Below are 228,350 nucleotides of genomic sequence, written 5' to 3' on the forward strand. Positions count from 1 at the left end.
CGACGTGCAAGGTTCGCAGGAAGCGCTGGTGCAGTCGCTGCAGAAGCTGTCGACCGCCGAGGTGCGGGTGCAGATCGTGCACGGCGGCGTGGGTGGCATCTCCGAATCCGACGTCAACCTGGCGACGGCCTCGAAGGCGGTCATCATCGGCTTCAACGTGCGTGCCGATGCGGGCGCGCGCAAGCTGGCCGAGCACAATGGCATCGATATCCGCTACTACAACATCATTTACGATGCGGTAGACGAGATCAAGGCGGCGATGTCGGGCATGCTGGCGCCGGAGAAGCGCGAAACCACCACCGGCACGGTCGAGGTGCGCCAGGTGTTCCGCGTGCCGAAGGTCGGCACGGTGGCCGGCTGTATGGTCACCGACGGCGTGGTCAAGCGCAATTCGCTGGTGCGCGTGCTGCGCAACAACGTGGTCATCCACGACGGCGAGCTGGATTCGCTCAAGCGCTTCAAGGACGACGTCAAGGAAGTCAAGCAAGGCTTCGAGTGCGGTCTGTCGATCAAGAACTTCAACGATGTTCAGGAAGGCGACCAGCTCGAGGTGTACGAAATCACAGAGGTGGCGCGCACGCTGTAAGGCGTCGCAAGCAACGGCAGGCTTCGGCCTGCCGTTGTCATCTCGACCAGACTGTATTGAATGGCCAAGAAAGGCAATATCTCCTCCCGCAATCTCCGCATCTCCGACCAGATCCAGAAGGACCTGGCCGAGATGATCCAGCGCGAACTGCGCGACCCGCGCCTCGGCCTGGTCACGCTGCAGTCGGTCACGCTGACGCCCGACTACGCGCACGCCAAGGTCTACTTCACCGTGCTGGGCGCCGACGCGGCCGAAGCCGCCGCCATCCTGAACGAGAAGGCCGGCTACCTGCACTCGCTGCTGTTCAAGCGCCTGCACATCCATACCGTGCCGACGCTGCATTTCCATCACGACACCTCGGTCGAACACGCGATCGAGATGTCCAGGCTGATCAACGAAGCGAACGCCACGCGTTCGAAAGACGAAGACTGATGCCGGCGCCCATGCCGGCCGGCATGGGCTTTCCTGGCGCGGTCGCCGCGCGTTGCGCACCCGCCTTCCGCTTTTTTCCCGATGACCGATTCCAACGCCAACCGTCCGCCGCGCCTGCCGCGCCGCGAGGTCCATGGTGTGCTGCTGCTCGACAAGCCGCTGGGGCTGTCGTCCAACGACGCGCTGGTGCGCGCCAAGCGCCTGTTGCGCGCGGCCAAGGCCGGCCATACCGGCACGCTGGATCCGCTGGCCACCGGGCTGCTGCCGCTGTGCTTCGGCGAAGCCACCAAGTTCTCGCAGGACCTGCTGGAAGCGGACAAGACCTATGACGCCGAAGTGCGGCTGGGCGCGCGCTCCAGCACCGGCGACGCCGAAGGCGAGCTGCTAGACGTGCGTGCGGTCACCTGCGACCGGGCCGCGGTGGAGCGTGTGCTGGCAAGTTTTGTCGGCGAGATCGAGCAGGTGCCGCCGATGCATTCGGCGCTGAAGAAGGACGGCCGTCCGCTGTACGAATACGCGCGCGCCGGCCAGACCGTGGAGCGCTCGGCGCGCCGTGTCACGATCCGTTCGATCGCGTTGCTGGACTGCGCCTTGCCCGAAACCCCTTCGTTCACGATGCGGGTGACGTGCAGCAAGGGCACCTATATCCGCACGCTGGCCGAGGACATCGGCGAAGCGCTGGGCTGCGGCGCCCACCTGACCGGCCTGCGCCGCATCGCCGTGGGCGACCTGACGCTCGACGGCGCGGTGACGCTGGCCCAGATCGAAGCACAGGATGATGGGCAGCGCCCGGCCATGCTGGCGCCGGTCGATGCCCTGCTGCAGAAATGCGTGCCGGTGCAGCTGGATGCGGCAGCGGCGGGGCGCTTCCTGCAGGGCCAGCGTATTGCCCAGCGCGACCTGCCGGCCGGCACCGTGCTGGCCGAGGAAAGCCTGGCGCGGGTCTATGCCGGCGAGCCGGCGCGGCTGCTGGGCGTGGCACGCATGCGCGAAGGCGCGTTGCGGCCGGAACGGCTGGTCAAGCTGTAAGGCGGCGGGCGGCGACGTAGCCGCAGCTTGCCGAACGACAGCCCTTATTCCAATGTGACCTTGGCCGTCTTGATCACGTCGGCCCACATCTTGCGGTCCTGCGCGAGGAATCCGGCAAAGTGCTCGGGCGTATCGCCCACGGGCTCGGAGCCGAACTCGGCCATCTTCTTTCTGACTTCCGGGTTCGTCAGCGCCTTGACCAGCGCCTGGTTGTAGCGGGCCACGATCGCCTTCGGCAGGTCCTTCGGCCCGAAGATGCCTTGCCAGGTCGGCATGTTGAAGTCCTTCAGGCCGCTCTCCGCCAGCGTCGGCACTTCGGGCAGCAACGGCGAACGCTTGCTGCCGGTTACCGCCAACGCCTTGACCTTGCCGCTCTTGGCGAGCGCCGCGGCGGTGGTGATGTTATCGACCGTCATCGCGATATGGCCGCCCATCAGGTCGGTGATCACCGGCGTTGCGCCCTTGTACGGCGCATGGACCATGTCGATGCCGAGGCGGTGCAGCATGGTCTCGGCGATCAGGTGGTTCGAGGTGCCGACACCCGCGGTGCCATAGGTGACCTGCGGCGTCTTTTTGACGTACGCGGCGAAGTCGGCCATGGTCTTGACCGGCAGCGCCGGGTTGACGATCACGACATTGGGCTGCGTCGCCAGCATGGCGATGGGGGTGAAGTCATCCGCCTTGTACGGCGTGCCCTTGGGATTGAGCACGTGGGTCACCGCCATCGCGCCGGCGGCGCCCATGCCGATGGTGTAGCCGTCGGCCGGTGCCTTGGCCAGCTTGTCCGCGGCGATATTGCCGCCCGCGCCGGGCACGTTTTCCACCACCACCGGCACGCCCAGGCTTTCCGACAGCGGCGCCTGCACCAGCCGCGCCAGCAGGTCGGCCGAACCGCCCGGGGCAAAGCCCACCAGCAGGCGCACCGGCTTTGCCGGCTTCCATTCCTGCGCGTGCGCGGCGGGGACCATCGCAGCACCCAGACTGATCCACATCATGCCGCGTGCCAGCGGCTTTCTCCACTTTCCTACCTTTTCCATGCCTTCCAGCTCCAGCAGTGTCATGGGCAATTTGTCAGCGGGCTTGCCCTTACCCGGAATGCGTTTGCTGCGTGCGCGAATTCTGTGAGCGGCATCAGGCCGCCGCGCCGCCGAGTACCTGTCCCAGCAGCCGTGCCACCATGCGGTTCGACAACAGCACCGGCGCTTGCGCATGACGCGCCACCGTGGCACGCATGGCTTCGGTGTAGCCCATGCAGTGCATCACCACCAGGTCGCAGCCGTGCAGTGCCGCGCCCGCCTGCGCGAAGCGGCCGGTACTGCTGTCGGCGCTGTCTGTATAGGGCGATGCGTGCGTGACGCGCAGCTCGCAGGGCACCGGCTGGATCAGGTGAAAGCCGCTCACCTGCGCCTCCAGCGGCAGCACGATGCCGAGCCGCTTGCAGCCCTGCGCCAGCGCCACGGTCAGGTGGTCTACCACCTGCTGAGGCTCCAGCACCAGCGTCTGCATCGGCGGCAGCGCGGTGCCGGTGCACAGCGGCACCAGCGCGTCGAAGCGGCCGTCGTCGAGCGAGGTCATCAGCCGCGCCAGCATGGCCTCGGCCACCGGCTTGCCCATCACCGCCTGCGTGCCGTCGCGCAGGCGGCTGGCGAAGCGGTATTCGCCGGCGGCGGGCGCCAGCGCGGCGATCTCGTCGGAACCCAGCGCGTCGAGGATGCCGAATTCTTCTACGTCAGCCGGCAGGCCCAGGTCGGCCATCATCTGCGGCACCACGTCGGTCCGCGGCGACTGCCCGATGGTGACGAAGGCCACGCGCGGGGGGCGAGGGGCGGCCATAGTCATGCCTCGGCCCCCACGGTCTGAAGGTGCGCGAGCGAGCCGTAGCGCCGCTGCAGCTCGGCCCATTCCTCGGCATCGTGGAAGGCGCACTGGCCCTCGCCGAACTGCTTGGCGACCTCGATGCAGAAGCGCGTCGCCACATCGATGTCGAAGGCGTTGGTGACGCCGGTGGCGCATCCCGGCACGGTGGTCTGCGCGGTCAGTGCCACGCCCACCACCGGCGCTGCGGTGACGATGGCGGGCTGCATGATCGAATTGACATGCCACAGGCCATTCTCATACGGGGTGATGTCCTGCGTGGTCAGCGGCAGCACCATCGGCAGCTCGCCGCTGACCCAGCCCATCAGGTCCAGCATCCGCTCCGGCAGGCGCAGCAGCCAGCCTTCCTTGGCCACCGGCGTCAGCGCCACGCCGCGGCGGTTGACGAAGCGGTTGCCGCGCGTGGTGTCGACCGACAGGATCGCCGCCATGTCGGGATGCACCTCGTGCGACATCATCGTGCGCATCGCGAAGGGCGATTTCATCATCGGCACCGGCTGGTGCGGCCGTGTGGCGGCGTGCGGGCAGATGTGGGTATGGATCCGCACCGGGCCGGCCAGCACATCGCCGCTGGCGGCCATGTCGGCCAGCTTGAGCGCGGTGGCGACGGCGACGATGGCGCCGTCGGCATCCGACACCAGGCCGGTCACGGCAGGGCGTGCGCCGACGCCGCCGAGGCGGCCGACCACGCCCAGCGCGGGCGCGTCGGGGTTGCGGCCGGGCAGGGTGCAGGCGAGGAAGTCGGTGTAGAGGCCGTTCTCTTCCACACGCGTCACCGTGACGTCGCGGATGCCGCGGGCGCGCAGCAAGGTGGCGACGGCTGCGCCGTCGACATTGGCTGCGGACAGCAGCTCGATCGATTCAATCACCTGCTTGATGGACATCTTGCTTGGGGTTCCTTGCTTGCGTTACGGAATGGCGATGGGTCAGTTGGCAGCGGCGCAGGCCGGCACGGACAGTGCGCCCGGGGCGACGTCCACGACCTGCTGGCCAAGGAACCAGCGCGCGCGATGCGCGCCGCCCATCTCCATGCGATCGCCCGAGACCCGTACCCAGTTGCCTTCGGGCAAGCCCAGCACCGGCATCTGCGGCTGCAGCACCGTGAACTCGGCCAGGCGCTGGTCGCGCGTTTCGCCGCGGAAGCCAGGCACCACCAGGTTGAAGTAGTGCGGGTTGATCTGGAACGGCACCAGCCCGAGCGCGTCGAGGCCACCGGGGTCGGCGACCGGCATGTCGTTGGTGGTGCGGATGGTCGGGCAGGCGACATTGGTGCCGGCGCTCCAGCCGATATAGCGTGCGTCGCCCGCGGCCACCCGTCGCGCAACCAAGGGCAGCAGGCCGCGCTCGCGCAGGCATTGCAGCAGACGGAAGGTGTTGCCGCCGCCGATGACGATCAGGTCGGCCGCTGCCACCGCCCGCACGCAGTCGGCATCGGAGAGCCGGTGCGGCGATTGCGCAGCGATGCCGGCCGGGGCCAGTGCGTCGCGCACCAGCGCTTCGTAGCTGTCCCAGTCGCGCGTGACGCCGGCGAACGGCAGGAAGCAGGCGCGCGTGCGCCCGCCGGCCAGTTCTCGGATCGCGTCGTGGGCATGGACGAGGTAGCCCGCGTCGCTGGAGGAGTTGCTGAGTAACAGGAGTTCCATGGGTCTTGGCTGCGGGATGACTATTGGGCGGCGATGTCGGCTGGATGGCGCCAGAGCGGATCGCCGATTCGCTGCCCGAGCGGCGCCACCGCCTGCACCAGGGTTTCGCGCAGCGCGCGTGCCTGGGCCTGGCTGACCTGCATCGCGGTGAAGGACAGGCACAGCCCGCGCACGTCGCCCGAGAGCGGATCGGCCAGCGTGGTGGCAACGGCGCCAATGCCCGGCATGCCTTCGTTGACGGCGATGGCGCTGCGCTCGGCGCGGGCCGTGGCCACGCGCTCGCGCAGCTCGGCTACGGTCGCGGGACATCCGGCCGGTGCGTCGGGCAGCTTGCGGGTGCCGGTGGCGCCGTAGCGCGCGCTGAATTCGGTCTCGGGCAGGCGCGACAACAGCACGCGGCCCATGGCGGTGGTAAAGGCCGGCCGCCGCGCTCCCGGCGGCGACAGCACCTGCACCGGGTTGCTGCCGTTCAGGCGCTGCAGCACCACGGTGTCGGTGCCGTCGAGCATCGACAGGTAGGCCGTGAAGCCGGTCGAATCCGACAACGCGGCGAGGATCTGGCGGCACTGGTCGTCAAAGGGGTGCGCCTGGGTGGCGGCCTGCGCCGCGCGGATCACCAGTGCGCCCGGTCGATAGCGTCGCGTCGACGGCTGCAGCTCCAGCAGCCGGTAGCGCACCATCTGGGCGAGCAGGCGCGATGCCGAGCTCTTGGCCAGTCCAAGCTCGTCCAGCACATCGTTGAACGTGATCTCGTGGCGGCCGTGCCCGAACAGGTCCAGCACGCCCTCCACGCCTTCAAGAATGCTCACTCCGCCTCTCCACCTTCGTTCATTGCCTTAGTTCCGTTTTTCGGAACCAAGGTTCCATAATTCGGTTGGCAAATCATAGGGCGATGGGGGCCGGAGCACAAGGGGAAATTTCCCTTGCCGGAGACGGGCAAAAAAAATGGCCCCGAACCGGGGCCATTCCATGCATCGCTGGTGCGCTCAATGCGCCGCCATTGCGTCCGCCGAGCCGCCACCGCTACCCCGGGCCGGTCGCGTCAGCCAGACAAAGCCGATCAGCACGAAGAACAGCATGCCCGAGATCCAGAAGATGTCGTTGGCGCCGAGCATGGCCGCCTGCTGGGTGATATTGCGCTCGATCACGCCGACCGCCTGCGCCTGGCTCATGCCCATCTGCATCAGGTGGTTGAGCTGGTCGTGGTAGACCGGGTTATATGGATTGACCTGCTCGACCAGTTGCGCATGATGCAGGGCCGAGCGGTTCTCCCAGACCGTGGTCGAAACCGATGCGCCGATGCCGCCGAAGGTGATCCGTACGAAGTTCGACAGGCCCGAGGCGGCGGGGATTTTCTCCGGCGGCTGGCCCGACAGGATGATCGAGGTCAGCGGGATGAAGAACATCGCCATGGCCGCGCCCTGGATCAGCGTGGGCACCATCAGGGTCCAGGTATCGACCTGCGTGGTGAAGCCCGCACGCATCAGGCTGACGATGCCGAAGGTGATGAAGGCCGCGGTCGCCACCCAGCGCGCATCCATCTTCGGCAGGTTGCGCCCGATCACCGGCGACAGCAGGATCGCGAAGATCCCGACCGGCGCCATCACGATGCCAGCGTCGGTCGCGGTATAGCCGACGATGGTCTGCAGCCATAGCGGCAGGATCACCAGGTTGCCGAAGAACAGCCCGTAGGCGACCGAGATCGCGACCACGCCGGAACTGAAGTTGCGGCCCTTGAACAGGCTGATGTCGACAATGGGATGCTTCTCATAGGTTTCCCACGCGAGGAAGAACAGGAAGCCGACGATCGCCACCAGCGTCAGCACCACGATCTCGGTCGAGTGGAACCAGTCCAGCTCCTTGCCCTTGTCCAGCATCAGCTGCATCGATCCCACCCAGATCACCAGCAGCGCCAGGCCGATGCGGTCGATCGGCAGCACCTTGGTGGGGGTCTCGCGGTCCTTGTAGATGGCCCAGGTCGCGTAAGCGGTGACGATGCCCACCGGCACGTTGATGTAGAAGATCCACGGCCAGGTCATGTTGTCCGAGATCCAGCCGCCCAGCAGCGGCCCCATGATCGGCGCCACCAGCGTGGTCATGCCCCATAGCGCCAGCGCCATGGTGCTCTTCGCGGGCGGATAGCTCGACAGCAGCAGCGACTGCGACAGCGGGATCATCGGCCCGGCCACCGCCCCCTGCAGCACGCGCGCGGCCAGCAGCGTCTCCAGGTTGGGCGCGACGCCGCACAGCCACGACGCCAGCACGAACAGCAGGATCGAGGTGATGAACAGCCGCACCGCGCCGAAGCGCGTGGTCAGCCAGCCGGTCAGCGGTACCGAGATCGCATTGGCCACCGCGAACGAGGTGATGACCCAGGTGCCCTGGTTCGGCGCCACGCCCAGGTCGCCCGAGATCGCCGGGATCGACACATTGGCGATCGACGAGTCCAGCACGTTCATGAACGTGGCCAGCGACAGCGCGATGGTGCCGAGCACCAGCTTGCCGCCGGTCAGCGGCTGCGGCTGTTGCGGCAGGGCCCGAGCCGGCGCCGGGCCGGCGCCTGGCTGGGCCCCGGGCGCGGCCGGTGCGGCGGAAGGGGAGGTGGCCATGATCAGGTATTGGCGGGCTTGGCCGACTTGGCGGCCTTGGCGTGAGCGGCGCTGGCCGAGGACAGGCCGGTGCCGCGGCCGCCGTTGTTGGCGGCGATGATGCGCGCGATCAGCTGGTCGGCATCCTGCGCCACCTTGTCATAGACGTCGGTCTGCATCGGCCGGGCCGGCGCGGCGGCGGCCATGGCGGCGCCTTCCTCGCGGCGCACGTCGACCTTGACCGTCATCGACAGGCCCACGCGCAGCGGATGGTCCTTGAGCTGCTGCGGGTCCAGCGCGATGCGCACCGGCAGCCGCTGCACCACCTTGATCCAGTTGCCGGTGGCGTTCTGCGCCGGCAGCAGCGAAAACGCCGAGCCGGTGCCGGCCGAGAAGCCCGCGACCTTGCCGCGGTATTCGACCTTGGAGCCATAAACGTCGGCTTCCAGCGTCACCGGCTGGCCGATGCGCATATGCGTGATCTGCACTTCCTTGAAGTTGGCGTCGACCCAGACCTGGTCCAGCGGCACTACCGCCATCAGCGGCGCGCCGGCGGCGACGCGCTGGCCAACCTGCACCGAGCGCTTGGCGACGTAGCCGGTCACCGGCGCCGGCAGCGCCGAGCGCGCGAACGACAGGTAGGCCGAGCGCAGGTTGGCGGCGGCGCGCTGCACGTTAGGGTGGTTCTCGACCGTGGTCTGGTCGGTCAGCACCTGGTTCGATGCCAGCTGCTCGCGCGCGGCCAGCAGCGCGGACTCGGCGCCCTTGAGCGCGGCTTGCGCGTGCGAGATCTCTTCATTCGACACCGCGCCCGAGCCGGCGATGGCCTGGCGCCGGCGCAGGTCGTCGCGCGCCTTGGCCACGTCGGCTTCGCGCAGCGCCACGTTGGCGGCGAGCGAGCCGTTGTTGACGTACAGCGTGCGCACTTCGCGCACGGCCTGGGCCAGCTGGGCCTCGGCCTGTTCCAGCGCTACCTGCGTGTCGGCGCGGTCGAGCTGGATCAGCGGCTGGCCGGCGGTGACCAGCTGGGTGTCGTCGGCCGAGATCGACACGACGGTGCCAGCCACCAGCGGCGTGACCTGGACCACGTTGCCGGCGACATAGGCGTCGTCGGTGCTTTCGAAATGGCGGGCATACAGCCCCCAGTACACGCCGTAGCCGATGCCGGCGACCACGATCGCCGCGCTCAGCGACAGCAGCATGCGCTTGCGCTTGCCGTTGGGAGGGGTGGCCGTGGCTTGCTGGGGGGTGTTGGTGCCGGCCGCTTGCTGGTTGTTGCTCATGATGTCTTCTGGATAATCTTGTCTGCGTTCACCGGGTGCGCGGATTAGCCGCGGGCGCCCGCCTGGGTGTGGCCCTGCGTGTGGCCCGGCTGCTGCGCCTGCCCATGGGCGACGCTCTCGTGGCCTTCGGCCGGCTCCTGGTAGCCGCCGCCGAGCGCCTTCATCAGGCCCATCTGCAGGTCCAGCCGCCTTGCCTGCAGGTCGGTCGCCAGGCGGCGCTGCTGCAGCACGTTGCTTTCCGCGTTGAGCACGGTCAGCTGCGTGCCGAGCCCGGCCTTGTAGCGCGTGGTGGCCAGCGCGTAGGCGTGCTCGGCCAGGTCCAGCGCTTCGCGCTGGGTCTGGATCTGCTTGTCGACGCTGCGGATGCTGGTGATGGTGTCGGCGGTCTCGCGCAGCGCATCGACCAGCGCCTGGTTGTAGTTGGCCACGGCGATGTCATAGCCGGCGTACTTGCCCTTCAGGTTGGCGCGCAGCCTGCCGCCCTCGAAGATCGGCAGGCGCACGGTCGGACCGATGCCGAAGGTGCGGCTGATGCCCATCAGCAGGTTCGAAGGATCCAGCGCGGCCAGGCCGGCAAAGGCAGTCAGGCTGACGTCGGGCAGGAATTCCTTCCTGGCGACGTTGATGTCCTTGGACGCCGCCTCGACACGCCAGCGCGCCGCCACCAGGTCGGGGCGGCGGCCCAGCAGCCCGATGGTCAGGTCGTCGGGCAGGGTGGGCGTGGCCTGGGCCAGCAATACCGGCGGCTGGATCTGCAGGCCGCGGTCCGGGCCCTTGCCGAGCAGCGCGGCAAGCTGGTTGCGGGCCAGCGCGATCTCTTCGTCGACGCGCTGCAGGTCGGTCTGCGATGCGGCCACGGTGCCGCGTGCCTGCGTGGTCTCGACCTGCGTGTCGAGGCCGGCGGCCAGCCGCTGGCGCGACAGCTCGGTCAGGTCGCGGCGCTGCGCGATGGCGCGCTCGGCGACGTCGCGCTGGGCATACAGCGCGGCCAGGCGGGCGTAGTTGCGCGCGATCGAGGTCGCCAGGATCAGGCGTGAAGCCTGGCTTTCGGCCTCGGCGGCGCGGTCATCGGACAGCGCGGCTTCGAGCGCATCGCGGTTCTTGCCCCAGAAGTCGAAGTCATAGGACAGGCCCACCTGCAGGCGCGACTGGTTCTGCCACGAGCCCGCCAGCGGCGTGCCTTCGAACAGATCGTTCTCGGAGAAGCGCTGGCGGATCAGGCTGCCTTCGAACTCCAGGTGCGGGTAGAGCGCGCTGCGCGTGGCCTCGGCCATGGCGCGCGACGCTTCCACGCGGGCAAAGGCCGCCTGCAGGCTGGGATTGTCCTTGACCGCTTCGTCGACCAGCGCGCTCAGCTGCGGGTCCTTGAACTGGTCGACCCAGTCCTGCGACGGCCACTGGCCGTGTTCGCCGGGCAGGGTTTGCGAAGTCGCCATCGCGGCCGGGTCGGCCATGGTCTGGGTGCTGTGCGAATCGCCCAGCGCCGCGCAGCCGGCCAGCGCCGCGGCCGCGATCGCGGTCAGCGCCAGCGTGCCGGCACGGCGCGCCAGCTTGCGGGAACTGGCAGGCTGGTTAAATCGGAAGGAAAGAACTGGTTTCATGGTGTTGCTCCGTGGCGGAGCCATACGGTGTCTACGGGCTGCTGACGGTGTCCGGCCGGGCTGGCCGACGCGGACGATCTGGCGTGCCGGAAGTCCGGCGCGCAGCCTGCTACCCGCTGTTGTCGATGACCCGGCGCAGCATGCTGCGCAGCAACTGGATCTCGTCCTCGGAAAAACCGCGAAAGTGGTGCGCCAGGACCTTGCAGAAGATGGCCGGCAGTTGCTGCACCAGTTCCTGGCCCTGCGGCGTCACCGACAGGTCGACCACGCGGCGGTCGGCGTCGCGGCGGCGGCGCTCGATCAGGCCGCGTTTTTCCATGCGGCTGAGCAGCCGCGTAACCGAGCCCATGTCGGTGTTGAGCTCGCGGCCCAGGTCAGTGACGGTCGAGGCCCGGCCGGTGGCCAGCATCATCAGGCAGCTGGCCTGAGCCTGGGTGATGTCCAGGCTGCTGACCTCCTGCTCGACGCCGTGCGCCAGCATGTTCTTGGCCCGTTGCATCAGGTAGCCGACGCTGTCGCACATCTGGTACTGGGCGGGATCGAACGAACCGGCCGGAGAGGCCGGCGCAGCGGAAGCGGGTGCTTGTGACATCTTTGCCTTTGCAATCTTTGCTGAGGCAAATATATGTTTACGTTTAACGATCCGCAAGAAAGGAAATTGGTCATTGCGAAATCCGCAAATATTTTCCCTAGGCCAGGGGCGGTTCCGGTCAACGCTTCTTGCGCCGCAACATGCTAGAATGTTGGGTTACCTCAGATTCTCCGGCCCTCCTTGCGAGGGCCCCGTTCTTAGCGAGACGCAGCAATGACCCGCGCCATCCGAAATATCGCCATCATCGCCCACGTCGATCATGGCAAGACCACCCTGGTCGACCAGCTCCTGCGCCAGGCAGGCACCTTCCGCGACAACCAGCAAGTCGCCGAGCGGGTGATGGACTCGAACGACCTGGAAAAGGAACGCGGGATCACGATTCTCGCGAAGAACTGTGCCGTCGAGTACAACGGCACCCATATCAATATCGTCGACACCCCGGGCCACGCCGACTTCGGCGGTGAAGTGGAGCGCGTGCTGTCGATGGTCGACGGCGTGCTGCTGCTGGTCGACGCGGTCGAAGGCCCGATGCCGCAGACCCGTTTCGTCACGCGCAAGGCGCTGGCGCTGGGCCTGAAGCCGATCGTGGTGATCAACAAGATCGACCGCCCGGGCGCGCGTCCGGACTGGGTCATCAACCAGACCTTCGACCTGTTCGACAAGCTGGGCGCGACCGACGAGCAACTCGACTTCCCGGTGATCTACGCCTCGGGCCTGAACGGCTACGCCGGCCTGACCGAAGACGTGCGCGACGGCGACATGAAGCCGCTGTTCGAGACCGTGCTCGACAAGGTGCCGGTGCGTGACGACGACCGCGACGGCCCGCTGCAGCTGCAGATCATCTCGCTGGACTACTCCAGCTACGTCGGCAAGATCGGCGTGGGCCGCATCTCGCGCGGCCGTGCCCGTCCGCTGCAGGACGTGGTGGTCAAGTTCGGTCCGGAAGGCAACCCGATCAAGGGCCGCATCAACCAGGTGCTGAAGTTCCAGGGCCTGGAGCGCGAAATCGTGCAGGAAGCCGAAGCCGGCGACATCGTGCTGATCAACGGCATCGAAGAACTGGGCATCGGCTGCACCGTGTGCGCGCCCGAGGCCCAGGACGCGCTGCCGATGCTGAAGGTGGACGAGCCGACGCTGACCATGAACTTCTGCGTCAACACCTCGCCGCTGGCCGGCCGCGAAGGCAAGTTCGTCACCAGCCGCCAGCTGCGCGAGCGCCTGGACCGCGAACTGAAGTCCAACGTGGCGCTGCGCGTGGCCGATACCGGCGACGACACCATCTTCGAAGTTTCGGGCCGCGGTGAACTGCACCTGACCATCCTGCTGGAAAACATGCGCCGCGAAGGCTACGAGCTGGCCGTGTCGCGTCCGCGCGTGGTGTTCAAGGAAATCGACGGCGTCAAGTGCGAGCCGTACGAGCTGCTGACCGTCGACGTCGAAGACAGCCACCAGGGCGGCATCATGGAAGAGCTGGGCCGCCGCAAGGGCGAACTGCTCGACATGGCGTCGGACGGCAAGGGCCGCACCCGCCTCGAGTACCGCATTCCGGCCCGCGGCCTGATCGGCTTCCAGGGCGAGTTCCTGACGCTGACGCGCGGCACCGGGCTGATCAGCCATATCTTCGACGACTACGCGCCGGTGCGCGAAGGCGGCCTGGGCGAGCGCCACAACGGCGTGCTGATCTCGCAGGACGACGGCGACGCCGTGGCCTACGCGCTGTGGAAGCTGCAGGACCGCGGCCGCATGTTCGTCAAGCCGGGCGATGCGCTGTATGAAGGCATGATCATCGGCATCCACAGCCGCGACAACGACCTGGTCGTGAACCCGATCAAGGGCAAGCAGCTGACCAACGTGCGCGCCTCGGGTACCGACGAAGCCGTGCGCCTGGTGCCGCCGATCCAGATGTCGCTGGAATACGCGGTGGAATTCATCGCCGACGACGAGCTGGTCGAGCTGACGCCAAAGAGCATCCGCCTGCGCAAGCGCCACCTGAAGGAGCACGAGCGCAAGCGTGCCGCCCGCGAAGGCGCATAAGCGCCCGGGCGCTGACGCTGCTCACAAAAAACCGCGCCTGCAGGCGCGGTTTTTTATTGCGTGCCCGGCAGCGTCGCCGGCACCGCGGCACGCGGGCTGCGCCATTCCGGCGGCTTCCACAGGTAGCGCAGGTCGCGGTCGCGCCAGGCATCGGCGAACATGTCGCGCCATTCGTGGAAGGTCAGCGTCAGCGGATTGTGGCTGCGCAACTGGCGCGTAATGCCGTAGACCGGCGCCTCGTGCTCGGCGACGAAGGTGCCGAACAGGCGGTCCCAGAGCGTCAGCACGCCGGCATAGTTGCGGTCGATGTACTGCGGGTTCTTGGCGTGGTGGACGCGATGGACCGAAGGCGTGTTCAGCAGCCGCTCGACCAGCGGCCAGCGCTGCCCCAGCCGCGTATGGACGAAGAACTGGAAGCCCAGGTTCAGGCCCACGGCCAGGATCACCCAGTCCGGCGTGAAGCCGATATACGCCAGCGGAATCCAGAACAGCCACATGCCGGACAGCGGGTAGGTCAGGCTCTGCCGGAACGCGGTCGAGAAGTTCATGCCTTCGGACGAATGGTGCGTCACGTGCGAAGCCCACAGCCAGCGCACGCGATGGCTGGCGCGATGGAACCAGTAGTAGAGGAAGTCCTGCAGCAACAGCAGCAGCAAGAACGACCACAACGTCTGCGGCATCGCCTGCAGGCCGTGCTGGTAGCACCACGTGTACACGGTGCGGACCATCAGCCAGAGGAAGAACGCGTCCGAGGCCTGGTGCATCAGCGCCAGCGCGGCGTTGGAGAGCGTGTCGCGCAGGCTGTAGACGGCGGGGTCGCGGCGCGCCCAGTACCACGCTTCGGCGCCGATGGTCAGCACGAAGACCGGCGCGAAGGCCAGCAGCACGAGTCCGGGGTCGAGCGATGCGGTGTTCATCCCGGCAGTGTGCCCGTGTTCGCCATGAAATGGCCACGAGGGCTTCCTCCAAACGGTGGCGCGGTGGGCCAGGTGGGCCGCTTCCGCCACTTGACGGCGATGATGTACTGCCACGCAATTCTGTCACGCGTGTGAAGGCGATCAATACGGGTAAAGGATGCGGTGCCGGCGCCGTAGTTGGACAGGGTAGCGGCGCGGCGCGCCGCCTTCATTCAGTTTCCTCTTTCCTCCCGGAGCCTCATCCATGTTCAGGAACACGACCATCGGCGCCAGATTGTGGTTTCTCACTATCGTCATTAATTTGTTGTTGCTGATTGTCGGTGCCGTCGGCTGGCTCGGCATGTCGCGCAGCAACGAGGCGACGCACCAGATCTACGAGCAGCAGTTGTCGGCCGCGGTCCACCTGGCCGAGGCGCGTTCGAACCAGTTGCTGGTGCGCGTGTTGCTGGACCAGGCCACCTTTGCCGCCGACCCGGCCGACGCCAAGGCGCGCGCCGCGACCGCGGAGGGCTTTGCGCGCGATTCGGAGCAGGCCTGGAAGGCCTATCTCGCGCTGCCGCGTTCGGCCGACGAAGCGAAGGTGGTCGAAGACGTTACCGCCAAGCGCAATGCGCTGTTCAGGCAGGGTGTCGCGCCCATGATCGCCGCGCTGCACGCCGGCGATCGCGACGGCGTGATGAAGGCGGTGCTGGAAACCATTCCGCAGCTCGATATCGCCTTCACCGCCGTCAACACGGAGCTGAACAAGCTGCAGGTGGCCAGCGCGAAGCAGGTCTATGAGGCCTCGCAGCAGCGCTACCGCAACCTGTTCACGCTGTCCGTGTGCGTGCTGGCCGCGGGACTGGTGTTCAGCACCGTGGTGGCGTGGCGCCTGCGCCGTTCGATCGTGCAGCCGCTGGATACGGCGATTGCGCGTTTCGAAAAGATTGCAGGGGGCGACCTCAGCGTAGCTGCAAGCGGCGGCGCAGTAGGGGCCGGCGAAACACTGGCCGACGAAGCGGCGCGCAACGAGACCGCGCGCATGCTCGGCATGCTGGGCCGGATGCAGGCCAGCCTGGTGGCGATGGTGGGCGATGTGCGCGGCGGTGCCGACTCGATCGCCGCGGCCAGCAAGCAGATTGCCAGCGGCAATGCCGACCTGTCGCAGCGCACCGAGCAGCAGGCGGCTTCGCTGGAGGAAACCGCTTCGAGCATGGAGGAACTGACCAGCACCGTGCGCCAGAATGCCGACAGCGCGCGCGAGGCGCGCGCGCTTGCCAGCGACGCCGCAACCCTGGCGGGGCGCGGCAGCGACGCGGTGCTGCGCGTGGTCAATACCATGCAGTCGATCGACGCCAGTTCGGGCAAGATCGTCGACATCATCGACGTGATCGAGAAGATCGCGTTCCAGACCAATATCCTGGCGCTGAACGCCGCGGTGGAAGCCGCGCGCGCTGGCGAGCATGGCCGCGGCTTTGCCGTGGTGGCAGGCGACGTGCGCGACCTGGCGCAGCGCTGCGCCGGCGCTTCCAAGGAGATCCGCGCGCTGATCGGCGCATCGGTGGCCAATGTGCGCGAGGGCTCGGGGCTGGTCGATGAGGCCGGGCGCGCGATGCAGGACATCGTCGACGCGGTGCAGCGCGTCAGCGCCATCATCGGCGATATCAGCGCGGCGTCGGACGAGCAGTCCAACGGCATCGAGCAGGTCAATGTGGCGGTGTCGCAGATGGACAGCATGACGCAGCAGAATGCGGCGCTGGTGGAGCAGGCTGCGGCCGCCGCGGCATCGCTGGAAGAGCAGGCGCAGCGGCTCACCTCGCTGGTGGCGACGTTCCGGCTGGCCTGAACGGGCAGGGCGCATGCGTGCCGGCATGCGCCGCAAGCTGCTCACGAGCGTGCGCTTGCCAAGGTGACTGGCGTAAAATTGCCAGTTGCATTGGAGGAGTACGACATGACTGAATTCGTCACGACCGAGGTCCGCGGTGGCATCGGATACCTGACGCTGAACCGTCCGCAGGCGCTCAACGCGCTGTCGCTGGACATGATCCGCGCCATCACGCAGGCGCTGCAGGACTGGGCCGCCGCGCCCGAGGTCACCGCCGTGGTGGTGGCCGGTGCTGGTGGCAAGGCCTTCTGCGCCGGCGGCGATATCCGCTATTTCCACCAGGCGGCGCATGCGGGCGATCCGCTGCTCGACCAGTTCTTCGTCGAGGAATACGCGCTCAATTTCCTGATCCACCGCTACGCCAAGCCCTATATCGCGTTGATGGATGGCGTGGTGATGGGCGGCGGCATGGGCATTTCGCAGGGTGCGCGACTGCGGCTGGTCACCGATCGCACCAGGATGGCCATGCCGGAAACGAATATCGGCCTGTTCCCGGATGTGGGCGGCGGCTGGTTCCTGGCGCGCACACCCGGACGCATCGGCGAATACCTGGGCCTGACCGGCACCGTGATCCACGCCGCCGACGCCTTGTATGCCGGCCTGGCCGACGCCTACATGCCCGGCAACCGCCTCGCGGAACTGGTCGATTCGCTGCGCGCGCAGCAGTTCGCCAGCGGCGATGCGGTGCTGGCGCATATCGAAACCTTTACCGCACCGCACCGCGCGGATTGCGCGCCGGCGCAGAGCACGCTGGCCGGGCTGTCGGCGCAGATCGACCAGCTCTTCGCCGGCAGCACTGCGCAGGACATCCTTGCCGCCGTCAGCGATGCCCCGGGCGACTGGGCCGCACAGACTGCCGCCATGCTGCGCAGCCGTTCGCCGCTGATGCTGTGCGTGACGCTGGAGCAGATCCGCCGCGCGCGCAGCATGTCGCTGGAAGACGAGCTGCGCATGGAGCTGGACATGATGTACTACGTGTTCCGCAAGGGCGACGGCGTCGAAGGCATCCGCGCGCTGGCGGTCGACAAGGACCACAAGCCGCGCTGGCGATATGCGCGGCTCGACGAAGTCAGCCGCGAGAAGGCGCTGTCGTTCTTCGACAGCCCATGGCGCCAGGAGGAGCACCCGCTGGCGGCACTGGGCAAGCCTGCCTGATATCGCTGCACGGAACGCTCCGGCGCCGACTCGGGTAGAGTGACGGGCAGGGTCTGGCGCCCGCGCACGGCAATGCCGCGCGCGGACGCCGCCTGTGCCAATCCGTCCACACCGTCAAAGGAGCCGCAATGAGTGATCCTCGTGATGTCGTTGTACTGGTGGGAAGCCTGCGCAAGGAGTCATACAACCGCAAGCTGGCCAAGGCGCTGATCGCGCTGGCGCCGGCGCAGCTCAGGCTGGAAATCGTCGAGATCGGCAGCCTGGAGCTGTACAACCAGGACCTCGACGACAAGCCGACCCAGGCCTGGACCGCATTCCGCGACCGTATCCGCCGCGCCGACGCCGTGCTGTTCGTCACGCCGGAATACAACCGTTCGGTGCCCGCGCCGTTGAAGAACGCCATCGACGTGGGTTCGCGCCCGTATGGCAGCAGCGTCTGGGACGGCAAGCCCGGCGCCATCATCAGCGCATCGCCGGGCGCCATCGGCGGCTTCGGCGCCAATCACCACCTGCGCCAGTCGCTGGTATTCCTGAATATCCCCATCCTGCAGCAACCGGAGGCGTATATCGGCGGCGTCGACAAGCTGTTCGACGAGCAGGGCGGGATTGCCAACGAGTCGACCAAGGGTTTCCTTGGGAAGTTTTTGACTACGTTTGCCGGCTGGATCGAGCGGAACGCGCCGCGCTGAGGAGGCGCGCAGCGTCAGCTTCCGAAAATCGTCCGCCCAAAAGCAAAACGGCGCCTGAATCAGGCGCCGTTTTGCACGGGAATTTGGGGTGGCTGATGGGACTCGAACCCACGACGACAGGAATCACAATCCTGGACTCTACCAACTGAGCTACAGCCACCGTAGAGGTCATCAGCGAAGCGCTGATCGACGAAAAACAAGATTATACAAACAGATTTTCGAGATGGCTAGTATCCCGCACAAAAATTTTTGAGGGCATCGCTCAGGAACGTGGCGGACTCCACTTGGCCTCGAGCAGCACCGCCTGCTTGATCGCGGCGATGGTCTCGGCTTCGGTATCGAACTGGCCCAGCAGCCGGCGCGACTTGCCGTTCAGCACGGCTTCCTGCAACGCTTTGCCCGCGGCTTCCGAGGTGCCGGGGTGCCAGCAGTAGCGCGCGGTCCATTTGCCATCCTGGAGCTGCTCGGCCACCCAGATCACCCTGAAGTCTTCATAGACCACGCCGAACGGCGCTTCTTTTTCCACGTTGTCTTTGTCCATGCTGCCTCCCCTGCCGGCACGGTCCGCATACCGTGCCTGATCTCGCCTGGGGAGCGTGCGGAAATCGTATCACGGGTCCTGGGTGAGTTCCGACCACGCCCGCCAGCCAAATATGCTGCGCACAGCCCCTACCTCTGCAGGGTTCATGCGGCACGTGCCCGAAGCGATACTCGAGTCCGAGGGACATTGACCCCCCTCGACCTTCCCGTCAGGCGGCCCGCCCCATGGGCCGCCTGCCTCTTTTTCCTTCCCCGCTTTGCTTCCCCCGCAGCCGACGTTTCCATGCCGCATCCTGCCTGCGATGGAACCTCTCGGCCACGCGCGAGCCCAACCGAGGTTATCGACGCAGGGAACAGGCCATGCAGAACAAGTGTAGATGGACGGCGAGGATTCTTGCGGTGTCGGCACTGGCGGCCTTGCTGGGCGGGTGCGCCGCGGGCGGCGGTACCGACGGCAGGGAGTCGGGCATCACGACTTACGGCACGCTGGACATCGGTATCAGCCATACGCGATAGCCCCGGCGATGCGCCGCAAGCGGAATCTATTTTGCGTGACCGATGGAACGCTTGTCCGGAAGGCTGGTCAAATCCGTTCGTCCAGGTGGTGCCGGGCGAGCGCGCAAAAAAAGAGTCCGCAGCGCGGACTCTTAACTTTAGCGATCTCAAATGCCCTGAAGGCCGTTGCACTGTAACTGCCATGCGGGCAATGCACCATTCGGGTAAACGAAGAGCGATGCCGCAAGCGCGAGATCGCCGACGAAAAAAAAGCCCGCCGGAGCGGGCTAATAATCAGTTGAAGAAAGCCCTGTATTCGAGGGCAGGCACAGTGTAAGAAAGTGCCCTGCCTCAGCGAATTAGGGGAATCCCTTTCCGGGCGCCGGTTTCCGGGCGATCGGGCATCTCATGTGCGGCGCGCGAAACCCGCGCGCCGCCATGCATACTTTCACGATTCGAAGTTAGAGCGCAGCCTCGGCGCGGCACCGGTCCGCGCGCTTACGCGGCAAGCGGCTCTTGTGCGTGCGGCCGCAGATGCATGCGCGCTTCTTCGAACAGCGCATCGACGTCGGCCCGCGCGCGCGCCGCATGCATGCGCTTCGCATCGGACAGCACGCGGCGCCAGCCACGCCCGCCGGCGATGCCGCGATGCAGGCCGAGCATGTGCCGTGTCACGGCACCCATATATCCGCCTTGCTCAACGAAGTCGCCGATATAACGCTGCATCGCCAGTTCGACCTCGAGCCGCGACGGCACCGGCGCACTGGCATCGCCATAGAAGCGCGCGTCCATTTCCGCCAGGATGTACGGCTGGTGATATGCCTCGCGTCCGATCATGACGCCATCGACGTGCTGCAGATGAGCAGCGATTTCGTCATGGCTGACGATGCCGCCGTTGATCAGGATCTCGAGCTGCGGGAATTCGCGCTTGAGCTGGTATGCCACCTCATAGCGCAGCGGCGGAATCTCGCGGTTTTCCTTCGGGCTCAGGCCCTTCAGGATCGCATTGCGCGCATGGACGATAAACGTGCTGCAACCCGCCTGCGCCACCTTGCCGACAAAATCGCGCACGAAATCGTAGTGCTCGATCTTGTCGATGCCGATGCGATGCTTCACGGTGACCGGTATCTCCACCGCATCGCGCATCGCCTTCACGCAGTCCGCCACCAGTTCCGGCTCCGCCATCAGGCAGGCACCGAAGGCGCCGCGCTGCACGCGCTCGGACGGGCAGCCGCAGTTGAGGTTGATTTCCGCATAGCCCCACTGCTGGCCAAGCTTGGCCGCCATGGCGAGGTCGGCCGGCTCGCTGCCGCCCAGCTGCAGCGCGACCGGATGCTCGGCCGCATCGAAGTCGAGGTGGCGCGGCACGTCGCCATGCAGCAGCGCGCCGGTGGTCACCATCTCGGTATACAGCCAGGTGTGGCGGCTGAGCTGGCGATGGAACATGCGGCAATGACGGTCGGTCCAGTCCATCATTGGCGCAACCGAAATGCGGCGGGGATTTACGTTCATGAAATACGGCAATTGGTACGGGCCGGACGCAGCAGCGTCGGCAGGCCGCTGAGGCTGGCGCGGCGGCATATGCAGGTCACTGCACCCCCGACAGGGGCCAGGCACGGGGCGGGCCAGCAAGAAGACGTGAGTATAGGGTACCGCGCCAAGGTTTGCTGCGCCACGATATAAGCGCGGCATCGCGCATCGTGGTGAGGGAATTGCGCTGCTCGCTCCGGCGTAACGCTTTGATACAGCGGCCAGCGATTCCGGTTGCTATGCTGGCCGCAATTCCGCTCCTGCCGTTTCTCTCATGTTCCGGACGCCCGCTGCCGCTGTCTCCTTGCTACTGTGTTTGATGGCGCCATCGCTGGCGCAGGCCGACGACCGTGATTATCCCGGTGGCTATCGCCATGGCGGCGAATACAAGGAGAAGTTCCGTAGCGGCGGCTGCGAGGTGGAGCGCGAGCAGAAGCGCGATGGCGAATACAAGGAAGAGCGCAAGTGCAAGGGTGGTCCGCGCGGTTACGAGCAGAAGCAGAAATACCGCGAAGGCCCTTGCCTGATCGAGCGCGAGTGGAAGCGCGATGGGGAATTCGAAGAGAAGATCGAGTGCAAGCGCTGGTAACGGGTAAACGCCTTGCCATGCCAGACGCCGTTGCTGGCTAATGGCAAGGCTCAAGATGGGGCAAAGCTCAAGATGGCGCGTGGCCCGCGCGCGGGTTAAAATCCGCACCCGGCGCCCACAATATCTGCACGTCCAAGGGCGCCGTTTTCATTCCCCGGGGGCGGTATGTTGGTTCGAACGGCACTGATTGGCGCAGCAATGGCAACCATGGTGGCAGGGTGTGCCACTGGCACTTCGGAGAAGGACGTCCGCGCTCGCCCGCCGATGCGCCTGAATACGCAGGCCAAGATGGCCGACGTTGCAAAATGCCTGCGCAACAATCTGGGCGATGAGGCTACGCTGGTCCAGTTGCCGGCGAAAAACCAGATCGAAATCCGTATCGGCCAGAGCGCCGCAAGCGGTGAATATCTATACGCCTACCTGATCTCGCTGACGGCACAGGCCGATGGCACGGCGCTGGAATTGCGCAAGACCGATACCTGGTTTCCCCAGCTGACGCCGGCGGAATTGGAGGCCGAGGTCAAGGCCTGCGCGCGCAGCTAAGCGGGGCAGGGCCCGGCGACGCCAGGCGTCTGCGAGTATCCGTCAGGCGGCCAGCTTTTCGGTGGTTTCAAGTTCCAGCATGCGGCAGATGGCCGCCATGCTGCCGACCATGGTACGGCGCTGCGTACCCTGGTAGACGCGTACGCCCTTGCTCTGGCGAAACGGCACGGGCTTGACCGGACGGCGGGCGGCGACGTGGTGGATTTGCGGCATGGTGGCACCTCTTTTTAGGCAAAGCGGGGTCAACACCCGGCAAGCCGGGCGGCGTCTGCAAAGCAATGGAAGCGGGTGGGCCCGCGCAGGCAAAGCGCCTGCGATGGTGCCCGGCTAGAAGCCGGAAGAGCGGATCAGCCCGACGGCGATGCCTTCCAGCGAGAACTCTTCACCGGGCTCGACGATGATGTTGGTGAAGTCCGGGTTCTCGGCGATCAGTTCGATATGGCCACCGCGCCGCTGCAGGCGCTTGACGGTGACGTCGTCGCCCAGTCGTGCCACCACGATCTTGCCGTTGGCGGCCTCGCTGGCGCGGCGCACGGCGAGCAGGTCGCCGTCGAGGATGCCGGCGTCGCGCATGCTCAGCCCGCGCACGCGCAGCAGGTAATCCGGACGCTCATCGAAGACCGAGGCATCGACCTGGTACTGGCGGTCGATATGCTCGGCGGCCAGGATGGGGCTGCCGGCTGCGACGCGGCCCACCAGCGGCAGCGTCAGCTGCAATACGCCGGCCATTGGCAACGAGAACTGGTCCGGCAGTTCCGAATCGCTGCGCGACACCTTCAGGCGGATGCCGCGCGACGCGCCCGGCGTCAGTTCGATCACGCCTTTGCGGGCCAGCGCCCGCAAATGTTCTTCGGCGGCGTTGGGCGAGGAGAAACCGAACTCCGCTGCGATCTCGGCGCGGGTAGGGGGGAAGCCGGTACGGCGGATCGTGTTGCGGATCAGATCGAAAATCTGCTGCTGCCGGGGTGTCAGGGTCGCCATGGGATCGCCGTTCCGTGCAGGGCCGCTGGCCTGGATGACGAAGAATCTGTGAAGACTCTGGTCCGTTATCCAGCATCCGGCGGGCCGGGCACTGTATGTTTAAACAGTATGCTGTGATTTTATACAGTATCGGCGCCAGCGCAAGCAGAATTTTGAGGCGTGTCGCATGGACGCCGGCCAGGGCGCCTGATCTTCGCTGGGGCTGGGCGTGTGCGCCCGCTACAATCGCCTTTCCTTTATCCAGAAGAAATCCTTGCGCGCTCCCATGACCCAATTGCCTCGCATCGTCGTATTGGCCACTGGCGGCACCATCGCGGGCGCGGCCGGCAGCGCCGCCAGCAGCGCCCGTTACCAGGCCGCGACTGTGCCGGTGTCCTCATTGCTGGCGGCGGTGCCGCCGTTGCAGTCGCTGGCCCGCATCGAGGCCGAACAGGTGGCGCAGGTCGACAGCAAGGACATGACCTTCGCGTTGTGGCAGACATTGGCGGCGCGGGTCGGGCACTGGTCGGCGCAGCCTGACGTGGCGGGCATCGTGATCACGCACGGCACCGACACGCTGGAAGAAACCGCGATGGCGCTGCACCTGACGCAATCGTGCCCGGTGCCAGTGGTCCTGACCGCTGCGATGCGTCCGTCGACGTCGCTGTCGGCCGACGGGCCGCTGAACCTGCTGGATGCGGTGCGTGTTGCCGCCCATCCGGATGCGCGCGGCAAGGGTGTGCTGGTGGTACTGAACCAGCAGATCCACGCGGCACGGGACGTGGCCAAGGCGCATACGTCGGCGGTCGATGCCTTTGTCTCACCGTGCGGGCCGCTGGGGTTCGTGCAGGACGACTACGTGCGTTTTGCCCGGGCGCCGCGGGCGACTGCGCCCATCGGGCCGATGCCGGCGGCGTGGCCGGTGGTGGAGATCGTGGCGAGCTACGCGCAGCCGGGCAGGGCGGTGGTGGATGCGCTGGTGCAGGCCGGCGCCGCGGGGCTGGTTGTCGCCGCGACCGGCAATGGCTCGATCCATGAGGTGTTGGCAGCGGCCCTTGCCGACGCCGCGGCGGCCGGGGTGGCGGTGGTGCGCAGCTCGCGTACCAGTGCCGGCCATGTGGCGATCCCGCCGCAGCCCAGTCCTGCCGACGGTGTATTCGTGTCTGCTGGGGACCTGAATCCCTACAAGGCGCGCGTATTGCTCGTGCTGGCCCTGGCTGCGGATGCCGGGCTCGCACGCGACCCGGCGCGGCTGCAGGCGGTCTTTGCCAGCGCCTGATTTGCCCGTGAAATCAGCGGCTTGCGTTGTTGCCGCGGGCCGGGCTATAATTTAAGGCTATTCAACCTTGCCACACCGGACTCGTGACGCCCGGGTGGCTAATCCCAAAAGGAGCGTCAATGCGTCATTACGAAATCGTCTTCATCGTCCACCCGGACCAGAGCGAACAAGTGCCGGCCATGATCGAGCGCTACAAGCAGCTCGTGACCTCGCAGAACGGCAACGTTCACCGCGTGGAAGACTGGGGCCGTCGCCAGATGGCTTACATGATCCAGAAGCTGGCCAAGGCTCACTACGTTTGCCTCAACATCGAATGCGGCAAGGAAACCCTGGCTGAACTGGAACACGCGTTCAAGTTCAACGACGCCGTCCTGCGCCACCTGATCGTGCAGACCAAGAAGGCCGAGACCGCACCTTCGCCGATGATGAAGGAAGTGCAGCGCGAAGAAGCCCGCAAGGCCGCGCAAACGACCACCGAAGGCCAGGCCGCCTGAGTGCGGACTGCGGTGCGCGTCGTGGCTGACAGCGTCGGCCCGGGCGCGAGCGCAAACCGCAACGATTGCAACCAGCAAGAGGCCACGCGTTGAACCAGCTTCGGCTTGCCGCCACCCTGGCGGAACGCGATGCCCTGCGCTATACCCCGGCCGGGGTCCCCGTCGTGAACTGCATCCTGCAGTACAGCGGCGAGGCCGTCGAGGCGCAGACGCCGCGACAGGTCGAGTTTGCAATCGCTGCGATGGGGATCGGCCAGGTTGGCCAGCGTCTGGAGCGGCTACCGCTCGGCACGCTGCTCGACTGCGAAGGATTCCTGGCCCGCAAGCACCGCAACAGCAAGGCTCTCGTCTTTCACATCACTGGATGTAAAGCATTCGAAAAGGATTGAATCATGGCATTCGTCAAACGTGACAACAAGAACAAGAAGCGCTTCCAGCAACAGAACCCGCTGTTCAAGCGCAAGCGCTTCTGCCGCTTCACCGTGGCTGGCGTCGAACAGATCGACTACAAGGATCTGGACACCCTGAAGGACTTCATCGGCGACAACGGCAAGATCACGCCGGCCCGCCTGACCGGTACCAAGGCTCACTATCAGCGTCAGCTGGATACGGCCATCAAGCGCGCGCGTTTCCTCGCGCTGATGCCGTACACCGACCTGCACAAGAACTGATCAGGCCCTAGGTCCGTAAGGAGAGAACACGATGCAAATCATTCTGCTGGAAAAAGTCGTCAACCTGGGCAACCTGGGTGACATCGTCAAGGTGAAGGACGGTTACGCCCGTAACTTCCTGATCCCGGGCAAGAAGGCCCGCCGTGCCACGCAAAGCGCGATCGCCGAATTCGAAGTCAAGCGCGCCGAGCTGGAAAAGGCCGCCGCCGAGAAGCTGGCCGCCGCGCAAGCCGAAGGCGAGAAGCTGAACGGCCTGAACGTCCAGATCACCCAGAAGTCGGGTGTGGACGGCCGCCTGTTCGGTTCGGTGACCAACGCCGACATCGCTGAAGCCCTGGCTGGCCAAGGCTACAAGCTGGAAAAGGCGCAGGTTCGCCTGCCGAACGGTCCGCTGAAGACGGTTGGCGACCACCCGGTCAGCGTTGCGCTGCACACGGACGTCGTGGTCGACGTGACCGTGTCGGTGGTGGGCGAGAGCGTCTAAGGACGCGCCGCTCCGGCTGGCGCACGGCGCCGGCCAAAGCCCGCAAGCATTGCAAGAAGGCAGGAGCCCCGGCTCCTGCCTTTTTTGTTGCCCGGCCGCTGGCTTGCCCGCCGGCCCTGGACGGCGCTGTCGCCAAATGTCCGGCGAAGTGTGTCCACCCGCCGTTATAATCCCTCCCCATGAACGCGCCCGTCGCCGACCCCCAACTCGATAACCTCAAGGTTCCGCCGCACTCCATCGAAGCCGAGCAGTCGGTGCTCGGTGGCCTGCTGCTGGACAATGCCGCCTGGGACCGCATCGCGGACTTCCTGTCCGAGGCGGATTTCTACCGTTTCGACCACCGGATGATCTTCCAGAGCATCGCCCGGTTGATCTCGGCCACCAAGCCGGCCGACGTGATCACGGTCTACGAGATGCTGCAGGTGGCCGGCAAGGCCGAAGAGGTGGGCGGGCTGGCGTACCTGAACTCGCTGGCGCAGAACACCCCCAGCGCGGCAAATATCCGCCGCTACGCGGAGATCGTGCGCGAGCGCTCGGTGCTGCGCAAGCTGGTGACGGTGGCCGACGATATCGCCTCGGCCGCGTTCGCGCCCAAGGGGCGCGAGGTGCGCGAGCTGCTCGACGAGGCCGAATCCAAGGTCTTCGCGATTGCCGAAGAAGGCTCGCGCGGGCAGAAGGGCTTCCAGGAAATCCAGCCGCTGCTGACCCAGGTGGTGGAGCGTATCGACGAGCTGTATCACCGCGATTCGACCACCGACGTCACCGGCGTGCCGACCGGCTTCATCGACCTCGACAAGATGACCAGCGGCATGCAGCCGGGCGACCTGATCATCGTCGCCGGCCGCCCGTCGATGGGCAAGACCGCGTTCTCGCTGAACATCGGCGAGCACGTGGCGGTGGAGCAGGGCTTGCCGGTGGCGGTGTTCTCCATGGAAATGGCGGGCACGCAGCTGGCCATGCGTATGCTGGGCTCGGTCGGCCGGCTCGACCAGCACCGGCTGCGTACCGGGCGCCTGCTCGACGAGGACTGGCCGCGGCTGACGCATGCGATCCAGCGCATGAACGACACCCAGCTGTTCATCGACGAAACCCCGGCGCTGAACCCGATGGAACTGCGCGCGCGTTCGCGGCGCCTGGCGCGCCAGTGCGGGCAGCTCGGCCTGATCATCATCGACTACCTGCAGCTGATGTCGGGCTCCGGCGGCGGCGAGAACCGCGCCACGGAAATTTCAGAAATCTCCCGTTCCCTGAAGGGTCTGGCGAAAGAGCTGAATTGCCCGGTGATCGCGCTGTCGCAGCTGAACCGAAGCCTGGAACAGCGTCCCAACAAGCGCCCGGTGATGTCCGACCTGCGCGAATCGGGCGCCATCGAACAGGATGCCGACGTGATCCTGTTCATCTACCGCGACGAAGTCTATAACGCCGACTCGCAGGACAAGGGCACCGCCGAAATCATCATCGGCAAGCAGCGTAACGGCCCGATCGGCACGGTGCGCCTGACCTTCCTCGGCCAGTTCACGAAGTTCGACAACTTCAGCGGCGGCCCGGCTTTCTTCGACAACGACACCTGACGAAGTCAAGCGGGTCGGCCCTCCGGCGTGCCTGCCCGTCTCGTTTGTGCCAAATACGCGGGCAATGTCCCGGTAACCCTGTAAAATATTGCGCTTTGATGACAGCCGCCATCCGCGGCGGTCATGCTCGCGTCCGCTTAATCCCGCAACACCATCCGCAGCGATACCACGCTGCCACAAGGAACATTCCATGTTCGGCCGATTCATGCCCACCGAGGGCAAGTTCTTCGAATATTTCAACCAGCACGCCGACTGCGCGGTGACCGCCGCGCATGAACTGCAGGCCCTGGTCAACGACCTGCCCAACGCCGAGGCCCATGCCCGGCGCGTCCAGGCCACCGAAAAGAAGGCCGACCGGATCACGCACGACACCATCGACCTGCTGCACAAGACCTTCATCACGCCGCTGGACCGCGACGAGATCCACAAGCTCATCACGACCATGGACGACATCCTCGACCTGATGGAGGACGTGGCCGAGACCATCTCGCTGTATGACGTGACCAACCTGACCGACGAGGCGCTGCGCCTGGCCGCGATCTGCGTGCAGTGCTGCGACCAGGTCAAGATCGCGGTGGGCCTGCTCGAGGACATGGGCAACGCCAGCACCATCCTGAAGACCGCGCAGCAGATCGACCAGCTCGAATCCGAGGCTGACCGCGTGATGCGCTCGGCGATGTCCAAGCTGTTCCGCGACGAGACCGACGTCAAGCGCCTGATCAAGCTGAAGGCCATCTACGAGCAGCTCGAGACGATCACCGACAAGTGCGAGGACGTCGCCAACATCATCGAAGGCATCGTCCTGGAAAACGCCTGAGGCGGCAATCGGCATGCAGACCATACAAATGAGCCTGTGGGTGATCGCCTTGCTGGTGGCGCTGGCACTGCTGTTCGACTTCATGAACGGCTTCCACGACGCGGCCAACTCGATCGCGACGGTGGTGTCCACGGGCGTGCTCAAGCCGCACCATGCGGTGGCGATGGCGGCGATGTGCAACGTCGTCGCGATCTTCGTGTTTCACCTGAAGGTGGCGGCCACGGTCGGCACCGGCACCATCCAGGGCGGCGTCGTCGACCACTATGTCATCTTCGGCGCGCTGGTCGGGGCGATCGCGTGGAACGTCATCACCTGGTATTACGGCATTCCGTCGTCGTCGTCGCATGCGCTGATCGGCGGGCTGGTCGGCGCCGCGGTGGCCAAGGCCGGCACCGGCGCGCTGGTGGCCAGCGGGCTGCTGAAGACGGTGGCGTTCATCCTGGTGTCGCCTTTCCTCGGCTTCCTGCTGGGTTCGCTGATGATGGTCATCGTGGGCTGGACCTTCTTCCGCACGCCGCCATCGCGCGTCGACCGCTGGTTCCGGCGGCTGCAGCTGGTCTCGGCCTCGCTGTACAGCCTCGGCCATGGCGGCAATGATGCGCAGAAGACCATCGGCATCATCTGGATGCTGCTGATCGCCAGCGGCCACGTGCTCGCCGGGGATCCGCCGCCGACCTGGGTGATCGTCAGCTGCTACGTCGCCATCGGCATGGGCACGCTGTTCGGCGGCTGGCGCATCGTGCGCACCATGGGCCAGAAGATCACCAAGCTCAAGCCCGTGGGCGGCTTCTGCGCCGAGACCGGCGGCGCGCTGACGCTGTTCTTCGCCTCGGCGCTGGGCGTGCCGGTGTCGACCACGCACACGATCACCGGCGCCATCGTCGGGGTCGGCTCGTCGCAGAAGATGTCGGCGGTGCGCTGGGGCGTGGCCGGCAATATCGTGTGGGCCTGGGTGCTGACGATTCCGGCCTCGGCCTTCATGGCGGCGATCGCATGGTGGATCGGTCGCCATATCCTGTAACGCGGGACCGGCCGTCGATGAAAAAAAGCCAGGCAGATACCTGGCTTTTTTATTTGCCCGCGTGGGCGGCTTCAGCGGTTGGCGAAGGCGGCGATGGGATCGTCGTCGTCGGGCAGCGGGGCGGGTTCCGGCACCAGGGGCGCCGGAACGGGCGCGGGCACCGGTGTCGCCGGCGCCGGCGGCAGGTTGACCGCACCGGCCACCACCCGCCGCGCGCCGTTGTAGCGCGAGGCCCAGTAGGGCTTGCCCATGTCCTCCAGCCGCACGGTGCCGCCGGACGATGGCGCATGGACAAAGCGGTTCTGCCCGACGTAGATGCCGACGTGCGAGTTGGCGCGGCCGGTGGTGTTGAAGAACACCAGGTCGCCGGAAGCGACTTCGCTGCGGTTGAGCGAGCTCCCGCGCGTGCCCATGGCCTCGGTGGTGCGCGGCAAGCTGACATTGGCCGCGCGCGCGACCACATAACGCACCAGGCCGCTGCAGTCGAAGCCGGCATCGGGCGTGTTGCCGCCGTAGCGGTAGGGGGTGCCCACCAGCGACATCGCCTGGATCGAGATTTCCTCCAGCCCGGCGCTGGGATCGGTCATGGGCTTGCCGGGCGTACGCGGCAAGCTGCCATGGCGAGGCGGCGGGGAGCTGGCGCACGCCGCCAGCAGCAGTGCGGCGGCGCACAGCAGCGGCAGGCCGGCCCGGGTGAGTGGGCCGGGCAGTGCGGAAGGACTGGAAGAACTACGGGTACGGCGCAATGGCATCGCTGGATTCCGGTCGCCGGCCTGCCGGCGCACCGTAAGCCTTGCCGCTACCAGCGTAGCTGGGCGTTGCGCGTACCGGTGCTGACCTTGATCGACTTGGCCTGGCCCTTGTAACTGGCCTCGATATTGTAGCTGCCTTCGGGCGCACGTATCAGGCAGCGGGGCCCGGCGGCGCGGAAGCTTGCGACCTCCTGCTCGTCGCGCACCAGCCTGACCGCGACATCGGACAGGAACTCGCCCGCGGCGCCCTGCGTGAACAGGACGCCGATATTGAAATCCTTCTCGCGCGCGCTCAGCGCCTGGCGCTCGTCTTCGGCGACGCCGCCGCAGACATAGCTGACCGGGCCCATGGTGCGGATCACCAGTTCGTCAGCCGCGGCGCGCGCCTGAAGCGGTCCGGCCAGGACCATGGCGGCGCCGATCAGCGCGGCCCGGCGGAGATGCTGTGGGTTCATCGACGCCTCCAGTTGGGGATGCGGGACAACAAGCGGACGAGCGGACATCATAGCCGCATTGCGCTTGCCGCTCACGACAGCGGGCCCGGGCCCCTTCCGCATGGAAGGGTGCCCGGGCCCGCTGTCAGCGTCAGAGCACGTCGCCGGCGTGGTCGGCCAGGCGCGAGCGCTCGCCGCGCGCCAGCGTGATATGGCCGCTGTGGCTCCAGCCCTTGAAGCGGTCGACCACGTAGGTCAGGCCCGACGAGCCCTCGGTCAGGTAGGGCGTGTCGATCTGCGCGATATTGCCCAGGCAGATGATCTTGGTGCCCGGGCCGGCGCGCGTCACCAGCGTCTTCATCTGCTTGGGCGTCAGGTTCTGCGCCTCGTCGATGATGACGAACTTGTTGACGAAGGTGCGGCCGCGCATGAAGTTCATGCTCTTGACCTTGATGCGCGAGCGGATCAGCTCCTGCGTCGCGGCGCGGCCCCAGTCGCCGGCGCTGTCGTCGCTCTTCTGCAGCACTTCGAGGTTGTCGTCGAACGCGCCCATCCACGGCTGCATCTTTTCTTCCTCGGTGCCGGGCAGGAAGCCGATGTCCTCGCCCACCGGCACGGTGGCGCGGGTGACGATGATCTCGTTGTAGAGCTTCTGGTCCAGCACCTGCTCCAGCCCGGCCGCCAGTGCCAGCAGCGTCTTGCCGGTACCGGCCTGCCCCAGCAGCGTGACGAAGTCGATGTCCGGGTTCATCAGCAGGTTGAGCGCGAAGTTCTGCTCGCGGTTGCGCGCGGTCACGCTCCACACGTTGTTCTTGTGGTGCGTGTAGTCCTTCAGGGTCTGCAGCAGCGCGGTCTTGCCGTTGATCTCCTTGACCTGCGCATAGAGCGGCAGGCTGCCGTCCACGGGCTCGAGGTAGACGAACTGGTTGACCAGGAACGACGGCACCAGCGGACCGGTGAGCCGGTAGAACATGGCGCCGGACTTGGGGTCCTGCCAGCTTTCGACGCCCTTGCCGTGCTTGGCCCAGAAGTCGCCGGGCAGCTGCATCACGCCCGCATAGAGCAGGTCCTTGTCCTCGAGGACCTGGTCGTTGAAGTAGTCCTCGGCCGGCAGGCCCAGTGCGCGCGCCTTGATGCGCATGTTGATGTCTTTCGACACCAGCACCACCTGGCGCTCGGGATACTGCTGCTGCAGCGCGCTGACGACGCCCAGGATCTGGTTGTCGGCCTTGCCCTGCGGCAGGCCTTCGGGCAGCTTGATGTCGTTCAGGCGCGTCTGGAAGAACAGCTTGCCCTGCGCGTCGCGGTTGCCCAGGCTGGCCAGCGACAGGCCTTCGTCGAGCACGCCGTCGGTGCCGCCCACCAGCGAGTCGAGCGTGCGGCTGACCATGCGCGCGTTGCGCGCGACTTCGCTCATGCCCTTCTTGTGGTTGTCCAGCTCTTCGAGCGTCATCATCGGCAGATAGATGTCGTGCTCTTCGAAGCGGAACAGCGAGGCCGGGTCGTGCATCAGCACGTTGGTGTCGAGCACGAACAGCTTGCTCGGGCCTTCGGCCTTGCGCGCGCGGCGCGTGGTGCCGGTCGACGGCTTGACCAGGCTCACCGGCGCGGCGGTGACGGCCGGCGTCGATACAGCGGGTGTCTCGGTGCTGCGGGCGCGGGTGCCGCCGGCGGCGCGGGCCTTGACTTCAGGCACCTGCGTGTCGCCGGTTTCCAGCAATGCCACGCGCTCGAGCGCCGGCACAGGTTTCTTGCCCTGTGTGGCGGCTTTGGCCTTAGGCACCGCGGAAACCGGAGCAAACTCGCTCGGGTCCAGCAATTGGGCAGGCTTGGCGGGCATGGTAGGCAGCGGCATGCTTGGCTTTCCTTTCAGGGGGACAAGAAGGGGGCGGGAATGTCCGGTCCGCGGCGCCGTGCGGCATCGGTAGCGTGCGACATGTTTAAGGCGGCGTGGCGGACCCGGGCCGGGGCATGCATGCGCGCGGCGCCCGGCGCGGACAAAGATGAGGACAGACGTGGCTGCAAACAAAAAAGCCGCCATGCCTGCGGAACAGGGTTGGCGGCTCTTGGGCGGACTGCCGACATGGCAGGTCCGCTACCGGCCTGTGGCAGGAAGCGCCTGGGCCGGGGAGTCGAAACAGCGTGGCATCCGGAATCTGAACTCATTACGGGCCAATGTATCTGAAGGCTTTGGGTTTGGCAATTGGGCAATTGGGTTTGCCAACGTTTGCCACGGCGCGTCCGGATCGGATCCGTTACGGGCAACGCCAACGCTGCGGCGATGCTTCAGAGCCCGCGCACGATCTCGAGCACTTCGTCGACGTGGTTGGGCACCTTGATGCCGCGCAGCTCGTGTCGCAGGATGCCCTTGCCGTCGATGACGAAGGTGCTGCGCTCGATGCCGCGGTGCTCCTTGCCATACAGCTTTTTCATCTTGATGACATCGAACAATGTGCACACATTTTCGTCGGCATCGGAGATCAGTTCGAACGGCAGTTCCAGCTTGGCCTTGAAGTTTTCATGCGAGCGCAGGCTGTCGCGCGAGATGCCGAATACCTGCACGCCGGCCTTCTCGAAATCCTCGTACTGGTCGCGGAAGTTCATCGCCTCCGTGGTGCAGCCCGGCGTGTTGTCCTTCGGGTAGAAGTACAGCACCACCGTCTTGCCGCGGTAGTCGGCCAGGCGGAAGGTGGCGTCGCCGGTCATCGGCGCGCTGAAGTCGGGGATGGCCTTGTTGAGACTGACGGTCATGCTTGTGGCTCCTTGGAGGAGGGGCAGGGGATCGGTGAGATCGTTGGAATCGGGAGAGGGGCTGCCGCCTCAGCGCGAGCAGATTGGGGCGCCTCGCGCGGACTTCAAGCGTGGCGACTGCTCAACTTTCGCCGGGGGCCGCGTCAGCTGGCCTCGGGCTCGAGCAGCAGCACCGCCGCCACCTTGCGGCCCTCGGCCATCAGGATGTTGTAGGTGCGGCAGGCGGCCTGCATGTCCATGGCATCGACGCCGACGTGGCGGCGCGCCAGCGACGCGGTCAGGCGCGGGTGCGGAAAGCGCAGCCGCGAGCCGGTGCCGAGCAGCACCACTTCGGGTCCCAGTTCGGACAGCTGCTCGAAATGCGCGGGCTCCAGGTCTTCGAAGCGGTCGACCGGCCAGGGCTGGACTTCGCCCTCCGGCATGACCAGCACCGACCTGGTATGGCGCACGAGGTTGATTTCGATATATCCGGGCCCGTAGGCCGTGACGGTGTTGAGCGACTGGGGCTGGTCGGCGTGGAGTTTCACTTGGGGATCTCGGCGGTGGACGGCGCGGGCTGGCGGGCGGGTCCGCGGAGCGGAGCGCCGGCGGGCCGGGCGGGCCTTGGATGGACGACAGCGGGCAGGCGGCCGCGGTGCGCGCGGACAGCGCACGCTGCAATGCAAGAATCCCTGCCGAAGTCTGTCATAATCCGATAAATTATAGCTTTTGCCTTCCTGTCTGCCACGTTTGCGTTGCATCGCAGCGGACGGCGCCTCCGCATTCTTTCAGATTCTGTCAGATCGCCCCGATTCCCAGTCCGGTGCCGCCGACGCGGCACGCCACGCTTGCCCGACATCGCCGTGAAACCCATCCAGAAATCCAACAAACTCAATAACGTTTGCTACGACATCCGCGGGCCGGTGCTGGAAAAGGCCAAGCAGATGGAGGAAGAAGGGCACAAGATCATCAAGCTGAATATCGGCAACCTGGCCGTATTCGGTTTTGACGCGCCGGAAGAGATTCAGCAGGACATGATGCGAAACCTGCCGAATTCGGCAGGTTATTCCGATTCCAAGGGCATTTTCGCCGCGCGCAAGGCGATCATGCACTATACCCAGCAAAAAAATATCGAAGGCGTCGGCCTGGACGATATCTATGTGGGCAACGGCGCCTCCGAGCTGATCGTGATGGCCGTCAACGCGCTGCTCAATACCGGCGACGAAGTGCTGGTGCCGGCGCCGGACTACCCGCTGTGGACCGCCGCGGTGAGCCTGTCGGGCGGCACGCCGGTGCACTACATCTGCGACGAGTCCAACGAGTGGATGCCCGATCCGGCCGATATCAGCGCGCGCATCACGCCGCATACCAAGGCCATCGTCATCATCAACCCGAACAACCCCACCGGGGCGCTGTACTCGGATGAACTGCTGCTCGAGATCGTCGCGATCGCGCGCGAGCACGGCCTGATCATCTTTGCCGACGAGATCTACGACAAGGTCCTGTACGACGGCAACACCCATACCTCGATCGCCTCGCTGTCGACCGACGTGCTGACGGTGACCTTCAACGGCCTGTCGAAGAACTACCGCTCGTGCGGCTACCGCGCCGGCTGGATGGTGGTGTCCGGCGACAAGCGCCCGGCCATCGACTACATCGAAGGCCTGAACATGCTGTCGTCGATGCGTCTGTGCGCCAACGTGCCGGGCCAGTGGGCGATCCAGACCGCGCTGGGCGGCTACCAGAGCATCAACGACCTGGTCGCCGAAGGCGGGCGCCTGCGCCGCCAGCGCGACCTGGCCTACGAACTGATCACCGCGATTCCGGGCGTGACCTGCGTCAAGCCCAAGGCGGCGCTGTACCTGTTCCCGAAGCTGGACCTGTCGATGTACCCGGTGCAGGACGACCAGGAGTTCATCTATGAACTGCTGCAGGAGTCCAAGGTGCTGCTGGTGCAGGGCTCCGGTTTCAACTGGGCCCGGCCCGACCATTTCCGCATCGTGTTCCTGCCGCACGAGGAAGACCTGCGCGAGGCCATCGGCCGCATCGCGCGCTTCCTCGAGGCTTACCGAAAACGCCACGGCAAGGCAGCGGCCTGATCCGGCCGGCCGCGCCGCAACTCATCCTTAGCAACTCAGAAGATTGTCCATGAACCCCATCAAAGTTGGCCTGCTCGGCATCGGTACCGTCGGTAGCGGCACGTTCAACGTGCTCAAGCGCAACCAGGAAGAAATTCGTCGCCGCGCCGGCCGCGGCATCGAGATTGCCGTGGTGGCCGATCTCAACACCGAACGCGCGCGCGAACTGACCAACGGGGAAGTGGAAGTCGTCAGCGACGCCAACGCGGTGGTCAACCGCCCCGACATCGACATCGTCATCGAACTGATCGGCGGCTACGGCATTGCGCGCGAGCTGGTGCTCAAGGCGATCGAGAACGGCAAGCACGTGGTCACCGCCAACAAGGCACTGCTGGCCGTGCACGGCAACGAGATCTTCGAGGCCGCGCGCAACAAGGGCGTGATCGTCGCGTTCGAGGCCGCGGTGGCCGGCGGCATCCCCATCATCAAGGCGCTGCGCGAAGGCCTGACCGCCAACCGCATCCAGTGGATCGCCGGCATCATCAACGGCACCACCAACTTCATCCTGTCCGAGATGCGCGACAAGGGCCTCGATTTCGACGCGGTCCTGAAGGAAGCGCAGCAACTGGGCTACGCCGAGGCCGACCCGACCTTCGACATCGAGGGCGTCGATGCCGCGCACAAGGTCACGCTGATGAGCGCGATTGCCTTCGGCATGCCGGTGCAGTTCGACAAGGCCCACGTGGAAGGCATCATCAGGCTGTCGGCCACCGACATCAAGTACGCCGAAGAGCTGGGCTACCGCATCAAGCTGCTCGGCATCACCCGCCGCCGCGACGACGGCGTCGAGCTGCGCGTGCATCCGACGCTGGTGCCGGCCACGCGCCTGATCGCCAATGTGGAAGGCGCGATGAACGCGGTGCTGGTGCAGGGCGACGCCGTGGGCGCCACGCTGTACTACGGCAAGGGCGCCGGCGCCGAGCCGACCGCCTCGGCGGTGATCGCCGACCTGGTCGACGTGACCCGACTGCACACCGCCGATCCCGAGCACCGCGTGCCGCACCTGGCGTTCCAGCCGGATGAGCTGTCGAGCGTGCCGGTGCTGCCGATCGAGGAGATCAACAGCTCGTACTACCTGCGCATGCGCGTGGCCGACGAGACCGGCGTGCTGGCCGAGATCACGCGCATCCTGGCCGAGGGCGGCATCTCGATCGACGCCATGCTGCAGAAGGAATCGCGCGAAGGCGAGCCGCAGACCGACATCATCATCCTGACTCACATCACGCGCGAGAAGCACGTCAACGCCGCCATCGCCAGGATCGAGGCACTGCCCACCGTGCTGTCCGCGGTGACGCGCCTGCGCATGGAAGAACTGAACTAAGGGCCGGACCGGACCATTGTCATGAAATACCAGTCGACCCGCGGCCACGAGATGCCGCAATCGTTTTCCGAGATCCTGCTGGGCGGCCTGGCGCCGGACGGCGGCCTGTACCTGCCCGCGCAGTATCCGCAGGTCACGGCCGATGAGCTGGAAGCATGGCGCAAGCTGCCGTATGCCGACCTGGCCTACGAGATCCTGCGCAAGTTCTGCGACGACATTCCCGCCGAAGACCTGCACGCGCTGACGCGCAAGACTTACACCGCCGAGGTGTACTGCAACGCGCGCGCAGGCGACAACACCGCCGACATCACGCCGCTGCGCACGCTGGGCGAGGAAGGCGGCACCAGGCTGCAGTTGCTGGGCCTGTCCAACGGCCCGACGCTGGCGTTCAAGGACATGGCGATGCAGCTGCTCGGCAACCTGTTCGAGTACGCGCTGGCGCGCGCCGGGCAGGAGCTGAACATCCTCGGCGCCACCTCCGGCGATACCGGCAGCGCGGCCGAATACGCGATGCGCGGCAAGCGCGGCATCCGCGTCTTCATGCTGAGTCCGCACCGCAAGATGAGCGCGTTCCAGACCGCGCAGATGTTCAGCCTGCAGGACCCGAACATCTTCAACATCGCCATCGACGGCGTGTTCGACGACGCCCAGGACATCGTCAAGGCGGTCTCGAACGACCACGCCTTCAAGGCGCGCCAGAAGATCGGCACGGTCAACTCGATCAACTGGGCGCGCGTGGTGGCCCAGGTGGTGTACTACTTCAAGGGCTGGCTGCTGGCGACCGACGGTCCCGGCCAGAAGGTCTCGTTCTGCGTGCCGTCGGGCAACTTCGGCAACGTCTGCGCCGGCCATATCGCGCGCATGATGGGCCTGCCGATCGACAAGCTGGTAGTCGCCACCAACGAGAACGACGTGCTCGACGAGTTCTTCCGCACCGGCGCCTACCGCGTGCGCAAGTCGGCCGAGACCTACCATACCTCCAGTCCGAGCATGGACATCTCCAAGGCCTCGAACTTCGAGCGCTTCGTGTTCGACCTGCTGGGGCAGGACGCCGGCAAGCTGGCGGCGCTGTTCCGCGACGTGGAAGAGCAGGGCGGCTTCGACCTGGCCGGCACGCCGGAATTCGACCGCATCCGCGAGTTCGGCTTTGTCTCGGGCCGCAGCACGCACGAGGACCGGCTGGCGACCATCCGCGACCTGTCGTCGCGCTACGGCATCACCATCGATACCCACACCGCCGACGGCATCAAGGTGGCGCGCGAGCATCTCAGCGCCGGCGTGCCGATGGTGGTGCTGGAAACCGCGCTGCCGGCCAAGTTTGCGGACACCATCCGCGAAGCGCTCGGCCACGAGCCGGAGCGCCCGGCCAAGTTCGAGGGCATCGAGAGCCTGCCGCAGCGCTTCGAGGTGATGCCGGCCGACGCCGCGCAGGTGAAGGCCTATATCGCCCGCCACACCGGCCTGTAAGCGCGCGGGTGCGGACCTGGGGACGTGGCTGCGGCGCCGCCGCGTGCCGGGTCCGGTCCAACTCGCTACAATCAGGCTGCGGGCCCGATCCACGGTCCCCGGATTGCCAGCCCCGCGCGCGGGTGCCGGCAATGCGCGGGCCGTTTTTCGTGGGCCAACCCTTTCCCACATCGCACCATGACCCAAGCCGCAGCACCTTCCCGTCCTCCGATGCTGACCATGGCCCAGGCGCTCGACGCGCTGCTTGCCGCCGCCCGGCCGCTGGCGCAGGCCGAGTCGATCGACACGCTCGCCGCCAACGGCCGCGTGCTGGCCGCGCCGGTGACAAGCACGCTGCGCGTGCCGCCGGCCGACAATACCTCGATGGATGGCTATGCCGTGCGCGCCGCCGAGGTCCCGGTCGCGGGCACGCGGCTGCGCGTGTCGCAACGGATTCCCGCCGGCCATGTCGGCACCGCGCTGGAGCCGGGCACCGCGGCGCGCATCTTCACCGGCGGGCTGATCCCGCCCGGCGCCGATGCCGTGGTGATGCAGGAGCAATGCACGGCCGAGGGCGACGACGTGATCGTCAACCACGTGCCGCAGTCCGGCGAATGGGTGCGGCGCGCCGGCGAGGATATCGAAGCCGGCAGCGTGATCCTGCCGGCCGGCACGCGGCTGACGCCGCAGGCGCTGGGGCTGGCCGCGTCGGTCGGCCAGGCGCAGCTGGAGGTGGTGCGACGCGTGCGCGTCGCGGTGTTCTTCACCGGCGACGAACTGGCGATGCCGGGCGAGCCGCTCAAGCCGGGCGCGATCTACAACTCCAACCGTTTCACGCTGCGCGGCCTGCTGGAGAACCTGGGCTGCGAGGTCAGCGACTTCGGCATCGTGCCCGATACGCTGGCCGCGACGCGCGAGACGCTGCGCCGCGCGGCGCAGGGTCATGACCTGATCATTACCTCGGGCGGCGTCTCGGTCGGCGAGGAAGACCATATCAAGCCCGCGGTCGAGGCCGAGGGGCGGCTCGATATGTGGCAGATCGCGATCAAGCCGGGCAAGCCGCTGGCGTTCGGGCAGGTCGGCAGCGGCAGCGAGCCGGCGTTTTTCCTGGGCTTGCCGGGCAACCCCGTGTCCAGCTTCGTAACCTTCCTGCTGTTCGTGCGCCCGTTCATCCTGCGCCTGCAGGGCGTGGCCGAGGTCACGCCGCGGCGCCTGCCGCTGCGCGCCGATTTCGAGCTGAAGAAAGGCGACCGCCGCAACGAATTCCTGCGCGCGCGCCTCAACGCCGAGGGTGGGCTGGACCTGTTCCCCAACCAGAGCTCGGGCGTGCTAACCTCCACCGTCTGGGGCGATGGCCTGATCGACAATCCGCCCAACCAGGCGATCGCGCGCGGCGATACCGTGCAGTTCATTCCGTTTGACGGCCTGCTCGCGTAGCGGCCGGCATGACCAGGAAGCAGAAGGCAGCAATGATCATCGAACTCCGATTCTTTGCCAGCGTGCGCGAGCAGCTCGGCGTGTCCGCCGAGCGCGCCGACGTGCCGCCCGAGGTGCGCACCGTCGGCGCGCTGCGCCAGTGGCTGCGCCAGCGCGGCGGCGCCTGGGCCGAGACCCTGGCCGAGGGCCGCGCGCTGCGCATGGCGGTCGACCACGCCGTCGCCCGCGCCGATACCGCACTTGCCGACGGCTGCGAAGTCGCGTTTTTTCCGCCCGTGACCGGAGGCTGAGATGAGCGTCAGGGTGCAGCGTGAGGATTTCGATCTCGGCGCCGAAGTCGCGGCGCTGCGCGCCGATAACCCGCAGGTCGGCGCCGTGGCCAGCTTTATCGGCACCGTGCGCGACGTCAGCGAGGGCAGCGCCGTCAGCGCGATGGAGCTGGAGCATTACCCGGGCATGACCGAGAAGGCGCTGGCGCAGATCGAGGCGGCGGCGTGCGCGCGCTGGGAACTGCTGGGCGTCACCATCATCCATCGCGTCGGCCCGCTGCTGCCGCTGGACCAGATCGTGCTGGTCGCGGTGGCATCGAAGCATCGCGGCAATGCCTTCGCCGCGTGCGAATTCATCATGGACTACCTCAAGTCCGAAGCGCCGTTCTGGAAAAAGGAAGAAACGCCGGAGGGCGCGCGCTGGGTCGATGCACGGGTGACCGATGAAGATGCGCTGAAGCGCTGGGGCATCCAGTCGATCAACGCCAGCGGCGAGGACCAGCCCTGATGGGGCCGTTGGGGTTTGTCGCCGTCGGTGTTGGCGCCGCGGCGGGGGCATGGCTGCGCTGGGGGTTCTCGGTGCTGTGGAATACGATCAACCCGGCGATGCCGTATGGCACCCTCGCGGCCAACCTGCTGGGCGGCTACCTGATCGGGCTTGCTGTCGGCTTCTTCGATACCCATGCCGGTCTGCCGCCGGAATGGCGCCTGCTGGCCATTACCGGCTTCCTGGGCGGGCTGACCACGTTCTCGACCTTCTCAAGCGAAGTTGTCGCCAACCTGATCGCCGGTGACTACGGCTGGGCGGCGATGCACCTGCTGCTGCATCTCGGCGGCTCCTTGCTGCTGACCGCGCTCGGGCTCTGGACCTATCGCATGCTGGCCTGATGGGCGTCCCGGATCAGGGCCAGCAGCGCGGCATTGAAGGCCTGCGCCTGCTCCATATGCGGACTGTGGCCGGCACCGGCCACCACGCTGAACCCCGCCGCCGGGTGCAAGGCTCGCGTGGCCATGCCCACCGCCGGCGCATACAGCCTGCTGGACTCTCCGTACAGATGGAACAGCGGCACGCGCGCCGCGCGCAGCGTGTCGCGGAAATCCTGCCGCGCCATGTCTTCCCACAAGCTGGCCAGCGCCGCGGCATCGCACTGCTGCGCCATGTGCGCGACGCGCTGCGTCGCCGCTGCCTCCGGACGCCGGCCTGCGGCCCACAAGCCTGATGCCACCGACGGCGCCAGCCGGGGCCAGTCGGCTCGGATCCGGTCCGCCATCTGCCGGGCATGGGCCAGGTCGTAATGGCCGTGCAGCCCATGCGGCCAGCCCGGGTCGGTGACCATGCGGGGCGTCATGTCGATGCTGCCCACCGCCGCGAGCGGCAGTTGCGGCTGGTCGCGCAGCAGCGCCCAGGCCACCATCGCCCCCATCGACCAGCCCGCCACCACCACGTCAGCCAGCCCGAGGTGCCAGACCAGCGCGGCCACGTCGCGCGCCAGCGCCGCGATGGTCGCGCCGCGGCGCTGCCGCGACAGCCCGTGCCCGGCATGGTCGGGGGCGATCACGCGGAAGCCCGCCAGCGCCAGCGCGCGCTGTCCGTCAAAGGCCGCGCCATTGACCGACCAGCCGTGCAGCAGCAGCAGGGGCCGTCCCTGGCCAACCTCGCGCCAGCCGGGCAGGGCGCCGCGCGCCGGATGGAGCGCATAAGGCGGCGCGGCGGGGCTGGCGGGTACCGGATCGGAAGCGTCCAACGGCGTGTCTCGGCTGGCTGGAGGGGTAGAAGATGCCCGGGCTGCCGCACGGGGTGAGGGTGCCCCTCTATTGACATCCACGCCGGGCAATTTATACGATGAAACATGAATCAGATATCAGGTTTTGCCTGAATGTCGGTTCCGGGTGACGGCAAGCATGCGGGAGGGGCGAGGAGGCGCCTGCCGACAGTCTGCCGGCGCCGGCAAAACAGGCAGCGGTCGGCATTTCCATGACAAGGCGCCCAGCGCCACCGGAGACAAGATGTCCACCACCCAGACTGGCGACACCGGCATAGCCGACGTCGACGCCACCGGCCCCGCCGGCGGCATGGGCCCGCCCAAGACCGCGCGCGGGCAGAAGACGCGCGAGGCGCTGCTGCGCGCCGCCGAGAAGGTGTTCGGCGAGAAGGGCTACTACGCCGCGTCGATCTCCGAGATCACGCAGGAAGCCAAGGTGGCAATGGGCACCTTCTACCTGTACTTCAAGGACAAGGAAGACATCTTCCGCGCGCTGGTCGGGCACATGCTGGAACTGGTGCGCGCGCACCTGCGCAAGCACGTGGCCGCCGCCGAAACCCAGATGGAGGCCGAGCGCCTGGGCCTGAAGGCGTTCCTGTCCTTCGTTTCGCGCCACAAGAACCTGTACCGGATCGTGCTGGATTCTTACTCGGTCGACGAGACCATCTACAGCAGCTATTTCCAGGTATTCGCCGAGCTCTACAGCCGGCGCCTGACCCGTGCCGAAGAGCAGGGCGAAATCGTGCCCGGCGATGCCGAGGTGCGCGCCTGGTGCCTGATCGGCATCAGCAATTTCCTCGGCATGCGCTATGCGCGCTGGAAGCGTCCGCCATCGATGGAGAAGGTGGTCGACACCGCGTTCGACCTGATCGCGCATGGCCTGCAGCCGCGCCAGACGCGATAGGCGCGACAGGCCCGATTGCGCAGTACCGGCCCGCATGCGCCGCCAGCCGGCATGCCACGCAGTTGCAGCAGGTTTCATCCCTACAAACACAAACGAGACCGAACCAGGAGACCGCAATGCATCGCAACCCCCAGGCCCTGGCCCTGGCCGCCGCGCTGCTCGGCGCCGGCGCCGCGCTGGCCAAGGACATCCGCATCGCCCACGTCTACGACAAGACCGGCGCGCTCGAGGCCTATGCCAAGCAGACCCAGACCGGCCTGATGATGGGCCTGGAATACGCCACCAACGGCACCATGACCGTTAACGGCAACAAGCTGGTGGTGATCGAGAAAGACACCCAGGGCAAGCCGGACGTGGCCAAGGCGCAGCTGGCCGCGGCCTACAGCGACGACCGCGCCGACATCGCGGTGGGCCCGACGTCCTCCGGCACGGCGCTGGCGATGCTGCCGGTGGCCGAGGAATACAAGAAGGTGCTGCTGGTCGAGCCCGCCGTGGCCGACTCCATCACCGGCGACAAGTGGAACCGCTATATCTTCCGCACCGGCCGCAATTCGTCGCAGGACGCGATTTCCAATGCGGTGGCGCTGGACAAGCCGGGCGTGCAGATCGCCACGCTGGCGCAGGACTATGCCTTCGGCCGCGACGGCGTCAAGGCCTTCAAGGGCGCGCTCAAGCACGCCAGGATCGTGCATGAGGAATACCTGCCGACCAATACCACCGACTTCACCGCGGGCGCGCAGCGGCTGTTCGATTCGCTCAAGGACAAGCCCGGCCGCAAGGTGATCTTCATCATCTGGGCCGGCGCCGGCAACCCGTTCAAGATCGCCGACCTGGATCCGAAGCGCTACGGCATAGAGATCGCCACCGGCGGCAACATCCTGCCCGCGATGGCCAGCTACAAGAATTTCCCCGGCATGGAAGGGGCCACGTACTACTACTTCGGCATCCCCAAGAACAAGGCCAACGAGTGGCTGGTGTCCAACCACTACAGCAAGTTCAAGGCGCCGCCCGATTTCTTCACCGCCGGCGGCATGAGCGCGGGCATCGCGCTGGTCGAAGCCCTGAAGAAGACGCATGGCGAGACCGGCACCGAGAAGCTGATCGCGGCGATGGAGGGCATGTCGTTCGACACGCCCAAGGGCAGGATGACCTTCCGCAAGGAAGACCACCAGGCGATGCAGTCCATGTACCACTTCAAGATCAAGGTGGACCCGGCCTTTGCCTGGGGCGTGCCGGAACTCGTGCGCGAGATCAGGCCCGAGGAAATGAACGTGCCCGTGCGCAACCACCGCTGATGGACGCGCCAGCCTCCTACGCCAGGACCGCGCCGGCGCCGTCGCAGCCGGCGGGCCAGCCCGCGGGCACGGCGGCGTCCGCGGCGCGGCCGCTGCTGGAAACACGCGGGCTCACCATCCGCTTTGGCGGCCACGTCGCCGTCAATGCGGTGTCGTGCGCGTTCCGGCCCGGCGAGCTGACCTGCATCGTCGGCCCCAACGGCGCCGGCAAGACCACGTATTTCAACCTGATCTCGGGACAGCTGCCGCCCACTGCCGGGCAGATCCTGCTCGACGGCGAGGACGTGACGCGCCTGCCGGTGTCGCAGAAGACCCGGCGCGGCATCGGCCGCGCGTTCCAGCTGACCAGTCTGTTCCCGCAGCTGTCGGTGCTGGAGAACGTGCGGCTGGCGGTGCAGGCGCGGCAGCAGCGCGGCATCGATTTGTTCTCGATGTGGTCGCGCCACCGCGACCTGCAGGCGCAGGCCATGGCCATCCTCGAGCGCGTGGCGCTGGCCGGCAAGCGCCACCTGACGGTGGCATCGCTGCCGCACGGCGACCAGCGCAAGCTGGAGGTCGGCATCTTGCTGGCGCTGCAGCCGCGCGTGTTCATGTTCGACGAGCCCACCGCTGGCATGAGCGTCGACGAAGTGCCGGTGATCCTGGACCTGATCCGCGAGATCCGCCAGGACCGCACCAAGACCGTGCTGCTGGTCGAGCACAAGATGGACGTGGTGCGCTCGCTGGCCGACCGCATCATCGTGCTGCACAACGGCACGCTGGTGGCGGATGGTGACCCGGCCGAGGTGATCGCATCGCCGGTGGTGCAGCAGGCCTACCTGGGCCTGCCGGAAGAGGAGGGCAGCCATGGCTGAGGCGACCGCGGCGCAACCGATCCTGCAATTGCGGGACGTGCAGACCCATATCGGCCCGTACCACATCCTGCATGGCGTCAGCTTCGCGGTGCCGCGCGGCGGCGTGACCATGCTGCTGGGACGCAACGGCGCCGGCAAGACCACCACGCTACGCACCATCATGGGCCTGTGGCAGGCCAGCACCGGCACCGTCAGCTTCAACGGCGCCGACATCACGCGCCTCAGCACGCCGGCGATCGCGCAGGCTGGCATTGCCTACGTGCCCGAGAACATGAGCGTGTTCTCCGACCTGACCGTGGCCGAGAACATGCGCCTGGCAGCGCGCACCGGCGCCATCGACGAACGCCGGCTGGACTGGGTGTTCCGCATGTTCCCGGCGCTGAAGACCTTCTGGCACCAGCGCGCCGGCGTGCTGTCGGGCGGGCAGAAGCAGATGCTGTCGGTGGCGCGCGCCATCATCGAGCCGCGCCAGCTGCTGATCGTCGACGAGCCGACCAAGGGCCTGGCGCCGGCGATCATCCAGAACATGATCCACGTGTTCCGCGAGCTGAAGCAGACCGAGGTGTCGATCCTGCTGGTGGAGCAGAACTTCCATATGGCGAAGTCGGTGGGCGATACGGTGGCGGTGATGGACGATGGCCGCACGGTGCATAGCGGCACGATGGCGGCGCTGGCGGAGGATGAGGCATTGCAGCAGCGGCTGCTGGGGTTGTCGCTGGCGGCGCACCAGTAGGCCTTTGCAGTTGCGCAGGTTGGCTCCCAAGGCAGCACACATCAGCACGAACAGACACATGACGACTTCATCAACCACCTTGCCGTCCGCAACTCCGGCCGCACCGCCCGGAGTCCGCCTCGACTGGACCCCGCTGGCGCTCGCGCCCTTGCTGATGCTGCTGGCCTTTCCGCTGGTCGGCAGCCCGTCGACCTGGCTCACGCTGACCATTGCCGGCCTGGCGATGGGGATGATCATCTTCGTGGTGTCGTCCGGGCTGACGCTGGTGTTCGGCCTGATGGACGTGCTCAACTTCGGCCATGGCGCGTTCATCGCACTGGGCGCCTATGTCGCGGCCTCGGTGCTGCTGCCGCTGGCGGGCTGGGTCGAGGCCGACAGCCTGGCGCTGAACCTGTCGGTGTTTGCGCTGGCGATCGCCGCGGCGATGGTGGCAGCCGGCGCGGTCGGGCTGTTTTTCGAGCGCGTGGTGGTGCGTCCGGTCTACGGCCAGCATCTCAAGCAGATCCTGATCACGATGGGCGGCATGATCGTGGCCGAGCAGCTGATCAAGGCGATCTGGGGCCCGGAAACCATTGCGCTGCAGGTGCCCACCACCTTCCGCGGCGCGGTGCTGCTGGGCGACGCGGCGATCGAGAAATACCGGCTGATCGCGATGGCGCTGGGGCTGGTGATCTTTATCGCCATGCTGCTGCTGCTCAACCGCACCCGCATCGGCCTGCTGATCCGCGCCGGGGTGGAGAACCGCGAGATGGTCGAGGCGCTGGGCTACCGGGTGCGCCGGCTGTTCGTCGGCGTGTTCGTCGCGGGCGCCGCGCTGGCGGGTCTGGGCGGCGTGCTGTGGGGCCTGTACCAGCAGAACATCACGGCGGCGATCGGGGCGCAGGTCAATGTGCTGATCTTCATCGTGATCATCATCGGCGGGCTCGGTTCCACCACGGGCTGTTTCGTCGGCGCGCTGCTGGTGGGGCTGATGGCCAACTACACCGGCTTCCTGTTTCCCAAGGTGGCGCTGTTCTCCAACATCTTGCTGATGATGCTGATCCTGCTGTGGCGCCCGCAAGGGCTGTTCCCGGTGGCGCGGCGCTGAGGGCAATGACCATGATCCGACTTCTCTCCGGCGACCTGCCGCGCAGCCGCGTGCTGGCGGCGCTGCTGCTGCTGATCCTGATTGCGCTGGCGTGCGCGCCGTTTGCGTTCCCCGGCGCGCGCGCGCTCAACATGGCGGCCAAGATCTGCATCTTCGTGGTGCTGGTGGCCAGCTATGACCTGCTGCTGGGCTATACCGGCATCGTCTCGTTTGCCCACACCATGTTCTTCGGCATCGGCGGCTATGGCGTGGCCATCGCCATGTCGCGCATGGAGCCGGGCTGGGGCGCCTTGCTGGCCGGCACGGCCGGCGCGCTGGCCGTATCGGCGCTGCTGGCCTTCCTGATCGGGCTGTTCTCGCTGCGGGTGCGGGCGATTTTCTTCGCCATGATCACGCTGGCGGTGGCCACCGCCTTCGCCACGCTGGTGTCGCAGCTGTCGGAGTGGACCGGCGGCGAGGACGGACTGACTTTCAAGGTGCCCGAGGTGCTGCGCCCCGGCTTTACGCTGGGCGACGCCGAATGGCTGGGCGTGCCGCTGAGCGGCAAGCTGCTGAGCTACTACCTGGTATTCGCCGGCGCGCTGGTGCTGTTCCTGGCGCTGCTGCGCATCGTCAACTCGCCGTTCGGCCGGGTGCTGCAGGCGATCCGCGAGAACGACTTCCGCGCCGAGGCGATCGGCTACCGCACCGTGGTCTACCGCACGGTGTCGACGGTGCTGTCGGCGATGTTCGCCACGCTGGCGGGCGTGCTGATGGCCATCTGGCTGCGCTACAACGGCCCCGACACCTCGCTGTCGTTCGAGATCATGGTCGATATCCTGCTGATCGTGGTGATCGGCGGCATGGGCACGCTCTACGGCGCGGTGATCGGCACCGTGCTGTTCCTGCTGGCGCAGACCTACCTGCAGGACGTGATGAAGCTGGCCAGCGACGGCACCGCCGCGCTGCCGCTGCTGTCGGCGCTGCTGCATCCGGACCGCTGGCTGCTGTGGCTGGGCCTGCTGTTCGTGCTGAGCGTCTATTATTTCCCGCAAGGCGTGGTGGGGCGGCTGCGCGGCAGCGGGCCGGTCCAGGACATCGCCAGCTGAGCGGAGGCTAGCCCATGTACGTGATCGACTGGCTGCACCGGAACGCGCAGCATTTCCCCGACAAGGTCGCGCTGGTGGACGTGGAGAGCGGCCGCCACGTGACCTATCGCCATGTCGACGAGCGTGCCAGCCGCTTTGCCGAATACCTGCGCGACCATCTGCGCCTGGCGCCGGGCACGCGCGTGGCGGTGCTGGCGCACAACAGCTCGGACTATCTCGAGATGCTGTATGGCTGCGCCAAGGCCGGCATGGTGATGGTGTGCCTGAACTGGCGCCTGCCCGCGGCCGAGCTGCTGCCGATCCTGCACGACTGCACGCCGCAAGTACTGGTGGCGGGCGATGGTTTCCTGGGCGTGGCGGCGGAACTGGCCCGCGCCATGCCGCTGCGCGCGGTGCTGCACCTGGCCGATGACGAAGCCGCCGACGTGCCCGGCGGCTGGACCGAATACGAGGCCGTGCTCGATGCCGCGTCCGGCCGCATCATCGAGATGCCGTGCCGCGACGAGAGCGAAATCTGGCACCTGCTGTACACCTCCGGCACCACCGGCAAGCCCAAGGGCGTGATCCAGACCTACGGCATGGTGTTCTTCAACGCCGTCAACGCGATGCTGGCCAACCAGATCACGTGCGACGACGCGTTCCTCAACGTGCTGCCGTTCTTCCATACCGGCGGCCTGAACCTGTATGCCAACCCGGTGCTGCACGCCGGCGGCACGGTGCACATCATGCGGCAGTTCGAGCCGCAGGCCGTGCTGTCCCGGCTCGACCGCCGCAGCGGCGCGGGTATCACCATGTTCTTCGCGGTGCCGTCGGTGTACCTGTTCCTGAGCCAGCATCCGCGCTTCGCGCAGGCGGACCTGTCCGGCGTGCGCAATATGGCGGCCGGCGGCTCGCCGGTGCCACGGCCACTGCTGGAAGCCTACCTGGCCAAGGGCGTGACCATCCGCTTCGGCTTCGGCATGACCGAGACCGGTCCCACGGTGTTCGTTTGCGACGAGGACACAGCGCGCCGCAAGCTCGGCAGCATCGGCAAGCCGGTGGGATCGATGCTGACCCGCATCGTCGATCCGCTCGGCGTCGACGTGGGCCCCGGCGAGCGCGGCGAACTGCTGATCAAGGGGCCGGGCGTGACGCCGGGCTACTGGAACCTGCCCGAGGCCACCGCGCAGGCGCTGCGCGACGGCTGGCTGCATTCCGGCGACATTGCCTATTGCGATGAGGACGGCGACTACTACATCGTCGACCGCGCCAAGGACATGTTCATCTCGGGCGGCGAGAACGTCTATCCGGCCGAGGTCGAGAATGTGCTGTTCCAGCTGCCGGGCGTGGCCGAGGCCGCGGTGATCGGCACGCCGGACCCGCGCTGGGGCGAGGTCGGCATGGCGCTGGTGGTGCTGCGCCCGGGTGCCGCGCTTGACGCGGATGCCGTGATCGCTCACTGCAAGGCGCACCTGGCCGGCTACAAGGTGCCGCGCGAGGTGCGCTTCCTCGACGCGTTGCCGCGCACGCCGTCCGGCAAGGTGGAAAAGCACAAGCTGCGTGCGGACCTGGCCGGAAACAGCGGCTGAGGCGTGCACCAGTTGCCGTGGTTTGATGTCGTTCCCGTTGTTCGCAGTCGCAGTCTTCACAGTCTTCGCAGTCTTCCATCGACGTATGTCTCGACGGCCCCGGCACGGGGCGACAGAAGGAGGTTGACATGCAATCCACGCAGCTTTCGCCGCGGTACCGCGGCCTCAGGCTCACGGCGCTGGCGGCGGTCGCATCGATGCTGGCCGCATGCGGGTCGGGCGGCGACGACAACGGCAATGGCGGCAAGCCCAATACCAAGCCCGCCTATATCGGCGCAGTCACCATCAGCAGCTACGACGGCGCCACCGACGACCTGCTGACCGCAGGCTTGGGCAAGGACGGCCTGGCCAGCAGCACGGCGCCATTGCCGCTCAACCCGGCCGCACCGACCGCGGCGGAACTGCGGCGCTATGCGATCTATACCAACTATCGCGCCATTGTCGACACCAGTGCCGGCGGCGGCTATGGCTCGCTCTATGGGCCCAATGTCGATGCACAAGGGAATATCACGGCGTCGGAGGGCAAGGTCGCGGGCGTGGAGTACGTGGCGTACTCCGACGACGGCTCCGGCCAGCAGAACGTGACCATGCTGGTGCAGATCCCCACCACCTTCAACACCACGCAACCATGCCTGATCACCGCCACGTCATCGGGCTCGCGCGGCGTCTATGGCGCCATCGGCACCGGCGAATGGGGCCTGAAGCGCGGCTGCGCGGTGGCCTATACCGACAAGGGCACCGGCGCCGCGCCGCATGACCTCGATACCGACACGGTGGCGCTGATCGACGGCACCCGCACCACGCGCGCGGCCGCCGGCAAGAACGCGCACTTCGCCGCGCCGGCCGGCGCCACCTCGCTGGCGGAATTCACGGCAGCCAATCCGCACCGGCTGGCGTTCAAGCATGCGCATTCGCAGCGCAACCCGGAGAAGGACTGGGGCAAGTTCACGCTGCAAGCGGTGGAGTTTGCGCTGTGGGCCATCAATGACCGCTTCGGCGCCGTGTCGGCCAACGGCACGCGTCAGCGCACGCTGGACCAGGACAAGGTCCTTGTGATCGCATCGAGCGTGTCCAATGGCGGCGGCGCCGCCGTGGCGGCCGCCGAGCAGGATGCCGGCGGCCTGATCGACGGCGTGGCGGTGGCCGAGCCCAACCTGAACATGCCGCCCAACACCGGCATCGTGGTGCGGCGCGGCGCGGCGCAGGTGGCGGCATCTGGCCTGACGCTGTACGACTACACCACCACCGCCAACCTGCTGCAGCACTGCGCCGGGCGCGCCACCGCGCTGACCCAGGCGCCGTTCTACACCAACCCCACCATGGCGCCGTTCTTTGCCGCGCGCTGCCAGACGCTGGCCGAGAAAGGGCTGGTTACCGGCGCCAACACGGATCAGCAGAGCGCCAGCGCGCTGCAGGCGCTGCGCGCCGCCGGCTGGGAAGCGGAATCGGATGACCTGCACCCGTCGCTGGCCGCGTTCGATGTGGCGGCCGCGATCTCGGTCACCTATGCCAACGCCTATGCGCGGGCCAGCGTGACCGACCGGCTGTGCGGCTACAGCTTTGCCGCCACGCTGACCGACCTGAAGCCCGCTGCGATCGCACCGGCGCCGCTGGCGTCGATGTACGCCACCGGCAACGGCATCCCGCCGCAGGCACCGGTCCAGCTGATCAACGACCGCGATCCGCAGCACGGGCCCTACCTGAACCTGCCGTCCGTGTCCGCCTCGACCCAGCGCGCCGACATCAACTACGACGGCGCCAGCTGCCTGCGCAACCTGCTGACCGGATCCGATGCGGCGGCACTCGCGTTGCAGGCCGGCCAGGGGCTGACGCTGCGCAACGGCAACCTGCGCGGCAAGCCGGCGCTGATCGTGCATGGGCGCAGCGACGCGCTGCTGCCGGTCAACCATACCTCGCGCCCCTACCTGGGCCTGAACCGCCAGCAGGAGGGCGTGACCAGCAAGCTGTCCTACGTGGAGGTCGAGAACGCACAGCATTTCGACGCCTTCATCGGCGTGGTGCCGGGCTACAGCAACCGCTATGTGCCGTTGCACGTCTACCTGAACCGGGCCCTCGACGCGGTCTACGACAACCTGACCGCGGGCAGGGCGCTGCCGCCGTCGCAGGTGGTGCGGACCACGCCGCGCGGCGGCACCTTCAACACCCCGGCGCCGGCGCTGCTGCCGTCCAACGTGCCGCCGTTCGCCGCCACGCCGGCACCCGGCAACGCCATCACCGTCACCGCCAATACCGTACAGGTGCCCGACTGATGCACGACGAACCGCCGCGCGTGCTGTCGCAGCGCGATTTCGACCGCTTCGCCGCGCTGTCGCGCGACGACAACCCGATCCACTGCGATCCGGCCTTTGCCCGTGGCACGCATTTCGGTGCCACGGTGGCGCACGGCATGCTGCTGTTCTCGCTGCTGTGCGCGCATGGCGCGCGGCAACTGCCGCGACCGGCCTTGCCGGTCGCGCAGACGCTGATGTTCCCGGCGCCGGCGTTCGTTGGCGATGCGGTGCAGTTTGCGCTGTCTGCGCAGCCGGCGCCCGCCGGACTTGCCGCCTGCGCCACCACGGTGAGCTGTGCGGGCGCGCCCGGCCAGGTGCCGCGAGTGACGGCCGTGGGCGAGGCGCGCTGGCTGGCGGACGCGAGCCCTGCCGCACTGGCCGACCACTCAGCCGGAGCGGACCCGGTTGCGCAGGACGGCGATGCGGCCCTGTACGGTCTGCGTCCGGGCCAGCAGGCGAGCGCGGTGCGGGCCTTCACCGCGGCGGACCTGGACGAGTACATCGCGCTGACCGGCGATGCCAACCCGTTCCACGCCGATGCGGGCTTCGTCCGCACGCGCGGTTTCGCCGGCCCGGTGGTGCCGCTGCCGCTGCTGGCCGGCATGTTTTCGGACCTGCTCGGCACCCGCTTGCCCGGGCGCGGCACCGGCTGGATGAAGCAGTCGCTGCGGCTGGCCGCGCCGGCCCGGCTGGACGAGCCGCTGACGGCGCGGGTGCGCGTCGTGCGGCTGCGCGCGGACAAGGATCTCGTCAACCTGGCCAGCGTGATCACCGGCGCCGACGGCCGGGTGGTGGTGCAGGGCGAGTCGCTGGTGCTGGTGCGCAACCTGGCTGACAAGGGCGCAGAGCCCGCCGCGTAGCGGGCGCGCGTACCGCGGGCATCACATGGTGCCGCGCCGCGCCATGCCGGTGGCGCGCAATTCCACTCGGCATGCGGCCTTGAAATGTCTCCGCAAAGCCTTATCTTTCGGTATGACATCGAGTGTCCGGCAGGGCATACGGGCGCGCCGGCAACCATCGCCGGCGCCAGCGCCCCCGCATCAGGACACGACCTATCCGAGAGAGGGAATCCTTATGCGTCTTGACAAGCTGACCACCCGGTTCCAGGAAGCGCTGGCTGATGCGCAAAGCCTGGCGCTGGCCAACGACAACCAGTACATCGATCCGCAGCACGTGCTGCGCGCCCTGCTGGCGCAGGACGACGGCGCCGCCAAGGCGCTGCTGGCACGCGCCGGCGCCAACGTGCAGGGCCTGCAGACCGCGCTGGACGCGGCCATCAAGCGCCTGCCCCAGGTGCAGGGCACCAGCGAGGTCCAGATCGGCCGCGAGCTGGGTAACCTGCTCAATGCCACCGAGAAGGAAGCGATCAAGCGCGGCGACCAGTTCATCGCCAGCGAGCTGTTCCTGCTGGCCGTCGCCGACGACAAGGGCGACGCCGGCCGGCTCGCGCGCGAGCATGGGCTCAACCGCAAGTCGCTGGAGTCGGCGATCCAGGCCGTGCGCGGCGGCGATTCGGTCAATAGCGCCGAGGCCGAAGGCCAGCGCGAGGCCCTGAAGAAATACACCATCGACCTGACCGAGCGCGCCCGCATCGGCAAGCTCGACCCGGTGATCGGCCGCGACGACGAGATCCGCCGCGCGATCCAGATCCTGCAGCGCCGCACCAAGAACAACCCGGTGCTGATCGGCGAGCCGGGCGTCGGCAAGACCGCCATCGTCGAAGGCCTGGCGCAGCGCATCGTCAACGGTGAAGTGCCCGAGAGCCTGAAGAACAAGCGCGTGCTGGTGCTGGACATGGCCGGCCTGCTGGCCGGCGCCAAGTACCGCGGCGAGTTCGAGGAACGCCTGAAGGCGGTGCTGAACGACGTCGCCAAGGACGAGGGCCAGACCATCGTCTTCATCGACGAGATCCACACCATGGTCGGCGCCGGCAAGGCCGAGGGCGCGATCGACGCAGGCAACATGCTCAAGCCGGCGCTGGCGCGCGGCGAGCTGCACTGCATCGGCGCGACCACGCTGGACGAATACCGCAAGTACATCGAGAAGGATGCCGCGCTGGAGCGCCGCTTCCAGAAAGTGCTGGTCGACGAGCCGACCGTGGAAGCGACCATCGCCATCCTGCGCGGCCTGCAGGAGAAGTATGAGCTGCACCACGGCGTCGAGATTACCGACCCGGCCATCGTCGCCGCGGCGGAGCTGTCGCATCGCTATATCACCGACCGCTTCCTGCCCGACAAGGCCATCGACCTGATCGACGAGGCCGCGGCGCGCATCAAGATGGAAATCGATTCCAAGCCGGAGTCGATGGACAAGCTCGAGCGCCGCACCATCCAGCTGAAGATCGAGCGCGAGGCGGTCAAGAAAGAGACCGACGAAGCCTCGCTGAAGCGCCTGGAGCTGATCGAGCAGGAGATCGCGCGCCTGGAGAAGGAATACGCCGACCTCGATGAAATCTGGAAGGCCGAGAAGGGCGCCGCGCAGGGCACGGCCGCGCTGAAGGAAGAGATCGAGAAGGTCAAGCTCGAGATCTCCAGGCTGCAGCGCGAAGGCAAGCTCGACAAGGTCGCCGAGCTGCAATACGGCAAGCTGCCGGGCCTGGAAGGCAAGCTCAAGGCCGCGACCGATGCCGAGGAGCGGGAGCAGAAGCAGCCCAACAAGCTGCTGCGCACGCAGGTGGGCGCCGAGGAAATCGCCGAGGTGGTCAGCCGCGCCACCGGCATCCCGGTGTCGAAGATGATGCAGGGCGAGCGCGAGAAGCTGCTGAAGATGGAAGAGCGCCTGCATGCGCGCGTGGTCGGCCAGGACGAGGCCGTGCGGCTGGTGTCCGACGCCATCCGCCGTTCGCGTGCCGGGCTGGCGGACGAGAACAAGCCTTATGGCTCGTTCCTGTTCCTGGGGCCGACCGGCGTCGGCAAGACCGAGCTGTGCAAGGCGCTGGCCGAATTCATGTTCGATTCGGAAGAGCACCTGATCCGCATCGACATGAGCGAATTCATGGAGAAGCACAGCGTCAGCCGCCTGATCGGCGCGCCGCCCGGATACGTTGGCTATGAAGAAGGGGGCTACCTGACCGAGGCCGTGCGCCGCAAGCCGTACAGCGTGGTGCTGCTCGACGAAGTCGAGAAGGCCCACCCGGACGTCTTCAACGTGCTGCTGCAGGTGCTGGACGATGGCCGCCTGACCGACGGCCAGGGCCGCACGGTGGACTTCAAGAACACGGTGATCGTGATGACGTCCAACCTCGGTTCGCAGATCATCCAGTCAATGGCCGGCGAGCCGCAGGAAGCGATCAAGGGCGCGGTCTGGCAGGAAGTGCGCACGCATTTCCGGCCGGAATTCCTCAACCGGATCGATGAAGTCGTGGTGTTCCACGCGCTCGACCAGAAAAACATCGAGTCGATCGCGCGCATCCAGCTGCAGCGCCTCCAGGCCCGCCTGGCCCGCATGGACATGACGTTGCAGGTCAGCGACATGGCGCTGGAGAAGATCGCCAGCGCGGGCTACGACCCGGTGTTCGGGGCGCGTCCGCTCAAGCGCGCGATCCAGCAGCAGATCGAGAACCCGGTGGCGCGGGCCATCCTCGAAGGCAAATTCGCCGCCAAGGATGTGGTGCCGGTGGACTATGCCGACGGCGAGTTCACGTTCGGGCGGAAGCTGGACTGAGGCTGAGCGTCGTCTCCCCGCACACGGGGAGGCGTGGTCAAGCGTTGCCATGCACAATCCCTGCGCGCGAGCGCAGGGATTTTTCTTTTTTGGCCGCCGTGTAATGCGGTCCGCACCCGTGCAAATATTTCACGCGGCATTGGAGACGGCGCTACAGCAGCCAAGGGATTGCAGGGTGATGCCAAGTGGCACGTTTTTCGCGTTGCAAAAGGGTTGAGTTTCCGCACAAGGCGCTGCGCCGCAGCCCCATCCCCCAGGAGCCCTTTATGAACGACAAGCCTTTCCTCACAGACGTCAAGACCCTGCGCGAGCGTGCGCGTCAGCACATCGACGAGGGGGCGGTGACCGCGGGCTATGCGGCCGACCGCGACACCGTGCTGAAGTTGCTGAACGACGCGCTGGCGACCGAACTGGTCTGCGTGTTGCGCTACCGCCGCCACTACTACATGGCCAAGGGGCCGAACTCGAAGAGCGTGGCCGATGAATTCCTGGCGCATTCGAATGAAGAGCAGGGCCATGCCGACCAGATTGCCGAGCGCATCGTGCAACTGGGCGGCGAGCCCGATTTTGCCCCGGACGGGCTGACCAGCCGCTCGCATGCGGAGTATGTGGCCGGCACCTCGCTGACCGACATGATCAAGGAAGACCTGGTGGCCGAGCGCATTGCCATCGACAGCTACCGGGAGATCATCCAGTTTCTGGGCGAGCGCGACCCGACCTCGCGCCGGCTGATGGAATCGATCCTGGCCGTGGAAGAGGAGCATGCCGACGAGATGGCCGACCTGCTGAGCCGGCAGGGCGGCAGCTGATGCGATTGCCGCGCACTTGATATGGGTCAAGCCGCGGCGGCGGCCGGGCCGATAAGATCTGCCCTGTCATGGAGATGCGGGGGCGCTCTTCATGACTTGTCTACCCGTTTCCAGAATGGAAACTTCGCCCGCACCGGTTTGCCGGTGCGGGCGTTTTCTTTTGGGCGTGCCGGTTGAGCCACTTGAGTGATCGACCCCACTGCGCCTGTGGATACCCTTCCCGGGTATGCCCATATTTCCGCCGGATCTTATGCAGAAAACGGCGAAGGATCGGCGAAACCCTTCGTTCCGTTCGGAATGCCCCGTCGGTAGTCTTGCTCCTGACACAAGCCGGGCCCCAGGGCGGGCGACGCAAACAGGCGCACGGCGCCATTCACGACACTGACGGGAGCAACACAAGATGATTCGCAAACTGGCCATCGGCCTGGCCGTGCTGGCAGCAATCGGCGCGGCGCAGACCGCAAGCGCTGCCAACCTGCTGAACGTTTCCTACGACCCGACGCGCGAGCTGTATGTCGACGTCAACGCCGCCTTCGCCAAGGCCTGGAAGGCCCAGGGCGGCGACGCCGTGAACGTGCGCCAGTCGCACGGCGGCTCGGGCAAGCAGGCGCGCTCGGTGATCGACGGGCTCGATGCCGACGTGGTCACGCTGGCGCTGGGCTATGACATCGACGCCATCGCCGAGAAGGGCCTGATCAAGCCGGACTGGCAGAAGCGCCTGCCGCACAACGCCTCGCCGTACACCTCGACCATCGTGTTCCTGGTGCGCAAGGGCAATCCCAAGGGCATCAAGGACTGGGGCGACCTGGTCAAGCCCGGGGTGCAGGTGATCACCCCCAACCCCAAGACCTCGGGCGGCGCGCGCTGGAACTATCTGGCGGCGTGGGGTTATGCGCTGCGCCAGCCGGGCGGCAACGATGCCAAGGCGCGCGAGTTCGTCGGCGAACTGCTCAAGCATGTGCCGGTGCTGGATTCGGGCGCGCGCGGCGCCACCACTACCTTTGTCGAACGCGGCCTGGGCGATGTGCTGATCGCGTGGGAGAACGAAGCGATCCTGGCGATCAAGGAGCTGGGCCCGGACAAGTTCGACATCGTCGCGCCGTCGGTGTCGATCCTGGCCGAGCCGCCGGTGGCGGTGGTCGACAAGGTGGTCGACAAGAAGGGCACGCGCAAGGCGGCCGAGGCCTACCTGCAGTTCCTGTACACCGACGAAGGTCAGGAGATCGCGGCGAAGAACTACTACCGCCCGATCTCGCAGAAGGTCGCTGCCAAGTACGCCGCCAATTTCCCGAAGGTGAAGCTGTTCACCATCGACGAGGTGTTCGGCGGCTGGCAGAAGGCGCAGAAGACCCACTTTGCCGACGGCGGCTCGTTCGACCAGATCTACCAGCCCGGCAAGAAATAAGACCCCCAGACTGGAGCGCCGGGCCGCGTGGGGCGGCCGCGGCGTCGACCGGTCGATCCGAACAAGGAAGCCCGATGTCCATCCTGACGCTCTCCGGCAGCCCGTCGGCCCAGTCCCGCTCCGGTCTCGTGCTGGCGCACCTGCGCTCGGCGCTCGAGGCTGCCGGCGAACGCACCCGCCACCTCGACCTGCGCGACCTTCCCGCCGGCCCGCTGCTGGCCGCGCGCGCCGACGACCCGGCCATCGATGCCGCCACGCGTGCCGTGGCCGAGGCGCAGGTGGTGGTACTGGCCACGCCGGTCTACAAGGCCGCCTACAGCGGCCTGCTCAAGGCCTTCCTGGACCTGCTGCCGCAGACCGGGCTGCGCGACAAGATCGTGCTGCCGATCGCCACGGGCGGCAGCCTGGCGCATGCGCTGGCGATCGACTATGCCCTGCGGCCGGTGCTGGCCGCGCTCGGCTCGCGCCAGATCCTGCCCGGCATCTTTGCCGTGGACCAGCAGATCGAAGCGGTCGATGCCGCCGGCGCGCGCCAGGCGCGCTTCGATGCCGCGCTGACGGCGCGGCTGGACGAAGGCGTGCTGCGCGTGCGCGATGCGCTGGCGCATGCCCGCATCGAAGTGCCGCTCGACGTGGTGCCCGGCGCCTATGTCCAGCGTGCCGCCGCGATCGCGGTGGCCGAGCGATGTTCCGCCTGAACTGATGGCTTGACTGTAGTGGCGCCGGCCAGTCCGGCGCGACGGCAGCGACGCGATGCCACCCGCCACGCGGGGCCGGCAGGGCGGCGTGCTGCCGCAACCATCCCGGACATCGATCTGGCCCGCAGCACATCGTCGCGAGCCATGGAGGACTTCACATGACAACGACCAACCCGCTGCGCACCGCAAGCCAGCGCCGCCGACTCATCACCGCAGCGCTGGTGCTTGCCACGGGCCTGGCCTACGGGCTGCTGCCCGGCCGCGCGCAGGCGCAATCGAACCACATCGACCCCAAGGTGCTGCGCATCGGCTACCAGAAGTACGGCACGCTGACGCTGCTGAAGGCGCGCGGCACGCTGGAGAAGCGCCTCGCGCCGCAAGGCATCAGCGTCAAGTGGACCGAGTTCCCGGCAGGGCCGCAATTGCTTGAAGGACTCAATGTCGGCGCCATCGACTTCGGCACCGTCGGCGAGGCGCCGCCGATCTTCGCGCAGGCCGCCGGTGCGCAACTGGTCTATGTCGGCAACGAGCCGCCGGCGCCGGTGGCCGAGGCCATCGTCGTGCCCAGGGGCTCGGCGCTGCGCTCGGTGGCCGACCTGCGCGGCAAGCGCGTGGCGCTGAACAAGGGCTCGAACGTGCATTACCTGCTGGTGCGCCAGCTGGAGCAGGCCGGCATTCCCTACGGCGAGATCCAGCCGGTCTACCTGCCGCCGGCCGATGCGCGCGCCGCCTTCGAGCGCGGCGCTGTCGATGCGTGGGTGATCTGGGACCCGTTCCTCGCCGCCGCCGAGAAGCAGCTGGGCGCGCGCGTGCTGGCCGATGGCCGCGGTGCGGATGGCAAGAACGTGGTCAGCAACCACCAGTTCTACCTGGCGTCGCGCCCCTATGCCCAGGCCCGGCCGGAGATCGTCAGCCTGATCCTGGATGAACTGGCCACGTTGGGCACCTGGGCGCAACAGCACCCGAAGGAGGCCACCACGGTGCTTACCGGTGAAACCGGGCTGCCGGCCGATGTGCTCGCGCTTGCGGTGTCGCGCTTCTCGTACGGCGCGCGCCCGGTTAGCGCCGAGGTGCTGGCCGAGCAGCAACGCATTGCCGATGCGTTTCACGCGCTGAAGCTGATTCCCAAGCCGGTCAAGGTCGCCGACGCGCGCTGGGCCGCGCCGCAGCAGCAGGCCAGGCGCTGACCCGCCAGCCAAGCAGAACAGGAGCACGACATGCAAGTATTCTGGTTCATCCCCACCCATGGCGACAGCCGCTACCTGGGCACCTCCGAAGGCGCGCGCGCGGTCGGTTTCGATTACCTCAAGCAGGTCGCTGTGGCCGCCGATACGCTCGGCTATGAAGGCGTGCTGATCCCGACGGGCCGCTCATGCGAAGACCCGTGGGTGGTGGCATCGGCGCTGGCCGCGGTGACGCAGCGCCTGAAATTCCTGGTCGCGGTACGCCCGGGCCTGATGGCACCGACGCTGGCCGCGCGCATGGCGGCGACCTTCGACCGCGTTTCCAACGGGCGCTTGCTGATCAACCTCGTCACCGGCGGCGATCGCGCCGAGCTCGAGGGTGACGGCCTGTTCCTCGACCACACCGAGCGTTACGAGGCCTCGGCCGAATTCCTGCGCATCTGGCGCCAGGTGCTCGCCGCGAGCCATGACGGCGACAAGGTCGACTACGAGGGCAGGCACCTGAGCGTGAAGGGCGCCACCGTGCTGTACCCGCCGCTGCAGCGGCCGCATCCGCCGGTGTACTTCGGCGGCTCGTCGGCGCCGGCGCATGCGCTGGCGGGCGAGCAGGTCGATACCTACCTGACCTGGGGCGAGCCGCCCGCGGCGGTGGCGCAGAAGCTGGACGACGTGCGCCGCCACGCCGCGCGCCACGGCCGCACGGTCAAGTTCGGCATCCGCCTGCACGTGATCGTGCGCGAGACCGATGCCGCGGCATGGGCCGCCGCCGAGGACCTGATCAGCCGGCTCGACGACGAGACGGTGGCACGCGCGCAGGCCGTGTTCGCCAACATGGATTCCGAAGGCCAGCGCCGCATGGCCGCGCTGCATGCGGGCGGCACGCGCCGCACGCGCGAGGCGCTGGAGATCAGCCCCAACCTGTGGGCCGGTGTCGGCCTGGTGCGCGGCGGCGCCGGCACCGCGCTGGTGGGCGACCCGCATACCGTGGCCGAGCGCCTGCGCGAATACGCCGCGCTGGGCATCGACACCTTCGTGCTGTCCGGCTATCCGCACCTGGAAGAAGCCTACCGTTTCGCCGAACTGGTGTTCCCGCTGCTGCCGCGCGCGGTGCGCGCGAAGTTCGACACGCTGCCGGGCAAGGTCCTGTCCGGCCCGTTCGGTGAAGTCATGGCGACCGGCATCGTGCCGCGCGCCGCGCAAAGCTGAGGAGGCAACCATGACCGCTCCGCTGCTACCGCCGTCGCGCCAGGCGCCGCGGGCCTTGTGGCGCGCCGCGGCGCCGTGGATCGTGCCGGTGCTGCTGATCGTCGCGTGGCAGCTGGCGTCGCAGCACGGCTGGCTGTCCAGCCGCGTGCTGCCGGCCCCGCTGGCCGTGGTGCAGGCCGCGTGGGAGCTGGCGCGCTCGGGCGAGCTGTGGCGGCACGTCGGTGTCAGCACCTGGCGCGCGCTGCTGGGGTTTGCCATTGGCGGCGGGCTGGGCCTGCTGCTGGGGCTGCTGACCGGTACCTTCCGCAGCGCCGCCACGCTGCTCGACAGCACGCTGCAGATGGTGCGCAACATCCCGGCGCTGGCGCTGATCCCGCTGGTGATCCTGTGGTTCGGCATCGACGAGAGCGCCAAGCTGTTCCTGGTGTCGCTGGGCGTGTTTTTCCCGGTGTACCTGAACACCTACCACGGCATCCGCTCGGTCGACGCGGGGCTGGTGGAGATGGCGCGCAGCTACGGCTTGTCCGGCTGGCAGCTGTATCGCGAAGTGATCCTGCCAGGCGCGCTGCCGGGCATCCTGGTGGGCGTGCGCTTTGCGCTGGGGCTGATGTGGGTGGTGCTGATCGTCGCGGAAACCATCTCCGCGCAAGCGGGCATCGGCTACATGACCATGAACGCGCGCGAATTCCTGCAAACCGACGTGGTGCTGGTCGGCATCCTGCTCTATGCCCTGCTGGGCAAGCTGGCCGACTGGCTGTCGCGCGGGCTGGAGCGCTACTGGCTGCGCTGGCACCCGGGCTACGCCGCGGCCTGAGCGGCGCGGCAACCAATCAAGGCAAGGAGAGCGAGATGCAGATGTATCCGGTGGAACGGGCGGCCCTGGCCGAGCTGGAAGCGGGCCTGGCGCGACGAGAGGCGTCCGCTGTCGCGGACGTGGCGCGCGCGGTGCCCCCCAGGACCGCGGGCGGCGTGGCGCTGCGCGTGAACCAGGTGGTCAAGCGCTACGACGGCCGCACGGTGCTGCACGAGGTGGCGCTGGAGGTCGCGCCGGGCGAGTTCCTGGCCATCGTCGGGCGCAGCGGCTGCGGCAAGAGCACCTTGCTGCGGCTGGTGGCCGGGCTGGAAGCGGCCGACGGCGGCAGCATTGCCATCGATGGCGACTCCGCCGCCACGGGCCGGGCGCGCCAGGCCGACGTGCGCGTGATGTTCCAGGACGCGCGGCTGCTGCCGTGGAAGCGCGTGCTGGACAACGTGGCGCTGGGCCTGCCGCGCGCACGCCGCGCCGAAGCAGCGCAGGTGCTGGCGCAGGTAGGGCTGGCCGACCGCGCGCAGGCGTGGCCGGCACGGCTGTCCGGCGGCCAGCGCCAGCGCGTTGCGCTGGCGCGCGCGCTGGTGCACCACCCGCAGCTGTTGCTGCTCGACGAACCGCTGGGCGCGCTGGATGCGCTGACGCGCATCGAAATGCAGGCGCTGATCGAATCGCTGTGGCGCCGGCTGGGCTTTACCGCGCTGCTGGTCACGCACGATGTCTCCGAAGCGGTGGCGCTGGCCGACCGCATCGTGCTGATCGAGGACGGCCGCATCGCCATGGACACGCGCGTGGCGCTGGCACGGCCGCGCGAACGCGGCGCCGCGGCTTTTGCGCAACTGGAAGCCGAGGTGCTGCAGCGGGTGATGCGGCCGTCGCCGGCCGCCGCAGCGGCCGGCGCGCAGGCTGCCGTGCCCGCCGCACCGCCGCTGGATGTGAGCTGGGCTGCCTGACGGCGCATATCGACAGTCCTAAATCTTCATACGCCGGCGCCTGCCAGGCTTCTATCATGAGCAGGCAGGCCGCCGCTGGCGCCGCGCCTGCCCTTATCAATCAGACCGCCGGCCCAGAACCTCCCGAATGGCCGGTCAACCCAAGGATCACCATGCCAGGCGTGCATGAACCCACGGGCGCAGCGTCTGCGCTCCAACGCTATCTCGAATCGCTGCCGCGCCAGCCACTGGCGGACCGGCAACTGTGGCGCGATGCGCGCGGGCAGGTGCAGGGCCAGTTCTTCAACTGCTCGCTGACCAGCGCGTTCGAGCCGCTGGTGACGCTGGCGGACCGGCAGGTGGTGGCGCATGAAGGCGCGATCCATACCTATGCCGAGGACGGCGTCGGCCTGGCGGCATGGAAGCTGTTCGCGATGGCGGCCGACGATCACACCCTGGTGTCGCTGGATCGGCTCTCGCGCCTGCTGCATGCCATCAACTACTTTGCCGCGGACGGCGAGCACAAGCTGGTGCTGAACGTGCACAACCGGCTGCTCGCCGCGGTGGCCGACGACCACGGCGCGGCGTTCCGGCGCGCGCTGCAGTCGCTGGGGTTGCCGCTGGAGCGCTTTGTGATCCAGGTGCCGGCCAGCGCCAACGACGACCTCGCACTGCTGCTGCATGTGGTCGGCAACTACCGGCGCAATGGCTTCGCAGTGAGCCTGCAGGCGTCGGATCCGGCGGAGGCGGGGGCGCTGATGGCGCATGCACTGCCGGACTGGCTCAAGCTCGACATGCGCCGCACCTGGACCGACCGCCAGCTCTCCGGCCTGCGCGCCAGCGCGGCCAGCGCCGGCGTCACGCTGATCGGGCGGCGCCTGCAGGACGCCGAGAGCATCGAGCGCCTGCAGGCCGCCGGCATCGGCCTGGGGCAGGGTGCCTTTGCCGGCGGGCTGGTGAATGCGGCCGCGCTGCGCGCGGCGGATCGATCGGTCGCTGCATCCCATGCCGCGACCTTGCATGCACTGAACGAGGAGCCGGTATGACGCCATCGGACAGGACCGCACCCGGCCGTGCCACGCGGCTGGAAATTCCCCGCCATCTGCAGGTGCTGACGGTGCCCGGCCTGCACGGCAGCGGTCCGGGGCACTGGCAGAGCCGCTGGGAGCAGCAGTTTCCGGACTGGCAGCGGGTCGAGCAGCATGACTGGTCGCGCCCGAGCCTGCCGCTGTGGGCCGAGCGCGTTTCCGAAGGCGTGATGCGGGCCCGGCGCGTGGCCGCGCGCGGCGCGGTGCTGGTGGCGCACAGCTTCGGCTGCCTGGCGACGCTGCGCCAGGCGGCGCTGGACCCGGTCGGCATCGCCGGCGCCTTGCTGGTGGCGCCGGCCGATCCGGACAAGTTCGGCGTGGCGGCGTTGCTGCCCGCCTACCGGCTGCCGTTCCCGACCATCCTCGCGGCCAGTCGCAACGACCCGTGGATGCCACAGCGCACCGCGTTCTCGTGGGGCACGCTGTGGGGCAGCGAACTGGTCGACGTTGGCCATCTCGGCCACATCAATGCCGACTCGGGACTCGGCGAGTGGCCCGAAGGGCTCGCGCTGCTCGATACGCTGGTGCAGCGCATCGCCCAGAGGGGCGATACCGGCACTCAAAGTGCTTCAGGCACCCCTTGGGAGGCAGGACTCGAAGTCGCCCCGACGGTCCCTTATATCTAAACCGTCTAAGAAAATTCATAAAGATTCGTTCTTTTTATAAAGACGGCTCTGCAGAATCTGTCTCGTAAGCCGGCGCCTTAGTTGCCGGTGTCATAAAGAACGGCGTGCCGGACCGGGCCAACAGGCCTGGCAGCGCACCGCTCACAGACGAGACGACATGCCTCCATCCATTTCCCTGGCGGACGCGCCGCCGCCGGCGGCGCCCCGCGTGCCCGAGTCCGGTTCCGGCTCGGCGCCCGCGCCGCGCCACCCGTCCACGCAGCGCTTCACCGTGCTGCCGGGCTTCGGCCTGTCGCTTGGCTTCACGCTGTTCTACCTGACGCTGATCGTGCTGGTGCCGCTGTCGGCCACGTTCCTGAAGACGTTCACGATGACGTGGGACGCGTTCTGGACCTCGATCACGGCGCCGCGCGTGGTGGCATCGCTGCAGCTGAGCTTCGGCGCGTCGCTGATCGCGGCCATCGTCAATACGGTGTTCGGGCTGATCGTGGCGTGGGTGCTGGTGCGCTACCGCTTTGCCGGCAAGCGCCTGATCGATGCGCTGGTCGACCTGCCGTTCGCGCTGCCGACCGCGGTGGCGGGCATCGCGCTGACCGCGCTGTTCGCCGGCAATGGCTGGATCGGCCGCTACCTGGAGCCGCTCGGCATCAAGGTCGCGTTCACGCCGCTGGGCGTGGTGGTGGCGCTGACCTTTATCGGCCTGCCGTTCGTGGTGCGCACGGTGCAGCCGGTGCTGGAAGACGTCGAGCAGGAGCTGGAAGAGGCCGCCGCCAGCCTCGGCGCCAACCGGCTGCAGACCTTCCGCCGCGTGATCCTGCCGGCGATCCTGCCGGCGCTGCTGACCGGCTTTGCGCTGTCGTTCGCGCGCGCCACCGGCGAGTACGGCTCGGTGGTATTCATCTCGGGCAACATGCCGATGGTGTCCGAGATCGCGCCGCTGATGATCTATTCCAAGCTGGAGCAGTACGACTACGCCGGCGCCACCGCGGTGGCGGTGGTGATGCTGGTGATCTCGTTCGCGCTGCTGCTGCTGATCAACCTGCTGCAGGCCTGGACGCGCCGCCACCAGTCGGGTGCGCGCGCCGCGCTGGCCGCTGAAGCGCCCGCTGCGGGCAAGGAGTTCTGAGATGGCCGGATCGATCTCGGGACGCCTCGGCGGGCACGGCAGCGCCAGGGGACATCACCGCTTCGACGCCACCGGCGAGGCGCCATGGGTGCGCTACACCCTGATCGCGCTGGCGGTGTTGTTCCTGACGCTGTTCCTGTTCGTGCCGCTGGCATCGGTGTTCTATGAAGCCCTGCGCAAGGGCGTGCAGACCTACTGGGAAGCGCTGGTCGAGCCCGACGCGCTGGCCGCGATCCAGCTCACGCTGACGGTGGCGGCGATCGCGGTGCCGCTGAACGTGGTGTTCGGCGTGGCGGCGGCGTGGGCCATCGCCAAGTTCGACTTCCGCGGCAAGAACCTGCTGATCACGCTGATCGATCTGCCGTTCTCGGTGTCGCCGGTGATCTCCGGCCTGGTCTATGTGCTGCTGTTCGGCGCGCAGGGCTGGCTGGGTCCATGGCTGGAAGCGCACGACATCAAGATCATGTTCGCGGTGCCGGGCATCGTGCTGGCCACCATCTTCGTCACATTCCCCTTCGTCGCGCGCGAGCTGATTCCGCTGATGCAGGCGCAGGGCAGCGAAGAAGAAGAGGCCGCGATCGTGCTGGGCGCGTCGGGCTGGCAGACCTTCCGCCATATCACGCTGCCCAATATCCGCTGGGGCCTGCTGTACGGCGTGATCTTGTGCAATGCGCGCGCGATGGGCGAGTTCGGCGCGGTGTCGGTGGTGTCGGGCCATATCCGCGGACTGACCAACACCATGCCGCTGCACGTGGAGATCCTCTACAACGAGTACAACTTCGCGGCCGCGTTCGCGGTAGCGTCGCTGCTGACACTGCTGGCGCTGATTACGCTGGGCATCAAGACGCTGGTGGAATTCCGCGCCCGCAAGGAAACCGAAGAGGCCGCGCCGGAGCGGCCGCTGGCAAGCCTGCCGGCTTCAGTGCAAGGACAAGCATCATGAGCATCCAGGTCAAGAACGTAGAGAAGCGCTTTGGCGATTTCGTCGCGCTGGACAATGTCTCGCTCGATTTCGACGAGGGCGAGCTGACCGCGCTGCTGGGGCCTTCGGGCTGCGGCAAGACCACGCTGCTGCGCATCATCGCCGGGCTGGAGCGCGCCGATGCCGGTCAGATCGTGCTGGCCGGGCGCGATGCGTCGGACCAGCATGTGCGCCAGCGCCAGGTGGGCTTCGTGTTCCAGCATTACGCGCTGTTCAAGCATATGAGCGTGTTCGAGAACGTCGCCTTCGGCCTGCGCGTGAAGCCGCGCGCCGAGCGCCCCAGCGAAGCACAGATCCGCGAGAAGGTGCATGCGCTGCTGGACCTGGTCCAGCTCGACTGGCTCGCCGACCGCTACCCGGCGCAGCTGTCCGGCGGCCAGCGCCAGCGCATCGCGCTGGCACGGGCGCTGGCGGTGGAGCCACGCGTGCTGCTGCTCGACGAGCCCTTCGGCGCGCTCGATGCCAAGGTGCGCAAGGAACTGCGCCGCTGGCTGCGGCGCCTGCACGACGAGCTGCACGTGACCAGCGTGTTCGTCACGCACGACCAGGAAGAAGCGCTGGAAGTGGCTGACCAGGTAGTGCTGATGAACCGCGGCCGCGTCGAGCAGCACGGCTCGCCCGAGGCGGTCTACAACCATCCCGCCACGCCATTCGTGTTCGGCTTCCTCGGCAACGTGAACCTGTTCCACGGCCGGCTGGAAGTGGGCGAGAGCGGCGGCCTGCTGCATACCGGCGAGGCGGTGCTGCCGGTGGTCGGCAGCGGCCACGAGACCGCCGGCGATGCGGTCGCCTATGTCCGCCCGCACGATCTGGACCTGGAGCGCTATGCACCCGGCGCCGACGGCATCGCCGTGACGCTGCGCCGCGCGCTGACGCTGGGCCCGGTGGCGCAGCTCGAGCTCGAGCGCGAAGACAACCAGGACGTGATCGAGGTGGCGCTGCCGCTCGAGCGCTTCCGCCACGCGGGCTTCCGCGAGGGCGAGCTGCTTGCCGTGCGCCCGCGCCAGCTGCGCGTCTTTACGCAAGCCAACGGCTCCGCCCCCATCCAAAAGCAAGAGGCCGCACGATGAACTTCCAGCAACTCCGTTCGATCCGCGAGGCGGTGCGCCGCCAGTTCAACCTGACCGAGGTCGCCAACGCGCTCTACACCTCGCAGCCCGGCGTGTCGCGCCAGATCCGCGAGCTGGAGGAGGAGCTGGGGGTGGAGATCTTCGAGCGCTACGGCAAGCGCCTGACCGGGCTGACCGAGCCCGGCCGCGAGATCGTGCGCATCGTCGAGCGGCTGCTGCTCGAGGCCGAGAACCTGCGCCAGGCCGGCGACGAATATGCGGGCCGCCACACCGGCCGGCTCACCGTCGCCACCACCCACACCCAGGCGCGCTACGCCTTGCCGCGCGTGGTGCAGGCGTTCCGCCGCGAATACCCGCATGTGACGCTCGCACTGCAGGAGGCGTCGCCAACGCATATCGTCGAGCTGCTGCTGACCGGGCAGGCCGATATCGGCATCGCCACCGAGGCGCTGGCGACCGAGGCCGGGCTGACCTCGTTCGAGGCCTACAGCTGGCAGCACGTGCTGGTGGTGTCGCCGGACCATCCGCTGACGCGCCTGCCGGAACCGACGCTCGAAGACGTCGCGAACTTCCAGCTGATCACCTACGACGCCGGTTTCACCGGCCGCCGCAAGATCGACAGCGCCTTTGCCGAGGCGGGCCTGCAGCCGGAGATCGTGCTGACGGCGCTCGATGCCGACGTGATCAAGACCTATGCCGAACTCGACCTGGGCGTGGGCATCATCGCGTCGATGGCCTATGACGAACGCAAGGACTCCGGGCTGGTGCGGATCTCGGCCGACCACCTGTTCGCGCCCAACACCACCAGCGTGGCGGTGCGTCGCGGCGCCTACCTGCGCGGCTATGCGCACGCCTTCATCAACATGTTCGCGCCGCACCTGTCGCGCGACACCGTCAGCAGCGCGCTGTCCGAGCAGGACCGCCAGGCCCTGGCCGCCTGACCCGGCGCGCGGCGCCGGCGGCACCCGCACGGGCCGGCAGGTACGCCATCCGCACCTGCCCGGTGCCGTTCGCACCCCGTGCCCGCCATTCGTCGCAACAGACTTTCTTCAGATCCCTGGCCGGGGTACATTCCCTGCACGTCCCTGCGCTGGCGTTCCGGTCAGGCGCCACACGTGTACCGCAGCGCAACAAAGCTTGCGCACGGCCGCCGGTCGGCAAGGACCGGGCAAGGGAGAGAGAGACGATCATGCGCGACGACGAACCGCTACTGCGCTGGCAGTGGCGCGGCTATGCCCGCAACCACCAGCATCCCCGCAACCTGCTGCTGCATATCGTGGCCGTGCCGATGTTCATGGCTGGCACCGTGCTGGGCCTCTATGGCCTGTTGCGCCTGAACCTGCCTGCGATCGCGCTGGGGCTGGTGTGCATGGGCATGTCGATGGCGCTGCAAGGCCGCGGCCACCGGCTCGAGGCCCATGCGCCGGAGCCGTTTGCCGGACCGGCCGACATCGCCGGACGCATCCTCGCCGAGCAGTGGATCACCTTTCCGCGCTATGTGCTGTCCGGTCAATGGTGGCACGCGCTGGCGGGCCGCGGCGCGGCGCCTGTGCCCGCGTCCGCGCCCACTCCGGCGCGGTCCGGCGATGTGACAGGGCAGGGTGGCTGACTCGCCCCATGTCGCCGTCACATCACCCGCTGTATTGCGCATGGCGAAAGCCGCGCTAACATGAACGCCATGGACCGCTGCTTCACACACGCCTGCACCGCCATTCCGTCCCGCCTGAATATCCTCGGGCGCGACCTGCTGTTCGTGCTGTGCATGAACTCGGTGATCGCCATCAGCCTGAACTACGGCTTCCAGACCGGCGGCTCGCTGTGGCACAACTTCGTCTACAGCCAGCTGATCGGGCTGTCGATCTGGGCGCTGATCGACATCCCGCGCGTGGTGATCTGGTGGAACGACCGGCCGCGCCGCTGGCCCTTCCTGCTGCTGGCCGCCGCGGCGGTGCCCGCCGGCGTGGTGTTCGGCAGCTGGGCCACGCGCGTGGTGCTGGACCTGCCGCCGAAGTCGGCCGACGAGGCCGGCGGCATGCTGCGCATGTGCCTGGTGGTGGGCATGCTGGCAGCCGCGTCGATGATCTACTTCTACTGGTCGCGCGAAAAGCTGGCATCGCTGGAGCGCCAGGCCGCGCTGGACGCGCTGCAGCGCGAGGAAGCCGAAAAGCAGCTGGTGCGCGCGCAGCTGATGGCGCTGCAGGCGCAGATCGAGCCGCACTTCCTGTTCAACTCGCTGGCCAACCTCGACGGCCTGATCGCTACCGATCCGCCCGCGGCGCGGCAGCTGCTGCAGCGGCTGATCGGCTTCCTGCGCATGTCGCTGGCGCATACCCGCGCCGAGCAATGCACGCTGCGTCAGGAGTTCGAGCTGCTGCGCAGCTACCTCGAGATCCAGGCCATGCGCTTCGGCCAGCGGCTCTCGTACGACATCGACCTGCCGCGCGAACTGGCGAAGGTCGAGATCCCGCCGATGCTGATCCAGCCGCTGGTGGAAAACGCGGTCACGCACGGCATCGAACCCTGCATGATCGGCGGCCATATCCGGCTGTCGGCGCGCGCCGCAGGCGACAACGCGGTGCAGGTGGTGATCGCCGATACCGGGGTGGGTTTCGGCCATGCCTCGGGCAAGGGCTCGGGGCTGGGCATCACCCATGTGCGCGAGCGCCTGGCGCGTATCTTCGGCGCGGCGGCGAGCATGCAGATGGAAGAAAACACGCCGCGCGGCGTGGTGGTGCGGCTGACCTTGCCGCTGGAGCGCCCGGCCGAGGCGCCCACCCTGACCCAGACCGTCACCGCCATGCCGGAGGGCATGCCGGTATCCGCCCCCGCCATGCCACGGCTCTGACGCGCACTCGCTGTCGGCTCACCTGAAACAACAAGCGCTGCAGGTTTCGCCCGTGCCGGCGCCTGCAGCGCCACGAAGCTGCTAACGACAACGCCCCCACGCCCCCATGACCCCGACCCTGCTGATTGCCGACGACGAAGCGCTGCTCGCCCGCGTGCTGGAATCCGAACTGGCGGCCCTGTGGCCCGAGGCGCGGGTCGTGTCCGTGGTCCACGACGGCGTGGCCGCGCTGGCGGCGGCGCGCGAACACCAGCCGCGCGTGGCCTTCCTCGATATCCGCATGCCTGGCATGAGCGGCATGGACGTGGCGCGCGAGCTGATCGAATTCGATGCCCCGCCGCTGGTGGTGTTCGTCACCGCCTACGACCAGTTTGCGCTGGAGGCCTTCGAGCGCGCCGCGGTCGACTATGTGCTCAAGCCGGTGCAGCGCGAACGGCTGGAAGCGACCGTGCAGCGCCTGAAGGACCGGCTGGCCGCCCCCGCGGAAGCGGAAAACGACGACGATGAAGCCACGGTGGCCGAGACCGACCGGCTCGGCCAGCTGCTGGCGCGGCTGGAATCGCTCGAGCATGCCGCGCCGGGCGCGGCCGGCGCGCCGCAGCGCCAGTACCTGCGCTTTATCAAGGCGCTGGTGGGGCAGGAGGTGCGCATCATCCCGGTCGACGAAGTGATCTACCTGGAAGCCACCGACAAGTACGTCAACGTGGTCTCGGGCGCCGGCGAGGCGCTGATCCGCACCAGCTTGCGCGAGCTGACCCAGCAGCTCGATCCGGAGCGCTTCTGGCAGGTGCACCGCGGCACCGTGGTCAACATCAGCTGCGTCGCCAGCGCGGTCAACCAGTCGCTGGGCCGGCTGTCGCTGCGGCTGCGCGACCGGCCGGAGCTGCTGCCGGTGGCGCGCCAGTACGCGCACCTGTTCAAGCAGATGTGACGGCGGGGGTGGGCCAAGATCGGCCGGCACGGAGGCGGCGTGGCCGCCACCTGCCAGCAGCGGACAGGGGTTTTCCTCTATGATGCGGGCTTCGGCCCGTATTTTTTTGCCCGCCGCCCAGCCCACCGCATTGCCCCTCCGACCGCCCGCGCCATGTCCATCGCCGCCCTCGAGCCCACGCCAAATTCCCTTCGCCACGACGCCCAGGTGATCGGGCTGGTGGGGCTGGCGCATGGGGTCTCGCACTTCTACCACTTGCTGCTGGCGCCGCTGTTCCCATGGATCAAGGCCGAGTTCGGGTTGAGCTATGCCGAGCTGGGCCTGCTGATGACAGTGTTCTTCGCGGTGTCGGCGGTGGTCCAGACCGCGTCGGGCTTCGTGGTCGACCGCTTCGGCGCGCGGCCGGTGCTGTTCGGCGGGCTGGCCTGCCTGGGCGCCGCGGCCTTGCTGCTGTCGGCCAGCGGCGGCTATGCCGGGCTGCTGTTCGGCGCGGCGGTGGCGGGCCTGGGCAACGGCGTGTTCCATCCGGCCGACTTCACGCTGCTGAACAAGCATGTGTCGCAGCCGCGGCTGGGCCACGCGTTCTCGGTGCACGGCATTTCCGGCAACCTGGGCTGGGCCGCGGCGCCGCTGTTCCTGGTGGCGATCGCCAACCTGGCGAGCTGGCGCGTGGCGCTGGCGGCCGCCTCGGCGGTGGCTTTCATCGTACTGGCCGTGCTGGTGGCGCTGCGCCACGTGCTGGACCCGCGCGAAGTGCAGGGCGCCGTGGGCCGGCCCGCCGCCCGGACGGCGGCCGCGGGTGGGAGCGTACTGGGATTCCTGCGCCTGCCCCAGGTATGGGTGTGCTGGGGCTTCTTCCTGCTGACGACGTTCTCCGCCGCAGGCATCCAGAGCTTCGCCCCCACCGCGCTGACCTACCTGTACGGCATGCCGTTCACGCTGGCGACCGCGTCCTACACCGTCTACATGCTGTGCAGCGCCGGCGGCATGATCGTCGGCGGCTTTGCCGCCAGCCGCACCAGCAACCATGACCGGCTGATCGCGGTCAGCTTCACCGTGTCGGGCCTGATGGCAGTGCTGGTGGGGCTGAACCTGGTGCCGGCGCTGCTGGTGCCGGTACTGATGGGCGTGATCGGCTTTGGCGCCGGCACCGCCGGGCCCTCGCGCGACCTGCTGGTGCGTGCGGCAGCGCCGGCCGGCGCCACCGGGCGCGTCTACGGCGTGGTCTACTCGGGGCTGGATATTGGCCTGGCCTGCGGCCCGCTGTTCTTCGGCGCGCTGATGGACGCCAGGCTGCCGGCCTGGGTTTTCTTCATGATCGGCGGCTTCCAGCTGCTGTCGATCTTCACCGCGGTGACCGTGGGCAACGGCAACCGCTCGCGCAGCCAGGCCGCGGGCCGGGCGGAGGCCGCCTAGCCACTCCGCCAGCCTGCCCGCCGCTTTCCGAATCCGCTTGCCTGAGGAACGTTTCCATGCCAATGACGCCGGCCAACGCCACCCAGCCTGAAGACACCGATCGCGGCGCGCCGCTGCCGGGCGGGCATATCCTGGTCGATGCGCTGCTGGCGCACGGGGCCGAACTGGCCTTCGGCGTGCCGGGCGAAAGCTACCTGGCGGTGCTCGACGGCTTCCACCGCCGCCGCGACCGGCTGCGCTTCATCGTCTGCCGCCAGGAGGGCGGGGCCGCGGTGATGGCCGAGGCCTACGGCAAGCTGACCGGCCGCCCCGGGCTGGCGTTCTGCACGCGTGGGCCGGGCGCCACCAATGCCAGCATCGGCGTGCATACCGCGTTCCAGGACTCGACCCCGATGATCCTGTTCATCGGCCAGGTCGGCACCGACTTCATGGACCGCGAGGCCTTCCAGGAAATCGACTACCGCCGCATGTTCGGCCAGATGGCCAAGTGGGTGGCGCAGATCGACCGGGTCGAGCGCATCCCCGAATACATCGCGCGCGCCTACCAGACCGCCACCTCGGGCCGGCCCGGCCCGGTGGTGCTGGCGCTGCCCGAGGACATGCTGGCGCAAACCGCCGCGGTGCCGCAGCTGCAGGCCTACCAGCGCGTCATGGCCTGGCCCGGCGAGGCCGAGCTGGCGCGGCTGGCCGAGATGCTCCAGGCCGCCGAGCGCCCGTTCGTGCTGGCCGGTGGCAGCGGCTGGACCCCGCAGGCCTGCGCCGACCTGCAGGCCTTTGCCGAGCGCTTCGCGCTGCCGGTGGGCTGCGCCTTCCGTGGCCAGGACCTGTTCGACAACCGCCATCCCAACTACGCCGGCGATGTCGGCATTGGCATCAATCCCGCGCTGGCCGAGCGCGTCCGCAATGCCGACCTGGTGCTCGCGATCGGCCCGCGGCTGGGCGAGATGACCACCGGAGGCTACGCGCTGATCGCGGCGCCGCGGCCGGCCCAGAAGCTGGTCCATGTGCATGCCGGCGCCGAAGAGCTGGGCAGCGTGTACCAGGCCGATTTGATGATCCAGGCCGCGATGCCGGCCATCGCCGCGCGCCTGGCCGGCCTGCAACCACCCAGCGCGCCACGCTGGAAAGCGTGGACCGAGGCCGCGCATGCCGATTACGAGCGCTACCTGCAGCCGCCGCCGTTCACGGGGCAGGGCGTCGACATGGCCGAAGTCATCCGCACGCTGGACCAGATGCTGCCGGACGACGCGGTGGTGACCAACGGCGCCGGCAACTATGCCGGCTGGCTGCACCGCTATTTCCACTATCGCCCGTTCACCAGCGGCGGCCGCGGCCAGCTGGCGCCGACCAGCGGCGCGATGGGCTACGGCGTGCCGGCGGCAGTCGGTGCCAAGATCGCCTTCCCGCGGCGTACCGTGGTGGCGCTGGCGGGTGACGGCTGCTTCCTGATGAATGGCCAGGAACTTGCTACTTCGATGCAATACCAGGCGCCGGTCATCATCATCGTCGTCAACAACGGCATGTACGGCACCATCCGCATGCACCAGGAACGCGAATACCCGACGCACGTGTCCGGCACCGAGCTGCACAATCCCGACTTTGCCGCGCTGGCGCGCGCCTACGGGGCACGCGGCGCCACCGTGACCACGACCGAGGCCTTTGCGCCGGCCTTGCGCGAGGCGCTGGCGGCGCCCGTGTCGACGCTGATCGAAATCCAGGTGGACCCGGACGTGATCACGCCGCGCACCACGCTGAGCGCGATCCGGGCGCAGGCGCTGGCCAGCCGGAAGCCATGACGCTACGCGGCCACAACATTTTTTCTTATCGACCAGGAGACCCGAGATGAAGCCCGTCACCACCGACCTGTGCGACGCGCATGAAGACCGTCTTGCCGACGGCACGCTGCGCGTGATGGCGCCGGTGTTCCGCGCCTTCGGCAAGCAGCCGGCGTTTGCCGGTCCGGCCGCGACGCTCAAGGTGTTCGAAGACAACTCGCTGGTGCGCGCCACGCTGGAGTCGCCGGGCCGCGGGCGCGTGCTGGTGGTCGACGGCGGCGGCTCGCTGCGCTGCGCGCTGGTGGGTGGCAACCTGGGCCTGCTGGCAGAGAAGAACGGCTGGGTCGGCATCGTCGTCAACGGGTGCATCCGCGATACCGCCGAGCTGGACGTGTGCGACATCGGCATCCGCGCGCTGGCCGCGCATCCGCAGAAGAGCCAGAAGCGCAACGTCGGCGAGAGCGAGGTCGCGGTGCAGATGCCGGGCGCGGTGGTGCGCCCGGGCAACTGGATCTACGTCGACGTCGACGGGATCCTGGTCGCCGACGAAGCGCTGGAGCGCTGAGCATGCCGCGCGTCTTCGTCTATGGCACGTTGCGCGCCGGCGAGGTCAACGACCTGAACGCCGCGGCCCTGCGCCACGGCATTGCCGCGCCCACGCTGCTGGGCACCGGCACGGTAGCCGGCAGGCTTTATGACTTCGGCACTTATCCCGGCCTGGTGCTGGACGCCGGCGGCGGACCGGTGGTCGGCGACATCTACGAGATTGCCGACGCCCTGCTGCCGGTGCTGGACGAGATCGAGGAGGTCTATCCAGGACAGGCCACGCTGTTCGTGCGCGAGGAACAGGCGGTGCAGCACAACGGCCAGCCCGTCACCTGCCTGCTGTACCCGGTGGCCGACGCCGCGGCCGCCGCGCTGCCGCGCATCGACGGCGGTGACTGGGTGGCCTATCGCCGCGCCCGCGATACGGCCGCGGCCTGAATCCCCGCGCGTTTCAAACAGCGGCGCCCATTCGCGGCGCCGTTTGCTTTTGCGTAGCATGGCCGACCATGACATCGAGCGATGGAACCGACGGCCATGCACGCTCCGTAAGTCCCGCAGCAAATCCCACAACAAATCTCGCCGCAAACGTGCTGGATCAATGCCGGCGACGTGCGCCTGGCCGTTTGTCGACCATATCGAAAGCGCGCCGGCCTCGGCGGTGTTGCGCGCCAGTCGCCTTAACTAGCCGTTCGGCTGATTTTTCACAATGTGGAAAAAGGTTTTGAACCGCAAAAATACCGATTTGCGAAGCACAACGCCATTTCTCATGATGAAAGACTCTGTCCCGCATCATGAAATATTTTATATAAAGCATTGATTTAAAAAACAAATAAATCTTGGTCTATTCCAGAGGTCGGGGTTGTTGCAGCGCGGTAGCGTTCTCTACACTCTTATATAAGACACAGGACGCCGGGCACGAAAACAGCGGCCGACGCATCGGCGACGCGACGCAGCCCCGGGTCAGGCGAGCACGAGATCCCCAGCATTCCCAATCACGTTCAGGAGAGCGACCATGAACCGCCAAGAGCAGATCCAGGCCCTGCAAAAAGACTGGGACACCAATCCGCGCTGGAAGGGCATCAAGCGTAATTTCACCGCCGAGGACGTGGTGCGCCTGCGCGGTTCGGTTCAGGTCGAGCACACCCTGGCGCGCCGTGGTGCCGAAAAGCTGTGGCACCTGCTGCATACCGAGCCGTTCGTCAACTCGCTCGGCGCGCTGACCGGCAACCAGGCCATGCAGCAGGTCAAGGCGGGCCTGAAGGCGATCTACCTGTCGGGCTGGCAGGTCGCCGGCGACGCCAACCTGGCCGGGGAGATGTACCCCGACCAGTCGCTGTATCCGGCCAACTCGGTGCCGCAGGTGGTCAAGCGCATCAATAACACCTTCCAGCGCGCCGACCAGATCCAGTGGAGCGAAGGCTCGGGCGACACCGACTTCTTCGCCCCCATCGTCGCCGACGCGGAAGCGGGCTTCGGCGGCGTGCTGAATGCCTTCGAACTGATGAAGGCCATGATCGAGGCGGGCGCCGCCGGTGTGCACTTCGAGGACCAGCTTGCTTCGGTGAAGAAGTGCGGCCATATGGGCGGCAAGGTGCTGGTGCCGACCCGCGAAGCCGTCGCCAAGCTGACCGCCGCGCGCCTGGCTGCCGACGTCTCCGGCGTGCCGACGCTGGTGATCGCCCGCACCGACGCCGAAGCCGCCGACCTGCTGACCTCGGACATCGACGACAACGACAAGCCGTTCTGCACCGGCGAGCGCACCGTCGAAGGCTTCTACCGCGTCCGCAACGGCCTGGAACAGTCGGTCTCGCGCGCGCTGGCCTATGCCGAGGTCGCTGACCTGGTGTGGTGCGAAACCGGCAAGCCGGACCTGGAGTTCGCCAAGAAATTTGCCGAGGCCGTGCACGCGCGCTTCCCGGGCAAGATGCTGGCCTACAACTGCTCGCCGTCGTTCAACTGGAAGAAGAACCTGGACGACGCCACCATCGCCAGGTTCCAGCGCGAACTGGGCGCGATGGGCTACAAGTTCCAGTTCATCACGCTGGCCGGCTTCCACTCGCTCAACTACTCGATGTTCAACCTGGCCTACGGCTATGCCCGCAACCAGATGAGCGCATTCGTCGAACTGCAGGAAGCCGAGTTCAAGGCCGCAGAGAAGGGCTTCACCGCGGTCAAGCACCAGCGCGAAGTCGGCACCGGTTACTTCGACGCCGTGACCCAGACCATCGAAGGCGGCCAGTCGTCGACGACCGCGCTGAAGGGTTCGACCGAAGACGAGCAGTTCTTCGAAGACAAGAAAGTGGCCTGACTCTCCTGGTCACTCCCGCCGGCTCGTGGGTCCGGCGGGATCGGGAGGGCGTGCGACCATCACGCTCTCTCTTTTAGGCGACGCGCCGTTCTCTCTCAGGGACGGCGCGATTTTTTTATTCTCAATGCGACTCCCATATATGCGCCGGATGCGGGAGCGCATACCGGCGATTCACTCGAAGGTGCCAGCCGCCTTGGAGAGCGTCCACCCCACACCGAGACACAGGCCAACCCATCCAAGCGCGATCAGGGCGACGTCGTGCCAGTTCATGGTGCGACGCCCAGGTCGACGCAATTTGAAGGTGTCCCGTGACGAAGGCATGGCCGTCTCCCTCGAAAGCATGGGAACAGGCTAGGGCACCGATCCGTGATTTCACGGACGGATTTGTAAAGGTTTGTTGCGGTGCGGATGGGCCACACGGCATTGAGCGCCCGTCTGCCCCAAACGCGCCTGGGCCGTCGCAATGCTTACGGACTTCGATCTGAGAGATTGTCCAAATGCAACAAATTGTCATTTCTGGCGGCTTGCAGCATTTGGGTGATTCCCTGGCGCGGACAGATGGCTTAAAGTGCCGGAGCCTTTATCGGCACTCTCCGAGCCACTTCATCCAGAACAACATCATGAAAGCAACTCTCTCGCTCGCTGCCTGCGCCATCGCGGCGGCACTGCTGGCCGGCTGTTCCGGCGGCATGCCCACCAATGTCGACGGCATGCTGAGCGCCGGCACCTCGCTGGCCAAGGCTGCCACGCTGTCCGACGCCGACGTCAAGAGCCTGTCGGACCAGGCCTGCGCGGAATCGGACAAGACCAACAAGATCGCCGCTGCCAACAGCACCTACAGCAAGCGCCTGGTCAAGATCATGAGCGTGCTGAAGAACAGCGACGTGCCCAACGTCAACGCCAAGGTCTACATGACCAAGGAGGTCAACGCCTGGGCCATGGCCAACGGCTGCGTGCGTGTCTACAGCGGCCTGATGGACATGATGACCGACGACGAAGTGCGCGGCGTGCTGGGCCACGAGCTGGGCCACGTGGCGCTGGGCCACACCAAGAAGGCCATGCAGGTGGCCTACACCGCCACCGCGGCGCGCGGCGCGGCGGCGTCGGCCGGCAATGGCGCGGTGGCGGCGCTGTCGCAATCGCAGCTGGGCGAGCTGGGCGAGAAGCTGATCAACGCGCAGTTCTCGCAGTCGCAGGAGACCGCTGCCGACGACTATTCGTTCGACCTGCTGACCAAGAACAAGGCCAGCACCAAGGGCCTGGTCACGGCATTCCAGAAGCTGGCCAAGCTCGACGGCGGCAAGTCCAGCATGTTCTCGTCGCACCCGGGCTCGGACGACCGCGCCAAGCATATCGAGCAGCGCATGAGCAAGGCTTCGTAAGCCGCCTGTGCCAGAAAAAAACCGCCCGCACCGGTCATGCCGGTGCGGGCGGTTTTGCTTTGGCGCTTTTGCGCGCTGCGCTGGGGTTCAGCGGTAGACGATCACCGGAATGTCGGTATGGGTCAGCACCTTCTGCGTCTCGCTGCCTAGCAGCAGGCCGGACAGGCCGCGCCGGCCGTGCGAGGCCATGAAGATCACGTCGCAGCCGTGGCGCTCGGCGGCATCGATGATGCCGAGGTAGGGCACGGCAAAGGTCGACATGTCGGCGTCGAAGGTCACGCCGGCCGCCGTGGCCAGGTTCTCGACCTCTTTCAGATACAGCTTGGCCTGGTTCTCGATGCGGTCCTTGAATGCCTGCGGGGCCTCGACCACGATCTCGCTGAACGGCGTGTACGGGTATTCCTCCAGGCAGACATAGGCCGTGACGCGCGCGCCGATGGCCTTGGCGAGCTCCAGTCCGCCGTTGATGGCTTTCTTGGAGAGTTCCGAGCCGTCGGTGGGAAGCAGGATATGTTGGAACATGCGGGGCTCCTTGGCTGACTAGGGTCGGGGCAGGGCGGCGGCCCGCCGGTTCGCGGCAGGGCCGCGGCGCCGGGCAACGCCTGTCTTGAATCCATTGTAGTCAGTGTGCCGAGAAGGTCATTGCGTAATGTCAATGGCATCCGGATGGATCCTCGGCACGCCCGTGGCCTGCCGCGGGTTCAGTCCGCCAGCACTTCCGCCACGGGCAGCGCCGCGGCCTGCTCGGCGCGCCGCCAGTAGGACGGATTGCCGTAGGTGTTCTTCAGGTGGTCGATAAACAGCCGCACCCGCAGCGGCAGGTGCTTGCGCTGCGGGAACACCGCATGGATGCCGATCGGCGGCGCCTGGAACTCGTCCAGTACCGTCACCAGCCGTCCGCTGGCAATCTCGCTGCCGACTTCCCACCACGAGCGCCAGGCCAGCCCGTTGCCTTGCAGGCACCACTCGTGCAGCACCGCGCCGTCGCTGCATTCCATGGTGCCGCCGACCTTCACGGTCAAGGCGCGGCCCTCTTCCTGGAACACCCAGCCGCGCTGCATGTTGGCGCTGGCGCCGAAGGCGAGGCAGTTATGCCGCTGCAGGTCCTCAGGCGTGTTCGGGCGCCCGGCGCGCGCCAGGTATTCCGGTGCGGCCACCACCACGCGGCGGGTTTCGGCGAGCCGGATCGACACCAGGCTGGAATCGGGCAGGTCGCCCAGGCGGATGGCGCAGTCGAAGCCTTCGTTGACCAGGTCGACCACGCGGTCGGAGAGGTCGAGCGTGATGGATACATCAGGGTGCGACTCGATGAACAGCGGCACCAGCGGCGCCACGTGCTTGCGTCCATAGCCGGCCGGCGCGGTCACGCGCAGGTGGCCGCTGGCCTTGACGCCGCCGGCCGAGACGCTGGCCTCGGCGTTGTGCAGGTCGTTCAGGATGCGCTGGCAATCCTCCAGGAACGCCGAGCCCTCGAAGGTCAGGCTGATCTTGCGCGTGGTCCGCACCAGCAGCTTGACGCCCAGCCGCTCTTCCAGGGCATCGATGCGCCGGCCGATGATCGCGGGCGCCACGCCCTCGGCCGCGGCGGCGGCGGACAGGCTACCGCGCGAGGCGACGGATACAAAGGTCTCCAGTTGTTTGAAATGGTCCACGAATGTTTCGCCTGAGTTGCACGGGAGATCCCGCAGGGTGCCGCGCTGGCCACGCAAGGCGTGCCACGGCGGGCCTTTGGTCACCAGTGAAGAGGATTTGGTGCGGAGTCTGGTTTTAGTCAGCCAAGATTAGTTGTGTAAAAGTAAAAGATCAAGTGACCGACGACCTCTTTGCCGCACTGCAGCGTCTCCCTACAATTCGATGCATTCAATGGTGTACAGAGCCACGCAGCTGTGGTCTGGCCGCCGCTCACCAAGTCGGCCCATAAGTCGCCCCGTACCGTTGCAGGTTGTCCAGGCTCCCATGAACAAGATCCGCGCCGTCGTCTTCGATGCCTATGGCACGCTGTTCGACGTGTATTCCGTCACCGCGCGCGCGGAGCAGCTGTTCCCGGGCCGCGGCGAGGCGCTGGCGCTGCTGTGGCGCGACCGCCAGATCGACTACACGCGCATCCGCACTATGGCCGCGCCCGACGGTGCGCACTACAAGCCGTTCTGGGCCATCACTGTGGACGCGCTGCGCTACGCCGCCGAGCGCCTGGGTCTGCCGCTGGACGAAGCCGCCGAGGCGCAGCTGCTCAAGGAATATGCGTGCCTGTCGGCGTTCCCGGAAAACCTGGGGGCACTGAAGCGCCTGCGCAAGGCGGGGCTGCCGCTGGGCATCCTGTCCAACGGCAACGCGGAGATGCTCGACATCTCGGTCAAGAGCGCCGGCATGCACGGGCTGTTCGACCACGTGCTGTCGGTCGATGCGGTGCGCCAGTACAAGACCGCGCCGGCCGCCTATGCGCTTGGGCCGCTCGCCTTCGGCCTGGATGCGCAGGAGATGCTGTTCGTCTCGTCCAACGGCTGGGACGCCTGCGGCGCCACCTGGTATGGCTACACCACTTTCTGGATCAACCGTGCCGGCCATCCGGCGGAGCGGCTCGACGTAGCCCCCTCCGGCACCGGTCACGACATGAACGACCTGCTCGATTTCGTCCGCGCCCACGGCGTGGCGGCATAGCAGGGCGCCCAACAACCCAAGCTATCGCTATCGTTTAACAGGAGAACAAGATGGCTATCACGCTGCCCGCGGGCATGAAGATCACCGGCGAAATCCTGCCGGCCTACGAAGATATCCTCACGCCGGAAGCCCTGGCCCTGGTAGACAAGCTGCACCGCGCCTTCGAGCCGCGCCGTCAGGAACTGCTGGCCGCGCGCGTCGCGCGTGCCAAGCGCCTGGACGCCGGCGAGGTGCCCGACTTCCTGCCGGAAACCAAGAACATCCGCGAAGGCGACTGGAAGGTTGCCCCGGTGCCCAAGGCGCTGGAATGCCGCCGCGTGGAAATCACCGGCCCGGTCGAAGCCAAGATGGTGATCAACGCCTTCAACTCGGGCGCTGACAGCTACATGACCGACTTCGAGGATTCCAACACCCCCAACTGGCACAACCAGCTGCAGGGCCAGGTCAACCTGAAGGCGGCGGTGCGCCGCACGCTGACGCTGGAATCGAAGGGCAAGCAGTACAAGCTGAACGACAAGATCGCCACGCTGCAGGTGCGCCCGCGCGGCTGGCACCTAGACGAGAAGCACGTCACCATCGACGGCAAGCGCGTCTCGGGCGGCATCTTCGACTTCGCGCTGTTCCTGTTCCACAACGCCAAGGAACAGATCGCGCGCGGCGCCGGCCCGTTCTTCTACCTGCCGAAGATGGAAAGCCATCTGGAAGCGCGCCTGTGGAACGACATCTTCGTGATGGCGCAGAACGAAATCGGCCTGCCGCAAGGCACCATCAAGGCCACCGTGCTGATCGAGACCATCCTCGCCGCGTTCGAGATGGACGAAATCCTGTATGAGCTGCGCGAGCACAGCGCCGGCCTGAACGCCGGCCGCTGGGACTACATCTTCTCGTGCATCAAGAAGTTCAAGAACGACAAGGACTTCTGCCTGGCCGACCGCGCCAAGGTCACCATGACCGCGCCGTTCATGCGCTCGTACGCGCTGCTGCTGCTCAAGACCTGCCACCACCGCGGCGCCCCCGCGATCGGCGGCATGAGCGCGCTGATCCCGATCAAGAACGATCCGGAGAAGAACGCCATCGCCATGGAAGGCATCATCAGCGACAAGCGCCGCGATGCCACCGATGGCTACGACGGCGGCTGGGTGGCGCACCCGGGCCTGGTCGAGCCGGCGATGAAGGAATTCGTCGCGGTGCTGGGCGACAAGCCGAACCAGTTCGAGAAGCAGCGTCCGGACGTGCAGGTGAAGGGCGCCGACCTGCTGAACTTCCAGCCGGAAACGCCGATCACCGAGCACGGCCTGCGCATGAACATCAACGTCGGCATTCACTACCTGGGCGCCTGGCTGGCCGGCAACGGCTGCGTGCCGATCCACAACCTGATGGAAGATGCCGCCACTGCCGAGATCTCGCGCTCGCAGGTGTGGCAGTGGATCCGCTCGCCCAAGGGCAAGCTGGAGGATGGCACCAAGGTCACGGCCGAGCTGGTGCGCAAGCTGATCCCGGAAGAGCTGGCCAAGGTCAAGGAACTGGTTGGTGGCGACACCAGCACCTATGACCGCGCCGCCGAGATTTTCGAGCAGATGTCGACGTCGGAGGACTTTGCCGAGTTCCTGACGCTGCCGCTGTACGAAGAAGTCTGAGCAAGCCGGTACTTGCCATCGGAAACCGCAGCTTCGGCTGCGGTTTTTTTTGCTTTTTCACGCTGCTCGGCCGCTGCGTTAAGCCGGCCTTATACCTGTCATGCAGTGCAGCAATACAGCGTAAGTACTTGTAACTTTAGCGCCGGAGGCTGCACCTTTCTTGTCCTGTCTTCAATACTTTTTGGGTTTATCCCTAGGGCCTGAATTGGAGTAAACATTCTAGGATGCGGGTTCGATGGTGCGCTGCAAGATTGGCGGCCAGGCACGATCGGCACGCGTTGCCGTGACCGAGTGCCAGCGCCGGCGCGCCATTCCGTCCCGATCCACCCACAGGAGATCTGCATGTCACCTTTTACGCCCGAACAATTTGCTGCGGCGCAGAAGTCCAACGTGAGCCATTTGTTCGCGCTGACGAACACGGCATTTGAAGGTTTCCAGAAGCTGACCGAGCTGAACCTGCAGACCCTCAGGACCACGCTCGCCGAAGGTCAGGAAAACATCGAAGCGGTGCTGTCCGGCAAGGACGTGCGTGAAGTGTTTGCGGCCCAGGGCCAACAGGCCCAGCCGGCCGCCGAGAAGGCGGTGGCGTATGCGCGCCATGTCTATGAAATCGCCTCGAATACCCAGGCGCAGCTGAGCAAGGCCGTCGAAGCGCAGTACGAGCAGCACAACCGCAACGTCCAGGCTTTCGTCGACACCTTCGTCAAGAACGCGCCGGCCGGTTCGGAGGCGCTGACCGCGCTGCTGCAGTCGGGCGTCGCCGCGGCCAACACCACGTACCAGTCGTTCCAGGACGCCGCCAAGCAGACCGCGGAAGTCGCCAAGGCCAACTTTGCCAAGACCGCCGCTGCCGCGTCGGCCACGGCCGCCAACGCTACGCCGCGCGCCGCCAAGGCGTAACAGCACAGCGAACACAGCGCTGGCCCGGCCAGGCCGGACCGCGCGCTGCAGACAGATCGCAGGCATGCAGGCCCGGGAACCCCGCGTTCCCGGGCCGCGGCACCGCGACACCATATCTTCCCGCCTCATCGATGCGCACCGGGACCGGCACGGTCCGGCCCGGCATGGCCGCGCTTTGCCTGCGCGACGGTAGCGGGAACTTGCTCGGGGACTACCGGGGGAATGTCCCTTCCTGCAAGGCAGGGGTCTTTCAACTCACGACAACGACGCAATCAGCATGACGAAGAGAATCGCATTGGTAACAGGTGGCATGGGCGGACTCGGCGAAGCCATCAGCATCCGGCTGCACGACGCCGGCCATGCCGTGGTGGTGACGCACTCGCCCGGCAATGCCAACGCCGGGGACTGGCTGGCCACGATGGCGGCCAGCGGCCGCGAGATGCGCGCCTATGAGGTCGACGTATCGGACTATGACGCCTGCCAGGCCTGCGCCGCGCGCATCCTGGCCGACGTCGGCCAGGTCGACATCCTGGTCAACAATGCCGGCATTACGCGCGACATGGCGTTCAAGAAGATGGACAAGCCGAACTGGGATGCGGTGATGCGGACCAATCTCGATTCGGTGTTCAACCTCACCAAGCCGCTGTGCGAAGGCATGGTCGAGCGCGGCTGGGGCCGCATCATCAATATCTCGTCGGTGAACGGCTCCAAGGGCGCGTTCGGCCAGACCAACTATGCCGCGGCCAAGGCCGGCATGCACGGCTTCACCAAGTCGCTGGCGCTGGAAGTGGCGCGCAAGGGCGTGACCGTCAACACGGTCTCGCCGGGCTACCTGGCCACCAAGATGGTCAACGCCGTGCCCAGGGAGATCATGGAGACCAAGATCCTGCCGCAGATCCCGGTGGGCCGCGTCGGCAAGCCAGAGGAAGTGGCCGCACTGATCGCCTACCTGTGCTCCGACGACGCGGCCTATGTGACCGGCTCCAATATCGCCATCAACGGCGGGCAGCACATGCAGTAAGAAGGGCGGGGCCGGGATCTCGGCATGGGGTCCTGCCCCGCTTCCGTCCATGCGTACGCAAAGTCCACGCCGCAAGCGCGCCGGCCGGGCGCCGGCCGTCGTTGCATTCCGCCGCAGGCCGGATTCTTGTCCATACTGAAGCTTGACCGGCGGAGCGCCTCACCTCCGCCGCGAACCAACGCATTGGGAGGGGAATCGTGTTCAAGCACATCTTGCTGGCCACCGATGGCTCGGAACTTTCAAGGATGGCGATGGAAGCGGCGATCGGTTTTGTCAAGGCCGATGGCGCCAGGCTGACTGCCTATACCTGCATGGAAGAGTATCCCTACCTCGCATCGGGCGACGCCGGCCATCCCAGGCGCAAGGCCTTCGAAGAGCAGGAAGCCGAACGGGCCCGGGCGCGGCTGGAAGAGGTGGTTGCCGCCGCCAGCGCGGCGGGCGTACCGTGCGCCACCGACATGACGGCAACCGTCCCCTACAAGGGCATCATCGACGCCGCGGCAAGGCACGAGTGTGACGTGATCTTCATGGCGTCGCACGGCCGCAGGGGCCTGGACGCCCTGCTGGTCGGCAGTGAAACGCAGAAGGTGCTGACCCACTGTCGGGTACCCGTGCTGGTCTACCGCTGAAGGCGCGGGCGCGGCGCGCAGGCGCGATGCGGGCTGCGGAGCTGCAACGGACTCCACCCACAAGGGAGGTGCTGCCATGGCGGACATCGAACAGGACAAGGTTGTCGGCGTCCTCAACCGGATTCTCGAGGCCGAACTCGCCGGCGTGGTGCGCTACACGCACTATTCGTTCCTGATCTTCGGCTTCGGGCGCATCCCGATCGTGTCGTGGCTGCGCGAGCAGGCCAACGAGTCGCTGCTGCATGCGCAGCAGGCCGGCGAGTGGATCACCACTCTCGGCGCTTACCCCTCGCTCGGCATCGGCGAGCTGCTGGACGCCCACACCCAGGATATCGGCGCGATCCTGCGCGAGTCGCTGGCCACGGAGCAGGAGGCGCTGGCGTTGTACCGTGAACTGCTCGGCCTGGTCGAGGGCCGCTCGGTTGCGCTGGAGGAGTATGCGCGGCAGTTGATCCAGCTCGAGGAGCTGCATGCAGGCGAGGTCGAGAAGATGCTGCGCAAGCCGGGCGCGCCAATGATCCCCGATCCCGCCAGAGGCACCGACCAGGGATAAGGCCGGCATCGGTGACACGACCGCCTGTTGCCGGGCCGCTCACTTGTTGCCATCGCGCGCATCCCCGCCGATCGCATCGACGATGATCATGGTGCGGTCCAGCACCCCGCGCTCGTCGAAGTACGCGCTGAAGTGCGCAGGCTGGTACGCGCCGGCGTAGAGCCGGTACGACCACGCCTCGCGTTTCATCATCGGGTAGTACTCGACCGGCTCGCGTGGCAGGCCGAAGTGCTCGGCCACGTCCTGCTTGGTCCACACGCCCGGGCGGGCGGCGTAGATTTCCTTCTCGGTCAGCATCTGGCGGAAGCTGGTCAGCTTGCCGCCGGCGTCGAAGTCCGCGGCATACACCTCGAACCCGAGCGGCTGCTTGGAATAGATCCAGCGGCTGGTGCCGTTGGCGAGCGGATAGGTTTCGGAAGGCGCGCCGAAGGTATCGCGCACGGCGCTCTGCGGGCTGCCGATCATTTTCTGCGCGGTCTGCACGGGCTGCAGCGTTGCGCAGGCGCACAGCAGGGTTGCCGCGGTCGCGGCCAGCCAGACGGACAGGCGATGGCGCATGGTGGGTCTCCGGTAGGCACTGCGGATGGGAATTCGTTCAGCATAGCGCAACGCATCCGGAGGCGTGCTGCCGCTGCCTCTGCCGATGCAGCTGCGCCGCCCGTTACCAGCCGAACCGGTAATCCTTTGCCGGATGCAGCCGCCAGCTGCCGTCCCCCGGCAGCTCCAGCACCTGGTGGTGGTACTTCAGCAGCGTGGGCCGGTGGCTGACGCTGACCAGCGTCGCCTGCAAGCCGGCCAGCAACTGGTACAGGGCCTCTTCGTTGCTGATGTCGAGGGCGCTGGTGGCCTCGTCCAGCATCACATAGCGCGGCTTGGCCAGCAGCACGCGCGCGATGGTCAGGCGCTGCTGCTCGCCCAGCGACAGCACCTTGCTCCAATCCACTTCGGTGTCGAGCCCGCCAAAGCGGCTGGCAATGTCGCGCAGGTTGACGGTATCCAGCAATTGCAGCAGCTCGTCGTCTGCGACCTGCCGGCCGACATGGTTGGGATAGAGCAGCTGGCTGCGCAGGCTGCCGACCACCATGTACGGATGCTGCGGCAGGAACAGCATGTCCTGCGGCGCCGGCCGCACGATGCGGCCGGCGCCGCTGTTCCACAGCCCCGCGATCGCGCGCATCAGCGAACTCTTGCCGCCGCCGCTGGCGCCGACGATCAGCAGTCCCTCGCCGGGATGGATCGACACGCTCAGGTCGGTGACCAGCGTGCGCTCCTGGTTGGGCGTCTGCAGCGTGACATGTTCCAGCGCGAGTCGCGAGTCCTGGCGGGACTCGATGATGGAGGCAGCGCGGGGCGCGGTCGTCTTTTTCCCGGTCAGGGTGCTGGAGAACGTGTCCAGGCGGTCGAGCCCGGCCACGAACCGGCTCAGGTCTTCAAAGTTGTCGACGATCACCGTCAGCGCGTTCAGCACGGCGGCGAAGGCGCCCGCGGCGCGGATCGCGCTGCCAACCTCGAGTTCGCCGTCCAGCACGCGCGAGGCCACGATCGCACTGGGCAGCAGGATGGTCAGGAAGCCATAGCCATACTGGAACATGTTCAGCCCCAGCTGCCACCGGATAAGCCGCTCGAAATTCTGGAACGCCTTGCCGAAGCGTCCGCGCACGTGGGAAGACTCCTGGGGCTCGCCGCGATAGAACGCAATCGACTCGGCGTTCTCGCGCACGCGGATCAGGCTGAAGCGGAAGTCGGCCTCGCGCTTGAGCTGGTAGAAGTTCAGGCCGATGAGCACCCGGCCGAAACAGGCGATCGAGACAAAGGTGCCGGCAATCGCGTACACCACCAGGAAATAGACCAGCTCCCTGGAGATCATCCACAGCACCGCGCTGAACGCAATCAGCTGCAGCAGCGCGCCGATGCCGATCGACAGGAAGAACAGCGACTGCCGCGTAAAGGTGTTGATGTCCTCGGAGATGCGCTGGTCGGGATTGTCGATGCCGGCATCCGCATTGAGCTTGTAGAAAATGCGGTTCTTGAAATATCCGTCCAGGTAATGGTGGGTCATCCAGCGCCGCCAGTGCAGGCCCAGCGTGTTGCGGATGTAGTAATAGACCGCGTAGACGGGAATGGCGACGATCAGGATATAGAGGCAGGTGCGGATCGAGGCCCAGAAGCGCTCGGCGTCACGCGCCGCCAGCGCCGAGGTGAATTCGCCGGTCTGCTCGTTGATCAGCACCTCGGCCTGGGTCTGGCCCAGCAGCAGCAGGACCAGCACCAGCAGCAGGCCGGCGGCCTTCCATCGCTCCTGCGAGACCCAGTAGGGTTTGGCAATCACCCAATAGCGGGTCCAGACGTGCCGCGTCGACGTGGCGGGGCGTTTGCCGGGGGGCGTAGTGCTGTCGGCCACCTGCGGCTCGGGCACGGCGCTCATAATCCACCTCCGGGGTGCTGAGCGGATTTCATTGTCGTCACATGGCGGCACGGCTCCGGGGCGCGGACCGCGGCGCGGCGGAAAATGACTATTGAAATATAGGCCAGCAAAATCGATGCCCGGCGCTTTTGCGCGGGCCCCGCGCACGCGAGCCCATGTGCAAGGGTTCGCCCGCCGCCGGCAGGCCGCGCCGCGCATGGTGGAAACCCGGGCGTGTCCCCTGACTGAACACTCACTAAGATGAAAGACCCGCCGCCGGTGCGGCGCACAACGACAACGCGGAGACTTCATCTATGGATCGTCGACAGTTCCTCGGCACTGCCGCACTCGCGGTGGCGGCCGGCGTGGCGCCGCACGCGCTGGCCCAGAAGTGGCCCGCGCGCGCCATCCGGCTGGTGGTAGCCTACCCGCCGGGCGGCGGCACCGACGTGGTGGCGCGCCTGTTCGCCGACTACCTCGCGCGCGTGACCGGGCAGTCGGTGGTGGTGGAGAACAAGCCCGGCGGCGCCACCATTCCGGCCACGCAGGACGTGATCCGCGCGAAGAACGACGGCCAGACCCTGCTGGTGACGCTGGGCTCTTCGGCCACCTCGGGTGCGCATATCAACCGCGTTCCCTACGATCCCCTGACCGACCTGACCGCGCTCGCCGAACTCGGCCGCGCGCCGGTGCTGCTGGCCGCCAACAAGGACGCGCCGTACAACACGCTGAAGGAACTGGTCGCCTACGCCAAGGCGAATCCGGGCAAGCCGATCCACTCGGCCTCGTACGGGCCGGGCACATCGTCGCACTTCGGCCCGCTGCTGTTCAACCGGCTCGCCGGCACAAATCTCGAGCCGGTGCTGTACAAGGGTTCGGCGCCGGCCACGCAGGACCTGGTAGGCGGCGTGGTGCCGCTGATGATCGACGGCCTGACCACCGGCGTGCCGCTGTACCAGGCCGGCAAGACCAAGGTGCTGGCCACCACCATCCCGGAACGCTCGGAACTCGCGCCCGGCGCGCCCACGTTCCGCGAGCTGGGCTACCCCGAGATGGAACAGCTGAGCGGCTATTTCGCGCTGTTTGGCCCCAAGGCCATGCCCCGCGAGACGGTGGAGGCGGTCTCCGCCGCGGTGCGCAAGGTGCTGGCCGATCCCGCTTACCAGAAGCGGCTGGCGGGCGTGGGCGTGCTGCCGCCACAGGCGGTCACGCCCGATGCGTTTGCCGCGCAGGTCCGCGCCGACCACGCGCGCTGGGGGCAGTTCATCAAGGACATCGGCTTCAAGATCGAGGGAAGCTGAACCCCCTGCGCCTCAAGCGTCGTCTTGCTGGCTGGCCTGTGCCGGCGCTTTTTTCCGCGCCTTGCCCTGGTTGAACGCGATCGCGGCGCGGACCAGGGCCTTGAGCGCGCGTGCATCGATCTGGTCGCCCTCGGCGAGGTCGATCGCGCGCCATTTGTTGCCGCCCAGGCCGGCGTTGAAGAGATGGTCCGGGTCGGGCAGGCTGGCGCCGTTGGTAAAGGTAATCTTCACCTTGGCCTTGTGGGCGTTGGCAACGGCGATCATGCCGTCGCGCGACCATACCGGGCTGCCCATCCATTTCCATTCCTCGACGATGCCGCTGTCGGCGGCGAGGATGGCCTTGCGCAGGCGGGCCAGGGTCTGGCCGCGCCAGTCGGCCAGGCCCGCGATCAGCTGGTCGATCTGTTCAGACGGATTCATCGATGCTCGTTCCTCAAGGTTCTGGCTGACCGGCTTATCATAGCCGCTCCGTGCGGTGCCTTGGCCAGGCGCCGCGCGCCCTCGCGTGCCGAAGCGCTTCCCCCGAACGGGGCGTTCCATGGCGGCGGAATTCGCCTACCCTCGCAAGCTTCATCGGCCGCCGGCCAGCTGCCGCACGGCCTCGTCTTCACGATCGCATCCTGCCGGAGATTGCATGAAGGTAGATCCGCTCCGCGACTGGCAATACGCCGAGACCGTGCTGAATGCGCGCACGCCGCAGGAAGTCGCACAGGTGGCGCTGCGCGCGGCCCGGGCCATGGGCTTCAACCACCATGCCTACGTCATGAAGCAGCCCGCGCTCGGCCCGCAGGACGACAACGACTTCGTCTGCTTCCACGATTTTTCGGTGGACTGGGCGCGGGCGCGCTATGAGCCGCTGCGCGCGAAGCGGCACGAGGATGGCGACGCGCGCGTGGCGCACGTACGCGCGGGCATGCCGGCGACGTCGTGGAATGCGCTGGGCGAGGTCGACCACACGCGTCGCGATATCGGGCAGAGCGCGCGCAAGCTGCTGCGCAGCGCGGGTGAACACGGGCTCAACGCGGGCCTGACCATTCCGCTATGGACGCCGGGCATCGACTGGGCCTTCATGACGCTGACCACCGATGCCACCTCGGACCTGCGCGCGCTGCGCACCACGCTGGCACCGATGAGCTACTTTGCGCATTGCCTGCATTCGGCGCTGCGGCGGCTGCAAGGCGAGGCCGCGCGCCCGGCGCTGAGCCGGCGCCAGCGCGAGATCCTGCACTGGGCGGCGATCGGCAAGACCACGTGGGAGATCTCCACCATCCTCGGCATCAGCGAGAGCACCGTCTACTTCCACCTCAACGTTGCCGCCGACAAGCTCAATACGCGCGGGCGCCAGGCCACCTGCGCGCGCGCGGTGGCTCTGGGGCTGCTGTCGATCTGACACCGACGCGGCTTTCACCGGGGGCCGGCCGTTAACGCGGAGAAGCCCCGGGGCAACACCTTGCCCCGGGGCTTGCAGTCAGCGCGACGACCGCGCGTCAGTTGGCCGGCGTGTAATAGCGGCCAGCGATACGGGTGCCGGCATCGCTCCACTGGTTCCAGACCAGCGCCGCATTGCCTTTCTCGTTCACCGCCAGCGCAGGAATCGCCGCGGTGTCGCCGTAGCTCTCGCCCAGCGCGGCGGTGCCCCAGCCGGTGCCGGCGACATAGCGGTTGGTCCACAGGTCGGCCACGCTGCTGCCCTCGGGCGCCTGGGTCCAGGCGACAAAGCCGTTGCCGGCGCCGTCCAGGCCGACCGTCGGCAGGCTGGGCGTGCGCGTGCTGGCACTCAGCAGCACGGTCGCGGTGCCCCAGGCGCCGTTGGCCGGGGCCACGCTGGCCACCAGCGTGTTGTCGTTGCGGCCCCAGGCCACCATGGCGTCGCCGCGCGCATTGACGGACAGCCGGGCCTTGCTGATAAAGGCTTCGGCCACCGGCGGCGCCACCGCCACGGGGTTCTGCCAGGCCGAGGTAAAGCGCCTGGCGTACAGCGTGCTTGCCACGGTGCCGTTGGCGACATCGGACTGGCCCCATACCAGCGTGGCATTGCCGCTGCCGTCCATGGCGATGGCGGGATAGCCGAGCGAGCGGTCGATGCTGTCGTCGCGCACCAGCTCGCTGGGCGCGTCCCAGCTGCCGCCGCTGAAGCGGCTGGTCCAGATGCCGTTGCTGGCCAGGTCGGTCAGTTCCCACACGGCAATCGCCTCGCCCGAAGGGGCCACGGCAACCTGCGGGCGCAGGTTCTGGATGCCGGCGTCATTGGGCGTCGCCAACATCGATTCCGTGCCCCAGCCGCCGGCGGCGGTGTAGCGGTTCGCGACGATCTTGAACGGGCCGAACTGGCCGTCGCGCTGGCTCCACACCGCGATCGCGTTGCCGCTGGCGTCCATGCCGACCTGCGGCTGCGCGGCGAGGCCGACGCCGGCCTCGATACGGGCCAGCGTGCCCCAGCCTGTGGCCGGGTCGAAGGGCCTGGCCCAGATGTCGTAGGCGCCTGCGCTGGTCAGCTGCGCCCACACCACCATGGCGCGCCCGGTGGCGCGATCCATCGCGATCTGCGGGCCGTCGGTGGCGCCGGCGGCGTCGTTTTCCAGCGCCACCGGCGCGCTCCAGCCGGAACCCGGCACGTAGCGGCTTGCCAGCACGCTTTCGTTGGCGGTGCCCTCGTCGAGCTGCATCCAGACCGCGATGGCGTTGCCGGCGGCATCGATGGCGACGTTGACATGGCCCGCGCCGGCTTCGGTGAAGGGCGCCGGATCGGTCCAGCCCGCCGGCGTGGGCGTACCGGGGTTGCCGGGGCCAGGGTTGCCGGGGGTGCCAGGCGTGCCCGGCGTGCCCGGCGTTCCGGGGGTGCCCGGGTTGCCGGGTGTCGTGCTGTTATCGTCCCCGCCGCACGCGGACAGCGCCGCGCAAACCGCCATCAGCAAAATCGTCTTACGCATTGAGTCTTCCCTTTCGGATCTTGTTCTTCAACGATCAATTCGCGGCCGCGGCCGGCATGGCGGCGCTGTGGAGGCCGCAGCGGACGCGGCGCCTGGGGCTGGCGCGAATTGCCAGGGCGAGAATAGTGAAAGGCGGGCAGGCCGGCGCGCCGACCCTGTGGGATTCCACAGGGTGGACGCAGCGCGCTCATGTCGGGCCCGGCTTCTGACCTATATTGAAGTCCTGCGGCCTCGGCACAGGCGTCGCCCGACCGGCCGCGGCCGGAAGGAGCGCGCCATGAGGATCGCCAGCATCGAAGCCATCGCCCTGCGCATTCCGTTCACGGTCGGCGGCGTTTCGGCGGCGGGCGTCTGGGGCGGGGCCGGCATGCAGGCCGCCGATTCGCTGCTGCTCAAGGTGAGCACCGATGACGGCCTGGTCGGGTGGGGCGAAACCTTTGGCTTTGTCGGCGTTCCGGCGGCCCGGGCGGCGATCGAGCAGATGCTGGCGCCGGCCTGCATCGGCCGCGACGCGAGCCAGATCGATGCGATCGGCCTCGACCTGCAGCGCAGCTTCCATGTATTCGGGCGCAGCGGGCCCTTGTTCTACGGGCTGTCGGCGCTCGATATCGCGCTGTGGGACCTGTGCGGCAAGGCGGCGGGGCTGCCCGTTTACCGGCTGCTGGGCGGGGCGCGGCGCGCGCAGCTGCCGGCCTACGCCAGCCTGATCCGCTATGCCGATGCCGAGGCGATCGCGGTCAACGTCAGGCGCGCCATCGCCGATGGCTATCGCAGCCTGAAGCTGCATGAAGTCGACCTGGCCGTGATCCGCGCCGCGCGCGCGGCAGCGGGCCCGGATATCGAGATCACGCTGGATACGAATTGCCCGTGGACGCTGCATCAGGCCATCGGCATGGCCCGCGCGCTGCAGCCCTTGTCGCTGCGGTGGCTGGAAGAGCCGCTGTGGCCGCCCGAGAACTACGCCGGACTTGCGGCCCTGCGCCGGCAGTGCGCGATTCCGCTCGCCGCCGGCGAGAATGCGACCACGCTGATGGAATTCGAGCACCTGCTAAGCCTTGGTGCCGTCGATGTGGTGCAGCCCAGCCCGGCCAAGATGGGCGGCATCAGCGCCCTGCGCGATGTCTTTGCCCTGGCCAGGGCGCACAACGCGCAGGTGATGGTCCATACCTTCTACGACGGCCCCGGGCTGCTGGCCGCCATGCATGCCACCGCGGCGCTGGGCGATGCCGAGGCCATGATCGAATGGCGGTACTTCGACATGGCCGCACAGGTGCTTGGCGATGCGGTGGTGCCGCGCGACGGCATGATTGCGCTGCCCGCGGGCCCGGGCCTGGGCCTCGACCCGGATCCGGAAGTGATCCGGCGCTACCGCATCGGCTGACGCCGGCGCTCAGAAGTCGACCTTCTCCCCGGGCTGCGGCACGATCACGCTTGCCGCGGCACCAGCACCGAGCGCCGCCTTGAATTGCTCCGGCGTGCCGCTGGCTTGCGGCGAGGTCTGGTAGTGGATCGGGATGGCGAAGCGCGGCCGGATCAGGTCGCGCACGGCGATCGCGGCATCCTGCGGCCCCATGGTGGAATACCCCCCGATCGGGATCAGCACCAGGTCCGGCTTGTAGATCTCGCCGATCAGGCGCATGTCGCCGAACAACCCGGTATCGCCCATGTGCCAGATGCGGAAGCCGTTCTCCAGTTCGATGATGTAGCCCACCGGCTCGCCGCCGTAGTGGGTCTCGTCCTTGCCGGTGGCCGGGTTCTTCAGCGCCAATTCCGATGAGTGTTCCGCATGCACCGCCGTGATCTTCGGGCCTGCCGGGCCAAACGGCATCACCGTGCCGCTCTTGCCGAAGCGCTGCACCTGCGCCTCCGGCACCAGGCCGAGGCTGACCAGCGCCCGGCCCAGGCCGCCGCCGTTGTACACCGGTGCGTTGGTCAGCCGGGCCAGCGCGGGGGTATCGCCCAGATGGTCATTGTGGGCATGCGTGACCAGGATCAGGTCGACCTTGCCGAGCGCGGGCAGCTGTTTGAAGCCGGGCGGGGTCTTCGGATTGTTGGTCAGCCACGGGTCGATCACGATGACCTTGCCGCCCGGCGTGGTGATGCGCGTGGCGGCCTGGCCCAGCCACAGCACTTCGGCCTTGCCCGCGGTGGGCTGGCCGGACGCTACCGGGCGCGGGGCGTCCGCCGGCGGCGTCGGTGCGGCACAGGCGCCGAGCAAGGCGGAGAGGGCGGCAAGCGTGGTGAGGGCGGCGGGAATCCGCGCAAGGTGTCTGAGCATGTCGTGCCTCCGTGAAGGGATCGATGCCGGATCGGTACCCGATCAATATCGGATCAATACGTAAGGCAGCCCGGGCCGCTAGCGCACAAACATGCCCAGGCCTTCGTGGTCGTAGAATTCCAGCCACACGCGGTCGCTGGAAAACGCGGCCTGCGAGATCGTGCCCGGCATGGCGTTTTCATTGTCGAGCGTGAAGGTGAAGATATCGCCGTCCCAGTGGCTCAGCGGCAGCACCAGCGGCGTCGCGCCCAGCGTCATCACCAGCGTGCCGCCCTGGTCGGCGACTTGCAGCGGACCGTAGTAGTCGTTGCGGTAGGTGCCGGTGTAGGCCGACAGCGCGCGCGCCGGCAGCGGATTGGCCGGGCGCGGCTGTCCCACCAGCCGGCCTTCCGGCTCCAGCAGCGGTGCCAGCGCATCGCCGTAGAGCTTGCCCCAGTCGCGGCGGATGGCGCCGTATTGCGCCAGGTCGAAGAACTGGGCGCTCAGGGTTTCCGGCACGCCGATGGGCTGCGCGTTGGTCAGCGTCACGATCGCCAGGTCAAGTTCCGGCACCGCCATGAAGCTGGTGGCGACGCCCAGGGCGAAGGCGCCGGAGTGGTTGAGCGAGGTCAGGCCCAGTTCGGTCGTTCCGACATTGAAGCCATAGCCATAGTAGCCGGCAGGGCGGCCGCCGGCGGGCGGGTTGCTCTGCATTTGCGGACTTATCGCGGGGGCCAGCGCGGCGGCGTCGACCACACGCTGCCCGCCGAACTCGCCCTTGGCGAGCAGCATCGTCAGCCATTTGGCCATGTCGTTGACCGACGCACTGACGCCGCCCGCCGCCGATTGCGCATCGGGCATCCGCGTCGATCCCTGTACCCAGTTGCCGTTGACCCGCACGTGGCCGAGCGCGCGGTTGTCGCGCGCGGCATAGTCGGCAAAGCGCGAACTGGTGCGCGTCATGCCCAGCGGCTGGTACAGCGCCTGTTCCGACAGCGTGGCCCAGTCGGTGCCGGCGGCGACGGCAACCGCTTCGGCGGCGGCTGTCATGCCGAAGTTGGTGTACGCGTAGACCGCGCGGAACGGATGCAGCGGCAGGAAGCGCAGCCGCGTCAGCACTTGCTGGCGATCGTAGCCCATGTCCTCGAGACGGTCGCCGGCATGGTCCGGCAGGCCGGAGCGGTGGGCGTAGAGGTCGCCGATGGTGACGTCCGCCGATACCTCGGCATCGGCCAGCGTGAACCAGGGCAGGTGCGTGCGCACTGGGGTATCCCAGCCGATGCCGCCGCGGCCGACCTGGCGCGCCACCACGGTGGCGCCGATGGACTTCGACACCGAGGCCAGCTGGAACACGGTGTCGGCATCGACCGGCGCGGGATCGGTCACCAGCCGGCGACCGAAGCCCTTGGCGTAAACGGTCTGGTTGCCGCGCACCACCGCGACCGCCATGCCGGGCATGCGCGAACTGGCCATCAGGTCAGCGACCAGCTTGTCCAGTTGCGCGATGGCCTGGGTGATCTGTGCCGCGGGGACCGGCTCGGGCGGCGTCGGTGTGGGCGGCGGCTCGTCGTCGTCGCCGCCGCACGCCGGCAGCGCGGGGACCAGCAGGCCGCCCAGCGCGGCTCCCAGGAAACGGCGACGCTCTTGCAGTTTGGCCACGGTAGTTCTCCGTTATGACGCGGAACAGGCCATCGCACGGCAGTGTCGGCCCCAGGTAGAACTACTGTATGCGATCGATAGAGCGGCGGCGAAGGAGAGAGAGGTTTTGACGCTGCAAATAGCAAAAGGCCCGCACTTCCGTGCGGGCCTTCGCCTGAATCTTGGTGCCCAGGAGAGGACTCGGTCACGCATGCGCGACCCCGGCTGCGCTTGCAAGCGCAGCCCTTCTCGTCCTCACGAAAAGCGCTCAAGCGCTTTTCTTCCTGGGCGGAAAAGAAAAAAGGCCTGCATGCGCAGACCTTTTTGAATTGTGGTGCCCAGGAGAGGACTCGAACCTCCACAGTGTTGCCACCGCTAGGACCTGAACCTAGTGCGTCTACCAATTCCGCCACCTGGGCAGGTGGTGAGCCGCGAATTCTACCGAAGGCGGCGGAATTTGCAAGCCCCTGCGCGGGCGCCGTGCAAAAAAACTTTGGCGAGCCCGCTCAGCAGTGTTCGGGGCGCCCGCCGGCAATCAGAACGACGGCACCATCGCGCCCTTGTACTGCGCCTTCATGAACTGGCGCACGTCTTCGGACTGGTATGCGGCCACCAGCTTCTTGACCCACGGCTTGTCCTTGTCCTGGGTGCGCACCACGATGATGTTGGCGTACGGGCTGTGGATGTCTTCCAGCGCGATCGCGTCCCTGGTCGGCTGCAGGCCGGCGGCGAGCGCGTAGTTGGTGTTGATCACGGCGGCGCCGACATCGGGCAGGGCGCGCGCCAGCTGTGCCGCGTCCAGTTCGACGAGCTTCAGCTTCTTGGGGTTCTCGGCGACGTCCAGCGGCGTGGCATTGGAACCGTTGGTGCCGGCGCCGGCCTTCAGCTTGATCACGCCTTGCGCCTGCAGCAACAGCAGCGCGCGGTTTTCATTGGAGGGATCGTTGGGCACTGCCACCTTGGCGCCCTGCGGCAGGTCCTTGGGCGACTTCAGGTTCTTCGAGTAGATGCCCAGCGGCGAGATATAGGTGTAGCCGACGCTCTGCATCTTGTAGCCGCGCTGCTTCACCTGGCTGTCCAGGTACGGCTGGTGCTGGAAACTGTTGGCGTCCAGGTCGCCGGCGTCGAGCGCGGCGTTGGGCTGCACGTAGTCGTTGAACTCGACCACCTTCACGTTCAGGCCATTGCGCTTGGCCACCTTCTGGACCACTTGCCAGACTTCGGCGTCCGGTCCGCTGACCGTGCCGACACGGATGGTCTGTTCCTGGGCCGCGGCACTGCCGGCGGCGATAAAACCCATGGCGGACACAGCTGCCGCCAGACGCTTGATGAAAGACGTGCGCATAGGAGAGGTGAAGATCTAGTTGTGATGTGGCGAGTGAGAGGCAATCGCAGGGCAGGGATCGCCTGTCCGGAGCGAGGGCACAGATTAACGCAATTGCGTCCGGATGGCGCGGCGCGGACGATTCTGGCGTCTATTTCTTTTTCATAAGCTTATGAAGCCAGGCGGCGCCCGCCTGCCGGCATAAAATGCCCCCGCGCCGCGCGGCTCAGTCCGCAAACACTTCGCGCAAGGTCCGCAAGGTGTCTGCCACGGTCCGGTCGCTCAGGCCGCCCGCGCGCTTCACCAGCCGGGACTTGTCGACGGTGCGCAGCTGGTCCAGCAGGATCAGGCCGGTCTTGCGCTGGAACGTCACCGGTATGCGAAACGGTGCCGGCCGGCTGCCGGTGGTCATCGGCGCGACCGTCACCGTGCGCAGGTAGTCGTGCATCTCGGGCGGCGACAGGATGACGCAGGGGCGCGTCTTCTCGATCTCGCTGCCGACGGTAGGATCGAGCGCGACCAGCCAGACATCGCCGCGCGCTACCATTTCAGCTCCGCGTCGTCGACGTTGGGCAGCTCGCCCAGCACCAGGGTGTCGTCGCCGTCCGCGGCGATCTGCCGGCTGGCTTCGGCCCAGCCTTGCCGCGGTGCCTGCCGGGGCCGGCGCAGCACCAGCGTGTCATTGACGATTTCCATTTCCACTTCATTCTCCAGACCCAGCTGTGCCAGGATTGCCTTGGGGATCAGGACACCTTGCGAGTTGCCCATCTTGCGGATCGTTGCCTTCATGTCTTGTTGCTCATGGTGTGGCCAGTACTGGCGGCAGCACAATGTTATTACACCGCGGGCATCAAGGAAACAGGCAGGCACGAGCCTGCATGGAAATGTGACATCGCGGCGCAGTCGGCGACATGCGAATGGTCCGAAAACGCCCGCGCCGTGCGGTGCGGCCGGCTCAGTCGGCGACCGCGCCGTAGCCCTGGCCCTTCCATTCGATAAAACACAGCCCGTGCCCGAACGGGTCCGACAGCGTGGCCTGCCGGCCCCAGGCGAATTCCTGGGGCCAGTCCTCGATCTCGGCGCCGGCCTCGAGCGCGCGCTCGATGGCCTGCTCGAGGTCGGCGACGACGAAATCGAGGTGTACCGGGGTCCAGTGGCGCCGATAGTCGCGCCGGGTCGCGGCGCGCGTGGTCGGGCGCGTGCCCGCGGGCTTGGCGAGCAGGTAGATCGGGGCATTGCCGCCCAGCATTTCGGCGACGGACCCGTCGAACAGCTTGCGGCCAAGCCGCAGACCCAGCCCTTGCGCGTAGAAATCGATGCCGCGCGCCAGGTCGTCGACATCGATATTGATCAGCAACTCCATCACAGCCTCCTGCAGCGTTCCGTGTGAAAGCGGCCGCATTGTGCGCCGGGTCTCCTGACAGCTGCTGTCAGGAGTGATGTTTCAGCCGGGCGCGGCGTTCACGCGGAGGCTTCAGCCGGCGCGAGTCTGGCCGATATCCGAGAGGGCGGGGTCGGCACAATGTTGCAGTGCGCAGACAAAAAGGTCTCGCGAATACGCGGAGACTTCATAATATCGACTTATCGCAAACGGGAGAGTGAAGTTGCGTTTTGAGCACTTGGTGGAGATCAATGATCCGGGCAACCCGCAGCTGGAACCGCTGACGGCCGAGCAGGTGTGGCAGGGCCTGGTGCTGCGCGCCGAATCTCCCGAGCTTTTCGTGCTGGGCCTGGACCGCGCCGAAGTGGTGGGCCGCGGCGACAACTGGATCGACCGCGTGCTGCATTTCGGCGAGGCCTCGATCGAGGACCACGTGGTCTACGAGCCGCGCCGGCTGGTGCGCTATGAGACCGCGGCCACGGCCGAGCATGCCGGCGGCACGCTGACCATGGCGATCGAGACCCCGGGTCCGGGCGCGCTGCTGCTGCGCTTTATCTACGACACCACCATGCCGGCCGTCGACGCCAGCGGCGATGACCGCTACGCCGAGATCGTCAAGTCCGCCTACCACGCGGCCGACATCGACACCGTCCGCAAGATCCGCGAGATCGCCGACACCGGGCGGCTGGGGTGAGCGAGGGCCCCGCCACGCCGGAAGGTTCCGGCCAGCGGTCGGATCTGCCGACCCGGCAGTCGCTGCGCGCGCGCTATGGCGAACGGCTGCGCTGGCTGGTGCTGGCAACGCTGATGCTGGGCACGATCTCGTCGATCGTCTCGTCCACCATCGTCAATGTGGCAATTCCCGACCTGAGCCGGCATTTCGTGCTGGGGCAGGAGCGCGCGCAATGGGTCGCGGCCAGCTTCATGATCGCGATGACGCTGTCGATGCTGCTGACACCCTGGCTGCTGAATCGCTACGGGCTGCGGCGCACCTTCCTGGGCGCGTCGCTGCTGTTGGGCGCGGGCGGGCTGGTGGGCGGTTTCTCGCCCAGCTATGGCGTGATGATCGCGATGCGCGTGGCCGAGGGCATCGCCGCGGGCATCATGCAGCCGCTGCCCAATATCCTGATCCTGCGCGTGTTTGAAGAGCGCGAGCAGGGCAAGGCGATCAGCCTGTTCGGCTTCGGCGTGGTGCTGGCGCCGGCGCTGGGCCCCAGCCTGGGCGGCTTCCTGGTCGAGGCCTTCGGCTGGCGCTCGATCTTCTTCGTGGTGGTGCCGCTGACGCTGCTGGCCGTGCTGATGGCGCGCCGCTTCATGGCGGTAGACTCGATCATGATGGGCGAGCGCCAGCCGCTGGACTGGCGCGGGCTGGGCCTGGCCGGTATCGCCACGGTCAGCCTGCTCAACGGCGTGGTCGAGATGCGCGAGAGCGTTGCCGCGGGCCTGGCGCTGTCGGGCTTCGGCGTGCTGATGCTGGCGGCGTTCGTGATGTGGCAGCTGCGCGCGGCGTACCCGCTGATGAATATGCGGCTGTACAGCTACCGGCAGTTCGCGGCCGGGGCGGTGGTGGCCTTCATCTATGGCGCGGGCCTGTTCGGCTCGACCTACCTGTTGCCGGTCTACATGCAGATGGCGCTGGAATACACCCCGTCGCGCGCCGGCCTGGTGCTGTTCCCGGCGGGCGTGATGCTGGCGCTGACGATTGCGGCGGCGGGGCGCTTCACGCACCGGATCCCGCCACATGTGCAGGTGTCGTTCGGGCTGGCGCTGCTGTCGTTGTCGTTCCTGCTGATGGCGCTGGGCTCGCGCGCGACGCCCTACCTGGTGCTGGTGGGGCTGGCGGTGCTGGGGCGGATCGGCCTGGGCTGCATCCTGCCGTCGCTGACGCTGGGCGCGATGCGCGGCGTGGACTTCACGCTGATCGCGCAGGGTTCGAGCTGCATCAACTTCCTGCGGCAGCTGGGCGGCGCCATCGGCGTGAGCCTGGCGGGGGTGGGGCTGCAGTGGCGCCTGGCCGAGCATGGCGCACTGCTGGGTCAGGCCGGCGACAGCGCGCTTCAGGCGGCGCGGATCCGCGCCTTCGACGAGACCTTCCTCGCGGTGGGCGTGGTGATCGCCAGCGCGATGCTGGCGGCCTGGCGCATCCGGCCGCGTCCGGCGCCGGCGGCCTGAGGCCGCCGGCGCCGGAATCATTCAGCTGGCGGCGCCGCTGCGCAGTTCTTCCACCAGCGCGATGTACTGCTCCATCGCCTGTTCGCGCGCGGTGCCGCGCAGCGCTTCCCACGCCTCGAACTTGTAGCGGCCGACGAAATCGGTCATGCCGGGCTTGTCGCCGTGCGCATCGCCTTCGCTGCCTTGCTTGAACAGCGCGTACAGGCGCAGCAGGGACATATTGCTGGGGCGCTCGCTCAGTTGCTTGACGTCGATCTGGGCCTGTTCGAAGCGTGCCTGCAGGTCGCTCATGGGGTTTCCTCCGTGTGGACTGTCCTGGATTGCGAAAATGCAGTCCGATGATAGCCGCCCCGCGCGGGCGCGCCGTCCGTATAAAACCGAAGAAGCCCTCGATTCCGGGCCCAACGGATACAATCGCGCCATGTCCTGGATTCTTGCTGTTGAAACTTCTACGGAGTGGTGCTCGGTCGCGCTCGGACGCGCGGCAGGCGCCGGCCTCGAGTGCCTGGTGCGCCATGAGCACACCGGCGCACGCTCGTCGGCGCGCGTGCTGCCGGCCGCCGGGGAATTGCTGGCCGAAGCCGGCATTGCGCTGGCCGATTGCGCGGCCATCGCCTTTGGCGCCGGCCCGGGCTCGTTCACCGGCCTGCGCACCGCCTGCGGCGTGGCGCAGGGGCTGGCGTTCGGCGCCGGCCTGCCGGTGGTGCCGGTCAACACGCTGATGGCCTGCGCCGAACGCGCCCGCGCTGCCACGCCGGCGCTGCCGGACGGCACCGCGGTGCTGGTGGCGCTGGATGCGCGCATGGACGAGGCCTATGCGGCGGCCTTCGGCTGGAACGCGGGCGCGCGGGAGTGGGCGGAACTCACGCCGATGCAGGTCGGCGCGCCCGAAACCGTGGCCTTGCCCGACGGCGAATTCTGGCTGGCCGGCAACGCGTCCACTGTGTTTGGCGAGCGCCTGGCGGGCCTGGCCCGCGCCGCGCGCGTGCTGCCCGAGGCGATGCCCCATGCGCAGCCGATGGTTGCCCTGGCACTGCGCGCGCTGGCGCGCGGCGAGGCCATCGACGCCGACCAGGCCATGCCGGTCTACCTGCGCGACAAGGTTGCCCAGACCATTGCCGAGCGCGAGGCCGCGTCGGCCGCGCGCGCGGCGCGCGCGGCGGCCCAGCCGGGGAGCGCATCGTGAGCGCCGCGTATCCCCTGGCGGACCGCCACCACTGGCCCGAGGTGCCGGCCATGCCGGCGCTGCCCGAGGGCTGGTCGCTGGGCCGCATGAGCGCGCTGGACCTGCAGGCGGTGGCGGGCATCGAGGCGCGCGCCTACAGCCATCCGTGGACGCGCGGCAATTTCGAGAACTCGGTCAAGTCCGGGCATCTCGGGCTGACGCTGCGCGATCCGGCGGGCACGCTGGTGGCCTACGCCGTGCTGATGCCGGTGGTCGATGAAATGCACCTGCTCAACATCACGGTCGAGCCGCAACGCCAGCGCCAGGGGCTCGGGCGCCTGATGCTCGCGGTGGTGCTGGCGACCTCGCACGCGCACCGCATCCACACCATGCTGCTGGAGGTGCGGCCCTCCAATACCGGGGCGATCGCGCTCTACCAGGCGGCCGGGTTTGCCGAGATCGGACGCCGCAAGGGCTATTACCCGGCGCCCGGCGGCAAGCGCGAAGACGCGCTGGTGCTGCGCCGCGCCTGGCCGGCGCAGGCTGCCGCCAACGAAGGCACGGAGGGGCAGGCATGAGCCGCCGCGCACAGTTCCTCGAGGTGCTGGGCATTCCGACCGAATGGGTGCCGCGCACGCGTGTGGCGGCGCCGGCAGAGGCGCCGCCACACGTAGTGGCGCAGCCGGCAGCCGAGCCGCCCGCGGCAGTGACGGCTGAGCCGGTGGCTGCTGCGATTGCGCACCCCGAGGCGCCGCCGGCTGTCCCGGCGGTGCCGCCAGCCCCCGAGCGCGCTGCGCCGGCGCTGGTTCCCGCCGGGCCGGCGCCCGGCGCTGCGCAAGCAGAGCGGGAAGCGGCCATCGCCACGATGGACTGGCCGGCGCTGGAGGCCGCGGTAGCGGGCTGCACCGCCTGCGGCCTGTGCCAGACCCGCACCAACACCGTGTTCGGCGTGGGTGCGCGCCAGGCCGAATGGATGCTGGTGGGCGAAGCCCCCGGCGAGAACGAAGACCTGCAGGGCGAGCCCTTCGTCGGCCAGGCCGGCAAGCTGCTCGACAACATGCTCGGCGCGCTCGGGCTGGCGCGCGGGCGCAATGTGTTCATCGCCAACGTGCTCAAATGCCGCCCGCCCGGCAACCGCAACCCGGAAGCGGACGAGGTGGCGCAGTGCGAGCCGTTCCTGCGCCGGCAGATCGCGCTGGTCAGGCCCCGCGTGATCGTGGTGCTGGGCCGCTTCGCCGCGCAATCGCTGCTGCGCACCACCACGCCGATCGGCAAGCTGCGCGGCACCGTGCATGCGTACGAAGGCATTCCCGTGGTGGTGACCTACCATCCCGCCTACCTGCTGCGCACGCTGACCGACAAGGCGCGCGCCTGGGAAGATCTGTGCCTGGCCCGTGAGGTCCACGACCGTGCGGGAGCTGGGGCCTGACCTCTCGCTGACCCGCGGCGGCGACGGCCATGGGCCGTCGCACGCGCCGCTGTGGCGCCGTGCCGCGTCGGCACGCGCGCGCGACCTGGCCTGGACCACGCTGTCGCCGCCGCTGCTGGACACCGTGCCCGGCGCCGCGCTGGCGCGCTGGCCGGCCGGCACCCTCGAGGCCTGGCAGCGCTGGCTCGAAGGCGCGGATCCCGCCGCGCTGCCCGCCACCATCGACGAACTGGCCGACGGCCACGCCGCGCTCGCTGCCGATGCCGACCACGACCCCGCCAACCGCAGCCTGCGCCTGGGCCGGCATGCCGAGCGGCTGCTGCATTTTGCCTTGCGCCATATGCAGGGGCTGTCGCTGCTGGCCGCCAACGTGCCGGTGCGGCGCGCCGGCCGCCACGGCGTGCGCACGCTGGGCGAGCTCGATTTCGTCTGGCGCGAGCTGGACTCGGGCGCGGTGGTGCACTGGGAGATGGCGGCCAAGTTCTACCTGATGGCGGCGGGCGGCGATCAGCCGCCGCGGGCGCAGGATTTCGTCGGCCCGAACCTGGTCGATCGCCTTGGTGACAAGCTCGGCCATATCGTGCACCGGCAGCTGCCGTTGGGGCATACGCCCGAGGCGCGGGCCGCGCTGGGCCATACCGTCGATCGCAGCGAGGTTTACCTGCTGGGCTGGCTGTTCTATCGCGACGGCCAGGTGCCGGCCGGGCTGGAGACGCTGGGCATTGCGCCGGACCACTTGCACGGCTGGTGGTCCACCCTCGATGCCTGGGCCGCGCGCGCCAGTGCGCGCCCGGGCCTGCGCTGGTGCCGCCTGCCGCGTACCGGGTGGCTCTCCGGCGCACTGGTGCCGGAGGCCGGCACCGACGACGCCGCCACGCTGCACGCGCTGCTGGCGCAGCGCTTTGCCGATCCGCGCCATGACCACGGCTGGCGCCGCGAGTCGCCGGTGATGCTGTGCGAGCTGGAGCCGGCCGGGCCGCAGGCGCCGGGCTGGTGGCGCGAATGCTCGCGCGGGTTCGTGGTGCCGCCGGGATGGCAAGAGCGCGCGCTGGTACGCACTGAAGAGCCGCCGCGGGCAGGCGCGCCAGTGGGGCAGGACGACGCCTGACGCGCGCTGGCTGGCCGCGGCGCGGCCTCGCCGTGAGGGGGCTAGTGGTGCTTGTCCTCGCCGATCATCGCCAGCGAGTTGAAGGTGCGGACGTTGTACTTGTGCAGCTTGAGCACCAGCGCCATGGTCACGCAGATAAACAGGCCCAGCGCGATGATGACCACGCCGATCGGCACGTTGAGCTTGATCAGCAGCGCGTACAGGCACAGCATCAGCAGCACCGAGACGTTCTCATTGAAGTTCTGCACCGCGATCGAGTGCCCGGCCGACAGCAGCACGTGGCCGCGGTGCTGCAGCAGCGCGTTCATTGGGACCACGAAATAGCCCGACATCGCGCCCACCAGCATCAGGAAGACGTAGGCGATGGCCATGTACAGCGGCATGTGCAGGCCCATTACGTCGAGCGTGACCTGCGGCATCGCGTCCTTGGTGTAGAAGGCCATCAGCATCACCGTGGCGCCCATCGCCACGCCGAACGGCAGCACCGACAGCGATTTGCGCAGCGGGATGCGCGCCGCCGCCAGGATTGCGCCGACCGCCACGCCCACCGCCACCACGGCCTGCAGCAGCGCACCCTGGGACAGGTTCAGGCCCAGCGATTTCTCGGCCCACTTCAGCACGATGAACTGCAGCGTCGCGCCCACGCCCCAGAACAGCGTGGTCACCGCCAGCGAGATCTGGCCCAGCTTGTCGCGCCACAGCGCCAGGAAGCAGTCGCCGAATTCGGCGATCAGCTTGATCGGGTTCTTTTCCTGCGCCGGATAGCGTGCGCCGGTGTCGGGGATGAACAGGTTGAACAGCGAAGCGATCACGTAGAACAGCATGATCACCACCATCGCCGCCTCGGCCGGGGTGTCGATGCCGGTATTGATCAAGGGCAGGTCCAGGCGCAGCAGCAGGCCGGAGACATGCACGGAAATCAGCGCGCCGCCGACCACCGTGCCGAGGATAATCGAGCCCACCGTCAGGCCCTCGATCCAGCCGTTGGCCAGCACCAGCTTTTCGGGGGGCAGCAGCTCGGTCAGGATGCCGTACTTGGCGGGCGAATACGCCGCCGCGCCGAAGCCGACCACGCCGTAGGCCAGCAGCGGATGCAGCCCGAACATCATGATGGCGCAGCCGACCACCTTGATGGCGTTGGTGATGAGCATCACCCGCCCCTTGGGCATCGAGTCGGCGAAGGCGCCGACGAAGGCGGCAAGAATGACGTAGGAGAGAACGAAGAACAGCTTGAGCAGCGGGGTCATCCACTGCGGGGAATGCAATTCGGTGAGAAGGGCGATGGCGGCGATCAGTAAGGCATTGTCGGCCAGCGAGGAAAAAAACTGCGCGGCCATGATGGTGTAAAAACCCTTCTTCATGCTGTCGACTTTCTCTCCATCGCGCGCTCCATTCAGGGTAGGCAGGCTGGTGCCGGCCGCAGAGGCCATGGTTTGCAGGGAACCTTGTGCCGCGGCCGTGTCGAATTGTGTCGCAGGTGCTGCGCTGCGGCGCCGTGAGGCCTGCCTGACAGTCATTGACATAATGCTTCGCTTTTAGAACATGGCCGGAGCGTCCGGCTTTATATCACGAAAACATGACATTCCCGAACCCCGGCAACGGCTCTTTTTGACAGCAAATTGCCTTGCCGATTCCCTGATGACCCCCGGCAACAGCATCCGAATGTGTTCAAATAACGGCTGCCACCGCGGCCCGCCGGACCGGTCTTTCCCTGATCTGGTGTGCGCCCGGCGAGATATGGTGACTGGGATACCTGGGCGTGCCAATTGCGGGCATCCCGCATATCCGTCGCCACAACCGTCGCCGCTGCCGTCGCCCACATGGGTCGCCGGTCCGTGCTGCGGCACACCGACAGGTGACGTTTGCGCCATCGATACTGAGACAGAGCCGTCCCTCCAGCCAGCCGCGCGCATGAGCCGCCCGCGCCGCTGCCGGCTTTGTCCGCTACCCTGATGTGACTTCCAATGCCAAGACCGATCCAAGCCGTCATCCACCAACCCGCCCTGGCCAACAATCTCGACGTGATCCGCCGCAAGGCGCCCGATGCGCGCGTCTGGGCGGTGGTAAAGGCCAATGCCTACGGCCATGGCATCCGCCGCGTCTTTGCTGCACTGCGTGGTGCCGATGGCTTCGGCCTGCTGGACCTGAATGAGGCCGTGCTGCTGCGCGACCTCGGCTGGCAGGGCCCGATCCTGCTGCTGGAGGGCTTCTTCCAGCCGCAGGACATCGCCCTGATCGAGCAATACCGGCTGACCACCGCGATCCACTGCGACGAGCAGCTGCGCATGCTGGAAAGCGCGCGCCCCAAGGGCCCGCTGGCGATCCAGCTCAAGCTCAACACCGGCATGAACCGGCTCGGCTTCCACCCGGCGGAATACCGCGCCGCATGGGAGCGCGCGCGTGCCATGCCGTGCGTGGGCAGCATCGTCCATATGACGCATTTCTCCGATGCCGACGGCCCGCGCGGCATCGCCCACCAGGTCGAGGCCTTCGACGCCGCCACCGCCAACCTGCCGGGCGAGGCCAGCCTGTCGAACTCGGCCGCGGTGCTGTGGCACCCGCAGGCGCACCGCGCCTGGGTGCGACCGGGCATCATCCTTTACGGCGCCTCGCCCACCGGCCGCGATGCCGATATCGCCGGCACCGGGCTACAGCCGGCAATGTCGCTGCACAGCGAGCTGATCGCGGTGCAGGACCTGCAGCCGGGCGATACCGTCGGCTACGGCTCGCTCTTCACCGCGGAGCGGCCGATGCGCATCGGCGTGGTCGCCTGCGGCTATGCCGACGGCTACCCGCGCCATGCGTCGGGCTGGGGCGAGCAGCGCGCGCCGGTGCTGGTCGACGGCGTGCGCACCGAACTGGTCGGGCGCGTGTCGATGGACATGCTGTGCGTCGACCTGACGCCGTGCCCGAAGGCGCGCGTCGGCAGCCCGGTCACGCTGTGGGGCCAGGGCCTGCCGATCGACGAAGTGGCGCAGGCCAGCGGCACGGTCGGCTACGAGCTGATGTGCGCGCTGGCGCCGCGCGTGCCGACCACGGTGGCGACCATCACCGCATCGGACAGCGCCGCGCCCGTGGTCGCCTGATCGGGGCGGGGGCCGGGCGGGCGCAGCGCCGCGCGGTTACGCTCTGCACGCGAGCACTGCGCAGGGCCGCTTCGCCACGACGCCATCTCCGCAAGCCGGGTCGCTTCAGGCCCGGCTCGATTCATTCTGCAAGGACTTCCGTTGGCCAAGAGCAAGACTGTCTATACCTGTACCGAATGCGGCGGCACCACGCCGCGCTGGGCCGGCCAGTGCCCGCATTGCCAGCAGTGGAACACGCTGGTGGAGACCGTGGCGGAATCCGCCGCGAACAAGCGCTTCCAGCCGCTGGCGGCATCGGCCACGGTGCGCAAGCTGGCCGAGATCGAGGCCGCCGACGTGCCGCGCTTTTCCAGCGGCATCGACGAGTTCGACCGGGTGCTGGGCGGCGGCCTGGTGTCGGGCGGGGTGGTGCTGATCGGCGGCGATCCCGGGATCGGCAAGTCGACGCTGCTGCTGCAGGCGCTGGCCAGCCTGGCCGGGCAGCGCCGCGTGCTCTATGTCAGCGGCGAGGAATCGGGCGCGCAGATCGCGCTGCGCGCGCAGCGCCTGGGCGTCGAAAGCCCGTCGCTGGGGCTGCTCGCCGAAATCCAGCTGGAGAAGATCCAGGCCACGCTGGAAGTGGAAAAGCCCGAGGTCGCGGTGATCGATTCGATCCAGACGCTGTATTCCGAGGCGCTGACCTCGGCGCCGGGGTCGGTGGCGCAGGTGCGCGAATGCGCGGCGCAGCTCACGCGCATCGCCAAGAGCAGCGGCACCACCATCATCCTGGTAGGCCACGTGACCAAGGAGGGCAGCCTGGCGGGGCCGCGCGTGCTCGAGCATATCGTCGATACGGTGCTGTATTTCGAAGGCGATACCCATTCTTCGCACCGGCTGATCCGCGCCTTCAAGAACCGCTTTGGCGCGGTCAACGAACTGGGCGTGTTCGCAATGACCGAGCGCGGCCTGCGCGGCATCAGCAATCCGTCGGCGCTGTTCCTGTCGCAGCATGAAGAGACCGTGCCGGGATCGTGCGTGCTGGTGACGCAGGAAGGCACGCGGCCGCTGCTGGTCGAAATCCAGGCGCTGGTCGATACCGCGCACGTGCCCAACCCGCGCCGGCTGGCGGTGGGGCTGGAGCAGAACCGGCTGGCCTTGCTGCTGGCGGTGCTGCACCGGCATGCGGGCATCGCCTGCTTCGACCAGGATGTGTTCCTGAACGCGGTGGGCGGGGTCAAGATCACCGAGCCCGCCGCGGACCTGGCGGTGCTGCTGTCGATCCACTCGTCGATGCGCAACAAGCCGCTGCCGCGCGGCCTGGTGGTGTTCGGCGAAGTGGGGCTGGCCGGCGAGATCCGCCCCAGCCCGCGCGGGCAGGAGCGCCTGAAGGAAGCGGCCAAGCTGGGCTTTACGCTGGCCGTGATCCCCAAGGCCAATGCGCCCAAGCAGAAGATCGACGGGCTTGAGGTAATCGCGGTGGAACGCATCGAGCAGGCCATCGACCGCGTGCGCCACCTGGACTGAGCCATGGACACCGACATCGCTTTCGAGACGGGCCGCTTGCGGCTGCGCCAGTGGCGCGATGAAGACTACGCGCCGTTTGCCGCGCTCAATGCCGATGCGCAGGTGATGCGCTATTTCCCGGCACCGCTGACGCGCGCCGAAAGCGATGCGATGGCCGAGCGCTGCCGCAGCCTGATCGCGCAGCAGGGGTGGGGCGTCTGGGTCGTCGAACGCGTGGCGGACGCTACCTTCCTGGGCTTCGTCGGACTGCACGAGCCCGCCGCCACGCTGCCGTTCGCGCCGTGCGTGGAGATCGCCTGGCGGCTGGCGCGGCAGGCCTGGGGCCAGGGCTACGCCACCGAGGCGGCGCGCGGCGCGCTCGCCTACGGCTTCGGCAGGCTCGGGCTGGAGGAAATCGTCGCCTTCACCACGCTTGCCAATGCCCGCTCGCGCGCGGTGATGGAGCGGCTGGGCATGCGCGAGGACGCGGAGGGTTTCGACCATCCCGCCTTGCCGCCGCAGCACCCGTTGCGGCCGCATTGCCTGTACCGCTTGCCGCGCGCGGCGTGGCAGGCAGCGGGCGCATGATGCCGATGCGGCAATCCCCCGCGCGCCAGCGGACCGGCGCCGCATGTGGCGTCGACGGCAGGCGCGGCAAAATCGGTAATAATGCGCAGCACAGCCGCGCCCTCGCACTGACGGCAATGATTACCGGATCACCTGAGTTCCAATGATGCAAGCCAATTCCCGTGCCTATTTCCTGCTGATTGCCATCGTCTCCTTCGCCCTGGTTGGCGTCGCGCTCTACCTGCAGTTCGAAAAGGGCTACCAGCCTTGTCCGCTCTGCGTGATGCAGCGCTTCGCCTTCATCGGCATCGGCGTGTTCTCGCTGCTGGCGGCGGTGGCGCAGAACACGCGCTCGCTGTGGCAGGGCCTGGGCATGCTGTCCGGCATCGCCGGCATCGCGGTGGCGGTCTATCACGTGTCGCTGCTGCTCAATCCCAAGGCTTCGTGCGGCATCGATCCGCTCGAGAACTGGGTTAATGCGCTGCCCACCGCCAAGGTGCTGCCGCAACTGTTCTACTCCGACGGCCTGTGCACCGCGCCGCTGCCGCCGGTGCTGGGGCTGTCGGTGCCGGCATGGTCGCTGATCTGGCTGTTCGTGCTGACGCTGACGCTGGCGGTGGGGCTGATCCGCAGGGAGAAGAATTTCCGCTGAGGGGTGGGGGCGTTCGAATGAAAAAAACCGGCGCTGTGTGCGCCGTTTTTTTTTTGCGTGGGGCCACAGCGGCATCCCACCGGCGGGTTTGCTCCCCTCTCCCTCTGGGAGAGGGGCGGGGGAGAGGGCAGTGCATCCACGAAGTGACGCGGCTCGATGCTTGCCACGCGCCGGCCCTCTCCCCCGGCCCCTCTCCCGCAAGCGGGCGAGGGGAGCAAATCGTCGCGGCAGACGTCAGGCAATCTGCTCGATCTGCTCCTGCAGCTCCAGCCACTTCTCTTCCAGCGTCTCGAGCTCGCCGTTGACCTCGCCCTGGCGCTTGAGCATCTCCATCAGCTTCGACTTATTGGCCTCGGCATAGCTGGCTTCGTCGGCCATGAACTGGTCGATCTCCTCCCGGGCAGTCTGCAGCACCGCCATGCGCTTCTCGACCTTTTCCAGTTCCTTGGTGAGCGGCTTGCGCAGCGCCGACAGCCGCTGGCGCTCGTCGGCCTCGGCGCGGCGCTGGTCCTTGCGGTTGATCGTGGTGGCGTCGCCACCGTTCTCTGCCAGGTGCGCGGCCGTGGCGGCGTTGCGCTTGGCCGCCGCCTGCTGCAGCAGCCAGTCGCGGTAGTCGTCGAGGTCGCCATCGAACGGCCGGATGGTGCCGTCGGCCACCAGCATGAACTGGTCGGCGGTGGCGCGCAGCAGATGCCGGTCGTGCGAGACCAGGATCAGCGTGCCTTCGAACTGCGCCAGGGCCATGGTCAGCGCCTCGCGCGTATCGAGGTCGAGGTGGTTGGTCGGCTCGTCGAGCAGCAGCAGGTTGGGCTTCTGCCATACGATCAGGGCCAGCGCCAGCCGGGCTTTTTCACCGCCGGAGAAGGGCTCGATCGGCGTGGTGGCCATGTCGCCGCGGAAGTTGAAGCTGCCGAGGAAGTCGCGCAGCTCCTGCTCGCGCACGTCGGGCGCCAGGCGCGCGAGGTGCTGCAGCGCGGAGTCGTGGTCGCGCAGCGTTTCCAGCTGGTGCTGGGCGAAGTAGCCGATCTGCAGGCCCTTGCCCAGGCGCAGGTTGCCCTTGAGCGGGTCCTGGGTGCCGGCCAGGGTCTTGACCAGCGTCGACTTGCCCTGGCCGTTCGCGCCCAGCAGGCCGATGCGCTGGCCATTCTGGATCGACAGCGCCAGGTTGTGCAGGATGGTGACGGGCGGATCGGCCTCGGCATAGCCGCAATCGACGCCGTCGAGCACCATCATCGGGTTGGGCGCGGCATCGGGCTCGCGGAACTCGAAGGCGAAGCCGGCGGCGACGTGCACCGGCGCCAGCCGCTCCATCTTCTCCAGCGCCTTGACCCGGCTCTGCGCCTGGCGCGCCTTGGTCGCCTTGGCCTTGAAGCGGGTGATGAACGATTCCAGGTGCGCGATTTCCTTCTGCTGGCGCACGTAGGCGGCCTGCTGCTGCGCCATCTGCTGCAGCCGCAGCGTCTCGAACAGCGTGTAGTTGCCGCCGTAGCGGCGCAGCTGCTGGTTTTCGATATGCACCGTGACATTGCAGATCGCGTCGAGGAATTCGCGGTCGTGCGAGATCATCACCAGCGTGCCGGGATAGCGCGCCAGCCAGTCTTCCAGCCAGACGATGGCGTCGAGGTCCAGGTGGTTGGTCGGTTCGTCGAGCAGCAGCAGGTCCGACGGGCACATCAGCGCCTGCGCCAGGTTCAGGCGCATGCGCCAGCCGCCCGAGAACGACGCCACCGGCTGCGACACCTGCGCCAGCGTGAAGCCCAGGCCCAGCAGCAAGGCCTCGGCCCGCGCCGGCGCGGTGTAGCCGTCGGCATCGGCATAGGCGGCGTGGGCTTCGCCTTCGGCACTGCCGTCGCCGCTGGCCTGGGCCGCGGCAATGGCGGCCTCGATCTCGCGCAGGCGGGTGTCGCCGTCGATCACGTAGTCGACCGCGGTGCGGCTGACCGCCGGCGTTTCCTGCGCCACGTGGGCGACGCGCCACTGCGCCGGCACGCTGACATCGCCGCCGTCCGGATGCAGCTCGCCGCGCAGCAGCGCGAACAGCGTCGACTTGCCGCTGCCGTTGGCGCCGACGAGGCCCACGCGCTCGCCCGGGTTGAGCGTCACGCTGGTGTGGTCGAACAGCACCTTGGTGCCGCGCTGAAGGACTAGCTGGTCGATTCGGATCACGGGAGGGGAAATGCCTGAGTGAAAAACAGAAAAAGCGCCGTCAATGCGGGCCGCGGCCGGCGCTGTGGCGCTGGCCCGCATTGTAGCGTTTCCGGTGCGCGGCACGCCGTGCCGGTGCAGGCAGCGCGCCAAAGCGGGTCGAAGCGCGTGGACGCGTGCACCGGCAAAGTGCCGGCAAAGCCCGCGAATCTAGGGATTACCCTTGGTCTCGCAAAACTCTATTTTCTTGGAAGTCGGTTGCGTGTAAATTCATTTTCACAACGACGCGCCCGCTGATGCGCGGTCGATCAACCGCTTCCACCATGCCCATTGGCCATTCGATCTCGGACCGCATTGCACGCAGCCTGCCGGCGCTGACGCCGGCGCACCGCCGCATGGCGGAATACGTGCTGGCCAACCTGTTTCGCGCAGCGACCATGCGCATCGACGAATTCGCCGCGGCGGTGGAGGTATCGGTAGCGACGGCCAACCGCTTTGCGCGCGCACTCGGCTTCGATGGCTATCCGCAGTTTCGTGCCGAGCTGGTGCGCGGTTTCGAAGCCACGCTGGCGCCGGTGGAGCGGCTGCGCAGCGAGCTGGAACGACCCGCCACCGTGGCCGAAGTGTTCGCGGCCTCGCTCGAGGATGCGGCCGCCAATGCCGAAGCCACAAGGCGCGGCATCGACGCGCAGGCGTGCGAGCGCGCGGTGGCGGCGATCCTCGCCGCGCAGCGCGTCTATGTGGCCGGCTTCGGCGCCAGCGGTTTCCTTGCCGGGCTGCTGCAGCACGGACTGGAAATGCATTGCCGCATGGTCACCTCGGTGGCGGGCGCGGGCGGTGCGTCGCATGCGGCGCGGCAGCTGTTCAAGCTGCAGCCGAGCGACCTGCTGATCGTGATCGCCTTCCCGCGCTACGTCACCGACACCATCGAGCTGGCCCAGCGCGTCAAGGCGCACGGCGGCAAGGTGCTGGCGCTGACCGACGGCCCGACCTCGCCGCTGGCGCCGCTGGCCGATATCGCGCTATATGCGCAGGCCGGCAACCGGCTCTCGGCCAATTCCGATGCCACCGTGCTGGCGCTGATCGAGGCGCTGTGCGGCGCGGTGGCGCACCGGGCCGAACGCCCGGTCAAGGCCGCCGCCGAAATGACCGAATTCCTGCTGCCGTGGCTGTATGGCACGCCCGAGGCCGAGCCCGCGCGCCGGTCCGCGCCGATGCCTGTGCCACCCACCGAAGCCAAGACCGGCGCGCGCCGCGCGCGCTCCTCCAACACCCGCAAGTCCTGAGTCCGAGTCTCCTTATCCTTATGCAAGCAGCTGTCATTGCCATCCACGGCGGCGCCGGCACCATCACCCGCGCGGCGATGGATGCGGCCCGCGAACGCGAATACATCGAAGCGCTCCAACATGTGCTGCAAGCCGGCCAGCGCATCCTGGCCGATGGCGGCAGCGCGCTCGACGCGGTCACCGAGGCGGTGCGCCTGCTCGAAGAATGCCCGCTGTTCAACGCCGGCAAGGGCGCGGTGCTGACCCATGCCGGCACCTATGAACTGGATGCGGCGGTAATGGATGGTGCCACCCTCAATGCCGGCGCGGTGGCCTGCGTCACGCGCCTGCGCAACCCGGTGCTGGCGGCGCGCGCGGTGCTGGAGCACAGCGAGCACGTGCTGTTTGCCGGCGCCGGCGCCGAGGCCTTCGCACAGGCGCAGGGGCTGGAGCTGGTCGCGCCGGAGTACTACTTCACCCAGGCCCGCCACGACCAGTGGCAGCGTGCGCGCGGCAACGCCGGCATGGCGCTGCTCGACCACGACGCCGCGACGCTGGCCGCGCAGCAGGCGCGCGGCACGGAACCGATCGATCCCGACAGCAAGTTCGGCACCGTGGGCGCGGTCGCCTGCGACAGCCGCGGCAACCTCGCGGCGGCCACGTCCACCGGCGGCGTGACCAACAAGCAGGTGGGCCGCGTCGGCGATACCCCGCTGATCGGCGCGGGCTGCTATGCCGACGACGTCGCGGCGGTGTCCGCCACCGGCACCGGCGAGATGTTTATCCGCACCGTGGCCGCGCACGATGTCGCGGCTCAGATGCGCTATGCCGGCCTGCCGCTCGACGAGGCGGCGCGGCGCGTGGTGATGGAGAAGCTGCCCGCGATCCAGGGCCGCGGCGGCCTGATCGCGGTCGACCGCGCCGGCAACGTCACGCTGCCGTTCAATACCGAAGGCATGTACCGCGGTGTCGCCCGGGTGGGCGAGGCCGTCGACGTGTCGATCTACGGCTGACGCGCCGCGCACCAGCCAGTCCCGCATCCCGCCATACAAGGAGTACCCGTGGTCACTACCGCAGCCCCCGCGCGCGTTCCCGTATCCGGCCTGGTCCTGCCGCCCGAGCGCGTGGTCCAGGTGGACGGGCTCACCGTGCGCTTCGCCACGTCCGAGCGCACCGTCGAGGCCGTGCGCAACCTGTCCTTCCATGTCGACCGCGGCGAGACGCTCGCGGTGGTGGGCGAGTCGGGCTCGGGCAAGTCGGTGACGTCGCTGGCGCTGATGCGGCTGGTCGAGCATGGCGGCGGCAAGATCGCGTCGGGCAGCATGGCGCTGCGCCGGCGCGGCGGCGAGGTGATCGACCTCGCGCGCACCGACAACGCCACGCTGCGCAGCGTGCGCGGCGCCGACGTGGCGATGATCTTCCAGGAGCCGATGACCTCGCTCAATCCGGTGTTCCCGGTGGGCGAGCAGATCGCGGAATCGATCCGCCTGCACCAGGGCAAGAGCCGCGCCGCGGCGCGCGCCGAGGCGCTGCGCATGCTGGAGCTGGTGCGCATCCCGGAAGCCCGGCGCGTGCTCGAGCGCTATCCGCACCAGCTCTCCGGCGGCATGCGCCAGCGCGTGATGATCGCGATGGCGCTGTCGTGCAAGCCGGCGCTGCTGATTGCCGACGAACCCACCACGGCGCTGGACGTGACCATCCAGGCCGAGATCCTGCAGCTGATCCGCGGCCTGCAGGCCGAGATGCAGATGGGCGTGGTCTTCATCACCCACGACATGGGCGTGGTGGCCGAAGTGGCCGACCGCGTACTGGTGATGTACCGCGGCGAGAAGGTGGAAGAGGGCACCTCGGACGACGTGTTCCGCGCCCCGGCCCATCCCTACACGCGCGCGCTGCTGTCGGCGGTGCCGCGCCTGGGCGCCATGCGCGGCACCGACCTGCCGGCCAAGTTCCCGCTGCTGCGGCTCGACAGCGCCAGCCCCGAGGCGGCCGCGCCACAGGATACGGTGGCGCCCGGCGTGGCACCGATCCTGCGCGTGCAGGACCTGGTCACGCGCTTCGACGTGCCCGGCGGCCTGTTCGGTCGCGTGACGCGGCGCGTGCATGCGGTGGAGCAAGTCAGCTTCGACCTTTATCCCGGCGAGACGCTGGCGCTGGTGGGGGAATCCGGTTGCGGCAAGTCCACCACCGGCCGCTCGCTGCTGCGCCTGGTGGAAAGCCAGAGCGGCACCATCGAGTTCAACGGGCAAAACATCAGCCAGCTCGAGGGCGCGGCGCTGCAGACCCTGCGCCGCAATATCCAGTTCATCTTCCAGGACCCGTTCGCTTCGCTCGATCCGCGCGTGCCGGTCGGCTATTCGATCATGGAGCCGCTGCTGGTGCACAAGGTCGCCAGCGGCAAGGAGGCCGAGCAGCGCGTGGCGTGGCTGCTCGACAAGGTGGGGCTGGACCCGTCGCACGCGGCGCGCTATCCGCACGAGTTTTCCGGCGGCCAGCGCCAGCGCATCTGCATTGCGCGCGCGCTGGCGCTGAACCCCAAGGTGGTGGTGGCGGATGAATCGGTGTCGGCGCTGGACGTGTCGATCCAGGCGCAGATCGTCAACCTGATGCTCGACCTGCAGCGCGAGCTCGGCATCGCCTTCCTGTTCATCTCGCACGACATGGCGGTGGTGGAGCGCGTCAGCCATCGCGTCGCCGTGATGTACCTGGGCCAGATCGTCGAGATCGGCCCGCGCCGCGCGATCTTCGAGAACCCGCAGCACCCGTACACGAAGAAACTGATGTCGGCGGTGCCGATCGCCGACCCGGCGCGGCGCCACCTGCGGCGCGAGCCGCTGAACGACGAGATCCCCAGCCCGATCCGCGCGGTTGGCGACGAGCCGGTGGTGCAGCCGCTGGTGCCGGTCGCTGGCAGCGGGGCGCTCGGCCATTTTGTTGCGCGGCACGCCGTTGGCGGCGCCTACTGAAACGGAAGTCAATCCAAGGAGAATCGAGATGTCTGCACGGATGGTTTCGCCCAGGCTGCTGGCCGGGCTGCTTATGGCTGGCGCGATGGGCGCGCTGGCGCCGGTGTCCGCCTTTGCCGCCAAGGATGCGGTGATGGCGGTTGCCTCCACGTTCACCACGCTGGACCCGTACGATTCCAACGACACGCTGTCGCAGGCGGTCGGCAAGACCTTTTACCAGGGGCTCTTCGGCCTGGACAAGGACATGAAGCTGGCCAACGTGCTGGCCGAAAGCTACGACGTCAGCAAGGACGGCCTGGCCTACACCATCAAGCTGAAGAAGGGCATCAAGTTCCACGACGGCACCACCTTCGATGCCGCCGCCGTCAAGGCCAACCTGGACCGCGTCACCAACCCGGCCAACAAGCTCAAGCGCTACACGCTGTTCAATCGTGTGGCCAAGACCGACGTGGTCGACGCCAATACCGTCAAGGTCACGCTGAAGGAGCCGTTCTCGCCGTTCATCAACGTGCTGGCGCATCCGTCGGCGGTGATGATCTCGCCGGCCGCGCTGCAGAAGTACGGCAAGGACATTGCCTTCCATCCGGTGGGCACCGGTCCGTTCGAGTTCGTCGAGTGGAAGCAGCCCGACCACCTGAAGGGCAAGAAGTTTGCCGGCTACTGGAAGACCGGCTACCCGAAGATCGACACCATCACCTGGAAGCCGGTGGTCGACAACAACACCCGCGCCGCCATCATGCAGACCGGCGAGGCGGACTTTGCCTTCAGCATTCCGTTCGAGCAGGCCGCGGTGCTGAAGAACAGCGCCAAGGTGGACCTGATCGCCGCGCCGTCGATCATCCAGCGCTACCTGACCATGAACACCATGGTCAAGCCGTTCAACGACCCCAAGGTGCGCCAGGCGATCAACTACGCCATCAACAAGGAGGCGCTGGCCAAGGTGGCGTTTGCGGGCTATGCGGTGCCGGCCGAGGGCGTGGTGCCGCACGGCGTCGACTATGCCGAGAAGCTGGGCCCGTGGCCGTACGACCCGGCCAAGGCGCGCGCGCTGCTGAAGGAAGCCGGCTACCCGAACGGCTTCGAAACCACACTGTGGTCGGCCTACAACCACACCACCGCGCAGAAGGTGATCCAGTTCGTGCAGCAGCAGCTGCAGCAGGTCGGCATCAAGGCGCAGGTGCAGGCGCTGGAGGCCGGCCAGCGCGTGGAGAAGGTCGAGAGCGTGCCGAAGCCGGAAGACGCCGGCGTGCGCATCTATTACGTGGGCTGGTCGTCGTCGACCGGTGAATCCGACTGGGCGCTGCGTCCGCTGCTGGCTTCGGAATCGATGCCGCCGAAGCTGCTGAACACCGCCTACTACAAGAACGAGCAGGTCGACGCCGATATCGCCGGCGCACTGCGCACCACCGATCGCGGCGAAAAGGCACGGCTGTACAAGGATGCGCAGGAACGCATCTGGAAGGATGCGCCGTGGGCTTTCCTGGTGACCGAGAAGGTGCTGTTCGCGCGCAGCAAGCGCATGAGCGGCGCGTATGTGATGCCGGACGGGTCGTTCAATTTTGACGAGATCGACATCAGGCAGTGAGGGTGAGAGCAGCGGCGGGGGCATGCAGCACCAGGACCGTCCGCGCCGCGAGCAGTCATCCAACAGAGCAGTAGAGCAGTAAGCCGACAGACGGCCGCCTGCCTCGCGACGCGGGGTTCGCAGGCGGGCGGCCCGCGGCCTTTCTTCATGGTGTGTGATGCTGAATTACTTCCTCAAACGCGTGCTGGGCGTGATCCCCACGCTGCTGATCGTGGCGGTGCTGGTGTTCCTGTTCGTCCACCTGCTGCCGGGCGATCCGGCGCGCCTGGCGGCGGGTCCGGAGGCTGACTCGGCCACGGTCGAACTGGTGCGCAAGGACCTGGGCCTGGACCGGCCCCTGCACGAGCAGTTCGTCAACTTCTTCTCAAACGCGCTGCGCGGCGAGTTCGGCAATTCACTGCGCACCAAGCGCCCGGTCAGCGAGGAGATCGGCGACCGCTTCATGCCGACGCTGCTGCTGACGGTGGCGTCGATGGCGTGGGCGGTGGTGTTTGGCATGGCCATCGGCATTGGCTCGGCGGTGTGGCGCAACCGCTGGCCGGACCGCTTCGGCATGACGCTGGCGGTTTCCGGGATTTCGTTCCCGGCCTTCGCGCTGGGCATGCTGCTGATGGAGGTGTTCTCGGTGCAGCTGGGCTGGCTGCCGTCGATCGGCGCCGACAGCTGGCAGCACTACGTGTTGCCCTCGGTCACGCTGGGCGCTGCGGTGGCGGCGGTGATGGCGCGCTTTACCCGGGCTTCGTTCGTCGAGGTGCTGCAGGAAGACTTTATCCGCACCGCCCGCGCCAAGGGCGTGCGCGAGACCCTGGTGGTGGCCAAGCACGGCCTGCGCAACGCCATGATCCCGGTGGTGACCATGATGGGCCTGCAGTTCGGCTTCCTGCTGGGCGGCTCTATCGTGGTCGAGAAGGTGTTCAACTGGCCGGGCCTGGGGCGCCTGCTGGTCGATGCCGTCGAGATGCGCGACTACCCGGTGATCCAGGCCGAGGTGCTGCTGTTCTCGCTCGAATTCATCCTGATCAACCTGGTGGTGGACATGCTCTACACCGTGATCAATCCCACCATCCGCTACAAGTGAGGCCGGCATGACTGAGCTTTCCACGCCCGCCGCAGCGCAAGCGGCATCCGCCACCGCGGCCGCGCCAGAGGCCGTACGCACGCCCTGGACCGAGTTCTGGCGCAAATTCCGCAAGCAGCACCTGGCGCTCGGCGCCGGCGCGTTCGTGCTGCTGCTGGTGCTGGTCGCGGTGCTGGCGCCGCATCTGGTGCCGTACGACCCCGAGAACTATTTCGACTATGACGCGCTCAACGCCGGCCCGTCGGCCGCGCACTGGATGGGCGTCGATTCGCTCGGGCGCGATATCTTCAGCCGCATCCTGGCCGGCACGCGCATCTCGCTGGCGGCGGGCTTCCTGTCGGTGATCATCGGCGCGGTGATCGGCACCGTGCTGGGCCTGCTGGCCGGCTACTACGAAGGCTGGTGGGACCGCATCGTGATGCGCATTTCCGACGTGCTGTTTGCCTTCCCGGGCATCCTGCTGGCGATCGGCATCGTCGCCATCCTGGGCAACGGCATGACCAACGTGATCTTCGCCGTCGCCATCTTCAGCATCCCGGCGTTCGCGCGGCTGGTGCGCGGCAACACGCTGATGCTGAAGCGGCTGACCTATGTTGAGGCTGCGCGCAGCATCGGCGCGTCGGACTGGACCATCCTGGTGCGCCATATCCTGCCGGGCACGGTGTCGTCGATCGTGGTGTATTTCTCGATGCGGATCGGCACCTCGATCATCACCGCCGCCAGCCTGTCGTTCCTGGGCCTGGGCGCGCAGCCGCCCACGCCGGAATGGGGCGCGATGCTCAACGAGGCGCGCGCCGACATGGTCACCGCGCCGCACGTGGCGATCTTCCCCAGCCTGGCGATCTTCCTGACCGTGCTGGCCTTCAACCTGCTGGGCGACGGGCTGCGCGACGCGCTCGATCCCAAGATCGACCGGCGCTGAAGATGAATGCTCCTACCCCAGGCGCGCCGCGCGTCGGCAGCCTTCCCGCGGGGCCGCTGGACAGCATTGCCGACGTGGCCGGCGTCACCGTGGGCCACTGCACGCTGGCAGAGGGCGGCGTGCAGACCGGCGTGACCGTGATCCGCCCGCATGGTGGCGATCCGTACCGCGACAAGGTGCCCGCCGCGGCCACCGTGCTCAATGGCTTCGGCAAGAGCGTGGGGCTGGTGCAGGTGGACGAGCTGGGCGTGCTGGAGACGCCGGTGGCGCTGACCAACACCTTTGCCGTCGGTGCCGTGGCGCAGGCGCAGATCCGCGCGGCGGTGGCGGCCAATCCGGAAATCGGCCGCGCGCTGCCCACGGTCAATCCGCTGGTGTTCGAATGCAATGACGGCTACCTGAACGATATCCAGCGCATGGCGGTGGCCGGCCCGCACTACGATGCGGCGCTGGCCGGCGCGGCAGCCGGATTCGCGCAGGGTGCCGTGGGCGCGGGCCGCGGCATGTCGGCGTTCGGCGTCAAGGGCGGCATCGGCTCGGCGTCGCGCGTGGCGGGCGGCCATCGCGTCGGTGCGCTGGTGCTGGCCAATTTCGGCACGCCCGAATCGCTGACCGTGGCCGGCCGGCTGGTCGGCCCGGAGCTGGCGCGGCGGCTGTCGCTGCCCGGTGGCACGCCGGAACCGGAGAAGGGCTCGATCATCATGATCGTGGCCACCGATGCGCCGCTGGACGCGCGCCAGCTGCGCCGGCTGTCGCTGCGCGCCGGCGCCGGGCTGGCGCGCACCGGTTCGGTGTTCGGGCATGGCTCGGGCGATATCGCGCTGGCGTTCTCGACGGCGTACACCGTGCCCGACGACGCGGCGCGGCCGATGCCGGCAGTTGCGCTGCTGCATGAAACCCGGCTCGACCCGCTGTTCCGGGCCGCGGCCGACAGCGTCGAGCAGGCCATCCTGCATGCCCTGTGGCATGCCGTGCCGGTGCAGGGCCGCGACGGCCACGGCCGTGCCGCGCTGCTCGACCTGATGCCTGAACTGCGCCAGAGCTGCTGATGAAGATCCTTGTTTCCACCGATATCGAAGGCGTGGCCGGCGTGTTCCACGCCGAGCAGACCCGCGCGGGCAACGGCGAATACGAACGCGCCCGCGCCTGGATGACGGGCGAGGCCAATGCCGCTATCGAAGGCGCCTTTGCCGGCGGCGCGGCCGAGGTGCTGGTCAACGATTCGCACGGCGGCTTCCGCAACCTGCTGCCGGACCAGCTCGACCCGCGCGCGCGCGTGGTGCTGGGCAAGCCGCGCTACCTGGGCATGATGGCGGGGGTCGAGTCCGGCGTCGACGGCGTGCTGATGATCGGCTACCACGGCCGCGCGCAGAGCCGCGGCGTGCTCGCGCACACCATCAACAGCGGCGCCTTTGCACGGGTCTGGCTCAACGGCAAGGAGCTCGGCGAGGCCGGGCTGTACGCCGCGCTCGCCGGCGAGTTCGGCGTGCCGGTGCTGATGGCCAGCGGCGACGACGTGTTCGTGCAGGAAACCCACGCGCTGATGCCGTGGGTGCGCTATGTCGAGACCAAGACCGCGGGCGGCTTCGGCAGCGGCGCCTCGCTGTCCCCGGCGGCAGCGCGCGCAGCCATTGCCGCGGCGGCAACGGCCGCGGTGCGCGAGCGCGCGCAGGCGCAATGCCTGCGCATTGCCGCGCCGGTGGCGTGCACGCTGCAGACGCAGACCCCGGCGCATGCCGACCTGTTCTGCCAGTGGCCGACGCTGGAGCGCCGCGACGGCGTGACGCTGTCGTTCCAGGCCGATTCGGTGCAGGCCGCGGTGCGCATGCTGAACTGCCTGTCGGCGATGTCGTTCATGCTGAAGTAGCACGGTGCGGCGTGGCGGGCCGGCCACGTCCCGCAGATTTGCGACAATGGCGGGTCGAGCAACAGGCAGGCCATACACAACGCATGACCCAGGCACACGACGGCGGCTGGATCCCGGTACGCAAGGATTTCGTCGATCCCGCCACACGCTGCCACGCGCGCGGCGCCAGCCGCCGCCATCACGGCTTTCCGGAAGGCCAGGCTTATATCCTGCGCGACGCCGCCGGGCACGAGTACCCGTTCGGCGAGGACTGCGCGCGCGCCGCGCTGGCGCAGCCGGCGCTGCTGCGGCAGGTGCCCGACTACACCGAGCGCGACGTGGTGCCGCGCACGGCCTTGCCGGAACTGCCCGCGGGCCCGCGCCGGCGCGACCCCGCGCAGGACCGTGCGGTCGAACGCGCCGCGGCGATCCGCTACCTGGTGCTGCGCATGGAAAAGGTGGCCGCGGTGCCGCGCGTGCAACCCACGGTGCGCTTCCCGGCGCTGGAGGACGTCTACGCGCAATACCAGCGCAGCGGCGACATCGCCCCGGCGCAGGTGCGCCGCATCCTGGCGATCGAGCGCAGCCCGTCGACGCCGCCGCGGCTGCGCGCGACCAACCTGCTCGACGTCTATACCGCGCACGTGAAGCTGGAACGGCTGATCGCGGCGTCGACCAGCGTCGACAACATCCGCTTCCTGCGCAGCCTGCATGACTGGCTGGCGCGGCACCTGGTGCTGACCGCCGCGCAGCTGGCCGCGGCCGGGATCGCGATGCATCCGCAGGCGTTCACGTCGGCCGGCATCTGGGGTCCCGAGGCCGAGGCACCCCCCGCGGCGGACAGGCCCCAGTCCGGTTCGCTGTTCTAGCCGCGACTGGCGAGACCCGCCGAATTGGCGTCTAATGCCTGCATCGCATCCGCGGGTGACGCCATGAGCCATTTTTCTCGCAGCTATGCCGAAGCGCGCCAGACCTTCCTGGACGCCGCCCGCGCCGCGGGCGCCGCGCTGGCGCAATTTCCGCATCCCACCCGGCGCGGCAGCGCCGGCGAAGACTTGGCGATCGACGTCGCGCTGGCCGGCGCGCCCGAGGCCCGGCGCTGCATCATGGTGACCTCGGGCACGCACGGCGCCGAGGGCTTTGCCGGATCGGGGGCGCAAACGGCGCTGCTGCACGACGCCGCGCTGCTTGCCGATTGCGCCGCCGCCGATGCCTGCCTGCTGCTGGTGCACGCGGTCAATCCCTATGGCTTCTCGCACCTGCGCCGGGTCAACGAGGACAACGTCGACCTGAACCGCAACTTCATGGATTTCTCGCAGCCGCTGCCGCACAACGCCGCCTATGCCGAAATCGCGCCGCTGCTGCTGCCGGCGCAATGGCCGCCGTCGGAGGCGGACCAGGCGCGGCTGATGAAGGCGGTGGCCGAGCGCGGCATGGCGTGGTACCAGGCCGCGGTCAGCAGCGGCCAGTACCAGGACCCGGGCGGCATGTTCTACGGCGGCGACAAGGCTACCTGGAGCAACTACACGCTGTGCCGCATCCTGGCGCGCTTCGGCGCCGGCCGCGCGGCGCTGCGCTGGATCGACATCCATACCGGCCTGGGCCCGTGGGGCTACGGCGAACCGATCCACATGGGCCCGGATACGCCCGAATCGATCACGCACACGCGCGCGATCTGGGGCGAGCGCGTGACCTCGATCTACGATGGCTCGTCGACCTCGGCCAACCTGACCGGGCTGGCCTGGCACGCCGTGCCACAGACCCTGCCGGCGGTGGACTACGCCGGCATCGCGCTCGAGTTCGGCACGCTGCCGGTGGGCGAGGTGCTCGACGCCCTGCGCGGCGACCACTGGTTGCACCGGCATCCCGAGGCCGACGAAAACCAGCGCGCGCTGGTGCGCCAGGCGATGTGGCGCGCCTTCTACGGCGATGCCGACGACTGGCGCGACGGCGTGGTCGCGCAAGTGAGCGACGCCGTGCGCAGCACCATCGCATCGGCCTAGCGAGTGGGGTTCAGGCCGCAGGCGTCATCTGGTATTGTCCGGGCTTGGCGGTAGAGTGCCGAGCCAGGCACTGCCGCCATGCCCGGGCCGGGGTGCCACGGCCGGGCCAGAGCCAGACCAACACCAAGAACAAGACGGAAGCGGCCGCCGCGCGCGCTTCCGGCATCAGCTCGGCAGGGAGGCCGGCGCGATGACGCTCTACGAACTGAAACCCAGGTTCCAGGCCTGGCTGCGCCCCGTGGTGCAAGACCTGGCGCAGCGCGGCGTGACCGCCAACCAGGTCACGCTTGCCGCGGCCGCCGGATCGCTCGCAGTTGGCGTGCTGGCCACGCTGGGCATGCAGGTGGCCGAGACCCCGGCGCTGTTCCTGCTGTTTCCGCTGTGGTTGTTCGGGCGCATGGCGCTCAATGCCATCGACGGCATGCTGGCGCGCGAGCATGGCCAGCAGAGCGTGCTGGGCGCCTACCTGAACGAGCTCGGCGACATGGTCTCGGACCTGGCGCTGATCCTGCCGCTGGCCGCGCTGCCCGGCTTCAGCCTGGGGCAGGTCGGTACCTTCGCGCTGCTGGCGCTGCTGGTGGAGGCCACCGGGCTGATCGGGCCGCTGGCCGGCGCCAGCCGGCGCTACGACGGCCCGCTCGGCAAGAGCGACCGGGCCTTCGCGCTCGGCGCGATCGCGCTGTGGGCCGGCCTGGGGCTGGGCTTCGGCGCGGCCGCCAGCTGGCTGTGGCTGCTGCTGTCGCTGTTGTCGCTGTTTACGATGGCCAACCGGGTGCGCCGCGGCATTGCCGAGGCGCAGTCCCGCCTTGCGGAGTAGCGCGATGGACCGACCGTCTTCCCGCCAGCCGCTGCAGCGGCAATTCGAGACCCACGACGGCCAGGCGCTGTGCTATCGCCACTGGCCCGCAGTGGAAGGGCCGGCGCGTGGCGCCGTGCTGCTGTTCCACCGTGGCCACGAGCATTCCGGCCGGGTCGCCCACCTTGCCGACGAGCTCAACCTGCCCGGCCACGACATCTTCGCCTGGGATGCGCGCGGCCATGGCAATTCGCCCGGCGAACGCGGCTACAGCCCCAGCCTGGCCGATTCGGTGCGCGACATCCAGACCTTCACCGCGCATATCGCCGAGGTCCATGGCATCCCGCTGGAACGTACCGCGGTGGTCGCGCAGAGCGTGGGCGCGGTGCTGGCCGCGACCTGGGTGCACGACTACGCGCCGCCGATCCGCGCGCTGGTGCTGGCGTCGCCGGCGTTCAAGGTCAAGCTGTACGTGCCGTTCGCGCGGCCGGGGCTGAAGCTGATGCAGCGCCTGCGCGGCAAGTTCTTCGTCAACAGCTACGTCAAGGCAAAGTTCCTGACCCATGATCCCGAGCGCATCGCCAGCTATGACAGCGATCCGCTGATCACGCGCCCGATCGCGGTCAATATCCTGCTCGACCTGTACCAGACCGCCGAGCGCATCGTCGCCGATGCGGCCGCGATCACGGTGCCGACGCAACTGCTGATCTCCGGCGCCGACTGGGTCGTGCACCGCGGGCCGCAGGACCGCTTCTACGAGCGCCTGGGTTCGCGCACCAAGGAACGCATCGTGCTGGACGGCTTCTACCACGATACCCTTGGCGAGCGCGATCGCAAGCAGGCGGTCGATGCCGCGCGCCGCTTTATCCTGCGCGAATTCGACACGCCGTCGGCGCCGCGCTCGCTGCTCGACGCCGACCAGATCGGCCCGTTCCGCGAGGAGGCGGACCGGCTGGCGTCGGCGCCGGGCGGACTGGCCGCCTGGTACTGGCGCGCGGCGCGGGCCAACCTGAAGCTGGGCGGGATGCTGTCGGACGGGGTGCGGCTGGGCCATCAGACCGGCTTCGACTCGGGCTCGACACTCGACTATGTCTACCGCAACACGCCGTCCGGCCGCGGCGCGCCGGGCCGGCTGGCCGACCGGCAATACCTGGACGCGATCGGCTGGCGCGGCATCCGCCAGCGCAAGGTCCACGCCGAGGCGCTGATCGCCGAGGCGGTGCGGCGCCTGCGCGTGGCCGGCATGCCGGTGCGCATGGTCGATATCGCCGCCGGCCATGGCCGCTACGTGCTGGAAGCGCTGGGCGCGCTGGAGGGCGGCGCGGGCGCGGTCGAGTCGATCCTGTTGCGCGACTACAGCGCGCTGAACGTGGAGCAGGGCCGCGCGCTGATCGCCGCCAAGGGCCTGCAGGGCGTGGCCCGCTTCGAGCAGGGCGATGCCTTCGACGGCGACAGCCTGGCCGAGCTGGCGCCGGCGCCGACGCTGGCGGTGGTGTCCGGCCTGTACGAGCTGTTCCCCGACAACGCCATGGTGCGGCGCTCGCTCGACAGGCTGGCGCGCGCGGTGCCGCCGGGAGGCTACCTGGTCTACACCGGCCAGCCCTGGCATCCGCAGCTGGAGTTCATCGCGCGCGCGCTGACCAGCCATCGCGCCGGCGCCGCCTGGGTGATGCGGCGCCGCTCGCAGGCCGAGATGGATGAACTGGTGCGGACCGCCGGCTTCGACAAGGTCACGCAGCGCATCGACCCGTGGGGCATCTTCACCGTCAGCCTGGCGCGCAGGCGCGGCGCATGAGCACGGTGCCGACGCAGGCGGGCGCCGGGGTGCAGCCGCGGCGGCCGTGGGGCCTGGCGTGCCTGCTGCTGGCGCTGGCCGGCGCGTTGTTCTTTTCCAGCTATGGCTTTGCCAACTGGCTGGCGAGCCAGCGCGCCGAGGTGCCGTCGTTCTATTTCGCATGGGAGCGGGGCATTCCGTTCCTGCCCTGGACCATCGTGCCGTACTGGTCGATCGACCTGCTGTACGGCCTCTCGTTCTTCCTGTGGCGCAGCCGCGCGGCGCTGCTGACGCACGTGAAGCGGCTGGTGATGGCGCAGCTGGTGTCGGTGGTGTGCTTTATCGCCTTCCCGCTGCGCTTCCGCTTTGCGCGGCCCGCTGCCGACGGCCTGCCGGGCCAGCTGTTCACGCTGCTGGGCGGCTTCGACCTGCCGTTCAACCAGGCGCCGTCGCTGCATATCAGCCTGCTGGTGATCCTGTGGGTCGCCTTCGCGGCGCGCCTGCGCGGCGGCTGGCGCTGGCTGCTGCACGGCTGGTTTGCGCTGATCGGGGTGTCGGTGCTGACCACCTGGCAGCATCACCTGATCGACGTGCCCACCGGCGCGCTGGTGGGCTGGCTGTGCGTTTACCTGCTGCCGATGCAGCTGCCCGCGGCCGCGGCCGGCGCGCCCGATGCGCGCACGCGGCAGCTGTCGCGCCGCTACGGCGTGGGCGCGGTGGTGGCGCTGCTGTGCGCGGTGCTGGCGGTGGGCGCATCGGTGACGCTGGCGTTCCTGCTGCTGTGGGCGGCGCTGGCGCTGGCCTGCGTGGCACGCATCTACGCGCTGGCGGCGCCGGCGTGGTTCCAGAAGGATGGCGACGGCACCATGGCGCCGGCCGCGCGCTGGGTGCTGGCGCCTTACCTGCTGGGCGCCTTCATCAATTCACGCTGGTGGACGTGGCGCGCGCCGCAGGCCAGCGCGATCGCGCCGGGTGTCTGGGTGGGCCGCTTCCCGACAACGTCCGAGCTGCGCGCGCTCGGTGCGGATGCCGTGCTTGACCTCAGCGCCGAGCTGCCGCGCGCGGCCACGGCACCCGGCCTGGCGTATCGCTGCGTACCCGTGCTGGATCTGACCGTGCCGACGCCGCAGCAGCTCGCGCAGGCGGTGGCGCAGCTCGACGCCTGGCAACGGCAGGGACGCCGCGTGCTGGTCAGCTGTGCGCTGGGCTATTCGCGCAGCGCGCTGGTGGCGGCGGCGTGGCTGGCGCGGCGGCACGGGCTGCGCGATGCCGGCGCCGCGCTGGCGCTGCTGCGCCAGCATCGGCCGGCGGTGGTGCTCGAGCCCGAACATGCCGAAGCGCTGCAGCGCTGCCTGGATCATGCCGCTATCCAAGAGCCTGGCGATGGCCGCTGACCGGGACGCTGATGTCGTGCAAGGTACCGACGCCTGGATCGCGCACGCGGTGACGGGCGCGCTGGCTGGAGCCGCGTGGATCGGCGCCGCCGGACTGGCGTTCGCCATGCTGGCGGCTGGGCTGGGCGCGGGCACCGCGATGTCGCGCTGGCCGGCGGCACTGGCGCTGCTGCTGGCGCTGCCCCAGCTGTGGCTGCTGCTGCGCGTCGCGATCGACCAGCGCCTGTTCGGTGCGCTTGCGGCCTGCGCGCCGGACCAGCCCGGGCTGGCCAGGCTCGATGCCGCGCTGCTCGAACTGGGCTGGATGCCCGCCCAGCGCGCCGAGCGCCCCATGGCTGAACGCGCCCGCGGCGCGCTGCGCCTGGTGCGCGCCAGCGCGGTGCTGACCGTGTGCCAGCTGCTGCTGGCCTTGCTATCGCTGATCCTGAGGTAACCAACCATGTGGCTTGCCCGCGCGACCGCGCGCGCCATCATCGTCTTCGCCCGGCTGCTGACGGGCATGCGCGCCAACTGGCAGGGCTGCATCCCGGCCGCGGTGCAGCGCGTCTACTTTGCCAACCACAGCAGCCACGGCGATTTCGTGCTGATCTGGGGCTGCCTGCCGCCCGACCTGCGCACGGTGACGCGGCCGGTGGCGGGCGCCGACTACTGGCAGAAATCACCGCTGCGCCGCTTTATCGGCCGCGACGTGTTCCGCGCGCTGCTGATCGACCGCACCCGCAGCGAACCCGGCAGCGACCCGGTGGCGCTGATGCAGGCCGGGCTGGCGGCGGGCGACTCGCTGATCCTGTTTCCCGAAGGCACGCGCAACACCACCGACGCGCGCCTGCTGCCGTTCAAGAGCGGCATCTACCACCTGGCGCGGGCCTGTCCCGCGGTCGAGTTCGTGCCGGTGTGGATCGACAACCTGAACCGCGTGATGCCCAAGGGCGAAGTGGTGCCGGTGCCGCTGTTGTGCACCGTGACCTTCGGCGAACCGCTGCGGCTCGCCACCGACGACAGCAAGGAAGCGTTCCTTGCGCGCTGCCGCGACGGCCTGCTCGCCCTGGCCCCGGAACTGGAATGAACGCCATGCCCACCCTGCATTGGAGCCGCGAGACCTGGCTGCTGTTCGGCGGCCTGTTCGGCGTGCTGCTGCTCGCTTCCACCGTGACCGCGCTGCTGCGCTGGCGCGTCGCCGGCGGCGGCCAGCACGCGGTGATCGACAACCTGGGGCAGCGCGTGTCGGCCTGGTGGTGGATGATCGGCATCATGGGCGTGGCCTTTGCGCTGGGGCGCACCGCGGTGATCGTGCTGTTCTACCTGCTGTCGTTCTTCGCGCTGCGCGAGTTCGTCACCATCACCACCACGCGGCGCGGCGACCATCGCGCCATCGTCGCCGCGTTCTTCGTGTTCCTGCCGCTGCAGTACGTGCTGGTCTATATCGGCTGGTACGGCATGTTCTCGATCCTGATCCCGGTCTATGCCTTCCTGGTGCTGCCGATCCTGGCGGCGCTGTCGTCCGAGACCACGCGCTTCCTGGAGCGCTGCGCCGGGGTGCAGTGGGCGGTGATGGTGTGCGTGTTCTGCATTTCGCACGTGCCGGCGCTGCTGACGCTGCCGATCCCTGGCTTCGATGGCCGCAACCTGCTGCTGATCGCCTTCCTGGTGATCGTGGTGCAGGGCAGCGACGTGTTGCAGTACGTGTGGGGCAAGCTGTGCGGCAAGCGCAAGATCGCGCCGCTGCTGTCGCCGTCCAAGACCGTCGAGGGCTTTGTCGGCGGCGTCGCCAGCGCCACCGCGCTGGGCGCGGCGCTGTGGTGGATCACGCCGTTCTCGCCGTGGCAGGCCGGCGCGATCGCGCTGGTGATCGCGCTGATGGGCTTCCTCGGCGGCCTGGTGATGTCGGCGATCAAGCGCGACCGCGGCATCAAGGACTGGGGCCACATGATCCAGGGCCACGGCGGCATGCTCGACCGGCTCGATTCGGTAGTGTTCGCCGCGCCGGTGTTCTTCCACGTGACGCGCTACTGGTGGGTGCCCTGAGCCGATCGGGGCCTCACAGCGCCATCTCTTCGCACCACGCCACCACGGCATCGCGGAAGTCCTGGCAGATCGGCGACAGGTAGCCGTCGGCGCGCCACAGCACCGCCAGCTCGTGCTGCCACGACGTGCCCGGGGCCTCGATCGCGGCCAGTCCCTGACCCTCGGCCTGGCGCAGCATGCGCGGCGGCATGATGCCGAGCAGGTCGGAGTGCCGCAGCAGTTCGCCGAACGCGACCGGCGACGCCGTGCTTTCCACCGCCACGCGCGGCGGCGGCAGCCCGACCGCGGTGAACCGTTCTTCCAGCCACTGGCGCAGGTACAGCGAACTGGCCGGCACCACCCAGCGTTCGCCGGCGAGGTCGGCCAGCGTGCGAAAGCCGTCGCGGCGCGGATGGGCGCTGCGGCACACGATCTGCATGCTGAGCGGGCCGAGCGGCAGCCAGGCAACCTCCGCCGGCACGCTGGCGGGGCGCGCAGCGAGGATCAGGTCGGCTTCGCCGTTCTGCAGCATCGCCATCAGGCGCGCGCTCAGATGGGTCTCGATCGAGAACGTGGCCAGCGGCCGGCTCAGGAAGAAGCGCGCCAGCAGCGGCGACAGCAGCGACGGCAGCAGGTAGGGGATGGCGCCCAGGCGCACCGTGCCCGCGCGCGCGGCGCGCTGCTCGGCCAGTTCGCTGCGCATGTCGCCGGCGGCCAGCGAGATCCGGCGCGCATGCGCGGCCAGGGTGCGGCCCGCGCCGGTCGGCACCAGGCCGCGCGGGGTGCGCTCGAACAACGGCATGCCGGCTTCGCCTTCCAGCCGCGCCAGCGTCTTGGACAGCCCGGACTGGGTCATGCCCAGGGTCTCGGCGGCGCGGTGCAGGTTGCCCTGGTCGATCACGACCAGGAAGGCTTCTAGATCCTCGAATCGCATGGGCGGGATGGCGCTGGGGGTGCGGGCCATTGTAGCGCCATGCCTGCCAGGACTTGGCTAGCGCCGCGCAGGAATCACGCCGGCCCGGGCGCTGGCCTAGACTGCGTGGCATCCCTCGCGCATCGCACAGCAGTGGACACTGCGGCGGGCACTACAGAAGGGAGCCAGACAGGAGACCCATCGATGCCATACCGTTCCGCATGGCTGCGCGCAGCCATGACCGCCATAGTGCTGGCCGCCGTTCCCACCCTGATACCGGCCGCGGCCGCGGCTGCCGATCCCGCCCCCGCCGAACCCTATCCGTCGCGGCCACTGACCATCGTGGTGCCGTCGGTGGCGGGCAACGTCAACGACGCCGTGGCGCGGCTGATCGGGCAGGAACTGACCAAAAGCTGGGGCCAGCCCGTGATCGTCGACAACAAGCCCGGCGCGGGCACCACCACCGGCACCAAGTATGTGGCCAGGGCGCCCAGGGACGGCTACACCGCGCTGCTGACGTTTACCGCGCACGTGCAGAACCCGTCGCTGTACCGCGGCATCGGTTATGACCCGATCGCGGATTTCACGCCGGTCAGCGAGGTGGCGATCTCGTCCACCATGCTGGCGGTGTCGCCGGACTTTCCCGCGCGCACGCTGCCGGAGGTGGTGGCGCTGCTCAAGGCCAATCCCGGCAAGTACCCGTATGGCTCGTACGGCGCCGGCACCACCGGGCATATCCTGGGCGAGCTGTTCAAGCGCGAGGCCGGCCTGCAGATGGAGCACGTGGCGTACAAGGGCGGTGCGCCGCTCGCCACCGACCTGGCGGCGGGGCATGTGAAGCTCGGGTTTATTGCCGTGGGCACGGCGATGCCGCTGCTGCAGGGCGGCAAGCTGGTGCCGGTGGCGCTTGCCGGGGCGGAGCGCTCGGCCTTGCTGCCCAGGGTGCCGACCTTCCGCGAGGCCGGCTACCAGGGCTTCGAGCCGGATGCGTGGATGGGCCTGCTGTTCCCGGCCGGCGTGCCCAGGGCGCGGGTCGATGCACTGTCGCGCGAGGTTGCGCGCATCGTGCGCCTGCCCGAGATCGCCAGGAAGATGCAGGACCTGAACCTGGTGCCGGTGGGCAGCACGCCGGAGGCCTTCGCCACGGTGATGAAGAACGACCGCGACAAATGGAGCCGCATCATCCGCGATGTCGGCATCACGCTGGAGTAAGGGATTGACCATGCAAGACAACGACTATCTGGGGCTGGTCTGCTCGCGCTGGTGCCACTGGAGCGAACTGGAACTGCGGCGCCTGCGGCGCCAGCCGCTCGGGCCGGGGCAGGTGCGCATCCGCGTGCGGCACGCGGGCGTCGGCTTTGCGCTCAGCCTGTTCGTGTCGGGCAAGTACCAGCGCAAGCCGCCGTTGCCATTCACGCCGGGCACCGAAGCGGCCGGCGAGATCCTGGAGGTCGCGCCGGACGTGACGCGGCTGCACGTGGGGCAGCGCGTGGCGGCGGCGCTGGACTGGGGCGGCTTTGCCGAAGAAGTCGTGACGACCGCGGATACGGTTTATCCGGTGCCGGACGGACTCGCCCTCGCGCACGCCGCCGCGCTGCCGATCACCTGCGGCACGGTGTGGGCCGCGCTGGCGTGGCGCGTGGCCCTGCAGCCGGGCGACACCATGCTGGTCCACGGCGCCAGCGGCGCGCTGGGCACGGCGGCGGTGCAGGTGGGCAAGCTGATGGGCGCGCGCGTGATTGCCACCGCCAGCACCGCGGCCAAGCGCGAAGCCGCACTTGCCAACGGCGCTGCGCATGCGCTACCAGCCGATGCCGAGACGCTGGCGGCATCGGTCAAGGCGCTATGCCCGGCCGGCGGCGCCGACGTGGTGTTCGACCCGGTCGGCGGCGACCTGTTCGATGCCTCGCTGCGCTGTGCGGCGCCGGGCGCGCGGCTGCTGTCGATCGGTTATGCCAGCGGCCGCATCCCGTCGGTGCCGGCCAACCTGCTGCTGGTGAAGAACCTGACGCTGGTCGGCTTCAACTTTGGCTACTACATCGGCTGGGGCCTGACCGACGAGCGCCGGCGCTTTGCGCCACGGGTGCAGGCCATGGTCGGCGAGATCATGCAGGCGGCCGCCAGCGGCCGGCTGGCGCCGCCGGTGCTGCAGCACTTTGCGCTGGACGACTGGCTGAACGCGGTCGACACCACCATGTCGCGCCGTGCCATCGGCAAGGTCATGCTGGATATCTGAACGGAGCCAACTGATGCACGATGTCATGCACGATGCAATCGCGGCGACCGAGGACGACGCCATGTTCGACGGCCTGACCGTGCTCGACCTGAGCCAGGGCATCGCCGGCCCGTACTGCGGGCTGATCCTGCGCCAGCAGGGCGCGCGCGTGATCAAGGTGGAGCCGCCGGGCGGCGACTGGTCACGGCAGATGGGGCGCATCCGCGCCGGCCAGACCGCGATCGCGGTCGCCTGCAACGCGGGCAAGGAAAGCGTGGTGCTGGACGCGCGCAACGCCGACGGCCGCGCCGCCATCGGCCGGCTGGCGCAGCGCGCCGACGTGGTGATCCAGAACTTCCGCCCCGGCGTGGCCGAACGCATGGGCGTCGGCTACCAGGCCCTGGCCGCGCATAACCCGGCGCTGGTCTATGTCTCGATCTCGGGCTACGGCCATGCCGGACCGCTGGCGCACCGGCCCGCGGTGGATACCACCATGCAGGCCTACAGCGGGCTGATGCACCTGAACCGCGACGCCGCCGGCCAGCCGCGCCGCATCGCCTTCTTCATGGTCGACCTGGCCACCGGGCTGTACGCGTCGCAGCAGGCGTCGGCGGCGTTGTACCAGGCCGCGCGCCGCGGCCGCGGCCGCCATGTGCGGCTGTCGCTGCTCGAGACCAGCGCCGCGCTGCAGTCCTACCTGATGATTGACGATGCCATGTTCCCCGACGCCGAGCTGGCCGCGGCCAACGCGCCGACCGGGCTGTTCGAGGCGGCCGATGGCGCGCTGTACCTGAGCATGCTCAACGACGCGATGTTCCTGCGGCTGTCCAGGCTGCTGGGATTCGATGACTGGCTTGCCGATGCGTCGCTGCACAGCAGCGCCGGCCGGCTGCCGCGCGCGGCGGAACTGGGCCGGCGCGTGGCGCAGGCGCTGGCCGCGCAGCCGCTGGCGCACTGGGAGGCGCTGCTGACCGAGCACGATGTGCTGTTCGCGCGCGTCGGCCATGCACGCGAGTTGCTGCAGAGCGCGCAGTGCGCGCAGGCGGGCGTGTTCGGCCGGCTGCCGCTGGCAGGGATAGGCGAGGTGCCGTGGGCCAACCTGCCCGGCATGGCGGGACGAGACCGGCCGGCAGGGAATGCGCCGGCGCTTGGCCAGCATACCGAGGCGGTGCTGGCCGAGTTCGGCATCGGCGCCTGAAGCGGAGCCGCAAAAGAAAAACGGACGGTGCGCGATTGCGTACCGTCCGTGTCCCTTGTGCGTTGGTAGGCTCGATTGGACTCGAACCAACGACCCCCACCATGTCAAGGTGGTGCTCTAACCAGCTGAGCTACGAGCCTAGCGAAGGCGCGAATTATAGAGAGCGCTTCACGATTGCGCAAGCACCCCCGCGCAACTTTTTGCGTGGGTGCCTGGCAGGGCGCCTCAGGTCGGCCTCAGGTCGGCCTCAGGTCGCCTCAGGCCGCTGCGACGCGATCGCGCAGTTCGCGCTTCAGCACCTTGCCGATGGCGCTGCGCGGCAGGCTCTCCACCTCGTGGATCTGTGCCAGCCGCTGGGTCTTGCCCAGCCGCTCGTTGGCCCACGCCAGCACCTCTTGCGCGCTCGCGCCGCCGTCGGCGCGCAGCGCGACAAAGGCCACCGGGGTCTCGCCCCAGCGCTCCGACGGCACGCCGACCACCGAGACTTCGGACACCGCCGGATGCTCGCGCACCACCGCCTCGAGGTCGCTCGGGTAGATATTGAAGCCGCCCGAGATGATCATGTCCTTCTTGCGGTCCAGCAGCACCAGGAAGCCGTCCTCGTCGAAGCGGCCGATATCGCCGGTGCGGATAAAGCGCTGGCCCTGCGCGTCATGCCATTCGGTCTCGGCGGTCTTCTCGGGCTGGTTGTGGTAGCCGTTCATCATCGCCGCCGAACGGCCCACCACTTCGCCGGTGCTGCCGGGCGGCAGCTCGCGGCCATCCTCGTCGATGATGCGCACGTCGGCGCCGGTGGCGGGGCGGCCGACGGTGTGCAGCTTGTGCGGGAACTGGTCGGCGAACAGCAGGCAGCCACCGCCGCCTTCGGTCATGCCGTAGAGCTCGGTCAGCGCGCCGGGCCAGCGCCGCAGGATTTCGGCCTTCAGCGTCGGGCTGCACGGCGCGCTGGTGCAGAACTTGTGCCGGAAGGCGGACAGGTCGTGCTGGTCGAACGCCGGATGCGCCAGCAGGCGCTGGTACTGCACCGGCACCAGCATGGTGTGGGTGACGCGATGCTGCTGCGCCAGCGCCAGGTACTGGGCCGCATCGAACTTGGCCATCAGGATGGCCGTGCCACCCAGGCCGATGGTGGGGAAGAAGCTGGCCAGCGTGGTGTTGGAATACAGCGGCGTCGACAGCAGCGTGACCGCGTGCGTGCCATAGCCGGTGGCGGCGCCGCGCGACACATGGGCCCAGCGCATGCCGTGCGATTGCACGATGCCCTTGGGCGCGCCGGTGGTGCCGGACGAATAGATGATGTTGAGCGGCAGTTCCGGACGGATCTCGGGTTCCGTCACCGGCGTGCCGGCGGGCGCGAGCCAGTCCGTGTATGGCCGGCCCGCGTCGCTGTCGTCGAGCGTGATCACGGGCGTGCCGGCCAGCCTGGCGCGCACCGGCGCCAGCACGTCGGCGCTGGCATCGGTGAACACGAAGCGTGCGCCCGCGTCGGCAATCATGCCGGCCAGGCTGTCGGGCGTGGACGACGGCGCCAGCGGCGCGACCACCACGCCGGCGCGCACCGCGCCCAGGTACACCGCGGCGTATTCGATCGACGACGCGGCGCAGATGGCGATGGCTTCGCCGGGCCGCACGCCGTCGCGCGCCAGTGCCGCGGCAATGCGGTCCATGGCGGCGTCGAGCCCGGCGTAGTCGAGCACGCGTTCGCCATGCATCAGCGCACGTTGCGCCGGGCGCTGCGCGGCGTGCTCGCGCACGAGCACGGACATGGTGGTGAAGGGACGTTGCAGCGGAGTCGGTTGGGTCATGTCGGGCAGTGTTGGTGGATGCGGCAAGCATTACTGGATCTGCGCGCCGGAGTCCTTCACCACCTTGCTCCAGCGGTTGATCTCGGCGTCGATATGGGTGCGCAGCGCGGCGGGCGTCGAGCCCACCGGCTCATAACCGTTGGCCGCCAGCGTGGCCTTCAGCTCCGGCTGGCGCAGCACGGTGGCGATCTCGGTGCTGAGCCGGTCGATCACCGGCTGCGGCGTGCCGGCCGGTGCCAGCATCGCGTACCAGCCGGTAATGCTGATGCCGGGCACGCCGGCCTCGGCCAGCGTCGGCACCTCCGGGGCGACGGCGGCGCGCTGGCTGCCGGTGACGGCGAGCGCGCGCAGCTTGCCGCTTTTCACATGCGGCAGCGTGGTCGAGATGCTGTCGAAGGTCAGCTGGACTTCGCCGGACAGCATCGCCGTCACCACCTGGGCGCTGCCCTTGTACGGCACATGGGTCATCTTGATGCCCGCCACCGAATCGAACAGTTCGCCCGCGAGGTGGCCGGTATTGCCGTTGCCCGCCGAGGCAAAGGTCAGCTTGCCGGGCGCGGCCTTGGCCTCGGCGATCAGCTCCTTCACATTGGTGGCCTGCAGCGACGGGCTGGCCGCCAGGATCATCGGCAGGTTGGCCACCAGCGAAACCGGCGCGAAATCCTTGCGGGTGTCGTAGGGCAGCCGCGGATACAGGCTGGTGTTGATGGCATGCGCCGCCAGCACCATGATCAGCGTGTAGCCGTCGGGTTTGGCGCGCGCCAGCGCCTGGCTGGCGATGGTGCCGCCGGCGCCCGGCCGGTATTCCAGCACCACCGGCTGGCCCAGGCGCTCCTGCAGCTTGGCGGCGACGGGACGCGCCAGCAGGTCGGCGCTGCCGCCGGGCGGGTAGGGAATCAGCAGCTGGATCGGCCGCGCCGGCCAGGTCTCGGCGGCGGCGCCGGCGGGCAGGGCGGCTGCGGCTGCGGTGGCCAGCATGGCGGCCAGCCATGCGCGGCGGCCCCGGGCGGGGCGCGGAGTGGATGCCATCGGGTGTCTCCTCGTTGTGCCGGCCGCGCACGCAGCCGGGGTCCCTGCGCCGAATCCGGCGGGGAAGTGGATGTCACCAACGGTAATGGCGTCAGGCTGCCAGCGGAATTCTTAAATCGATAAGTCTGGCTTTTTGCGGGCGAAGCGGTACCGGGGAATCGGTGCCGGCGAATCGGAGCCGCTAATGGCTGGTCGGATGCGGCGGGCTGAACCAGTAGGGCACCAGCGCGGCGGCGATCAGCACCGCCGCCGACAGGAAGATGGCAGCGTAGGTGGACGGCAGCGGCCAGCCGCGCACATGGCCGGCATTGGCGATCAGCCCGAAGGCCCATGAGGTCAGTGCCGAACCCAGGAACACGAAGGTATTGAGCAGCCCCAGCCCGCGCCCGCGCTGCGACGGCGGGATCAGCCCGCGGCCCTGCGCCATCACCAGCGGATGCAGCATGCCGATGGTCGACAGCAGCGCCATCATCGCCACCCCATAACCGATGCCGCGGTCCGGCCATAGCGACAGCAGCACGCCCCCGGCCATGGCCAGGCACGCCCAGCCGGCGATGGCTGCCTTGAGCGTGCTGCGCCGTACCAGCACCGGCAGCACGAAGGCGGTCAGGAAGCCGGCCAGGCTCAGCAGCGTCAGCGCCACGCCGCGCGGTGCCGAGCCCAGGCTGAACACGTCGGCCAGGTAGGGCCCGCTCCAGGCATTGCGGAAGGCGGTGCCGGCGGCCATCGCCACGCACAGCGGGATCAGCGTCCACAGCGGCGCCAGCTTGAGCAGCTGCAGGCTTTCCGACAGCATCGCCGGCCACGACGCGCCGCGCGCCTCGGCATGGCCCTGGTCGCGCACGCAGCGCCACACGCCATAGCAGGCCGCCACCATGCCCAGCGCCGACACCGCCATCGACGGCCGCCAGCCCACCAGCGAGATGGCCCAGCCCAGCGGCGCGGTCGCGCACAGCGAGCCGATCATGCCGGTGGCGTTGGAGCGGCTGACCACGCGGGTGTAGTCGCGCTCGGACAGCTGCTCCGAGGCGAAATGCAGCAGCCCCATGAACACCGGCGCGCACGCCAGCCCCAGGCCCATCTGCGCCAGCGTGGCGGCGCCGCCGTTGGGGGCCAGCACGAACAGGATCGACGACAGCGCGCCCACCGCCAGCAGCAGCGCGGTCGGGCGGCCCACGCCATAGCGGTCGAAGGCGATGCCCACCGGGATCTGCGCCACGGCGAAGGCCAGGAAGAACGACGACGACAGCGCGCCGAAGCCCGCCGGCGACAAGCCGAAATCGTGCTGCAGCTCCGGCGCCATCACCGCCAGGCACGAGCGGAAGAACTGGCTGAGCGCAAAGGCAAAGGTCAGGATGGCGATGCCGCGCACGGCGTACGCGGCCGGGGTGCGCGCGGGCAGGGCCGTGGCGCCTGGGGGCGATCCGGAAGGGGGGATATTGCTGGGGGTCACGGCGTCAGTGGCGCTGTCTCTGCAGCGAGTGTAGGGCCTGCGCGCGTTGCCGGATCAACGGTTGGCCGGTGTTCGCCCAGATTGCGCGCCCAGATTGCGCGGGCGGGGAGTTGCGCTGCCGATTGTGTACTCCCTCTCCCGCTTGCGGGAGAGGGTCGGGGAGAGGGCGGGAGTTTCCACGAAGTCGAGGCCGTCGCGTTACGCAAGTGCCTGCCCTCTCCCCCGGCCCCTCTCCCGCAAGCGGGCGAGGGGAGCAAACAAGCGGTTCGCTGGTGCGTATCAGCCCGGCAGCGCGTCGTACGTCAGCAGGAACACCTGCTCATCCCCGGCGCTGACCGGCAGCCATACGATTTCCAGTTCCGGGAAGGCCGCCTCCACATTGGCATGCTCGTTGCCGATCTCCACCACCAGCACGCCGCCCGGGTTCAGCCGCGCCTTGGCCCCGGCGATGATCCGCCGCACCACGTCCATGCCGTCGTCGCCGCCGGCCAGCGCGATGCGCGGCTCGGCCAGGTATTCGGGCGGCAGCGCCTGCATCGAGCTTTCGTTGACGTAGGGCGGGTTGGTCAGGATCACGTCGTAGGTGGCGCCGTGCGGCAGCGGCGCGTACAGGTCGCCCTGGTACAGCCGGATGCGGTCTTCCATCTTGTAGTCGGCCACATTGCGGTGCGCCACGGCGAGCGCATCGGGCGAGATGTCGACCGCGTCGATCTTCGCGTTCGGCCACACATGCGCGGCCACGATCGGCAGGCAGCCGGAGCCGGTGCACAGCTCCAGCACCGGGCCGATGCTGTCGCTCTCGCCGACCCAGGGCTCCAGCCCTTCCTGCAGCAGTTCGCCGATAAAGCTGCGTGGCACGATCACGCGCGAATCGACGTAGAAGCGCAGCCCGTGCATATAGGCCTCGTGGGTGATGTAGGCGGCCGGCACGCGCTCGTTGACGCGGCGGTCGATCACTTTCAGCACGGCCTCGACTTCCTCGGGCAGCAGCCGCGCATCGAGGAAGGGATCGAGCGTATCGAGCGGCAGGCTGAGCGTATGCAGCACCAGGTAGGCCGCCTCGTCATAGGCGTTGGCGCTGCCGTGGCCGAAGGACAGGCGCGCGGCGGTAAAGCGCGACACGGCCAGGCGCAGCAGGTCGCGCACGGTGCGCAGGGGAGAGGGCGTTGCCATGGATGGGTTGTCTTTGCGAAAAGTTCAGGCGATCAGGCGTTCGAGCACGCCGCGGTACACGTTCTTCAGCGGCTCGATGAAGCGCACTTCGACGTGCTCGTCGATCTTGTGGATGCTGGCGTTGGGCGGGCCGAACTCGATCACCTGCGGGCAGATCTTCGCGATGAAGCGGCCGTCCGAGGTGCCGCCGGTGGTCGACAGCTCGGTGTCGAAGCCGGTCTCGGCCCGGATCGCCGACGACAGCGCCTCGGACAGCTCGCCGCGCGGCGTCAGGAAGGGCTCGCCGCCCAGGGTCCAGTCGAGCGTGTAGTCGAGGCTGTGGCGGTCCAGGATGGCATGCACGCGCGCCTTCAGGCCCTCGGGCGTGCTCGCCGTCGAGAAGCGGAAATTGAAGTCGATGGTGACGTGGCCCGGGATCACGTTGGTGGCGCCGGTGCCGCCGTGGATGTTCGACATCTGCCAGCTGGTGGGCGGGAAGTATTCGTTGCCCTGGTCCCAGGTTTCGGCGGCCAGTTCGGCCAGCGCCGGGGCGGCGTCATGGATCGGGTTGCGGCCCAGGTGCGGGTAGGCGATATGGCACTGGATGCCCTTCACCGTGAGCTTGCCCGACAGCGAGCCGCGGCGGCCGTTCTTGACCATGTCGCCGAGCGCGTTGACCGAGGTCGGCTCGCCGATCACGCAGTAGTCGAGGCGCTCGCCGCGCGCGGACAGCGCCTCGACCACCTTGACGGTGCCGTCGTGCGCCGGGCCTTCCTCGTCGCTGGTGATCAGGAAGCCGATCGAGCCGGCATGCGCGGGATGTGCCTTGACGAATTCTTCCACCGCCACCACGAAGCCCGCGATCGAGGTCTTCATGTCGGCGGCGCCGCGGCCGTACAGCTTGCCGTCGCGGTGGGTCGGCGCGAACGGGTCCGAATGCCACTGCTCCAGCGGGCCGGTCGGCACCACGTCGGTATGGCCGGCGAACACCAGCAGCTTGCCGTCCTTGCCCCTAGTGCCGCGCCTGACCGCCCACAGGTTGGTCACGCGGAAATCGTCGGGCCCGCTGACCAGCGCTTCGCAGTCGAAGCCGATGGCCTTCAGGCGGGTTTCCAGGATGGCCTGGCAGCCTTCGTCGGCGGGCGTGACGGAGCGGCGGCGGATCAGGTCTTCGGTAAGGGCGAGGGTGGGGTTCATCGGACGGCGGAATCGGAAATCAGAACTGGCTGGCGTACTGGTCGGCGGAGAAGCCGACCATCACCTTGCCATCGTGGGCCAGCACCGGGCGCTTGATCAGCGACGGGCTTTGCTGCATCAGCGCGATCGCGCCGGCTTCTTCGTCGGCGCGGGCCTTGTCGGCATCGGACAGCGCGCGCCAGGTGGTGCCCTTGCGGTTGAGCAGCGTGGCCAGCGGCACGTGCCGCAGCCAGCCGCGCAGCATGGCCTCGTCCACGCCCTGCTTCTTGAAGTCGTGGAAGGTGTAGGCGACGCCGTTGGCATCCAGCCAGGTGCGGGCCTTCTTGACGGTATCGCAGTTGGGAATGCCGTAGAGCAGCACGGTCATGGTTGGTCTCGTTACTTTCACTGGTCAGCGGAACAGCAAATTCAGCGCGATCACCAGGCCGCCCAGGCCCAGCGCCACGCCGCCCATTGCCACCGCCGTCATCAGGCGCAGGCGCCGGTCCAGCCGGGCGGCTTCCTTGCGCAGCGCGTCGATGGTGATGGCGTGCTGCTCGGCCAGCAGCTTGACCGCCTCGGCCTGCTGCACGACCGCGGCTTCGAGTTCGGCGATGCGGGCCGCGGGATCGCGTGCGTCGGCCACTGCGGCTTCGGGCGAGCCGTCCTTGCGCTTGTTCTTCTTCAGTTTCTCGAGGGTCTTGTTGGCCTGTTCGAGAATGGTGGGCAGCAGGGAAAGCACGGTACTGACGGTGGTGGGATCCAGGGCCATGAGTCGCTTGCGGAGGGAGGGCATGTTCAGCCTGGCCGGGCGGGGGACGACGGTAAATCGGCCCCGGAGCCGGGCCCCGGGGTGGCGCGGCCCATGCGGGCCGCGAGCGGTGCTCAGTCGCCGCGCAGCAGGTCGTTCAGGCTGGTCTTGGCGCGGGTCTGCGCGTCGACCTTCTTCACGATCACGGCGCAGTACAGGCTGTACTTGCCGTCCTTGGACGGCAGGTTGCCCGCCACCACCACCGAGCCGGCCGGCACGCGGCCATAGTGGATCTCGCCGGTTTCGCGGTCGTAGATCTTGGTCGACTGGCCCAGGTACACGCCCATCGAGATCACCGAGTTTTCCTCGACGATCACGCCTTCGACCACTTCCGAACGCGCGCCGATAAAGCAGTTGTCTTCGATGATCACCGGGTTGGCCTGCAGCGGCTCCAGCACGCCGCCGATGCCCACGCCGCCCGACAGGTGCACGTTCTTGCCGATCTGCGCGCACGAACCGACCGTGGCCCAGGTGTCGACCATGGTGCCTTCATCGACATAGGCGCCGATGTTGACGTACGACGGCATCAGCACCGCGTTCTTCGCGATGAACGAACCGCGGCGGGCCACGGCGGGCGGCACCACGCGGAAGCCTGCCTTGGCGAAATCGTCGCCGCTCCAGCTGGCGAACTTGGTCGGCACCTTGTCGTAGAACTGGGCAAAGCCGCCGGCGCTCATCGGCGCGTTGTCTTCCAGGCGGAACGACAGCAGCACGGCCTTCTTGACCCACTGGTTGACGATCCAGTCCTTGCCTTGCTTCTCGGCCACGCGCAGCGTGCCGGCATCGAGCTGGCCGATGACGTTGGCAACGGCCTCGCGGATGTCGTTGGGGGCGGACTTCGGCGACAGGCTGGTGCGGTCTTCCCAGGCCTGGTCGATCAGGGCTTGCAGAGCTTGCGTCATGGTTGGATTCTCAGGGTTGATGTTGATGTTCGGTCGTCGAGTCTCAGCCTCGACCTCTTGTTTGCTCCCCTCTCCCGCTGGCGGGAGAGGGGCAGGGGGTGAGGGTGGGCGGTTCTACTGGCGTGTTGCCTTGCTAAACCACCCCTCACCCCGACCCTCTCCCCTTGAGGGGAGAGGGAGAACACAAAGGGATAATCAGGCCTCAGCCCAGCGATTTGCAGAATTCCACGATCCGCCGCGCCCCCTCCACGCATTCCTCCGGCGTTGCCACCAGCGCCATGCGCACGCGGTTGGCGCCGGGGTTGATGCCGTCGGCCTCGCGCGCCAGGTAGCTACCGGGCAGCACCGTGACGTTCTGCTCGGCCAGCAGCCGCGCGGCGAATTCGGTATCGGACAGGCCGGTGCGCGAGACGTCGGCCCACAGGTAGAAGCCGGCATCGGGCAGCGCCACGTCGAGGACCTCCGCCAGCATCGGCGTGACTTCGCTGAACTTGCGCACGTAGGCGGCGCGGTTCTCGCGCACATGCGACTCGTCGTTCCACGCGGCGATGCTGGCGCTCTGCACCGCCGGGTTCATGGCGCCGCCGTGGTAGGTGCGGTAGAGCAGGAACTGCTTGAGCAGCGCGGCGTCGCCGGCGACGAAGCCGGAGCGCAGGCCCGGCACGTTGGAGCGCTTGGACAGGCTCGAGAACACCACCAGGCGCTCGAAGGGGTTGGCCCCATTCGCACGGCCGAGCTTGTGCGCGGCCTCGAGCGCGCCCAGCGGCGCGCGGCCCTCGTCGAAATAGATCTCGGAATAGCACTCGTCGGAGGCGATCACGAAGCCGTAGCGGTCGGACAGCGCGAACAGCTGCCGCCAGTCTTCCAGCGACAGCACCGCGCCGGTCGGGTTGCCGGGGGTGCAGACAAAGAGCAGCTGCACCTTCTGCCAGACCTCGTCGGCAATGCGGTCGAAGGCCGGGGCGAAATTGCGCGCCGGATCGCTGTTGGCGAACACCGGGGTGGCGCCGGCCAGCAGCGCCGCGCCTTCGTAGATCTGGTAGAACGGGTTGGGGCACAGCACCAGCGCGCCCGGCCGGGTGCCGTCGACCACGGTCTGGGCAAAGGCGAACAGCGCCTCGCGCGAGCCGGTCACGGGCAGCACTTCGGTGGCGGCGTTGACCTTGGGCAGGCCGTAGCGGCGCTCCAGCCAGCCTGCGATGCACTGCCGTAGTGCATCGGAGCCGGCCGTTGTGGGATAATTCGCCAGCCCCGCAAGCGACTCTGCCAGCGCTTGCTTGATGAATGCAGGCGTCGGATGCTTGGGTTCACCGATGCCGAAGCTGATGGCCGGCTTGTCGGCAGCCTTTACTTGCGCAAAGAGCACCCGCAGTTTCTCGAACGGGTAGGGCTGGAGCAGGTCGAGGCGCGGATTCACAGTGTCAGTCGGGGCCGGTTAAAACGACGCATTATAGAGGAACGGCGCGGGTTTCCGTGCGCCGGCCCGGCCCGCCAGGCGGTCTTTGGCGAGGGTGGGCCGCCGCGGATGGCGGGCATCACGCCACGGTGATGCCGCCGGCGCCGTCCGGACGCTGCCCGCCGCGCATGGCGGGCGCTCCGGCTCGCCTCGCACCGATTCCCTTTATGAGCACAAATTCCGTTGCGGCGCCGCTGGCGCCGGCCGACCGCCATGCGGTCAAGGCATCGCTTTCCATCCTGATCGGCGCCTCGGTGTGGGGCATCGCGTGGTTCCCGTACCGGGTGCTGGCCGGCTGGGGCCTGGGCGGCATGCATGCCGCGGCGCTGGTCAGCGCGGTCGCGGCGGTGCTGTCGCTGCTGGCGTTCCGCCGCCACCTGGGCGGGCTGCGGCCGCACTGGCTGTTCCTGGCGATCGGCCTGGCGGCGGGCGTGACCAACGCCGGCTTCGTCTGGGGCAGCGTCAACGGGCACGTGATGCGGGTGCTGCTGCTGTTCTACCTGACGCCGGTCTGGACCGCGCTGTTCGCGCGGCTGTTCCTGGGCGAGCGGCTGTCGGCGGCCGGGCTGGCGCTGGTGGGGCTGGCGCTGTTCGGCGCCGGGCTGATGCTGTGGACGCCGGAGGTCGGCGTGCCGCTGCCCGGCTCGGCCGCGGAATGGTCCGGGCTGATCGGCGGCATGGGCTTTGCGGTCAACAACGTGCTGTCGCGCCGCGCCGGGCAACGTTTTCCGGACACCGATGCACGCGTGCGCACGGTGGTGGTCTACCTGGGCTGCACCGTGGTCGGCGTGCCGGCCGCGCTGCTGCTCGACGGCCCGGTGGTGGCGGTCATGCCGGCAGCGCAGGTCAGCGCGGCGATGCTGGTGCTGGGGCTGGCGGCGGTGCTGGTGGTCAGCAACTCGGTGGTGCAGTACGGGCTGCAGCGGCTGCCGGCCAACCGCGTGTCGCTGCTGATGCTGTTCGAGATCGTCATCGCCGCGGTGTCGTCGTGGTGGCTGGCGACCGAGGTGCTGAGCTGGAAGGAGGCCGCGGGCGGCCTGTGCATCATCGCCGCCGGCGCCTTGTCCGGGCTGGTGCACCGCAGCCGCGCCGCGTCCGTGCCGGCCGCGGGCGCCGAGGCCGCGGCCTGCCACTAGCTCCGGCGCAGCTCAGTGGAGGATCACCCGCGACACCATCGCCACCAGCGGCGCGCGCACCGCACGCTCCACGCCGCGGTGCAGCTGCAGCGGCCGCAGCAGCATCTTGACCGTCATCTCGATCGGGATGTTGCGGCGGATCACGCGTGACACGCGCGTATTGAGGGCGCGCACCTCCGCCTCCGGGATCGACTCGACCCCGCGTTCCATGCGCAGCACGTTGCGCAGCGCGATCGCCGCGTCCTCGTTCTTGATCTCCAGCAGCCGGCGCGCCACCGCGCCCAGCACGCGTAGCCGGCCCAGGCGCTCGGCCTCGGCGAAGCGGTTGAAGAAGTGGAGGAAGTGCTTGTAGTGCCGCACCTCGTCGTTGGAGATGCGCCGCGTCAGGTCGCGCAGCACCGGCTCGTCGCTGGCCTGCTCGAGCGCCCTGTAGTAGGCCGCGGTGCCGGTCTCGACCACGCAGCGGGCCGCCATCTCGAGCGCCTCGGTGGGCTCGAACTGGTCGATCGAGCAGGTCTGGCTGTACTCGTCGAAGAAGCGCGCATAGCCGCGTTCCCAGTCGAATTCCGGCCAGACGTGCTCGACATAGCGCCGCAGCGCCAGGCCATGCTGCAGCTCCTCGGCTTCCCAGTGCTCGGACAGCCAGCCGGCGGCTTCGGGCACGCGGGCGTAATAGGTCGCCAGGTTGCCGGCATAGGTGTCGGAGCCGCTTTCGATGAACGAGGCCGACACCAGCAGGTAGAACAGGTCGCGGTCGCCGCGCACGCGCGCGACGTCGATCGCCTCGTATCGGATGTCGCTGACCAACCACGGCCGGGCGGCCGCTGACGGTTCACTCATGCTCTGTCCTCCTGGTTCGCCCAAAGGCGGGCGAAACGCTGCGAAAAGGCTGCTGGGGGCGTTCATGGTGCGTGGGGCCGGAGCGCATCCGGCATCACGCCGACAGAGCAGAGACTAGCATTTACCCTGATTAGTTTCCGGTGCGTCACGCGGCAAGCGCGGCTGGCGGCCCGCGCCTGGCTTGGCAAAGTGCTTGCAAAACCGCTTGTAAGGGTCGGAAAGGCAAAGGAATTCGGGGCGCCGGCATCTGGCGCTGGAGGGCCCCAAACGGGCCGGCGAAGGCATCTGCGATGGTATGATTAGCCCCAATTCTCGGGCTGGAGGGGTGTTTTGAGGTGCTGGCGTCACGCCGCGCCGGTCCCCGCGCAGCCCGGCTTTTCCGAACCGTGCAATAGCCCCGATACCCGATACCAGGCCGCTCCCGCGTTCCAGCCGGAGTGGCCGATACCACACGAGAAACCGTGCGACTATCCTCGATCAAACTGGCGGGCTTCAAGTCATTCGTCGATCCCACCAATTTCCAGGTGCCGGGCCAACTGGTCGGCATCGTCGGTCCCAACGGCTGCGGCAAATCCAACATCATCGATGCCGTGCGCTGGGTGCTGGGCGAGTCACGCGCGTCCGAGCTGCGTGGCGAGTCCATGCAGGACGTCATCTTCAACGGCTCGACCGCGCGCAAGCAGGCCGGCCGCGCCAGCGTCGAACTGGTGTTCGACAACGCCGAAGGCCGCGCCGCGGGCCAGTGGAGCCAGTACGCCGAAGTGGCGGTCAAGCGCGTGCTGACCCGCGACGGCACCTCGTCCTACTACATCAACAACCAGCCGGTGCGCCGGCGCGACATCCAGGACATCTTCCTGGGCACGGGCCTTGGCCCGCGCGCCTACGCCATCATCGGCCAGGGCATGATCTCGCGCATCATCGAGGCCAAGCCCGATGACATGCGCATCTTCCTGGAAGAGGCGGCGGGCGTGTCCAAGTACAAGGAGCGCCGCCGCGAGACCGAGAACCGGCTGTCCGACACCCGCGAAAACCTGACCCGGGTCGAGGACATCCTGCGCGAGCTCGGCAGCAACCTCGAAAAGCTCGAAGGCCAGGCCGAAGTGGCGCAGCGCTTCAAGACGCTGCAGGCCGACGGCGAAGAGAAGCAGCACCTGCTGTGGCTGCTGCGCAAGCGCGAGGCCCAGCAGGAGCAGGAACGCCACCAGCGCGCCATCGAGCAGGCCCAGATCGACCTGGAAGCGCAGACCGCGCAGCTGCGCCATGTCGAGGCCGAGCTGGAAACCATGCGCGCCGCGCACTATGCCGCATCGGATGGCATGCACGCCGCGCAGGGCGCGCTGTATGAAGCCAATGCCGAAGTCAGCAAGCTCGAGGCCGAGATCCGCTACGTGGTGGAATCGCGCAACCGCGTGCAGGCGCAGATCGCCGCGCTGACCGCGCAGCGCGAGCAGTGGCAGGCCAAGGCCGAGCAGGCCACCGACGAACTGGCGCAGGCCGAGGAAAACCTGGCCGTGGCCGAAGGCTGCACGGTCGAGGCGCAGGAGGCCGTGGCGCAGCAGAACGACGAGCTGCCGACGCTGGAAGCGCAGTGGCGCGACGCCCAGCAGCTGCTCAACGAGCAGCGCGCCGGCATCATGCAGGCCGAGCAGGCGCTGAAGCTGGAGGCCGCGCAGCAGCGCAGCGCTGACCAGATGCTGCAGCAGCTGGAACAGCGCCGCGAACGGCTGTCGGCCGAAGACAAGGGCCTGGACCGCCCCGACGAGACCCGCCTGGAGCAGGCCCGCGCCGAGCTGGCCGAGCAGGAGGCGCTGGTCGAGGAAGCCCAGGCCGTGCTCGCCGACGCCGAAGAGAACGTGCCGCGCCTGGACGAGGCGCGCCGCGCCGCGCAGGCGCGCGTGCACAGCGAAGCCGCCGCCATCGCCACGCTCGAGGCGCGCCTGTCGGCGCTGCGCCAGCTGCAGGAAAACGTGCAGACCGACGGCAAGGTGCAGCCGTGGCTCGCCAAACATGAGCTGGCCGAGCTGCCGCGGCTGTGGAAGAAGGTCCATATCGAGCCGGGCTGGGAAAACGCGCTCGAATCCGTGCTGCGCGAGAAGCTGGCCGCGCTGGAAGTGTCGAACCTGGACTGGGTCAAGGCCTTCCTGTCCGACGCGCCGCCCGCCAAGCTGGCGTTCTACTCGCCGCCGGCCGCGGCGCGTCCGCTGGAAACGCCCGCCGGCCTGCGCCCGCTGATGGCGCTGGTGCAGATCACCGAGCCCGGCATCCGTGCGGTGATGCAGGACTGGCTCGCCGACGTCTATGTCGCCACCGACATGGCGCAGGCGCTGGCCGCGCGCAACACGCTGCCCGAAGGCGCCTCGTTCGTGGTTGCCGAAGGCCACCTGGTGGGCCGCAACGCGATCCAGATCTACGCCGCCGATTCCGAGCAGGCCGGCATGCTCGCGCGCGAGCAGGAAATCGAGAACCTGCACAAGCAGGCGCGCGCGCAGTTGCTGCTGGCCGACGAGGCCAAGACCGAGGCGGTGCGCGCCGAAGCGGCCTACACCCAGGCCAGCCAGGCGCTGGGCGACGCCCGTGCCCGCGCCGAGCAGGCCACCCGCCGCGTGCATGCGCTGCAGATGGACGTGCTCAAGCTGTCGCAGGCGATGGAGCGCTATGCCGCGCGCAGCGGCCAGATCCGCGAGGAGCTGGAAGAGATCCACGCGCAGATCGAAGAGCAGCGCGCGATCCGCGCCGAATCCGAAGCCAGCTTCGAGCAGCACGACGCCGCGCTGGCCGAGATGCAGGCCACCCACGAAGACCAGCAGATGGCCTTCGAGGCGCTGGACAGCAAGCTCTCCGGCGCGCGCCACCAGCTGCGCGACCTCGAGCGCGCCGCGCAGGAAGCGCTGTTTGCCGAGCGCAACCTGGCCAGCCGCATCGACGAGCTGCGCCGCAATATCCAGGTGGCGGCGGACCAGGCCGAGCGCATCGCCGAATCGCTGGAGAACGCCCGCGCCGAACTCGAGACCATCAACGAGCAGACCGCGCATACCGGCCTGCAGGAAGCGCTGGAGCGCCGTGCCGAGAAGGAAGAGAAGCTGACCATCGCGCGCACCGAGCTCGACGCGCTGTCGGCGCAGCTGCGCCAGCACGACGAGCAGCGCCTGGCCGCCGAGCGCAGCCTGCAGCCGCTGCGCGACCGCATCACCGAGCTGCAGCTCAAGGAACAGGCCGCGCGCCTGAACCAGGAGCAGTTCAGCGAGCAGCTGAGCGCCGCCGAGGTGGACGAGGCCGCGCTGGCCGACAAGCTGACCGGCGACCTGAAGCCGTCGTATCTGCAGGGCGAAGTCACGCGCATCAACAACGCCATCAACGCGCTCGGCCCGGTCAACATGGCCGCGCTCGACGAACTGGCCGCGGCGCGCGAGCGCAAGACCTTCCTCGACGCGCAGTCGGCCGACCTGAACGACGCCATCGGCACGCTCGAGGACGCGATCGCCAAGATCGACCAGGAAACCCGCGCGCTGCTGCAGGGCACCTTCGACCAGGTCAACCACCATTTCGGCGAGCTGTTCCCGTCGCTGTTCGGCGGCGGCCAGGCGCGCCTGATCATGACCGGCGAGGAAATCCTCGATGCCGGCGTGCAGGTGATGGCGCAGCCGCCGGGCAAGAAGAACTCGACCATCCACCTGCTGTCGGGCGGCGAGAAGGCGCTGACCGCGATTGCGCTGGTGTTCGCGATGTTCCAGCTGAACCCGGCGCCGTTCTGCCTGCTGGACGAGGTCGACGCGCCGCTGGACGACGCCAATACCGAGCGCTACGCCAATATGGTGGCGCGCATGTCGGACAAGACCCAATTCGTTTTCATCTCACATAACAAGATCGCCATGGAAATGGCTCATCAACTGATTGGCGTGACCATGCAGGAGCAGGGCGTTTCACGGATCGTGGCCGTGGATATGGATGCAGCCGTGTCGATGGCGGAGGCAGCATGAAGCTCAATATGGACCTGCAGACCGCGCTGATCGTCGCGGGCCTGGTTTTCGTGGTGCTGGTGTTCGGCTACAACCAGTGGCAGATCCGCAAGGCGCGCCGCCCGCGCGAGCTGCGGCCCGAGGACGACCTGCCGCCGATGCGCGAGCCGGTGGTCGGCCAGAGCACCGCGCCGGAAACCGCCGCGCGCCTGCACGAAGCCGCCGCCGAGCAGCCGCCGCGGCGTGAGCCCACCTTGTCGCAGGCACCGGGCAGCCCCGGCGCCGCCGTGGCTGACCACAACCACGCCGCTGCCGCCGCGGCCGCGGCAGCCAGCAGCGCCGATGCCGACGAAGCCGTCGCCGAGGAAGTCGCGGTCGGGGCCGCGGCGTCGCGCGCGTCGCAGGAGGAGGCGGATGCCGCTCTCGCCGTGGCACCGGCGCCAGCAGCACCAGCTCCCGCACCCACGCCAGCGCCCGCGCCTGCACCTGCGCCGGCGCTTGCACCGGCACCGGTCGCTGCGGTACCGGACGGCCAGCCCGCGCCCGCAGTCGTCGATCCGCTGATCGACTGCATCGTGCCGCTGCACCTGGAACGCAAGGCCTCCGGCGACCGCATCCTGCCACTGACCGGCCGGCTGCGCCGCGCCGGCACCAAGCCGGTCCACATCGAAGGCCTGCGCGCCGAAGCCAACGCCTGGGAGCCCGTCACCGCCGGCCATCAGTACGAAGACCTGCAGGTCGGCGTGCAGCTGGCCAACCGCGGCGGCCCGCTCAACGCACTCGAGTTCTCGGAATTCGTCACCGCGGTCGAGTCGCTGGCCGAGTCGCTCGACGCCTCGGCCGACCTGCCGGACATGGGCGAGACCGTCGCCAACGCGCGCGAGCTCGACGCCTTTGCCGCCGCCTGCGACGTGCAGCTGGGTGTCAACGTGATCTCCGACGGCGCGCCATGGTCGGCCGCCTACGTGCAGAACGTGGCGACGCAGGACGGGCTGGTGCTGTCGCGCGACGGCACCCGCTTTATCCGCTACCAGGCCAATGCCGAGGGCGTGCAGCGCCCGCTGTTCACGCTGCAGTTCGGCGACACCAATTTCCTGCGCGACGACCTTACCGTCAAGGCCGGCCGCCAGATCACGCTGCTGCTCGACGTGCCGGTGGCAGACCAGGGCGCCAAACCGTTCAAGACCGTGTGCGAGTACGGCCATACGCTGGCGCAGCGCATGGGTGCGCAACTGGTCGACGACAATATGCGGCCGCTGACAGAGGCCTCGTTCGTCGCCATCTTCAACCAGCTCGAGGCGCTGTACCAGAAGCTGGAAGCGCGCGGCATGCCGGCCGGTTCGCCGGTGGCGCTGCGCCTGTTCAGCAACTAGCCGGAGCCTGCCATGACCGCAAAACACCGCGGCGCGCAGGCAGATGCCTCCGCGCCCGCCGGCGCCTTGCCGGCCGACGCCGCCGCCAGCCGCGTGGCCTGGCTGCGCGAAGAGCTGGACCGCCACAACTACCAGTATTACGTGCTGGACGCGCCCACCGTTCCCGATGCGGAATACGACGCGCTGTTCAGCGAGCTGATGGCGCTGGAGCTCGAGCATCCCGAGCTGCAGACGCCGGACTCGCCCACGCAGCGCGTGGGCGGCGAGCCGCTGGCGGCGTTCGACTCGGTGCGGCACCGCGTGCCGATGCTGTCGCTCAACAACGCCTTCGCCGACGACGACGTGCTCAACTTCGACCGTCGCTGCGCGCAGGGGCTGGGCCGCAGCGCGCCCGCGGCGGGCGAGGCCGACCTGTTCAGCGCCGCCGACGCGGTCGAATACGCGTGCGAGCTGAAGTTCGACGGCCTGGCCATGTCGCTGCGCTATGAAGACGGCCGCCTGGTGCAGGCCGCCACCCGCGGCGATGGCGAGACCGGCGAGGACGTCACCGTCAACGTGCGCACCATCAAGGCGATACCGCTGAAGCTGCGCGGACAGGCGCCCGCGGTGCTGGAGGTGCGCGGCGAGGTCTTCATGTTCCGCCGCGACTTCGACAAGCTCAACGCGCGCCAGGCCGAGGCCGGCGAGAAGACCTTCGTCAACCCGCGCAATGCCGCCGCCGGCAGCCTGCGCCAGCTCGATCCGCGCATCACCGCGCGGCGTCCGCTGTCGTTCTTCGCCTACGGGCTGGGCGAACTGCAGGGCGTGGAGCGGCCGCCGACCCACAGCGCCATGCTCGACGGCTTTGCCGCGCTGGGTTTGCCGGTGTGCAAGGACCGTGCGGTGGTGAAGGGCGCGCAAGGGCTGCTCGATTTCTATCGCGATATCGGCAAGCGCCGCGACGAGCTGCCCTACGACATCGACGGCGTGGTCTACAAGGTCAACGCGCTGGCCGAGCAGGAGCGCCTGGGCTTTGTCTCGCGCGCGCCGCGCTTTGCGCTGGCGCACAAGTTCCCGGCGCAGGAGATGACCACCATCGTCGAGGACATCGAGGTGCAGGTCGGCCGCACCGGCGCGATCACGCCGGTGGCGCGGCTCAGGCCGGTGTTCGTCGGCGGCGTGACCGTGACCAATGCCACGCTGCACAACGAGGACGAGATCCGACGCAAGGACGTGCATGTCGGCGACACCGTGATCGTGCGCCGCGCCGGCGACGTGATCCCGGAAGTCGTCGCCGTGGTGACCGAGCGGCGCCCGGCCGATGCCCGTGCCTTCGTGATGCCCACCGCCTGCCCGGTGTGCGGGTCGCATATCGAGAAGCTCGAGGACGAGGCCATTGCCCGCTGCACCGGCGGCCTGATCTGCGCGGCGCAGCGCAAGCAGTCGCTGCTGCATTTCGCGCAGCGGCGCGCCATGGACATCGAAGGCCTGGGCGACAAGCTGGTCGAGCAACTGGTCGACCAGGGCATCGTGCGCACGCCGGCGGACCTGTACAAGCTCGGCGTCGCCAAGCTGGCCGCGCTGGAGCGCATGGCGGACAAGTCGGCCGCCAACCTGGTGACGGCGATCGACAAGTCGCGCGCGACCACCATGAACCGCTTTATCTTCGCGCTCGGCATCCGCCATGTCGGCGAAGCCACCGCCAAGGACCTGGCCCGGCACTTCGGCAAGCTCGACGCGCTGATGGCGGCCGACGAGGCCGCGCTGCTCGAGGTCAACGACGTCGGCCCGGTGGTGGCGCAGTCGATCGCGCACTTCTTCGCCGAGCCGCACAACGTCGAGGTCATCGAGCAACTTCGCGCCGCCGGCGTCCACTGGCCGGAAAGCGAGCCGGTGGCAAAGGCGCCGGCGCCGCTGTCGGGCAAGACTTTTGTCCTGACCGGCACGCTGCCGACGCTGTCGCGCGAAGACGCCAAGGAACTGCTGGAAGCCGCCGGCGCCAAGGTGGCGGGGTCGGTGTCGAAGAAGACCGACTACGTGGTCGCCGGCGCCGAGGCTGGCAGCAAGCTGGACAAGGCCGAGGCGCTGGGCGTGCCGGTGCTGGACGAGGCCGGCATGCTGGCGCTGCTGGCACAAGCCGGCGCCGCGCCGGCCGAGGAATAACCGGGGAACGGAACCATGATCCGCGAGATTCTCAAGATGGGCGATGCGCGCCTGCTGCAGGTGGCGCGGCCGGTGGAGCGCTTCAACACGCCGGAGCTGCGCACGCTGATCGAAGACATGTTCGACACCATGGACCACGCCAACGGCGCGGGCCTGGCCGCGCCGCAGATCGGCGTGGACCTGCAGGTGGTGATCTTCGGCTTCGACCGCAATCCGCGCTACCCGGACGCGCCGACGGTGCCCAAGACGGTGCTGATCAACCCGGTGCTGGAAATGCAGTCCGACGAGATGGAGGACGGCTGGGAAGGCTGCCTGTCGGTGCCGGGCCTGCGTGGCGTGGTGCCGCGGCACCTGCGGCTGAAGTACAGCGGCTACGACCTGATGGGCAACCGCATCGAACGCGTGGCCGAAGGCTTCCATGCGCGCGTGGTGCAGCATGAGTGCGACCACCTGCAGGGGATCCTTTATCCGATGCGGATCAAGGATTTTTCGAACTTCGGGTTTACCGAGGTGCTGTTTCCGGACTTGCCGGCGAACAGCGACGATTGACGGGGCAGGGGGCACCGCCGGTTTGCTCCCCTCTGCCGCGCGCGGGAGAGGGGCCGGGGGAGAGGGCAGGCGCTGGCATACCGACGCCTGTCACTTCGTCGACATGCCGGCCCTCTCCCCAACCCTCTTCCGCAAGCGGGAGAGGGAGCGCGCAATCGGTACAGGGATGAGGCGGTGGCAATTGCCAAAACCCCCGAAAAAAAGCGGCCATTCCGGCCGCTTTTTCACATCAGAACTTCTCGAACTGCCCCAGGAACCGCCACTTGCCCGGCGGCAGGTCGCCCAGCACCACGCGTCCCATGCGCACGCGCTTGAGGCCCACCACCTGCAGCCCCACCTGTTCGCACATGCGGCGGATCTGGCGCTTGCGGCCCTCGCGCAGCACGAAGCGCAGTTGCTCTTCGTTCTGCCAGCTGACCTTGGCCGGCCTGAGCGGCACGCCGTCGAGCGACAGGCCGTGGCGCAGCAGTTCCAGGTCATCGGCCGGGAATTCGGCGCTGATGTTGCGCTCGACCGGCCCGTGCGGCGAGTGCCAGACCACGCGCACCAGGTATTCCTTCTCGACGGTCGAATCCTCGCCGATCAGCGCCCGCGCGACGCGGCCGTCCTGGGTCAGCACCAGCAGGCCGGTGGAGTCGATATCGAGGCGGCCGGCCGGCGCCAGGTTCTTGCGTTGCCACGGCGCGAAGCGCTTGCGCGTGGGGTCGCCTTCCCACTGGTTCTCGGGGGCAAACAGCGCCGCGGCGGGCTCGTAGCCGTCCTCGGCCTGGCCCGAAACGTAGCCCACCGGCTTGTTCAGCAGCACGGTGACGCGCTCGCCTTGCTCGGAGCGCGCTTCCTGCAGGATCTCGATCTCGGCGTCGGGGCGGATGCGGCTGCCGAGTTCGGTCACGGGCTTGCCGTCGACCAGCACCCAGCCGCGCGGAATCCATTCGTCCGCCTCGCGGCGCGAGCACAGGCCAAGTTCGGACATGCGCTTGGACAGGCGTACCAGGCCGTCGTCGTGGGTGGACTCGTCGCGGACCGGGGCGGGCTTTTCCGGGCGTGCGGCCGGTGCGTGCTCGCGTGCCGGGCCGGCGGTGCGGATACGGTCGGCCGCGTCGCTGAAGCGGCGCGCCGGCGCCATGCCTTCGCGGCGGCGCTCGCCCGACGGCGCGGGGCGCGGGCGCCTGTCGTCATCGCCATAGCGGCGCGGGCGCGAGTCGGCGCCTTCGAAGCGGCGGGGACGGTTCTCGTCGTCGCCAAAGCGGCGCGGGCGGGTGTCAGCGCCTTCGAAACGGCGCGGGCGTGCCTCGCCACGGTCTTCGCCAGTGCGGCGCGGGCGGTTGTCGTCGTCGCCATAGCGGCGCGGCGGGCGCGACTCGCTGCTTTCAAAGCGGCGCGGACGCGCTTCGCCGCGGTCATCGCCAGTGCGGCGCGGGCGGTTGTCGTCGTCGCCATAGCGGCGCGGCGGACGGGACTCGCCACCTTCGAAACGGCGCCGACGCGCTTCGCCGCGGTCGGTGCCAGTGCGGCGCGGACGGTTGTCGTCGTCGCCGAAACGTCGCGGCGGACGCGACTCGCCGCCTTCGAAGCGGCGCGGGCGGTTGTCGTCATCGCCGAAGCGACGCGGACGGCTTTCCTCTTCGCCGAAGCGGCGCGGGCGCGCCTCGCCGGCATCCGCACGGCGCGGACGCGCCTGGCGCTCGCCGTCGGCGGGGCGGGGCGCGCGCGGCTGGCGCGGCTGCGCCGGCGCTTCGCCCTGGGCCCCGCCGGCACCGGTCTTGCCGCCGGCACGCTGCTGCGCGCGCTTGATGCCCTCGGAAACGGACTGCACGCGCTTGCGGTTCAGGTCGGACACGCGCACCGGGCGGGTGCCGCCCTTGCGCGCGGGCGTGCCGGTATCGCTGGCGGCCTTGATGCCTAGCGTCTTGCGCTTCGGCGAATTGCTGTCGGTCATATGTTGATGCTGCCCGCCCGCCTCAGATGGCGAGGGCGGCGAGCAAGTCCTGTTCAAGCTGAATCTGCAATCGGTTGTCGGCGGCCAGGCGGCTGCCGTCTACCAGGAACACGTCTTCGACGCGTTCGCCCAGGGTGTTGATGCGTGCCGTGTGCACGGACACGCGATGCCGTGCCAGTACGCGGGCGATGGCGTACAGCAGGCCGGTGCGGTCGTTGGCGGACAGCGACAGCAGGTAATACTGGCCGCGCTCGTCCGGGCGCAGGTCGACGCGCGGCTTGATCGGGAAGCTGCGCGACTGGCGCGACAGCCGCCCCTGCGTCGGCTCGGGCAGCGCGCCCTGCAGGCGCAGCCGCTCGCACAGCTCGTGCTCGACCAGCGCGATGATGTCGCGGTAATTGCCGCCATCGCCGGCCATGCCGGGGTCGGTGACCTGGAACGTATCGAGCGCGTAGCCGTGGCGCGTGGTGTGGATCTTGGCGTCCTGGATCGAGAACGCCTTGCGCTCGAAATAGCCGCAGATGCGCGCGAACAGGTCAGGCTGGTCCTTGATGTAGACCGCCACCTGCAGCCCTTCGCCGGCCGGCGACACGCGCGCCTTGACCACCGGCACCGGGCTGTCGACCTTGTTGTACAGGTGGCGCGTCAGCCAGGCGATATCGTGCGAATCGTGGCGCAGGAAGAACGCCACGTCCAGCTGCGCCCACAGCGACTTGCCCAGCGCCGGGTCGAACGCCTTCAGGCGCAGTTCCGAGATGGTGTCTTGCTTGCGCTGCGCCCACAGCGAATGCGAGTCGACCCGCGCGCCGCCCAGCACGCGCAGCGTGATGTGGTACAGGTCTTCCAGCAGCTTGCCCTTCCACGCATTCCACACCTTGGGACTGGTGCCGCGGATGTCGGCCACGGTCAGCAGGTAGAGCGCGGTCAGGTAGCGTTCGCTGCCGACCACTTCGGCGAAGGCGTGGACCACGTCCGGATCGGTCAGGTCCTGCTTCTGCGCGACGTGGCTCATGGTGAGGTGGTGCTCGACCAGCCAGCAGATCAGGTCGGCATCCTCGCGCGCAATGCCGTGCTGCCGGCAGAAGCGGCGCGCATCGACGGTGCCGAGCCGCGAATGGTCGCCGCCGCGGCCCTTGGCGATATCGTGGAACAGCGCCGCCACCCACAGCACCCAGGGCTTGTCGAAGCTGGCCATCAGCTGGCTGCAGAACGGGAACTCGTGGGTGTGCTCGACGATGGCGAAGCGGCGCATGTTGCGCACCACCATCAGGATGTGCTGGTCCACGGTGTAGACGTGGAACAGGTCATGCTGCATCTGCCCGACGATGCGCCGGAAGTTGATCAGGTAGCGGCCCAGCACGCTGGTCTGGTTCATCAGCCGCAGCGCATGGGTGATGCCCTGCGGCTCCTGCACGATGGCCAAGAACAGCCGGCGGTTCTCGGGATCGTTGCGCCAGCGCGCGTCCATCACCGTGCGCGCGTTGTACAGGCCGCGCAGCGTGCGCGGCGCCAGACCCTTCACGCCGGGCGTGCGCTCGTACAGCAGGAAGGTTTCCAGGATGGCGTGCGGGTCGCGCTCGTAGACGTCGTCGCTGGTGATTTCCAGCATGCCCTGGCGCTCGACGAAGCGCTCGTTGAGCACGCGCGTCACCTGCGACTCGCTCGGGAACAGCATCGCCTCGATATTGAGCAGCAGCACGCTGTTGAGCTGGGTCACCGCCTTGGCGGCCCAGTAGTAGCGGCGCATCAGCTGCTCGCTGGCGCGCTTGTGGGCACTCTGGCGGTAGCCGAAGGCCTCGGCCAGCGCGGTCTGCAGGTCGAACACCAGCACGTCCTGGCGGCGCCCGGCGACCAGGTGCAGGCGCGCGCGGATGGTCTTCAGCAGGCGCTCGTTGCGGGCCAGTTCCTGCGCTTCGCGCTGCGTCAGCAGGCCCTTCTCGAACAATTCCTTCCAGCTGTCGCCCAGGCCCGCGGCCTTGGTCATCCACAGGATCACCTGCAGGTCGCGCAGGCCGCCCGGGCTTTCCTTGCAGTTGGGCTCGAGCGCGTAGGGCGTGTCCTGGTACTTGGCGTGGCGCTGGCGCATTTCCAGCAGCTTGGCCTGGAAGAACGCCGCCGGGTCGAGGTCGTCCTGGTAGCGGCTGCGCAGCGCCTCGAACAGCTTGCGGTTGCCCGTCAGCAGGCGCGCCTCGAGCAGCGAGGTCTGGATGGTGACGTCCTGGCGCGACTCACGGATGCAATCATCCACGGTGCGCACCGCCGAGCCGATCTCGAGCCCTAGGTCCCAGCACAGGCCGATAAAGCGTTCCAGCTTGCCCGCGGTATCCCGGTCGGGCTCGGCGGGCAGCAACAGCAGCACGTCGACATCCGAGTACGGGAACAGTTCGCCGCGGCCGTAGCCGCCCACCGCCACCAGTGCCGCGTCGGCGGGCATGGCCAGCCCGCGCCAGGCCTCGCCCAGTGCGGCATCGACGGCGCGGCGCAGCCGCGTGGTCAGCGTGGCGGCATTGGCGCTGGCGTTGAAGTCCGCAAACAGCGCCTGCTTGTCGGCTTTGAGCTGGTCGCGCACGCGCGCGGCCAGCAGCAGTTCCGGCGTGGTGTCCATGGAGAGGGCGGAAGGGTTCGTCGGCACGGCTGGAAAAAGAAGGGCGCCCGGTCAGGCGCCCTGGCTTCTGCGCGGCGTCAGGCCGCCACGGAATCGGTGATGAAGGCCGGCGGCGCCGGGGTGCCGGCGGACACCGTCAGCACCTCGTAGCCGGTCTCGGTGACCAGCACCGTGTGCTCCCACTGCGCCGACAGGCTGCGGTCGCGGGTCTTCACGGTCCACTGGTCGGGCATGGTGCGGATATCGCGCTTGCCGGCGTTGATCATCGGCTCCACCGTGAAGATCATGCCGGCCTTGATCTCGGCGCCGGTGCCGGGACGGCCGTAGTGCAGGATCTGCGGGTCTTCGTGGAAGTTCTTGCCGATGCCGTGGCCGCAGTATTCGCGCACCACGCTGTAGCCGGCGGCTTCGGCGTGCACCTGGATGGCGTGGCCGATATCGCCCAGGCGCGCGCCATGGCGCACTTGCGCGATGCCTTTCCACATGCACTCGTAGGTCACTTGCGCCAGGCGCTTGGCCAGGATCGAGCCCTCGCCGACGATGAACATGCGGCTGGTGTCGCCGTAGTAGCCGTCCTTGGTAATGACGGTGATGTCAAGATTGACGGCGTCGCCGCTCTTGAGCACGCGCTCGCCGGGAATGCCGTGGCAGATCACGTCGTTGACCGAGGTGCAGATCGCGCCGGGGAAGGGCGGGTAGCCCGGCGGCGCATAATTCAGCGGCGCCGGCACGGTGCCCTGCACGTCGCGCATGTAGGCATGGCACAGGCGGTCCAGTTCGCCGGTGGTGACGCCGGGCTGCACGAAGGGCGTGATGTAGTCGAGGACTTCGGAGGCAAGGCGGCAAGCCACGCGCATGTGGGCGATGTCTTCGGCGGTGTTCAGGTAAATGCTCATGCTGCGTCGCCAGAAAAAGTGATGGCGAGGCCACTGGCCGCGCCGGAATCGATGGATCAAAGTGGGATTATCGCACCATCGAGGCCGGATCGCAGCCTGTTCCGGGCCGCCCGCCAGCGGCCGCCAGAGGCGGAACAGCGCGCAGCGGCTTGAGCGGGATGTACTTTTGTTGCTAGAATAGCGGGCTGATCTGGTTGCGCCGCAGCAATTGCGCCGGCCAGGTCGGGTATTTTGGCAGGTTCCTTTCCTGTCGCTTGAAATCGCTGGCCCGCCTATCCGGGGTGTTCCTTTTCAGGAATGTCGGGGCGGGCTTCAGACCTAACCCTTTGGAGATCTACATGTCCGTGACCATGCGCGAAATGCTGGAAGCCGGTTGCCACTTCGGCCACCAGACCCGCTTCTGGAACCCGAAGATGGCCCCCTTCATCTTCGGCCATCGCAACAAGATCCACATCATCAACCTCGAAAAGACGCTGCCGATGTTCCAGGACGCCATGAAGTACGTGCGTCAGCTGGCGGCCAATCGCGGCACCATCCTTTTCGTGGGCACCAAGCGCCAGTCGCGCGAAATCCTGGCTGAAGAAGCTGGCCGTGCCGGCATGCCCTACGTCGACGCCCGCTGGCTCGGCGGCATGCTGACCAACTTCAAGACGGTCAAGACCTCGATCAAGCGCCTGAAGGACATGGAAGCCGCCAAGGAAGCCGGCGCGCTGGAAACCATGAGCAAGAAGGAAGCGCTGATGTTCGAGCGCGAGATGATCAAGCTGGAAAAGTCGATCGGCGGCATCAAGGAAATGGGCGGCGTGCCTGACGCGATCTTCGTGGTCGACGTCGGCTACCACAAGATTGCCGTGACCGAAGCCAACAAGCTGGGCATCCCCGTGATCGGCGTGGTCGATACCAACCACTCGCCGGAAGGCATCGATTACGTGATCCCGGGCAACGACGACTCGAGCAAGGCCGTGGCCCTGTACGTGCGCGGCGTGGCCGACGCCATCCTGGAAGGCCGTGCCAATGCCGTGCAGGAAGTCGTTGAAGCCGCCCGCGGCGACGACGAATTCGTCGAAGTGCAGGAAGGCTGATAGCCGCCCGGCCCGCTGCTGAAAGGAACCCGATAGCGCGCACGTCAACACACGACAGGCAGGCATCGCCTGCCGCCCGGCACGCCGGGCAGCGCGCAGGGCGCAAGCCGGGGTACTTCGGCAGCAGGGCAAAAAAAGGGGGCACATCTGGCGCCCCCTTTTTTCGAATTTGAATTGTTGTCATCCGCCGCAGGCAAGATCTGCCGCGGGTGCGCTGAAGACCCACCGACCGGGTGCCGCGGGCGACTGCCGGCAGCCGGCGCGAACCATTCAAGGAGTGACAAATGGCGGCAATTACCGCAAGCATGGTTGCAGAACTGCGCGCGAAGACCGACGCGCCGATGATGGAGTGCAAGAAGGCCCTGACCGAGGCCGACGGCGACCTGAACAAGGCCGAAGAGCTGCTGCGCGTCAAGCTGGGCAACAAGGCCAGCAAGGCCGCCTCGCGCGTGACCGCAGAAGGCGTGGTGGCATCGTTCATCGACGGCACCACCGGCGTGCTGGTCGAACTGAACTGCGAGACCGATTTCGTCTCCAAGAACGACGACTTCCTGGCCTTCTCGGCCAAGGTGGCTGAACTGATCGCCAAGCAGAACCCGGCCGACGTGGCCGCGCTGTCGGCGCTGGAAATCGACGGCGTCAGCGTCGAAGCCACCCGCGCTGCCCTGATCGGCAAGATCGGCGAGAACATGACGATCCGCCGCTTCGTGCGCTACGCCAACGGCGGCAAGCTGGTGTCGTACCTGCACGGCACCCGTATCGGCGTGATGGTCGAGTTCGACGGCGACGAAGCCGCCGCCAAGGACGTCGCCATGCACGTGGCCGCGATGAAGCCGGTGTCGCTGTCGGCCGAGCAGGTCCCCGCCGACCTGATCGCCAAGGAGCGCAGCATCGCCGAGCAGAAGGCCGCCGAGTCGGGCAAGCCGGCCGAGATCGCCGCCAAGATGGTCGAGGGTTCGGTGCAGAAGTACCTGAAGGAAGTCTCGCTGTTCAACCAGCCGTTCGTGAAGAACGACAAGCAGACCGTCGAGCAGATGCTGAAGGCCGCCAACACCACCGTGAAGGGCTTCACCCTGTACGTGGTGGGCGAAGGCATCGAGAAGAAGCAGGACGACTTCGCCGCTGAAGTGGCCGCCCAGGTGGCCGCTGCCCAGAAGGGCTGATGTCCGGGGCGCGCCGGGCTGGCCATCCGGGCCGGCGCGGGCGCCTATAATGCCGCAGGGGCGCCGCAAGGTGCCCCTCTGCATAAGTAGTGCAGCACGGCGCGGCCGGCGTTGCATTGCAGCAGTCTGTTTCCGCGGTGGTCCGGTCCCGGCCGGGGCACCCCGAAAACCGGCTTTCCTCCTGCCGGCGGCACCATGACCCGTGCCGCCGGTGCCAAAACATACGTCCCAGTGTCTCAACCGAGTCGTCTCGACCGAGCCGCCTCAACCGAGCGAACTGCTCCTTCCGAGGGTGAACATGCCAGCCTACAAGCGCGTCCTTCTGAAACTGTCCGGTGAAGCCCTGATGGGCGACGATGCCTTCGGCATCAACCGCTCCACCATCGAGGCCATGGTGAACGACATTGCCGAGATCGTGAAGCTCGGCGTGCAGGTGGCGGTGGTCATCGGCGGCGGCAATATCTTCCGCGGCGTCGCCGGCGGCGCTGCCGGCATGGACCGCGCCACCGCCGACTACATGGGCATGCTGGCCACCATGATGAACGCGCTGGCGCTGCAGGACGCGATGCGCCACGCCAATATCGAAGGCCGCGTGCAGTCGGCGCTGCGCATGGACCAGGTGGTCGAGCCCTATATCCGCCCGCGCGCGATCCGCCAGCTGGAAGAGGGCAAGGTGGTGATCTTCGCAGCCGGCACCGGCAACCCGTTCTTCACCACCGACACCGCGGCCGCGCTGCGCGGCTCGGAGATCGGCGCCGAGATCGTGCTGAAGGCGACCAAGGTCGACGGCGTCTACACCGCCGACCCGAAGAAGGATCCGAGCGCCACGCGCTACACCACCATCAGCTTCGACGAGGCCATCTCGCGCAACCTGCAGGTGATGGACGCCACCGCGTTCGCGCTGTGCCGCGACCAGAAGCTGCCGATCAAGGTGTTCTCGATCGTGAAGCCCGGCGCGCTCAAGCGCGTCATCCTGGGCGAGGATGAGGGTACGCTGGTGCATGTGTGAGCTTGATCGCTGAGCCGCATCTGTGAGTCCGGTAACGGATGCCGCGCCGCGGCGCTGGTATCCAGCCGGGCAAAGAGTAGAATGATTCATTTTCGATCCCCACCAGAGGGGATCTTGGTTGGCTGATTTCCGGAGGTAAAAATGAGCGTCGCCGACACAAAGAAGAGCGTCGAGCAGAAAATGCAGAAGTCGATCGAAGCCTTCAAGGCCGATCTGGCTAAGATCCGCACCGGCCGTGCCCATACCGGCCTGCTCGACCACGTTCAGGTGGATTACTACGGCTCGATGGTGCCCATCAGCCAGGTGGCGGCGATCGGCCTGGCCGATGCCCGTACCATCACGGTGCAGCCGTGGGAAAAGAAAATGGTGGGCGCGGTCGAGAAGGCCATCCGCGATTGCGATCTGGGCCTGAACCCGGCCACCATGGGCGAAGTGATCCGTGTGCCGATGCCTGCACTGACCGAAGAGCGCCGCAAGGAGCTGACCAAGGTCGTGAAGGGCGAGGCCGAGGGTGCCAAGGTGGCGGTGCGCAACCTGCGCCGCGATGCCAACGAGCAGTTCAAGAAGCTGGTCAAGGACAAGACCATTTCCGAGGACGAAGAGCGCCGCGGCCAGGACGAGGTGCAGAAACTGACCGACAAGTACGTGGCCGAGATCGACAAGATGGTCGCCGAAAAAGAGAAGGAGATCATGACGGTCTGACGCCCGTCCCGGCCTGGCCGGGTCTGTCAGCGACCGTCTCACGCCCATGCAGCACATCAGCTCGACGCTTGCCGTACCCGATACTTCCTACGTGCCCAGGCATGTTGCCATCATCATGGACGGCAACGGCCGCTGGGCGACCCAGCGGCACCTGCCGCGCGTGGCGGGGCACAGCCGCGGGCTGGACGCTGTGCGCGCGGTGGTGGAAGCCTGCGCCGCCCGGGGCGTGCAGTACCTGACGCTGTTCGCGTTCAGCTCCGAGAACTGGCGCCGTCCGGCCGACGAGGTCTCGTTCCTGATGCGGCTGTTCATGATGTCGCTGCGGCGCGAAGTGGTGAAGATGCACGCCAACAACATCCGGCTGCGGGTGGTGGGCGACCTGAGCCGCTTCAGCCCGCGCATCCAGCGGCTGATCAAGGATGCCGAGGCGCGCACCGCCGGCAATACCGGCCTGACCGTCACCATAGCCGCCAACTACGGCGGACGCTGGGACCTGCTGCAGGCCATGCGCAAGATGCTGGCGCGCTCGCCCATGCTCGATCCCGAAACCATCGACGAATCGCTGCTGGCGCCGCACCTGGCGATGGCCTACGCGCCCGAGCCGGACCTGTTCATCCGCACTGGCGGCGAACAGCGCATCAGCAATTTCCTGCTGTGGCAGCTCGCTTATTCCGAGCTGTACTTCACCGACGTCTACTGGCCGGATTTCGACGCCGCGGAACTCGACAAGGCCTTCGCCTCGTACCGCCAGCGCGAGCGCCGCTTCGGCCGCACCAGCGCGCAGCTGGTCGCGCCCGGACTTTCCGGTACGGCCTGAGCCCGGCCACTCCAACTTTTCACGGGACCGCAGCGCATGCTCCTCACCCGCGTCATCACCGCCCTGTGCCTGTTGCTGCTGATCCTGCCGATCCTGTTCCTGGCGCCGCCGGCGGGCCTGGCGGGACTGCTCGGCGTGATCGTGCTGCTGGCCGGCTGGGAATTCGGCCGCCTGATCGGCCTGCGCGGGCCGTGGCCCTATGTCTATGCGCTGGCCTGCCTGATCGCCACCATCACCTGGCATGACCTGCCGCAGCGCCACGCCACCACCTGGCTGCTCGAGGCCGCGGTGGTGTGCTGGGGCGTGGCGGTGGTGCTGCTGGCGCGCGGTGTGCGCACCGCCACCCCGGCCTTCACCGCGCTGGGCGCGGTGCTGGGGCTGGTGATGCTGCCCGCGTTTGCCCATGCCACCATGATCCTGCGCGGTGCCGGCATCGGCGTGCTGCTGACCGCCGCGGTGCTGGTATGGGCCGCCGATATCGGCGCGTATTTCACCGGCAAGGCGATCGGCCGGCGCAAGCTGGCGCCCGGCATCAGCCCGGGCAAGTCGTGGGAAGGCGCCATCGGCGGCTGGGTGCTGGCGCTGGCGATCGGCCTCGCGCTGGCCGCCACCCATGCCTTTGCCCCGACCTGGTTCTCGGTGATGGGCGACCGCGGCGGGCTGGGCTTCGTCGCCGCGCTGACCACGCTGCTGGTCGCGGCCAGCGTGGTGGGCGACCTGTTCGAATCCCTGCTCAAGCGCCAGGTCGGCAAGAAGGACAGCAGCCGGCTGCTGCCCGGCCATGGCGGCGTGCTGGACCGCATCGACGCCTTGCTGCCGGTGTTCCCGCTGGCCGCACTGATGCTGATTTTTCTCTGAAGCCGTCTGCTATGCATCGCATCACCATCCTGGGCGCCACCGGCTCCATCGGAGAAAGCACGCTCGACGTGATCCGGCGCCATCCCGGCCGATACGCGGCGCATGCGCTCAGCGCCCATCGGCAGGTGCGCAAGCTGGCCGACCAGTGCATCGAGTTCCGCCCGGCGCGCGCCGTGGTCGGAACGGCCGAGGCGGCGCGCGAGCTGGAAACGCTGCTGCGCGCTGCCGGCGTGCCGACCGAGGTCAGCTACGGCGAAGCCGCGCTCGAATCCATCGCCGCCGATGCGCAAGCCGATGCCGTGATGGCCGCGATCGTCGGCGCGGCCGGCCTGCGCCCGACGCTGGCGGCGGCGCGCGCGGGCAAGCGCGTGCTGCTGGCCAACAAGGAAGCCCTGGTCATGTCCGGGCGCATCTTCATGGACGCGGTGCGCGAGCACGGCGCCACGCTGCTGCCGATCGACAGCGAACACAACGCCATCTTCCAGTGCCTGCCGGCCGACGACCCGCGCTACGGCCGCGGCGTGGCCAAGGTGCTGCTGACCGCGTCGGGCGGGCCGTTCCGCACGCGCGACCCGGCCACGCTGCACGATATCTCGCCCGACCAGGCCTGCGCCCATCCCAACTGGGTCATGGGCCGCAAAATCTCGGTCGACTCCGCCACCATGATGAACAAGGGCCTCGAGGTCATCGAGGCGCACTGGCTGTTCGGCGCCCCGGCCGAACGCATCGAGGTGCTGATCCACCCGCAGAGCATCGTGCATTCGATGGTGGCCTACGCCGACGGCTCGGTGCTGGCGCAGCTGGGCAACCCGGACATGCGCACGCCGATCGCCTATGGCCTGGCCTATCCGGAGCGGATCGACGCGGGCGTGACCCCGCTCGACCTGACCGCCGCCGGTGGCCTGCATTTCGAAAAGCCCGACCTGGTGCGGTTCCCGTGCCTGGGGCTGGCCTTCGACGCGCTGCACGCGGCGGGGGTGGCGCCTGCGGTGCTCAACGCCGCCAATGAAGTGGCGGTGGAGGCATTCCTGGCAACGCAGGTGCGCTTTACCGATATCGCCGGCATCGTGCGCCAGGTGCTGGAGGCAGCACCGAACGGCCCCGCCGATACGCTCGAGGCCGTGCTCTGTGCCGACGCGCTGGCGCGCGAGGCGGCCCGGGCCGCCGTCACCGCGCGGTCCGCGGCCCGCTGATCGGGCGGGGCGGTCTGCCGCATCTGCGACAATAGCGGCTGCGCCGGCCGGTCCCACGGGACCGCGCAGGCCGGCCCAGCGACCTTACCGACGTCCCGCACCATGCAAACCGTACTCGCTTTTATCGTTGCCCTGTGCGTGCTGATTTACGTGCACGAAATGGGTCACTACCTGGCCGCGCGCGCCTGCGGCGTGAAGGTGCTGCGTTTTTCCATCGGCTTCGGCCGGCCGCTGCTGCGATGGATCTCGAAGAGCCGCGACCGCACCGAATGGACCGTGGCGGCGATCCCGCTGGGCGGCTACGTCAAGATGCTCGACGAGCGCGAGCTCGATCCCGCGCGCGACACGCCCATCGACCCGGCCGATCTGCCGCGTGCCTTCAACCGCCAGCCGGTCGGCAAGCGCTTCGCCATCGTCGCGGCCGGCCCGCTGGCCAACTTCGCGCTGGCGATCGTGCTGTATTTCGCGCTGTTCGCCGGCGGCATGCGCGAGCCCGTGCCGGTGGTGGCGGCGCCCGCGGCCGGCACCATGGCGGCGCAGGCCGGCGTGCGCGAGGGCGACCGGGTGCTGTCGCTGACCGCCAACGGCCACACCGAGGCGGTCCGCTCCTGGAACGACCTGCGCATGGCGGTGTTCGCCGAAGGCTTCGGCGATGCGCGCGCGGTGCTGCGCGTGCGCGGCGCCGACGGTGCCGAGCGCGACGTCACGCTGCCGCGCCTGCCCAATACCGGCGGCAACCCCGAGCAGGATCCGCTCGCGACGCTCGGCCTGAACCTGAAGGGCGGGCCGGTGACGATCACCGAGGTGCTGCCCGATTCGGCCGCCGAACGCGCCGGCCTGCGCAAGGGCGACCGCATCGTGGCCTGGCAGGGCAGCCCGCTGACGCAGGCCAGCACGCTGATCAAGGCGGTGCGCAGCCAGCCGGGCCAGGCCGTGACGCTGGGCATCGAACGCGATGGCCAGCGCCTGGACGTGCCGGTCACGCTCGACACTGCCGCGGCGCGCGATGGCGCCACCGATGCCAGCGGCGCCGCGCCGGCGCCCGCGGGCAAGCTGGGCGCGGCGCTGAGCCAGGCGGTGCAGATGGAGACCGTGCGCTACCGGCCGGACCAGGCGCTGGCACGCGCGGCGGGGCAGGTCTGGGATACCAGCGCGCTGTCGCTCAAGCTGCTGGGCAAGATGCTGGTGGGGCAGGCTTCGCTGCAGAACCTGAGCGGTCCGCTGACCGTCGCGGACTACGCCGGACGTGCCGCAAACCTCGGCATACAGGCCTTTGTCAGCTTCCTGGCGCTGGTCAGCGTTAGTCTTGGCGTACTCAATTTGTTACCCATTCCGGTTCTGGATGGGGGGCATTTGCTGTATTATTGCGTGGAATTTTTGACTGGCCGGCCCGTCCCAGACCACTGGCAGGCAATGCTGCAGAAGGTTGGCATCGCCTGCATCTTGCTCCTGACTTCGCTCGCTTTGTTCAATGACGTCAGCCGAATGTTTCTGGCGAACGGCTAGAAACGTGTGTCGGCAAGGGGGTGGTGGTGTCGTCGGACACCGTCGCCGGGGACGCCATTTGCCAGGCGCAGTCCAATGAGGCATCGGAGCGCAATCCTGGATGGAATCAAAGAGGGGATCAACATTGATCAGACATAAGCGCATTTCGCTGGGCTTGCTGGCGAGTGCCGTTATTGCAGCCTGGAGCCCGGCGGGCTGGGCTGCCGATCCGTTCGTCGTCAGGGACATCCGCGTTGAGGGACTGCAACGCGTCGAACCGGGTACCGTGTTTGGCTACCTGCCGGTGCGCGTCGGTGAAACCTTCACCGATGACAAGGGCGCCGATGCCATCCGTGCCCTCTACAATACCGGCTTCTTCAAGGACGTGCAGATCCGCGCCGAGGAAGGCGTGCTGGTGGTGCAGGTCGAGGAACGCCCGGCGATCTCGCAGCTCGAGTTCGTCGGCATCAAGGAATTCGACAAGGACACGCTGCGCCGCTCGTTGCGCGCGGTCGGCGTGGCCGAGGCCCGCTACTACGACAAGGCCCTGATCGACAAGGCCGAGCAGGAGCTCAAGCGCCAGTACGTCGCGCGCGGCTACTATGCCGCCGACGTGCAGACCACGATCACGCCGGTGGACCGCAACCGCGTCTCGGTGGTGTTCAACGTCGACGAAGGCCCGGTCGCCAAGATCCGCCAGATCAATATCGTCGGCAACAAGGCCTTCAAGGAAAGCACGCTGCGCGACGAGATGCAGCTGTCCACCCCCAACTGGCTGTCGTGGTACACCAAGAACGACCTGTACTCGAAGCAGAAGCTGACCGCCGACCTGGAAGCGCTGCGCTCGTACTACCTGAACCGCGGCTACCTGGAATTCGCGATCGAATCGACCCAGGTCTCGATCACGCCCGACAAGAAAGACATCTTCCTGACGCTGAACATCAAGGAAGGCGAGCAGTACAAGGTTTCCGACGTGCGCCTGGCCGGCGAGCTGCTGGGCAAGCAGGAGGAAATGGAAAAGCTGCTGCAGCTGAAGAAGGGCGATATTTTCTCGTCCGAGAAGCTGACGCAGAGCACCAAGGCCATTACCGACCTGCTCGGCACCTATGGCTACGCGTTCACCACCATCAACCCGCAACCGCAGATCGACAAGGAAAAGCGTGAAGTCGCGCTGACGCTGATGGTCGATCCGGGCCGCCGCGTCTACGTGCGCCGCGTCAACGTGGTCGGCAACAGCAAGACCCGCGACGAAGTGGTGCGGCGCGAGATGCGCCAGATGGAAAGCTCGTGGTTCGACAGCGAAAAGCTGCAGCAGTCGCAGGCGCGCATCAACCGTACCGGCTACTTCACCGACACCAACATCACCACCGAGGACGTGCCGGGCGCGCCCGACCAGGTCGATGTGAACGTCAACGTGACCGAAAAGCCCACCGGCCAGATCAGCCTGGGCGTGGGCTTCTCGTCGACCGACAAGCTGGTGCTGCAGGCCGGCCTGCGCCAGGACAACGTGTTCGGCTCGGGTACCAGCCTGGGCCTGGACGTGAACACCGCCAAGTCGTTCCGCACCATTGCGCTGACGCAGTACGACCCGTACTTCACGGTCGACGGCATCAGCCGCTCGACCGATATCTACTACCGTACCTCGCGCCCGCTGTACTACACCGGCGACCAGGACTACAAGATCGTCTCGGCCGGCGGCGGCTTCAAGTTCGGCGTGCCGTTCTCGGAAGTCGATACCGTGTTCTTCGGCATCGGCTACGAACGCACCCAGGTGTACACCTCGGTCAACACGCCGACCCAGTACACCGACTGGCTCAACAAGATCGGCAAGAGTTCGGGCGACGGCATCAACAACTTCCCGTTCACGATCGGCTGGGCGCGTGACCGCCGCGACAGCGCGCTGGTCCCGACCAAGGGCCCGTACACCCAGGCCAACCTGGAAGTCGGCCTGCCGGGCGGCGATACGCAGTACTACCGCGCCAGCGTGCAGCAGCAGTACTTCTACCCGATCTCGAAGGCCTTCACGCTGGCACTGAACGGCGAGGTCGCCTACGGCCACGGCTACGGCAACACGCCGTTCCCGGTGTTCAAGTACTTCTACGCCGGCGGTATCGGCTCGGTGCGCGGTTACCAGACCAGCACGCTGGGTCCGAAGGACCAGAACGGCAACCCGGTGGGCGGCGCCTCCAAGATGATCGGCAACATCGAGTTCATCTTCCCGCTGCCGGGTTCGGGCGTGGACCGCACGCTGCGCCTGTTCACCTTCTTCGACTTCGGTAACGTCTATCAGGAAGGCGAGCCGCTGAGCTTCAGCGACCTGAAGTACTCGACCGGCTTCGGCATGTCGTGGCTGTCGCCGATCGGGCCGCTGAAGCTCAGCATGGGCTTCCCGCTCAGGCGCGACCCCAACGACAAGGTCCAGCGCTTCCAGTTCCAGATCGGCACAGCATTCTGATTCTGAAAAAGGATCTGTTTTCATGACTACAACATCCAAACTGGTCAAGTCCCTGGGCGCCGCCGCGCTCGCCACCGCGGCGCTGTGTGCCGCGCTGCCGGCCTCGGCCCAGGAAGCGCGCATCGCCGCGGTCAATTCCGAGCGCATCCTGCGCGATTCGCAGCCGGCCAAGGCGGCCCAGGTCAAGCTGGAGCAGGAGTTCTCCAAGCGCGACCGCGAGCTGCAGGACATGGCCCAGAAGATCAAGGGCATGGCCGACAAGCTGGACAAGGACACGGCCGTGCTGGCCGATTCCGACCGCCAGCGCCGCCAGCGCGAAGTGGCCGACCTGGACCGCGAGTTCCAGCGCAAGCAGCGCGAGTTCCGCGAGGACCTGAACCAGCGCCGCAACGAGGAACTGGCCCAGGTGCTGGAGCGCGCCAACCGCGTGATCCGCCAGCTCGCCGAACAGCGCAAGTACGACCTGATCGTGCAGGAAGCGGTGTACGTGAATCCGCGCATCGATATCACCGACGACGTGATGAAGGTGCTGAACGCCGGCAGCAAGTAAGCCGCAGCCGCTGCTTCGTTCCTTCGTTCGTTCCTTCGTTCTTTCATCAGGAAGTACCGCCATGCAGACACCCACACTGGGTCAGCTCGCCACCGAGAACGGCGCGCAGGTTGTGGGTGACCCCGACCTGGCGATCACCGGCCTGGCCCCCCTGGACCAGGCCGGACCGGGCGAGCTCTCGTTCCTGTCCAATCCGCTCTACCTGCAGCAGGCGCTGGATGCCAGGGCCGGCGCCGTGATCGTCTCGGCCGCCGACCTCGAGCGCGTGCGCGCCGAAGGCAAGGCCGACGGCCGCAACTGGCTGGTGGCGCGCAATCCCTACGTATGCTTTGCCCGCGTGGCCCAGCGTTTCGACCGCGCCGCCAATACCGACGCGCGCACCGGCATCGACGCGCGCGCCACGGTGGCGCCCGACGCGGTGGTGCCGGCCTCGTGCTACATCGGCCCCAACGTGGTCATCGAAGCCGGCGCGCGCCTGGGCGAGCGCGTGCGCATCCTGGCCAACGGCTATGTCGGCGCACATGCCGAGATCGGCGACGATTCACTGCTCTACGCCAATGTCTCGGTCTACCACCACTGCGTGGTCGGCGCCCGCGCCATCCTGCACAGCGGCGTGGTGATCGGTGCCGACGGCTTCGGCTTCGCGCCGGACATCAGCGCCACCGGCGTCGAATACGTGAAGATCCCGCAGACCGGGCGCGCGGTGCTGGGCCAGGACGTCGAGGTCGGCGCCAATACCGCGATCGACCGAGGCGCCATGGCCGACACCGTGATCGAGGACGGCTGCAAGATCGACAACCAGGTCCAGATCGCGCACAACGTGCGGGTCGGCGCGCACACGGTCATCGCCGGCTGCGCCGCGGTGTCGGGCAGCACGCGCATCGGCCGTTTCTGCGTGATCGGCGGCGCGGCCAACTTTGCCGGGCACCTGACCATTGCCGACCGCACCACGGTGTCGGGCGGCACCTCGATCACCAAATCCATTACCAAGCCCGGCGGCCATTTCACCAGCGTGTTCCCGTTCCTGCCGCACGGCGAGTGGGAGCGCAACGCAGCCATCGTGCGCGGCCTGAGCAAGCTGCGCGAACGCGTGGTCGCGCTGGAACGCCGCCTGCGCGGCCAGGCCGCCGGGTCCCAACCCTCACAAGACTAAAGAGAAATCATCATGAGCGCGGCCGAAATCGATATCCGCAAGATCCTCAAGCTGCTGCCGCACCGGTACCCGTTCCTGCTGGTCGACCGCGTGCTGGAGTTCGAGGCGCAGAAGCGGATCAAGACCCTGAAGAACGTCACCATCAACGAGCCGTACTTCCAGGGCCATTTCCCCGAGCAGCCGGTGATGCCGGGCGTGATGATCCTGGAAGCGCTGGCGCAGTCGGCCGGCCTGCTGACCTTCGGCGCCGACATGGAGCGCAAGGAAGGCGCGCTGTACTACTTCGTCGGCATCGACGGCGCCCGCTTCAAGCAGGTGGTGTACCCGGGCGACCAGCTGCACATGAACGTGACGGTCGAGCGCTATATCCGCGGCATCTGGAAGTTCAAGGCGTTCGCCACGGTCGACGACAAGGTGGCCTGCGAGGCGGAGCTGATGTGCACCGTGAAGCAGGCCGAGTGAGGCCGCCCGCGGCCCGCGGCGGCGCCGCGGGCTGACTGCCGCGCTCCCGCTTCGCGGGGGGCGGAGGCCCGGACGGGAACCTTTGCCCGGCGCATTGGCCCATCCTTCACCAGACCCATCACAGGACAGTACGCATGACGCAAATCCACCCCACCGCACTGGTCGACCCGAAGGCAGAGCTGGCCGCCGACGTGAGCGTCGGCCCGTTCTCCATCGTCGGCCCCAACGTGCGGATCGGCAGCGGCACCCGGATCGGCTCGCATACGACGGTCGAGGGCCATACCACGATCGGCGCGGGCAACACCATCGGCCCGTATGCCTCGGTCGGCGGCGTGCCGCAGGACATGAAGTACCGCAACGAGCCGACCCGGCTCGAGATCGGCGACCGCAACACCATCCGCGAATTCACCACGATCCACACCGGCACGGTGCAGGACCGCGGCCTGACCAGCATCGGCAACGACAACTGGATCATGGCCTACGTCCATATCGCCCATGACTGCATGGTCGGCAACCACACCGTGTTTTCCAGCAACGCGCAGATCGCCGGCCACGTCGAGGTCGGCGACTGGGCCATCCTGGGCGGCATGAGCGGCGTGCACCAGTTCGTGCGCATCGGCGCCCATGCGATGCTGGGCGGCGCCTCGGCGCTGGTGCAGGACGTGCCCCCGTTCGTGATCGCGGCCAGCGACAAGAGCGGCAACAAGGCCACGCCGCACGGCATCAACGTCGAAGGTCTGCGCCGCCGCGGCTTCGATGCCGGCCAGATCGCCGCGCTGCGCCAGGCCTACAAGCTGCTCTACAAGTCCGACCTCAGCTTCGACGAGGCGCGCAACGAGATTTCCGCATTGCTGGCGCAGGTGGATGCCGGCACCGCGGCGCCGCTGCAGGCCTTTGTCGACTTCCTTGCCGCGACCCAGCGCGGCATCGTGCGCTGAGACCGGACCCACATGGCTGACGCCGCGATTCGGAAGGACCTGCCCGCGGGCAACGGCAGTGCCGCGGGCAAGCGCGGCACCATCGCCATGGTGGCCGGCGAGGCCTCGGGCGACCTGCTGGCTTCGCTGATGATGGGCGGGCTGAAGGCCCGCCTGGCCGAGACCGGCGACGTGGTCGACTACGCCGGCATCGGCGGCAAGCGCATGATGGCGCAGGGCTTCACCTCGCGCTGGCCGATGGAAACGCTGTCGGTCAATGGCTATGTCGAGGTGCTGGGCTCGCTGCGCGAGATCCTCGCCACGCGGCGCGCGGTGCGCGAATGGCTGCTGGCCGAGCCGCCGCTGTGCTTTATCGGGGTCGATGCGCCGGACTTCAATTTCGGCCTGGAAGTGCCGCTGCGCCGCGCCGGGATCCCGGTGGTGCATTTCGTCAGCCCGTCGATCTGGGCCTGGCGTGGCGGGCGCATCCGCACCATCGCACGCGCGGTCGACCACATCCTGTGCCTGTTCCCGTTCGAGCCCGAGATCTACGCCAGGGCCGGCATTCCGGCCACCTACGTGGGCCATCCGCTCGCCGACGTGATCCCGATGGTGCCCGACGTGGCCGGCGCGCGCGCGGCGCTGAAGCTGCCGCCCGGGCACCGCGTGGTGGCGGTGCTGCCGGGCAGCCGCCAGTCCGAGGTGCGCAACCTCGGCGCCACCTTTTTCGCGGCGATGGCTCGCATGCAGCGCATGGACCCGAAGCTGGCGTTCGTGCTGCCGGCGGCCAGTGCGCCGCTGCGCGCCATCGTCGAAGACCTGCACCACCAGCATCCGGAACTGTGCCTCACCATTGTCGACGGCAAGTCGCACCTGGCCATGGAAGCCGCCGACGTGGTGCTGCTGGCGAGCGGCACCGCCACGCTCGAGGCGGCGCTGTACAAGAAGCCGATGGTGATCTCGTACAAGGTGCCCTGGCTGACCGCGCAGATCATGAAGCGCCAGGGTTATCTGCCTTACGTGGGATTGCCTAATATCCTTTCAGGGCGCTTTGTCGTGCCCGAGCTGCTGCAGGACGACGCCACGCCCGAGGCGCTGGCGCGCGAGACCCTGCTGCAGCTCAACGACGAGGGCAATACCGCCTTCCTGTACGAGCATTTCACGCGCATGCACGAGACGCTCAAGTGCAACACCGCGCAACTGGCGGCCGATGTCGTGGTCGACCTGATGCGCAGCCGGGGGACCGTCTGATGGCACGGCGCAATGCTGCATCACCGCAGCTGGGACTGGACCTGGCGCCGGCTGCCAGCGCCATCCAGCGCCTGTGCGGCGTCGACGAGGCGGGCCGCGGCCCGCTCGCGGGGCCGGTCTATGCCGCCGCGGTGGTGCTGGACCCGAAACGCCCGATCCGTGGCCTGGCCGACTCCAAGATCCTGACCGCTGCCAGGCGCGAGGCGCTGTACGAGAAGATCTGCGAGCGCGCGCTGGGCTGGCATATCGCCTTCGCCACGGTCGAGGAGATCGATACCATCAACATCCTGCACGCCAGCATGCTGGCGATGCAGCGTGCCGTGCAGGGCCTGGCCGCCAGCGGCGTGGTGCCGGACCTGGTGCAGGTCGATGGCAATCGCTGCCCGCAGGTCGCGTACCCGGTCGAAGCCATCGTCAAGGGCGATGCGCTGGTCAAGGCGATCTCGGCGGCGTCGATCCTGGCCAAGGTGGCGCGCGACCGCGCCCTGATGGAACTGCACGCGGCCTACCCCCAATACGGCTTCGATTCGCACGTCGGCTACGGCACGCCGCAGCATATGGCGGCGCTGGCCGAATTCGGCGCGACCCCGCACCACCGCCGCTCGTTCGCGCCCGTGCGCGAGGCGCTGGCGCAGCGGCCGCTGTTTACCGCCATGGTCGCCGCCGCGCCGGTCATCGAAAACATTGCCGACATTGAAGCCGACGCCGACGCAGCCGCCTTCGCTGGTGCCGCAACCGAAGCCGTCACCCAGCTCGGCACCTTCCTGCCACCCGAAGCATCGTGAAGCACGTCACCTCGCGCGACAACGCGCTGTTCAAGCACCTGAAGGCGCTTGCCGGATCCACGCACCAGCGCCGCAAGGCCGGCCAGTCGCTGCTCGACGGCGTGCACCTGGCGCAGGCCTACGTGGCCGCGCGTGGCCAGCCCGTGACCTGCCTGGTGTCGGAGCGCCACTACGACCACGCCGAAGTGGCGCCGCTGCTGGCCCAGGTGGACAGCGAGCGCGTGGTGGTGCTGGCCGATGCGCTGTTCACGCAGATCAGCGGCGTGGTCAACGGCATCGACCTGATGCTGGTGATCGAGACCCCGGCGGGCCACCTGCCGGCGCGCATCGAGCAGGACTGCATTATCCTGGACGGGGTGCAGGACGCCGGCAACGTCGGCTCGATCCTGCGCAGCGCGGCCGCGGCGGGCATCCGCGATGCCTTCCTCGCCACTGGCTGCGCCTTCGCGTGGTCGGTCAAGACCCTGCGCGCCGGCATGGGGGCGAACTTCCACCTGAATATCGTCGAGCATTGCACGCTCGAGTCCCTGGCGCCGCGGCTGGCGATCCCGCTGCTGGCGACCTCGTCGCACGCCGAGGCCGCGGTATTCGATACCGACCTGCGCGCGCCGGTGGCGTGGGTGGTCGGCAACGAAGGGGCAGGGGTCAGCGAGGGCTGGATGGCGCATGTCACGCGCAAGGTCGGCATTCCGCAACCGGGCGGGATGGAGTCGCTGAACGTGGCCGCGGCGACGGCGATCTGCCTGTTCGAGGCAGTGCGCCAGCGGCGCGCCGGCTGAGCGCGCCGGCTCGGCTACAAAAAAGCGGCCCGGGCGGCCGCTTTCTTTTTTTTCTGCTTCAGTAGTTGTCGCGATCGACCTTGATCTCCTGCAGGATCGTGGTCGCGATCTCTTCGATCGACTTGTGCGTCGACGACAGCCACTTGATGCCTTCGCGGCGCATCATCGCCTCGGCCTCGTTGACCTCGTAGCGGCAGTTTTCCAGCGCGGCGTACTTGCTGCCGGGGCGGCGCTCGTTGCGGATCTCGGTCAGCCGCTGTGGGTCGATCGACAGGCCGAAGATCTTTGGCTTGAACGCATAGAGTGCCGACGGCAGCCTGCCGCGCTCGAAGTCGTCGGGAATCAGCGGATAGTTGGCCGCCTTCAGCCCGTACTGCATCGCCAGGTAGAGGCTGGTCGGGGTCTTGCCGCTGCGCGACACGCCCACCAGGATCACGTCGGCTTCTTCCAGGTTCTTGTGTGACTGGCCGTCATCATGCGCCAGCGAGAAGTTGATCGCCTCGATCCGGTTCTTGTAGGCCTCGGTGTCCGCATTCTGGTGGAAGCGGCCGATGGCGTGGGTGGACTTCAGGCCCAGTTCCTTCTCGAGCGGCTCGATAAAGGTCTGGAACATGTCCAGGATCATCGCCTTGGCGCGGCGCAGTGCCTTGTTCGCTTCCTGGTTGACCAGCGTGGTGAAGACGATCGGCGGCACGCCTTCGTTGTGGAACGCCTCGTTGATTTTGCCCACGGCGATATGTGCCTTTTCCGGGGTATCGACGAAGGGCATGCGCACCTTGCGGAAGCGCATCTCGAACTGGGCCAGGATGGAGTGGCTGAAGGTCTCGGCGGTGATGCCGGTGCCATCCGAGACGATAAACACGGTGCGCACCGCGGGGCGCTCGGCCGCCTGCGGCGCCGGCGCCGCAGGGGTTTCGGCTTGCGTTCCAGGCTGGGACCCGGGTGTCGCCGTTCCGGGCGCTTCTGGCTGGGACATGGGGAGGGTGGAATAAATAGATTGAATCTTCCGCAGAAAAGTGCGGCGCAGCACGGTAGAATAGCGGCGATCTTTTCGCTAAGCAATTCCATAGGGTGGCCGGCTCGGCAACATGCCCGCGCCACAAACCGCGCCCGGAATTGTCGACAATGCGCGCTACGCGATGAGAGCCGTAGCGCCAGGTCCGCAGCGCCAGTTCGGGGTTGCTTAGCCAAGCGATCCGCCCGGGAACAGAACATCAACAACATACCGGGAATGCGCAACCAGTTTTCTACTTTGTTTTGAGGCTCTCATGACTAACCAGGCAGATAACGGCGCCTATGTGCTGCCGTTCGAGCAGTTGCGCATGGCTGACGTGGAAATCGTCGGCGGCAAGAATTCGTCGCTGGGGGAGATGATCTCCCAGCTGGCGGAAGCCGGCGTCCGGGTTCCGGGCGGCTTTGCCACCACCGCGCTCGCCTTCCGCGACTTCCTTGCCCACAACAACCTGACCGAGCGCATCTCGCAGCGCCTGAAGACCCTGAACGTCGACGACGTCAAGGCCCTGGCCGAGGCCGGCGCCGAGATCCGCGACTGGGTCGCGACCGCACCGTTCCAGCCGCGCCTGGAACAGGAAATCCGCGAGTTCTATGCCCGCGTGGCCGAGCGCGAAGGCGCCGAGGCCTCGTTCGCGGTGCGTTCGTCCGCCACCGCCGAAGACCTCCCCGACGCCTCGTTCGCCGGCCAGCAGGAGTCCTACCTGAACGTCAGCGGCATCGACGACGTGCTCGACAAGATCAAGCACGTGTTCGCCTCGCTGTACAACGACCGCGCCATCTCCTACCGCGTGCACAAGGGCTTTGCCCATGACGTGGTGGCGCTGTCCGCCGGCATCCAGCGCATGGTGCGCTCGGACCTGGCCGCTTCCGGCGTGATGTTCACCATCGACACCGAATCGGGCTTCCCCGACGTGGTCTTCATCACCTCCAGCTACGGCCTGGGCGAAACCGTGGTGCAGGGCGCGGTCAACCCGGACGAGTTCTACGTCTTCAAGCCGACGCTGCAAGCCGGCAAGTACCCGATCATCCGCCGCTCGATCGGCTCCAAGCTGATCAAGATGGAATTCACCAAGCCGGGCGAAGCCGGCCGCGTGAAGACCGTCGACGTGCCCGCCGAACTGCGCAACCGCTACTCGATCACCGACGAGGACGTGACCGAACTGGCGCGCTACGCGATGATCATCGAGAAGCACTATGGCCGCCCGATGGACATCGAGTGGGGCAAGGACGGCAAGGATGGCAAGATCTACATCCTGCAGGCCCGCCCGGAAACCGTGAAGAGCCAGTCGGCCGGCAAGGCCGAGCAGCGCTTCAAGCTCAAGGGCACGGCCCCGGTGCTGACCAGCGGCCGCGCCATCGGCCAGAAGATCGGCACCGGCCCGGTGCGCGTGATCAACGACCCGTCCGAGATGGAACGCGTGCAGCCCGGCGACGTGCTGGTGGCCGACATGACCGACCCGAACTGGGAACCGGTGATGAAGCGCGCCTCGGCCATCGTCACCAACCGTGGCGGCCGTACCTGCCACGCCGCCATCATCGCGCGTGAACTGGGCGTGCCGGCGGTGGTCGGCTGCGGCGATGCCACCGACGTGCTCAAGGACGGCACGCTGGTGACGGTGTCGTGCGCCGAGGGCGACGAAGGCCGCATCTACGACGGCCTGCTGGAAACCGAAGTGACCGAGGTCCAGCGCGGCGAGATGCCGGAAATCGACGTCAAGCTGATGATGAATGTCGGCAACCCGCAGCTGGCGTTCGACTTCGCGCAGATCCCGAACAACGGCGTCGGCCTGGCGCGCCTGGAATTCATCATCAACAACAATATCGGCGTCCACCCGAAGGCCATCCTCGACTACCCGCAAGTCGACGCCGACCTGAAGAAGGCCGTCGAAAGCGTGGCCCGCGGCCATGCCAGCCCGCGCGCGTTCTATGTCGACAAGCTGGCCGAGGGCATCGCCACCATCGGCGCGGCCTTCTACCCGAAGCCCGTGATCGTGCGCCTGTCGGACTTCAAGTCCAACGAGTACAAGAAGCTGATCGGCGGCTCGCGCTACGAGCCGGATGAAGAAAACCCGATGCTAGGCTTCCGTGGCGCCTCGCGCTACATCGCCGAAGACTTCGCCGAAGCCTTCGAGATGGAATGCAAGGCCATGAAGCGCGTGCGCGACGAAATGGGCCTGACCAACGTCGAGATCATGGTGCCGTTCGTGCGCACGCTCGGCCAGGCCGAGAAGGTAATCGAGCTGCTGGCCAAGCATGGCCTGAAGCGCGGCGAGAACGGCCTGCGCATCATCATGATGTGCGAAGTGCCGTCCAACGCGATCCTGGCCGAAGAGTTCCTGCAATTCTTCGACGGCTTCTCGATCGGTTCGAACGACCTGACCCAGCTGACGCTGGGCCTGGACCGCGACTCGGGCATGGAGCTGCTGGCCAAGGACTTCGACGAGCGCGATCCGGCGGTGTGCTTCATGCTGTCGCGCGCGATCTCGGCGTGCATCCGCCTGGACAAGTACGTCGGCATCTGCGGCCAGGGTCCTTCGGACCATCCGGACTTTGCCGCCTGGCTGGCCAAGGAAGGCATCAAGTCGATCTCGCTGAACCCGGACTCGGTGGTCGAGACCTGGCAAAAGCTGGCTTCCTGAGGCATTTGACGTCACAATAACGATTGCCGGCGCCCTCGGGCAGCCGGCGTAGGCACCGGCCCTGCGTCAGGTGTTGCAAAGCCCCGCAGACGCTGTATGGCGCTGCGGGGTTTTTTACTTTTTCGGGAAATCCGTGGTCGAACGGGAGCTTGGATGGCGTACTACATCTGGTTCGTGGCGGCGGTGCTGCTGGTGATCGTCGAACTGAACACCGGCACCTTCTATCTGCTGATGGTGGCGGTGGGCCTGGCCGCCGCCGGGGTGGCGGCCTTGCTGGGCGCCTCGCCCGCGGCGCAGACCCTGGTCGGGGCGCTGGTGGCGGCGGTGCTGATCGCCGGGCTGCGCCGCACCCGCTTCGGCAAGCTGCGGCGCGGCAATGCCGCGGCCGATCCCAACGTCAACCTCGATATCGGCCAGGAGCTCGACGTGCCCGCGTGGGACGCCAACCGGCGCGCGCGCGTGCCGTATCGCGGCGCCGACTGGACCGTCGAGCTGGCGCCCGATTGTCCCCCCGATCGCGCCGTCGCGCCGGGGCGCTACCGCATCGTCGCGGTACGTGGCAGCACGCTGGTGGTCTCGCCCCGCTGAAGCCCTGACTTCCGAATCCTTTGCGCATCGCGGCCGCGGCCGCGGTGTGTTCCGCCTGCCGCCGACCGGCGGCGCCGTACCGATGTGTTCTGCCTGGAGGGTCGTTACATGCTTGCTTTTCAGCTTGGTTTGCTGCCGCTGATCATCCTTATCGCCGTTATCGTGCTGATCGCCAAGGGCATCAAGATCGTGCCGCAGCAGCACGCCTGGGTGCTGGAGCGCCTGGGCCGCTATCACGCGACCCTGACGCCGGGGCTGTCGATCGTGGTGCCGTTCGTCGACCGCGTCGCCTACAAGCATGTGCTCAAGGAAATCCCGCTGGATGTGCCCAGCCAGGTCTGCATCACCAAGGACAACACGCAGCTGCAGGTCGACGGCGTGCTGTACTTCCAGGTCACCGACCCGATGAAGGCGTCTTACGGCTCGAGCAATTTCGTGGTCGCGATCACGCAGCTGTCGCAGACCACGCTGCGCTCGGTGATCGGCAAGCTGGAACTGGACAAGACCTTCGAGGAGCGCGAGTTCATCAACCACAGCGTGGTCAACGCGCTGGACGAGGCTGCCTCCAACTGGGGCGTGAAGGTGCTGCGCTACGAGATCAAGGACCTGACCCCGCCCAAGGAGATCCTGCATGCGATGCAGGCGCAGATCACCGCCGAGCGCGAGAAGCGCGCGCTGATCGCGGCGTCCGAAGGCAAGCGCCAGGAGCAGATCAACCTCGCCACCGGCGCGCGCGAGGCGGCGATCCAGAAGTCGGAGGGTGAGCGCCAGGCGGCGATCAACAAGGCCCAGGGCGAGGCCAGCGCGATCCTGGCGGTGGCCGAGGCCAATGCGCAGGCGATCCAGAAGATCGGCAATGCGATCCGCACGGAAGGCGGCATGGATGCGGTCAACCTGAAGGTGGCCGAGGAATACGTGGCGGCGTTCGGCAACCTCGCCAAGCAGGGCAATACGCTGATCGTGCCGGGCAATATGGGCGAGATGAGCAGCATGATCGCCACGGCGCTGCAGATCGTGAAGGGCCAGCAGAAGGCCGCTTGAAGTGGGGCTGAATGAAGGGGGGCTGAACGAAGGGCGCGCGGCGCGGCGGTTCAGTCCTTGTTGTCGCCCTTCATGATGCGGGCCTTCTCGCGCTGCCAGTCGCGCTGTTTTTCGGTCTCGCGCTTGTCGAACTGCTTCTTGCCCTTGGCCAGGCCGATCTCGCATTTCACGCGGCCGCGCGTGTAATGCAGGTTCAGCGGCACCAGCGTGTAGCCGCGCTGCTCGACCTTGCCGATCAGCTTCTTGATTTCGTCGGCCTTGAGCAACAGCTTGCGCGTGCGCACCGGATCGGGCTTGACGTGGGTGGAGGCGCTCTGCAGCGGGCTGATATGGGCGCCGATCAGGAACATCTCGGCGTCGCGCACGACCACGTAGCCTTCCTTGATCTGCACTCGCCCGGCGCGGATCGCCTTGACCTCCCAGCCTTCCAGCACGATCCCGGCCTCGTATCGTTCCTCGATGAAATAGTCGAAGAAGGCCTTCTTGTTATCTGCAATGGTCATGCGTGCTGGTAGGGTGCGGTAGGGTGGATGCTGGCCGGTTCGCTGCAGCGCCGCATGGCGGGATGCCGCGGGGCGCGCGGGTCGGCTAAAATCGGGATTCTAGCAAACCAGCCCCCGGCACAGGCGCATGCCTGCCGCGCAGAGCGCGCGGCAGGGCCGCAAGCCAGATTTCCCCTTACATGGCAGACGTCCATAAATCCGTCCTGCTCGGTTACTCCGCCGCGCAGATGTATGACCTGGTCACCCGCGTGGAGGACTATCCCAAGTTCCTGCCATGGTGCGGCGGCGTGGAGGTGTTCGAGCAGACCGAGACCAAGCTCGACGCCAAGATCCATATCCACTTCAAGGGCATCCAGCAGTTCTTCCATACGCGCAATACCCAGGAACGCCCCACGCGTATCGACATGAGCTTTGCCGACGGGCCGTTCAAGACCTTCAACGGGTCATGGCGCTTTACGCCGCTGCGCGAGGACGCGTGCAAGATCGAGTTCCACCTGCACTACGAGTTTTCCAGCCTGCTGCTGGAGAAGCTGATCGGCCCGGTCTTCAGCATGATCGCCAATACCTTTGTCGATGCCTTCGTCAAGCGCGCCGAGGTGGTCTATGGCACCAGCTGACCCTGGCGCCGGCACGGTGCATGTCGCGGTCTGCTACGCGCGTCCGGATGCCGTGTTCCTGAAGGCGATCGACGTGCCCGCCGGCACCACGATCGCCGCCGCCATCGTCGGCTCGGGCCTGCAGCAGGCTTGCCCGGAAGTCGATCCGGCCACCATGCGCGTGGGCATCTTCGGCAAGCTCAAGACCCCGGAGACGGTGGTGCGCGACGGCGATCGCATCGAGGTCTACCGGCCGCTGACGGCGGATCCGAAGCAGGCGCGCCGCAAGCGGGTACAGAAGCAGCGCGCCAGCGGCACGCGCGAGGGCCAGAAATGGTTGCGCGGCAACGGCTGAGCCGCGCATTGCCGCCAAAGCAGACGGGGCCCGTGCGGCCCCGTTTTGCAGGGCTTCAGCTGCAGTGCTTTTCCAGGTTGGCGCTGGTCTTGAGGATTTCCGCCTGGCGCTGCTCGCTGTTCAGGTGCTGCAGCGAACCATCGGGTCCGGCGACCGCGGCGCGCATGCCCTGCTGCAGGCCCGTGGCGTAGTTGCGCAGCTGCGCGCAACGGGCGGCGCGCTCGGTCGCTTCGGTTTCCCTACGGGCTTCTTCGGCGGCGGCTTTCAGGCTGGCTTCGCGGCGCTCCTGGAACGCTTCCTCGGGCGTCGGTGCGGTGGGGGGCTTGGCCGATGCCTTGGCCGGAGCCGGTGCGGCTATGGCGGTGTCCGCTGCCTGGGCCGCCTGGACCGGCTGGAAGTCGCCGGCATGCCGCCCCGGTGCACGCAGTACCCTGGCCGCGGCCGTGGACGGCGGCACGTCGCTGTAGACCATGTGGCCGTTGGCGTCGCGCCACTGCCAGTAGGCGAGGGCCGGCGCAGGCGCGGCCAGAAGGGCGGCAAGAGCAGCGGCAAGCAGGCACGGCGCGGACGATGGTTGCATGGCGGGACGTCTCAAAGTGGCTCTGGAAGCACGGGCCGCCGGCTGCATGGATGGCGAGGCCGCGGCAAGGACCGCCGCGGCGATAGCGCGGGCGCCCCGCCTGCATGGCAATGCGTAGCGCCGGTTTGACCCTGGAACTGCGTTGTATTTTTAACTGACGCGTGTGACCCCCGCGCCATGGTTCGCTAGTCTACGCAGACTTGTCGGTGGCGTGCAAGCGCACCGACCAGGCCACGCCGATCATCAGCAACACGATCGCGGCGATTTCCAGCGGGCGCGGCCAGCGCTGGTCGAAGACAAAGCCATAGGCCAGCGCGAACAGCGTTTCGAACACGATCATCTGGCCCGACAGCGTCAGCGGCAGGCGCCGGCTGGCGATATTCCACAGGTTGTTGCCGATCAGCGAAGCGCCCAGCGCCACCGCGGCGTTGACCATCCAGAACCACTGCCAGTCGCGGCCGCTGTCGGCGGCGCTCAGGGTGTCGCCGGCGATGACCCAGCCGACCAGCGCCAGCACCGCCGACACCGCGCCGGTCGACAGCCCGTACAGTGCCGACCATTCATTGCCGCTGTAATGCGGGTTGCGCTGCAGGTAGCGCGCGTTGTCGACCGCGTAGAGCGTCCAGCAGACCAGCGCGCCGGCGGCGCAGCCGACCCCGGCCAGCTTCTGCCATACCGGCCGCGCCACGGCGCCGGCCGCCGCCGCATGGGCGCCCTGGCCGCCGCCGAACAGGTCGATGTTGATGCAGGCAATGCCCGCGGCCACCACCAGCAGCGGCCACAGCAGCCGCGCCAGCGGCACCGCGCCGTGGTCGCGCCGGCCCATGATGGTGACCGAGATCGGCAGGATGCCGATGATCAGCGAGGTCGGGCCGACCCCGGCCAGCTGCACGCCGAAGGCCAGCAGCACGTAGTAGAGCAGGTTGCCGGTAAATGCCTGGCGCAGCAGCGCCACGCAGTCGGCCCGGGTCAGCTTGCGCGCGATGCGTCGCAGCAGCGGCAGCGCGGCCACGCAGGCCACCAGCCCGTAGGCCAGGTAGCGGCCGATGGCCAGTTCCCACGGCGAAAACGCGGGCAGCAGCTTGGGGGCGATGAACACCATGCCCCAGAACGCGCCAGCCAGCAGCCCGCACAATACGCCGATTCCCATACTTCGCCGTGCCCGGATAAAAAGACAACGAGCATAGCAGACGGCACCTGGGAAAGGCCGTTGCCGGGCATCAGCAAATCGCGCATTCCTGTATAATTCGGTTTTGCGCCTAGAGGATTTGCTATGCGTCTTGTCCAGAAAGCACTCACATTCGATGACGTGCTGCTCGTCCCGGCCTATTCGGCCGTCCTTCCCCGGGATGTTTCCCTCCGCACCCGCCTGACCCGCTCCATCGAACTGAACATCCCGCTGGTCTCCGCGGCGATGGACACCGTGACGGAAGCGCGCCTGGCAATTTCCATGGCGCAGGCCGGCGGCATCGGCATCATCCACAAGAACCTGAAGCCCGCCGACCAGGCCCGCGAAGTCGCGCGCGTCAAGCGCTACGAGTCGGGCGTGCTGCGTGACCCGATCACCATTTCGCCGGACATGAAGATCCGCGATGTGATCGCGCTGTCGCAGCAGCATGGCATTTCCGGGTTCCCGGTGGTCGAGGGCAAGGCCGTGGTCGGCATCATCACCAACCGCGACCTGCGCTTCGAGGAAGAGCTCGACGCCCCGGTGCGCGCCAAGATGACGCCGCGCGACAAGCTGGTGACGGTGGCCGAGGACGCGCCGCTGGAAGAAGCCAAGCGGCTGATGAACCGCCACCGCCTCGAGCGCGTTGTGGTGGTGAACCAGGCCTTCGAGCTGCGCGGCCTGATCACGGTGAAGGACATCCAGAAGGCGGTGGACAACCCGCTCGCCAGCAAGGACGACCATGGCCAGCTGCGCGTCGGCGCCGCGGTCGGCGTGGGCCCGGACAACGACGAGCGCGTCGAACTGCTGGTCAAGGCCGGTGTCGACGTGATTGTGGTCGATACGGCGCACGGCCACAGCCAGGGCGTGCTGGACCGCGTGCGCTGGGTCAAGCAGAACTTCCCGCAGGTGCAGGTGGTCGGCGGCAACATCGCCACCGGCGACGCCGCGCGCGCGCTGGTCGAGCATGGCGCCGACGGCGTCAAGGTCGGCATCGGCCCGGGCTCGATCTGCACCACGCGTATCGTTGCCGGCGTCGGCGTGCCGCAGATCACTGCCGTCTCCAACGTGGCCGAAGCGCTCAAGGGCACCGGCGTGCCGCTGATCGCCGACGGTGGCGTGCGCTACTCGGGCGATGTCGCCAAGGCCCTCGCGGCCGGCGCGCACACCGTGATGATGGGCGGCATGTTCTCGGGCACCGAGGAAGCGCCGGGCGAGACCTTCCTGTTCCAGGGCCGCTCGTTCAAGAGCTACCGCGGCATGGGTTCGGTGGGCGCGATGAAGGACGGCGCGGCCGACCGCTACTTCCAGGAAGACAACACCGCCAACGTCGACAAGCTGGTGCCCGAAGGCATCGAAGGGCGCGTGCCGTACAAGGGCTCGGTGATGGCCATCATCCACCAGCTGACCGGCGGCGTGCGCGCCTCGATGGGGTATTGCGGCAGCAAGTCGATTGCCGACTGGCACGACAGCGCCCAGTTCGTCCAGATCACGGCAGCCGGCATGCGTGAATCGCACGTGCACGACGTGCAGATCACCAAGGAAGCGCCGAACTACCATATCGACTGATGCCCCGCGGCCGCGCACCGTCCCTGCAGGCGGTGCGCGGCCGCCGGCATCGGGGCGAGGGCGCGCCGCCGCGTGCCCGCGCCGGACCCGCCATCCCATCCGAACCTGGCCGCGCGCCATGCAGGCGTTGTCCTGATGCCCGCCGCACCGCCGGCCGGGGCCAAGACGAGGAGCGCCAATGAAGGTGTTGCTGCGAGCCGTGCTGTTTTTCGATGCCCTGGTGGACCTGCTGCTGGGCATCCTGCTGCTGATGTCCCCGTTCACCACGCTGTACGCGGCGCTGCAGTTGCCGCAGCCGCAGCCTGCGCTGTTCGGGCAGCTGCTGGGCGTGGCACTGGTGGGGCTGTCGGTGCTGCTGTGGCAGGCCGCCTTCAACGGCCAGCTGACGGTGCCGGTGGCGCGCACGGCAGGCTATGTGAACCTGGCCAGCGCGGTGCTCATCATCGGCTGGATGGTGTTCCTGGAGCTGCCGCTGGAAGGCGCCGGCAAGATCTGGCTGCCGACCATGGCGGTGGTGCTGCTGTTCTTTGCCGTGGTGCAGATCCCGGCGGCCAAGCGCGTGCGCGTGCGCGAACAGCAACGGAAGATGGAACGCGCGCTGCAGGAACAGGAAAGCAGGAAGGAACCCGGCGTTGCCCCCGCGGCGCGCCCCACGAATACCCCAGAATACCGGCGCGAGCCGGTCATCACGCCGCCGCCGGGCTATGGCCCCGGCACGGAAGTCGTGACCGAGCCCATCCCGGAAGACACGCCATCGGCCCATCATGCACGACAAAATCCTCATTCTTGATTTCGGCTCGCAGGTCACGCAGCTGATCGCCCGCCGCGTCCGCGAGGCGCACGTCTATTGCGAAATCCACCCGAACGACGTCAGCGACGCGTTCGTGCGCGAATTCGCCCCCAAGGCGATCATCCTGTCCGGCAGCCACGCCAGCACCTACGAAGACCACCAGCTGCGCGCGCCGCAGGCGGTGTGGGACCTGGGCGTGCCGGTGCTGGGCATCTGCTACGGCATGCAGACCATGGCGGTGCAGCTGGGCGGCAAGGTCGAGTGGAGCGACCAGCGTGAATTCGGCTACGCCGAGATGCGCGCCCATGGCCATACCGAACTGCTCAAGGACATCGAGGACTTCCGCACGCCGGATGGCCACGGCATGCTCAAGGTGTGGATGAGCCATGGCGACAAGGTCACCGGCCTGCCGCCCGGCTTCAAGCTGATGGCCTCCACGCCGAGCTGCCCGATCGCCGGCATGGCCGACGAAACGCGCCACTACTACGCCGTGCAGTTCCACCCGGAGGTCACGCATACGGTCAAGGGCCGCCAGATGCTGGAGCGCTTCGTGCTGCAGATCGCCGGCTGCAAGCCTGACTGGGTCATGCGCGACCATATCGAGGAAGCGGTCGCCAAGATCCGCGAGCAGGTCGGCGATGAGGAAGTCATCCTGGGCCTGTCCGGCGGCGTCGATTCGTCGGTGGCCGCGGCGCTGATCCATCGCGCCATCGGCGACCAGCTGACCTGCGTGTTCGTCGACCACGGCCTGCTGCGCCAGGACGAAGGCAAGCTGGTGATGGAGATGTTCGTCGGCCGCCTGCACGCCAAGGTGGTCCATGTCGACGCCTCCGAGCAGTTCCTCGGCCACCTGGCCGGCGTCACCGATCCCGAGCAGAAGCGCAAGATCATCGGCCGCGAGTTCGTCGAGGTGTTCCAGGCCGAGGCGCGCAAGCTGACCAACGCCAAGTGGCTGGCGCAGGGCACCATCTACCCGGACGTGGTGGAGTCGGGCGGCACCAAGACCAAGAAGGCCACCACCATCAAGAGCCACCACAACGTCGGCGGCCTGCCCGAAACGCTGGGCCTGAAGCTGCTCGAGCCGCTGCGCGACCTGTTCAAGGACGAAGTGCGCGAGCTCGGCGTGGAGCTGGGCCTGCCGCCCGAAATGGTCTACCGCCACCCGTTCCCGGGCCCGGGCCTGGGCGTGCGCATCCTCGGCGAAGTCAAGCGCGACTACGCCGACCTGCTGCGCCGCGCCGATGCCATCTTCATCGAAGAACTGCGCAAGACCATCGCCACCGAACACGACGCCGCCGCCGGACTGTGCGAGCCCGATCAGGTCGGCAAGAGCTGGTACGACCTGACCAGCCAGGCCTTCGCCGTGTTCCTGCCGGTCAAGTCCGTCGGCGTGATGGGCGACGGCCGCACCTACGACTACGTCGTCGCGCTGCGCGCGGTGCAGACCACCGACTTCATGACCGCGCACTGGGCGCACCTGCCGTATGCGCTGCTGGGCCGCTGCTCGAACCGGATCATTAATGAAGTGCGGGGTTTGAACCGGGTCGTGTATGACGTGTCGGGGAAGCCGCCGGCTACGATCGAGTGGGAATGATCCCGCGGCCGGCATCAGCCGGCACCAAATAGCACCTCCAAGCCCGCGAAAATGCGGGCTTTTTTCATTCTTGGTTGGCTCTGCCGCCGCCTGGATTCCGTCGGGCGTGATGCCCATTGTTGATCCGAAATCAAGACAGTTTGGTTCATAAGCTACTTTTTTAGCAAAAGTTAAGCGGGCACACTGCGATCCATCGCTTGATATTTCACGCCTTCGCAGGAGACCAGCCATGAACGCACCAACCCATCGCCCGCCGTTTGCCGGCAAGACGTTCGAAGTCCGCTACGCCGGGCTGACCGCGATCAACGCCTATGCCGAAGATGGCATCCACATGCGCTACGAGATCACCGAAGGCGACTTCGCCGGTGCCACGGGCGAAGTCGCCTACAGCTGGCAGCACGTTGCCGGCGAGATCTATGCGATCTCATGGCAGGAAGCCGACCGGGCCACGGTCGTCCACCTCGACGACTTTGCCGCCGGCACTTCGCGTTCGTTCTTCACCGCGCCCTCGCTGGACTTCCACCGGCTCGAAGGCAGCCTGCGCGCCCTCTGAACGGCGCCCGCTGCGCCTGATGCCTGAACCAGACCCGGAGATCGATGATGAAGACGACTTTCGCGAAACTTGCTCTGGCCGCCATGCTGCCGCTTGCCATGCACGCTGCCTCCGCGGCGGACTGGCAGCCGTCCGCCTACGGCCCGACCGACGAAATCGGTGCGGCAAACTTGCTGACCCCCGATGTAGTCAGGCAGGCTGTCACGCTGGTGAAGACCGGCAAGACCTATCCGCTGGCCGTACCGGTGAACAAGGACCTGCCCGCGTTCCGCCACCGCAGCTTCCGGCTCTACAACGTGCAGGTGGGCCAGCAGGCCGGCAAGTCGCTGGGGCACAACAAGTTCACCTTCAACGACGAACTCGTGAACGCCTGGACGGGTGTCGGCACGCAGCTCAATGGCATCGGCCACATCGGCATCGACAACGTCTATTACAACGGCAACAAGGCGGCAGACTTTGTCACCGTCGACGGCGTGAAGAAGCTCGGCGTCGAGAAGGTGCCGCCGATCGTCACCCGCGGCGTGGTGCTCGACATGACCGCGCACTATGGCAAGGCGATCGTCCCCGGCGGTACCGAGTTCACCGTCGCCGACATCCAGGCCGTCCTCAGGAAAGAAGGGCTGACCCTGCGCAAAGGAGATGTGGTGCTGTTCAACACGGGGTGGCTGGAGCTGATCGGCAAGGACAACAAGCAGTTCCTGGAAGTGGAACCCGGTATCGGCATGGAAGCCGCGCAGTGGCTGGCCGACCAGGGCATCGTTGCGTTCGGCGGCGACACGTGGGCGTCCGAAGTCTATCCGAACCCGCGCGGCAATGAGGAGTTCCCGGTAAACCAGTACATGCTCGCCAAGCGCGGCATCTACAACCTGGAATTGATCGACAGCCGCGCACTCGTACGTGACAAGGCGTGGGAGTTTCTCTTTGTACTGGGTCAGCCGCTGTACGTGGGTTCCACACAAGTCAACGTCAATCCGGTCGCCATCCGATGACCACGAATACGGCTTCCAGAAGCCGCTGCGGCGAGTCCTGAGGACGCGCCGCACTGCGGTGGAGGTCAGGCTTGCCCTTTGCATCTGCCAAGCCGTACAGGAGAGTCCTTAGTGCGTATCGTGCAATCCAAGCACATTGGCACCGATACGCGGATCGGTCGCACGTTCCAGTAGCTGTGGATGCGTGATGACCGTCACCTCCAGTGATCCGGTGCCGACCTCCATCGACAGGATATGGCCGCCGTACGTGTCGAAACTGCTGTCGCCGGCCACGCCGTGCGCATGGATCGACGGCTTGTCTTCCTTCCACGCCAGGCTGCCGACGATGCTGGCCATCTCCACGTTGCGGAAGGTGCGCGGGTTGAACTGCTTCTTCGCGGCATCCCAGAAGCCGAACGTGACATTGGCGAAGCCGATCGCCGACAGGCTCGCGCTCGGCACCTTCTCGCAGATGGCAAAGGCCTCGATCTGCTCGAACACGTTGTCGCCCATGCGCAGCACCAGCAGGTAGCCGGTGAGGGTCTTGATGTAGCGCGGCACGCTGTCGCGCGGGTAGTTGGGGTTCTGGGCACGGGCGTCCAGTGCCGCCTTGCATTCGGCGGAAGGCGCCGGCTGCGCCGCGGCTGGCGCGGGCGTCAGGGCGACGGCGCCGACGGCGGTGGCCGCTGCAAACGTGGCGAGCGCCTGGCGGGCGCGCAGGGTTTGGCGAAGGATGAGCATCTGTTGTCTCCTGTCTGGTTTGATTGCGTCTGGGTTTGTCGCTACAGCAAGAAAACTACGAGGCGGGCGGATGCGGCGGCAGCAGGATGTCCGTGCCGACCGCGCGGATGTCGGTGTGGCCGCAGAAGGCCATGGTCAGGTCGAGCTCCTTGCGGATGATCTCCAGCGCGCGCGTCACGCCGGCCTGTCCCATGGCGCCCAGTCCATACAGCATCGGCCGGCCGATATAGACGCCTTTGGCGCCAAGGGCGACCGCCTTGAGCACGTCCTGCCCAGAACGGATGCCGCCGTCCATATGGACTTCGATGCGCTCGCCCACGGCTTCGGCGATGGCTGGCAGAGCGCGGATCGATGCCGGCGCGCCGTCGAGCTGGCGGCCGCCGTGGTTGGACACGATCAGCGCGTCCGCGCCCGACTGGCACGCCAGCCGCGCATCCTCGACATCCTGGATGCCCTTGAGCACCAGCTTGCCGGGCCAGCGTCGGCGGATCCACGCCACGTCGTCCCAGTCCAGCGTCGGGTCGTACTGGCGGCTCGACCAGTCAGCCAGCGAGGTCATGTCGTCTACGCCCTGCACATGGCCGATGATGTTGCCGAAGGTGCGGCGGCGCGTGCCCAGCATGCCCAGGCACCAGCGCGGCTTGCCCATCATGTTGAGCAGGTTCCACGGCGTCAGGCGCGGCGGCGCCGACAGGCCGTTGCGCAGGTCCTTGTGGCGCTGCGCGCTGACCGGCAGGTCCAGCGTCAGCACCAGCGCCGGGCAGCCCGCGGCGCGGGCGCGGTCCATCAGGCGTTCGACGAAGGCGCGGTCGCGCATCACATAGAGCTGGAACCAGAACGGATGGCCGCCGGTGGCCTCGGCCACGTCCTCGATCGAGCAGATGCTGACCGTGGACAGCGTGAACGGCACGCCGAAATCGCGCGCGGCGCGGGCGGCCAGGATCTCGCCGTCGGCGTGCTGCATGCCGGCCAGCCCGGTCGGGGCGATCGCCACCGGCATGGCGACGTCCTGGTCCAGCATCCGCGTGGCGACGCGGCGCTCGCCGATATCCACGGCCACGCGCTGGCGCAGCAGGAGGTTGCCGAACTCGCGCTGGTTGGCGCGGTAGGTGGACTCGGTCCACGAACCGGAGTCGGCGTACTCATAGAACATGCGCGGCACCCGCCGCCGGGCGAGCCGGCGCAAGTCCTCGATCTCGTTGATGGATGACATCCTGTGTCCTGCAAGGAGAAGAAGCGTAACGATGGGGGGCTCAATGCAGCCATGCGGCCGGCACGAGGATCAGCTGCGGGAACAGCACGAACAGGAACATCAGCGCGGTCAGGCTCAGCAGGAACGGCCAGACCCCGCCGATCACGCTGTCCAGGCTGCAGCGCGCAGTGCCTGCCACGACGTTGAGCACCGTGCCTACCGGCGGCGTCAGCAGGCCGATGGCGTTGTTGAGCACGAACATCACGCCGAAGTACACCGGGTCGATGCCTGCCTTGGTGATCACCGGCATCAGGATCGGGGTCATGATCAGCACCGTCGGCATCAGGTCGAGCGCGGTGCCCACCACGATCACCAGGATCATGATGACCAGCATCAGCAGGATCTTGTTGTCGATGAACGGCTCGAGCAGGTCGGTCACCTGCGCCGGGATATTGGCGATGGTGATCAGCCATGCCGACACCAGCGCGCAGGCCACCAGGAACAGCACCGTGGCGGAGGTCTTGGCCGCGGTGACGATCAGTTCCGGCAGCGCGCGCAGCTTCAGTTCGCCGTAGACGAAGCGGCCGACTACCATGGCGTAGACCACGGCGACCACCGCCGCCTCGGTCGGCGTGAACGCGCCGATCTTCATGCCGCCGATAATCACCATCGGCAGCACCAGGGCCCAGATGCCGTCGAGCGCGGCCCGGGCCAGGCGGCGGCCATTGAACGGCTCGGTGGGCGCGAGCTTTTCCTTGCGTGCGCAGAAGTGCCAGGTAACGGCAAGTGTCAGCGCCATCATCGCGCCGGGGGCGATGCCGGCGAGGAACAGCTTGGTGATCGACACCTGCGCCACTACGCCGAACACGACGATGGCGATCGACGGCGGGATCACCGGCGCGATGATGCCGCCCGCCGCGATCAGGCCCGCCGCGCGCGGCACGTTGTAGCCGGCATTGCGCATCATCGGGATCAGCAGCGCGGCGACCGCGGCGGTATCGGCCACCGCCGAGCCTGAAATGCTGGCCACCACCGTCGCCGCGATGATCGCCACGTAGCCCAGCCCGCCACGGACGTGCCCGACCGCAGCGTCGGCGACGCGGACGATGCGCCGCGACAGCCCGCCAGCGTTCATCAGCTCGCCCGCCAGCATGAAGAATGGCACCGCCATCAGCGGATAGTTGTTGACACCCTCGAGCATGTTCTGCGCGAGGATCTGCGTATCGAAGCTGCCCAGGTGCAGCATCAGCGCAACCCCGGACGCCAGCAGCGCGAAGGCGATGGGCATGCCGAGCGACATCGCGCCCAGCAGCGAGCCGACAAAGACAAAGATGGTCATGACAGGCTCCCTGTGCTTATTCGCCGGAGGCGCCGGACTGCGGCACCAGTTCATGCTGCGCCATGCGGCCGCTGGCGAGGCGCCACAGTCCGTGCAGCAGCATCGCCGCCATGCCGACGCTGCACACCAGCAGGCAGGCATAGACCACGCCCAGCGGCACGCCGGTGACAGGCGCGCGGTCGTCCATGCCGATCGCCACCAGTTGCCACGCGCCATGGGCCAGCAGCAGGCAGCAGACCAGCGCGCCCGCGTCGGCGAGCAGGCGGCACGCACGCTGGCCGGTCTCGCCCAGCCGCGCTACCACGGTGGACATGCCCAGGTGGGCCTTGTCATGCATCACCAGCAGGGCGCCGGTCAGCGTCAGCCACATGAAGATGAAGCGCGAGGCTTCCTCGGAGAAGGCAATGCCGGAATTGAAGACGTAGCGCAGCACCACGTTGCCAAAGACCAGCACGATCATGGCGGCCATCATGGCGACCATCGCGCCCTGGATCAGGCGCAGCGTAATTCGGTTCATGATTGAGGACTCCTCGGTGGACGGGGTTCAGCGCAGGCTCGCCCCGGGCGTCCCGATCCGGTAAAAGCGCATGGCGTTGTCGTGCCACACCGCCTGCGCGGCGGCGCCGGGCAGGCCTTCGAGCGCGGCGGCGACGGTATTGACGATTTCATGCAGCGATGCGCGCAGCCCCGACACGGGCAGGTTGCTGGCGAACATGCAGCGCTGCCAGCCGAAGATCTCCAGCGCCTGGCGGATGACGGCGACATTGCCGGCGCGATCCCATGCCGCGCCCGGCAAGCCGAACTCGGACAGCTTCAGGTGCACCCCGGGCAGGCTGGCCAGGGCCGCCAGCCCGCGGCGCCAGCCGGACAGGCCCGTTTCGGTGCGATCCCACGGCAGGCCGGTGTGTTCGACCACCACGGCCAGGCCGGGCACCGCCGCGATCGCCTCGGCGGCTTCCTCCAGGTGCCACCATGGCACCCGCAGGTCCCACGCCAGGCCGTGCTCGGCCAGCCGCTGCAGGCCGGACCGCCAGCGCGGATCCTGCAGCGTGCCGGGCTGGCCGCGCACGCTGCCAGCCGCGGTCCGGCTGGTGCGCGGCTTGCATCGCACGCCCCGCACCAGCGGGAAGGCCTGGTGCGCGCGCAGCTGGTCCGCCAGCGTGTCGCTGTTGAAATCGGCATGCGCTACCACCGCGTTGGGAAAGCCATGGCGCGCGTGGACCTGGTGCAGCCACGCGGTCTCGGCCACCGATTCGTCGGCATGACGTTCGGCTTCCACGTGGACGCTGGCGGCCAGGGGCAGGCCGTCCCACTGGCGCAGGTAGTCGGCCGGATCGAAGTCCTGCCGCAGCGCGGTGTAGTCGCCAAGAAAAAACGCTGCGGCGTCATACCGCTCCTGCAGCCAGGGATAACGTGCCGGGCCAAGCCGCCAGAGGTGGTGGTGGGCATCGACGATGGCAGCTGGCAATGTGCACGATGCGGACATGGCCTGCCTCCTAGCGCTGAGCGTCCATGGCGCGCAGCACGGCGTCGCCGTTCTTCTGCACGAACAGTTGGCGCGTTTCCTCGCGCACCACCTTGCGGATGCTGGCGTTGTCGGGATGCTCGTTGACCTGCACGCCCCTGGCCCGCAACGTGGCGATGGCCGCGGCCTCGTTGTCGGCGTTGAGCTTGCGCTGGTAGGTGGCGGCGGCAGCGGCCTCTTCCAGCAGCACCTTCTGGTACTCGGGCCTGAGCGCGTCGAACTTCGCCTTATTCATCAGCACCACCAGCGCGGTATAGGCGTGGCGCGTCATCGACACGTACTTCTGCACCTCGTACATCTTGGCCGAGACCATCAGCGTGGGCGGATTCTCCTGGCCGTCGACCGCGCCGGATTCCAGCGCGCCGAAGACCTCGGCGAACGGCATCGGCTGCGGACTCGCGCCCAGCAGCTGGAAGGCCTTGATATGCGACGGGTTGGGCGTGGTGCGGATCTTCAGGCCGCGGATGTCCTCGGCCTTGTTGACCGGGCGCTTGTTGTTGCCCAGGCTGCGGAAGCCGATCTCCCAGAAGGCCAGGCCCTTGATGCGGTGGGCGCCCAGCTCGTCGAGCAGCGAGCGGCCGATCGCGCCGTCCAGCACCTTGTACGCCGAGGGGCCGTCCTCGAACTGGTAGGGCAGGTCGAGCACGTTCAGGCGCGGTGCCAGGCCGGTGACAAAGGGATTGCCGGTGGCGCCGATGTCGATGGTGCCGCTGCGCACGCCGGTGACCAGCGTGGTGTCGTTGCCGAGCTGGCTGTTGGCGAAGACCTGGATCTCGACGCCGCCCTGGGTGCGCTGCCTGACCTTCTTGCTGAAGGCGAGCGCGGCAAGGTGCTGCGAGTCGGTTTCCGGAACGGTATGGGCGAAGCGAAGCTTTACCGGTGTCGCGGCCTGTGTCTGTGTCTGTGCCTGTGCCTGTGCCGGTGCCACGCCGGCGACGGACAATAGCGCTGCCAGCACGATATGCGGGATAACGTGTTTCATGGTGTCTCCTGGATTTGTGATGCGGCCCGGTCGAGGTGTGCCGGGCTCTGGGGCGCCCTGTGCGGGGCGGTTATCAGGGCGGCGGATGCAACAGCCCGCGCCGGGCCAGGCTGGCCATCAGCGCGCCGATGCCGAAGGTCCACGGCGGCAGCGCGTCGCTGCTGCCGACCCAGTTCACCAGGCCGCCGAGGCGCGGCGCGGAGATGCTGACGCGGTCGCCGAGGTGATGGGTAAAGCCGGCGCCGGGTGCGTCGCGGTCCTGCACCGGCGCGAACAGCGTGCCGCAGAACAGCATCATGCCGTCGGGATACTGGTGGTGCGCGCCCATCGCATGCGCCACCAGTTCCTGCGGCGAACGGCTGATCTGCGTCATCGCGCTGGCGCCATGCAGCACGAAGCCATCCTCGCCCTCGATGGTCAGGCCGATCTCGGTGCGCGCGATCTCGTCGATGCCGAAATGCGCATCGCACAGCCGGATCCACGGACCGATGCCGCAGGACGCGTTGTTGTCCTTGGCCTTGCCCAGCAGCAGCGCGCTGCGGCCTTCGAAGTCGCGCAGGTTGACGTCGTTGCCCAGCGCCGCGCCGACGATCTCGCCGCGCGGCGAGACTGCCAGCACCACCTCCGGCTCGGGGTTGTTCCAGGTCGATGCCGGATGCAGGCCGACATCCACGCCGGTGCCCACCGATGACAGCGGCGCGGCCTTGGTGAAGATCTCCGCGTCCGGGCCGATGCCGACTTCCAGGTATTGCGACCACAACCCCTGCGCGACCAGTACCTCCTTGATGCGCATGGCCTCGGGCGAGCCCGGGCGGATGGCGGCAAAGCCGGTCCCGACGATGGCGCCGACACTCTCGCGCACGGCGGCGGCACTGGCCGCGTCGCCGCGCGCGCGCTCCTCGATCACGCGCTCGACCAGGCTGGCGGCAAAGGTCACGCCGGCTGCCTTTACCACCTGCAGGTCGTTCGGCGCCAGCAGGTGGCGGTGTTCGGGGTCCGGCCCATGCGCGCAGGTCGCGTCGAGCCAGTCTTGCAGCGGCCCCAGCGAAGCCCCGGTGGCCTGCCGCACGCGTTCGGCGCAGTCAGGCAGCGCGAGCAGGCCGGCAATGGTGGGCGCGGTGGCCGTGATATCGAACAGTTCCGCGCCGCGCACCACCACCGTCACGGGACCGCCGTGCGCGCCCGGCAGCCAGGCGCGTCCCACCAGCAAGGCGCGCTCGGCGTCGCGCGGCAGGGTTTCTTCAACCGAGATGCGTCGTGTCATGTCACACCTTGACGTTGGCGTCCTTGACCACGCGCGCCCACTTGGCGCGCTCCGTGGCGATGAACTGCGCGAAGCGCGCCGCGCTGCCGCCACCGTCCTCGGCACCGAAGCCGGCCAGCTTGCCCGCCACGTCGGGCAGCGCCAGCACCTTGTTCAGGTCCGCATTCATGCGCTGGACCATCGGCGCGGGCAGGCCGGCGGGGCCGACCAGCCCGTACCAGGTGCCGGCATCGAAGCCGGGAAAGCCCGATTCCGCCAGCGTCGGCACGTTGGGATAGCTGGCCGCGCGGCGCGTGCGCGTCTGCGCGATCGCCACCACCTTGCCGCCCTGGATCTGCGGCGTGGCCGAGGTCATGGTCTCGAAGCTGAAATCGATCTGGCCGCCGATCAGGTCGGTCAGCATCGGCGCCGAGCCGCGATACGGCACGTGCAGCGCATCCACGCCGGCGCGCAGCTTGAACATCTCCAGCGCCAGGTGCTGCGCCGCGCCGGCGCCGGACGAGCCGAAGGTGATCTTGCCCGGCTGACTGCGGCACAGCGCGACCACGTCGGCCACCGAGCGCGCGCGCCCGCCGGTCTGGCAGATCAGCAGGTTGGGCGTGACGCCGACCAGCATGACCGGGGTGAAGTCCTTCTCCACCGAGTAGCCCAGCTTCGGGTACAGGCTCGGCGCGATGGCATGGTTGCTGATGTTGGTCATCAGCAGCGTGGCGCCGTCCGGCGCCTGGCGCGCGGTGTACTCGGCGGCGACCACGCCGGCGGCGCCGGGCCGGTTCTCGACGATGACCGACACCCGCCACAGCGCCGACAGCTGCTGCGCGATCACGCGCGCCATCACATCGGTGCCGCCGCCGGGAGGGAACCCCACGATGATGCGGATCGGGCCGGTCGGCAGTGCCTGGGACCAGGCTGCCAGCGGCGTGGCCAAGGTGGCCGCGCCCGCGCACAGGAAGGTGCGACGTCGCATGTGTTGTCTCCTGATGTTGTTGTTCGGAATGCGCCGGTATTACAGCGAGGCCTCGAGCAGCGCGAGGTAGTCCTCGGCGCTGGCCTCGCGCGGGTTGGTCTTGTGGCAGTGGTCGGCCAGCGCGTAGTCGATGACGCGCGGCAACAGGGCCGCGTCGACGCCCATCTCGCGCAGGCCCGAGGGCAGGCCCAGGCGCTGGTTCATGCCGGTGATGGCCGGAGCGACAGCGTCCGCATCGGCCAGTCCCATCGCCTGCGCGATGCGGGCCAGCTTGTCGTCGGCGCGCATCGACGGCGCCTCGGCGTTGAAGCGGATCACCGCGGGCAGCAGCACGGCGTTCAGGGTGCCGTGGTGCAGCGTCGGCATCAGCCCGCCCAGCGCGTGGCTCAGGCTGTGCACGCAGCCCAGCCCCTTCTGGAACGCAAGCGCGCCCTGCATCGATGCGCTCATCATGGCCAGGCGCGCGGCACGGTCCTGCGGATCGCGGCGCGCGCGCTCGATATGCAGCCAGGCGCGGCGCAGGCCATCGAGCGCGATGCCGTCGGCGGGCGGGTTGAAGGCCGGTGCCATGAAGGTTTCCAGGCAATGGGCGATGGCATCCATGCCGGTGGCCGCGGTCAGCATCGGCGGCAGTCCCAGCGTCAGTTCCGGATCGCAGATTGCCACGCGCGGCACCAGGTAGGGCGACAGCACGCCGACCTTGCGGCCGTCGTCGAGGATCAGCACCGCGCCGCGGCCGACTTCGCTGCCGGTGCCGGCCGTGGTGGGGATCGCGATCACCGGTGCGGTGGCCGCCGTGATGCGTGCCACGCCGCCCTCGATCGCGGCGAACTGGCGCAGCGGGCCGTCGTGGGTGGCACAGACCGCGACCCCCTTGGCCAGGTCGATCGGCGAACCGCCGCCGACCGCGATGATGCCGTCGCAACGATACTCGCCATAGAGGCGCATGGCCTCGCGCATGGCGGCTTCGGTCGGGTTGGACGGCGTGCCGTCGAAGATCACTGCCTCGCAGCCGGGGCGCAGCTGCTCCAGCACGCGCTGCACGATGCCGGCGGCCTTGACGCCGGCGTCGGTGACCACCAGCGGGCGCGTGATGCCGATGCGCTCGCATTCCTGCGCCAGCAGCCCGATCGCGCCGAAGTCGATCTGGATCTGGGTGATGTAGTTGATCAGGGCCATCTTGTCTCCATGCTGTGTGGGGTGCGCCGTGTTCCCGCGGGGGGCGGGCCGGCCGCATTGGTGACGAAGTCTAGGAACAAGCTTCGCGGGTCACAACGTGGAATTACTTGAAGACAGACCAAGAAAATCTCACAGCAGCGAACGCCTAGTTTTTCTTGAAGCGGCGCTGAGATTTTCTCGTTTTGCGGCGCGCGGCGCGGGCCCTAGACTGGCGCAGACCGGCCGGACTCCGGACCACTGCCCGCTGCCGGGCCTCCTACACACCAACGACAACCATGAGACAACCGATCCTGATCGAGCGCGACGCCCAGGTCGCCACCATCACGCTGAACAACCCGGACAAGCTCAATGCCATGGACCTGTCCATGTGGCAGGGCCTGACCGACGCCATCCAGGGCCTGTCGGCCGACGACACGCTGCGCTGCGTGGTGCTGCGCGGCGCCGGCGACAAGGCCTTCGCCGCCGGCGCCGACATCGCCGAGTTCGACACCATGCGCGCCAACGCCGCGCAGGCGCAGCAGTATGGCGAGATCACCAACGCCACCATGCGCGCCATCGCCGCATGCCGGCATCCGACCGTCGCGCTGATCCAGGGCGCCTGCGTCGGCGGCGGGCTGGAAATCGCGTCGATGTGCGACCTGCGCATCTGCGGCAAGTCGAGCCGCTTCGGCGTGCCGGTCAACCGGCTCGGGCTGGTGATGTCGTATGGCGAACTGGGCGGGCTGGTGGCGCTGGCGGGGCCGGCGACCGCGCTCGAGATCGTGCTGGAAGGCCGCGTGTTCGACGCCGACGAGGCCCTGCACAAGCGCCTGGTCAACCGCGTGGTGGCGGACGAGGCCGTGCCCGACGAAGCCTACGCGGCGGCACGGCGCATCGCCGCCGGCGCGCCGCTGGTGGCGCGCTGGCACAAGCAGTTCGTGCGCAGGCTGCTCGATCCCGCGCCGCTGCGCCCGGAAGAGCATGCCGAGTCCTATGCCTGCTTCGATACCGAGGATTTCAGGATCGGGCACCGCGCCTTTCTCGACAAGACCCGGCCGCAGTTCGTGGGCCGTTGACCGCACCCTAGTTCCAGACACCGCGGCGCCGCCAAGCCAAGGCGGCCGCCCCAACCACAGGTGGTATCCATGAATTTGCCGTTATCGAAAATCAAGGTCCTGGACGTCAGCCAGATCATGGCCGGTCCGTTCTGCTGCATGCTGCTGGGCGACATGGGCGCCGACGTCATCAAGGTCGAGGCGCCGGGCGCCGGCGACCAGACCCGCAAGTCGATGGGCTTCCGGCTCAAGGGCGATGACAGCGGCGGCTTCCTGGCGCTGAACCGCAACAAGCGCAGCGTCGAGATCGACCTGAAGAACCCGGCCGGCCTCGAGGCCTTCTATGAACTGGTGCGCGGCGCCGACGTGCTGGTGGAGAACAACCGCCCGGGCGTGGCCGCGCGCCTGAAGATCGACTACGCGGTGCTGCGCGAGATCAATCCGCGCCTGGTCTATGCCAGCATCTCCGGCTTCGGCCAGACCGGGCCGTGGTCGCGGCGCCCGGGGCTGGACCTGATCGCGCAGGCGATGTCCGGCGTGATGAGCGTGATGGGCCATCCGGACGCGCCGCCGGTCAAGTCCAGCGTGCCGATCGCCGACCTGGGAGCCGGGCTGTTTACGGCTTATGGCGTCCTCAGCGCGCTGATGGGGCGCGAGCATACCGGGCAGGGGCAATACGTCGATGCGTCGCTGTTCGAGACGGCGCTGGGGTTGTCGGTGTGGGAGTCGGCTGAGTACTGGGGCACCGGCGAGGTGCCGGTGCCGATCGGCAGCGCCAACCGCATGAGCGCGCCGTACCAGGCGGTGCGGGCCGCCGACCGGCACTTTGTCATCGGCGCGGCCAATCCCAAGCTGTGGGCCGCGCTGTGCGAGGTGATCGGGCGGCCGGACCTGCTTGCCGATCCGCGCTTTACCGACAACGCCGCTCGCATCCGCAACCGCGCCGCGCTGATCCCTGAAATTGAGGCAGAATTCGCGCGCAAGCCGGCGGCGCAGTGGGTCGATGCGCTGCTGGCGGCCGGTGTGCCGGCGGCACCGATCTTCACCTACGACGAAGCGCTGGCCAGCGAACAGGCGGTGGCGCGCGACATGGTGCTGGAGATCGACCACCCGGTCGAAGGGCGGGTCAAGGCACTCGGCTTTCCGGTCAAGCTGAGCGGCACGCCGCAGCAGGTGCGCTATCCAGCGCCGCTGCTGGGCCAGCATACCGATGAAGTGCTGGGGGAGTTCGGCCTGGACGCCGCCACCGTCACGCGGCTGCGTGCGCAGGGGGCGTTCGGTGCGCCGGCGCGCGCACAGGAACTGGAACGCGGCGCCGCCTGAGCGCAGCCGCGGTCATCATCTATACCGATAAAAGACAGGAGACAACCATGACGATTGCACGTTCGCTGATGCGGCGCTGGGCGATGCCCGTAGCCGTGGTGCTGGGGCTGCCGGCCCTGCTGGGCGGCGCGGCCACGGCGAAGGCGGAAACCTACCCCAGCCGGCGCATCGAGCTGATCGTGCCGTGGCAGGCAGGCGGCGGGGCCGATGTGGTGGCGCGCGCGCTGTCCGCCGCGGCCGCGAAACACCTGCCGCAGCCGATCGTCGTCATCAACAAGCCGGGTGCCACCGGCTCGGTGGGCCTGGGCGAAGTGGTCAACGCGAAGCCGGACGGGTACAAGCTGGTGCTGTCGTCCAGCGAGCTGACCTTCCTGAATTACCTCGGGCTGGCCAAGTTCACCTACCAGGACCTGATCCCCATCGCACGGCTGAACGCGGACCCGGCCGCCGTGGCGGTCCGGGCCGATGCGCCGTGGACCACGATCGAGCAGTTTGTCGCCGATGCGCGCAAGCCGGACGCCAATATCCGCGTGGGTAACGCGGGGCAGGGCTCGGCCTGGCATATGGCCGCGGCCGCGCTGGCCGACAAGACCGGCGCGAAGTTCAACCATATCCCCTATGCCGGCGGCGCTCCCGCCACGCTCGCGCTGCTGGGCGGGCATATCGATGCGGTCACGGTCAGCACGGCGGAGGTCTTCACGCATGTCGCCGCGGGCAAGCTAAAGGTGCTGGCGGTGATGGCCGACAAGCGGGTCAGCGGCTTCGACAACGTGCCGACGCTGAAGGAACGCAAGATCGACCTGTCGATGGGAATCTGGCGCGGCATCTCGGCGCCGAAGGGCACGCCGCCCGAGGTGATCGCGGTCCTGAAGACGGCGATCGCGAAATCGGTGCAGGAGCCGGTGATGCGCCAGACGCTGGAGAAGCTGCACTTCAGCACCGATACCTATGCCGATGACGTGACGCTGCAGGCCGCCATGGTGAAGGAGTCGGCGCAGTTCAAGCAGCTCGCCAGCCGCATCAGCGTCAAGGAGTAGGCCCATGCGCGACACACCCGCGGCGGGCGCGGCGTCCGTCGAGCCCTTTATCGACGCGCACCAGCATTTCTGGGACCTGCAGCGCAACCCGTACCCGTGGCTGCAGGACGAGACGGTGCCGAACTTCCGCTATGGCGATTACTCGGCATTGCGCCGGAATTACCTTCCGGAGGACCTGGCGCGCGACACGGAAGGCTGCGCGCCGGTCAAGACGGTGCATGTCGAAGCCGAATGGGCACGCGCCAATCCCGTCGACGAGACCGCGTGGCTGGCGCAGCTCGCCGCGCGGACGGGACGGCCAACGGCGATCGTCGGCCATGCCCAGCTTGACCGCGGCGATGCCGACGAAGTGCTGGCGGGCCATGCCGCCTGCGCGATGATGCGCGGCATCCGCAACAAGCCGGTGACCGCGGCGCGGCGCGAGGATGCGCGGCGCGGCGTGCCGGGCTCGATGGACGACGAGCGCTGGCGGTGTGGCTATGCCTTGCTGGCCCGGCATGGCATGTCGTTCGACCTGCAGGCGCCGTGGTGGAACCTGGATCAGGCCGCTGCGCTGGCGCGGGATTTTCCGGGCACGCAGCTGATTCTGAACCATACCGGGCTGCCGGCCGACCGCAGTGAAACAGGCCTCGCCGGCTGGCGTGCCGCGATGGCCGGGCTGGCCGGGCAGCCCAATGTCGCTGTGAAGATCTCTGGCCTGGGTTTGCCGGGCAAGCCGTGGACGCAGGCCGACAATGTGCCCGTGATCCGCGACGCCATCGCCATTTTCGGCACGGAACGCTGCATGTTCGCCAGCAACTATCCTGTGGACAGCCTGGTGGCCAGCTACGACACCATCGTGGCGGGTTTCCGCGCCGCCATCGCGATCTATTCGCCCGCACAGCAGCGCGCGCTGTGGCACGACAACGCGGCGCGCTTCTATCGCCTGTAGCAATCGACAACGATCCGCCACCCACCTGGCTCGCGCCGGGGCGGGGCGGGCGGCTTCGCCCCAAGACTTGAAAGGAACCCATGATGAAGAACGGATTGCAAACCGGCGCCGCCTGCGCGCGCACGCTGACGGTCGACCGCCAGCGCACCATCGATTTTCTCGGCGAAAGCCTGCGCATCTACGCCACGCCCGAGCTGGTCCGCGATATCGAACAGACGTGCCTCGATTTCCTGCAAGCCTTTCTCGAGGATGGTGAAAGCTCGGTGGGCGCGGAGGTATCGGTGCAACACACCGGTGCCACCCCGCTGGGCGGCGAGGTGCGCATCCACGCCGAGATCACGGCCATCGATGGCCGCAGCGTCACCTTCAGCGTGACTGCCGACGATGCAGTGGAGCGGGTATGCAGCGGCACCCATCGCCGCTTCGTGGTCGATGTCGAGCGCTTGCGCGCCCGCGTGCAGAAGAAGGCGGCATCGATGCCCGCCGCCGCCTGAAGCCGCGCAGCAGGACGCGCCCCGCAAGCCGCCCTCAGACGGGGGCCGGCTGCCGCTGGTCCGACGACACTTCCGCGCGAATCCAGTCAGTGAAGCAGCGGATGCGGCGATCCTCCAGCCGCTCCTTCGGGAACACCACGAAGTAAGAGAACTCGACCGGCAGCCGGATCGATTCGAACAGGCGCACCAGCCGGCCTTCGGCCAGGTCCTGCTCGATCCAGTTCTTCTTGACCAGCGCCACGCCCAGGCCATTGAGCGCGGCGTTGATGACCAGGTGGCTCGGCCAGAACGACGGCCCGCGGCTGGCGTCGACATCGGTTACGCCGGCATGCTCGAGCCACATCGCCCAGTCAGGGTTGCTGACGTCCGTATAGGTGCTGTCGTCGTGCAGCAGCGTATGGTGCTTCAGGTCGGACGGCGTTTCGAGCGGCTGCGGACCTTGCAGCAGCGCCGGGCTGCATACGGGAATGACCTCGACCGCCATGCACAGCTCGCAGTGCAGGCCGGGGTAATCGCCACGGCCATAGCGGATCGCCATGTCGAAATCGTCGCGCTCGAAATCGATGCGATGGTTCGACGTGGATACCTTCAGGTCGATGTCCGGGTGCGCCTTCATGAAGCGGTCCATGCGCGGGATCAGCCATTTGACCGCGAACGTGGGCGGCATGTTGACCTTCAGCGCCGGGCGGTCCTTGCTGTGCAGGCGGTGCGTGGCATCGGCGAGTTGCTTGAAGGCCAGCTGCACGCTGGGCAGGTAGGCGTTGCCGGCCGGTGTCAGCACCAGCGCCTTGGCCTCGCGGATAAACAGCTGCACGCCCAGGCTTTCTTCCAGTGCCTTGATCTGGTGGCTGACCGCCGACGGTGTGACGAACAATTCCTCCGCGGCCCGCGTGAAGCTCAGATGCCGGGCAGCCACTTCGAACGCCCTGAGCGGGTTGAGTGGGGGAATCTGTCTCGACATAGCGGGGGGTACGCAATCCTTTAAGCGACTTGCCGGCGTGGTCGCGTTGGCATCGGCAGGCGCTGCACGATAGCATCCGTGTCAAGCTATGGGAATAGGGCCGGCCCCCATGTAGGTGAATGAAAGCCACGGTAAATGCCCACGTCGATCATCGCAACTCCCTTTAGTCACATGGGTCTGCCAGATTTGGTGCCTTCGCCATCCTGCACGGCGAGAAGGTGGACAACCCGGCTGACGACGTGGGAGCCGCCTCGATTGCGACGTGCGTGCCGACGGATCGCTTCGGCACGGTTCAAAGCTGCGAGGCGCGCATGCCGCCGCGCGGCAGGCAGCCGAGCAGCCTGTCGAAGGCCGCCGCGATGTCTTCCTCCGGCACGCAGGCATACCCCAGCAGCAGGCCTCGCTGCACGGCGTCGCCGATGAAATAGCGCGACAGCGGCCGCACCACGATGCCACGCTCGCGGGCTGCAGCGGTGATGGCTACGTCGTCGGCATCGTCGGGCAGGCGCAGCACCAAGTGCAGGCCGGCATTGCTGCCGTGCTCGTGCAGCGCGTTGGGGCCGAGATAGCGCTCGATCAACGCGGCCAGGATGGCGCGCCGCCTGGCATACAGCGGCCGCATGCGGCGGATGTGGGCGGCATAGTCGCCCGCCTGCATGAATTCGGCGACGGTTGCCTGCGTCATCAGGTGGCCGGCCCGGTATAGCTCGGCGTGCGCGGTCTGGAAGGCGCCGGCCAGGCTGCGCGGCAGCACCAGGTAGCCCATGCGCAAGCCCGGGTAGAGAGTCTTGCTGAAGGTGCCGACATAGATCACCGGCGCATCCGGTTCCATGCCCTGCAACGACGGGATCGGTTGCCCGGAAAAACGGAACTCGCTGTCGTAGTCGTCCTCCACGATCCAGCTGCCGCGCTGGCGGGCGTACTCCAGCAGCGCGCGCCGGCGCTTCAGGCTCATCACGGCGCCAAGCGGGTACTGGTGCGAGGGCGTGACGAAGATGAACCGCGGCGCGGGCATCTCGCTGCCTGCTTCGGTGTCGGGCAGCGTCAGGCCCTCATCGTCCACCAGCTTCGGCACCATGCCGATATCGCTGACCTGCAGCACGCCGCGGATGCCCCAATAGCTGGGTTCCTCCACCCACGCCTGGTCGCCGGGCGAGCCCAGCATCCTCACCACTAGGTCGATGGCCTGGTGAATGCCTTCGGTGATCAGCACCTGGTCCGGATCGCAGCGCACCGAGCGCGCGACCCGCAGATGCGCAGCCAGGGCTTCGCGCAGCGCCGGCAGTCCGCCGCCATGGCTGTAGCTCAGCCATTCCGGGTGCGGCTGGCGCCAAAGGCGGGCCGAAATCTGGGCGTAGCGGCGATGCGGGAAGCGCGTCACGTCGGGAACGCCCGGCATGAATGCGCCCCACTGCGTGGGCGAGGCCGAGGCGTTGGCCAGCAGCCGCTGCCCGCGCGGCGACAGCCCGGGCATGGCCTGCGGGCCGCCCCCGGTCGCTGGGACCGCGGCGGCGTTCAGGTAGCGCTCCGGCGCGGTGGCGGCAACGAAGGTGCCGCTGCCGGTGCGCGCGTACAGGTATCCCTCGGCCAGCAGCTGGTCGTAGGCAAACATCACCGTATTGCGCGACAGCCCCAGTTCGGCGGCCAGGTCGCGCTGTGGCGGCAGGCGCGTGGCCGGCGCAAGGCTGCCGTCCTGGATCGCGCCGCGGATGCATTCGTAGAGGCCGCGGTTGAGCGGCTTACCCAGTGCCGCCGTGCCTTCGGGGCCCAGGCGCTGGAGCAGCTGGTCGCCGCAGATCGATTTCAAATTGGCACCATCGGAATTGCGAAAGCGGTACTGGATTATAGGGCCAAGGCCGGTTGAAATGGCTGGCATCGCTGGGCCCCTGCCAGCGGTGCCCGTTTCGCGAGTCGGCCCGTGCCGACAGTCCTTACCGCACAAAGACCATGAAAAACCTCGAACTGAACCAACGCCGTACCCTCGCGACGCCGCGCGGCGTGGGCGTGATGTGCGACTTCTACGCCGACCGCGCCGAGAACGCCACGCTGTGGGATGTGGAAGGCCGCGCTTACACGGACTTCGCCGCCGGCATCGCCGTGCTCAACACGGGCCACCGCCACCCGCGCGTGATGCAGGCCATCGCCGCGCAGCTGGAGCGTTTCACGCATACGGCCTACCAGATCGTGCCCTACCAGGGCTATGTCACGCTGGCCGAGCGTATCAACGCGCTGGTGCCGATCCAGGGCCTGAACAAGACGGCCCTGTTCACCACCGGCGCAGAGGCCGTCGAGAACGCCATCAAGATCGCCCGTGCGCATACCGGCCGCCCCGGCGTGATCGCATTCTCTGGCGCCTTCCATGGCCGCACGCTGCTGGGCATGGCGCTCACCGGCAAGGTGGCGCCGTACAAGATCGGGTTTGGCCCGTTCCCCTCCGACATCTACCACGCCCCGTTCCCCAGCGCGCTGCATGGCGTCAGCACTGAGCGGGCGCTGCAGGCGCTTGAAGGCCTGTTCAAGACCGATATCGATCCGGGCCGCGTGGCCGCGATCATCGTTGAGCCGGTGCAAGGCGAGGGCGGATTCCAGGCGGCGCCGGCCGATTTCATGCGGGGCTTGCGGGCGGTGTGCGACCAGCACGGCATCGTGCTGATTGCCGATGAAGTGCAGACCGGCTTTGGCCGTACCGGCAAGATGTTCGCGATGTCGCACCATGACGTTGAGCCTGACCTGATCACCATGGCCAAGAGCCTGGCCGGCGGCATGCCGCTGTCGGCGGTCAGCGGCCGTGCCGCAATCATGGATGCGCCGCTGCCCGGCGGCCTCGGTGGCACCTATGCCGGCAATCCGCTGGCGGTGGCGGCGGCGCACGCGGTCATCGATGTCATCGAGGAAGAAAAGCTGTGCGAGCGCTCCGCCAGCCTTGGCCAGCAGTTGCGCGAGCACCTGCTAGCACAGCGCAAGCACTGCCCCGCAATGGCCGAAGTACGCGGGCTGGGTTCGATGGTCGCCGCCGAATTCTGCGATCCCGCCACGGGCCAGCCCAGTGGCGAGCATGCCAAGCGCGTACAGACGCGTGCGCTGGAAGCCGGCTTGGTGCTGTTGACCTGCGGCACCTACGGCAATGTCATCCGCTTCCTCTATCCGCTCACCATCCCGCAGGCGCAGTTCGACGCGGCGTTGGCGGTGCTGGCCCAGGCGCTGGCCGAATAAGGGGAACACATGGAACTCCAACATACCGCACTGTTGCGTAGCCATTGCCTGATCGACGGCGAATGGACCGGAGCGCAAAGCGGCGCAGAACTCGCTGTCTTCAACCCGGCGACTCAGGAACAGATTGGCTCGGTGCCGCTGGCCGGCGCGGCTGAAGCCGAACAGGCGGTGCGCGCCGCCGAGCGTGCTCTGCCGGCATGGCGCGCGCAGACGGGCAAGGCGCGTGCCGCCGTGCTGCGCCGCTGGGCCGACCTGATGCTGGCACACCAGGAAGACCTGGCCCGGCTGATGACCGCCGAGCAAGGCAAGCCGCTGGCCGAGGCGCGTGGCGAGGTGGCCTACGCCGCGAGCTTTCTCGAGTGGTTTGGCGAGGAAGCCAAGCGGGTCGATGGCGAGGTGCTGGCCAGCCCGCGCAGCAGCCAGAAGATGCTGGTGCTGCGCGAGCCGGTGGGTGTGTGCGCGGCCGTTACGCCGTGGAACTTCCCCGCGGCGATGATCACGCGCAAGGTCGGCCCGGCGCTCGCCGCCGGCTGCACCATCATCGTCAAGCCCGCAGAGCAGACGCCGCTCACGGCACTGGCGCTAGCCGTGCTGGGCGAACAGGCCGGCGTGCCGCGTGGCGTGCTGCAGGTGGTGACCGGCGACGCCGTGCAGATCGGCGGCGTGCTGTGCACCAGTCCGGTGGTGCGCAAGCTCAGCTTTACCGGCTCGACCGCGATCGGCAAGCTGCTGATGGCGCAGTGCGCCGGCACCGTGAAGAAGCTTTCGCTGGAACTGGGTGGCAACGCGCCGCTGATCATCTTCGACGACGCGAACCTCGATCGCGCGGTCGAGGGCATCCTTGCCTCCAAGTTCCGCAACAGCGGCCAGACCTGTGTCTGCGCCAACCGCATCTATGTGCACGACCGCGTCTACGATGAGGTCGCGCGCCGGCTGGTCAGCGCGGTCGAACAACTGCGGCCGGGCCATGGCGCCGACAGCGGGGTCACGCAAGGCCCGCTCATCGACGCCGATGCGGTGGCCAAGGTCGAAGCGCATATCGCCGACGCGCTCGCGCACGGCGCCACGGTGCTGACGGGCGGCCAGCGTCATGCGCTCGGTGGCACCTTTTTCGCGCCGACGGTGCTGGCCAATGCGACTTCGTCGATGCGGGTTGCGCGCGAGGAGACCTTCGGCCCGCTGGCACCGCTGTTCCGCTTCACCAGCGAAGAAGAAGTGGTGGCAATGGCCAACGACACCGAATCGGGGCTGGCCGCTTACTTCTTCTCGTGCGACATGGCGAAGATCTGGCGCGTGGCACAGGCGCTCGAGTACGGCATGGTCGGCATCAATACCGGGCTGATCTCCAACGAGGTGGCGCCGTTCGGCGGCGTCAAGCAATCGGGGCTGGGCCGCGAAGGCTCACGCCATGGCATCGACGAGTATCTGGAGACGAAGTACCTCTGCATGGAAGTCGAATAACAGCGATGGGGTAAAGCACACCCCACCACCAGGGCGGGGCATGGCGCACCCACGCAGTGCGCTGGCCCCATGGAGACAAGACAGTCCGGCAAATGCCGGTGCCAGGCGGGCGATGGCGGTGCAAAGACCTGCGCAAACTTCCAGCAACGGAAGGGGGCGGACAGGACGCGCGCCGGGATCGGCCCAACGCCAATGGCACGCATATTGCGGACTGGGAAGTGCCATCCGTTGCTGTCAGCGGATGCCATTTCTTCTATCGATGAGGGTACAAAGATGCGTTCCACTGCTATCCGCAGCCTGCTTGCAGTCACCATGCTGGCGGCCTCTTCACTGGCACTTGCGCAAGGCGCCCGCGACTGGCCCAGCCAGCCGGTGCGTATTGTCGTGCCGTTCCAGGCCGGCTCGGCCACCGACCTGATCTCGCGCCAGATCGGCCTTGGCCTCGGCAAGGAATACGGCCAGACCTTTGTGGTTGAAAACCGGCCGGGCGCCGCCGCGATGATCGGCAGCGAAGTGGCCGCGCGCGCGCCGGCCGATGGCTATACGCTGCTGATGTCCGGGCCGGCGTCGATGGTGACCAACCGGTTCCTGTACAAGAAGCTCAGCTATGACCCGGATGCGTTCGAGAAGGTGGCAGTGGTCGCGGTCACGCCGAATATCCTGTTGTCCAACCCGTCGCTGCCGTTCAAGACGCTGCCCGAGATGGTGGCGTATGCCAAGGCCAATCCGGGCAAGCTGACCTATGCCTCGTTCGGTACCGGCACCACCTCGCATATCGCCGGCGAGATGCTGAAGGCCGCGGCCGGCATCGATATCGTCCATGTGCCGTACAAGGGCGCCGGCGAAGCGATCCCGGCGCTGCTGTCGGGGCAGGTGTCGATGTATTTCGACACCATCATGACCGGCCTGCCGTATGTGAAGGCAGGCAAGCTGCGCGCGCTCGGCATGTCCACCGCAAAGCGCTCGCCCAACGCGCCGGAGATCCCGACGATCGCCGAACAGGGCTATGCCGGTTTCGATATCGCGCCCTGGTACGGCATTGTCGCGCCCAAAGGCACGCCGGCCGACGTGGTCAGCAAGCTCAATGTCTCGATCAACAAGCTGCTCAAGGCCCCTGAGTTCCGCGAGCGCCTGGCTGCCACCGGCGCCGAGCCGCGCGGTGGCAGCGTCGGCGATTTCAGCGCGATGGTCAGCGCCGAGATTCCGCGCACCGAGAAGCTGGTCAAGCAGTCCGGCGTGACTTTGCAATAAGCCGCGTGCAGTAACCCTGGGGCGCGCCCGCGCGCCCTTTCCTCTGTTCTGAATGGAGTTCCCGATGTTGCCTTTCGACTGGACCTTTCCCTACCCGTCGCAAAAGATGCCGCTGCTGGCCGCTAACGCGGTCAGCACCAGTCAGCCGCTCGCCGCGCAGGCGGGGCTGCGCATGCTGTACGAAGGCGGCAATGCCATCGACAGCGCCATTGCCAGCGCGATTGCGCTGACCGTGGTGGAGCCGGTCATGAACGGCATTGGCGGGGACATGTTCGCGCTGGTCTGGCATGAGGGGCAACTGTACGGGCTCAACTCCAGCGGCCGGGCGCCGGCGCGCTGGACCCTGGATCGTTTCGCCGGGCACGACAGCATGCCCCAGGTTGGCTGGGATACGGTCACCGTGCCGGGCCAGGTCGCGGGCTGGAAGGCGCTGTCGGCCCGCTTCGGCAAGCTGCCGTTCGCGCGGCTGTTCGCACCGGCCATCGAGTACGCTGAACAGGGCTTCCTGGTGTCGCCGCAGATCGCGCGGCAATGGGCCGCGCAGGTGCCGGTGCTGGCCGGGCAGCCTGGCTTTGCCAAGGCGTTCCTGCGCGACGGCAGGGCACCGCAGGCGGGCGAGCGCTGGCGCTTCCCGGAGCAGGCCGCCACGCTGCAGCGCATTGCCGAGAGCGATGGCGAGAGCTTCTACACGGGTGAACTCGCCGCGCGCATCGTCGCGTTCGCCGAGGAGACCGGAGGCGCCATCCGCGCCGACGACCTGGCAGGGCATCGGGCCGCCTGGGTCCAGCCGATGGCGCAGCAGTTCCGCGGCTATACGCTCCATGAAATTCCCCCGAACGGCCAGGGCATCGCCGCGCTGATCGGCCTTGGCATCCTGGACCGCTTCGACGTGGAAAGCATGGGCTGCGACAGCCCTGGCTTCTACCACGTCAGCATCGAGGCGATGAAGCTGGCCTTTGCCGACCTGCACCGCCACGTGTCGGACCCTGCCACGATGCAGCACGCTCCGTCCGCCTTCCTCGATCCGGCCTATCTTGCCGAGCGCGCGGCGCTGATCGATATGAAGCGCGCAGGCACACCCACCGCTGGCGTCCCGAAGAGCGGCGGCACTGTCTACCTTTCCAGCGCGGATGCCGCGGGTTCGATGGTGTCGTATATCCAGTCCAACTACCGCGGCTTCGGCTCCGGCGTGGTGGTGCCCGGAACCGGCATCGCGCTGCATAACCGCGGCGCGGGCTTCAATTTGAAGCCCGCCCATGCCAACTGTGTGGCGCCGGGCAAGCAGCCAATGCACACCATCATCCCGGGCTTCGTCACCCGCAATGGCGAGCCGGTGATGTCATTCGGCGTGATGGGCGGCTCGATGCAGGCGCAGGGCCATGTGCAGATGATGGCGCGGCTGGCTGCCTTCGGCCAGAATCCGCAGGCTATGAGCGATGCCCCGCGCTTCCGCGTGGAGCACGGGCCGGTGGTGAATGTCGAGGCGCATCTGCCGCCGGACGTGGCCTCCACGCTGCGCGGCATGGGTCATCGCGTTGAAGTGGCGCCGCGCGACAGCCTGGAGTTCGGCTCGGCGCAGCTCATCTACAAGGCGCCGGACGGCTATATCGCAGCCTCGGACTCGCGGCGCGACGGGCAGGCAGTGGGGTTTTAAGTGGGCGTCGATGGCTTGGCGGGATTCTCCAAGTATTGATGCAGGTTCAGACCATGCCGCCGTTAGCGCGGATCACCTGGCCATTAATCCAGCCACCCGGCGAACTGGCGAGGAAGGACACGACGGCGGCGATGTCTGCTGGCGTGCCAAGGCGCTCGAGCGGGTTCATCCTGGACATCCGATCGATCAGCTCAGGCGCTTTGCCTTCCAGGAACAGATCGGTAGCAGTGGGGCCCGGCGCTACCGCATTGACGGTGATCGAGCGGCCGCGCAGTTCCTTGGAAAGGATGGCGGTCATGGTTTCCACCGCCGCCTTCGTCGCGGCATAGACGCCGTACGTTTCCAGCTTGGTGCCCACCAGGCTGGTTGAGAGATTGACGATGCGGCCGCCGTCGCGCAGGCGGCGCGCCGCTTCACGCATGCCGTTGAACGCGCCCTTGAGGTTGATGGCAACCAACCGATCAAAGACGGCATCGTCCAACTCGGCGATAGGGGCGAGATTCATGATGCCGGCGTTGTTGACCAGCACATCGACACCGCCGTAGCGGGCTTCGGTGGCATCAAACAGTCGCTGCACCGCGTGCGGGTCGCTGACATCGGCCTGCAGGGCGATAGCTTCGCCGCCTAGGGCAGTGAGGCGGCTCGCCAAGGCCTCGGCATCATCGCGCCGGCCTGCGTAGTTGATGACCACCGCGTGACCGTCGGTAGCCAGGCGTTCGGCGATGGCGGCGCCAATGCCGCGTGAGCTGCCGGTGACGATGGCAACCGGGCGGGGGTTTGTTTGCGTGTTCATGAAGGGGCTCTCGATAGAACCGCTGAATTGCGGTGGAGACAGCTTATCTATCCGCCAACGGGAGATAATCTGGCAAAATCCGCGAACATAATTCGAAAATCCGAACAATGGACCGCTTTGAAGCCATGCGGGTCTTTGCCAGGATCGCGGAGCGCCGCAGCTTCACCCAGGCCGCCCACGATCTATCCCTGCCGAGGGCGACCGTCACCGATGCCATCAAGGCGCTGGAATCGCGGCTGGGTGTACGCCTGCTGCAGCGGACCACCCGCCAGGTCACCCTCACGCTCGAAGGCGAGGTTTTCTACGGCCGCTGCCTGCGCCTGATCTCCGACATGGAGGACGCCGAAGGCGCCTTCCGCGATACGCCACCGCGTGGCCCATTGCGCATCGAAGTGCATGGAACTCTGGCGCGCAATCTGCTGTTCCCCCGGCTTCCCGCGTTCCTGGATGCCTATCCGGATATCGAGTTGGATGTCAGCGAGGGCGATCGCTATGTCGATCTGGTGCGTGAAGGCGTCGACTGCGCCATCCGCGTGGGCGAACTGCCCGACAGCGACCTGATCGCGCGCCGGCTGACGCTGCTGGCCGAGGCCACAGCGGCATCGCCGGACTACTGCAAACGACATGGCACGCCAACCAGCATCGATGCCCTCGAAGGAGGTCACGTGATGGTTGGCTTCAAATCGACGGCTATCAGCGGGCTGCTGCCCCTGGAGTTCCAACAGGATGGGCATGTCCGCCGCATCACGCTGCCCACGCGTGTGCGGGTCAGCGGCGCGGATTCCTATGTGGGCGCGGCCTTTGCCGGCTTCGGCATCATCCAGGCCCCACGCTACCGGCTGGACCATTATTTTGCGGCCGGCAAGCTGCTTCCGTTGCTGGAGCCATTTCCGCCAGTGCCCCGCCCGGTCAATATCGTGTACGCACGCACCCGGCTGCCATCCCCGCGGTTGCGTGCATTCATCGAATGGGCAAGCAGGACCTTTGTTTCGGAGGCAGCGTCGGTACTTTCGAGAGAGTCGTAAGGTGACGAAACGGCTTCATCATCAGTCGCCTGTCCGGCGGCACTGATCATTGTCCATTTTCGCTACTCTCCGCATCCGACATCGCATGTGAAGTCAGCAACTCGATCATGGCGCGCACAGCGGCCGACTGGTGTCGCGGAATATCCGGGGCGCGACAACCCTTGGGAGCACCGATAGTAAAGGGTGCAGCCATTCGTCCCGAGTGCCCCCACTCAAACCGACCACCCCAGACTCACCACCCCAATCACCACCCCCAACCCGATCCGATACCACGCAAACACCCGCAGCGAATGCCGCGCCACCAGCCGCACCAGCGCATTGACGACGAAGAGGGCGGAGACGAAGGCGGCGGTGAAGCCGGCGGCAATGGACCAGATGTCCTGCAGGCTGAGCAGGTGGTAGTGCCGCATGGCGTCGTAGCTGGCGGCGCCGAGCATGGTGGGGATGGCGAGGAAGAAGGAGAACTCGGTCGCTGCCTGGCGCGATACGCCTGACAGCATGCCGCCGATGATGGTGGCGCCCGAGCGGGACGTGCCGGGGATCATCGCCACGCACTGGGCGAAGCCGATGCCGATGGCCTGTTTCCAGCCGAAATCTTCGATGGCGTGGATACGCGGCACGGCGCTGCGGCGCTCGACCCAGAGGATGACCAGGCCGCCCGCGATCAGTGCGGCGGCGACCACGGCCGGATCGAAGAGGTGGTGTTTGATCGGGCCGATCAGTAGCGCGCCGATGACCGCGGCGGGCAGGAAGGCGACCAGCACCGCGGTGGCGAAGCGCAGTGCGTCGGGGTCGCGCCGCACCACGCCTTCGCACAGGTCGGTGATCTTGGCACGGTACAGCCAGCACACGGCGAGGATCGCGCCCAGCTGGATCACTACGTCGAACACGCGCGCCTCGTGCGAGGTGAAGTCGATCCAGTCGCCGACCAGGATCAGGTGCCCGGTGCTGGAAACGGGCAGGAATTCCGTCAGGCCTTCGAGCAGGCCGAGAAAGAATGCCTTGCCCAGGTGGATCCAGTCGATCATGTGGCGGCTGCCTCGTGGTTGCTTTGTGGTTGCCTTGCGGTTCGGAGAAGCGTGGAGCAGGGGGCCGTCAGGCTGCCAGGCTGTGGAGCAGCTGGGGCTCGCGCTCCTCCAGGTAGCGGCGGAACTGCGCGCCGGTCTCGTGGTGCTTGAGCGCGTATTCGACGGTCGCCTTCAGGTAGCCCAGCTTGCTGCCGCAGTCATAGCGCGTGCCCTGGTAGCGATAGGCCAGCACCTGTTCCTGGCTCAGCAGCGACTGGATCGCGTCGGTGAGCTGGAACTCGCCGCCGGCACCGGGTTTCAGTGCGCGCAGGTGGTCGAAGATGCGCGGCGTCAGGATGTAGCGGCCGACCACGCCGAGGTTGGACGGCGCTTCTTCCGGCGCGGGCTTTTCGACGATGCCGGATACCTTGATCACGCCTTCGCCCCACTCGCGGCCCTCGACCACGCCGTAGGAGCGGCTCTGCTCCGGCAGGATCTCTTCGACGCCCAGCACCGAGCAGTTGTAGTGGTCGTACGCATCGACCATCTGCTTCATCACCGGCGGGTTGCCGTCGATCAGGTCGTCGGCCAGCATTACCGCGAACGGGGCGTCGCCCACCAGCTTGGCCGCGCACAGCACCGCATGGCCCAGGCCCAGCGCTTCGGACTGGCGCACGTAGAAGCATTCGACGTTGGCCGGCTTGATCGAGCGCACCACGTCCAGCAGGGCGCGCTTGTTCTTGGCTTCGAGTTCCACCTCGAGTTCGAAGGCCTTGTCGAAGTGGTCCTCGATGGCGCGCTTCGAACGGCCGGTGACAAAGATCATCTCGGTGATGCCGGCGGCCATGGCTTCCTCCACGGCGTACTGGATCAGCGGCTTGTCCACCACCGGCAGCATTTCCTTGGGGCTGGCCTTGGTGGCCGGCAGGAAGCGGGTGCCCAGGCCTGCGACCGGGAAGACGGCCTTGCTAACGCGACTTGTCATTTCAGTGGTTCCCTTCAAAGGTTTGGCAATGCCCGGTGCGATGGCGGCGAGGCTGCCGTCATTCGCCGGCAAAGAAAGAGGGTGTAGGCGCAACAGGGAATCAATCGCCTACACCCTTAAGTCGGCACGGGGTGCCACCCGCGATTGTGCTGCGTCGCACCAACCGCGGTACCCCTCAGGCGTTGGGACGGAATTCGTTTCCACTCTGATGGGGGGATCGGAAACTTGGCAAAAACGCCGGCCGCGCCTTGAAGATGTAGTCCCGCGAGCCATAAACTTCGCCGGTCATTTACGGATGACGCAGTGCAGAAAAGAGCGCGCCCAGCGCGCCGGGCACAACCAGTCAACACCGCCAGGTTCAGTTCCGCAGCCGTGCAGACAAGCGGACAGGCACCCCCGGTGCCATGCCGGACCAGCGGGGTCACCGCTGTGCATTACGACAGGGTGGCGGCGGGCCATGCGGGTCTTCTTGCAAACAAGGGAATCATCGAGAGTGCTAAAGCTTTCAAGCAGCTTGAGGTTTGGCAGGGCCGTCACGTGCCTGGGGATCGTTCCGTTGCTGGCATCGTGCGCGCTGGCGCCGGGCATGCGCTTCGACCCGCAGCGCCCGCTGGATCCGGAGGACCCGCAGTCGGTGCCCAAGGTCACGCAGATCACGCCGGCGCTGGTGCGCACGCTGAAGGCCGCCACGCCGCCCGCGAACGCCGGCGTCGAGGCCTTGTTCGGCGAGCCCGGGCCCTATACCGTAGGCGTCGGCGACATCCTCTCTATCGTGGTGTGGGACCACCCGGAACTGGTGTTCCCCACGCAGACCTACTCGATCGGCGCCGCCTACGAGATTCCCAGCTACAGCGGCGCGGCCAACATTCCAGGCTACGTGGTCAGCCCGGCCGGTACCATCCAGTTTCCCTATGCCGGCGTGCTCAAGGTGCTTGGCCAGACGCCGGACCAGATCCGCGGGCAGCTGAGCACCCAGCTCAAGCCGGTGGTGACGATGCCGCAAGTCACGGTGCGCGTGCTGGCGTTTCGCAGCAAGCGTGTCTACCTCGACGGCGAGGTGAAGACGCCGGGTCCGCAGAATATCGACGACGTGCCGATGACGCTGGTCGAGGCGCTCAACCGCGCCGGCGGCATCAACGTGCTGACCGGCGACAACAGCCGCATCCGCATCTCGCGCGAGGGCAAGATCTACTACGTCAGCCTGCCGGCGCTGCTGCAGCAAGGCATCGATCCGGCGCGCATCCTGCTGCGCAACGGCGACATCGTGCGCGTGGAGCAGCGCGAGGACAGCAAGGTCTTCGTCACCGGCGAAGTCGTCAAGCCGACGCCGGTGATGCCGCGCAACGGCCGGCTCACGCTGAGCGAAGCGATCGGTGAAGCCGGCGGCCTGAATCCCAATTCGGCCAACGCCAAGGAGCTCTACGTCATCCGCAAGGCCGCCGACGGCGAGGCCGAGGTGTTCCACCTCGACGGCAAGTCGCCGGTCGCGTTCGCCCTGGCCGAGGCCTTCGAGCTGAAGCCGCGCGACGTGGTCTATGTCGATGCCGCGGGCGTGGTGCGCTGGAGCCGCGTGATCAACCAGCTGGTGCCGAGCGGCAACTTCTTCACCTCCACCGCGAACGCAGTCAAATGATCAAGACCGTACTCGTGGTCTGCATCGGCAATATCTGCCGCAGCCCGATGGCACAGGGCCTGCTCAGGCAGGCGCTGCCCGAGGGCGAGGTGGTCTCCGCCGGCCTCGGCGCGCTGTCCGGGCACGCGGCGGATCCGCATGCGGTGGACCTGATGAGCCGCCAGGGCGTGGATATTTCCGGGCACCGGGCGCAGCAGCTCAATCACGTGCTGATCCGGCGCGCGGACCTGATCCTGGTGATGGATGCCGCGCAGCGGCAGGAGATCCAGCGCCTGCACCCTGCCACCACCGGACGGGTGTTCCGCCTGGGCGAGCTGGAGAAGTTCGATGTGCCAGACCCTTACCGCCAGCCCCGTGCGGCATTCGAGAGCGCGCTGCAGCTGATCCAGCGCGGCGTGGAGTCCTGGGTGCCGCGCATTCGGGCCCTGGGTTAAACCGATACTGTCCTGCCTGCCATGAACCAGTCCACTTATGTTCCCGTCGCGGCGCCGGCCCAGTCGGACGAGATTGCCGTGGTCCGCTACCTCGACGTGCTGGTGGCAAACCGCTGGCTGATCGCGGCCATTGCCCTTGCCGTCCTGACGCTCGGGGTTGCCTACGCGTTCCTGGCGCGCCCGGTGTACGAAGCCAACATCCTGGTGCAGGTCGAGGACAGCCAGAACAGTCCCAACGGCCTGCTGGGCGATGTCTCGTCGCTGTTCGACGTCAAGACCCAGGCGACTGCCGAAATCGAGATCCTGCGCTCGCGCATGGTGGTCGGCAAGGCGGTCGACAACCTGCGGCTCTATATCGATGCCAAGCCCAAATACTTTCCGCTGGTCGGGCCGTGGCTCGCCAGCCAGTCGAAGGGCCTGTCGGAACCCGGCCTGTTCGGCATGGGCGGCTATGCCTGGGCCGGTGAATCGATCGAGGTGCCGACCTTCGACGTGCCCGAGGCGCTGCAAGGCGAGAATTTCGTGCTGGTGAGCCTGGGCGATGGCCGCTACCGGCTCGAGCAGGGCAGCCTGGACCAGCCCATCGTCGGCCGTGTCGGCGAAGCGGTCGAGGCCAGCCATGCGGTCGGCGAAATCAGGCTGCTGGTGACGGCGCTGAAGGCCAAGCCCGGCATTGCCTTCAACCTGGTGCGCCAGTCGCGCCTGAAAACGCTGGAGCAGCTGCAGCAGCAGCTGAACATCGCCGAGAAGGGCAAGCAGAGCGGCGTGATCGGGGCCTCGCTGGAAGGCAACGACGCCAGGCTGACGGCGGCGATCCTGAACGAGATCGGCGACGAGTACGTGGCGCAGAACATCAACCGCAAGGCTGCGGAAGCGGAGAAGTCGCTGCTGTTCCTCAACAACCTGCTGCCGCAACTGAAGGGCGAGCTCGAGCGCGCGGAAGTGAAGTACAACGCCATGCGCAACGAGCGCGGCACCTTCAACCTGAGCGAAGAGGGCAAGGCCTTCCTGCAGGAGAGCGTGACCGCTGAAACCTCGCTGCTGGAACTCAAGCAGAAGCGCGCCGAGCTGGTGACGCGCTTCGCGCCCGGCCACCCGTCGATGCAGGCGATCGACAAGCAGATTGCCGCGCTGGCCGCCAAGGCGGGGGCGGTTGCCGGACGGGTCAAGACCCTGCCGAACCTGGAGCAGGACACCGTGCGCCTGATGCGCGACGTGCAGGTCAACAACGACCTCTATGTCGGCATGCTGAACAATATGCAGCAGCTTAAGCTGGTGAAGGCCGGCAAGGTCGGCAGCGTGCGCCTGGTCGACACCTCGCCGGTGCCCGAGGAACCGGTCAAGCCGAAGAAGGCGCTGGTGATCGTGCTGGCGGCGGTGCTCGGTGTGCTGGGCGGTGCGGTGGTGGCCTTTGTCCGCAATGCCCTGTACGGCGGCATCACCGACCCCAAGGACATCGAGGAACACACCGGGCTCAACGTCTATGCGACGGTGCCCCAGTCCGAACACCAGCTCACCATCAGCAAGGACATCCAGGCGCGCAAGCGCGGCCACTACCTGCTGGCCGACCGCTTCCCCAACGAGCCCTCGGTGGAAAGCCTGCGCAGCCTGCGCACGTCGCTGCAGTTCGCCATGCTGGATGCGCCCAACAACCGCGTGCTGCTGACCGGTGCCACCGCCGGCGTGGGCAAGTCCTTCGTCTCGGTCAACCTGGCCGCGTTGATGGCCTCGGGCGGCAAGCGCGTGCTGCTGGTCGACGCCGACATGCGCAAGGGCTACCTGAACCAGTACTTCGGCAAGGACCGCGAGCCGGGCTTGTCCGACGTGCTGGCCGGCAAGCTGGCGCTGGAAGACGTGATCCACCGCGATGTGGTGCAGGGACTGGACTTCATCGGCACCGGCACGATCCCGCCGAATCCCGCCGAGCTGATGCTGAAGGAACGCATGGTCACGCTGCTGGAGGAACTCAGCGCGCGCTACGACATGCTGATGGTCGACACGCCGCCGGTGCTGGCCGTTGCCGATGCCGCGATCCTGGCCGAGCGTTGCGCCACGGTATTCCTGGTGACGCGCTTCGGCAAGAGTTCGATCGGCGAGATCTCGGAATGCGCCAAGCAGCTGGCGCAGGTCAACGTAAGCGTGAAGGGGGTGATCTTCAACGGCCTCGACCCCAACGCCTTCCGCTACGGCTATGGCTCCAAGTACGGCCGCTATCGCTATGCCTACTACGGCTACTCGCAGAGCGAGAAGGCGTAAGCCATGCAAGCCGCGCGACTGGACCGCGACTGGGTGCTGGCCGAGCGCGGGCTGGCCACGGTGGCGAGCCTGGTGCTGAGCCTGCTCTACCTGGTGATCTACTTCTTCGGGCGCGACGCGCTGCCGGAGAAATGGGTCACCGATTCCAACAAGATGCTGGAATTCCTGGTCAGCGGCTCGACCGACCTCGACGATTCGTTCGCCGCCACCGCCAAAGTGTTCTCGGTGTTCGGGGCCGAGTATGTGAATGTCGTCACCGCGACGGTCGGCGTGGCCTATCTTGCGCTGGCGTCGAGCCGGGTGGCGAGCCTGCGCGACCTCGCCACGCGCTGGCTGTTCGTGCTGCCCTGCATGCTGCTGAACCTGCTGTCGCCGGGCAAGGAGACCGTGGTGATCGCCATGTCGATCGTGCTGGTCATGGGCGGGATGTCGCGCGGCGTGTCGTTCCGCGCGCTGGTCATCATGACCATGGTGCTGTACGGCTGCTACGCGCTCTTCATCCGCAACTACTACGCGATGATCCTGGTGCTGGCGCTCGGCATCCGCGCAACGGCGCGGCTGAGCCCGGCATGGAAGGCCATCGTGCTTGCCTGCGTGGTGGGCGCGATCCTGGTGGCGCCGTCCGAGATCCTGTATATCCTGCAGTCGCCGCGGGATATCTCGAACAACTATGCGCTGAGCATCGGCAGCGACAACCGCACCATGATCTGGAACCTGTATCCGCCCACGTCCGGTGTGAATTTCATCGTCAACTACCTGTATGCAGCGATCATGTTCGTGCTGCCGGTGATCAGCTTCCGCGCGCCGGTCGACCTGGCCATGATGCTGATGCATGCGGCGATCCTGCGCGTGGCGCTGCGCGGCCTGTCCGGCACGCCGGCGGCGACGGAAGCCGGGCGCAAGCGCCGCTGGTTTGCCACGCTGGTCGTTGCGCATATCCTGGTGCAGTTTATCTTCGAGCCTGACCTGGGCAGCTATGTTCGCCATCTCACCTCGGTCAGCCTGTTCCTCATCCCTTTGCTAACTGCCTTGCCGGCCAAACAAGATGAAGCACGTCGTCATATGCGCGGTGCCATACAGTGACAACCTCGGCGATGCGGTGATCGCCGAAACGCTGGGCCACCTGATCCGCCAGGCCGTGCCGGATTGCCGGGTCAGCTACCTGGACATCGCCGGGCGCACCCGGCTCGGGGAAAACTCGCTGAAGAAGGGCCGCCTGATGCGGATCTTCTCGCGGCTGCCGGGGTGGGCCCGGGTGCCGGTGCTGACCGCTGCCATCTGGCTGAAATACCGGCGGCAGTGGCGCACGCGCTGGCAGCAGCAACTGGCCGATGCCGACATGGTGGTGGTCGGCGGCGGCCAGTTGCTGTGCGACGTGGACCTGAACTTCCCGCTCAAGCTCTACCTGCTGGCCCGCTGCCTTGGCAACAATGCGAAGGTCGCGCTGGTGTCGGTGGGCGTGGCGGCCGGCTGGTCGCGCCTGGGGCGCTACCTGGTGTCGCGCTTCTTCGCGCTGGCGGCGCCGCAGTTCGTCTCGGTGCGGGATGAAGGCTCGCGCCGCAATATCGTCGGCCTCGGCGCGGGCGAGGCTTGCGATGTCGCCATCATTCCCGATCCCGCCATCCTCAGTGCGTCGCTGTATGCCGAGCAAGGGCTGGAGAAGCGCTGGGACGTCGGGATCTGTGTCTCGGACGTCGAATCGCTGCACTACAACGCGGACCTCGTCGCGGTATCGGAGCAGGGCGCGGGGCTGGGCATGTTCGTCGAGCTGGTGCACAAGCTGCGGCAGGGCGGGCAGCGCGTGGTGCTGTTCACCAATGGTGCGGAGGAAGACAATCTCGCCGCGGCCACGGTCAGGAGCCGGCTGGGCGCGGAGGTTGCGGACGGCGTGGATTACATGCTGCCGAAGTCGCCGGCGGAGCTGGCATCGATCATCGCCGGCTGCCACAGCATGGTCGGGCACCGCATGCACGCCAACATCATCGCCTTCAGCTTCGGCGTGCCTTCCGTCGGCATCGTCTGGGACACCAAGGTCGCGTCGTTCTTCAAGCTGAGCGGGCGCGGCGATTTCGCGGTGCGGCAAAGCGCCGGCGCCGACGACGTGATCGAACGGCTCACCTACGCGCGCTCGCTGGGCGCGGCGCAGTTCAAGCGTTCGGCGCGGCTGGGCCGCGAGATTACGCAGGGCCTGGCGCAGCTGTTCAGCCAGAAGCTGCCGCTGCCGGCTGCGCCGGCGCCGCTCAAGGCGGCGCCTTCGCTCGAGGGGACGCCATGATGCGCCGCATGCTGCCGGCGCTGGGCGCGGTGTTCGAACAGGCCGCGTATACGGCGGTGCAGTTCGGCATCAACGTGGCGCTGGCCCGCTCGATGGATGTGGCGGGCTATGGGCTGGTGGCGGTGGTGCTGTCGCTGGTGGTGTTCATCAACATCTTCTACGTCTCGTTCCTGCACGAGCCGGCGCTGATCGAGGGGATCAAGCTGCGCGTGCGCTTCTCGGCCGAGGTCGCGGTGCTGACGGTGTTTCCGGTCGCTGCCGGGTCCATCCTCTACCTGTACGGGCATGGCCTGAGCACGTCGGCCTGTGCGGCGGCGGCGGTGCTGTTTGCCAGCTACACCGCTTACTGGGTGCTCAGGACCGTGGGCGCGAAGACGCGCGGCTATGCCGGGCTGCTGGTGTGCCACGCGCTGATCGGCGGCGGCGTGGCGATGATCGGCCTGGCCTCCGGCACGCAGCCGGCGCCCGCGGCGATGCTGATGCTCGCGGCCGCGATCCTGCTGCCGACCGTGGTCGCGGCCGCCACGCTGCGCCGCCGCGGCCGCATCGAATTGATCCCGGGCCGGCCGGAATCGCCGCGCCAGTGGCTGGGCTTCGGTGCCAGCTCGGCCAGCGCCCAGCTGATGAGCTGGCTGGTCGGGCCGGGACTGGTGGTGCTGCTCGGTTCGCTCGGACACTTCGCCGATTCGGCCAAGTTCCGCATCCTGCTGACGGTGCTGCTGCCGGCCCAGTATGTCCTGATGGCGCTGGGCTACCACCTGATGCCGAGGTTCGCGGCATCGTTCCGGCAGGACGACACGCTGACGCTGGCCCGGAACGCGGCCGGCTTCGTGCTGGGCGGCGTGGTGCTGTCCGGTGCGCTGAGCGTGCTGCTGCTGCTTTTTGGCGACCAGCTCGTGGTCATGCTGTTCGGCGCAGCCTATGGGGATCTCGACGTGCGCTTCTTTTCGCTGTTTCCGATCGTGTTTGCGGTGGTGATGTGCCTGCGCACCTTGCTGAAGTCGTTCGGCATGGCGCGGGCGATCTTCCTGGCAGCGGGCATCGGCCTGCTGGCCGGCATCGCGCTGGGGGCATGGCGTTATCCGCAGCTCGACTACCTCGTGGCGGCGCAGATCATGCTGGTGTCGTTCCTCGTCATCGCGCTGTTCCAGACCGGTGCGCTCGCCATGGGCGTACTGCGCAGGCATGTCGCGGCATAGCGTCCCACCGCCTCGCCGCGGGGCGCGGACGCGCGCGCTGGCGCTGGCGGCGCTGATCGCGGTCTCGGGCTGGTGGCCCGCCCGGCAGGGGCATGCCGCGGACGGGCAGACCTCGGGCCGGATTGCGTCGATGCCGGCCTTTGCCGTGCAGATCGATCCGGCCACGGTGTCGGCGCGCGACTTCGCCGAGATCCGGCGCCTGGGCTTTTCGCACGTGCGTTTCGGCGTGCGGCCCGAGGTGGTGCGCGGACACCTGGCGCCGCAGCGCTACGCGCAGGTCATTGCGCAGGCGCGCCAGGCCGGCCTGCAGATGCTGGTTACGCTGTATGGCGGGCGGTATATCTGGGGCGATGGGGGCGAGGACGGTGGCAGCGATGCCAGCGAGTCCAGCTTCGCCGCGTTCGCCAGCCAGTTCATGCAGCGCAACGCGGGGCCAGACCTGTCGTACGAGATCTGGAACGAGCCCGACAACAAGACCTTCCTGCATCCATCGGTCCCTATTTCCCGGCTGCTCTCGACCGCCGGCAAGATCTGCGACGCGCTGGCGCAGGCCGGCACGGCGCCGCTGCCATCGGTTTACCTGTTCGGGCTGGCGCGGCTGCCCGGGCCGGCGAATCCCGTGGCGGAACAGTCTTTGTCGCGCCTGCTGACCGATCCGCGCCTGGGCTGCATTAAGGGGCTCAGCATCCATCCGTACCGCGCCACGCCCGAGACGCTGCTGCGCGACTATCGGCAGCTGGGCGGCCGCATCCGCAATTCGCCGCGCCCGGGGGCGCAGCTGATCGTCAGCGAATGGGGCTATGCCTCGTACCTGCCGGTGCGTAGCGAAGCCACGCAGGCGACGCTGGTCGCCAGGCAGGTGCTCGCCGGCGTCATGGCGCAAGCGCCCATGCTCGGCATCTACGCGTGGCGCGACCGCGGCCAGGCCAGATGGGATCGCGAGGCGAACTTCGGCCTGCTCAGGAACGATGGCTCGGAGAAGCCGGTCATCGCCATGTTGCGCGACCTGCTGGGCCTGTTGTCCGGGGCGCAGGACGCGCAATGGCGCCAGCGCCAGGACAGTTTCGTACTGTCGCTGCGCAAGGACGGCGCGGTGCATCGCATCTACTGGGGGCCGCAAGGCCGGGCGCTGTTGCGCGAGGCGCTGGCGCAGGGGGGGAGCGCGGGGGGGGCGGATGGCTGCAAGGTGAGGGCGCTGGGCACTGCCGCAGGCGCGCGCCCGTGTGCGGCGCTGCTGCAGGACGGCACCGCGCTTGCCGATGCGGAGATGCTGCTGGCGAGCTGGCCGGGCGGCAACGCGCCGCCCTGACCAGCGCCGTCGGTGCGGGGCTAGGCGAGCAGCGCGCGCGAGTAGAACGACTCGAACTTCTTGGCCTGGGTCACGATGTTGAACTCGGACGCGGCGCGTGTCACGGCGTGCTCGGACATGGTCTGCCACAGCGTGGCGTCGCCGACGATGGCTTCGATCGAACTGGCCATGGAAGGGGCGTCGTCCACCGGCACGATAAAGCCGTTGTTGCCATCGACGATGATGTCCTTGATGCCGTCGACGTCGGTGCCGACCACCGGGATCGCCAGCGCATTGGCTTCCGCCAGCACGTAGCCGAAGCTTTCGTAGTGCGAGGTCAGCACCACGACCGCGGCATGCGCCAGCAGTTCCAGCAGCTCGGCGCGGCTCATCCACGCGATCGCGGTGATGTCCTTGCCCTCGACCAGGCCGCGTTCCTGCAGCATGGCATCGAGCGTGGCGCGGTCGTTCTCGTAGTGGCCGTAGCCGACCAGCATGAACTCGACGTCGGCACGGCCCTGGAACAGCCTGGCCACGTCCAGGAACATGGGGATGTTCTTCTGCGGGCTGATCCGCGCCACCATGATCACGCGCTTGACGCCGGCGCCCAGCTGCCGTTCCACCGGTACGGAGCGCGGCTCGACGGCATTCAGGATGGAATGCGCGCGCTCGCGCGGCAGGCCCACCTCATGGATGGCGCGGTCGCGTTCCGACGGCGAGGTTGCCAGCACCGCGTCGGTCAGCCGGTGCAGGAAGCGCTCCGCCATCAGGAACACGCGCCGCTTGATGCCGCGCAGCCCCAGGTAATAGTAGGCATGCGGGGTGTAGACCACGCGCACGTTCAGGCCGATGCAGGCCAGCCGTCCCACCAGCCCCGCCTTGGAGCTGTGCAGGTGGACGATCTGCGGCGCCACGCGCTTCACCAGCGCGCGCAGGATTAGTGCCGCCTTCAGGTCGTTGAGCGGATCGAGCTTGCGCGGAATCGGCAGGTAGCTGACGCCGAAATTGCGCGCATCGGCAACCGCCGAGACCGAGCATTGCTTCGGCAGCGCGAAGTGGAAGCTGATGTGCTCGTCGTTGATATGGGAGGCCAGCAGGTGCAGGTAGGTCTCGACCCCTCCCAGGCACTCGGTGACATGCAGGACTTTGATCATTGGCTTGCGGTTCGATGGCGTCACGGGAAGCGGATAGCGGTGGCTCAGTAGGCGTTGCTGCCCATCCAGCCGCGGAACGCGGTCCAGAAAATGATGCGCAGGTCGAGCCAGAACGACCAGTTGCGGATGTAGAAGATGTCGTGCTCGACCCGCTTGGCCATCTTGTCCAGGGTGTCGGTCTCGCCGCGGTAGCCGTTGATCTGCGCCCAGCCGGTGATGCCCGGCTTGACGCGGTGGCGCAGCATGTAGAAGTCGAGCTGCTCCTTGTACATGTTGTTGTGCGCCATCGCGTGCGGACGCGGGCCCACCACGCTCATTTCGCCCTTCAGCACGTTGATGAACTGCGGCAGCTCGTCGAGGCTGGTGCGGCGCAGGAAGGCGCCGATCGGCGTGATGCGGCTGTCGCCCTTGGTCGCCTGCGTGACCACGCCGTGCTCGGCATGCACCTTCATGCTGCGGAACTTGTAGACGTGGATCACGCGTCCGTCCAGGCCGAGACGTTCCTGCTTGAAGAACACCGGCCCGGGCGAGTCGCGCTTGATCAGTACCGCGATCAGCAGGAACAGCGGCGACAGCGCCACCAGCACCAGCGCGGCAAAGGTGCGGTCGAAGATGGCCTTGATGGTGCCGCGCACGCCCAGCGAAGGCGGCTTGTTCATCTCCACCGCGGGCATGCCCAGGAAGTTGCCGACGTTGTGGTTGAGCAGGTCGAAGTCGAGCACGCTCGGCATCCACTTGATGTCGATGAAGTCATTGCGCAGCGAGAAGGCAATCTCCTGCATCAGCCGGTGCTCGCTCATCGGCAGCGTCAGCCAGATTTCGGCAATGCCGTGCTCGCGTGCGAACGCGGCGATGTCGGCGCTATCGTTGATGCGGCGGCGTCCTTCCGGCGTGGGCTCGCCTTCGGCGGCATAGATGCCGCTGATCTTGTAGCCGGTGGTGTGGCTGGCGGTGGCGCGGCGGTACATCTCCTGGCCGGTGCGGCCGAAGCCGACGATGACGACGCGCTTGTTGTTGGCGCCGGCAACGCGCAGCAGGTTGAGCACGGCCCGGCTGACCACGCGCAGCGCCACCAGTCCCGCCAGCGCGAACAGGTACCAGTACACCATCCACAGCCGCGACAGCGAGTCGGTCTGGTGCAGCAGGTAGGTCAGCAGCAGGCTCACCAGCCAGACCAGGCTCCACGCCGACAGCAGCCGCGCGGCGAGCGAGAACAGGCTGCGCCCGCGCCACGACGTGTACACGTCGAAGCCCGGCAGCACGATGAAGGCGATGGCACAGGCAAAGTACTGGATGAACTGGTGGATTGGCGCCTGCGCGGTGT

212 protein-coding genes and 3 tRNA genes (2 of these 215 only partly in view) are annotated in these 228,350 nt (G+C 67.9%); 143 read left to right on the forward strand and 72 right to left on the reverse strand.

The genetic code is table 11. The annotated features are described in order from the left end of the window. The 3 genes from infB to truB all read left to right on the forward strand — a co-directional run. Positions 1-586: the 3' end of a translation initiation factor IF-2 gene (gene infB / locus C7416_RS07060; protein WP_111517753.1), read on the forward strand. 2,306 nt of this gene lie to the left of the window's left edge; the window shows 586 of its 2,892 coding nt (coding positions 2,307-2,892); its start codon lies beyond the left edge, outside the window; its stop codon occupies positions 584-586. Between the two features lie 60 nt (positions 587-646). Beyond that, entirely contained in the window at positions 647-1,018 is a 372-nt protein-coding gene (rbfA, locus tag C7416_RS07065; RefSeq protein ID WP_062800512.1) for a 30S ribosome-binding factor RbfA, read from the forward strand. Positions 1,019-1,099: 81 nt separating this feature from the next. After that, on the forward strand, positions 1,100-2,047 hold the full coding sequence (gene truB / locus C7416_RS07070; protein WP_111517754.1) for a tRNA pseudouridine(55) synthase TruB: 948 nt from the start codon (positions 1,100-1,102) through the stop codon (positions 2,045-2,047). Between the two features lie 44 nt (positions 2,048-2,091). On the opposite strand, the gene C7416_RS07075 is transcribed toward truB, so the two are convergent. From C7416_RS07075 to C7416_RS07115, 9 genes are all read right to left on the reverse strand, one after another. Continuing rightward, on the reverse strand, positions 2,092-3,084 hold the full coding sequence (locus C7416_RS07075; RefSeq protein WP_111518103.1) for a Bug family tripartite tricarboxylate transporter substrate binding protein: 993 nt from the start codon (positions 3,082-3,084) through the stop codon (positions 2,092-2,094). Between the two features lie 94 nt (positions 3,085-3,178). Next, positions 3,179-3,886, reverse strand: a complete 708-nt coding sequence (locus C7416_RS07080; protein WP_111517755.1) for an AroM family protein — start codon at positions 3,884-3,886, stop codon at positions 3,179-3,181. After that, positions 3,883-4,806 carry a DUF1177 domain-containing protein gene (locus tag C7416_RS07085; RefSeq protein ID WP_111517756.1) on the reverse strand — a complete coding sequence of 308 codons (924 nt, stop codon included), beginning with the start codon at positions 4,804-4,806 and terminating at the stop codon, positions 3,883-3,885. The genes C7416_RS07080 and C7416_RS07085 overlap by 4 nt, the downstream gene beginning before the upstream one ends. Positions 4,807-4,848: 42 nt before the next feature. Next, positions 4,849-5,565: a dipeptidase PepE gene (gene pepE, locus C7416_RS07090; RefSeq protein ID WP_111517757.1), complete on the reverse strand. Its 717-nt coding sequence runs from the start codon at positions 5,563-5,565 to the stop codon at positions 4,849-4,851. A 20-nt stretch (positions 5,566-5,585) separates the two neighbouring features. Beyond that, positions 5,586-6,374, reverse strand: a complete 789-nt coding sequence (locus tag C7416_RS07095) for an IclR family transcriptional regulator (RefSeq protein WP_111517758.1) — start codon at positions 6,372-6,374, stop codon at positions 5,586-5,588. Between the two features lie 177 nt (positions 6,375-6,551). Beyond that, the gene (locus C7416_RS07100; RefSeq protein ID WP_111517759.1) at positions 6,552-8,174 is read right to left on the reverse strand and encodes a DHA2 family efflux MFS transporter permease subunit; all 1,623 of its coding nucleotides are present in this window, start codon (positions 8,172-8,174) and stop codon (positions 6,552-6,554) included. Positions 8,175-8,176: 2 nt separating this feature from the next. Beyond that, positions 8,177-9,436, reverse strand: coding sequence for an HlyD/EmrA/EmrK family protein (locus tag C7416_RS07105; protein WP_111517760.1), 1,260 nt, complete (start codon positions 9,434-9,436; stop codon positions 8,177-8,179). A 44-nt stretch (positions 9,437-9,480) separates the two neighbouring features. Further along, a complete protein-coding gene (locus C7416_RS07110; RefSeq protein ID WP_111517761.1) occupies positions 9,481-11,037 on the reverse strand; it encodes an AdeC/AdeK/OprM family multidrug efflux complex outer membrane factor in 1,557 nt (518 codons plus the stop codon). Between the two features lie 109 nt (positions 11,038-11,146). Beyond that, positions 11,147-11,629 (reverse strand): MarR family winged helix-turn-helix transcriptional regulator, encoded by a 483-nt coding sequence (locus C7416_RS07115; protein WP_111517762.1) that lies wholly within the window; start codon positions 11,627-11,629, stop codon positions 11,147-11,149. Positions 11,630-11,842: 213 nt separating this feature from the next. Between C7416_RS07115 and typA the strand changes: the two genes are divergently transcribed. Then, positions 11,843-13,663: a translational GTPase TypA gene (gene typA / locus C7416_RS07120; RefSeq protein ID WP_012353096.1), complete on the forward strand. Its 1,821-nt coding sequence runs from the start codon at positions 11,843-11,845 to the stop codon at positions 13,661-13,663. 53 nt (positions 13,664-13,716) lie between these two features. On the opposite strand, the gene C7416_RS07125 is transcribed toward typA, so the two are convergent. Then, the gene (locus C7416_RS07125) at positions 13,717-14,580 is read right to left on the reverse strand and encodes a sterol desaturase family protein (RefSeq protein ID WP_111517763.1); all 864 of its coding nucleotides are present in this window, start codon (positions 14,578-14,580) and stop codon (positions 13,717-13,719) included. Between the two features lie 244 nt (positions 14,581-14,824). On the opposite strand from C7416_RS07125, the gene C7416_RS07130 reads away from it, so the two are divergent. From C7416_RS07130 to C7416_RS07140, 3 genes are all read left to right on the forward strand, one after another. Further along, positions 14,825-16,405, forward strand: a complete 1,581-nt coding sequence (locus C7416_RS07130; protein WP_111517764.1) for a methyl-accepting chemotaxis protein — start codon at positions 14,825-14,827, stop codon at positions 16,403-16,405. Between the two features lie 105 nt (positions 16,406-16,510). Further along, entirely contained in the window at positions 16,511-17,599 is a 1,089-nt protein-coding gene (locus C7416_RS07135; RefSeq protein WP_111517765.1) for an enoyl-CoA hydratase/isomerase family protein, read from the forward strand. Positions 17,600-17,727: 128 nt separating this feature from the next. Beyond that, complete coding sequence (locus C7416_RS07140) at positions 17,728-18,288, forward strand: NADPH-dependent FMN reductase (protein ID WP_111517766.1); 561 nt, start codon at positions 17,728-17,730, stop codon at positions 18,286-18,288. 84 nt (positions 18,289-18,372) lie between these two features. Here the strand turns inward: C7416_RS07140 and C7416_RS07145 are convergent. Both C7416_RS07145 and C7416_RS07150 read right to left on the reverse strand, forming a co-directional pair. After that, positions 18,373-18,448 (reverse strand) — tRNA-His (locus C7416_RS07145). Between the two features lie 102 nt (positions 18,449-18,550). Next, a complete protein-coding gene (locus C7416_RS07150; RefSeq protein ID WP_062800482.1) occupies positions 18,551-18,829 on the reverse strand; it encodes a hypothetical protein in 279 nt (92 codons plus the stop codon). 359 nt (positions 18,830-19,188) lie between these two features. Between C7416_RS07150 and C7416_RS29100 the strand changes: the two genes are divergently transcribed. After that, positions 19,189-19,344, forward strand: a complete 156-nt coding sequence (locus C7416_RS29100; RefSeq protein WP_181461163.1) for a hypothetical protein — start codon at positions 19,189-19,191, stop codon at positions 19,342-19,344. 477 nt (positions 19,345-19,821) lie between these two features. Here the strand turns inward: C7416_RS29100 and dusA are convergent, their stop codons facing one another. Continuing rightward, a complete protein-coding gene (dusA, locus tag C7416_RS07155; RefSeq protein ID WP_111517767.1) occupies positions 19,822-20,835 on the reverse strand; it encodes a tRNA dihydrouridine(20/20a) synthase DusA in 1,014 nt (337 codons plus the stop codon). Positions 20,836-21,172: 337 nt separating this feature from the next. Here dusA and C7416_RS07160 point away from each other — a divergent pair, with 337 nt between their 5' ends. Together C7416_RS07160 and C7416_RS07165 are read left to right on the forward strand one after the other, a co-directional pair. Next, on the forward strand, positions 21,173-21,442 hold the full coding sequence (locus tag C7416_RS07160; protein ID WP_240988172.1) for a hypothetical protein: 270 nt from the start codon (positions 21,173-21,175) through the stop codon (positions 21,440-21,442). A gap of 198 nt (positions 21,443-21,640) precedes the next feature. Continuing rightward, entirely contained in the window at positions 21,641-21,985 is a 345-nt protein-coding gene (locus C7416_RS07165; RefSeq protein WP_232344439.1) for a hypothetical protein, read from the forward strand. A gap of 42 nt (positions 21,986-22,027) precedes the next feature. Here C7416_RS07165 and C7416_RS29105 read toward each other — a convergent pair whose 3' ends face one another. Both C7416_RS29105 and lexA read right to left on the reverse strand, forming a co-directional pair. Then, on the reverse strand, positions 22,028-22,198 hold the full coding sequence (locus tag C7416_RS29105) for a hypothetical protein (RefSeq protein WP_012353085.1): 171 nt from the start codon (positions 22,196-22,198) through the stop codon (positions 22,028-22,030). Positions 22,199-22,312: 114 nt separating this feature from the next. After that, positions 22,313-22,966 carry a transcriptional repressor LexA gene (gene lexA, locus C7416_RS07170; RefSeq protein ID WP_012353084.1) on the reverse strand — a complete coding sequence of 218 codons (654 nt, stop codon included), beginning with the start codon at positions 22,964-22,966 and terminating at the stop codon, positions 22,313-22,315. 265 nt (positions 22,967-23,231) lie between these two features. On the opposite strand from lexA, the gene C7416_RS07175 reads away from it, so the two are divergent. From C7416_RS07175 to C7416_RS07210, 8 genes are all read left to right on the forward strand, one after another. Further along, positions 23,232-24,224, forward strand: coding sequence for an asparaginase (locus tag C7416_RS07175; RefSeq protein ID WP_111517770.1), 993 nt, complete (start codon positions 23,232-23,234; stop codon positions 24,222-24,224). Between the two features lie 119 nt (positions 24,225-24,343). After that, entirely contained in the window at positions 24,344-24,718 is a 375-nt protein-coding gene (gene rpsF / locus C7416_RS07180; protein ID WP_010809513.1) for a 30S ribosomal protein S6, read from the forward strand. 89 nt (positions 24,719-24,807) lie between these two features. After that, complete coding sequence (gene priB / locus C7416_RS07185) at positions 24,808-25,107, forward strand: primosomal replication protein N (RefSeq protein ID WP_012353082.1); 300 nt, start codon at positions 24,808-24,810, stop codon at positions 25,105-25,107. A 3-nt stretch (positions 25,108-25,110) separates the two neighbouring features. Then, entirely contained in the window at positions 25,111-25,389 is a 279-nt protein-coding gene (rpsR, locus tag C7416_RS07190) for a 30S ribosomal protein S18 (protein WP_006163606.1), read from the forward strand. A gap of 31 nt (positions 25,390-25,420) precedes the next feature. Next, positions 25,421-25,873, forward strand: a complete 453-nt coding sequence (rplI, locus tag C7416_RS07195) for a 50S ribosomal protein L9 (protein ID WP_062800470.1) — start codon at positions 25,421-25,423, stop codon at positions 25,871-25,873. A 179-nt stretch (positions 25,874-26,052) separates the two neighbouring features. Beyond that, positions 26,053-27,444 (forward strand): replicative DNA helicase, encoded by a 1,392-nt coding sequence (locus tag C7416_RS07200; protein ID WP_018007703.1) that lies wholly within the window; start codon positions 26,053-26,055, stop codon positions 27,442-27,444. Positions 27,445-27,634: 190 nt separating this feature from the next. Further along, entirely contained in the window at positions 27,635-28,261 is a 627-nt protein-coding gene (locus tag C7416_RS07205; RefSeq protein WP_010809517.1) for a DUF47 domain-containing protein, read from the forward strand. A gap of 13 nt (positions 28,262-28,274) precedes the next feature. Continuing rightward, the gene (locus tag C7416_RS07210) at positions 28,275-29,282 is read left to right on the forward strand and encodes an inorganic phosphate transporter (RefSeq protein ID WP_012353079.1); all 1,008 of its coding nucleotides are present in this window, start codon (positions 28,275-28,277) and stop codon (positions 29,280-29,282) included. Between the two features lie 71 nt (positions 29,283-29,353). On the opposite strand, the gene C7416_RS07215 is transcribed toward C7416_RS07210, so the two are convergent. The 5 genes from C7416_RS07215 to C7416_RS07235 all read right to left on the reverse strand — a co-directional run bounded on the left by C7416_RS07215 (position 29,354) and on the right by C7416_RS07235 (position 33,746). Continuing rightward, positions 29,354-30,034, reverse strand: a complete 681-nt coding sequence (locus tag C7416_RS07215; RefSeq protein ID WP_111517771.1) for a C40 family peptidase — start codon at positions 30,032-30,034, stop codon at positions 29,354-29,356. Positions 30,035-30,081: 47 nt separating this feature from the next. Then, positions 30,082-30,489 carry a hypothetical protein gene (locus tag C7416_RS07220; RefSeq protein ID WP_111517772.1) on the reverse strand — a complete coding sequence of 136 codons (408 nt, stop codon included), beginning with the start codon at positions 30,487-30,489 and terminating at the stop codon, positions 30,082-30,084. 130 nt (positions 30,490-30,619) lie between these two features. Then, positions 30,620-32,323 (reverse strand): PhoH family protein, encoded by a 1,704-nt coding sequence (locus C7416_RS07225; RefSeq protein ID WP_111517773.1) that lies wholly within the window; start codon positions 32,321-32,323, stop codon positions 30,620-30,622. Between the two features lie 431 nt (positions 32,324-32,754). Beyond that, positions 32,755-33,219, reverse strand: coding sequence for a peroxiredoxin (locus C7416_RS07230; RefSeq protein ID WP_012353075.1), 465 nt, complete (start codon positions 33,217-33,219; stop codon positions 32,755-32,757). 143 nt (positions 33,220-33,362) lie between these two features. Further along, on the reverse strand, positions 33,363-33,746 hold the full coding sequence (locus C7416_RS07235; protein ID WP_111517774.1) for an Mth938-like domain-containing protein: 384 nt from the start codon (positions 33,744-33,746) through the stop codon (positions 33,363-33,365). 315 nt (positions 33,747-34,061) lie between these two features. Between C7416_RS07235 and C7416_RS07240 the strand changes: the two genes are divergently transcribed. From C7416_RS07240 to crcB, 7 genes are all read left to right on the forward strand, one after another. Beyond that, complete coding sequence (locus C7416_RS07240) at positions 34,062-35,297, forward strand: pyridoxal phosphate-dependent aminotransferase (RefSeq protein ID WP_111518107.1); 1,236 nt, start codon at positions 34,062-34,064, stop codon at positions 35,295-35,297. Between the two features lie 49 nt (positions 35,298-35,346). Continuing rightward, entirely contained in the window at positions 35,347-36,657 is a 1,311-nt protein-coding gene (locus tag C7416_RS07245) for a homoserine dehydrogenase (protein ID WP_111517775.1), read from the forward strand. Between the two features lie 21 nt (positions 36,658-36,678). Next, the gene (gene thrC / locus C7416_RS07250) at positions 36,679-38,124 is read left to right on the forward strand and encodes a threonine synthase (protein WP_111517776.1); all 1,446 of its coding nucleotides are present in this window, start codon (positions 36,679-36,681) and stop codon (positions 38,122-38,124) included. A gap of 177 nt (positions 38,125-38,301) precedes the next feature. Further along, on the forward strand, positions 38,302-39,540 hold the full coding sequence (locus C7416_RS07255) for a molybdopterin molybdotransferase MoeA (protein ID WP_111517777.1): 1,239 nt from the start codon (positions 38,302-38,304) through the stop codon (positions 39,538-39,540). A 32-nt stretch (positions 39,541-39,572) separates the two neighbouring features. Beyond that, positions 39,573-39,830: a molybdopterin converting factor subunit 1 gene (moaD, locus tag C7416_RS07260; RefSeq protein ID WP_111517778.1), complete on the forward strand. Its 258-nt coding sequence runs from the start codon at positions 39,573-39,575 to the stop codon at positions 39,828-39,830. Between the two features lies 1 nt (position 39,831). Then, a complete protein-coding gene (gene moaE, locus C7416_RS07265; protein ID WP_062800446.1) occupies positions 39,832-40,317 on the forward strand; it encodes a molybdopterin synthase catalytic subunit MoaE in 486 nt (161 codons plus the stop codon). Further along, positions 40,317-40,697 (forward strand): fluoride efflux transporter CrcB, encoded by a 381-nt coding sequence (gene crcB / locus C7416_RS07270; RefSeq protein ID WP_111517779.1) that lies wholly within the window; start codon positions 40,317-40,319, stop codon positions 40,695-40,697. The genes moaE and crcB overlap by 1 nt, the downstream gene beginning before the upstream one ends. Here the strand turns inward: crcB and C7416_RS07275 are convergent. Continuing rightward, positions 40,679-41,554 (reverse strand): alpha/beta fold hydrolase, encoded by an 876-nt coding sequence (locus tag C7416_RS07275; protein ID WP_111517780.1) that lies wholly within the window; start codon positions 41,552-41,554, stop codon positions 40,679-40,681. The genes crcB and C7416_RS07275 overlap by 19 nt on opposite strands. Positions 41,555-41,816: 262 nt before the next feature. On the opposite strand from C7416_RS07275, the gene C7416_RS07280 reads away from it, so the two are divergent. The 32 genes from C7416_RS07280 (at position 41,817) to loiP (ending at position 78,192) form a co-directional block, all read left to right on the forward strand. Beyond that, entirely contained in the window at positions 41,817-42,476 is a 660-nt protein-coding gene (locus C7416_RS07280) for a TetR/AcrR family transcriptional regulator (protein ID WP_012353065.1), read from the forward strand. Positions 42,477-42,592: 116 nt separating this feature from the next. Further along, the gene (locus C7416_RS07285; protein WP_111517781.1) at positions 42,593-43,771 is read left to right on the forward strand and encodes a substrate-binding domain-containing protein; all 1,179 of its coding nucleotides are present in this window, start codon (positions 42,593-42,595) and stop codon (positions 43,769-43,771) included. A gap of 92 nt (positions 43,772-43,863) precedes the next feature. Further along, entirely contained in the window at positions 43,864-44,625 is a 762-nt protein-coding gene (locus C7416_RS07290; RefSeq protein ID WP_111518109.1) for an ABC transporter ATP-binding protein, read from the forward strand. Continuing rightward, positions 44,618-45,358: an ABC transporter ATP-binding protein gene (locus tag C7416_RS07295; RefSeq protein WP_111517782.1), complete on the forward strand. Its 741-nt coding sequence runs from the start codon at positions 44,618-44,620 to the stop codon at positions 45,356-45,358. The genes C7416_RS07290 and C7416_RS07295 overlap by 8 nt, the downstream gene beginning before the upstream one ends. A 58-nt stretch (positions 45,359-45,416) precedes the next feature. Then, positions 45,417-46,445, forward strand: a complete 1,029-nt coding sequence (locus tag C7416_RS07300) for a branched-chain amino acid ABC transporter permease (protein ID WP_111517783.1) — start codon at positions 45,417-45,419, stop codon at positions 46,443-46,445. Between the two features lie 11 nt (positions 46,446-46,456). Beyond that, a complete protein-coding gene (locus C7416_RS07305; protein ID WP_111518111.1) occupies positions 46,457-47,533 on the forward strand; it encodes a branched-chain amino acid ABC transporter permease in 1,077 nt (358 codons plus the stop codon). A gap of 14 nt (positions 47,534-47,547) precedes the next feature. Further along, positions 47,548-49,101 carry an acyl-CoA synthetase gene (locus C7416_RS07310; protein ID WP_111517784.1) on the forward strand — a complete coding sequence of 518 codons (1,554 nt, stop codon included), beginning with the start codon at positions 47,548-47,550 and terminating at the stop codon, positions 49,099-49,101. Between the two features lie 128 nt (positions 49,102-49,229). After that, positions 49,230-51,371 (forward strand): D-(-)-3-hydroxybutyrate oligomer hydrolase, encoded by a 2,142-nt coding sequence (locus C7416_RS07315; protein ID WP_111517785.1) that lies wholly within the window; start codon positions 49,230-49,232, stop codon positions 51,369-51,371. After that, complete coding sequence (locus C7416_RS07320) at positions 51,371-52,252, forward strand: MaoC/PaaZ C-terminal domain-containing protein (RefSeq protein ID WP_111517786.1); 882 nt, start codon at positions 51,371-51,373, stop codon at positions 52,250-52,252. The genes C7416_RS07315 and C7416_RS07320 overlap by 1 nt, the downstream gene beginning before the upstream one ends. 214 nt (positions 52,253-52,466) lie before the next feature. Then, positions 52,467-55,055 (forward strand): ATP-dependent chaperone ClpB, encoded by a 2,589-nt coding sequence (gene clpB, locus C7416_RS07325; RefSeq protein ID WP_111517787.1) that lies wholly within the window; start codon positions 52,467-52,469, stop codon positions 55,053-55,055. A 266-nt stretch (positions 55,056-55,321) separates the two neighbouring features. Further along, positions 55,322-55,864 carry a ferritin-like domain-containing protein gene (locus C7416_RS07330; RefSeq protein WP_111517788.1) on the forward strand — a complete coding sequence of 181 codons (543 nt, stop codon included), beginning with the start codon at positions 55,322-55,324 and terminating at the stop codon, positions 55,862-55,864. A 400-nt stretch (positions 55,865-56,264) separates the two neighbouring features. Further along, entirely contained in the window at positions 56,265-57,269 is a 1,005-nt protein-coding gene (locus tag C7416_RS07335; protein WP_111517789.1) for a sulfate ABC transporter substrate-binding protein, read from the forward strand. A gap of 74 nt (positions 57,270-57,343) precedes the next feature. Beyond that, entirely contained in the window at positions 57,344-57,967 is a 624-nt protein-coding gene (gene ssuE / locus C7416_RS07340) for an NADPH-dependent FMN reductase (RefSeq protein WP_111517790.1), read from the forward strand. 158 nt (positions 57,968-58,125) lie between these two features. Continuing rightward, on the forward strand, positions 58,126-59,154 hold the full coding sequence (locus C7416_RS07345) for a sulfonate ABC transporter substrate-binding protein (protein WP_111517791.1): 1,029 nt from the start codon (positions 58,126-58,128) through the stop codon (positions 59,152-59,154). A gap of 30 nt (positions 59,155-59,184) precedes the next feature. Next, positions 59,185-60,357, forward strand: a complete 1,173-nt coding sequence (gene ssuD / locus C7416_RS07350) for an FMNH2-dependent alkanesulfonate monooxygenase (protein WP_111517792.1) — start codon at positions 59,185-59,187, stop codon at positions 60,355-60,357. Between the two features lie 10 nt (positions 60,358-60,367). Further along, positions 60,368-61,171, forward strand: a complete 804-nt coding sequence (gene ssuC / locus C7416_RS07355; RefSeq protein WP_111517793.1) for an aliphatic sulfonate ABC transporter permease SsuC — start codon at positions 60,368-60,370, stop codon at positions 61,169-61,171. 35 nt (positions 61,172-61,206) lie between these two features. Then, complete coding sequence (locus C7416_RS07360) at positions 61,207-62,118, forward strand: ATP-binding cassette domain-containing protein (protein WP_111517794.1); 912 nt, start codon at positions 61,207-61,209, stop codon at positions 62,116-62,118. A gap of 152 nt (positions 62,119-62,270) precedes the next feature. Further along, the gene (locus C7416_RS07365; RefSeq protein WP_111517795.1) at positions 62,271-63,143 is read left to right on the forward strand and encodes an EAL domain-containing protein; all 873 of its coding nucleotides are present in this window, start codon (positions 62,271-62,273) and stop codon (positions 63,141-63,143) included. Continuing rightward, entirely contained in the window at positions 63,140-63,811 is a 672-nt protein-coding gene (locus tag C7416_RS07370) for an RBBP9/YdeN family alpha/beta hydrolase (protein WP_111517796.1), read from the forward strand. Before C7416_RS07365 ends, C7416_RS07370 begins: the two co-directional genes overlap by 4 nt. A 157-nt stretch (positions 63,812-63,968) precedes the next feature. Then, complete coding sequence (gene cysT, locus C7416_RS07375) at positions 63,969-64,937, forward strand: sulfate ABC transporter permease subunit CysT (RefSeq protein WP_111517797.1); 969 nt, start codon at positions 63,969-63,971, stop codon at positions 64,935-64,937. A gap of 1 nt (position 64,938) precedes the next feature. Continuing rightward, positions 64,939-65,880, forward strand: a complete 942-nt coding sequence (gene cysW, locus C7416_RS07380) for a sulfate ABC transporter permease subunit CysW (RefSeq protein WP_111517798.1) — start codon at positions 64,939-64,941, stop codon at positions 65,878-65,880. Continuing rightward, complete coding sequence (locus C7416_RS07385; RefSeq protein ID WP_111517799.1) at positions 65,877-66,989, forward strand: sulfate/molybdate ABC transporter ATP-binding protein; 1,113 nt, start codon at positions 65,877-65,879, stop codon at positions 66,987-66,989. Before cysW ends, C7416_RS07385 begins: the two co-directional genes overlap by 4 nt. Next, positions 66,986-67,930, forward strand: coding sequence for a CysB family HTH-type transcriptional regulator (locus tag C7416_RS07390; protein ID WP_111517800.1), 945 nt, complete (start codon positions 66,986-66,988; stop codon positions 67,928-67,930). Before C7416_RS07385 ends, C7416_RS07390 begins: the two co-directional genes overlap by 4 nt. Before the next feature lie 248 nt (positions 67,931-68,178). Then, on the forward strand, positions 68,179-68,598 hold the full coding sequence (locus C7416_RS07395; RefSeq protein WP_111517801.1) for a DUF962 domain-containing protein: 420 nt from the start codon (positions 68,179-68,181) through the stop codon (positions 68,596-68,598). Positions 68,599-68,658: 60 nt separating this feature from the next. After that, on the forward strand, positions 68,659-69,834 hold the full coding sequence (locus C7416_RS07400) for a sensor histidine kinase (protein ID WP_111517802.1): 1,176 nt from the start codon (positions 68,659-68,661) through the stop codon (positions 69,832-69,834). Positions 69,835-69,940: 106 nt separating this feature from the next. Continuing rightward, a complete protein-coding gene (locus tag C7416_RS07405; RefSeq protein WP_111517803.1) occupies positions 69,941-70,765 on the forward strand; it encodes a LytR/AlgR family response regulator transcription factor in 825 nt (274 codons plus the stop codon). Between the two features lie 153 nt (positions 70,766-70,918). Continuing rightward, positions 70,919-72,181, forward strand: a complete 1,263-nt coding sequence (locus tag C7416_RS07410; protein ID WP_111517804.1) for an MFS transporter — start codon at positions 70,919-70,921, stop codon at positions 72,179-72,181. 56 nt (positions 72,182-72,237) lie between these two features. Next, positions 72,238-73,977 carry a thiamine pyrophosphate-binding protein gene (locus tag C7416_RS07415; RefSeq protein ID WP_373424946.1) on the forward strand — a complete coding sequence of 580 codons (1,740 nt, stop codon included), beginning with the start codon at positions 72,238-72,240 and terminating at the stop codon, positions 73,975-73,977. Positions 73,978-74,023: 46 nt separating this feature from the next. Further along, positions 74,024-74,521, forward strand: a complete 498-nt coding sequence (gene rraA, locus C7416_RS07420) for a ribonuclease E activity regulator RraA (RefSeq protein WP_111517806.1) — start codon at positions 74,024-74,026, stop codon at positions 74,519-74,521. A 2-nt stretch (positions 74,522-74,523) separates the two neighbouring features. Then, the gene (locus C7416_RS07425; protein WP_111517807.1) at positions 74,524-74,940 is read left to right on the forward strand and encodes a gamma-glutamylcyclotransferase family protein; all 417 of its coding nucleotides are present in this window, start codon (positions 74,524-74,526) and stop codon (positions 74,938-74,940) included. A 574-nt stretch (positions 74,941-75,514) separates the two neighbouring features. Then, the gene (gene aceA, locus C7416_RS07430; RefSeq protein ID WP_111517808.1) at positions 75,515-76,810 is read left to right on the forward strand and encodes an isocitrate lyase; all 1,296 of its coding nucleotides are present in this window, start codon (positions 75,515-75,517) and stop codon (positions 76,808-76,810) included. A gap of 620 nt (positions 76,811-77,430) precedes the next feature. Further along, positions 77,431-78,192: a metalloprotease LoiP gene (gene loiP / locus C7416_RS07435; protein ID WP_111517809.1), complete on the forward strand. Its 762-nt coding sequence runs from the start codon at positions 77,431-77,433 to the stop codon at positions 78,190-78,192. Between the two features lie 87 nt (positions 78,193-78,279). Here loiP and C7416_RS07440 read toward each other — a convergent pair whose 3' ends face one another. Together C7416_RS07440 and C7416_RS07445 are read right to left on the reverse strand one after the other, a co-directional pair. Then, the gene (locus C7416_RS07440) at positions 78,280-78,714 is read right to left on the reverse strand and encodes a universal stress protein (RefSeq protein ID WP_012353026.1); all 435 of its coding nucleotides are present in this window, start codon (positions 78,712-78,714) and stop codon (positions 78,280-78,282) included. A 179-nt stretch (positions 78,715-78,893) separates the two neighbouring features. Then, the gene (locus C7416_RS07445; protein WP_111517810.1) at positions 78,894-79,844 is read right to left on the reverse strand and encodes a LysR family transcriptional regulator; all 951 of its coding nucleotides are present in this window, start codon (positions 79,842-79,844) and stop codon (positions 78,894-78,896) included. A 304-nt stretch (positions 79,845-80,148) separates the two neighbouring features. Here C7416_RS07445 and C7416_RS07450 point away from each other — a divergent pair, with 304 nt between their 5' ends. The 6 genes from C7416_RS07450 to C7416_RS07475 all read left to right on the forward strand — a co-directional run bounded on the left by C7416_RS07450 (position 80,149) and on the right by C7416_RS07475 (position 85,590). Then, positions 80,149-80,850, forward strand: coding sequence for a haloacid dehalogenase type II (locus C7416_RS07450; RefSeq protein ID WP_111517811.1), 702 nt, complete (start codon positions 80,149-80,151; stop codon positions 80,848-80,850). A gap of 50 nt (positions 80,851-80,900) precedes the next feature. Further along, on the forward strand, positions 80,901-82,487 hold the full coding sequence (gene aceB / locus C7416_RS07455) for a malate synthase A (RefSeq protein ID WP_111517812.1): 1,587 nt from the start codon (positions 80,901-80,903) through the stop codon (positions 82,485-82,487). Positions 82,488-82,829: 342 nt separating this feature from the next. After that, positions 82,830-83,387: a TIGR01841 family phasin PhaP3 gene (gene phaP3 / locus C7416_RS07460; RefSeq protein WP_111517813.1), complete on the forward strand. Its 558-nt coding sequence runs from the start codon at positions 82,830-82,832 to the stop codon at positions 83,385-83,387. Positions 83,388-83,664: 277 nt separating this feature from the next. Further along, on the forward strand, positions 83,665-84,408 hold the full coding sequence (gene phbB / locus C7416_RS07465; RefSeq protein ID WP_111517814.1) for an acetoacetyl-CoA reductase: 744 nt from the start codon (positions 83,665-83,667) through the stop codon (positions 84,406-84,408). Between the two features lie 197 nt (positions 84,409-84,605). Then, positions 84,606-85,037 (forward strand): universal stress protein, encoded by a 432-nt coding sequence (locus C7416_RS07470; RefSeq protein ID WP_111517815.1) that lies wholly within the window; start codon positions 84,606-84,608, stop codon positions 85,035-85,037. A 76-nt stretch (positions 85,038-85,113) separates the two neighbouring features. Continuing rightward, positions 85,114-85,590 carry a ferritin-like domain-containing protein gene (locus C7416_RS07475; RefSeq protein ID WP_111517816.1) on the forward strand — a complete coding sequence of 159 codons (477 nt, stop codon included), beginning with the start codon at positions 85,114-85,116 and terminating at the stop codon, positions 85,588-85,590. Positions 85,591-85,629: 39 nt separating this feature from the next. Here C7416_RS07475 and C7416_RS07480 read toward each other — a convergent pair whose 3' ends face one another. After that, a complete protein-coding gene (locus C7416_RS07480) occupies positions 85,630-86,148 on the reverse strand; it encodes a hypothetical protein (RefSeq protein WP_111517817.1) in 519 nt (172 codons plus the stop codon). Between the two features lie 103 nt (positions 86,149-86,251). Further along, positions 86,252-88,015 carry an ABC transporter ATP-binding protein/permease gene (locus C7416_RS07485; protein ID WP_111517818.1) on the reverse strand — a complete coding sequence of 588 codons (1,764 nt, stop codon included), beginning with the start codon at positions 88,013-88,015 and terminating at the stop codon, positions 86,252-86,254. 293 nt (positions 88,016-88,308) lie between these two features. Here C7416_RS07485 and C7416_RS07490 point away from each other — a divergent pair, with 293 nt between their 5' ends. Further along, a complete protein-coding gene (locus tag C7416_RS07490; protein WP_111517819.1) occupies positions 88,309-89,295 on the forward strand; it encodes a Bug family tripartite tricarboxylate transporter substrate binding protein in 987 nt (328 codons plus the stop codon). A gap of 12 nt (positions 89,296-89,307) precedes the next feature. Here the strand turns inward: C7416_RS07490 and C7416_RS07495 are convergent, their stop codons facing one another. Continuing rightward, positions 89,308-89,715, reverse strand: coding sequence for a DUF1801 domain-containing protein (locus C7416_RS07495; RefSeq protein WP_111517820.1), 408 nt, complete (start codon positions 89,713-89,715; stop codon positions 89,308-89,310). 214 nt (positions 89,716-89,929) lie between these two features. Between C7416_RS07495 and C7416_RS29300 the strand changes: the two genes are divergently transcribed. After that, positions 89,930-90,685: a helix-turn-helix transcriptional regulator gene (locus C7416_RS29300; protein ID WP_240988171.1), complete on the forward strand. Its 756-nt coding sequence runs from the start codon at positions 89,930-89,932 to the stop codon at positions 90,683-90,685. 97 nt (positions 90,686-90,782) lie between these two features. Here C7416_RS29300 and C7416_RS07505 read toward each other — a convergent pair whose 3' ends face one another. Further along, positions 90,783-92,225 carry a hypothetical protein gene (locus C7416_RS07505; RefSeq protein ID WP_111517822.1) on the reverse strand — a complete coding sequence of 481 codons (1,443 nt, stop codon included), beginning with the start codon at positions 92,223-92,225 and terminating at the stop codon, positions 90,783-90,785. 277 nt (positions 92,226-92,502) lie between these two features. Here C7416_RS07505 and C7416_RS07515 point away from each other — a divergent pair, with 277 nt between their 5' ends. Continuing rightward, entirely contained in the window at positions 92,503-93,606 is a 1,104-nt protein-coding gene (locus C7416_RS07515; RefSeq protein ID WP_111517824.1) for a mandelate racemase/muconate lactonizing enzyme family protein, read from the forward strand. Positions 93,607-93,615: 9 nt separating this feature from the next. Here C7416_RS07515 and C7416_RS07520 read toward each other — a convergent pair whose 3' ends face one another. The 7 genes from C7416_RS07520 to C7416_RS07550 form a co-directional block, all read right to left on the reverse strand. Then, on the reverse strand, positions 93,616-94,503 hold the full coding sequence (locus tag C7416_RS07520; RefSeq protein WP_111517825.1) for a metal-dependent hydrolase: 888 nt from the start codon (positions 94,501-94,503) through the stop codon (positions 93,616-93,618). 78 nt (positions 94,504-94,581) lie between these two features. After that, the gene (locus C7416_RS07525) at positions 94,582-96,141 is read right to left on the reverse strand and encodes a serine hydrolase (RefSeq protein WP_111517826.1); all 1,560 of its coding nucleotides are present in this window, start codon (positions 96,139-96,141) and stop codon (positions 94,582-94,584) included. Between the two features lie 311 nt (positions 96,142-96,452). Then, positions 96,453-96,539 (reverse strand) — tRNA-Leu (locus C7416_RS07530). A 116-nt stretch (positions 96,540-96,655) separates the two neighbouring features. After that, positions 96,656-97,420: a MetQ/NlpA family ABC transporter substrate-binding protein gene (locus C7416_RS07535; RefSeq protein ID WP_373424945.1), complete on the reverse strand. Its 765-nt coding sequence runs from the start codon at positions 97,418-97,420 to the stop codon at positions 96,656-96,658. 250 nt (positions 97,421-97,670) lie between these two features. Further along, entirely contained in the window at positions 97,671-97,991 is a 321-nt protein-coding gene (locus C7416_RS07540) for a type II toxin-antitoxin system PemK/MazF family toxin (RefSeq protein WP_111517828.1), read from the reverse strand. Further along, entirely contained in the window at positions 97,985-98,233 is a 249-nt protein-coding gene (locus tag C7416_RS07545) for an AbrB/MazE/SpoVT family DNA-binding domain-containing protein (RefSeq protein ID WP_111517829.1), read from the reverse strand. Before C7416_RS07545 ends, C7416_RS07540 begins: the two co-directional genes overlap by 7 nt. Positions 98,234-98,399: 166 nt before the next feature. Then, entirely contained in the window at positions 98,400-98,807 is a 408-nt protein-coding gene (locus C7416_RS07550) for a VOC family protein (protein ID WP_111517830.1), read from the reverse strand. 241 nt (positions 98,808-99,048) lie between these two features. Between C7416_RS07550 and C7416_RS07555 the strand changes: the two genes are divergently transcribed. Together C7416_RS07555 and C7416_RS07560 are read left to right on the forward strand one after the other, a co-directional pair. After that, the gene (locus tag C7416_RS07555; RefSeq protein WP_115661942.1) at positions 99,049-99,519 is read left to right on the forward strand and encodes an SRPBCC family protein; all 471 of its coding nucleotides are present in this window, start codon (positions 99,049-99,051) and stop codon (positions 99,517-99,519) included. Then, positions 99,516-100,997: a DHA2 family efflux MFS transporter permease subunit gene (locus C7416_RS07560; protein ID WP_111517832.1), complete on the forward strand. Its 1,482-nt coding sequence runs from the start codon at positions 99,516-99,518 to the stop codon at positions 100,995-100,997. The genes C7416_RS07555 and C7416_RS07560 overlap by 4 nt, the downstream gene beginning before the upstream one ends. A 21-nt stretch (positions 100,998-101,018) precedes the next feature. Here the strand turns inward: C7416_RS07560 and C7416_RS07565 are convergent, their stop codons facing one another. After that, positions 101,019-101,288, reverse strand: a complete 270-nt coding sequence (locus C7416_RS07565; protein ID WP_012353003.1) for an acyl-CoA-binding protein — start codon at positions 101,286-101,288, stop codon at positions 101,019-101,021. 130 nt (positions 101,289-101,418) lie between these two features. Between C7416_RS07565 and tsaB the strand changes: the two genes are divergently transcribed. The 4 genes from tsaB to C7416_RS07585 are packed head-to-tail and all read left to right on the forward strand — an operon-like array spanning position 101,419 to position 104,699. Beyond that, positions 101,419-102,183: a tRNA (adenosine(37)-N6)-threonylcarbamoyltransferase complex dimerization subunit type 1 TsaB gene (tsaB, locus tag C7416_RS07570; protein ID WP_111517833.1), complete on the forward strand. Its 765-nt coding sequence runs from the start codon at positions 101,419-101,421 to the stop codon at positions 102,181-102,183. Continuing rightward, the gene (gene rimI, locus C7416_RS07575) at positions 102,180-102,740 is read left to right on the forward strand and encodes a ribosomal protein S18-alanine N-acetyltransferase (protein ID WP_111517834.1); all 561 of its coding nucleotides are present in this window, start codon (positions 102,180-102,182) and stop codon (positions 102,738-102,740) included. Before tsaB ends, rimI begins: the two co-directional genes overlap by 4 nt. Beyond that, the gene (locus tag C7416_RS07580) at positions 102,737-103,591 is read left to right on the forward strand and encodes a uracil-DNA glycosylase (protein ID WP_111517835.1); all 855 of its coding nucleotides are present in this window, start codon (positions 102,737-102,739) and stop codon (positions 103,589-103,591) included. Before rimI ends, C7416_RS07580 begins: the two co-directional genes overlap by 4 nt. After that, on the forward strand, positions 103,557-104,699 hold the full coding sequence (locus C7416_RS07585) for a DUF1853 family protein (RefSeq protein ID WP_111517836.1): 1,143 nt from the start codon (positions 103,557-103,559) through the stop codon (positions 104,697-104,699). Before C7416_RS07580 ends, C7416_RS07585 begins: the two co-directional genes overlap by 35 nt. Before the next feature lie 41 nt (positions 104,700-104,740). Here the strand turns inward: C7416_RS07585 and lplT are convergent, their stop codons facing one another. Beyond that, positions 104,741-106,060, reverse strand: a complete 1,320-nt coding sequence (lplT, locus tag C7416_RS07590) for a lysophospholipid transporter LplT (RefSeq protein WP_111517837.1) — start codon at positions 106,058-106,060, stop codon at positions 104,741-104,743. A gap of 603 nt (positions 106,061-106,663) precedes the next feature. Between lplT and alr the strand changes: the two genes are divergently transcribed. From alr to C7416_RS07610, 4 genes are all read left to right on the forward strand, one after another. After that, positions 106,664-107,785 (forward strand): alanine racemase, encoded by a 1,122-nt coding sequence (alr, locus tag C7416_RS07595; RefSeq protein ID WP_111517838.1) that lies wholly within the window; start codon positions 106,664-106,666, stop codon positions 107,783-107,785. Between the two features lie 141 nt (positions 107,786-107,926). Continuing rightward, on the forward strand, positions 107,927-109,288 hold the full coding sequence (gene radA, locus C7416_RS07600) for a DNA repair protein RadA (RefSeq protein ID WP_111517839.1): 1,362 nt from the start codon (positions 107,927-107,929) through the stop codon (positions 109,286-109,288). Between the two features lie 3 nt (positions 109,289-109,291). Further along, positions 109,292-109,855: a GNAT family N-acetyltransferase gene (locus C7416_RS07605; protein ID WP_111517840.1), complete on the forward strand. Its 564-nt coding sequence runs from the start codon at positions 109,292-109,294 to the stop codon at positions 109,853-109,855. 145 nt (positions 109,856-110,000) lie between these two features. Then, complete coding sequence (locus C7416_RS07610; protein ID WP_026164408.1) at positions 110,001-110,486, forward strand: disulfide bond formation protein B; 486 nt, start codon at positions 110,001-110,003, stop codon at positions 110,484-110,486. A 234-nt stretch (positions 110,487-110,720) separates the two neighbouring features. Here the strand turns inward: C7416_RS07610 and C7416_RS07615 are convergent, their stop codons facing one another. Continuing rightward, a complete protein-coding gene (locus tag C7416_RS07615) occupies positions 110,721-112,652 on the reverse strand; it encodes an ATP-binding cassette domain-containing protein (protein WP_111517841.1) in 1,932 nt (643 codons plus the stop codon). Between the two features lie 302 nt (positions 112,653-112,954). Between C7416_RS07615 and C7416_RS07620 the strand changes: the two genes are divergently transcribed. From C7416_RS07620 to C7416_RS07695, 16 genes are all read left to right on the forward strand, one after another. Continuing rightward, positions 112,955-113,917: a MurR/RpiR family transcriptional regulator gene (locus C7416_RS07620; RefSeq protein ID WP_111517842.1), complete on the forward strand. Its 963-nt coding sequence runs from the start codon at positions 112,955-112,957 to the stop codon at positions 113,915-113,917. Positions 113,918-113,937: 20 nt separating this feature from the next. Then, positions 113,938-114,909: an isoaspartyl peptidase/L-asparaginase family protein gene (locus C7416_RS07625; protein ID WP_111517843.1), complete on the forward strand. Its 972-nt coding sequence runs from the start codon at positions 113,938-113,940 to the stop codon at positions 114,907-114,909. Positions 114,910-114,957: 48 nt separating this feature from the next. Further along, complete coding sequence (locus tag C7416_RS07630; RefSeq protein ID WP_111517844.1) at positions 114,958-116,862, forward strand: dipeptide ABC transporter ATP-binding protein; 1,905 nt, start codon at positions 114,958-114,960, stop codon at positions 116,860-116,862. A gap of 28 nt (positions 116,863-116,890) precedes the next feature. Further along, positions 116,891-118,447 (forward strand): glutathione ABC transporter substrate-binding protein GsiB, encoded by a 1,557-nt coding sequence (gsiB, locus tag C7416_RS07635; RefSeq protein ID WP_111517845.1) that lies wholly within the window; start codon positions 116,891-116,893, stop codon positions 118,445-118,447. A gap of 157 nt (positions 118,448-118,604) precedes the next feature. Further along, positions 118,605-119,525, forward strand: a complete 921-nt coding sequence (gene gsiC / locus C7416_RS07640; protein WP_092308740.1) for a glutathione ABC transporter permease GsiC — start codon at positions 118,605-118,607, stop codon at positions 119,523-119,525. A 7-nt stretch (positions 119,526-119,532) separates the two neighbouring features. Next, positions 119,533-120,447: a glutathione ABC transporter permease GsiD gene (gene gsiD / locus C7416_RS07645; protein WP_111517846.1), complete on the forward strand. Its 915-nt coding sequence runs from the start codon at positions 119,533-119,535 to the stop codon at positions 120,445-120,447. 2 nt (positions 120,448-120,449) lie between these two features. Further along, positions 120,450-121,496, forward strand: a complete 1,047-nt coding sequence (locus tag C7416_RS07650) for a P1 family peptidase (protein WP_111517847.1) — start codon at positions 120,450-120,452, stop codon at positions 121,494-121,496. Next, positions 121,496-122,314: a M55 family metallopeptidase gene (locus tag C7416_RS07655; RefSeq protein WP_111517848.1), complete on the forward strand. Its 819-nt coding sequence runs from the start codon at positions 121,496-121,498 to the stop codon at positions 122,312-122,314. Before C7416_RS07650 ends, C7416_RS07655 begins: the two co-directional genes overlap by 1 nt. 83 nt (positions 122,315-122,397) lie before the next feature. Continuing rightward, positions 122,398-123,162: a hypothetical protein gene (locus C7416_RS07660; RefSeq protein WP_111517849.1), complete on the forward strand. Its 765-nt coding sequence runs from the start codon at positions 122,398-122,400 to the stop codon at positions 123,160-123,162. A gap of 63 nt (positions 123,163-123,225) precedes the next feature. After that, complete coding sequence (locus C7416_RS07665) at positions 123,226-124,296, forward strand: M14 family metallopeptidase (protein ID WP_111517850.1); 1,071 nt, start codon at positions 123,226-123,228, stop codon at positions 124,294-124,296. 190 nt (positions 124,297-124,486) lie between these two features. Continuing rightward, positions 124,487-125,113, forward strand: coding sequence for a CDP-alcohol phosphatidyltransferase family protein (locus C7416_RS07670; protein WP_111517851.1), 627 nt, complete (start codon positions 124,487-124,489; stop codon positions 125,111-125,113). A 4-nt stretch (positions 125,114-125,117) separates the two neighbouring features. Then, the gene (locus C7416_RS07675; protein ID WP_111517852.1) at positions 125,118-126,887 is read left to right on the forward strand and encodes a bifunctional alpha/beta hydrolase/class I SAM-dependent methyltransferase; all 1,770 of its coding nucleotides are present in this window, start codon (positions 125,118-125,120) and stop codon (positions 126,885-126,887) included. After that, positions 126,884-128,260 carry a phosphatase PAP2/dual specificity phosphatase family protein gene (locus tag C7416_RS07680; protein WP_111517853.1) on the forward strand — a complete coding sequence of 459 codons (1,377 nt, stop codon included), beginning with the start codon at positions 126,884-126,886 and terminating at the stop codon, positions 128,258-128,260. Before C7416_RS07675 ends, C7416_RS07680 begins: the two co-directional genes overlap by 4 nt. Positions 128,261-128,276: 16 nt before the next feature. Continuing rightward, complete coding sequence (locus tag C7416_RS07685; protein WP_258400989.1) at positions 128,277-128,693, forward strand: hypothetical protein; 417 nt, start codon at positions 128,277-128,279, stop codon at positions 128,691-128,693. 6 nt (positions 128,694-128,699) lie between these two features. After that, positions 128,700-129,326 (forward strand): lysophospholipid acyltransferase family protein, encoded by a 627-nt coding sequence (locus C7416_RS07690; protein ID WP_111517855.1) that lies wholly within the window; start codon positions 128,700-128,702, stop codon positions 129,324-129,326. Next, positions 129,323-130,285 (forward strand): phosphatidate cytidylyltransferase, encoded by a 963-nt coding sequence (locus tag C7416_RS07695; protein ID WP_111517856.1) that lies wholly within the window; start codon positions 129,323-129,325, stop codon positions 130,283-130,285. The genes C7416_RS07690 and C7416_RS07695 overlap by 4 nt, the downstream gene beginning before the upstream one ends. Positions 130,286-130,298: 13 nt before the next feature. On the opposite strand, the gene C7416_RS07700 is transcribed toward C7416_RS07695, so the two are convergent. Continuing rightward, complete coding sequence (locus C7416_RS07700; RefSeq protein WP_111518113.1) at positions 130,299-131,198, reverse strand: LysR family transcriptional regulator; 900 nt, start codon at positions 131,196-131,198, stop codon at positions 130,299-130,301. Between the two features lie 183 nt (positions 131,199-131,381). Between C7416_RS07700 and C7416_RS07705 the strand changes: the two genes are divergently transcribed. Genes C7416_RS07705 through C7416_RS07715 form a run of 3 tightly spaced genes read left to right on the forward strand, consistent with a single transcriptional unit; the run spans position 131,382 to position 134,590 of the window. Then, positions 131,382-132,389: a tripartite tricarboxylate transporter substrate binding protein gene (locus tag C7416_RS07705; protein ID WP_111517857.1), complete on the forward strand. Its 1,008-nt coding sequence runs from the start codon at positions 131,382-131,384 to the stop codon at positions 132,387-132,389. 10 nt (positions 132,390-132,399) lie between these two features. Beyond that, positions 132,400-133,413 carry an NADPH:quinone oxidoreductase family protein gene (locus C7416_RS07710; RefSeq protein ID WP_111518115.1) on the forward strand — a complete coding sequence of 338 codons (1,014 nt, stop codon included), beginning with the start codon at positions 132,400-132,402 and terminating at the stop codon, positions 133,411-133,413. A gap of 25 nt (positions 133,414-133,438) precedes the next feature. Further along, positions 133,439-134,590, forward strand: a complete 1,152-nt coding sequence (locus C7416_RS07715) for a CaiB/BaiF CoA transferase family protein (RefSeq protein WP_111518122.1) — start codon at positions 133,439-133,441, stop codon at positions 134,588-134,590. Positions 134,591-134,653: 63 nt separating this feature from the next. On the opposite strand, the gene C7416_RS07720 is transcribed toward C7416_RS07715, so the two are convergent. The 10 genes from C7416_RS07720 to dapC form a co-directional block, all read right to left on the reverse strand. After that, positions 134,654-134,730 (reverse strand) — tRNA-Val (locus C7416_RS07720). Between the two features lie 117 nt (positions 134,731-134,847). Further along, entirely contained in the window at positions 134,848-136,395 is a 1,548-nt protein-coding gene (locus tag C7416_RS07725; RefSeq protein ID WP_111517858.1) for a class I adenylate-forming enzyme family protein, read from the reverse strand. 30 nt (positions 136,396-136,425) lie between these two features. Next, positions 136,426-137,424: a tripartite tricarboxylate transporter substrate binding protein gene (locus tag C7416_RS07730; protein WP_111517859.1), complete on the reverse strand. Its 999-nt coding sequence runs from the start codon at positions 137,422-137,424 to the stop codon at positions 136,426-136,428. A gap of 181 nt (positions 137,425-137,605) precedes the next feature. Beyond that, positions 137,606-138,877, reverse strand: coding sequence for an MFS transporter (locus C7416_RS07735; RefSeq protein WP_111517860.1), 1,272 nt, complete (start codon positions 138,875-138,877; stop codon positions 137,606-137,608). A gap of 279 nt (positions 138,878-139,156) precedes the next feature. After that, on the reverse strand, positions 139,157-140,050 hold the full coding sequence (gene prmB, locus C7416_RS07740; RefSeq protein WP_111517861.1) for a 50S ribosomal protein L3 N(5)-glutamine methyltransferase: 894 nt from the start codon (positions 140,048-140,050) through the stop codon (positions 139,157-139,159). A 24-nt stretch (positions 140,051-140,074) separates the two neighbouring features. After that, the gene (gene dapE, locus C7416_RS07745; RefSeq protein ID WP_111517862.1) at positions 140,075-141,226 is read right to left on the reverse strand and encodes a succinyl-diaminopimelate desuccinylase; all 1,152 of its coding nucleotides are present in this window, start codon (positions 141,224-141,226) and stop codon (positions 140,075-140,077) included. A 19-nt stretch (positions 141,227-141,245) separates the two neighbouring features. Continuing rightward, a complete protein-coding gene (locus tag C7416_RS07750) occupies positions 141,246-141,593 on the reverse strand; it encodes an ArsC family reductase (RefSeq protein WP_025584560.1) in 348 nt (115 codons plus the stop codon). Between the two features lie 24 nt (positions 141,594-141,617). Further along, the gene (locus C7416_RS07755; RefSeq protein ID WP_062800157.1) at positions 141,618-142,001 is read right to left on the reverse strand and encodes a hypothetical protein; all 384 of its coding nucleotides are present in this window, start codon (positions 141,999-142,001) and stop codon (positions 141,618-141,620) included. Between the two features lie 89 nt (positions 142,002-142,090). Next, positions 142,091-142,918 (reverse strand): 2,3,4,5-tetrahydropyridine-2,6-dicarboxylate N-succinyltransferase, encoded by an 828-nt coding sequence (gene dapD, locus C7416_RS07760; protein ID WP_111517863.1) that lies wholly within the window; start codon positions 142,916-142,918, stop codon positions 142,091-142,093. Positions 142,919-143,120: 202 nt separating this feature from the next. Next, positions 143,121-144,335 (reverse strand): succinyldiaminopimelate transaminase, encoded by a 1,215-nt coding sequence (gene dapC / locus C7416_RS07765; RefSeq protein ID WP_111517864.1) that lies wholly within the window; start codon positions 144,333-144,335, stop codon positions 143,121-143,123. A 206-nt stretch (positions 144,336-144,541) separates the two neighbouring features. Here dapC and C7416_RS07770 point away from each other — a divergent pair, with 206 nt between their 5' ends. Next, a complete protein-coding gene (locus C7416_RS07770) occupies positions 144,542-145,510 on the forward strand; it encodes a DMT family transporter (protein ID WP_111517865.1) in 969 nt (322 codons plus the stop codon). A gap of 12 nt (positions 145,511-145,522) precedes the next feature. Here C7416_RS07770 and C7416_RS07775 read toward each other — a convergent pair whose 3' ends face one another. Then, entirely contained in the window at positions 145,523-146,350 is an 828-nt protein-coding gene (locus C7416_RS07775; RefSeq protein ID WP_111517866.1) for a ferritin-like domain-containing protein, read from the reverse strand. Positions 146,351-146,811: 461 nt separating this feature from the next. Between C7416_RS07775 and smc the strand changes: the two genes are divergently transcribed. From smc to def, 4 genes are read left to right on the forward strand one after another with little or no spacing between them, the layout of a single operon-like run. After that, positions 146,812-150,327 (forward strand): chromosome segregation protein SMC, encoded by a 3,516-nt coding sequence (gene smc, locus C7416_RS07780; protein WP_111517867.1) that lies wholly within the window; start codon positions 146,812-146,814, stop codon positions 150,325-150,327. Then, complete coding sequence (locus C7416_RS07785; protein ID WP_111517868.1) at positions 150,324-151,679, forward strand: cell division protein ZipA C-terminal FtsZ-binding domain-containing protein; 1,356 nt, start codon at positions 150,324-150,326, stop codon at positions 151,677-151,679. Before smc ends, C7416_RS07785 begins: the two co-directional genes overlap by 4 nt. A 12-nt stretch (positions 151,680-151,691) precedes the next feature. Next, positions 151,692-153,821, forward strand: coding sequence for an NAD-dependent DNA ligase LigA (gene ligA / locus C7416_RS07790; protein WP_111517869.1), 2,130 nt, complete (start codon positions 151,692-151,694; stop codon positions 153,819-153,821). Positions 153,822-153,836: 15 nt separating this feature from the next. Beyond that, positions 153,837-154,370: a peptide deformylase gene (def, locus tag C7416_RS07795; protein ID WP_111517870.1), complete on the forward strand. Its 534-nt coding sequence runs from the start codon at positions 153,837-153,839 to the stop codon at positions 154,368-154,370. A gap of 229 nt (positions 154,371-154,599) precedes the next feature. Here def and C7416_RS07800 read toward each other — a convergent pair whose 3' ends face one another. The 3 genes from C7416_RS07800 to map form a co-directional block, all read right to left on the reverse strand. Then, positions 154,600-156,309: a pseudouridine synthase gene (locus tag C7416_RS07800; protein WP_111517871.1), complete on the reverse strand. Its 1,710-nt coding sequence runs from the start codon at positions 156,307-156,309 to the stop codon at positions 154,600-154,602. Positions 156,310-156,331: 22 nt separating this feature from the next. Then, entirely contained in the window at positions 156,332-158,914 is a 2,583-nt protein-coding gene (locus C7416_RS07805) for a [protein-PII] uridylyltransferase (protein WP_111517872.1), read from the reverse strand. A 77-nt stretch (positions 158,915-158,991) separates the two neighbouring features. Beyond that, positions 158,992-159,810 carry a type I methionyl aminopeptidase gene (gene map / locus C7416_RS07810; protein ID WP_111517873.1) on the reverse strand — a complete coding sequence of 273 codons (819 nt, stop codon included), beginning with the start codon at positions 159,808-159,810 and terminating at the stop codon, positions 158,992-158,994. A 338-nt stretch (positions 159,811-160,148) separates the two neighbouring features. On the opposite strand from map, the gene rpsB reads away from it, so the two are divergent. The 16 genes from rpsB (at position 160,149) to C7416_RS07890 (ending at position 176,471) form a co-directional block, all read left to right on the forward strand. Next, on the forward strand, positions 160,149-160,892 hold the full coding sequence (rpsB, locus tag C7416_RS07815) for a 30S ribosomal protein S2 (protein ID WP_012352954.1): 744 nt from the start codon (positions 160,149-160,151) through the stop codon (positions 160,890-160,892). Between the two features lie 284 nt (positions 160,893-161,176). Beyond that, entirely contained in the window at positions 161,177-162,055 is an 879-nt protein-coding gene (tsf, locus tag C7416_RS07820; protein WP_111517874.1) for a translation elongation factor Ts, read from the forward strand. Between the two features lie 298 nt (positions 162,056-162,353). Continuing rightward, positions 162,354-163,064, forward strand: coding sequence for a UMP kinase (gene pyrH, locus C7416_RS07825; protein ID WP_012352952.1), 711 nt, complete (start codon positions 162,354-162,356; stop codon positions 163,062-163,064). Positions 163,065-163,205: 141 nt separating this feature from the next. Beyond that, on the forward strand, positions 163,206-163,766 hold the full coding sequence (gene frr / locus C7416_RS07830; RefSeq protein ID WP_018005692.1) for a ribosome recycling factor: 561 nt from the start codon (positions 163,206-163,208) through the stop codon (positions 163,764-163,766). Between the two features lie 46 nt (positions 163,767-163,812). Further along, positions 163,813-164,583, forward strand: a complete 771-nt coding sequence (locus tag C7416_RS07835) for an isoprenyl transferase (RefSeq protein WP_012352950.1) — start codon at positions 163,813-163,815, stop codon at positions 164,581-164,583. Between the two features lie 36 nt (positions 164,584-164,619). Continuing rightward, a complete protein-coding gene (locus C7416_RS07840) occupies positions 164,620-165,441 on the forward strand; it encodes a phosphatidate cytidylyltransferase (protein WP_111517875.1) in 822 nt (273 codons plus the stop codon). Between the two features lie 11 nt (positions 165,442-165,452). Then, positions 165,453-166,634, forward strand: a complete 1,182-nt coding sequence (ispC, locus tag C7416_RS07845) for a 1-deoxy-D-xylulose-5-phosphate reductoisomerase (protein ID WP_111517876.1) — start codon at positions 165,453-165,455, stop codon at positions 166,632-166,634. Positions 166,635-166,736: 102 nt separating this feature from the next. Next, positions 166,737-168,140 (forward strand): RIP metalloprotease RseP, encoded by a 1,404-nt coding sequence (gene rseP, locus C7416_RS07850; RefSeq protein WP_111517877.1) that lies wholly within the window; start codon positions 166,737-166,739, stop codon positions 168,138-168,140. Between the two features lie 100 nt (positions 168,141-168,240). Next, positions 168,241-170,574: an outer membrane protein assembly factor BamA gene (gene bamA, locus C7416_RS07855; RefSeq protein ID WP_181461164.1), complete on the forward strand. Its 2,334-nt coding sequence runs from the start codon at positions 168,241-168,243 to the stop codon at positions 170,572-170,574. A gap of 22 nt (positions 170,575-170,596) precedes the next feature. Beyond that, the gene (locus C7416_RS07860; protein ID WP_062800121.1) at positions 170,597-171,124 is read left to right on the forward strand and encodes an OmpH/Skp family outer membrane protein; all 528 of its coding nucleotides are present in this window, start codon (positions 170,597-170,599) and stop codon (positions 171,122-171,124) included. Between the two features lie 61 nt (positions 171,125-171,185). Beyond that, positions 171,186-172,277: a UDP-3-O-(3-hydroxymyristoyl)glucosamine N-acyltransferase gene (lpxD, locus tag C7416_RS07865; protein ID WP_111517879.1), complete on the forward strand. Its 1,092-nt coding sequence runs from the start codon at positions 171,186-171,188 to the stop codon at positions 172,275-172,277. 12 nt (positions 172,278-172,289) lie between these two features. Next, entirely contained in the window at positions 172,290-172,739 is a 450-nt protein-coding gene (fabZ, locus tag C7416_RS07870) for a 3-hydroxyacyl-ACP dehydratase FabZ (RefSeq protein ID WP_010809590.1), read from the forward strand. A 134-nt stretch (positions 172,740-172,873) separates the two neighbouring features. Then, positions 172,874-173,677 (forward strand): acyl-ACP--UDP-N-acetylglucosamine O-acyltransferase, encoded by an 804-nt coding sequence (gene lpxA, locus C7416_RS07875; protein ID WP_111517880.1) that lies wholly within the window; start codon positions 172,874-172,876, stop codon positions 173,675-173,677. Between the two features lie 12 nt (positions 173,678-173,689). Beyond that, positions 173,690-174,907 (forward strand): lipid-A-disaccharide synthase, encoded by a 1,218-nt coding sequence (lpxB, locus tag C7416_RS07880; RefSeq protein ID WP_111517881.1) that lies wholly within the window; start codon positions 173,690-173,692, stop codon positions 174,905-174,907. Further along, positions 174,907-175,692, forward strand: a complete 786-nt coding sequence (gene rnhB / locus C7416_RS07885) for a ribonuclease HII (RefSeq protein WP_111517882.1) — start codon at positions 174,907-174,909, stop codon at positions 175,690-175,692. The genes lpxB and rnhB overlap by 1 nt, the downstream gene beginning before the upstream one ends. Further along, on the forward strand, positions 175,689-176,471 hold the full coding sequence (locus C7416_RS07890; protein WP_111517883.1) for a TrmH family RNA methyltransferase: 783 nt from the start codon (positions 175,689-175,691) through the stop codon (positions 176,469-176,471). The genes rnhB and C7416_RS07890 overlap by 4 nt, the downstream gene beginning before the upstream one ends. 58 nt (positions 176,472-176,529) lie before the next feature. On the opposite strand, the gene ppsR is transcribed toward C7416_RS07890, so the two are convergent. Then, positions 176,530-177,333 (reverse strand): posphoenolpyruvate synthetase regulatory kinase/phosphorylase PpsR, encoded by an 804-nt coding sequence (ppsR, locus tag C7416_RS07895; RefSeq protein ID WP_010809585.1) that lies wholly within the window; start codon positions 177,331-177,333, stop codon positions 176,530-176,532. Between the two features lie 406 nt (positions 177,334-177,739). On the opposite strand from ppsR, the gene ppsA reads away from it, so the two are divergent. The 3 genes from ppsA (at position 177,740) to C7416_RS07910 (ending at position 181,753) form a co-directional block, all read left to right on the forward strand. Further along, positions 177,740-180,124, forward strand: a complete 2,385-nt coding sequence (ppsA, locus tag C7416_RS07900; RefSeq protein WP_111517884.1) for a phosphoenolpyruvate synthase — start codon at positions 177,740-177,742, stop codon at positions 180,122-180,124. Positions 180,125-180,277: 153 nt separating this feature from the next. Beyond that, the gene (locus C7416_RS07905; protein ID WP_111517885.1) at positions 180,278-180,712 is read left to right on the forward strand and encodes an NfeD family protein; all 435 of its coding nucleotides are present in this window, start codon (positions 180,278-180,280) and stop codon (positions 180,710-180,712) included. 108 nt (positions 180,713-180,820) lie between these two features. Further along, the gene (locus C7416_RS07910; protein WP_111517886.1) at positions 180,821-181,753 is read left to right on the forward strand and encodes an SPFH domain-containing protein; all 933 of its coding nucleotides are present in this window, start codon (positions 180,821-180,823) and stop codon (positions 181,751-181,753) included. 50 nt (positions 181,754-181,803) lie between these two features. On the opposite strand, the gene smpB is transcribed toward C7416_RS07910, so the two are convergent. Further along, complete coding sequence (gene smpB, locus C7416_RS07915) at positions 181,804-182,256, reverse strand: SsrA-binding protein SmpB (RefSeq protein ID WP_062800102.1); 453 nt, start codon at positions 182,254-182,256, stop codon at positions 181,804-181,806. Between the two features lie 179 nt (positions 182,257-182,435). On the opposite strand from smpB, the gene C7416_RS07920 reads away from it, so the two are divergent. Together C7416_RS07920 and C7416_RS07925 are read left to right on the forward strand one after the other, a co-directional pair. After that, positions 182,436-182,873 (forward strand): type II toxin-antitoxin system RatA family toxin, encoded by a 438-nt coding sequence (locus C7416_RS07920; RefSeq protein ID WP_111517887.1) that lies wholly within the window; start codon positions 182,436-182,438, stop codon positions 182,871-182,873. Further along, positions 182,860-183,207 (forward strand): RnfH family protein, encoded by a 348-nt coding sequence (locus C7416_RS07925; protein ID WP_111517888.1) that lies wholly within the window; start codon positions 182,860-182,862, stop codon positions 183,205-183,207. The genes C7416_RS07920 and C7416_RS07925 overlap by 14 nt, the downstream gene beginning before the upstream one ends. A gap of 55 nt (positions 183,208-183,262) precedes the next feature. Here the strand turns inward: C7416_RS07925 and C7416_RS07930 are convergent, their stop codons facing one another. Further along, complete coding sequence (locus tag C7416_RS07930; RefSeq protein ID WP_111517889.1) at positions 183,263-183,787, reverse strand: DUF4124 domain-containing protein; 525 nt, start codon at positions 183,785-183,787, stop codon at positions 183,263-183,265. Between the two features lie 190 nt (positions 183,788-183,977). Next, entirely contained in the window at positions 183,978-184,937 is a 960-nt protein-coding gene (locus C7416_RS07935; RefSeq protein WP_111517890.1) for a DMT family transporter, read from the reverse strand. Between the two features lie 123 nt (positions 184,938-185,060). On the opposite strand from C7416_RS07935, the gene guaB reads away from it, so the two are divergent. The 5 genes from guaB (at position 185,061) to C7416_RS07960 (ending at position 190,450) form a co-directional block, all read left to right on the forward strand. Continuing rightward, on the forward strand, positions 185,061-186,524 hold the full coding sequence (gene guaB / locus C7416_RS07940; protein ID WP_111517891.1) for an IMP dehydrogenase: 1,464 nt from the start codon (positions 185,061-185,063) through the stop codon (positions 186,522-186,524). 178 nt (positions 186,525-186,702) lie between these two features. Next, positions 186,703-187,314: a hypothetical protein gene (locus C7416_RS07945; protein ID WP_092308587.1), complete on the forward strand. Its 612-nt coding sequence runs from the start codon at positions 186,703-186,705 to the stop codon at positions 187,312-187,314. Further along, the gene (gene guaA, locus C7416_RS07950; RefSeq protein WP_111517892.1) at positions 187,289-188,908 is read left to right on the forward strand and encodes a glutamine-hydrolyzing GMP synthase; all 1,620 of its coding nucleotides are present in this window, start codon (positions 187,289-187,291) and stop codon (positions 188,906-188,908) included. The genes C7416_RS07945 and guaA overlap by 26 nt, the downstream gene beginning before the upstream one ends. Before the next feature lie 229 nt (positions 188,909-189,137). Further along, complete coding sequence (locus C7416_RS07955) at positions 189,138-189,461, forward strand: MoaF-related domain-containing protein (protein WP_111517893.1); 324 nt, start codon at positions 189,138-189,140, stop codon at positions 189,459-189,461. A gap of 47 nt (positions 189,462-189,508) precedes the next feature. Then, on the forward strand, positions 189,509-190,450 hold the full coding sequence (locus C7416_RS07960; protein WP_181461166.1) for a cyclase family protein: 942 nt from the start codon (positions 189,509-189,511) through the stop codon (positions 190,448-190,450). A gap of 108 nt (positions 190,451-190,558) precedes the next feature. On the opposite strand, the gene C7416_RS07965 is transcribed toward C7416_RS07960, so the two are convergent. The 9 genes from C7416_RS07965 to C7416_RS08005 form a co-directional block, all read right to left on the reverse strand. Next, positions 190,559-191,170 carry a PPC domain-containing DNA-binding protein gene (locus C7416_RS07965; RefSeq protein ID WP_111517895.1) on the reverse strand — a complete coding sequence of 204 codons (612 nt, stop codon included), beginning with the start codon at positions 191,168-191,170 and terminating at the stop codon, positions 190,559-190,561. Positions 191,171-191,225: 55 nt separating this feature from the next. Next, positions 191,226-192,383: an alpha-hydroxy acid oxidase gene (locus C7416_RS07970; protein ID WP_111517896.1), complete on the reverse strand. Its 1,158-nt coding sequence runs from the start codon at positions 192,381-192,383 to the stop codon at positions 191,226-191,228. A gap of 40 nt (positions 192,384-192,423) precedes the next feature. After that, a complete protein-coding gene (locus C7416_RS07975; RefSeq protein WP_111517897.1) occupies positions 192,424-193,701 on the reverse strand; it encodes a TRAP transporter large permease in 1,278 nt (425 codons plus the stop codon). A 16-nt stretch (positions 193,702-193,717) separates the two neighbouring features. Further along, on the reverse strand, positions 193,718-194,218 hold the full coding sequence (locus C7416_RS07980; RefSeq protein WP_111517898.1) for a TRAP transporter small permease: 501 nt from the start codon (positions 194,216-194,218) through the stop codon (positions 193,718-193,720). 27 nt (positions 194,219-194,245) lie between these two features. Next, positions 194,246-195,187, reverse strand: coding sequence for an amidohydrolase family protein (locus C7416_RS07985; protein ID WP_111517899.1), 942 nt, complete (start codon positions 195,185-195,187; stop codon positions 194,246-194,248). 10 nt (positions 195,188-195,197) lie between these two features. Continuing rightward, on the reverse strand, positions 195,198-196,208 hold the full coding sequence (locus tag C7416_RS07990) for a DctP family TRAP transporter solute-binding subunit (protein WP_111517900.1): 1,011 nt from the start codon (positions 196,206-196,208) through the stop codon (positions 195,198-195,200). A gap of 73 nt (positions 196,209-196,281) precedes the next feature. Further along, on the reverse strand, positions 196,282-197,472 hold the full coding sequence (locus C7416_RS07995; protein WP_111517901.1) for a fumarylacetoacetate hydrolase family protein: 1,191 nt from the start codon (positions 197,470-197,472) through the stop codon (positions 196,282-196,284). A 1-nt stretch (position 197,473) separates the two neighbouring features. Continuing rightward, positions 197,474-198,439, reverse strand: coding sequence for a Bug family tripartite tricarboxylate transporter substrate binding protein (locus tag C7416_RS08000; protein ID WP_111517902.1), 966 nt, complete (start codon positions 198,437-198,439; stop codon positions 197,474-197,476). A gap of 39 nt (positions 198,440-198,478) precedes the next feature. Next, positions 198,479-199,618, reverse strand: a complete 1,140-nt coding sequence (locus tag C7416_RS08005; protein WP_111517903.1) for an iron-containing alcohol dehydrogenase — start codon at positions 199,616-199,618, stop codon at positions 198,479-198,481. Between the two features lie 275 nt (positions 199,619-199,893). Between C7416_RS08005 and C7416_RS08010 the strand changes: the two genes are divergently transcribed. The 5 genes from C7416_RS08010 to C7416_RS08030 all read left to right on the forward strand — a co-directional run bounded on the left by C7416_RS08010 (position 199,894) and on the right by C7416_RS08030 (position 204,437). Further along, positions 199,894-200,673 (forward strand): enoyl-CoA hydratase-related protein, encoded by a 780-nt coding sequence (locus tag C7416_RS08010; protein ID WP_111517904.1) that lies wholly within the window; start codon positions 199,894-199,896, stop codon positions 200,671-200,673. Positions 200,674-200,742: 69 nt separating this feature from the next. Beyond that, on the forward strand, positions 200,743-201,975 hold the full coding sequence (locus C7416_RS08015) for a CaiB/BaiF CoA transferase family protein (protein WP_111517905.1): 1,233 nt from the start codon (positions 200,743-200,745) through the stop codon (positions 201,973-201,975). Positions 201,976-202,022: 47 nt separating this feature from the next. After that, complete coding sequence (locus C7416_RS08020) at positions 202,023-203,012, forward strand: Bug family tripartite tricarboxylate transporter substrate binding protein (protein ID WP_181461167.1); 990 nt, start codon at positions 202,023-202,025, stop codon at positions 203,010-203,012. A 4-nt stretch (positions 203,013-203,016) separates the two neighbouring features. Continuing rightward, positions 203,017-203,943, forward strand: a complete 927-nt coding sequence (locus C7416_RS08025) for an amidohydrolase family protein (RefSeq protein ID WP_111517906.1) — start codon at positions 203,017-203,019, stop codon at positions 203,941-203,943. An 80-nt stretch (positions 203,944-204,023) separates the two neighbouring features. Further along, on the forward strand, positions 204,024-204,437 hold the full coding sequence (locus C7416_RS08030) for a thioesterase family protein (RefSeq protein WP_240988169.1): 414 nt from the start codon (positions 204,024-204,026) through the stop codon (positions 204,435-204,437). A gap of 34 nt (positions 204,438-204,471) precedes the next feature. On the opposite strand, the gene C7416_RS08035 is transcribed toward C7416_RS08030, so the two are convergent. Then, the gene (locus tag C7416_RS08035; protein ID WP_111517907.1) at positions 204,472-205,398 is read right to left on the reverse strand and encodes a transcriptional regulator GcvA; all 927 of its coding nucleotides are present in this window, start codon (positions 205,396-205,398) and stop codon (positions 204,472-204,474) included. 292 nt (positions 205,399-205,690) lie between these two features. Then, complete coding sequence (gene pdxR, locus C7416_RS08040; RefSeq protein WP_111517908.1) at positions 205,691-207,205, reverse strand: MocR-like pyridoxine biosynthesis transcription factor PdxR; 1,515 nt, start codon at positions 207,203-207,205, stop codon at positions 205,691-205,693. A 140-nt stretch (positions 207,206-207,345) separates the two neighbouring features. On the opposite strand from pdxR, the gene C7416_RS08045 reads away from it, so the two are divergent. From C7416_RS08045 to C7416_RS08060, 4 genes are all read left to right on the forward strand, one after another. Further along, positions 207,346-208,611 (forward strand): 4-aminobutyrate--2-oxoglutarate transaminase, encoded by a 1,266-nt coding sequence (locus tag C7416_RS08045; RefSeq protein WP_111517909.1) that lies wholly within the window; start codon positions 207,346-207,348, stop codon positions 208,609-208,611. Positions 208,612-208,620: 9 nt separating this feature from the next. After that, positions 208,621-210,072 carry an NAD-dependent succinate-semialdehyde dehydrogenase gene (locus tag C7416_RS08050; protein WP_111517910.1) on the forward strand — a complete coding sequence of 484 codons (1,452 nt, stop codon included), beginning with the start codon at positions 208,621-208,623 and terminating at the stop codon, positions 210,070-210,072. Between the two features lie 273 nt (positions 210,073-210,345). After that, on the forward strand, positions 210,346-211,323 hold the full coding sequence (locus C7416_RS08055) for a Bug family tripartite tricarboxylate transporter substrate binding protein (protein ID WP_062800082.1): 978 nt from the start codon (positions 210,346-210,348) through the stop codon (positions 211,321-211,323). A gap of 64 nt (positions 211,324-211,387) precedes the next feature. Then, on the forward strand, positions 211,388-212,977 hold the full coding sequence (locus tag C7416_RS08060; protein WP_111517911.1) for a gamma-glutamyltransferase family protein: 1,590 nt from the start codon (positions 211,388-211,390) through the stop codon (positions 212,975-212,977). A 46-nt stretch (positions 212,978-213,023) separates the two neighbouring features. Here C7416_RS08060 and C7416_RS08065 read toward each other — a convergent pair whose 3' ends face one another. Next, a complete protein-coding gene (locus tag C7416_RS08065) occupies positions 213,024-213,770 on the reverse strand; it encodes an SDR family oxidoreductase (protein WP_111517912.1) in 747 nt (248 codons plus the stop codon). Positions 213,771-213,877: 107 nt separating this feature from the next. Between C7416_RS08065 and C7416_RS08070 the strand changes: the two genes are divergently transcribed. Then, on the forward strand, positions 213,878-214,795 hold the full coding sequence (locus tag C7416_RS08070) for a LysR family transcriptional regulator (RefSeq protein ID WP_111517913.1): 918 nt from the start codon (positions 213,878-213,880) through the stop codon (positions 214,793-214,795). Positions 214,796-215,007: 212 nt separating this feature from the next. Here the strand turns inward: C7416_RS08070 and C7416_RS08075 are convergent, their stop codons facing one another. Together C7416_RS08075 and galU are read right to left on the reverse strand one after the other, a co-directional pair. Beyond that, positions 215,008-215,823, reverse strand: a complete 816-nt coding sequence (locus tag C7416_RS08075) for an undecaprenyl-diphosphate phosphatase (protein WP_111517914.1) — start codon at positions 215,821-215,823, stop codon at positions 215,008-215,010. Between the two features lie 67 nt (positions 215,824-215,890). Continuing rightward, positions 215,891-216,787 carry a UTP--glucose-1-phosphate uridylyltransferase GalU gene (gene galU, locus C7416_RS08080; protein WP_111517915.1) on the reverse strand — a complete coding sequence of 299 codons (897 nt, stop codon included), beginning with the start codon at positions 216,785-216,787 and terminating at the stop codon, positions 215,891-215,893. A 493-nt stretch (positions 216,788-217,280) separates the two neighbouring features. Between galU and C7416_RS08085 the strand changes: the two genes are divergently transcribed. The 7 genes from C7416_RS08085 to C7416_RS08115 are packed head-to-tail and all read left to right on the forward strand — an operon-like array spanning position 217,281 to position 225,893. Next, positions 217,281-218,420 (forward strand): polysaccharide biosynthesis/export family protein, encoded by a 1,140-nt coding sequence (locus tag C7416_RS08085; protein ID WP_111517916.1) that lies wholly within the window; start codon positions 217,281-217,283, stop codon positions 218,418-218,420. After that, complete coding sequence (locus C7416_RS08090) at positions 218,417-218,854, forward strand: low molecular weight protein-tyrosine-phosphatase (protein ID WP_012352907.1); 438 nt, start codon at positions 218,417-218,419, stop codon at positions 218,852-218,854. The genes C7416_RS08085 and C7416_RS08090 overlap by 4 nt, the downstream gene beginning before the upstream one ends. 21 nt (positions 218,855-218,875) lie before the next feature. Continuing rightward, the gene (locus C7416_RS08095; protein ID WP_111517917.1) at positions 218,876-221,110 is read left to right on the forward strand and encodes a polysaccharide biosynthesis tyrosine autokinase; all 2,235 of its coding nucleotides are present in this window, start codon (positions 218,876-218,878) and stop codon (positions 221,108-221,110) included. Between the two features lie 3 nt (positions 221,111-221,113). Then, complete coding sequence (locus C7416_RS08100; RefSeq protein WP_111517918.1) at positions 221,114-222,193, forward strand: hypothetical protein; 1,080 nt, start codon at positions 221,114-221,116, stop codon at positions 222,191-222,193. After that, positions 222,156-223,385: a polysaccharide pyruvyl transferase family protein gene (locus C7416_RS08105; RefSeq protein WP_111517919.1), complete on the forward strand. Its 1,230-nt coding sequence runs from the start codon at positions 222,156-222,158 to the stop codon at positions 223,383-223,385. Before C7416_RS08100 ends, C7416_RS08105 begins: the two co-directional genes overlap by 38 nt. Continuing rightward, positions 223,382-224,584 carry a lipopolysaccharide biosynthesis protein gene (locus tag C7416_RS08110; RefSeq protein ID WP_111517920.1) on the forward strand — a complete coding sequence of 401 codons (1,203 nt, stop codon included), beginning with the start codon at positions 223,382-223,384 and terminating at the stop codon, positions 224,582-224,584. Before C7416_RS08105 ends, C7416_RS08110 begins: the two co-directional genes overlap by 4 nt. Next, entirely contained in the window at positions 224,571-225,893 is a 1,323-nt protein-coding gene (locus C7416_RS08115; RefSeq protein WP_111517921.1) for a glycoside hydrolase family 5 protein, read from the forward strand. The genes C7416_RS08110 and C7416_RS08115 overlap by 14 nt, the downstream gene beginning before the upstream one ends. 20 nt (positions 225,894-225,913) lie before the next feature. Here the strand turns inward: C7416_RS08115 and C7416_RS08120 are convergent, their stop codons facing one another. Together C7416_RS08120 and C7416_RS08125 are read right to left on the reverse strand one after the other, a co-directional pair. Beyond that, on the reverse strand, positions 225,914-227,026 hold the full coding sequence (locus C7416_RS08120; protein WP_111517922.1) for a glycosyltransferase: 1,113 nt from the start codon (positions 227,024-227,026) through the stop codon (positions 225,914-225,916). Positions 227,027-227,070: 44 nt separating this feature from the next. Further along, positions 227,071-228,350, reverse strand: partial view of an undecaprenyl-phosphate glucose phosphotransferase gene (locus C7416_RS08125; protein WP_111518128.1) — the 3' portion only. Its footprint extends 100 nt past the window's final position; only the last 1,280 of its 1,380 coding nucleotides appear in the window; its start codon lies off the right edge, out of view; its stop codon occupies positions 227,071-227,073.

Source organism: Cupriavidus phytorum (assembly GCF_003254285.1).
Lineage (GTDB): Bacteria > Pseudomonadota > Gammaproteobacteria > Burkholderiales > Burkholderiaceae > Cupriavidus > Cupriavidus phytorum.

Coding starts and splice junctions, on each gene's coding strand:
- C7416_RS07690 (WP_111517855.1), top strand. CDS start 128,700: ATGTGGCTTGCCCGCGCGACCGCGCGCGCCATCATCGTCTTCGCCCGG.
- C7416_RS07100 (WP_111517759.1), bottom strand. CDS start 8,174: ATGGCCACCTCCCCTTCCGCCGCACCGGCCGCGCCCGGGGCCCAGCCA.
- tsf (WP_111517874.1), top strand. CDS start 161,177: ATGGCGGCAATTACCGCAAGCATGGTTGCAGAACTGCGCGCGAAGACC.
- C7416_RS08000 (WP_111517902.1), bottom strand. CDS start 198,439: ATGCGACGTCGCACCTTCCTGTGCGCGGGCGCGGCCACCTTGGCCACG.
- gsiD (WP_111517846.1), top strand. CDS start 119,533: ATGACTGAGCTTTCCACGCCCGCCGCAGCGCAAGCGGCATCCGCCACC.
- C7416_RS07800 (WP_111517871.1), bottom strand. CDS start 156,309: ATGACCGACAGCAATTCGCCGAAGCGCAAGACGCTAGGCATCAAGGCC.
- C7416_RS07670 (WP_111517851.1), top strand. CDS start 124,487: ATGACGCTCTACGAACTGAAACCCAGGTTCCAGGCCTGGCTGCGCCCC.
- C7416_RS07775 (WP_111517866.1), bottom strand. CDS start 146,350: ATGAGTGAACCGTCAGCGGCCGCCCGGCCGTGGTTGGTCAGCGACATC.
- C7416_RS07970 (WP_111517896.1), bottom strand. CDS start 192,383: ATGTCATCCATCAACGAGATCGAGGACTTGCGCCGGCTCGCCCGGCGG.
- tsaB (WP_111517833.1), top strand. CDS start 101,419: ATGTCCTGGATTCTTGCTGTTGAAACTTCTACGGAGTGGTGCTCGGTC.
- C7416_RS07930 (WP_111517889.1), bottom strand. CDS start 183,787: ATGCAACCATCGTCCGCGCCGTGCCTGCTTGCCGCTGCTCTTGCCGCC.
- C7416_RS07315 (WP_111517785.1), top strand. CDS start 49,230: ATGCAATCCACGCAGCTTTCGCCGCGGTACCGCGGCCTCAGGCTCACG.
- C7416_RS07675 (WP_111517852.1), top strand. CDS start 125,118: ATGGACCGACCGTCTTCCCGCCAGCCGCTGCAGCGGCAATTCGAGACC.
- lpxA (WP_111517880.1), top strand. CDS start 172,874: ATGACGCAAATCCACCCCACCGCACTGGTCGACCCGAAGGCAGAGCTG.
- C7416_RS08050 (WP_111517910.1), top strand. CDS start 208,621: ATGGAACTCCAACATACCGCACTGTTGCGTAGCCATTGCCTGATCGAC.
- lpxD (WP_111517879.1), top strand. CDS start 171,186: ATGCAGACACCCACACTGGGTCAGCTCGCCACCGAGAACGGCGCGCAG.
- C7416_RS08070 (WP_111517913.1), top strand. CDS start 213,878: ATGGACCGCTTTGAAGCCATGCGGGTCTTTGCCAGGATCGCGGAGCGC.
- C7416_RS29105 (WP_012353085.1), bottom strand. CDS start 22,198: ATGCCGCAAATCCACCACGTCGCCGCCCGCCGTCCGGTCAAGCCCGTG.
- rplI (WP_062800470.1), top strand. CDS start 25,421: ATGCAAATCATTCTGCTGGAAAAAGTCGTCAACCTGGGCAACCTGGGT.
- C7416_RS07450 (WP_111517811.1), top strand. CDS start 80,149: ATGAACAAGATCCGCGCCGTCGTCTTCGATGCCTATGGCACGCTGTTC.
- C7416_RS07075 (WP_111518103.1), bottom strand. CDS start 3,084: ATGGAAAAGGTAGGAAAGTGGAGAAAGCCGCTGGCACGCGGCATGATG.
- C7416_RS07665 (WP_111517850.1), top strand. CDS start 123,226: ATGAGCCATTTTTCTCGCAGCTATGCCGAAGCGCGCCAGACCTTCCTG.
- C7416_RS07485 (WP_111517818.1), bottom strand. CDS start 88,015: ATGAGCGCCGTGCCCGAGCCGCAGGTGGCCGACAGCACTACGCCCCCC.
- moaE (WP_062800446.1), top strand. CDS start 39,832: ATGAGCGTCAGGGTGCAGCGTGAGGATTTCGATCTCGGCGCCGAAGTC.
- C7416_RS07175 (WP_111517770.1), top strand. CDS start 23,232: ATGACCCAATTGCCTCGCATCGTCGTATTGGCCACTGGCGGCACCATC.
- lpxB (WP_111517881.1), top strand. CDS start 173,690: ATGGCTGACGCCGCGATTCGGAAGGACCTGCCCGCGGGCAACGGCAGT.
- C7416_RS07705 (WP_111517857.1), top strand. CDS start 131,382: ATGCCATACCGTTCCGCATGGCTGCGCGCAGCCATGACCGCCATAGTG.
- C7416_RS08100 (WP_111517918.1), top strand. CDS start 221,114: ATGCAAGCCGCGCGACTGGACCGCGACTGGGTGCTGGCCGAGCGCGGG.
- prmB (WP_111517861.1), bottom strand. CDS start 140,050: ATGGCAACGCCCTCTCCCCTGCGCACCGTGCGCGACCTGCTGCGCCTG.
- C7416_RS07935 (WP_111517890.1), bottom strand. CDS start 184,937: ATGGGAATCGGCGTATTGTGCGGGCTGCTGGCTGGCGCGTTCTGGGGC.
- C7416_RS07805 (WP_111517872.1), bottom strand. CDS start 158,914: ATGGACACCACGCCGGAACTGCTGCTGGCCGCGCGCGTGCGCGACCAG.
- C7416_RS07135 (WP_111517765.1), top strand. CDS start 16,511: ATGACTGAATTCGTCACGACCGAGGTCCGCGGTGGCATCGGATACCTG.
- C7416_RS08115 (WP_111517921.1), top strand. CDS start 224,571: ATGTCGCGGCATAGCGTCCCACCGCCTCGCCGCGGGGCGCGGACGCGC.
- C7416_RS07125 (WP_111517763.1), bottom strand. CDS start 14,580: ATGAACACCGCATCGCTCGACCCCGGACTCGTGCTGCTGGCCTTCGCG.
- moaD (WP_111517778.1), top strand. CDS start 39,573: ATGATCATCGAACTCCGATTCTTTGCCAGCGTGCGCGAGCAGCTCGGC.
- aceA (WP_111517808.1), top strand. CDS start 75,515: ATGAACCGCCAAGAGCAGATCCAGGCCCTGCAAAAAGACTGGGACACC.
- phaP3 (WP_111517813.1), top strand. CDS start 82,830: ATGTCACCTTTTACGCCCGAACAATTTGCTGCGGCGCAGAAGTCCAAC.
- C7416_RS07480 (WP_111517817.1), bottom strand. CDS start 86,148: ATGCGCCATCGCCTGTCCGTCTGGCTGGCCGCGACCGCGGCAACCCTG.
- C7416_RS08010 (WP_111517904.1), top strand. CDS start 199,894: ATGAGACAACCGATCCTGATCGAGCGCGACGCCCAGGTCGCCACCATC.
- C7416_RS07415 (WP_373424946.1), top strand. CDS start 72,238: ATGCCAATGACGCCGGCCAACGCCACCCAGCCTGAAGACACCGATCGC.
- C7416_RS07400 (WP_111517802.1), top strand. CDS start 68,659: ATGAACGCCATGGACCGCTGCTTCACACACGCCTGCACCGCCATTCCG.
- C7416_RS07605 (WP_111517840.1), top strand. CDS start 109,292: ATGGACACCGACATCGCTTTCGAGACGGGCCGCTTGCGGCTGCGCCAG.
- C7416_RS07540 (WP_111517828.1), bottom strand. CDS start 97,991: ATGGTAGCGCGCGGCGATGTCTGGCTGGTCGCGCTCGATCCTACCGTC.
- C7416_RS07395 (WP_111517801.1), top strand. CDS start 68,179: ATGCGCGACGACGAACCGCTACTGCGCTGGCAGTGGCGCGGCTATGCC.
- C7416_RS07620 (WP_111517842.1), top strand. CDS start 112,955: ATGCCCATTGGCCATTCGATCTCGGACCGCATTGCACGCAGCCTGCCG.
- C7416_RS07505 (WP_111517822.1), bottom strand. CDS start 92,225: ATGCGTAAGACGATTTTGCTGATGGCGGTTTGCGCGGCGCTGTCCGCG.
- fabZ (WP_010809590.1), top strand. CDS start 172,290: ATGAGCGCGGCCGAAATCGATATCCGCAAGATCCTCAAGCTGCTGCCG.
- def (WP_111517870.1), top strand. CDS start 153,837: ATGATCCGCGAGATTCTCAAGATGGGCGATGCGCGCCTGCTGCAGGTG.
- cysW (WP_111517798.1), top strand. CDS start 64,939: ATGGCCGGATCGATCTCGGGACGCCTCGGCGGGCACGGCAGCGCCAGG.
- C7416_RS07715 (WP_111518122.1), top strand. CDS start 133,439: ATGCACGATGCAATCGCGGCGACCGAGGACGACGCCATGTTCGACGGC.
- C7416_RS08090 (WP_012352907.1), top strand. CDS start 218,417: ATGATCAAGACCGTACTCGTGGTCTGCATCGGCAATATCTGCCGCAGC.
- truB (WP_111517754.1), top strand. CDS start 1,100: ATGACCGATTCCAACGCCAACCGTCCGCCGCGCCTGCCGCGCCGCGAG.
- guaB (WP_111517891.1), top strand. CDS start 185,061: ATGCGTCTTGTCCAGAAAGCACTCACATTCGATGACGTGCTGCTCGTC.
- rnhB (WP_111517882.1), top strand. CDS start 174,907: ATGGCACGGCGCAATGCTGCATCACCGCAGCTGGGACTGGACCTGGCG.
- C7416_RS07905 (WP_111517885.1), top strand. CDS start 180,278: ATGGCGTACTACATCTGGTTCGTGGCGGCGGTGCTGCTGGTGATCGTC.
- C7416_RS08095 (WP_111517917.1), top strand. CDS start 218,876: ATGAACCAGTCCACTTATGTTCCCGTCGCGGCGCCGGCCCAGTCGGAC.
- C7416_RS07925 (WP_111517888.1), top strand. CDS start 182,860: ATGGCACCAGCTGACCCTGGCGCCGGCACGGTGCATGTCGCGGTCTGC.
- C7416_RS07220 (WP_111517772.1), bottom strand. CDS start 30,489: ATGAACCCACAGCATCTCCGCCGGGCCGCGCTGATCGGCGCCGCCATG.
- C7416_RS07165 (WP_232344439.1), top strand. CDS start 21,641: ATGGCAACCATGGTGGCAGGGTGTGCCACTGGCACTTCGGAGAAGGAC.
- galU (WP_111517915.1), bottom strand. CDS start 216,787: ATGACAAGTCGCGTTAGCAAGGCCGTCTTCCCGGTCGCAGGCCTGGGC.
- C7416_RS07150 (WP_062800482.1), bottom strand. CDS start 18,829: ATGGACAAAGACAACGTGGAAAAAGAAGCGCCGTTCGGCGTGGTCTAT.
- cysT (WP_111517797.1), top strand. CDS start 63,969: ATGCCTCCATCCATTTCCCTGGCGGACGCGCCGCCGCCGGCGGCGCCC.
- C7416_RS07300 (WP_111517783.1), top strand. CDS start 45,417: ATGACGACTTCATCAACCACCTTGCCGTCCGCAACTCCGGCCGCACCG.
- C7416_RS07860 (WP_062800121.1), top strand. CDS start 170,597: ATGACTACAACATCCAAACTGGTCAAGTCCCTGGGCGCCGCCGCGCTC.
- C7416_RS07490 (WP_111517819.1), top strand. CDS start 88,309: ATGGATCGTCGACAGTTCCTCGGCACTGCCGCACTCGCGGTGGCGGCC.
- C7416_RS07360 (WP_111517794.1), top strand. CDS start 61,207: ATGCAGATGTATCCGGTGGAACGGGCGGCCCTGGCCGAGCTGGAAGCG.
- gsiB (WP_111517845.1), top strand. CDS start 116,891: ATGTCTGCACGGATGGTTTCGCCCAGGCTGCTGGCCGGGCTGCTTATG.
- C7416_RS07160 (WP_240988172.1), top strand. CDS start 21,173: ATGGCGCCATCGCTGGCGCAGGCCGACGACCGTGATTATCCCGGTGGC.
- C7416_RS07580 (WP_111517835.1), top strand. CDS start 102,737: ATGAGCCGCCGCGCACAGTTCCTCGAGGTGCTGGGCATTCCGACCGAA.
- ppsA (WP_111517884.1), top strand. CDS start 177,740: ATGACTAACCAGGCAGATAACGGCGCCTATGTGCTGCCGTTCGAGCAG.
- C7416_RS07750 (WP_025584560.1), bottom strand. CDS start 141,593: ATGACCGTGCTGCTCTACGGCATTCCCAACTGCGATACCGTCAAGAAG.
- C7416_RS07565 (WP_012353003.1), bottom strand. CDS start 101,288: ATGAGCGACCTGCAGGCACGCTTCGAACAGGCCCAGATCGACGTCAAG.
- C7416_RS08110 (WP_111517920.1), top strand. CDS start 223,382: ATGATGCGCCGCATGCTGCCGGCGCTGGGCGCGGTGTTCGAACAGGCC.
- dapE (WP_111517862.1), bottom strand. CDS start 141,226: ATGAACCCCACCCTCGCCCTTACCGAAGACCTGATCCGCCGCCGCTCC.
- rbfA (WP_062800512.1), top strand. CDS start 647: ATGGCCAAGAAAGGCAATATCTCCTCCCGCAATCTCCGCATCTCCGAC.
- C7416_RS08045 (WP_111517909.1), top strand. CDS start 207,346: ATGAAAAACCTCGAACTGAACCAACGCCGTACCCTCGCGACGCCGCGC.
- C7416_RS07995 (WP_111517901.1), bottom strand. CDS start 197,472: ATGACACGACGCATCTCGGTTGAAGAAACCCTGCCGCGCGACGCCGAG.
- C7416_RS07495 (WP_111517820.1), bottom strand. CDS start 89,715: ATGAATCCGTCTGAACAGATCGACCAGCTGATCGCGGGCCTGGCCGAC.
- thrC (WP_111517776.1), top strand. CDS start 36,679: ATGAAATACCAGTCGACCCGCGGCCACGAGATGCCGCAATCGTTTTCC.
- C7416_RS29300 (WP_240988171.1), top strand. CDS start 89,930: ATGAAGGTAGATCCGCTCCGCGACTGGCAATACGCCGAGACCGTGCTG.
- C7416_RS07245 (WP_111517775.1), top strand. CDS start 35,347: ATGAACCCCATCAAAGTTGGCCTGCTCGGCATCGGTACCGTCGGTAGC.
- C7416_RS07335 (WP_111517789.1), top strand. CDS start 56,265: ATGATTCGCAAACTGGCCATCGGCCTGGCCGTGCTGGCAGCAATCGGC.
- C7416_RS07770 (WP_111517865.1), top strand. CDS start 144,542: ATGAGCACAAATTCCGTTGCGGCGCCGCTGGCGCCGGCCGACCGCCAT.
- C7416_RS08055 (WP_062800082.1), top strand. CDS start 210,346: ATGCGTTCCACTGCTATCCGCAGCCTGCTTGCAGTCACCATGCTGGCG.
- C7416_RS08035 (WP_111517907.1), bottom strand. CDS start 205,398: ATGTCGAGACAGATTCCCCCACTCAACCCGCTCAGGGCGTTCGAAGTG.
- C7416_RS08060 (WP_111517911.1), top strand. CDS start 211,388: ATGTTGCCTTTCGACTGGACCTTTCCCTACCCGTCGCAAAAGATGCCG.
- phbB (WP_111517814.1), top strand. CDS start 83,665: ATGACGAAGAGAATCGCATTGGTAACAGGTGGCATGGGCGGACTCGGC.
- guaA (WP_111517892.1), top strand. CDS start 187,289: ATGCACGACAAAATCCTCATTCTTGATTTCGGCTCGCAGGTCACGCAG.
- C7416_RS07650 (WP_111517847.1), top strand. CDS start 120,450: ATGAATGCTCCTACCCCAGGCGCGCCGCGCGTCGGCAGCCTTCCCGCG.
- C7416_RS07365 (WP_111517795.1), top strand. CDS start 62,271: ATGCCAGGCGTGCATGAACCCACGGGCGCAGCGTCTGCGCTCCAACGC.
- C7416_RS07985 (WP_111517899.1), bottom strand. CDS start 195,187: ATGTCCGCATCGTGCACATTGCCAGCTGCCATCGTCGATGCCCACCAC.
- clpB (WP_111517787.1), top strand. CDS start 52,467: ATGCGTCTTGACAAGCTGACCACCCGGTTCCAGGAAGCGCTGGCTGAT.
- C7416_RS07980 (WP_111517898.1), bottom strand. CDS start 194,218: ATGAACCGAATTACGCTGCGCCTGATCCAGGGCGCGATGGTCGCCATG.
- C7416_RS07955 (WP_111517893.1), top strand. CDS start 189,138: ATGAACGCACCAACCCATCGCCCGCCGTTTGCCGGCAAGACGTTCGAA.
- C7416_RS07130 (WP_111517764.1), top strand. CDS start 14,825: ATGTTCAGGAACACGACCATCGGCGCCAGATTGTGGTTTCTCACTATC.
- C7416_RS07225 (WP_111517773.1), bottom strand. CDS start 32,323: ATGCCGCTGCCTACCATGCCCGCCAAGCCTGCCCAATTGCTGGACCCG.
- C7416_RS08075 (WP_111517914.1), bottom strand. CDS start 215,823: ATGATCGACTGGATCCACCTGGGCAAGGCATTCTTTCTCGGCCTGCTC.
- lexA (WP_012353084.1), bottom strand. CDS start 22,966: ATGGCGACCCTGACACCCCGGCAGCAGCAGATTTTCGATCTGATCCGC.
- C7416_RS07840 (WP_111517875.1), top strand. CDS start 164,620: ATGCTCCTCACCCGCGTCATCACCGCCCTGTGCCTGTTGCTGCTGATC.
- C7416_RS07695 (WP_111517856.1), top strand. CDS start 129,323: ATGAACGCCATGCCCACCCTGCATTGGAGCCGCGAGACCTGGCTGCTG.
- C7416_RS08105 (WP_111517919.1), top strand. CDS start 222,156: ATGAAGCACGTCGTCATATGCGCGGTGCCATACAGTGACAACCTCGGC.
- frr (WP_018005692.1), top strand. CDS start 163,206: ATGAGCGTCGCCGACACAAAGAAGAGCGTCGAGCAGAAAATGCAGAAG.
- rseP (WP_111517877.1), top strand. CDS start 166,737: ATGCAAACCGTACTCGCTTTTATCGTTGCCCTGTGCGTGCTGATTTAC.
- C7416_RS07920 (WP_111517887.1), top strand. CDS start 182,436: ATGGCAGACGTCCATAAATCCGTCCTGCTCGGTTACTCCGCCGCGCAG.
- C7416_RS07960 (WP_181461166.1), top strand. CDS start 189,509: ATGAAGACGACTTTCGCGAAACTTGCTCTGGCCGCCATGCTGCCGCTT.
- C7416_RS07475 (WP_111517816.1), top strand. CDS start 85,114: ATGGCGGACATCGAACAGGACAAGGTTGTCGGCGTCCTCAACCGGATT.
- dusA (WP_111517767.1), bottom strand. CDS start 20,835: ATGAACGTAAATCCCCGCCGCATTTCGGTTGCGCCAATGATGGACTGG.
- rpsF (WP_010809513.1), top strand. CDS start 24,344: ATGCGTCATTACGAAATCGTCTTCATCGTCCACCCGGACCAGAGCGAA.
- C7416_RS07205 (WP_010809517.1), top strand. CDS start 27,635: ATGTTCGGCCGATTCATGCCCACCGAGGGCAAGTTCTTCGAATATTTC.
- C7416_RS07255 (WP_111517777.1), top strand. CDS start 38,302: ATGACCCAAGCCGCAGCACCTTCCCGTCCTCCGATGCTGACCATGGCC.
- C7416_RS07370 (WP_111517796.1), top strand. CDS start 63,140: ATGACGCCATCGGACAGGACCGCACCCGGCCGTGCCACGCGGCTGGAA.
- C7416_RS07285 (WP_111517781.1), top strand. CDS start 42,593: ATGCATCGCAACCCCCAGGCCCTGGCCCTGGCCGCCGCGCTGCTCGGC.
- C7416_RS08015 (WP_111517905.1), top strand. CDS start 200,743: ATGAATTTGCCGTTATCGAAAATCAAGGTCCTGGACGTCAGCCAGATC.
- C7416_RS07520 (WP_111517825.1), bottom strand. CDS start 94,503: ATGCTCAGACACCTTGCGCGGATTCCCGCCGCCCTCACCACGCTTGCC.
- C7416_RS08025 (WP_111517906.1), top strand. CDS start 203,017: ATGCGCGACACACCCGCGGCGGGCGCGGCGTCCGTCGAGCCCTTTATC.
- C7416_RS07655 (WP_111517848.1), top strand. CDS start 121,496: ATGAAGATCCTTGTTTCCACCGATATCGAAGGCGTGGCCGGCGTGTTC.
- C7416_RS07110 (WP_111517761.1), bottom strand. CDS start 11,037: ATGAAACCAGTTCTTTCCTTCCGATTTAACCAGCCTGCCAGTTCCCGC.
- C7416_RS08065 (WP_111517912.1), bottom strand. CDS start 213,770: ATGAACACGCAAACAAACCCCCGCCCGGTTGCCATCGTCACCGGCAGC.
- ssuE (WP_111517790.1), top strand. CDS start 57,344: ATGTCCATCCTGACGCTCTCCGGCAGCCCGTCGGCCCAGTCCCGCTCC.
- crcB (WP_111517779.1), top strand. CDS start 40,317: ATGGGGCCGTTGGGGTTTGTCGCCGTCGGTGTTGGCGCCGCGGCGGGG.
- ligA (WP_111517869.1), top strand. CDS start 151,692: ATGACCGCAAAACACCGCGGCGCGCAGGCAGATGCCTCCGCGCCCGCC.
- C7416_RS07535 (WP_373424945.1), bottom strand. CDS start 97,420: ATGGGTTTTATCGCCGCCGGCAGTGCCGCGGCCCAGGAACAGACCATC.
- C7416_RS07330 (WP_111517788.1), top strand. CDS start 55,322: ATGAACGACAAGCCTTTCCTCACAGACGTCAAGACCCTGCGCGAGCGT.
- C7416_RS07295 (WP_111517782.1), top strand. CDS start 44,618: ATGGCTGAGGCGACCGCGGCGCAACCGATCCTGCAATTGCGGGACGTG.
- C7416_RS07085 (WP_111517756.1), bottom strand. CDS start 4,806: ATGTCCATCAAGCAGGTGATTGAATCGATCGAGCTGCTGTCCGCAGCC.
- gsiC (WP_092308740.1), top strand. CDS start 118,605: ATGCTGAATTACTTCCTCAAACGCGTGCTGGGCGTGATCCCCACGCTG.
- C7416_RS07730 (WP_111517859.1), bottom strand. CDS start 137,424: ATGGCATCCACTCCGCGCCCCGCCCGGGGCCGCCGCGCATGGCTGGCC.
- C7416_RS07725 (WP_111517858.1), bottom strand. CDS start 136,395: ATGACCCAACCGACTCCGCTGCAACGTCCCTTCACCACCATGTCCGTG.
- rraA (WP_111517806.1), top strand. CDS start 74,024: ATGAAGCCCGTCACCACCGACCTGTGCGACGCGCATGAAGACCGTCTT.
- C7416_RS07440 (WP_012353026.1), bottom strand. CDS start 78,714: ATGTTCCAACATATCCTGCTTCCCACCGACGGCTCGGAACTCTCCAAG.
- C7416_RS07230 (WP_012353075.1), bottom strand. CDS start 33,219: ATGACCGTCAGTCTCAACAAGGCCATCCCCGACTTCAGCGCGCCGATG.
- C7416_RS07610 (WP_026164408.1), top strand. CDS start 110,001: ATGCAAGCCAATTCCCGTGCCTATTTCCTGCTGATTGCCATCGTCTCC.
- C7416_RS07105 (WP_111517760.1), bottom strand. CDS start 9,436: ATGAGCAACAACCAGCAAGCGGCCGGCACCAACACCCCCCAGCAAGCC.
- C7416_RS07945 (WP_092308587.1), top strand. CDS start 186,703: ATGAAGGTGTTGCTGCGAGCCGTGCTGTTTTTCGATGCCCTGGTGGAC.
- rpsB (WP_012352954.1), top strand. CDS start 160,149: ATGTCCGTGACCATGCGCGAAATGCTGGAAGCCGGTTGCCACTTCGGC.
- C7416_RS07385 (WP_111517799.1), top strand. CDS start 65,877: ATGAGCATCCAGGTCAAGAACGTAGAGAAGCGCTTTGGCGATTTCGTC.
- C7416_RS07115 (WP_111517762.1), bottom strand. CDS start 11,629: ATGTCACAAGCACCCGCTTCCGCTGCGCCGGCCTCTCCGGCCGGTTCG.
- C7416_RS07990 (WP_111517900.1), bottom strand. CDS start 196,208: ATGAAACACGTTATCCCGCATATCGTGCTGGCAGCGCTATTGTCCGTC.
- C7416_RS07965 (WP_111517895.1), bottom strand. CDS start 191,170: ATGCTCATCCTTCGCCAAACCCTGCGCGCCCGCCAGGCGCTCGCCACG.
- C7416_RS07625 (WP_111517843.1), top strand. CDS start 113,938: ATGCAAGCAGCTGTCATTGCCATCCACGGCGGCGCCGGCACCATCACC.
- C7416_RS29100 (WP_181461163.1), top strand. CDS start 19,189: ATGCAGAACAAGTGTAGATGGACGGCGAGGATTCTTGCGGTGTCGGCA.
- rpsR (WP_006163606.1), top strand. CDS start 25,111: ATGGCATTCGTCAAACGTGACAACAAGAACAAGAAGCGCTTCCAGCAA.
- C7416_RS07680 (WP_111517853.1), top strand. CDS start 126,884: ATGAGCACGGTGCCGACGCAGGCGGGCGCCGGGGTGCAGCCGCGGCGG.
- C7416_RS07280 (WP_012353065.1), top strand. CDS start 41,817: ATGTCCACCACCCAGACTGGCGACACCGGCATAGCCGACGTCGACGCC.
- C7416_RS07755 (WP_062800157.1), bottom strand. CDS start 142,001: ATGCCCTCCCTCCGCAAGCGACTCATGGCCCTGGATCCCACCACCGTC.
- bamA (WP_181461164.1), top strand. CDS start 168,241: ATGGAATCAAAGAGGGGATCAACATTGATCAGACATAAGCGCATTTCG.
- C7416_RS07305 (WP_111518111.1), top strand. CDS start 46,457: ATGATCCGACTTCTCTCCGGCGACCTGCCGCGCAGCCGCGTGCTGGCG.
- C7416_RS07975 (WP_111517897.1), bottom strand. CDS start 193,701: ATGACCATCTTTGTCTTTGTCGGCTCGCTGCTGGGCGCGATGTCGCTC.
- typA (WP_012353096.1), top strand. CDS start 11,843: ATGACCCGCGCCATCCGAAATATCGCCATCATCGCCCACGTCGATCAT.
- C7416_RS07215 (WP_111517771.1), bottom strand. CDS start 30,034: ATGCCATTGCGCCGTACCCGTAGTTCTTCCAGTCCTTCCGCACTGCCC.
- aceB (WP_111517812.1), top strand. CDS start 80,901: ATGGCTATCACGCTGCCCGCGGGCATGAAGATCACCGGCGAAATCCTG.
- C7416_RS07785 (WP_111517868.1), top strand. CDS start 150,324: ATGAAGCTCAATATGGACCTGCAGACCGCGCTGATCGTCGCGGGCCTG.
- map (WP_111517873.1), bottom strand. CDS start 159,810: ATGAGCATTTACCTGAACACCGCCGAAGACATCGCCCACATGCGCGTG.
- C7416_RS07515 (WP_111517824.1), top strand. CDS start 92,503: ATGAGGATCGCCAGCATCGAAGCCATCGCCCTGCGCATTCCGTTCACG.
- C7416_RS07425 (WP_111517807.1), top strand. CDS start 74,524: ATGCCGCGCGTCTTCGTCTATGGCACGTTGCGCGCCGGCGAGGTCAAC.
- C7416_RS07545 (WP_111517829.1), bottom strand. CDS start 98,233: ATGAAGGCAACGATCCGCAAGATGGGCAACTCGCAAGGTGTCCTGATC.
- C7416_RS07405 (WP_111517803.1), top strand. CDS start 69,941: ATGACCCCGACCCTGCTGATTGCCGACGACGAAGCGCTGCTCGCCCGC.
- loiP (WP_111517809.1), top strand. CDS start 77,431: ATGAAAGCAACTCTCTCGCTCGCTGCCTGCGCCATCGCGGCGGCACTG.
- C7416_RS07410 (WP_111517804.1), top strand. CDS start 70,919: ATGTCCATCGCCGCCCTCGAGCCCACGCCAAATTCCCTTCGCCACGAC.
- C7416_RS07345 (WP_111517791.1), top strand. CDS start 58,126: ATGACAACGACCAACCCGCTGCGCACCGCAAGCCAGCGCCGCCGACTC.
- smpB (WP_062800102.1), bottom strand. CDS start 182,256: ATGACCATTGCAGATAACAAGAAGGCCTTCTTCGACTATTTCATCGAG.
- ssuC (WP_111517793.1), top strand. CDS start 60,368: ATGACCGCTCCGCTGCTACCGCCGTCGCGCCAGGCGCCGCGGGCCTTG.
- lplT (WP_111517837.1), bottom strand. CDS start 106,060: ATGAAGAAGGGTTTTTACACCATCATGGCCGCGCAGTTTTTTTCCTCG.
- C7416_RS07200 (WP_018007703.1), top strand. CDS start 26,053: ATGAACGCGCCCGTCGCCGACCCCCAACTCGATAACCTCAAGGTTCCG.
- C7416_RS07390 (WP_111517800.1), top strand. CDS start 66,986: ATGAACTTCCAGCAACTCCGTTCGATCCGCGAGGCGGTGCGCCGCCAG.
- C7416_RS07080 (WP_111517755.1), bottom strand. CDS start 3,886: ATGACTATGGCCGCCCCTCGCCCCCCGCGCGTGGCCTTCGTCACCATC.
- C7416_RS08120 (WP_111517922.1), bottom strand. CDS start 227,026: ATGATCAAAGTCCTGCATGTCACCGAGTGCCTGGGAGGGGTCGAGACC.
- C7416_RS08030 (WP_240988169.1), top strand. CDS start 204,024: ATGATGAAGAACGGATTGCAAACCGGCGCCGCCTGCGCGCGCACGCTG.
- C7416_RS07700 (WP_111518113.1), bottom strand. CDS start 131,198: ATGCGATTCGAGGATCTAGAAGCCTTCCTGGTCGTGATCGACCAGGGC.
- ssuD (WP_111517792.1), top strand. CDS start 59,185: ATGCAAGTATTCTGGTTCATCCCCACCCATGGCGACAGCCGCTACCTG.
- ispC (WP_111517876.1), top strand. CDS start 165,453: ATGCATCGCATCACCATCCTGGGCGCCACCGGCTCCATCGGAGAAAGC.
- dapD (WP_111517863.1), bottom strand. CDS start 142,918: ATGACGCAAGCTCTGCAAGCCCTGATCGACCAGGCCTGGGAAGACCGC.
- C7416_RS07320 (WP_111517786.1), top strand. CDS start 51,371: ATGCACGACGAACCGCCGCGCGTGCTGTCGCAGCGCGATTTCGACCGC.
- C7416_RS07210 (WP_012353079.1), top strand. CDS start 28,275: ATGCAGACCATACAAATGAGCCTGTGGGTGATCGCCTTGCTGGTGGCG.
- C7416_RS07310 (WP_111517784.1), top strand. CDS start 47,548: ATGTACGTGATCGACTGGCTGCACCGGAACGCGCAGCATTTCCCCGAC.
- pyrH (WP_012352952.1), top strand. CDS start 162,354: ATGCCAGCCTACAAGCGCGTCCTTCTGAAACTGTCCGGTGAAGCCCTG.
- C7416_RS07835 (WP_012352950.1), top strand. CDS start 163,813: ATGCAGCACATCAGCTCGACGCTTGCCGTACCCGATACTTCCTACGTG.
- C7416_RS07910 (WP_111517886.1), top strand. CDS start 180,821: ATGCTTGCTTTTCAGCTTGGTTTGCTGCCGCTGATCATCCTTATCGCC.
- C7416_RS08005 (WP_111517903.1), bottom strand. CDS start 199,618: ATGGCCCTGATCAACTACATCACCCAGATCCAGATCGACTTCGGCGCG.
- C7416_RS07660 (WP_111517849.1), top strand. CDS start 122,398: ATGACCCAGGCACACGACGGCGGCTGGATCCCGGTACGCAAGGATTTC.
- pepE (WP_111517757.1), bottom strand. CDS start 5,565: ATGGAACTCCTGTTACTCAGCAACTCCTCCAGCGACGCGGGCTACCTC.
- C7416_RS07550 (WP_111517830.1), bottom strand. CDS start 98,807: ATGGAGTTGCTGATCAATATCGATGTCGACGACCTGGCGCGCGGCATC.
- alr (WP_111517838.1), top strand. CDS start 106,664: ATGCCAAGACCGATCCAAGCCGTCATCCACCAACCCGCCCTGGCCAAC.
- C7416_RS07710 (WP_111518115.1), top strand. CDS start 132,400: ATGCAAGACAACGACTATCTGGGGCTGGTCTGCTCGCGCTGGTGCCAC.
- C7416_RS08020 (WP_181461167.1), top strand. CDS start 202,023: ATGACGATTGCACGTTCGCTGATGCGGCGCTGGGCGATGCCCGTAGCC.
- C7416_RS07140 (WP_111517766.1), top strand. CDS start 17,728: ATGAGTGATCCTCGTGATGTCGTTGTACTGGTGGGAAGCCTGCGCAAG.